Source organism: Streptomyces spinoverrucosus (genome assembly GCF_006539505.1).
GTDB classification, from domain to species: Bacteria; Actinomycetota; Actinomycetes; order Streptomycetales; family Streptomycetaceae; genus Streptomyces; species Streptomyces spinoverrucosus.
The window spans coordinates 1-192186 of sequence record NZ_BJND01000024.1; the positions used below are offsets into that span (position 1 = coordinate 1).

Here is a 192186-nt window from a genome sequence, read left to right on the forward strand (position 1 = left end):
CCGGCTGCTCTGCCAATTGAGCTACGGAGGACCGAGCTCCCCCGACTGGACTCGAACCAGTAACCTGCCGGTTAACAGCCGGCTGCTCTGCCAATTGAGCTACGGAGGAATGCCTCGTTGCATCGAACGCACCTACCTGGGTATTCGCCAGAGGGCGCGCGCTCGCTGCGACACATACATTAGCGCAAGCAGGGGGGTGCTCCGCCAATCGGTTCCCCCCGGCTCCAGGCCGCGCCAGAGGACCTACGCAAGGGAAGGGTGGCCGCCATGCGTTACCGGCTCACGTTCGTCGTCGGACTCGCTCTGGGTTACGTGCTGGGCACGCGAGCCGGACGCGAGCGCTACGAGCAGCTGAAGAGGGCCGCGCGTCAGGTCGCGCAGAACCCCGCCGTCCGCAACACCGCCGAGACGGCCGCCATGCAGGGCCGCCGGTACGCCGGCAAGGCGTACCACACGGTCAGCGACAAGGTCGGCGACCGCGTGCCCGACTCGGTGGCCCACCGCGTCCGCTCCCTGCGCGAACGCAACATCAACGGCACCCCCGAGGACGACTGGGGCACGAGCAACACATAGACCTCACGAACCCCTACGGTCTCCGCGGTCCAAGCCGGCGCCGCGCTACGGCAGAATTTGAGGCATGGGGATAGTCGCCGGGCTGGACAGTTCGCCCGAATTCACTCGTATCGTCGTCTGCGACGCGGACACGGGAGCCGTACTCAGGCAGGGCTATGCCCCGCACCCGGTGGAGACCCCCGAGGGCGGCGGTCGCCCCAGCGACGTCGATCCGCAGGCCTGGCTGCTGTCCCTGGGCGAGGCGGCGGGCGGTGGGCTGCTGGAAGGTGTGCAGGCCATCGGGGTGTCCGCGCAAGCGAACGCGGTCGTGCCGCTGGACGCGCAGGGCGGCACCGTACGGCCCGCGCTGGTCGGCGGGGACAAGCGGGCGCAGGTGGCGGCGGCCGATCTGATCGACGCGCTGGGCGGACGTGAGGCGTGGGCGCAGGCCGTGGGCTGTGTGCCGCAGGCCGCCCAGCCGGTGACCAAGCTGCGCTGGCTCGCCAAGAGCGAACCCGAGAACGCGGCGCGGGTCGCCGTACTTTTGCAGGCGCACGACTGGCTGGTGTGGCAGCTGCTGGGCCGGCCGGTCCGGCGGACCACTGACCGGGGTGGCGCCTCGGGGACCGGGTACTGGTCCGCCGCCGCCGGCGGCTACCGGCCCGACCTGGTCGAGCTGGCGCTCGGTCACCAGGTCATGCTGCCCGAGGTGATCGGGCCGTCCGACGCGGCCGGTACGACGCCGGAGGGACTGTTGATCTCCGCCGGGACCGGCGAGACCATGGCCGCCGCCTTCGGGCTGGGCCTGGGCTTCGGGGACGCGGTCGTCTCCCTTGGCGCCTCCGGGTCGGTCATGGCCGTGCACCCCGAGGCGCTCCAGGACGGCACCGGGATGATCACCGCCCTCGCCGACGCCACCGGCATGCACCTGCCGGTCGTCACCACCCTGAACGCCGTGCGCACCCTGCGCGGCACCGCCGAGCTGCTCGGGCTGCCCGACCTGGAGAGCCTGTCCGACCTGGCGATGAAGTCGACGCCGGGCTCCCACGGCCTCGTACTGCTGCCTTATCTGGAGGGTGAGCGCACGCCCGCGCTGCCGCACACCGCGGGGACGCTGACGGGGCTGCGGCGGGAGTCGATGAAGGCGGAGCATCTGGCACGGGCGGCCTTCGAGGGCATGCTCTGCGGGCTCGCGGACGCGCTCGACGTGCTGCGGGGGCGTGGGGTCGAGGTGCGGCGGGTCTTCCTGCTGGGTGCGGCGGCCGAGCTGCCGGCCGTGCAGGCCTCGGCGCCCTCGCTGTTCGGGGCGCAGGTCGTCGTACCGCAGCCCGCGGACTACGCGGCGATCGGTGCTGCCCGGCAGGCGGCCTGGGCGCTCGGGGTGTCCCAGGGCACCCTCGATCCGCGGACCCCACCGGCCTGGCAGGGGGCGTTCGCGCAGGTGCTCGAACCCGGCGAGGACCTGGCGGTGGGGCAGGCGGTGCGGCAGCAGTACGTGTCAGTGCGGGAGCAGACCCACCCGGGAGCGTTTCGGTCATAGGGTGCGAACCGGTGAGCGAGCGGCAACCCCCGTTGGGTTAATCGGTTGAGGTAACGCGGGTGGAGTGTTCGACGATAGGGGCCAGGGGCAACCAACCCGCCCCGACCGCCGACTCCGAGAGACCAGCGTGCTCATACGACTCCTGCGAACCTACCTCCGGCCCTACCAAAGACCCATCGCCCTCCTCGTGCTCCTGCAGTTCCTGCAGACCTGCGCGACCCTCTATCTGCCCACGTTGAACGCCGACATCATCGACAACGGTGTCATCAACGGTGACACCGGTTACATCCTGTCCTTCGGCGCCCTGATGATCGGCATCTCGCTGGCGCAGGTGGTGTGCAACATCGGTGCCGTGTACTACGGCGCTCGCACCGCCGCCGCGCTCGGCCGGGACGTGCGGGCCGCCGTCTTCGACCGGGTGCAGTCGTTCTCCGCCCGTGAGGTCGGCCACTTCGGCGCGCCCACGCTGATCACGCGGACCACGAACGACGTCCAGCAGATCCAGATGCTGGCCCTGATGACGTTCACGCTGATGGTGTCGGCGCCGATCATGTGCGTGGGCGGCATCGTGCTGGCGCTCGGCCTGGACGTTCCGCTGTCCGGGGTACTGGTCGCCGTGGTGCCCGTGCTGGGCCTCAGTGTGACCTTGATCGTACGGCGGCTGCGGCCGCTGTTCCGGGCCATGCAGGAGCGCCTGGACACGGTGAACCGGGTGCTGCGCGAGCAGATCACCGGCAACCGGGTGATCCGCGCCTTCGTCCGGGACGAGTACGAGCAACACCGCTTCCGGAAGGCCAATACCGAGCTGACGGACATCTCCCTGGGCACCGGAAACATGCTCGCGCTGATGTTCCCCATCGTGATGACGGTGGTGAACCTGTCGTCGATCGCGGTGGTGTGGTTCGGCGCGCACCGGATCGACAGCGGCGGGATGCAGATCGGTGATCTGACGGCGTATCTCGCCTATCTGATGCAGATCGTGATGGCCGTGATGATGGCCACGTTCATGTTCATGATGGTGCCGCGTGCGGAGGTGTGCGCGGAGCGGATCCAGGACGTGCTGCAGACCTCGTCGAGCGTGGTCCCGCCGGTCACCCCCGTCCGGGAGTTGCGCCGGCACGGGCATCTGGAGATCCGCGGGGCCGGCTTCCGCTACCCGGGTGCCGAGGAGCCGGTGCTGAAGGCCATCGACCTTCTCGCAAGGCCGGGCGAGACGACGGCCGTGATCGGCTCGACCGGCAGCGGCAAGTCCACGCTGCTGGGACTGGTGCCACGGCTCTTCGACGCCACGGACGGGGAGGTGCTGGTCGACGGGGTGGACGTCCGGACGATCGACCCGCGGGTGCTGGCCAGGACCGTCGGACTGGTGCCGCAGAAGCCGTACCTGTTCGCGGGCACGGTCGCCACCAACCTTCGGTACGGCAACCCGGACGCCACCGACGAGGAGCTGTGGCACGCGCTTGAAGTGGCGCAGGCCAAGCCCTTCGTGGAGGGGCTGGAGGGCGGGCTGGACGCGCCGATCGCGCAAGGCGGCACCAACGTCTCCGGCGGTCAGCGGCAGCGGTTCGCCATCGCGCGGACGCTGGTGCAGCGGCCCGAGATCTACCTCTTCGACGACTCCTTCTCCGCCCTCGACTACGCCACCGACGCGGCGCTGCGGGCGGCGCTGGCCCGGGAGACCGCCGAGGCGACCGTCGTGATCGTCGCCCAGCGGGTGGCCACCATCCGGGACGCCGACCGAATCGTCGTCCTCGACGAGGGCCGGGTCGTCGGCACCGGCCGGCACCACGAGCTGATGGCGGACAACGAGACCTACCGGGAGATCGTGCTCTCCCAGCTGACGGAAGCGGAGGCTGCCTGATGGCCGGTCCGATGGGGCGGATGATGGCCGGGACCGGCCCCGAGCACCGCTCGCTGGACTTCAAGGTGTCGGGCCGGCGGCTCGTCGCGCAGTTCCGGCCCGAGCAGCTGACCATCTACGTGCTGCTGTTGTGCGTGGTGGTCAGCGTGGGCCTGTCGGTGATCGGGCCGAAGATCCTCGGCGAGGCGACCGACCTGGTGTTCGCCGGCATCATCGGACGGGAGCTGCCGGCCGGGCAGACCAAGGAGCAGGTCCTCGACGCGATGCGCCAGCGCGGCGACGGCGACATCGCCGACATGCTCCGCAGCACGGACTTCACGCCGGGCCAGGGCATCGACTTCGACGCGGTGGGGAACGTACTGCTGCTCGCGCTCGTCGTGTTCATGGTCGCCGGGCTGCTGATGGCGGTGGCGACGCGGCTGGTGAACCGGGCCGTCAACCGGACGATGTACCGGATGCGCGAGGACGTGCAGACGAAGCTGTCGCGGCTTCCGCTGTCGTACTTCGACAAGCGGCAGCGCGGCGAGGTGCTGTCCCGGGCGACGAACGACATCGACAACATCGGCCAGACGCTCCAGCAGTCGATGGGCCAGCTGATCAACTCGCTGCTGACCATCATCGGTGTGCTGGCGATGATGTTCTGGGTGTCCTGGCTGCTGGCGCTGGTCGCGCTGGTGACGGTGCCGCTGTCGCTCTATGTGGCGACGTACGTCGGCAAGCGGTCGCAGCCGCACTTCGTGCAGCAGTGGCGCACCACCGGCAAGCTGAACGCGCACATCGAGGAGATGTACACCGGGCACACGCTGGTGAAGGTGTTCGGGCGGCAGGAGGAGTCGGCGCGGCAGTTCGCCGAGGAGAACGAGGCGTTGTACGAGGCGGGGTTCAAGGCCCAGTTCAACAGCGGGATCATGCAGCCGCTGATGATGTTCGTGTCGAACCTGAACTATGTGCTCGTCGCGGTGGTCGGCGGGCTGAGGGTCGCCTCGGGTTCGCTGTCCATCGGTGATGTGCAGGCCTTCATCCAGTACTCGCGGCAGTTCTCGATGCCGCTGACGCAGATCGCGTCGATGGCGAACCTCGTGCAGTCCGGGGTGGCCTCCGCCGAGCGGATCTTCGAACTCCTCGACGCGGAGGAGCAGTCGGCGGATCCGGTGCCGGGGGTGCGGCCGGAGGAGCTGCGCGGGCGGGTGGCGCTGGAGGGGGTGTCCTTCCGGTACGACCCCGACAAGCCGCTCATCGAGGATCTGTCGCTGACGGTGGAGCCGGGGCAGACGGTGGCGATCGTCGGGCCGACGGGCGCCGGGAAGACCACGCTGGTCAATCTGCTGATGCGATTCTACGAGGTGTCCGGCGGGCGGATCACGCTCGACGGGGTGGACATCGCGACGATGTCCCGCGACGAGCTGCGGTCCGGTATCGGGATGGTGCTGCAGGACACCTGGCTGTTCGGGGGGACCATCGCCGAGAACATCGCGTACGGGGCCGCGCGGGAGGTCACCCGCGGGGAGATCGAGGAGGCGGCGCGGGCCGCGCACGCGGACCGGTTCATCCGGACGCTGCCCGACGGCTACGACACCGTGATCGACGACGAGGGCACGGGGGTCAGCGCCGGTGAGAAGCAGCTCATCACCATCGCGCGGGCGTTCCTGTCCGACCCGGTGATCCTGGTGCTGGACGAGGCGACGTCGTCGGTCGACACCCGCACCGAGGTGCTGATCCAGAAGGCGATGGCCAAACTCCAGCACGGGCGGACGTCGTTCGTCATCGCCCACCGGCTGTCGACCATCCGGGACGCGGACACGATCCTCGTGATGGAGAACGGGTCGATCGTCGAACAGGGCGCGCACGCCGAGCTGCTGGCCGCGGACGGTGCCTATGCGCGGCTGTACAAGGCGCAGTTCGCGCAGGCGGTGGCCGAGGTCGACTAGGACGGGCGGGGGCCGCCGCCGTGGCGGCGGCCCCTGTTCAGTCCAGGTAGCCCCTGAGCTGGTCCGCGAAGGCGTGGTCGCGGAGCTTGTTGAGGGTCTTGGACTCGATCTGCCGTATCCGCTCCCGCGTCACCCCGAAGATGCGGCCGATCTCCTCCAGCGTGCGCGGGCGGCCGTCCGCCAGGCCGTAGCGCAGCTGTACGACCTTCCGCTCCCGCTCCCCCAGCGTCGACAGCACGGCCTCCAGGTGCTCCTTGAGCAGCAGGAACGCCGCCGACTCGACGGGCGAGGTGGCGTCGCCGTCCTCTATGAGGTCGCCGAGGGCCACGTCTTCCTCCTCGCCGACCGGGGCGTGCAGGGAGACCGGTTCCTGGGCGAGGCGCAGCACCTCGCTGACGCGCTCCGGCGGGAGGTCGAGGTGGGCGGCGACCTCCTCGGGGGTCGGCTCGTAGCCGCGCTCCTGGAGCATGCGGCGCTGGACGCGGACGACGCGGTTGATGAGCTCGACGACGTGGACCGGGACGCGGATGGTGCGGGCCTGGTCGGCGAGGGCGCGGGACATGGCCTGGCGGATCCACCAGGTGGCGTAGGTGGAGAACTTGTAGCCGCGGGCGTAGTCGAACTTCTCGACGGCGCGGATGAGGCCGAGGTTGCCCTCCTGGACCAGGTCGAGCATGGTCAGGCCGCGGCCGACGTACCGCTTGGCGACCGAGACGACGAGCCGCAGGTTCGCCTCGATCAGCCGACGCTTGGCCACCCGGCCCATGACGACCAACCGGTCCAGGTCCAGGGCGAGTTGACTGTCCAGGTCGGGGGTGTTGCTCAGCTTCTCCTCGGCGAACAGACCGGCCTCGACCCGGCGGGCCAGTTCGACCTCCTCGGCGGCGGTGAGCAGCGGGATGCGGCCGATCTCGCGCAGGTACTGGCGGAACAGGTCCGAGGAAGGGCCGCCGGTGTCGACGCGGCCGGGGACGGGCGGTTCGACGGGCTCGACCGGCTCGGGCGCTTCGACGGCGTCCGCCGGCGGCTCGGTGGGCGGCTCCGCCGGGGGTTCGGCCGGGGTCTCCGTCTCCGTCTCCGGGTGGAGCGCGACCCGGCTCTGCGGCGGCACGGCCACCAGCACGTCGGCCTCCGCGTCCGGCTCCGCGCCGTCCGTACGGCTGTCGGTCTGAATGAGGGTCTGGGTCTGCACGGGGGCGACCTCCAGGGTGATCGCTGCTGAGAGGTACGGCAGCGCTGCTCGGGGGGCGGAGTCGGCGGCCTCGCCGCTGTCCGTCCCGTACGCGATGAGCGGAACCGCGGGGGTGAAGGACCCGTGGGGGACGGATCGGCCGCGCTCCGAGGACTCAGGCACCGGAACCCAGTGTGGGGTAAGACACATCTCCGCCACGAGGGGCGTGCGGTGACTTTTTGCGGTCGGTCCGTGACGGGGCGGTTACTCAGGCCGTGAGCACCGCTACGCCGCACTCCCTGAGCAGGTCGAGCACCCGGCCGGTGAAGTCGGCCCCCAACGCGTCACGCGACGCCGAGTGGTTCCGCCACACCAGGTCGAACGGCGCGGCCCCGTCCCCCCGCATGGTGCGGAGACAGTCGAAGAGGGCGTCCAGGTTGGAGCCGAAGTACCCCCTGGGCCCGTTGACCGCCTCTCCCAGGGCGCAGTAGAAGGCGTCCCTGCCGGTGATCTCGGAGCCGTCCAGAATCACCGTTGCGGCGGTTCCGTAGCGGGTCGCCCGCCTGTCTCGGGTGAACCACGAGGTCTGCACGACGTGCAGCCAGCTCTCGTGCCACTCGGAGGGGAGGCGGGCCCATTCACCGCGCTCCGCCGGGCGTTCGTCCGCCCAGATCCGCCAGATCTCCCCCGCCCGGGGATACTCCTCCGTGAACCCGAAGAAGTCGTAACGCACATCCGGGTGCCGCTCGCCGGTGACGTCCGGTGGCTGCTGGTAGGCGGCCTTGACCCTGCCGAGGTAGTACTCCCCGATCGTCTCCCCCCGGTGGTCGACCACCTGCAGTTCGGCTTCCTCCGCCTTCCTGCGGTCCGGATCGAGGTGGTGCACCCCCGCGAACGTGACCAGGGGCGCAGGCTCCTGGTCGGGCGCGACGAAGAAGTCGAGGACCTTCTCGGCCGTCAGCAGTACGGTCCCCGACGGGGGGTCGACCAGACGGAACGGAATGCCCTTCGAGTCGTCGAAACTCGTGACGTTCACGCTATGTCCGTTCTTCTTCGAGAGGTCGCCCGGCGACGATACTCCAGGTCCATTCGGCTCGCCGCCGGGCCTTGCTCCTACGTCCCTACTTCTTCCAGCCCCAGTCGGGGAAGTGCGGGGCCGTGAAGCGCTGGATCTTCTCGTAGTGAGTCGATGTCCAGCCGATTATCTCGATCCCGTTCGGCAGGGTCTTGACCAGAATCCGTTCTTTGTCGCTCCCGCCGGGAACCGCGTACTCCAGGGCCCCTTCCCACTTCGGCCATTCCCGCCCCTGATAGGTGTCGTGCGACACGAGCCTGCCCTGCTTGTAGAGGTCGTAGGCAGCGGCGATCTCGTTGGTCATGCCCTTGGGCAGCTTGTCCGACAGGCGGCCGTTGGGGCACCTGTCGTTGTGCACCAGGACCGGTGTGCCGCCCGCCATCACGTAGTACGTGTGGAGGTCGGCGACCGTCAGGTTGTGCACCCGCTGGTCCGGGACCGCCCGGGAGTTCACCGCGGTGACCGTCACGTCGGTGCCCTGAGCCGTCCTCAGCCGGGTGCCGCGCGTGAGGTCTCCCGCTTCGCGCCACGTGCGGTCGCGGCCCGCCGCCCAGAACTTGTGCTTGTCCGTGGCGGTGACCGCTCCCGTCGCCCCGGGACCGGTCGCGGGGACCGACACCGTCACGAGGTTCTTGGCGCCGCGACTGGTGATCGTGTCCTCGACCGGCTCGGCCTGCGTACGCCCGGTCTCGGGGTCGGTGGCCAGCACCTGGTCGCCGACGCGAACGTCCTCGATGGCCTTCGTGTCGCCCCCGGCGAGCAGCACCCGGGTGCCCGGGACGAAGCTGCTCTTCCCACAGGGCAGCCTCTTGAGGACCTTCAGCTTCAGAGCGCTGAGGGCGAGGTCGTCCAGGCAGGTGACGGACTTGCCGGAGAGGCACTTCTCGATCTCCTCGGCGCCCACGAACCAGGCGATGAGGCGGTCGAGGTAGGTGCTCTGGATGCAGCCCATGCCGCCGGCGCCGTCACCGCCGCAGACGAGCATGACGTCGCCGGACTTCCAGTCCTCGTTGCCGATGACGTAATTGCTGCGGTATTCGACGAGCCGCTTCTCCAGGGACCGGCGCAGCTCGTCGTCCGACAGCGGCTTGCTGGCCTCCTGGGCCTCCTGCTGGATCTGGGCCTTCAGTTCCGCCACGAGTTTGTCGGCCGCGATCCGCATCGCCTCGGTTTCGGCCGCGGCGGCCGCGGTGGCGTCCTTACCGGCGGCTTCCGCGGAGATACCGGCCTGGTAGGCGGAGATGCCCGCCTGGTAGGCGTAGTTCCCGGCGACGGCGGCGGAGTGCTCGGCCCTCTCGGCGGAGCGTGCGGCGGACTGAGCGGCGCTCTGGGCCGAGGCCGCCGCGTTGCGGGCGGTGCGGGCGGATTCGGCGGCTTCCGCCGCGGACCGGGCGGCCTGGTCGGCGGAGGCATCGGCCTGCTGGGAGTACTCCTTCGCCTCGTCGGCGGACGCCTTGGCCTTGTTCGCCCACTCGGTGGCCTTCGCGGCGTCCTTGCGGGCGTCCGCAGCCACCTTCTGGGCTTCGGCGGCGTTCTTGTGGGCGAGCGACGCCGACTTGTAGGCGGCCTGCAGCAGGGTGTTGACCTCGGCGATGTGCGCGGCGGCGTTGGCGTCCCGCTGCCGGGCCTTGTGGAGGCCGATCTCCAGGAAGGTGCGCAGTCCGGACGGCGGACCCGACAGCGCGGCCTGCGCCGCCGCCTGGACCTCGGGACCGCCGCTGGCGAGGGCCTGGGTGACCGCCACGCGGTCGTCGTCCTCGCGGGCCTTGTACTGCCCGACCTCCAGGAACTCCGCAACGTCGGCCGCGGTACCGTCCAGCGCCTCGCTGGCGGCGGCCTTCACACCGGGGCCGCCCTCGGCCGAGATCTTGGACACGGCGACCCGGTCGTCGTCCTCCTTGCCCGGGTAGGCGCGGGTGCGCAGGAACTCCCGCACCTGGTCGATCGGCTTGTCCAGCACGTCCAGGGCGGCCTGCTGCTGCGCGGGAATCTCGGTGGTCGCGGCGATGTGCGCCACGCTGGCCCGGTCGTCCTGTTCGAGGGCCACCGCCAGCCTGGTGCGCACGAACTCGGCGACCTCCGCGTCACCGCCGGTCAGAGCGGTCTCCGCGGCATCGCTCACCCAGGTGCCGCCGCCCAGCATGTTCAGGGCCGCCTGTCGGCCCTTGGCCGTGGTGACCGCCGGGTCCGACGCCGCCGCGGCCTCCGCGACCAGTGTCCTGGTCTGGGCGTCCAGCTCCTGCAGCCGGCCGATCTCGTACTTCTCCTCGGCCCGCTTCTTCTCGTAGACGGCGTTGGCCTCTTCGGCCGCGAGGACGGCCTCCTCCTGCTGCTGGGCCAGCCGTTCCGCGTCGGCCTTGCGGGCCAGGTCGATCACGGTCGACGCCTGCTCGGCCGCCGACATGGCGTTGTTCGCCGACTCGGTCGCCGCGTTGGCCGCGGCGGTGGCCGCCGCGGCGGCGTCGACGGCCTTGCCCGCCTCGTCGGCGGCCTTGTCGGCCGCCGTGGCGGCGGCCTCGGCGTGCGCTGCCGCGTCGTTGGCCGCGTCCCGGGACTGCCGGGCCGCGGTCGCGGCCTGGGTGGCGTTGGTCCGGGCGCTGGCGGCCGCTCGGGTCGCCTGGTCCGCCAGCCGCTTGGCCCGCGCCGCCGCCTCGGCGGCCTTCGTGCTCTGCGAACCGGCCTCACCGGCCCACCGGTCGGCGTCCGCGGCTGCTGCGGCCGCCGCGGCGGCGTTCAGACCCGCGCTCGCCGCGGCTCCGGCCGCCTTCGCCGCGTTGTCGGCCGCGATACCCGCCTGGTCGGCGGCTGCCGCCGCCTTCTTGGCGCCCTTGGCCGCGTCTCGTGCCTTCTGCGCGGCCTGCCTGGCCTGCGATGCCTGAGCCGCGTCACCCGCGGCGGCCGCGGCCGCCGACCGGGCCACCGAGGCGGCACCGCCGGCCTGGCTCGCGGCATAGGCCGCCTGAGCCGCGGCCGTCGCCGCCACCCGCGCCGTCTCGTTCGCCGCCGCGGCCGCCGCCACGGCCGTACGGGCGGCCTGGGCCGCGCGGTCGGCTGCCGCCGCCGCACGGGAGGCCGCGGCCGCGGCCCTGCCCGCCGACTCCTTGGCCTCCTGCGCTTCCTGCGCCGCGACCAGCGCCGCCTCCTTGGCCGCCTGCGTCGCCGCCTCGGCCTTGGCCGCCTCTTCCTTCGCCTTCTCCGTCAGCGCGGCGGCCCGCTTCTGCGCCGTGTCGGCCAGCTCCGCCAGCTGAGCCACCGTCAGCGTCTCCTGGTCCCGGGCGGCCGCGATCTCCCAGCCATGGTCCAGGAACTCCTCGACGTCCTCGTCCGTGCCGTCAAGCGCCTGACCGGCGAGCAGTTTCACGTTCGTACCGCCGGTGGACAGCAGGCGGGCGACCTGCACCCGGTTGTCGTCCGCACGAGCCGCGTACTGGCCGTCCTGGAGGAACGCCTCCCAGTCGTCCGCCGTACCGTCCAGCGCCGCGCCGGCCGCCGCTTTCACACCCGGGCCCCCGGTGGCCATCACCGTGGCCACCTCCACCCGCAGGTCTTCCTCGTAGGCGGGCACGAAGCCGTCGGTCAGGAACGCCTTCAGCTCCGTGGCGCCCCCGCTCATCGCGGTGCTGCCGGCCGCCCGCACGCCGGGCCCGCCCAACGCCATCAACTGGGCGGCCTGCACCCGCAGATCGTCTTCCCAGAGGTTCGGCAGGTCCTGGACCATGAAGGTCTGGATGTCCGCGTCGGACCCCAGCAGAGCGGCCGCGGCGGCCTCCTTCACGCCCGGGCCGCCGTACTTCCACGCCTCCACGACGTCCGCTCTGTCGAACGGCGGTTCGTCCTCGACGGCCGCCGCCGCGGGATGCGACTCGGCCCCCAAGACCATCAGCAGTGCTATCAGTGTGGCCATCAAGCCGCGCCACATGGGCACGGCTCTCTGTCTGACACTCACCATCTGTCTCCCCATGTACCGAGTGAACGGATTACGACCGCCTGTCCGACCTTCACAGGCAACTCTCAGGCCGCGTTATGAAATCCGACTCTCGTGATCTTGTCCACTCGTGCAGGCGAAGGCACGGTGACAACGGCATGCATGCGGCGCGACGCCGTCAGAGGGCGGCCGCACCCCGCTCCCGCAACGCCTGGCCGTACTGCTGGAGGACCCACAACTCGTTCTGCACCGACGTCAGTTGAGCCGGGTCGCCGTTCGTGCCCAGGCGGGTCAGGGTGCTCTGGATGTCCTGGATGCGGCGGTCGACGGCGCGGCGGCGGACCCAGACCAGTTGCTCGCCCGCGTACGCCTCGTCGACGGTCCGGCGCATGATCGCTTCCACCGCCAGTTCCGTGACCATCGCGCGGACCGTGTCGTCCGGGGCCGCCTCGCGGACCCTGATCAGGTACTCCTGCGGATCCTGTACGCCGTATTCCGCGCCGCCCGCGTCCAGGACGGCCTGGCGTACGGCGGCGTAGGGCGGGGCCGTGAACTCGTCGACCCCGTAGGCGTCGAACGCCGGGGAGACCAACTCCGGGCGCTGGAGGGCGAGTTTGAGCAGTTCGCGTTCGGTTGCGTAGACGGGGTTGCGGAGGTTCAGCGCCGGGCCGGAGTGGACGGGCGCGGCGGGGGCGTCGTACGACTGCTGCGGTCGCGTCGGCGCCGGGCCCTTGCCGCCCCGGTCGCGCGCCCAACGGGCCAGCTGTGCGACCCGCTTGACCACGAACTGCGTGTCCAGGATGCCGAGCATGCCGGCGAGCTGGACGGCGACCTCGTGCTGGGCGCCGCTGTTCTTGATGCGGGCGACCACCGGGGCCGCCTCGTCCAGCGCGGCCGCGCGCCCGGCGGGAGTGTCCAGGTCGTAGCGGCCGACGATCTGGCGGAGGGCGAACTCGAAGAGCGGGGTGCGGGGTTCGACCAGGTCGACGACCGCCTCGTCGCCCTTCATCAGGCGCAGGTCGCAGGGGTCCATGCCGTCCGGCGCGACCGCGATGTAGGTCTCGGCGGCGAACTTCTGGTCGTCCTCGAAGGCCCGCAGCGCCGCCTTCTGGCCGGCCGCGTCGCCGTCGAAGGTGAAGATGACTCGTGCGCTGCCGTTGTCCATCAGCAGCCGGCGGAGGATCTTGATGTGGTCGCTGCCGAAGGCCGTACCGCAGGTGGCGATCGCGGTGGTGACTCCGGCCAGGTGGCAGGCCATGACGTCCGTGTAGCCCTCGACGACGACGGCCCGGCTGGTCTTGGCGATGTGCTGCTTCGCCAGGTCGATGCCGTACAGGACCTGCGACTTCTTGTAGATCGCCGTGTCGGGGGTGTTGAGGTACTTGGGGCCGTTGTCCGCCTCGTAGAGCTTGCGGGCGCCGAAGCCGACGACCTCTCCGCCGATGTCCCGGATCGGCCACATCAGGCGGCCCCGGAAGCGGTCGATGGGTCCGCGGCGGCCCTCCTGGACGAGGCCGGACAGGAGCAGCTCCTTGTCGGTGAAGCCCTTGCCGCGGAGGTAGCGCGTGAGGTGGTCCCACCCCTGCGGGCTGTAGCCGACGCCGAAGTGGACGGCCGCCGACTGGTCGAAGCCGCGCTCGGCCAGGAAGACCCGGCCGGTCTCCGCCTCGGAGCTGGTGGCGAGCTGCTCGGCGTACCACTCGGCGGCGATCTTGTGGGCCTCGACCAGGCGGATCCGTTCGCCGCGCTGGTGGGCGGGGTTGTAGCCGCCCTCCTCGTAGCGCAGGGTGATGCCGGCCTGGGCGGCGAGGCGCTCGACCGCCTCCGAGAAGGAGAGGTGGTCGACCTTCATCACAAACGTGATGGTGTCGCCGCCCTCCTGGCAGCCGAAGCAGTGGAAGAGCCCCTTGCTCGGGCTGACCTGGAAGGACGGCGACTTCTCGTCGTGGAACGGGCACAGCCCCTTGAGGTTGCCGCCGCCCGCGCCCCGCAGCTGGAGGTACTCGGACACCACGGCGTCGATCGGGACCGCGTCCCGTACCGCCTTCACGTCCTCGTCGTTGATCCGTCCTGCCACGAGGTGATTCTACGGGGGCGCGCCGACAGTCCCGGCGACTAAGGGATGAGGTCGGCGAGCGGTACGTGCGGGTCCGCCAGGGCCTCCGAGTCCACCTGGGCCTGGGAGCGGATCAGGTTCTGGATCGGCTCTGTGACATCCCACACGTTCACGTTCATCCCGGCCAGCACCCGGCCCTCCCTCAGCCAGAACGCGATGAACTCCCGCTTCCCGGCGTCCCCGCGGATCACCACCTGGTCGTACGACCCGGGCGGCGCCCACCCCGAGTACTCCATCCCCAGGTCGTACTGGTCGGAGAAGAAGTAGGGCACGCGGTCGTACGTCACCTGCTGCCCGAGCATGGCCTTCGCCGCCGCCGGGCCGCCGTTCAGCGCGTTCGCCCAGTGTTCGACGCGGAGGCGGGTGTCGAAGAGGGCGTGCGGGAAGGCGGCCACGTCACCTGCGGCGTAGATGTCGGGGTCGGAGGTGCGCAGATGCTCGTCGACCGCGACGCCGCCGCCGTACGCCCGGTCCGCCATCTCCAGGCCCGCCGCCTCCGCGAGCGCCACCCGGGGCGCGGCGCCGATCGCGGCGAGGACGTCGTGGGCGGGGTGCTCCTCGCCGTCGTCGGTGCGGGCGGCCAGCACCACGCCGTCCTGGCCGACGATCTCCGTCAGCCGGACCCCGAAGCGGAAGCGGACCCCGTGCTCGCGGTGCAGCTCGGCGAAGAGGGCGCCCAGCTCGGGGCCGAGCACGCCGTGCAGCGGGGTCGGCTCCGGCTCGACGACGGTGACCTCCGCGCCGTACTCCCGGGCCGCCGCCGCGACCTCCAGGCCGATCCAGCCCGCCCCGGCGATCACGATGTGCCCGTTGTCCCGGCCGAGCGAGGCCAGGACGCCCTTGAGGCGCTCGGCGTGCGCGAGGCGGCGCAGGTGGTGCACGCCGGCCAGGTCGGTGCCGGGGATGTCCAGGCGGCGGGGCTCGGCACCGGTGGCCAGCAGCAGCTTGTCGTAGCGGACGACGGTGCCGTCCTCGCCGAAACGGACCGTCTTCGCCGTACGGTCGATCGCGTCGACGGTCTGGCCGAGGTGCAGCTCGATGTCGTTCTGCGCGTACCAGGCGGGTTCGTGCACGAAGACGCTGTCGCGCTCCTCCTTGCCGAGCAGGTAGCCTTTGGACAGGGGCGGGCGCTCGTACGGGTGGTCGCGTTCGTCGCAGATCAGTATCACCCGGCCGCTGAAGCCCTCCGCCCGCAGCGTCTCGGCCGCCTTCGCGCCGGCGAGCCCTCCTCCGACGATGACGAACGTCTGATCCGCGTCGACCACTTGATGCCTCCTCGTAAACGTGCCGCCCGGTGCGAGTTCAACGTCCCGCCATATGCGAGCGTCCCGCACGGAGCGTGATGCGGGAAGAGGGAGTGCCCCGATCAGGCCACGCAGGGTCACCTTCGGACCGTTATGAGGTCACTCGCGTCGCGCCAGTCTCACAGGTGCCCTGTCAGCCTCACGTGAAGCGACCGTGCCGAGGCATCCGTGAGCGACGCGATCTGGTCGACGATCACCCGTTTGCGGGCCCGGTCGTCGGGGGCCCGGTCGAACAGCGCGCGGAACTGCGGATCAAGTCCGTCCGGGGCGCGGGCGGTGAGCGCCTCGGCCAGTTCCGCGACGACCACCCGCTGGTCGGCGCGGAGCCGGGCCTGTTCGGCGCGCTGCATGACGTACCGGTCGGCGACCGCCTTCAGCACCGCGCACTCCATGCGGGTCTCGCGCGGTACGACCAGTTCGGCGCCGTATCTGGTGAGCCGGCCGCCGCCGTACGCCTCCCTCGTCGCGCCCTCGGCGGCCAGGCAGAAGCGGCCGATGAGCTGGCTGGTGGCGTCCTTGAGGCGGGCCTGGGCGACCGCCGTGCCGTCGTAGCCGTGCGGCCACCACTCCTCGTCCAGCAGCCGGTCGAGGGCGGCGGCGAGTTCGGCGGGGTCGGTGTCGGCGGGGACGTACCGGCCGATGGCGACCTCGAACACCGCCTGCCGTTCCGGCTTCGCGTGCAGGCAGTTGGGGTCGATGTGGCCGGCGTGCAGGCCGTCCTCGACGTCGTGCACCGAGTACGCCACGTCGTCCGACCAGTCCATGACCTGGGCCTCGAAGCAGATCCGGGTGCCCGGGGCGTCCTTGCGGGCCCAGTCGAACACCGGGCGGTCGTCCTCGTACACACCGAACTTCGGGGAGGCCGGGTCGGTGGGGTGGGCGCCGCGTGGCCAGGGGTACTTGGTGGCGGCGTCGAGGGCGGCGCGGGTGAGGTTGAGGCCGACGGAGCCCTCGGGGGTGAAGCGTTTGGGCTCGATGCGGGTGAGGAGGCGCAGGGACTGGGCGTTGCCCTCGAAGCCGCCGCAGTCCTCGGCGAATTCGTTGAGGGCCTGTTCGCCGTTGTGGCCGAAGGGTGGGTGGCCGAGGTCGTGCGAGAGACAGGCGGCTTCGACCAGGTCGGGGTCGCAGCCGAGGGCTGCGCCGAGTTCGCGGCCGACCTGGGCGCATTCGAGGGAGTGGGTGAGGCGGGTGCGGGGGCTGGGGTCCCAGGCCGCGCCGGTCCCTCCGGGGGTGACCACCTGGGTTTTGCCGGCGAGTCTTCTCAGGGCGGCGGAGTGGAGGATGCGGGCTCGGTCGCGTTGGAAGGCGGTGCGGCCGGGGCGTTTGTCTTTTTCGGTGGCCCAGCGTTCGACTGACGTCGGGTCGTAGCCGGGGGGTGGGATGTGGTTCTCGTGCTGGGGGGGTGCGCCTTCCATGTCTCGACAGTAAGGGGAGGAGGTGGGTCTCGCGTATGCGTCTGCCGGGTCATGTTGTGGGGCGGGTGCGGGTTTGTGGGGGCTGGTCGCGCAGTTCCCCGCGCCCCTGAGGACATCAGGCCGACGCCAGTTCCAAGCGCTCCGTCGGGCTTGTTGACCTTGCCTCCTCGTAGCGCGTCAGGATCAGGCGGGCCATCAGGGGGTGGGCTCCCAGTGGGGCCGCTGCTATGCCCGGGGCCGCCTCCGCGCACTCCGTGGCGAATCTTCCCGGGGCCGTGAAATACGAGGCCACGGCTATGTTGTCGCGGCCCTCGGCCCGGAGGGCCCGTACCGCCTCCGGGACCGTCGGGGTTGCCGCCGAGGCGTAGGCGGGGAGGACCGGGACGCCCAGGCGGGTGGCGAGGAGGGTCGCCGTGTGGCCCGTGTCGATCGACGCGTCGGGGTCTCGGGAGCCCGCTGCCGCGAGGATGACGGCGGTCGAGCGGCGTTCGGACTCGGTGGTGGGCCTGCGCCAGCCGGCCTCGACCAGCCGGGTGTACAGGGTCTCCACCAGAAGAGGGTGCGGGCCCAGGGGGGCGGCCACACGGGTGGGGGCCCAGGCCGCGGCGGCCATCTCGGGGATGTCCTGCTTGATGTGGTAGCCGCGGCTGAGCAGGAGCGGTACGAGGATCGCCGCGTCGTCGCCGAGGGCGGCGAGGGTGTCGGGCAGCAGGGGCTCGTTCAGCTCGATGTGGCCGAGGTGCACGCGCAGGCCCGGGCGCAGCTCGCGGATCCGGTCGAGGAGGGTGTGGACCGTGGCGAGGGTGCGCGGGTCGCGGCTGCCATGGGCCACCAGGACCAGCGCCGGTGAGCCGGGGCGGTGGTCGGACTGTCCGTGAAGCGGGAGCAACGCCGTCATGAACCGATCGTTGCGCGACGACGTTGCCGACCCGTTGCGCGGGCGTCACGGGTGTTTTCATCAGGTTCACCGTGCGGTGCAGGGGGTGTGTGAGGTGGGGTGACCTGGGGTTTCGGTTGCCGATGTGAGGGCGGTCACGGAACCGGGGGACCTTGCGGGGCGTTTCTTTGTGTCGAAGCCGATGTGTCGCCGACGTGTCGGAGCCGATCGGGAGGGCGTCTTCATGAAGATCCGCCGACCGCGTCTGCCGCGTACCCGGACCGGGCAGCGGCGGATGGTGCAGGCGCTGCTCGCGGGGTGCGTGCTCGCGCTGCTGCCGTCGACGTGGATGTACGTCAGCACGGACGACCGGTTGCACACGACCGCCGACGCACCCCGTACCGACGTCGCGGTGGTCTTCGGCGCGGGTCTGTGGAACGGCGAGCCGTCGCCGTACCTCGCCCACCGGCTCGACGCGGCGGCCGAGCTGTATCGCGCGGGGCGGGTGAAGGTGGTGCTGGTCACCGGCGACAACAGCCGGGAGGACTACGACGAGCCGGACGCCATGCGGTCCTATCTCACCCGGCACGGCGTCCCGGACGCCCGGATCGTCAGCGACTACGCGGGCTTCGACACCTGGGACTCCTGTGTGCGGGCCCGGAAGATCTTCGGGGTCGACGAGGCCGTGCTGATCAGCCAGGGCTTCCACATCCGGCGCGCGGTCGCGCTGTGCGAGGCGGCGGGGGTCACGTCGTACGGCGTCGGAGTGGACGAGCGGCACGACGCGACCTGGTACTACGGGGGTGTCCGGGAGATCCTCGCGGCGGGGAAGGGCGCGCTGGACGCCGTCTTCAAGCCGGATCCGCGGTTCCTCGGGCCTCGGGAGCCGGGCGTGGAGCGGGCGCTGGCGGCGGACGGGGAAAGGTGACGGAACCGATGATCCGGGACGGGTGCCTCACGGTGACTCGGACCGGGCGGGGAGATCACCGTCGCGTCCGTGTAACAAAGAGCCGTCCCGGTACGTAACACGGCCGACGCACGCTGAAATGCATGGAAACCTCCGCGACGCCCACGCACTGCCCGTACTGCGCCCTGCAGTGCGGGATGAATCTCACGCCCGCCCCGGACGGGACGGTCGAGGTCACCGAGCGCGCGGACTTTCCCGTGAACCGGGGCGCGCTGTGCGGCAAGGGCCGTACGGCGCCGGCGGTCCTCGCATCGAGCGTCCGCCTGACCTCGCCGCTGGTGCGCGAGGGGGGCGTCCTGGTGCCCGCGACCTGGGACGAGGCCCTGGACCGGATCGCCGAGGGGCTGTCCTCGATCCGGTCGGCGCACGGGCCGGACGCGCTGGGTGTGTTCGGCGGGGGCGGGCTGACGAACGAGAAGGCGTACACGCTCGGCAAGTTCGCGCGGGTCGTGCTGGGCACCTCCCAGATCGACTACAACGGGCGGTTCTGCATGTCGTCCGCCGCGGCGGCCGGGATCAAGGCCTTCGGGCTGGACCGGGGGCTGCCCTTCCCGCTGGAGGACATCCCGAAGACGGGGTGCGTGATCCTGGTCGGGTCGAACCTCGCGGAGACCATGCCGCCCGCGCTGCGGTATCTGACCGAGCTGAAGGACAACGGCGGCACGCTGATCGTCATCGACCCGCGCCGCACCCGGACCGCCGAGCAGGCCGACCTGCACCTCGCGCCCCGGCCCGGGACCGACCTCGCGCTCGCGCTGGGGCTGCTGCATCTGGTCGTCGCCGAGGGGCGCGCCGACGAGGAGTACATCCGGGAGCGGACCACCGGCTGGGAGGACGCGCGCGCTGCGGCGATGGCGCACTGGCCGGAGTACGTGGAGCGGATCACGGGCGTGTCCGTTCCCCAACTGCGAGAGGCGCTACGGCTGTTCTGTGAGCCGGAGGCCGCGATGGTGCTCACCGCGCGCGGGCCGGAGCAGCAGTCCAAGGGCACGGACACGGTGGGCGCGTGGATCAACCTGTGCCTGGCGACGGGACGGGCGGGGCGGCCGCTGTCCGGGTACGGCTGTCTGACCGGGCAGGGCAACGGGCAGGGCGGACGCGAACACGGTCAGAAGGCCGACCAGCTGCCCGGCTATCGCAAGCTGAACGACCCGGCGGCGCGGCGGCATGTGGCCGAGGTGTGGGGCGTCGACCCGGACAGCCTGCCGGGGCCCGGGCGCAGTGCGTACGAGCTGCTGGACGCGCTGGGTACGGACATCAAGTCGCTGCTGCTGATGGGCTCCAACCCGGTGGTGTCGGCGCCGCGCGCCGCGCACGTGGAGGAGCGCATCAAGTCCCTCGACTTCCTGGCCGTGTGCGATGTGGTGCTGTCGGAGACGGCGGCACTCGCGGACGTCGTGCTGCCGGTGACGCAGTGGGCGGAGGAGACCGGCACGACGACCAATCTGGAGGGCCGGGTGCTGCTGCGGCGGCAGGCGATCACCCCGCCCGAGGGCGTCCGCAGCGACCTGGAGGTCATGCACGAACTGGCCGCCCGGCTCGGCGTGGAGAAGGGCTTCCCGACCGACCCCGAGGAGGTCTTCGAGGAACTGCGCCGGGCGAGCGCGGGCGGGCCCGCGGACTACTCCGGGATCACCTATCGGCGACTGGCGGAGGAGAACGGGGTGTTCTGGCCGTGCCCGACGCCGAGCGAGGAGGCGGCGGGCGCGGTGGGCGCGGGCACCGAGGAAGCCGCACTCGACGTACCCCACAACCCGCCCCATGACGACGGCACCCCCAGCGTCCACCCCGGCACCCCCCGCCTCTTCCTCGACCGTTTCGCCACCGATGACGGTCGTGCCCGCTTCGTACCCGTCTTGCACCGGGCCGTCGCCGAGGAACCCGACGCCGAGTACCCGGTGCTGCTGACCACCGGTCGGGTCGTGGCCCAGTACCAGTCCGGCGCGCAGACCCGCCGCGTCGACGAGTTGAACGCCGCCGCGCCCGGTCCCTTCGTGGAGCTGCACCCGCGGCTGGCGGAGCGGCTCGGTGCGGCCGAGGGCGACCCGGTGGCCGTCGTGTCCCGGCGGGGCCGTGCCGTGGCGCCGGCCCGGATCACCACGTCCATCCGCCCGGACACCGTCTTCATGCCGTTCCACTGGCCGGGCGAGGGCCGCGCCAACACCCTCACCAACCCGGCGCTCGACCCGACCTCCCGGATGCCGGAGTTCAAGGCGTGTGCGGTGCGGGTGGAAGCGGTGGAGGCGGTGGAGGCCTAAGCACCGCCGGACTCATCCCCGCGCCCGCCAGTCCCCGCCCCCGATGCGCCTGCCCCGCGCCCGCAGCCGGGCGGCGACGGCGGGCGCGGCCACGTACACCCACGCCCGCAGCGTCGCTCCGTCGGCGTCCCGGACGACCTCGCGGCTGACGCGCTCGTAGAGGTTGCGGGCGTTTCCGGGGGCGTACTCCTCCAACCGGTCGAGAGCGGAGAGGAGTTCGTCGTAGGCGTCCGGCAGGGGCGTGATCAGGTCGCCGGTCACCACGCCACCGGGTTCCTCCACGGCGTACGGGTAGCCGGGCCCGTCGTAGAGCACGGCACCAGTGAGCCGCCCGCGTTCCTCGGCCCGGGTACGGCCGCGCAGGAACGCGTCGTGGTTGGGCTCCCCGGGACGGAGCGTGCCGTAGACGAAGAACGGGAGGGTCACAGAAACGATTCTCACCTCTCACACTCCCTCACCACATGCTCTATGGACATGACATGTCATGATCGCGTAAACCTCGGTGAACATCCGCGCCACCCCCCACTCAGGCGCCTTCCCGAGGAGACCGATGAGTCGAATACGGCACGCGCGAGCTTCCCGTCTCGCCGTCACCGCCGCAACCGCCGCCCTGCTGGCCGCCGCCCTCTCCCCCACCACCGCCGGCGCGGCCGACCGGCCCACCCGGGCCCAGGCGATCGAGAACGCGGCCGTGGCACTCGCGCAGCAGGCCGCCGCCCTGGGCCTCACCGCCGCCCAGGACACCAAGGTCCGGGACGTGATCGTCGACCAGGACGGCACCCAGCACGTCCGCTACGACCGCACCTACCGCCAACTCCCCGTCCTCGGCGGCGACTTCGTCGTCCACCTGGCACCGGACGGCACCTTCCAAGGCGCCGACCGGGCGACCCGCGGCACCCTCGCCCTGCCGACCGTCACGCCCCTGCTGTCAGCCCCGAAGGCCGCCGACCGCGCAGCGGGCGCCCTGCGAGCCACGCACCTCGGCGAGGCGCTGAAGCGGCTGACGGCCAAGCCGGAGCTGGTCGTCGACGCCCTGCACGGCACGCCGAAGCTGGCGTGGCGGACCAACGCGACGGCGCTGGACGCGCAGGGCAACCCGGTCGCCCGCACGGTGCTGACGGACGCCCGCACCGGCGCCCAGATCGACGCCTGGGACACGCTGCACTCGGCGTCGGGCGACGGGCGGTCGCTGTACAGCGGGACGGTGCCGTTGGAGACGACGGCCACGGGATCGTCGTACGAGCTGAAGGACCCGACGCGCGGCGGCACGTACACCGGGGACGCCGCGAACCGGTCCGATCTGTGTTTCCTCGGCACCGTCTGTGTCGTGCGCGCGCCCTCGACCGTCTTCACGGACGCGGACAACCACTGGGGCGACGGCACGACCACGGACCGGGCGACGGCGGCGGTGGACGCGCAGTACGGGTCCGACGTCACCTGGGACTACTTCCGCGACGCCCACGGGCGCAACGGCATCGCGGGCGACGGCAAGGGCTCGTACAGCCGCGTGCACTACGGCACCCGGTACAACAACGCCTTCTGGGACGACACCTGCTTCTGCATGACGTACGGCGACGGTGACGGCACGAACCTCGGGCCGCTGGTGTCCCTCGACGTCACCGGCCACGAGATGGCCCACGGCGTGACCTCCAAGACGGCCGCGCTGACGTACTCGGGCGAGTCCGGCGGGCTGAACGAGGCCACGTCCGACATTTTCGGCACGCTGGTGGAGTTCCACGCGGGCAACGCCTCCGACAAGGGCGACTGGCTGATCGGCGAGAAGATCGTCCGGGCGGGCTTCGGGCAGGACGCGCTGCGGTACATGGACCGCCCGTCGCGCGACGGCCTCTCGGCGGACTGCTGGAGCGCCACCGCGGGCACCCTGGACGTCCACTACTCCTCCGGCATCGGCAACCACTTCGCGTATCTGCTGGCCGAGGGCAGCGGCAGGAAGACCATCAACGGCGTGGTCCACGACTCCCCCACCTGCGACGGCTCGACGGTGACGGGGATCGGCCGGGACAAGCTGGGCGCGATCTGGTACCGGGCACTGACCGTGTACATGACGTCGTCGACGGATTACGCGGGGGCGCGGACCGCGACGCTGAACGCGGCGCGGGATCTGTACGGCGAGGGCAGTGCGGAGTACGCGGCCGTGGGGGCGGCCTGGAGTGCGGTGAACGTGGGCTGAGCCGGGTTCCGTCCGCGGGTGCGGCCGGTCGTCTCCCGGGCGTCTTCGACGGCGTCTGCGAGGCGGCCGGCCTTTCCTTGTGCGGTCACCCGTTCACACCTTCGCCGGGCGCCCTTCGGATTCTTTTGCCCGCGGCGGCGCTCGTACGGCCGTGACCTGCGGAAACGGGGTCGGGGGCGAGGGGTCGGGGTGCCTCGGGACGCCCGTTCACCCGGGATCTGACGCTCCTTCAGGGAGCGGGCTCGTCGTCGTGCGCTTTACCTCGAAGTGCTGGGGCGCGACCGACGGCGGCACATGGGGGTGTCGCGGGCCGTGGCCTGCCGGAGAGCTCGTGAGGAGCATCGATGCGACGTACCGCCCGTCTGCTGATCGGTCCCGGTCTCGCCGTCGCCACCGCGGGGTCGCTCGCCGTGCCGGTGTACGGCGCGGACGGCGGACGCCTGGAGGTGTTCCCGTCCACCGCGATGCCGGGCGGCGACGTGACCGTGAACACCGCCGCCTGCGGGGACGGCGGTACGGCGGAGGGTGACGCCACGGCGGTGGGGGCCGGGCGCTTCACGCTCGCGCCCAGCGCGCACGAGGGGGACGTGATCGGGCGGTTCCGGGTCCCGCCGAGCGCGCAGCCGGGGACGTACGAGATCGTCGCGAAGTGCTCCGGCGGCGGCCCGCAGGTGCACGGCGACCTGGTGGTCGTCCTGGAGTCGGCACGGGGCTATGTGCACCCCAGAGGAAGTGTGAATACGGGGGTCGGCGGCGCTCTGGGCCCCGACCCCGTGAAGACCGCGGCCGGCGTGGCGGCTCTCGCCGTCGCCGCCGCGGGCGGTACCTGGCTCCTGCATCGCCGGGCGAGAGGCGACGGGATCTGACGGACACCCTCCGCTGTCCGTCCGCCGGTACCGCAAGTCCCCGCCCCCTCCGGGTCCGACGCCCCTCGCGGCCCGGAGGGGGTACGGGCCGAGCGGTCGTGGCTGGGAGGCTGACATGGGCAGGTTCGGCACCACGGGTGATGCCGCGATAGCCGGCGTCACCGTCATCGCCCTGTGCACCGGCGTGTGGCTGCTGACCAGCGGGCCCGACGCACCCGCCCCGCCGCAGCCGTCGGCCGCCGAAGCGCACGCCGGACTGGGCCTGCGGCAGTCGGTGGCGCCCGGGCTGCCGCCGTCCCCGCCGGACCGCATCCGCATCCCCGCGATCGGTGTGAACGCCCCCCTGATGGGCCTCGGCCTGACCCGCACCGGCAGCCTCGACGTGCCGCCCGCCGAGCAGAAGAACCTCGCCGGCTGGTACGAGGCGGGCACCACCCCCGGCGAGACCGGCACCGCCATCGTCGCCGGACACGTCGACAACGCCGACGGCCCCGCCGTCTTCTACCACCTCGGCGCCCTGAAAAAGGGCAGCACCATCGAGGTGGACCGCCGGGACGGCAGCGTGGCCCGGTTCCAGGTGGACGCGATCGAGCTGTACGACACCAAGAACTTCCCCGACAAGAAGGTCTACGGCGCGGCGGCCCGCCCCGAGCTACGGGTGATCACCTGCGGCGGCGGCTACTCACGCAGCACCGGCTACCAGGGCAACGTCGTCGTGTTCGCCCATCTGACGGGGAGCGCATGACTCAGCCGATGGGCTCTGCCGGTACGGGCTCCGCCAGGACGTTGGCCTTCCCCCATGCGCCCAGCGGCTCCAGCGCCTCGTTCAGGGTCTCCCCGCGCGGCGTCAGTGAGTACTCCACCCGTGGCGGCACCTCCTCGTACACCTCCCGGTGCACGATCCCGTCCGCCTCCAGCTCCCGCAGCTGCGCCGCGAGCACCTTCTCCGTCACCCCGGGCAGCTCCCGGCGCAGCTCGCCGAAGCGGTGCGGCCGCATATGCAGCGCCCAGAGGATCAGCACCTTCCACTTCCCGCCGATCACGTCCATCGCCGCGTCGACCCCGCAGACGTACGACCCCGCCCGTCGTCCCACCGTCATGCCCAGCCACCCTGCCTTCCCGCTGCCTGCACGCTTCCCCAGGGGTAACCACCCACACGTATGTACGTACTTGAGCAGGCCGTTCACCCTCTACGAGGCTAATCGCCATGACTGACAACGCCTCTTCCCCGACCCCGCTCACCCTCCTCGGCACCGGCGCCATGGGCACCGCCCTCGCCCGCGCCTGGCTCGCCGCCGGCCACCCCGTCACCGTCTGGAACCGCAGCCGCGCCCGCGCCGAGCCCCTCGCCGCCGAGGGTGCCGTCGTCGCCGGGAGCGTGGCCGAGGCGGTGGCCGCCAACCGGCTGGTGATCGCCTGCCTGCTGGACGACGCGTCGGTCGGCGAGGCCCTGTCCGACGCCGATCTGGCCGGCCGTGACCTGGTCGACCTCACCACCGGCACGCCGGGCCAGGGCCGCGCCCGTGCCGCCTGGGCCGGGGAACGGGGTGCCCGCTTCCTGGACGCGGGGATCATGGCCGTACCGCCGATGATCGGCGACCCGGCGTCCGGGGCGTATGTGCTGTACAGCGGCTCGGCCGAGCTGTTCGAGGAGCACCGCGCCACCCTCGCCGTCCCGGCCGGCACCCGCTACGTCGGCACGGACCCCGGCCACGCCGCGCTGCACGACGTGGCCCTGCTCAGCGGGATGTACGGCATGTTCGCGGGCATGACGCACGCATTCGCGCTGATCCGCGGGGAGGACATCGCGCCCACGGAGTTCGCGCCGCTGCTGGTGTCCTGGCTGACCGCGATGGCCCCGGCCGCACTGGAGACCGCCGGCAAGCTGGAATCCGGCGACTACACCAAGGACGTCGTCTCCAACCTCGCCATGCAGGTGGCCGGCAGCGCCACCCTGCTGCGCACCGCCGAGGAACAGGGCGTCAGCACGGAGCTGCTCACACCGTTCATGAACCTGATGGAGCGCCGCCTCGCCGCGGGGCACGGGGACGAGGACACCACGGGGGTGGTCGAGCTGCTCGCGGTCGGGGCCGACTGACGCGTTCACGGCAATGACTCCTCACAGCATCCCAAGCCCCACCCCCGCAACCCTCACACCCACCCCCCACCCCCGCTGAGGGCAGCGTTCCTCGCGGGAAACAGTTGTGATGCGGTCGGGTAACACCCAGCCCGCACGCTGCGATGCATGACCTCGAATTCGCGTGTGGTGGTGATCGGCGCCGGCCTCGCGGGCGTACGGCTCGCCCGGCGGCTCGGTGAGCTCGGCACGCCCGCGCTGATCGTCGGCGAGGAGGAGCACCGCCCGTACAACCGGGTCCTGCTCGCCGAGGTGCTGGCCGGCCGCTACAACCCGGACGTGATCTCCCTGCCGGGCCTGACGGCCCCGGCGGAGCTGGTCCGCGCCCGGGTGACCGGGATCGACCGTGCCGGGCGGACCGTGGCTTGCGCGGACGGCTCGGAGATCGCATACGACACGCTGGTCCTGGCCACCGGCTCCAACCCGGTGCTGCCGCCACTGCGCGGACTGTTCACTGCCGACCATGTGCTGCCCGAGGGCGTCCACGCCTTCCGCACCATGGACGACTGCCTGGGCCTGTCCAAGGCGGTACGCCCCGGCGTGCGCGCCGTCGTCATCGGCGGCGGGCTCCTCGGAGTCTCCGCCGCCCGTGCGCTCGCCGTGCGCGGCGCCCAGGTCGTGCTCGCCCAGCAGTCCGAGCGGCTCATGGAGCGCCAGCTCGACCCGGCCGCGTCCAAGCTGGTCAAGCGGCACCTGACCGACCTGGGCGTCGAGGTGCACACCGAGTGCCGGGTGCGGGACGTGCGCGTGGTCGGCGGCGCGGTCCGCTCGGTCGAGATGGCCGACGGATACGCCCTCGACGCCGACCTCGTGGTCCTGGCCTGCGGCGTCCGCCCCCGCGCGAAGCTCGCCGAGACGGCCGGGCTCGCGGTCCACAAGGGCGTCCTCGTCGACGACCAGCTGCGCACCTCCGACCCGCACATCTACGCGATCGGCGACTGCGCCCAGCACGACGGCAACCTCTACGGCCTCGCCACCCCCGCGCTCGACCAGGCCGACACCCTCGCCGAGCTGCTGGCCGGCAGCACCACCGCCCGCTACACCGGCACCCGCGCCCTCACCCGCCTCACCCTCGCCGGTCAGGCCCCCTTCGACCTCGCCGCGTTCGGCGAGACGGAACCCCGCCCCGGCGACGACGTCGTGCAGCTCGCCGACGCCACCCGGGGCACGTACCGCAAGGTCGTCGTCCGCGACGACCGCCTGGTCGGCGGGGTCCTCGTCGGCGAACTCGGCACCGTCGGCGCGCTCGCCCGCGCCTGGGAGGGAGCAGAGCCGCTCCCCGACGACGGCCCCCTGCTCCACCTGCTCACCAACGATGGAGGCTCCTGAATGACCGCCGCCCTGGGGGCCACCCCCACGATCGTGCTCGTCGGCCACGGGATGGTCGGCCAGCGCTTCCTCGAAGCACTCGCCGAGCGCGGCCTGACCGCCACGCACCGCGTGGTCGTGCTGTGCGAGGAGCCGCGTCCGGCGTACGACCGCGTGGCGCTCACCTCGTACTTCTCGGGCAAGACGCCCGAGGACCTGTCGATGACCGACATGGAGTTCATCAAGGACCACGGCATCGAGCTGTACGTCGGTGACCCGGCGGTCTCCGTCGACCGCGAGGCCCGGCAGGTCACCGCCGAGTCCGGCCAGGTCTTCGGGTACGACGTCCTCGTCCTCGCCACCGGCTCGTACCCGTTCGTGCCGCCGGTCCCGAACAAGGACGCCACCGGCTGCTTCGTCTACCGCACGATCGAGGACCTGCTCGCGATCGAGGAGTACGCCAAGACGAAGGCCACGACCGGTGCCGTGGTCGGCGGTGGTCTGCTGGGTCTTGAGGCCGCCGGTGCGCTGAAGGGCCTGGGCGTCGAGACGCACATCGTGGAGTTCGCGCCCCGTCTGATGCCGGTGCAGGTCGACGAGGGCGGCGGCGCGGCGCTGCTGCGCACCATCGAGGACATGGGCCTGAGCGTCCACACGGGCGTGGGCACGCAGGAGATCGTGACGGGCGCCGATGGTGCCGTCAGCGGCATGAAGCTGTCCGACGGCTCCGAACTCGCCACCGACATGGTGGTGTTCTCCGCCGGTGTCCGCCCCCGCGACCAGCTGGCCCGGGACTGCGGTCTGACGGTCGGCGAGCGCGGCGGCATCACCGTCGACGAGCAGTGCCGTACGGTCGCCGACCCGCACGTGTTCGCGATCGGCGAGTGCGCGCAGGCGGTGGACGGCCGGGTGTACGGCCTGGTCGCCCCCGGCTACGAGCAGGCCGAGACAGCGGCGGCGACGATCGCGGCCGACGAGGCTTCGTTCGTCGGCGCCGACTTGTCGACAAAGCTGAAGCTGCTCGGCGTCGATGTGGCCTCCTTCGGTGACGCGCACGGCACCGCCGAGGACTGCCTGGACGTCGTCTACTCCGATTCCCGCAGCGGCCTGTACAAGAAGCTGGTCATCGGCCGCGACGGCACGCTGCTCGGCGGCATCCTGGTCGGCGACGCGGAGGCGTACGGCACGCTGAAGGCCTTCACCGGTTCCGTCCCGCCGGTCTCGCCCGAGTCGCTGGTGCTGCCCGCCGGCGCCGGGGAGTCCGCCCAGCTCGGCCCGACCGCGCTGCCGGACGACGCGATCATCTGCTCCTGCAACAACGTCCGCAAGGGCACGATCCGCGAGGCGGTCACCGAGCACAAGTGCACCACGGTGCCCGAGGTGAAGAAGTGCACCAAGGCCGGTACGACGTGCGGCAGTTGCGTCAAGGTGCTCGGCCAGCTGGTCACCGCCGAGCTGGAGGCGAGCGGCGTCGAGGTCGACAAGGGCCTGTGCGGCTGCTTCGGCCAGACCCGCGAGGAGCTGTACGAGATCGTCCTGGCCCTGCGCATCACCTCGTACCAGGACCTCCTGGACCGCTACGGCCGTGAGGGCGCCCGGGGCGGCGACGGCTGCGAGGTCTGCAAGCCGGCGGTCGCCTCGATCATCGCCTCCCTCGCCCCGACGATCGGCGCGAACGGCTACGTCCTGGACGGCGAGCAGGCGTCCCTGCAGGACACCAACGACCACTTCCTGGCCAACCTCCAGAAGAACGGCTCGTACTCCGTCGTCCCTCGTATCCCCGGCGGTGAGATCGCGCCGGAGAAACTGATCGTGATCGGCGAGATCGCCCGTGACTTCGGCCTCTACACGAAGATCACCGGCGGTCAGCGGATCGACATGTTCGGCGCCCGCGTCGAGCAACTGCCGCTGATCTGGGCACGCCTGGTGGACGCCGGTTTCGAGTCCGGCCACGCCTACGGCAAGTCCCTGCGCACCGTGAAGTCCTGCGTGGGCCAGACCTGGTGCCGGTACGGCGTGCAGGACTCGGTCCGGATGGCGATCGACCTGGAGCTGCGCTACCGCGGCCTGCGCTCCCCGCACAAACTCAAGTCGGCGGTCTCCGGCTGCGCCCGGGAGTGCGCGGAGGCCCAGTCGAAGGACTTCGGCGTGATCGCCACGTCGAACGGCTGGAACCTGTACGTCGCCGGCAACGGCGGCGCCACCCCCCGCCACGCGGACCTGCTGGCGCAGGACCTGTCGGACGCCGAACTGATCCGCCTGATCGACCGCTTCCTGATGTTCTACATCCGCACGGCGGACCGCCTGGAGCGCACGTCGACCTGGCTGGAACGCATCCCCGGCGGCCTGGACCACGTACGGGACGTGGTCGTGCACGACTCGCTCGGCATCTGCGAGGAGCTGGAGCGGCTGATGTCGGCGCACGTCGCCAACTACCGCGACGAGTGGTCGGAGACGATCAACGACCCCGAGAAGCTGGCCCGCTTCGTCTCCTTCGTGAACGCGCCCGACACCCCCGACCCGGTCGTCGGCTTCGTCCCCGAACGCGACCAGATCAAGCCCGACCTGCCGCTGCTGTCGATCGGCATGCGACCGGCCGAAGACACGGCAGACGTCCTGGAAGGAACCGCCCAGCGATGACCTTGGCACCCGAGACGACCGACCTCAAGGTCCAACTCCGGCTGACCGACGACTGGTTCACGGTCTGCGACCTGCACCTGCTGCTCCCCGGCCGCGGCGTGGCGGCCCTGCTGCCGGACGGCAACCAGGTCGCCGTCTTCCGCGACCGCAAGGGCCGGCTGTACGCCATCGACAACCGCGACCCCTTCACCGGCGCCGCGGTCCTCTCCCGGGGCCTCATCGGCACCCACCAGGACCGCCCGTTCGTCGCCTCGCCCCTGCTCAAGCAGCGCTTCGACCTGCTGTCCGGCCAGTGCCTGGACGACGAGTCGGTGCGGGTGGCGACGTACGAGGTACGGGCGGCCTGATCCGTCAACGGGGCGTGGGGCTGGGTGAGTCGTCGCCGAGCGGTGGACGCGTGTCCAGGTAGAACCATTCGGCGCTGGGGCCGGGGGCAGGCTGGGGGTCACTGAGGTCCGGGACCTTCACCTCGGGCACCTTCGCCCCCGCCCCCGTCAGATCCGGCATCAGCAGCTCCACCCGTAGCCCGGCCCCGCGCTGCTGTGCCACGAACTCGTCGATCTGGGTGCGGCAGGCGTGGTCGAGGTGGGTGACCCCGAGCAGGTCGAGCCGGATGCGCGGCTTGCCCGCGGCGGCGGCCTGCTCCAGAGCCTCGATCAGGCGCGGCAGCCGCAGGAAGGTGGCGTTGCCCGCCATGACGACCCGGGCGGTGTCGTCGTCGATGTGCTGCCGTACGACCGCCTGGGACATCCGCAGCGCGGCCAGCACCACCCCGGCCGCGAGGCCGATCAGGACACCCTCCAGCAGCGCGGTGGCCGTGATGACGAGAGTGGTGAGCGCCATGACCGCGAACTCTCCCCGGTCCTGCCGCCACATCTTCGGGAACTCCTCCGGCGCGAACAGCTTCCAGCCGCTGTGCACCAGCACCCCGGCGAGCACCGAGATCGGGATCAGCGCGAGGACCTGGGGCAGCAGCAGCGCGAAGGCGAGCAGCCACAGGCCGTGCAGGGTGCGGGAGATGCGGGTCCTGGCCCCCGCCTGGACGTTCGCCGAGCTGCGGGCGACGACCGCCGTGACAGGGAGCGCGCCGAGGATACCGGCCACCGTGTTGCCCGCGCCCTGGGCGATGAGCTCGGTGTTGTAGCGGGTGCGCGGGCCGGTGTGCATACGGTCCACGGCCGCCGCGGTGAACAGGCTCTCCGCCGACGCGATCACCGTGAAGGTGAGGATCGCGGTGATGATCCCGGCGTCGGCGAGGCCCGCGAACTGCCCCGGACCCGGCACGTCGACGGCGTCCGCGAGATTGCCGACCTGGAGGGTCTTCACGTCCACGCCGGGCAGCGCTGCGACCGCGATGCCGATGCCCACGGCGACGAGCGCGGCCGGGATCTTCTTCACCGGGCCCGGCGCCTTCTTCCAGACGAAGCTGAGCACGATGGTGACGACGCCGAGGCCCGCCGCGATCATCGCCTGAGGGTCGGCCGCGACACCCGCGAGCAGCCCGGGCACACCGGCGATGTTCTCGAACGGGGTGCCGGGCGCCTTGGCGTCGGACATCGGATACAGCTGGCTGAACATCAGCGGCAGCCCGATGCCCGCGAGCATGCCCTGGACGACGGCGAGGGAGATCGCCTGGAACACCCGGCCCAGCTTCACCAGTCCCAGCACGATCTGCAGGACGCCGGAGAAGAGGACGATCACACCGAGCATGGCGACGCCGTGCTCGAGCACGGTCTCCGCGACCAGCGCGGCCAGCCCGGCGGCCGGCCCGCTGACCTGGAGGGTACTGCCCCGTACCGCCCCGACCACCAGCCCGCCCACGACTCCGGAGATGATCCCCAGCTCGGCGGGCACGCCTGAGGCGACGGCGACGCCGATGCACAGGGGCAGGGCGACCAGGAAGACGACGAGGGAGGCGGTGATCTCGGTACCGAGGTCGGCTTTGCCGGTCGTACTCGATCGGGTCTTACGAGGTCCCGCCATACGCCGTGCGTGCGCCCCGCTCATGACCCGTGCACCCGGAACCGGTCGTCCTCGTCGAGTTCGTGGACCGTGCCGGTGGCGATCTCGTAGTACCAGCCGTGCAGCCGCAGTCGCCCGGCCTCGATCAGCCGCCGGGCGACCGGATACCCGCGCAGGGCGGCGAGCTGATTGCGCACGTTGAGCTGCACGACCTCGCGCAGCGCCGGGTCCATGGTCTTTGCGGCTTCCCCGAGTACAGGCTCCAACCCCGGCCGCGCGAGGTCCAGCCAGGCGTCCACCCTGGGCAGCCCGGACAGATCGGCGCCGTGTGTGATCGCGCCCATGGCCCCGCAGTGGGAATGGCCACACACCACCACGTCCTGAACGCCCAGCACTTCGAGCGCGTACTCGATGGTGGCGGCCTCGCCGGAGGCCGCCCCGTGCTCCTCGTGCGGCGGCACGATGTTGCCCGCATTTCGCAGCTCGAATATCTCGCCGGGCCGTGCGCCGGTGATCAGCGCGGGAATCACCCGGGAGTCCGAGCAGGTAATGAACAGGGCCTCGGGAAATTGCCCGACGACCAGTTTCCGGTATTCGTCGCTCTCGAAGTCGACCCGTCGCTTGAACGACCGGGCGCGGTCCAGCAACGCCTTCATCCTGCCTCCTTGGCATGGGTTCCGACCTGGCGCTGAGACCGTAGGAGCACGATGTACAGAGAAAGGTTAGGCGAACACTAAGTCCCCGAATACAAGCGGTTTCTGAGGGCCATTTCACAAAGGCCGGAATCACCAATCCGGGCTGCACATTCTCTTGTAGCGTGTCGACCGATTTCATCCAGCCTTTTCATCGAGAGACAGGACGCCATGGGCGTACGAGTGCTGCTCATCGAGGACGACGAGACGATCGCCGAACCGCTCGCCGACGGACTGCGGCACTTCGGTCTGACAGTCCATCGTGTCGCCACCGGCGCCGAGGGGCTGGCGGGGCCGTACGGCGACGTCGTCCTGCTGGACCTGGGCCTGCCCGACATGGACGGCATCGACGTCTGCCGCGGCATCCGCCGGTCCTCCGACGTGCCCGTCATCATCCTCAGCGCGCGGGGCGAGGAGGCCGACCGGGTGCTGGGCCTGGAGCTGGGCGCCGACGACTATGTGGCGAAGCCGTTCAGCGTACGGGAGTTGGTGGCCCGCATCCGGGCGGTGCACCGGCGTCACGGCCGGCGGCCGGACGAGCAGGAACCGTCGTACGACGTCGGCCCGCTGGTCGTGGACCGGCGCACCCGGCAGGTGTGGGTCGGCGAGGAGCCGGTCACACTGACACCGAAGGAGTTCGAACTGCTGGCGCTGCTCTCCGAGGACGCCGGCGCGGTGTACTCACGGCAGCAGATCCTCAACCGGGTCTGGGACGAGCACTACGACGGCCCGACCAAGACCCTGGACGTCCATGTGGCCACCCTGCGCCGCAAACTCGGCCACCCGGCGTGGATCCAGACCCTGCGGGGCGTCGGCTTCCGGCTCGCCGTGAGCCCCGCCGACGGCTCCTCATGACCCGCCGCCTGCTGCTGAGTTACCTGAGCCTCGCCGCCCTCGTCCTGCTCGGACTGGAGATCCCGCTCGGGTTCGTCTACTCGCGCGCCGAGCGGGAGCGGATCGTCAACGCCGCGAACAACGAGGCCGACGCGGTGGCGGCGTTCGCCGAGCTGTCGGTGGCCGCCGGGCGCGGGGACGAACTCGTGGAGCGGGCCGAGCACTGCGCCGAGCGCATCGGCGGGCAGGTGGTCGTGCTGGACGCGGACGGCACCGTACTCGCGGCCTCGCCCGCACTGTCCGCCGAGCAGCAACGCACCGTCGCCGCCCGCCCCGAGGTCGCGGCGGCCCTGCGCGGCCGCCCCACCACATCCGTACGCGCGTCCACGACCGGCGGCGTGCGCTACCTGTCGGTCGCGGCACCGGTCGGACACCGGGCACAGGGCGCCGTACGGATCACCCTGCCGACGGACGCGGTGCACGACCGCGTCAACCGGGTGTGGCTGCTGCTGGCCGTCGTAGGCCTCGCGGTCCTCACCGGGGTCGTGGCGGTGGCGTTCGCGTTCGCGCGCTGGGCCGGACGCCCCATCCGCCGCCTGGAGGAGGCCGCGCACCGCCTCGCCGACGGGAACCCGTCCACCTGCGTACCGATCACCTCGGGACCGCCGGAGGTACGCAGCCTGGCGGCCGCGTTCAACCGCACCGCGGCCCGCCTCGAACACCTCCTGGCCTCCCAGCGCGCCTTCGCCGGGGAGGCGTCCCACCAGCTGAAGACCCCCCTGGCGGCCCTCCGCCTGCGCCTGGAGAACCTCGAACCGGCCGTGGCCCGCCGCGCCCGCCCAGGCCTGACCGCCGCCGTCACCGAGACCGACCGGCTGGCCCGCATGGTCGAGGGCCTGCTGGCGATGGCCCGCCTGGAGGAGGACACGACCCTGCCCGGCCCCGTCGACGTGGGCGAGGTGTGCGCAGAACGCCACCGCGCCTGGCAGCCGCTGTTCGCCCGTGAGGACGTCTCGCTGGTCCTCTTCGCCGGCAGCGTCGGCCCCGTCCTCGCCCTCCCCGGAGCCGTCGAACAGATCCTGGACAACCTCCTCTCCAACGCCCTGCGGGCCTCCCCCGCCGACAGCACGGTCACGATGGAGCTACGGCTGGTGGTCCCGTTCCGCCGCCCCCTGCGCGACAGCCGCCCCTGCTGGGTCGACCTGCACGTCACCGACGAGGGCCCCGGCATGACGGCGGAGCAGCGCGCCCGCGCCTTCGACCGCTTCTGGCGCGCCCCCGGCGCACCCAAGGGGGGCACGGGCCTGGGCCTGTCCCTGGTCCAGCGCCTGGCCCACGCGGGCGGCGGCGAGGTGACCCTGCGCCCGGCGGCGACGGGCGGCTTGGACGCGGTGGTCCGCTTTCCGTCGGCGGAGGCCGCGCCATCCATACCTGGCCCCGTCGGCGGGGATCCTCGGGCAGGCCGACCAGCTCCACAACCGCCGATCTCGACCAGCTCGACCACGTAGGCTGAATCCCGCGTGGGACGGACAGGAGGCTGAGGTGGCCGAGACGACGCCGGCCGAGGTGATGGCCGAACTGGCCGGGCTGGAGGACCCCAAGACGCGAGCGGTCACCTTCTCGGCCGTGAACGGCCGAGCTTGTGCGCTCGATCCGTTCACACCTCGTCGCGCTCCCGACTGCCCCCTACGACAGGACGGTCACGGGTCGCATCTCCCACCCTCCGGCTAGGCCGGTAGCGGGACGGGCATGGTGACGAATACCCACGCCGAGCGTGCGCGATCACGCACGTTGACCCCGGCGACGACATCGGCCGGACCAGCGAGCCCGCACCGACGACAGCAGAAATGATCACGAGTCGGCCGGTTGGCCCGCTCGGTGTGCCCGCAGCGCGGACAGCGCTGCGAGGTGTAGGCCGCATCCACCTCCAAAAACGGCACCCCGGCCCGCCTGGCCTTGTAGGCCAGGTGCTGCCCGAGCTGATGGAAGGGCCAGGAGGAGAGCGTGCCCCGCTGGTCGCCGCGTAGCCGTACCCGCTCACGGATCCCGCCGAGTTCCTCGACGGCGATCCCGCGACCGGTGCGTTGAGCGACGGACACGATCTCCTTGCTGATCTCGTGGTTCACATGGGTGGCATGACGGCGCTCCTTCTGTGCGCGGCGGGCGAGACGGCGGGTGGCCGAGCGGGTCTGCTTGGCCTGGAGTTCGGCGCGTTTGCGGGCCTGCCAGCGCCGGTAACGGCCCAGACGACGCCCCTGGTGATTGGTGCCATCGGAGGTGGTGGCCAGGTTCACGATGCCCCGGTCCACGCCGATCCAGCCAACCGGCTCGTACTTCTCGGGATCCGGAATGTCGCATGTGGCGACCAGGAACCACTTCCCGCCACGCCGGACGAGATCGCTCTCGCCCCTGCGATGCGCTACGAGCGTCTTTAGCTGGTCGGGCGAGCAGGCGAACCGGATGCCCCTCATCCGCCCGTCCACGGTCCAGATGGAGATGGTGCGTGCATCGTGCTGCCAGGACAGGCAGCGGTCGTCGAACGGCTGGGCCGCCTCCGGGCGGAAGACGATCGGCGTGCTGACTGCCTTGCGGTGCCGCCTGGAGGTGGGCGAGCCGAGGTTTCCGGCCCGCAGGTTGGCTTTCAGGGTCGTGTAGGCGTCGACGACCTTCTTCACGACCCGTACCGTCGGCTGCGCGGACAGCCCGAACGTCGCCTTCAGGTCCGCGTACACCTCCTTCTGCAGGCCGTTGCGGTCCTTGAGATCCTGGGCGAAGGCAACTTGCGAGGCGTAGGTGGCCGCCCGGTTGCAGGCACGCAGGGTCGCCTCCAGTGCCGACGCCTGCTCGGGCGTCGGCAGCAGCTTCACCTGCACCACCAGCTTCACGACATCGGACCGTAGTCCGACAACCGCACACGCGATCGCCATTCGCACGACGATCACCACAGCCGGTGACCTATAGGGCAGTTGTTCGCATTCCCTGGCTCCGCCGGGCAGCCGTAGAAATGCTCCGCGCCGGGCAGCAAGCAAACGCGGCGACGCTCCGCGTCGCAGCCACAGGAGGCGGTTCCTCCCCGGCGTGAGCGCCGGGGCATCCTCGCCAGAATCAGGTGAAGAAGAGCCCGCACGCCGAAGAACTGCGCTTGGCCTGGTCCGCCGACCCCGATCCGGTGGTCGCGAGTGCCGGCTGGGCGCTGACCACCGAACGCGTGGCGAAGAAGCCCGACGGCCTCGATCTCGCAGGGCTGCTCGACGTCATCGAGGCGGAGATGAAAGACGCCCCGGATCGCCTCCAGTGGGCAATGAACCACTGCCTGGCCCAGATCGGAATCGCCCACGCCGAGCACCGCGCCCGCGCCATCGACATCGGTGAGCGCCTGGAGGTGCTCAAGGACTACCCGACGTCCCCGGGCTGCACGTCCCCGTTCGCACCCATCTGGATCACCGAGATGGTGCGCCGACAGGGGAACTGACTCGGGACCGGTCCCGGAAGTGAGCACTAAGGTCGGCGATCTCGCCGGGGTCGAGCGCCCATCTCCATGTTCCGGGAGCCTTGGATGATCTTTGCTATCCCTATCTTGTGCATCTTCGCCTGGATGGCCTGGTCAGTCCTTCGGATGAGCCACTTGCCCCCCTGGCGCCAGTGGCTGCCCGCAGCACTGCTTACGGCTGCCGTGTCGTCATGGCTTCTCCTCGCAGCCTCTGCTGCCCCCGAGTTGTGGGTGTACCTGCCCATCTGCCTCGCATTGGCATCGTGGGCCGTGAGCTTGCGAGAACGCCGCGCGGCAGGCAGGCGAGCACGCATCGAGGAACCCAGGTGAGGCCTGCCTTTGAGGACGGTCAGTTGCAGCCGCTGGGGCCGTGCAGCAGCCCTTGCCCCGCCAGGCGTCGCGGCCTTCCTTGACCGCGATGGCGGCGATGAACAGGGCGGCGATCGGGTCGGCCCAGGCCCAGCCGAGGGTGGCGTTGAGGACAAGGCCGGCCAGGAGCACGGCGGACAGGTAGGTGCACAGCAGGGTCTGCTTGGAGTCGGCGACCGCGGAGGCTGAGCCGAGTTCGCGGCCCGCGCGGCGCTGGGCCGCGGACAGGAACGGCATGACCGCGAGGGAGAGGGCGGCGATGACGATGCCGGGGACGGAGCGTTCCGCCGTACCGGCGGAGGTCAGCGCGCGGACGGCGTCGAAGGTGACGTAGGTCGCGAGCGCGAAGAACGAGACCGCGATGATCCGCATGGTTCGTTGCTCGCGGGCTTCGCGCGCGGCGTGGTCGCGGGCGGAGAACTGCCAGGCCACGGCTGCGGCGGAGGAGACCTCGATGACGGAGTCGAGTCCGAAGCCGATCAGGGCGGTGGAGGAGGCGAGGGTGCCGGCGGTGAGGGCGACGATCGCCTCGACGGCGTTGTAGGCGATGGTCGCGGCGACGAGCAGGCGTATCCGCCGGGTGAGCGCGTCCCGGCGGGCCGGGGAGGGGCCGAGGGAGATCGATATCTCGGCGGTCATGAGCAGCAGCCCTCTTCGTCGGCCTCGGCACAGGTGCGGTCGGTCTCGACGGCCACCACGGCGTTGCGCAGGTCATCGAGTGCGTGGCCCAGGCGCTCGTCGGCCAGCTCATAGCGGGTACGGCGGCCGACGGGCACGGTGACGACCAGCCCGCAGTCGCGCAGGCACGCCAGGTGATTGGACAGCCGGGTGCGGGAGATACCGAGGGTGTCGGCGAGGTCAGCCGGATAGGCGGGGGCTTCGCGCAGCGCAAGCAGGATGCGGCAGCGAATCGGATCGGCGAGCGCGCGGCCGAACCGGGCCAGCACCTCGATGTCGCAGGCAACAGTCAGCACAGGACGACTGTACACGACATCCTGAATTCACAGAAACCTGGATTCCAATGGGCGGTGGGGTTCCCCTGATCGCTGGCCCGTCTGGGCGGTCCGGGCTGTCTCAGCCGCTTTGGAAGCGCATGCGACGGCCAATATGGGCATCCGTGCCGTGCCGACACGCAGTAGCCACCGGAGATGCCATGCGCCACCGTCCCGAGCGACATGAGCCCGCGCCCGATGGGCGTGCGCCCCAGCGATCGAAGTGGTCGCCGCGCGGCGGAACCCCGAGGGCGGCCGGAGCCTTCCCCTCTGGGCGGCGTGGTAGATCGGTGACCCGGAAGCGATGGCTTTTTGTGCTGTCCCTCGGATTGATCACGGGTGCCTTCGGTTCCAGTGGCGCAATGGCCGTCGGCAGCGTCGAGTCCGCGGCCTTGCGCTGCGACGCGGCACCAACCGGCATTCGCGTCCAGGACTACTTCCTGCGTTTCACGGTGCCGCCCGGCCTGATGCCCGACCCGCAGTTCGACGGCCGCCCGGCGAGGATCCAAGTCCACCGGGTCCGGCCGGTGTACGCCCACGGGAAGTGCCGGGATGTTCCCAACAGGGCTGCGGTGCTGGTCCACGGCCGCAACCTCCCTGGCACGCCGGTGTTCGACATGAGACACCCCGCCCCCGGAGGTGGGACGCTCAGCATGCAGCGAACGCTCGCCCAGGCGGGAATCGACACCTTCGCACCAAGCCTGCTCGGCCACGCCCGCTCGACGCGGTTCCGCCAGGGACTCGACGATCCCGGCAACGCAAGCCTCAGGCCCTACCTCCCCGACGGTTCCTGCCCCTACGCCGAGGGGTGCGACCGCAGTAACTTTCCCTTCTTCCGCCTCGACCAGCAGGGAACACTGCTGCTGAACAATCCGCTCAACGGGCAGCGGCGCGCGCACTCCAGCAACTACCGCTTCGGACGCATCGACCTGTGGGTACGCGACATCCGGCAGGTCATCGATGACGCGATCGCGCGGGCCAGGCCGACGGACGGCAAGGTCACGTTGGTCGGCTTCTCGCTCGGCGGGCAGCACGTCGGCCGGACCCTGTACGCGGCCAACCCGGTGCTTCCCGACAGCGCCGCCGTCATCGCGAAGGTCAACCGCGCCGTGTTCGCAGAATCGATCTTCGGCACACCAACCGAGGAAGTAACACCGCCGACGGGCTTCACGTCCTTCCCGACGAACCTCAGCACCCGTTCGGACAGCGAGTCGACCTGGGCGATGGCCCCGGAACGGGACGCTGCCTGCACCGGCCATATCGTCCCCAACAGTCGGCAACAGCTGTGGACGCAGCTCATGGAGGAAGACCGCCTCGGCAGCACATGGGGAGGGGACCGCGCCCATCCGACCGGCGTCAGCCGCGCGCCTACCTTCTCCAGCTACGGCTGGAACGCCGCCGTCGCGCAGCAGCAGACCACACCCTCACTCGTCATCAACGGCCTTGAGGACAGGACACCGCTCGCGACACCGGCCGACGCAACGGCGCTTTACAACAGCCTTGGCACTGCGAACAAGGTGCAGGTGCAGGTGCGGTGCGCGAGCCACGCGACTTTGTGGGAGGGGTGCTCCGGACCGCGCTGCACCCCGCAATCAGGAACGCCTTACGGCGGGCGCCCCGGCCGCCCCTGGGCCGGCCCTCATGCCACGGTCCAGGCGGCCGTGATCGAGTGGATCAAGAACGGCACCTTCAACTGCGCGACGAACGGTCGCTTCACTGTCAACGAAAGCGGCGTGGCAGCGCCTTCCCCGTGACGCCCCACGAGGTTGCAGCTCAACAGCCTCCACGGCTGAGGCCCCCCGAGCCGCCCCCACCCCGTCATGGCATGGCCACGACGTGTCCACCCCGCTCCCCTAGGGTCCCTGACCGCACGACCCCGCCGTCGACCGACGGCGGGCCGGTCACGGCACCTCCTGGAGTGAGAGTGGAACGTCGTAACCTCCTGCGTGCGGCCGTCCTCGGCGGCTCAGCGGCCGCCCTGGGCGGAAGCCTGTGGCGCGGCGCCGCGTACGCGGCGCCCGCCCAGCCCGGCACGGGCCCCTACGGGGCTCTCCGTTCCCCCGACGCCAACGGCATCCGACTCCCCAACGGCTTCACCAGCCGGGTGATCGCCCGTTCCGGGCAGCGGGTCTCCGGCACCTCGTACACCTGGCACAACGCCCCCGACGGCGGCGCCTGCTACACCGACGGCAGCGGCTGGATCTACGTCTCCAACTCGGAGATCAACCCCTCCGGCGGCGCAAGCGCGATCAAGTTCTCGTCGACCGGCACCATCACGTCGGCGTACCGCATCCTCTCCGGCACCCGCACCAACTGCGCGGGCGGCAAGACCCCGTGGAACACCTGGCTGTCCTGCGAGGAGGTGTCCCTCGGCTACGTCTACGAGACCGACCCGTGGGGCGTGAAGGCGGCGGTACGCCGTGACGCCATGGGCCGCTTCAAGCACGAGGCGGCCGCCGCCGACCCCGTCCGCAAGGTGATCTACCTGACCGAGGACGAGTCCAACGGCCGCTTCTACCGCTTCGTCCCCACCACGTGGGGCGACCTGTCCTCCGGCACCCTCCAGGTCATGATCGCGGGCTCCGCCACGTCCGGCTCCTTCACCTGGAAGAACGTCCCCGACCCCGACGGCTCCCCCACCAGCACCCGCACCCAGGTCTCCGGCTCGAAGTCCTTCAGCGGCGGCGAGGGCTGCCACTACGCCGACGACACGGTCTGGTTCACCACCAAGGGCGACAACCGCGTCTGGCAGCTCAACCTCACCAACAACACCTACGAGCTGGCCTACGACGACTCCCTCGTCACCTCCGGCACGGCCCCCCTCACCGGCGTCGACAACATCACCGGCTCCTCCTCCGGCGACCTGTTCGTCGCGGAGGACGGCGGCAACATGGAAATCTGCGTGATCACCCCGGACGACGTGATCGCACCCTTCCTGCGCATCGACGGCCATTCCGGCTCGGAGATCACGGGACCGGCGTTCTCCCCCGACGGCCGGCGCCTGTACTTCTCCAGCCAGCGCGGTACGAGCGGCAGCTCGTCCGGCGGCATCACCTACGAGGTGACGGGACCCTTCCGCTCGTAGGACCCCCTAGGGGACTGGTTTGAGATGTCGGTGGGACACGAGGACGCTGGAAGGCAGTCGTCCACCCGGTCGCTGTCGAGTTCCTGTCGAGTTCGTCGAGCCGGTCTAGCCCGCCGGGAACGTGGAGTTTCATCGAGTCCCACCGACCTTTCATGCCCCACCCTCACGGAGGCGCGAACATGACTCGGAACCACCCCCAGCCGTCCCGGCGCGCCGTGCTCGGCGGTGCGGCCGTCGCCGCGCTCACGGTGGCCGCCGGAACCGGCACGGCACAGGCCGGCACGAAGACCACCTGGCCGACGGAGTTCCCGCTCCCCGACGGCTTCCTCCCCGAGGGCATCACGATCGGCAGCAGGCCGTACGCCTACATGGGCTCCCGCGCCAACGGCGCCATCCTCCGCACGGACCTGCGCACGGGCGAGTACGAGACCGTCCACCCCGGCGCGACCGGCACGGCGTCGATCGGCCTGAAGCTGGACCACGACGGCCTGCTGTACGTGGCCGGTGGCGGCGGAGGCACGGCCCGCGTGATCAGCTCCCGCACCGGACGCCTGATACGGACGTACCAACTCACCGCCACCTCTGGCCAGTTCATCAACGACGTCATCCTGACGGGCGACCGCGCCTGGTTCACGGACTCCCGCGCGGCAATCCTCTACGGCGTCCCGCGCGACGGCGACGGCAAGGTCCGCTCCCTGCCCCTCACCGGCCACTGGACCCAGACGCCCGACGCCAACAACGCCAACGGCATCGTGACGACCCCCGACGGACGCGGCCTGATCGTCGTGAAGAGCACGCCGGGCGAGCTGTACCACGTATCCCTCAAGACCGGCACCGCCACGAAGATCACCCTCACCGGCGCGGACTCGGTCGTGAACGGTGACGGCCTGGTCCGCATCGGCCGCACGCTGTACGTCGTCCAGAACCGCCTCAACCTGATCAGCGTCTGGACCCTGTCCCGCGACCTGCGCACGGCCACCCTGACCCGCACGATCACCGACCCCCGCTTCGACGTCCCCTCCACCGCGGCCCGCTACGGCAACCGGCTCTACCTGGTCAACGCCCGCTTCACCAGCCCGCAGACGCCGGAGACGACGTTCAACGGGGTGGCAGTTTCGCTCTGACGCGCGCACGTACGTTGACGGGGGCGGCACCTGACTACGGTGGACGTATGAAGCTGTCGCCCCTCGACGCCAGGCAACGTTTCGTCACCTCGCCCGTCGCACGGCTGGCGACAGCCGACGCCGACGGGGTGCCCCACGCCGTACCAGTGACCTTCGTCGTCCTCGACGACGTCCTGTACTTCGCCGTGGACCACAAGCCCAAGAGCACCTGGGACCTGCGGCGATTGCGGAACATCCGGGAGAACCCCTCCGTGGCGGTGCTGGTCGACCACTACGACGAGGACTGGTCGGCACTGTGGTGGGCCCGTGCCGACGGTCGTGGGGAGGTCCTGGAGGACGGGGAGGAACGCCGTCACGCCGTCGAACTGTTGTGCGGCAAGTACGAGCAGCACAAGGACTCCCCGCCCCAGGGTCCCGCGGTCGCCGTTCGGGTGGACCGGTGGAGCGGCTGGGCGTACGCACAACCCCTGTGAAGTACTCGTTGGGTCCTTATTGCCGCATCGGCAATTCCCGCAGCCTGTCGAGCTCGCCGTCGGTCGCCGGTCTGAGCGTCGACAGGATGTGCCGGGCTGCGGTCAGGTCGTTGTCGGTGCCTTGCAAGGTCACGGTGTATGTCAGTCCGTCACGGCGCAGGCGCAGTTCCTGGTGCTCGTACCCACCCTCGTAGGTGACCAGCTGTCGGCCTCCACCGTCGTCCGTGCAATGGATCGGTTCGCCGAAGGGGACGGGGCAGCCGCGGGCGTCGGCGCGCCGGGTGTCGTATCCGGTGCGTGCCACGGCGAGGTGGAGTCCGTCCGAGTGGGGCCGCTTGTAGTCGGCGCCGAAGCCGTCCTCGCTCGCGCCCAGGACACGCAGGGTGTAACCCGGCGGCGGGTCGCCGATCCGTAGCAGGGCGCGGTCCACGTCGTTGGCGGTGAGCCATTCGTCGAGGGTGGGGGGCCGCGTGGCGTCCCAGGCGGCGTACGACCCGCCGACGGCGAGGGCGGCCGCCGCGCCGAGAGCGCCCAGCTTGACGCGGGTGTCCGGGAGGAGGAGCGCGGCGGCGAGGGCGTAGCAAATGCCCCCGGCCGGGTAGAGCAGAAGACCGTTCTCCAGACGGTTGACCTGGAAGTTCACCACGACTACCCCGAACGCGCCGATCGTGCCGAGCGCGTGGACGCACACTGCCCAGGCCCACAGCCCGCGCCTCCGGCGTGTGAGCGGCACGATCGTGCGGGCGGCGGTCCCGAGACCGGCGAGCGCGGGCACCGCAAGGGCGGCAACGCCGCCGCCGACGACGACGGCGAGTGGAGCCGTTCCACCGGCGAAGAGGGCGATGAGCACCGCCTGGAACTGCACCCCGGTCAGGACGCACCCGAACAGCCAGACGGCCGCCAGATGGGCGATCGCGGGCCCTGCTTTCTTCGTCTGCGTCATTCTCGTGATCACGCCAGGTGGGCGGGCCGCGGTTCCCTGACCGCTGCACAGACCGGCACCACGACCCCCACCTCTCCCACACAGAAGGGTCACAGAATGGCCACATCGCCCATGTGCCATGCGGCCCGGGCAATACGTTCATCCCCTCACGCAACGCGTCTGGGGGGACGACATGACCAACCCGTACATCCCACCGCCACCGCCACCGCCCGCCGTTCGCCCCGCCCCCAGGTGGGCTCGCAAACGGTACGTACTCCCCGCGCTCGGCCTGGCCTTCTTCCTCGGCATAGGTGCCGGCGCGGGCAGCGGCGACGGAGAGAAGCCGACCGACGCGAAACCGGCGTCCGCCCGACCGACCCCGACGGAGACGGTCACCGCGACGGCGACGGTGACGCAGACCCCGGAGGCGGAACCGGCCCCCACGGTGACTGTCACGAAGACGGTCACCGCGACCGAGACGGTCACCGCCGAACCCGCAGCCGGAACCGGCTCCGACGACTCGTCCGACACCGACGTCTACTACGGCAACTGCAGCGAGGCCCGCGCAGCCGGCGCCGCTCCCCTCTACCGCGGCGAGCCCGGCTACGCCTCACACCTGGATCGTGACGATGACGGCGTGGCTTGTGAGACCTGAGACGACCAGCCGGTCACGTGCGTTGTGCGGTCCACTCCCGGTCAAGGATCGCGTGGACGATGGAGTCACGCCACGCGCCGCCCTTGCGGACGTGTTCACGGATCCGGCCTTCCTCGACCATCCCGGCACGGGCCATCGCCTTTGCGGAAGCCTCGTTGACCGGTGACCGTGCACCCCAGATGCGGTGCAGACCGAGTTCCTCGAAGCCCAGTGCGAACAGTAGCCGTACGGTCTCGACTCCGTAGCCGTGGCCCCAGGAGACGGGTCGCAGTGCGAAACCCATCGTGGCTCCGCCGGGCTGGTGGGGGTCCAACGCCAGTCGGCCGAAGCCGACGAGCGCGCCTGTACTGCCTTCGACGACGGCGAGCGCGTACTCGGACCGCGGCGTCGCCTTCGCCGTCTCGATGGACCGGGTCACGATCTGCCTGACTTCGTCGAGCGTGCGCGGTTCGCACGACAGGTGCTCGGTCGCTGCATCACTGCCGTAGATGGCGAACACGGCGTCGGCGTCGTCCGCCTGGAGCTCGCGGAGTTCCAGGCGCTGGCTGAGGCGATGGACCGGATACATGTCCCGGACTGTACTGGGCCGGATGGCATCGGCCGCGCGATCTGGCAGCGCAGCATGGACTCCTCAATGTGGAACCCGAATTGGTGGCCCGGGGCACCCCTCCTCCTACTGGAGTGATCCTGCAGCGCTGAGGTCAGCCGAGTCGGAGGTGATGAAGCATGAGGAGCGCCGCGGCCGCGTTCGCCGACCGGATCTCGCCCCGCGTGATCAACTCGGGGACACGCGCGAGCGGGACCCATTCCCGGCGAGCGGACTCGAAGGCGTCCCGCGGGTCGCCGACGTGCTCGGCCTGGTCCGACCAGTACACGCGGTGATGGCTGGTCGAGATGCCCGGCATGGGGTCGACGGCCATCAGCAGTCGCATCGGGCCCGGCCGCCACCCGGTCTCTTCCTCGAATTCCCGTGCGGCCGCGGCTGCCGGATCCTCGCCTTCACCCGTCCCACCCGAGGGGAGCTCCCAGCCCCAGGCGCCGGTGATGAAACGGTGCCGCCACAGCAGCAGGGCCTCGTTCGCCTCGTTCACGACCGTGGCCACGGCCACGGGGCGCAGCCGGATGACGGTGTGGTCCAGGTGCCGCCCGTCGGGCAACTCCACATCGGCCATGTTCACGGTCACCCACCGGTTCTCGTACACGGTGCGCTCGCCGAGGTTCCGCCACACAGACACACTCACGCCTCTCGTCGGGTACCTGGTCATCCCAGCACGCCGGACCGCCTACAGGGGAATCCGCAACGTGTCGTCGATCCGTTCCACAACCTCGGTGGTGGCCCGGCTGCCGAGCTGGGTCATGGTGCGGCGCAGCTTCACCAGCCGGTCGTTCAGCCGGCGGGACTCCATGCCCTGCATCGTGTCCAGCACGCTCTTGGGCATGACCCAGATACGCCAGAAACCCGCCACGGGATGATCTTGAATGCCTGACGGGACGTCTACGACGCCGGGACCGCAGCGGTCTGTGCGTCGTGCTCGCGCAGCATGCGCATGACGGTCGACGGGGAGGGGTGCTGGCCCTTCTTGGCACCCTTGGTTATGACGAGCCGGGAGGCGATCTCGCGCAGGCTCAGGTTCTGCTCGCGCAGGTGCAGCGCCATGCCGAGCATGTCGTCGTCGGTGACGCTGGCGCCGCCGATCCCCTTCCCCCGGAGGCGGGCCGACTCGTGTCCCTCCAGGGTCCGGTCGCGGATGTACTCGCGCTCCATGCCCGACATCGCGGCGAGCACGGTGAAGACGACGCCGCCCGGGTCGTGGGAGCCCTGGAGGTCGCCGGTGAGGAACTGCAGGCCGACGTCGCTGGCACGCAACTCCTCGGCGAGCACGGCGAGGTCCATGCCGCGGCCGAGCCGCTTGTGCTCGTGCACGACAAGGGTCACGGCGACGCCGGAGGCGCGGATCTCGCGGGCGAGGCTGACCGCCTTCTCCAGTTCCGGGCGCTTGGTGGCGCGGGTCGAGATCTTCTCCGAGAAGATCCGGGTGACCCCGGCCGCCCTGAGGGAGTCGAGCTGGGAGTCGAGCGACTGTCGGGCGGTCGACGCGCGGGCGTAGCCGATGCGGACGCGGCCGACCGTTTCGGCGCCGGCCCCGGCCGGGCGGGGCAGCTCTACCCAGGCCGCGCCCGGCTTGCGTACGGGGGGCACCGGGATGTTCAGCGCCTTCGCCAGCGCGGGCACGAGCCGGAACCGGGCGGTGTGGTACTGGATCGCCACCCGGCCCTTGGTGGTGCGGCACGGCGAGCCCGCCGGGGCGGCGCAGGTGGACATGGGGCAGTCGTGCGCTTCAACATGCTGGTAGTCGTCGCTCACATGATCACTGTTTCATGTGTCCGTTTCATTTGCCCAGTAGTTTGAAACGACCCGTGAAACAAGAAACGTGCAGCGTGATCGTCGCTGCGCGCGGTGTTTCACAAGCGGTCACCTATGAAACAGACCCTCGCCGGGCTCCCCGATCGCCACTGCCGCCAACCCGGGCGGCTTGAATGCCGCCTCAGCTACTTGTCATCGCCGTAGTTCTGGGAGATCAGGGCCGGGATGCGTGTGCATCAGGAAGCGCGCTGCCTCTCGTGCCTGGTGAGCGGGTTCAGGCGTACCGAAGATCGCTGCGGTGGTGATCGCTCCTTCGGCGAGGAGCGCGAGCTGATCGGCCAGTTCGGCAGGCCGCCCGGATGCCCTGACGAGGCCGGCGAGGTAGTCGTGGAAGGCCTTCTTGTGGTGCCGGGCCTGCTCTGCGACCTCGGGCGAGACCGCGCCCAGTTCGCCGAAGGAGTTGATGAAGGCGCACCCGCGGTAATCCGGCTCGGAGAACCACTTGTACAGCCAGTCGAACACGGCGGCGATCCGCTCCTCGGTCCTCGACTGCGCGTCGACGTAGCTGGCGAGGGCGCGCTGCCACCGCGAGTCCCGCTGCCGGAGGAATTCCAGTACGAGCTCTTCCTTCGAGGGGAACAGCCGGTAGAGGCGTTTAAGCGATATCCCGGAAGCGTTGCGCACTGCATCCATCCCGACCGCCTGGATGCCCCGGCTGTAGAACAGCTCCTCGGCCGCTTCGAGCGCGCGCTCACGTGCCGTTTCCTGGTCCAGCATCTATGCCCCCTTGCGCGGAGAACCAACGTTCTCTACGCTAGCAGATGTCGCGAGAACGATCGTTCTCCGATGGTTTCCGAGGCCCGCTGGACCTTCGGGAGCCCCAGAGTTCGAAGGAGCTGAGTCGATATGACTGACACGACCCGCCCACCGGTGCCCCCGTTCACCCGGGAGACCGCCATCGAGAAGGTCCGACTGGCCGAGGACGCGTGGAACACCCGTGACCCGCAGAAGGTGTCGCTGGGCTACACGGTGGACTCCCGCTGGCGCAACCGCTCGGAGTTCGCCACGGGCCGAGACGAGATCGTCGCGTTGCTGACCCGCAAGTGGAACACCGAGCTCGACTACCGGCTGATCAAGGAGCTGTGGGCCTACGACGGCAACCGCATCGCCGTGCGCTTCGCCTACGAGCACCGCGACGACGCCGGGAACTGGTACCGCTCCTACGGCAACGAGAACTGGGAATACGACGAGCATGGCCTGATGCACACCCGCCACGCATCCATCAACACCCTCCCGATCGCCGAATCCGAGCGCAAGTACTTCTGGCCGCTGGGCCGCCGTCCCGACGACCACCCCGGCCTCAGCGATTTCGGCTTCTGAGGACGCGTTCTCGTCAACCACCGAAGGGAGTGGCCCATGCGAGACCTCGTCGCGGGCGTTGCGCGCTTTCAGCGGGATGTCTTCCCGGCCAAGGCGAACCTGTTCGCCCACCTGGCCACGAACCACACCCCGCACACGCTGTTCATCGGCTGCTCGGACGCCCGCGTCGTCCCCGAGCTGATCACAGGGAGCGAGCCGGGGGACCTTTTCGTGATCCGAACCGCCGGCAACCTCGTCCCCGCCTACAACCCCGGCGTCGACGGAGTGACGGCCAGCATCGAATACGCCGTCTCCGCGTTGGGCGTGTCCGACATCGTCGTGTGCGGACATTCCGCCTGCGGCGCGATGACGGCCCTGGCAGAGCGCCGAGACCTCACCGGCACGCCGGCGATCGCCGACTGGTTGCGGCACGCGGACGCCTCATCCGCCCGCACACCCGCCACCGGGGACGTGTCGGCGCTGGTCCGCCAGAACGTACTCGTTCAGTTGGCAAACCTCGCCACGCACCCCTCGGTCGCCCGCGCCCTGGCGTGTAAGACGGTGACCCTGCACGGCTGGGCTTTCGACATCGCCACAGGCCGCGTCGAAGACCTCGGCGCCATGGACGCCGACAGCACGCTCGCGGCCTGACGTTCAACCCGCCACCCGCGTGGTCCCCGGCACGGCGCCGCCACCGGGGACCACGGACGCCCACGGCCCGCCGTTGCGGCCGTCATGCGCGTGGAGCGACACGACAAGTCATGAAGGAAAGGAAACTTGCCCCGTGGTACATGTTCAGTTCGACCCCGCCGCCCGTCAGGCCCTGACCAACGCTGCGGTCGAGGCGAAGGCCCGCAGGAACCTCACCTGGCAGCAGATCGCGGATGCCGCTGGCCTGTCGGCGGCCTTCACCACCGCCGCCGTCCTGGGCCAACACGCTCTCCCCGAGCAGTCCGCGAGGGCCGTCGCAGACCTGCTGGGCTTGGGCGAGGAAACGGTGGAGCTGCTGCAAGCCGTCCCGACCCGCGGCTCGATCCCGGGCGGCATCCCCACCGACCCGACCATCTACCGCTTCTACGAGATAGTCCAGATCTACGGGACTACCCTCAAGGCTTTGGTCCATGAGCAGTTCGGGGACGGCATCATCAGCGCGATCAACTTCAAGCTCGACGTGAAGAAGGTCGCCGACCCCGAAGGGGGCGAGCGTGCCGTGATCACTCTGGACGGCAAGTACCTGCCGACCAAGCCCTTCTGAGTCACGGGAGGGCCGCGCTCGGCCGGCCCCCCGCGCTGGTCTTTGCAGAGCGGGAGCCGGCCGAGCGCGTTGGCGTGCAACGCTTGCTGGCCGGACGGATGCGCTCGATCTTCCCCTTGTCGTCGACGACGGCCTCGGGGATCAGGCGGCCTGGCCGTAGCCGTCCGGGGCGGGTGGGCCGTCGCCGCGCAGCGGGCTGAAGTCGACGTCCAAGTGCGGGTCGTACGCCTCGGGCTGAAAGCCGAGTTCATGGGTGGAGTACTCGCCGAAGCGGCGGATGTGCTCGGTCAGGTACGGCGAAATGTGGGCCAGGTCCTCGGGGTCGATGACGTGGCCCTCCTCCTGGAGCTGGCGCACGATCTCGGCGATGTCCAGGGCGTTGTGGAAGATGACCGCGTTCGTGAGCAGAGCGTTGAATTTCGTGGTCTTCTCCTGTTCGACGGGGTCGTTGTCGGTGATGACGCCGCCGTTGCCGAAGCCGATCCACTGGGAGAAGCCGTTGAACGCCTCGACCTTGTTCGTGGCTGCGGTGACCCGCCGGCGCAGTGGGGCGTCGGAGAGGTAGCGCAGCAGCTGGACGGTGCGGATCACGCGGCCGACCTCACGGAAGGCGGTGTAGGTGGCGTTCTTGCGGGAGCCCGCGCGCAGGCGCCGCAGCAGCAGCGTGGAGGAGATGGCGCCCTCGCGCACGGAGATCGCCACCCGCATCAGGTGCCGGAACTGGGACTCGATCAGTTCGAAGTCGATGACGTTGCGGCCCGGCTCCCCGAAAAGGGCCGCGATGTGGACGTAGTCCGTCTGCTTCGTGGGCCGGTAGAACGTCAGGTCCTTCCAGTTCCGAATCCTGGGCATCAGGTCGAAGCCCAGCAGGTGGGCCAGGGCGAAGACAGGAAACGACTGACCTTGCGTATCCGCGTGCACGGTGGTCGGCTTCAGCCCGGAGGTGTTCTTGAGCAGGCCCTCGATGATGTAGACGGCCTCCCACACGCCGCATGGGATGAAGTGCGTGAACAGCGCGATGTACGTGTCGGAGATGTGGTGGTAGGCGATGCCGCCCGGCTTGCCGTACCGCACAGAGGTCTCGGACAGCAGGTTGTTGAGGTAGGTGTCCATGTGGGTGCCGTCCGCGGCGACCGTGGAACCGTCGCCCCACGCCTGCGAGATGTCCAGGCGGGCGTGCGCGTTGACCAGGTCGGCGATTGCCTCGTTCAGCGTCGGGATGGAGAAGTGCCGGTTCGCGGCCAGCGACAGCTCGTGTCCGGTGACGCCGGGGATGTGGCGGGCGGCCTCGTAGGGGCCCATGTTGGTGCCCTTCACGAAGGTGGTGATGACGTACCGGCCAAAGGGATCCTTCAGCTTCGGCTCGTTGCCGGAGGAGGGGCCGAAGCGGCGCCACCACTCCACCCAGTACGCCGTGCGGGAGATGATCCCGATCAGTGAGCGTTCCGGCATCCTCACCTTGATCTCCTGCTCCAGGGCCTTCGCCGAGCCTCGCTGGCCCTCGGAGCGGTGAGCCTTGAGGGAGGGGATGCCGGACTCCGGGTCGATGACCAGGCCCTCGTTGTCCGGGTACCCGGCGTCCGCCGCCGCGGCGGCCGCGGTGAGCCTGTCCTCCAGCTGCCGGCGGAAGGCGACCGCGTCGTACGGCACCGCATCGCCGGGCTCGGCGAGGCCGACCTCCCCAAGGTAGTCGCCCAGTTTCGCCTCGACGTCCTCCCAGGGCAGCAGCTGCTCGCTCCAGTCGGCGTACTCCTCGGAGCCGGCCACCGCGACGTCGCCGGTGCGCAACTCCTCGGCGAGCGCGGTGAACACCATCGCCTCGAAGTGCCTGCGGACGAAGGTGCCGGGCCGGTTCTTGTCGCGGACGGCCTTCTGCCAGTTCAGCGTGGCGAAGGAGATGTCGACCGGGCGGCCGTCCTCGTGCCGTTCCGGGATGTAGTCGCGGGAGGTCTTGTACCGGCGGGCGTGTGCGAGTGCGTCCAGGACGCGGTTGTCCTCGGAGGTGGCCCGCAACTCCAGGCGGCTGGTCAGGTCGTACATCGTGGAGCGGTCCTTGAGTAGGTGCCCGTACAGCAGCACCTCCCAGTAGTTGTCATGGTGGGCCGCGACCTTCTCGATCTGCTCGTACTGGCCCTCGAACCCGCCGAAGTCGTCCACCGCCGCCGCGGGCGATCCCAGGGCGCCAGCCTGCACGCGCAGGGCCTTCGCCATGGTGTGCAGGGCGGGCGCGAGCCCGTCGCCGAGCAGCGCGGCGACGGCGTCAGGCTCCGCGTCCTGGTCGAGTTCGCCGACCGTCGCCAGGACTTCGGCCGTCATCGCCGCCGCCTTCTCCCGCGCGGCCTGGACGGGACTGCCGGCGTCGATGTGCTGGAGCACCGTGCGGTAGTTCCCGATCAACGCCTCGACGATGGCCTGCTGTTGCTCCCGGATGCTCTCCAGCTCCACCTTTGCCCGCTTGACCTGCAACGCGACCCGCTTGCAGAACATCGTGGTCAAGTCATCGCGGGCCCGCATCCGCGCCTTGTGCACCAGACACACCAGCAGCGCGAGCCGCTTCACCAGGCCGTAGTCCCGCAGCCCCGGCGCATCCGCAGCGTCCGCCTCACCGGCGAAGCCCGTGATCTTCCCCGAGGCGACACCGGCCAGCCACACCCCGGTCTCGCCCAGTTCGTCCACCCACCCAAGGTGCTGGGCCTGGTCGCGGAAGTGCGACCACGTCGGCGCCTTGGCCGACTGTTTCAGCCTGTTGTACTTCGTGGTGCCGTCTTCGCTCTTCTCCGACAGCAGGTTCAACAGCCGCTCGCGGTAGGCCTCGCTGAGCTGGTCGTAGATGCCGATACAGATCGAGGCGTTCACCTCGGTGCGGACCTTCGCCGCGAGCGCGTCCAACGTGGTGAAGCCCGGCAGCTCCAGCCCGGCCTCGACGACCTTCTCCAGCGCGATGTTGATGAGGTCTGCCGGGCGGTTCTTCGAGACCGCCTCACTCCGCATCACCGCCTCGGCGATCTTCCGAGCCTTCGCCTTGTCGTACGACAGGCCAGCCCGCTGCCGTACGGCGGTTCGCTGTCGTTCCGCCGTACGGTTCGCCGCTCTGGGCACCGTGTCTTCCGGCAGGTCGACCGAGCGGCGCACGAAGTCGACGACCGTGTCGGGGATCTCGTCCAGCTTCGGGAAGCACCCCATGCGCTGGAACGACTTGAGCGCGAGCAGCTGGGCCAGTAGATGCTCGTCAGAGTCGGTACGGGCGGCGGCCCACTCGACCTCGTCACGACTCGGCGCGAAGAACAGGTGCAGCTCGTGCGCGGTGATCAGCCGCTTGAACCGCGGATACGCGGTCCTCTCGATCGAGGTCACAGACCACTCCGCCCCGGACGACATTCAACGTCACCACCAACGACACTGAGCCCAACGGGTGACGGGGCAGGGGCACTCAACGCACCAAGATCATCCCGTGGCGGGTTTCTGGCGTATCTGGGTCATGCCCCCTCTGGGCCGTGGCGGCTGCGAGCTCGGCTTCTCCGGCGCGCAGTTGGCAGTCGGTCAGAGTGGCCAACCGGTGGACGCGGCCCCGTTCGTGGGCGCTCGTCTTGACGGCCTCGGCCGCGTAGGCCTGAGCTGGTGCCACGTCGCCGAGCCGCATCAGCGCATCAGCCAGGTTGACCTCAAGGAGCCCGGGCTGGACATATCCCGTCTCGGCTGGTTCTTCGTCGGGCCGGATCTGCCCGGCCGCGGTCTCAGCCAGGGTCGTGACGCGGTGGGCGGCCGCATGGTCGCCCATGCGGCTGAACGCCTTGGCCTGCATCGCGTACAGGTCACAGGCGAGGGCGGGCGACACGGCATGGCCTGCCGTTCGTACGGCCGCCTCGGCGAACGCGACCGCCTGCCGGTATTCGCGCATGTAGAGGCACTGGTTGACAAGCAGAGCGAGAACGTACCCGCCGAATGCCCGGTCGCCCGAGGCTTTCGCGAGCCTGAGCGCCTGGTAGAAGTAGCGCTGTGCCAGGCCCTGGGCGTCGGAGTCGTAGGCGCAGATCCCGGCGACGGCGACCAGGCCGCCAACCGCGCGGTGCAGCTCGCGCCCAGTGGGATCCGTGTATGCCCCACGCAGCAGCGGGGCCGTCTCGGTGTTGAGGAACAGCAGCACGCGGGCGCGCGTGGCGACACCACCGGCCTTTCGGTACATCTGCTCGTAGTGGCTGCGGGCGCCGCGCAGCAGCTCGACGTCCGACATGCCCACCCGGAGTGTGCCGTTGCGGGAGACATCGGCGTCGTCGGGCGGGTTCTCCCACTCCCAGACCGGACCGACGGCCGGCAGCCCGGTGATCACCGGGGCGGTCAGCAGCTCCGGCCGCTGCTGGAGGTCGCCCCGCCACAGTGCAGTGGACCGCTCGATGAATCCAGCGAGGGACGTGGAGGCGGGTTGCGGCGCGTCGGCGTTGCCCATGCCGATGTCCTCAAGGGTGAGCGGGCGTCCCAACCGCGTGGTGAGGATTTCGCAGATCAGGTCCGCGACGATGCCGCGGGGACGCTGGCCCTTCAGCCAGCGAATGACCGAACTGTGGTCGTAGCGCATCGACTTGCCACGGGCGACGCCCGCTTCGTTGATACGTGTGGCGAGCCCCACGCGGGACATCCCGGCCTCGTCGAGCAGCGCGTCGAGGAGGGTGTTCGGCTCCATGTGTGCCCCCGATTCACTCACTGTGTGGAGCCTAACGACAGCTGGTTCACACAGTGTGTGAACCAACCAATGACACTCACCCCCCGTACACACTCCCGCACACTAGGTTAAAGCCGCCAGCATCGCAGCATGACGACTTTGCCCGCGCGGGCCCTTGAGCCCGTAGAGCCCGAGCCCGGCGTGCTCGTACACCCCAGCTCCGACCGCCGGTTGGCAGTCGAGCACTGGCTGCTGTCGACGCTCTCGGAGCCCGGTCGGGCACGCGCGCAGTGGCAGGAGTACGGGGCGGCGCTGCTGCCGCTGGGCACGCTCTTCTCCGCTGTACGGATCCCCGCGCGCCTGGTGGTCGCACTGACGGCGAGCACTGAGACATCCGAGCTGGACGACTTCCTGGACCAGGCCCTTGAGGGCGGCCCTGTCATCTGCGATCCGCATCACTCCCGCTACTACGCCCTGGTGCCGGCCAGCATGCCCGCGACATGGCGCCAGGCGGTGGACGACTGGCGGACGATGGACATCGACTGCCTCGGCCGCGACAGCTACCTCGGCGTGCCGCCGGTGAGCGCCGTCGAGTGCAACCCTGCGACCCACGCCCCGTACTGGTCGGTGTCGATGCCCTCGGCTGGCGTGCTGTGCGCGCCGCTCACCGTCGCTCGGCTGATCGCAGCCGGGCGCCACCAGTTGGTGGAAGGGCTGGACGCGTGAGCGGCACCGAGGTCCGGGCGGACACCGAATTCCACGCATACAGCGACCACGTCTCGAATTGCCGGGAGTGCAGCGAACGACTCCGAGTCCGCGATCCCGTCTGCGACGAGGCGAGGCGGCTGGGCAAGGTCTACCTCACGGCGTATCGGGAGAGCGGCAGGGCGAATCCTGCCGAACCGTGAGCGCCTCCGGGTCATCGTGTACCTCACCGCCCTTGTGGTCGTGGCCGGGCTCCTCATGTGGGGGATCGGCGTTCAGAGGGCGGATGGGGATGGTCAGGTCCACGTCGATCGCACATGACGCACGCACAGCGTGCCCATGCCCACGCCGGACCAGTCCCGGCCACCCCGCCCCGGTGAAGAGGGGCCCCGCGGCGACCACCGGTCAGGGTCGTACCCACCGAACGCCCGTCCTGCCGGAGGAACACAAGCCTCCGGCGGGGGCGGGCCCGCAAGCCCCGCCCCATGTCCCCACTCTGGAGAGGCCGAGCCTGGGGGCGGGTTGCAATCCCGATGACCGGCTTTGACCGATGCCGGCACATGCGCAGAGAGGAGGTGCCATGCGCAGCAGTCTCGGAGCCGTCAGGACTTGGCCGCCCGTGCCGAAGCCCGACGACGACCCACCCACTCCACCCCCGGACGACAACGCCTAGGAGCGCGCCCATGGCCGCTAACGGATACCGCCCCTTGACCACCCGGCAGCTGGCCGACGAGGAACGGCAGATCGACCAGGTACGGGGCCGAAGGCACTGCCGGGTGCACCGTGACCAGCAGATGATGCCGCTTCTGGCTGGTGTGGATATCTGCCCCGTCTGTGGCCCGGGGGGTGAGAGCCGAACGCAGCGGCCGTCACGCACGGAATGACGCCCCGACCACTCTCACTCTCCAAAGGTCAAGTGGTCGAGACGTCTGGCTCCCGACCTCAGGAAGGAGGGGAACACAGTGCCGAGGGTAGTTCTCGCCACCTCGCCCGCACCGCCGAATCCGGACCCGGTCCCGCCGGGTAGCCCGCGTAAGGCGGGCCTGGAGCAGGCGGAGACCCGCTGACGCAAGACCGGCCCCGCTCGTCTGTTTCCCCGTGGCGGATGGCGGGGCCTTGTCCGGCAGGTCGTGAGGACGGAGACGCGGGTATTGAGAGCCGGCTGCAATCCTGCGCGTGGCTCAAACCCGTGGCCTCGCAGCCGACAAGACCAACGGTCACCTGATCACCACGGTCGCCGACCCGCGCGAAGGCGTTGTCGTCCACCCCGGTGGCCTCGCGGGTGAGGGTCCGGCGACATCCCAGCCCCAGCCCTGGCCGCCTCGCCAACGGCAGGGTTGCCGTCGGGCCGCCCGCTTCTCTGTCAGTGTCGTGCCTCCGTGAGCCGAGTCAAGGGCGCTGCACTCCGCTTCGCTGCGTTCCGCGTCGCCTGCGGCGATGGCCCTGCGGGCCACCCCTGACTCGGCTCACTGCGGCACGGGAGAGAAGCGAGCGGGCGGCCGGAGAGGAGCGGGGTCCTACGTGGGATGCGCCGGGGCTCGTTGGCCAGTGGGCCTGCGGTGAGTGGCGCGGCCGCGCTTCGCACGCACGCCGCATCGGCACGGCGGCTTGCGGGTAGTGGGGGGAATCAAAGGCCAAGCGAAGGGCCTCCCTCCTCCACACCACCGGCATGCTCAGTCCCTCGGCGGTACACGTCCGGATGGGACACTCACCGGCACCACATCGACGTCCGCGTCCGCGACACCGACCTCACCTCTGGGGGGCTCCATGGCCACGACCATCCGCAGGGCAGTCATTCCCGCCGCCGGCCTCGGTTCCAGGCTTCTTCCGCTGACCAAGGCCACGCCGAAGGAGATGCTGCCCGTCGGTGACAAACCCGTCATCGAGCACACCGTCCGGGAGCTCGTGGCCTCCGGCATCACTGACATCACCATCGTCGTCTCGGGCGGGAAGGGGCTCATCCAGGACCACTTCCGGCCCAACCCCGCACTCGTCGCGCAGCTGCGGGCCGACGGCAAGGCGGCGTACGCGGACGCCGTGGAGGAGGTCGGCGAGCTGTCCCGGCTCGGGCACATCACCTACCTCGACCAGCACGGCCCGTACGGCAACGGCACCCCTGTCCTCAACGCCGCCCGCAACTTCGGTGACGAGCCGATGCTCGTGCTGTGGCCGGACGACGTGTTCGTCGCCGAGGTGCCGCGTGCCCAGCAGCTGATCCGGGCGTACGAAGCCACCAGCTGCCCGGTCCTCGCGCTGATGCCGATGGACCCGGCCGACTCCCAGCGGTACGGCGTACCCGTCGTCAAGGAAGATCTCGGCGACGGCCTGCTGCGCATCACCGGCCTGGTGGAGAAGCCCAAGCCGCAGGACGCCCCCTCCGCGTACGCGGCCATCGGCGGGTACGTCATCACCCCGGGCATCGTCGACGAGCTGCGGGAACAGACCAAGCGCTGGTACGAGCACCAGACCGGCGAGATCTACCTGACCGACGCGATCAACGCCTACGCCGGCAACCGGGCCGTGTACGGGCAGGTCATCCAGGGGCGTTGGTACGACACCGGCAACCCGCTCGCCTACCTCACCGCCCAGTTCGCCGCCGCCCTGGCCGACCCGGAGTACGGCCCGCATCTGCGCCGGCTCGCCGCGGAACTCGACCAGCCCACGGAGTAGCGAAGAGGGCTGTTTGCTGCTGCCTGCCTTGCGGTCCAAGCGGGGCGGGCCCAGGCGAACTCGGCTTCCCTTCCATCGGGCTTGCGGAGGATGCCTGGGAGGGCATCGAACAGGTCGGCTGCGCTGTCGGTGCGTATCAAACCGGCCTGGCTTGCCGTAACGGGGATCTCAATGCCGTTCATAAGCACAACAGCGGGTCCGTCACATCTGCATGCGCCCAGGCTGGCCCGTAAGCGAGCTGTTTGCGGGACCCTCGGGCGCGGTCGTAGCCTCCCGCCCCACCTCCAAAGCGGCTGGAAGGGAAGCGAGATGAGCGAGTCGTTCGAGGATCTGGAGCAGCAGTGCAGGAGTGCTCTGAACCGGGTGAGCAACGCATACCGGGCCTTGCAGAAGGTGATGGGCGACCCCAAGCCCATCCCGTCGCGATCTTGGTCATGTCCATGCCCTGCGCGGACAACAGCACCATCTGGGCCCGCCGTCAGGTCACCACTGGCCCGGTGCCCGGCGAACGATCCGCAGCAGCCGCTACCCCTCGTCGTCATCGATCCCACACATCCGCACACGCTCAGCCACGGGGACAGCGTGGCGGACGCTTACCGTCCGGACCCGTACTCCGGACGGCTCGTCACGGCAGGGCGAACATTGCGTGATACGGCACCAGGAAGCGCCAAACGGCAGGGGTTCACCCGTGAAGCACGATGAAACTCGCACGGGCCTTGTCGTCTGATCCCCATTCGTGACTGTCCACCGCAAGGTCCACTTGCCGCGATGCACCCAGGGCGACCGTCGTCGCCCGATAGTCCTCACCGTCATTGTCGTTGCTGCTGCAAGAGGCCCCTTCGTAGAGCTTTAGCGTTGCCGCTACGACAACCTTTTCCTGGTTGTTGAGGAAAATGTCCACTAGCAGCACAGCCCTGGCCTCTTGGCCTGCGCACACCGATCTCCAAGTGGTCACCCAAGGGCGGTTGTGTGTGCGTACGTCGTCGCTCTTTACGGTTTCGGACCTCCATTCATTTCCGCCCCATATTGAACAGCAGTCGTGCGCGCTGATACTCCCTCTGATGAGGACAGTGTGAGAGTCCACTGCCGCAGCGGGCTCCGTCATGCCCGCGAATGGGATGGGGGCCAGCAGAGCTACAGCTGCCATAACACGTCCAAGCTTCATTGCTGAACCTCTCCGATCTCGCGCTCAGTTCGCTGGACACCGCGTCGGCTCCCCTCGAGCACGCGACTACCGGTCGGGGGTGGGACATGGGGCATAGGCTCTCAGCCAGCCATGCATCGGTCCGCCTTCGGTGCCTGACAATGGCACAGCAGACTCTTGCACTCCGCCAAACGTCGATCTTGCTGGGATGGCGATCGGGGTCCGGTGGCCTAACCTGGCCTTACGGTGAGGCGTAATAGCATCCGCAATTCCAGACTGCACCCTCTGGCCAAGGGGCGCCACTTACCGGAGAAGCGCGCATAAAGGACCCAAGGGCCCGGCCCTACCTCCCGCGAGGGGAGACGGGGCCCGGCCTCGTCCGGCCACCTCGTCCGAGCCGGCCAGTTGGTGCCGCTCGATGGGGACGTCGAGTTCTTCCCGTACGTTCACCCGAACCAGGTGGTGGCCTTGGCGCGCCGCGCGGATCTCCCGGCCCTCCTCGATCGGTACGTCCCGTTGGGCCCGGACCAGGCCGCACGGCGGCTCGGTGTCCGCAGGGTCGACTTCGACCAGTCAGGCTCGGTTGGGTGTCCCCGGTGGGTTCGGTGGAGGTCGACTACAAGCGGCAGGGCGGCGTTACGGTGGTCCCGTTTCTCGGCGGTCGACTTGGCGATGCTCCAGTCGTCCGTCCCTTGGTGGACTGGCGGGCGGTGCACACCGCCCGCGCGGGCCGCCGCTCCCCGCTCGCCGACCTCGCCTCGGTCGTCCCAGGTCAGGACCGGTGTTGCTGGCGGAGGTGGGGCGGGTGGGCCGGGCAGCGGTGGTGGTGAACTGGCGCCGCCGGCAACCCGACTTCGGTCGGGTCGTCCAGAAGCCGATCGGTTAACGGATGGTAACCGGCAACGAGTTCTCCTCGACTACCCATAACTCGACTGGAGGCGCCTCTGCTTAACCCCTATCGCAATAGGACGCCAGTCGGCGAGCATCACGGCCAGAGACTGTGAGTGAAGGTTATTTTAGCCCAAGCTTCGTCGCCCGATTGTAGCTCCCTGTTGAACACCCCAATGGTCATTCCCGTCGATCCTCTACCGCCAGGCAGAACCAGACTTTGAGGATATGCCTGCCCATCGAGATCGGTGGTTCGACAGTTTGCCCCTTCATATAGCAGCAAGGTTGGTGTCACCGAAACAGACTCGTTGCTGTTGAGGGTTATCCGGAAACTCAGTTCGCCCCTGGCCTCACCGCCAGCACACACATTCATCCAGCGGCGTGCAGTCCTACTGTCGTGCTTAAGGGTGACTTGAATCCGATAGGGGTGATTCGCGACTTGACATCCTCTGTCAAGGAATCCTCCACAGCCTATGGCGCGGAGATTTCCGTGAACAACGACAATGTGCGAGTAAGCCGCCGCGGCGGGTTCCACCATACCTGCCCACGGAATAGGGGTCAGCAAAATTGCGGCTGCTACGAAATGTCCCGGCTTCATCACGTAACCTCGCGGATGTTGGAGCCGACCTTAGGGGGCGTCAAATCGACGTAGCCCACTATCAGGCTCTCCCCGAGGCGGCTTGGGTGCATCTCGGGAGGGCCGCCCAACTGTGATTGCTGTCGGTAACCAGCCTGCTGACCTGCCTCATTCGAGGGTCCGGATTTGAGATCCCTTCGGGCCTGGGACACTGCGGTGATGAACAGCATGCGCCGCCCGCTCGGGCACGGACCGGTCCCCGTCACCGCCGAACAGGAGTCGCCCACGGCTCATCGTCTTCTGCATGGATGAGTTCAGGCCGCTCAACCTGATGCCCCACCCGGGCCGCCAGTGGGCGGACCGTGGCGGCAACACAAGGACGCCGACCGCGAACCGCGCCGACGGCGGCGGGCGACCTACAACCGCTACGGCGAAGTACGGCACCTGTTCGCTGCACTCGACCTGGCCAAGGACAAGCTCTATGGCCACATCAAACCGATCAAGCAGCGCACCCAATTACTGGAGTTCTGCCGCTACCTGCGCACCCTCTACCCACTGACGGTGCAGATCACGATCGTCTGTGTCTCAATGGGATCGAGACCCAGTTCGCGGCCCTGCGCTCCTTCACCCTCGACGGCACGGATCATGCTGACCACAACGAGCAGGGCAGCGTGATCCGCCGCTACATCATCTGGCGAAACCGCCACGCCGACGATCGGGGCCTATGCGCCGTCGTCGACAGGGCGAAGATTGCCTGATGCGGCATTAGCAAAACAACGGCCGCCCTAGGAGATGCAAAATCAGGGCGGGGCCGTTGCGGTGACGGCTAGTGACGGGACCCAGCCGCATGTGGAGGGCACAACAAGGGCACAACGGCTTCGCACAGGTTCAACGGCAACCAACGCCAACAAACGCCATTTCCCCTGGTCAGCGAGGTAGCTTGACAGTCTCCGCAGATGATGCAGAAGAGGGCGGCACCCCCGCACAGGGTTGCCGCCCTCTCCTCGTGGTCCGAAACCGCCGCCGGATCGTGAGGGTCGGGGATCAACGGCGGTTCCGGGGTCCTGGGGTCAAGCCACGGTCAGCGGTGGTCGCTTCCCGCCGACTGTGACGCCGCCCGGCCCGCCTCAAGGCGCGCCACCGGGATCCGGAACGGTGAGCAGGAGACGTAGTCCAGGCCCACCTCGTGGAAGAAGTGGACGGACTCCGGGTCACCGCCGTGCTCGCCGCAGACGCCGAGCTTCAGGTCGGGGCGGGTTTCCCGGCCCGCCTTCGCCGCCGCGGCGACCAGCGAGCCCACGCCGTCCTTGTCGATCGTTTCGAACGGTGATACGCCGAAGATGCCCTTTTCCAAGTACGCCGTGAAGAAGCTCGCCTCCACGTCGTCCCGGCTGAAGCCCCACACTGTCTGCGTGAGGTCGTTCGTGCCGAAGCTGAAGAACTCCGCCGCCTCCGCGATCTGACCGGCGGTCAGTGCGGCGCGCGGAAGTTCGATCATCGTGCCGATCGCCAGCTTCAGCTCCGTGCCGCTCGCCGCCTCGACCTCCGCGATGACCGTGTCGGCCTCCTCGCGGACGATCTCCAGCTCCTGGACCGTGCCGACCAGCGGGATCATGATCTCGGCGCGCGGGTCGCCCTTCGCCGCCTTGCGCTCGGCCGCGGCCTCGGCGATCGCCCGTACCTGCATCGTGAACAGGCCGGGGATGACCAGGCCGAGGCGTACGCCTCGAAGGCCCAGCATCGGGTTCTGCTCGTGCAGGCGGTGGACCGCCTGGAGCAGGCGCAGTTCGTTCTCGTGCGGCTCCTGGCGGGACTCCGCCAGGGCCACGCGGACCGACAGCTCGGTGATGTCGGGGAGGAACTCGTGCAGCGGCGGGTCCAGCAGACGGATCGTCACCGGAAGGCCGTCCATCGCCGAGAACAGCTCCACGAAGTCCTGCTTCTGCAGCGGGAGCAGCTCCTTCAGGGACTCCTCTCGCTCGGCCTCCGTGTCGGCCAGGATGAGGCGCTCGACCAGCTCACGGCGGTCACCGAGGAACATGTGCTCCGTACGGCACAGACCGATGCCCTGCGCGCCGAAGCGACGGGCGCGCAGCGCGTCCTCGGCGTTGTCCGCGTTGGCGCGCACCCGCAGGCGCCGCTTGCGGTCGGCGAACGCCATGATCCGGTGCACGGCCTCGACCAACTCGTCGGCGTCCTGAGCGCCCGCGTGCATCCGGCCCTCGAAGTACTCCACGACCGGGGACGGGACCACCGGCACCTCGCCCAGGTACACCTTGCCCGTCGAGCCGTCGATGGAGATCACGTCGCCCTCCTCGACGACGTGGCCGCCGGGCACCGTCATCCGGCGGCGCTTGGTGTCGACCTCCAGTTCCTCCGCGCCGCAGACACAGGTCTTGCCCATGCCGCGCGCGACCACGGCCGCGTGGGAGGTCTTGCCGCCGCGTGAGGTGAGGATGCCCTCCGCCGCGATCATGCCGTCCAGGTCGTCGGGGTTGGTCTCACGGCGGATCAGGATGACCTGCTCGCCGGAGCGCGACCACTTCACCGCGGTGTACGAGTCGAAGACCGCCTTGCCGACCGCCGCACCCGGCGACGCCGCGATGCCCCGGCCGACCTGCTCGATCTTGGCGCTCTCGTCGAAGCGGGGGAACATCAGCTGGGCGAGCTGGGCGCCGGTGACGCGCTGCAGGGCCTCGGCCTCGTCGATCAGGCCCTGGTCGACGAGCTGGGTGGCGATACGGAAGGCGGCGCCCGCGGTGCGCTTGCCGACGCGCGTCTGGAGCATCCACAGCTGACCGCGCTCGATCGTGAACTCGATGTCGCACAGGTCCTTGTAGTGGTTCTCCAGCGTCTCCATGATCTGCATCAGCTGGTCGTACGACTTCTTGTCGATCCGTTCCAGCTCCGCGAGCGGGACGGTGTTGCGGATGCCCGCCACGACGTCCTCGCCCTGGGCGTTCTGCAGGTAGTCGCCGTAGACGCCCTGGTGGCCGCTGGCGGGGTCACGCGTGAAGGCCACGCCCGTGCCCGAGTCGGGGCCCAGGTTGCCGAAGACCATCGAGCAGATGTTCACCGCGGTACCCAGATCCCCGGGGATGCGCTCCTGGCGGCGGTAGAGCTTCGCCCGGTCGCCGTTCCAGGAGTCGAAGACCGCCTTGATGGCGAGGTCCATCTGCTCGCGCGGGTCCTGCGGGAAGTCCCGGCCGGCCTCCTTCTTGACGATCTTCTTGAAGGAAGTGACGAGCTTCTTCAGGTCCGCGGCCTCCAGCTCGGTGTCGACCGCGACCTTCTTTGCCTCCTTGGCCTTCTCCAGCGCCTCCTCGAAGAGGTCGCCGTCGACGCCGAGGACGGTCTTGCCGAACATCTGGATGAGGCGGCGGTAGGAGTCCCAGGCGAACCGCTCGTCGCCGGCCTGCTTGGCCAGGCCCTGCACGGACTTGTCGGAGAGGCCGATGTTGAGGACGGTGTCCATCATGCCGGGCATGGAGAACTTGGCACCCGAGCGGACCGACACGAGGAGGGGGTTGTCGGCCTGACCGAGCTTCTTGCCCATCTTCTGCTCCAGCGCGTCGAGGTGCGCACTCACCTCGTCACGCAGTGCCGCCGGCGCCTCGCCGCTGTCGAGGTAGACCTTGCAGGCCTCGGTGGTGATGGTGAAGCCCGGAGGGACGGGAAGGCCCAGGTTGGTCATCTCGGCGAGGTTCGCGCCCTTGCCGCCGAGGAGGTCCTTGAGGTCCTTGTTGCCCTCGGTGAAGTCGTAAACGAACTTCACGCCCTCAACGCTCTTGCCGGATCCGGCTACCTGGGGATCTTTGTTTTCCGACACGGGTCTCGACTCCTCGAGGACGCGGTGGCTGCCCTGACGGCGAGGAACATACCCAGATCGAAGGCGCCTGGGTACGTCTACTTGTGCGTCATACGCCTGTAACCAGTCGTCCGCCACCGGATCGAAAGTCAAGGCTTGGTAAGCGGTGACGGGCGGATGTTTTCACTTCTTGAACGCAACCTCGCCCCCGGGCGGGACGTTGCGCTCCTATGAGCGGGTTCCAGCACGTCTGATTTCGATCGATGAACGATCAAGGGGTGGCACTGAGTGCCACCCCTTGGAGAAGTGCAGTCGCCCAAGATCCGCTCATCTGAGCGCAACCCTTATCAAGGGTGGCGAGAATCACGCTGCCACAGGCGGCGGGATTTCACCATGCGGACGTCATGCGGACGTCGTAGGGAGACGGAAACGCGCCCGTCACACCCGCAGCGCCCGCGCCCCTCACACCCCCAGCGCCCGCAGCCGCTCCTCCACCCGCTCCGGCGCGTACAGGTGCTCCACGACCAGCGCACCCGCCCCCACCAGCCCCGCCCGCTCCCCCAGCCGCGAGGTCACGATGTCCAGCCGGGCCGTGGAGCGCGGCAGCGCCCGCTGGTACAGCAGTTCCCGTACGCCGGTCAGGAAGGGCGTTCCGGCCAGATCCCCCGCGATCATCAGCACACCGGGGTTCAGCAGGGTGACGACCGTCGCCAGTACGTCCCCGACCCGGCGCCCGGCCTCCCGTGCCAGCCCCACCGCCTCCGGATGCCCGGCCGCCAGCAGCTCCCGCACGTCCGAACCGGACGCCGCCGGCACCCCGGCCTCGGCCAGCCGCCGGGCCACGGCGCCCCCGCTGGCGACGGCGGCCAGACAGCCGTACGAACCGCACCGGCACAGCGCGTCGGCGCCCTCGGGCACCCGGATGTGGCCGATGTCCCCGGCGCCGCCGTCGATGCCCCGGTAGACCGAGCCGTCGACGACGACGCCCGCGCCGATGCCGGTGGAGACCTTGACGAGGACGAACGCCGAGCAGTCGGGGTGGCCGGTGCGCTGTTCGCCGTACGCCATGAGGTTCGCGTCGTTGTCGACCAGGACGGGGACGGGCGCGGCACCGGTGTGGTCGGTGAACGACCTGGCCAGGCGGCTGCGTATGTCGTAGCCGTCCCAGCCCGGCATGATCGGGGGCTGGACGACCCGGCCGGTGTCGGTGTCGACCGGGCCGGGGACGGCGAGGCCGATGCCGCAGACCTCGTCGGCGTCGTGGCCGCACTTCTGCAGCAACTCCGCCAACCACCGCCCGAGTTCGCCGAGCACCGGCTCCGGGCCGTCCTCGACGACCAGGGTGCCGCCGTGTTCGGCGAGGATCTCGCCGGTCAGGGTGAGGACGGCCGCGCGGGCGTGGCGGGTGTCGAGGTCGGCGGCGAGGACGACGGCGTGTTCGTCGTCGAACTCCAGAGTGATCGCGGGGCGGCCGCCGAGCGGGGAGTCCACCGGGCCGCCGGCGCCCTCGCGCAGCCAGCCCGCGCGGAAGAGGCGGTCGAGGCGCTGGCCGACGGTGGCCCGGGACAGGCCGGTGACCTGCTGGAGGGCGCCACGGGTGGTGGCGCGGCCACTGCGCACGAGTTCGAGCAGCTCGCCGGCGCTGGCCTGGGTCGTGTTCCGTCCGGGCATGCGCACCCCCTTGTGTTTCCCAACCCTGCATTACATAGTGAGTTTTGCGTGTTAAATAGACGTAACTCTACGGTAGCCGAGGCCGAACCGGCCGACCGGACGTCTTTCGGGGAGCCCCGAGTGGATCGCACTGCCCACGTCACCGACCGCCCGGCACAGCGCGCGATCGCATACGATCCCGGCGCCGAGGCGCAGTCACCGCACTTCAGGGCCGAGCGGGTGCTGGCGGGCAACTGGACCGGAACGTCGACCGTCCCCTCGCGCGGGCTGTATCCGCACCAGTGGTCCTGGGACTCGGGGTTCATCGCGATCGGGCTGCGGCACGTGTCGCCGTTACGGGCGCAGATCGAGCTGGAGACGCTGCTGGCCGCGCAGTGGGGCGACGGGCGGATCCCGCACATCGTCTTCAACGCCTCCGTGCCACTGGACGCCTATTTCCCGAGCCCCGACTTCTGGCGCTCCTCGACCGCGGGGCGCGCTGCGGGCGCCCCGCGCACCGTACAGACCTCCGGCATCGTGCAGCCACCGGTGCACGCGCTGGCCGCGTGGCTGGTGCACTGCGCCGACCCGGGGCTGTCGCGGGCGCGTGGCTTTCTCGCCGGGGTGTACCCGCGGCTGGCGGCCTGGCACCGCTATCTGCTGCACCGGCGTGACCTGGGCGGCGCGGGGCTCGCGTCGGTGGTCCACCCCTGGGAGCAGGGCATGGACAACAGCCCCTGCTGGGACGCCCCGCTCGCCCGCATCACCCCGGCCCCGGCCCGCTCCTTCCGCCGCGCCGACCTCGACCACGGCGCACCCGAGGACCGGCCGACGGATCTGGACTACGGGCGGTATGTGCGGCTGGCGACGGACTACCGGGAGCGCGGATACGCCGATGGTGTGAGCGACTTCGCGGTGGAGGACCCCGCGTTCAACGCGCTGCTGATCGCCTCGGAGCACGCGCTGGCCCGGATCGCACGGGAGTTGGGAGCGACGGGCACGGCCCGGCACGCACGGGCGGAACGGCTGACGGGGGTGCTGATCGAGCGGTTGTGGGACCGGGCGGCGGGGATGTTCTTCTGCCGGGACCTGCGCAACGGCGAACTGATCCCCGAACGCAGCGTCTCCGGCCTGATCCCCCTGCTCCTGCCCACCCTCCCCCGCAACATCACCGCCGCCCTCGTGCGCACGCTCGACGGGCCGCACTTCGGGGCGCGCCTCGTGCCCAGTTACGACCTGCTCGGCGAGGCCTTCGACCCGCACCGGTACTGGCGTGGGCCCGCGTGGTTCAACACGAACTGGCTGGTGGAGCGAGGGCTCAGGGTGCGCGGCGACACCGAGCGGGCCGACGTCCTGCGCGACGCGATGCTCGACACCGCCGACACCTCCGGGTTCGCGGAGTACGTGGACCCGCACACCGGCGAGGCCTGCGGGGCGACCGGCTTCAGCTGGACCGCCGCGCTCACGCTCGACCTACTTCAAGCCAAGGGTGCCAACGGAGCCAAGGGAGGGGACCGGGGATGACGGACCGGCATCATCTGCTCGTGCACGGCGGGACGTTCGCCGCCGTCGGCGACGGCGGGGACATCAGCGGCGTACGGGGCGGCAGCTCACCGGACGGCCTGTTCGTACGCGACGCCCGGCATCTGAGCCGCTGGCAGCTCACCGTCGACGGGGCCGTGCCCGAGGCTCTCAGTCCCGTCGCAGGCGGGGACACCGCCCGCTGTGTCCTCGTGCCGCGCGGCGGCCGGCAGGAGCCGTCGGGGTACGCGGTCTTCCGGGAACAGGCCGTCGGGGACAGCTCGTTCGTGGAGCTACTGCGCGTCACCAGCAACCGCCCGGTGCCGGTCACGGTCCGCCTGGCGCTCACCGTCGACGCCGACTTCGCCGACCAGTTCGAGCTGCGCTCCGACCACCGTACGTACGCAAAGACCGGCGCCGTCCGCTCCCGCCGGGTCGTCGAGGACGGCGTGGAGTTCACCTACCAGCGGGGCGAGTGGCGATCCCGTACGACGGTGACCGCCGACCCCGCCCCGGACGCCGTGGAGGAGACCGGCACCGGCGCCCGCCGCCTCGTATGGACCCTCGATCTGGAACCGCACGGCACGGCCGGACTGACACTCCGTGTCATCGCCCGCCCGCACGGCGAGAAGCGCGCGCTGCGCGTGCCCCGCTCCCCCGGCGCCGTCAACGAGCAACTCCTCGCGATGGAGGGCCGGTTCATCGAGGGCGTCGCCTTCCCGACCGGCTGGCCGGAGCTGGCGGCGGCTTGCGCGCGGGGCCTCGCCGACCTCGCCGCGCTCCAGGTCCCGGCCACCGGCCCGGACGGCGAGGAGCTGCGCGTCACGGCCGCCGGAGCCCCCTGGTTCCTGACCCTGCTGGGCCGCGACGCCCTCCTGACCTCCCTCTTCGCCCTCCCCTACCGCCCGCAGCTGGCCGCCGCCACCCTGCCCGCCCTCGCCGCCACCCAGGCGACCGGGACGAACCCCGGTTCGGTCGCCCAGCCCGGCAAGATCGTGCACGAGGTACGGCACGGCGAGCTGGCGCACTTCGGGCAGGTGCCGTACGGGCGTTACTACGGCTCGGTGGACGCCACCCCGCTGTTCCTGGTGCTGCTCGGGGCGTACGTCGAGCAGACCGGGGACACCGGCCTCGCCCGCCGTCTGGAGCCGCACGCCCGCGCGGCCGTCGGCTGGATGCTGGACCACGGCGGGCTGACCTCGCGCGGCTACCTCGTCTACCGCGCCGACCAGGGGGGCCTGGCCAACCAGAACTGGAAGGACTCCCCCGGCGCCATCTGCTCCGCCGACGGCACCCGGCCGACCGGCCCGGTGATGGCGGCGGGCGCGCAGGGCTACGCGTACGACGCGCTGCGCCGCACGGCGTGGCTGGCCCGCACGGCGTGGGAGGACCAGACGTACGCGGCGCTGCTGGAGCAGGCGGCCGGTGATCTGCGCGACCGTTTCCAGCGGGACTTCTGGATGCCGGACCGGTCCTTCCCCGCCCTCGCCCTGGACGGCGACGGCCGCCAGGTGGACGCGCTGGCCTCGGACGCCGGGCATCTGCTGTGGTCCGGGCTGCTCGACAAGGAGTACGGCGAGGTCGTCGGCCGGCGGCTCGTCGAACCGGACTTCTTCTCCGGCTGGGGGGTGCGCACGCTGGCGGCCGGGCAGGCGGCGTACCACCCGCTGTCGTACCACCGCGGCTCGGTCTGGCCGCACGACAACGCGCTGATCACCCTCGGTCTCGCCCGCTACGGCCTGCACGACGAGGCCCGCACGGTCGCCCACGCGCTGGTCGACGCGGCGACCGCGACCGGGCACCGGCTGCCGGAGGTGCTCGCCGGGTACGGCCGGGACACACACGCCGAGCCGGTGCCGTATCCGCACGCGTGCGTACGGGAGTCGCGGTCGGCGGCGGCACCGCTGGCGCTGCTGACGGCGGTCGGGGGCGCGTGAGTTTCCGGCGCGGGTGAACGCAGTGGGGCGGCGGGCCGTACGAGAGGGCGGCGGACCCGTTCCCCCACGCCGGGTCCGCCGCCGCACTGCGCTTTCGTACGGAGGGACCTTCGGGTGGCTGTCTTCACGCGTCAACCACGGCACACGACCGAGGACGCACCGGACGACACCGAGCCCCAAGCCCCCGAAGGCCGCCTCACCCGCCGGCGCACCGCCCACCCCACCGCCACCCGCGTCCTGCGCCGCACCGCCACCGGCCTCTGCGCGGCCCTGGTCCTGATCGCGCTGCTGATGCCCAACACCCTGCAGACGATGACGGCGGGCACGTTCCTGCGCATCCCGGTGGAGGCGATCATCGGGGCCGCCGTGCTGCTGGTGCTGCCGCGCCGACCCCGGCTGGTGGCAGCCGTCGTGGCCGGGCTCGGGCTCACCGCGTTGACCGCGCTGAACCTGCTCGACATGGGCTTCAACGAATACCTCGGCCGCGACTTCAACCTCGTCCTCGACTGGGGCCTGCTCGACGACGCCCAGGCGTACATGGAGGACACGATGGGCGCGGCCGGAGCCATCGTGCTCGCCGTCGGCGCCGTCGCCCTCGTCGTACTCCTCGGCGCCTTGATGACGCTGGCGACGGTCCGGATGAGCGGTGTACTCGTCCGGCACCGCACGGTCGCCGTCCGGTCGACGCTCGCCGCCGCCGTCGTATGGACCCTGACGTACGCGCTGGGTCTGCAGTTCGCCGGGTTGCCGGTCGCGGCCGACAACGCGGCGGCGCTGACGGAGGCCCGGGCGGAGAAGGTGCAGGCGACGCTGCGGGACGAGGCGGCGTTCGCGCGGGAAGCGAGGACGGACATCTTCGCCGACACCCCCGGCGAGCAGCTCGTACCGGATCTGCGCGGCAAGGACGTCATCTTCACCTTCATCGAGTCCTACGGCCGCAAGGCGATCGAGGACCCACTGATATCGCCCGGCGTCCGCCAGACCCTCGACACCGGCACCGAGGCCCTCACCGAGGCGGGCTTCGCCGCGAAGAGCGGCTGGCTGACCTCCGCGACCTTCGGGGGCAGCAGCTGGCTCGGCCACTCCACGTTCCTGTCCGGGCTGTGGGTCGACAGCCAGCAGCGCTACGCGACCGTCACCTCCGGGGACCATCTCACCCTGACCAAGGCGTTCCAGAAGACCGGCGACTGGCGGACCGTCGGGATCATGCCGGGGGTGCAGAAGGGCTGGCCGGAGGCGAATTTCTACGGGCTGGACACCGTGTACGACGCCTTCGAACTCGGCTACAAGGGACCGAAGTTCAGCTGGTCGACGATGCCGGACCAGTACACGCTGGAGGCGTTCCAGCGGCTGGTGCACGGCAAGAAGCGCGACAAGCCGCTGATGGCGGAGGTCATCCTGACGTCCAGTCACCAGCCCTGGTCGCCGCTGCCGAAGATGGTCGACTGGGAGGACCTCGGCGACGGCTCGCTCTTCGGTCCCGTCGAGAAGGCGGGCACCGATCCGGCGGACATCATCGCCGACAGCACCCGGTCGAAGGAGGAGTACGGCAAGTCCATCGAGTACTCGGTGACCAGCCTCACCCAGTGGCTTCAGCGGTACGGCACCGAGGACACCGTCCTGGTCTTCCTCGGCGACCACCAGCCCATCGTCCGGGTCAGCGGCTACGACTCCGGCCGGGACGTGCCGGTGTCGATCGTCGCCAAGGACCCGAAGGTGCTGGACAAGATCGCGGGCTGGGGCTGGTCGGACGGGCTGCGGCCCGCGCAGGACGCGCCGGTGTGGAAGATGAGCGACTTCCGGGACCGCTTCCTGACGGCGTACGGCTCGATCCCGTCGGGGAAGAAGGGCTGATCAGCCGCCGGAGGTGTCCAGTTCGGCGTCCTCGCTGATCCCCGCGCAGTCGTACGGGTCCTTCAGCCAGCCGTCCGGCAGGACGACGCGGTTGTTGCCGGAGGTACGGCCGCGAGGGCCGTCGGCGCCGACCGGCCAGGGCTGGTCGAGGTCCAACTCGTCCAGTCCGGCGCGCAGTTCTGCGAGCGAGGACGTGATGGCGAGCCGCTTGCGCATCTCGGAGCCGACCGCGAAGCCCTTCAGATACCAGGCGACGTGCTTGCGGAAGTCGATGACGCCGCGCGACTCGTCGCCGATCCACTCACCGAGCAGGGTGGCGTGCCGGACCATGACATCGGCGACCTCGCGGAGCGTGGGCCGCGCGATGTCCTGAGGACGCCCCTCGAAGGCGGCCACCAGATCGGCGAACAGCCACGGCCGCCCCAGGCATCCGCGCCCGACCACGACCCCGTCGCAGCCGGTCTCCTTCACCATCCGCACCGCGTCCTCGGCCGACCAGATGTCGCCGTTGCCGAGCACGGGGATCTCCGGCACATGCTCCTTCAGCCGGGCGATGGCGTCCCAGTCGGCGGTGCCGCCGTAGTGCTGGGCGGCGGTACGGCCGTGCAGGGCGATGGCGGTGACGCCCTCCTCGACGGCGATCCGGCCGGCGTCGAGGTAGGTGATGTGGTCGTCGTCGATGCCCTTGCGCATCTTCATGGTGACCGGCAGGTCACCGGCCCCGGAGACCGCCTCCCGGAGGATCGCGCGGAGCAGGTTGCGCTTGTACGGCAGCGCGGAGCCGCCGCCCTTGCGGGTCACCTTCGGCACCGGGCAACCGAAGTTGAGGTCGATGTGGTCGGCCAGGTCCTCCTCCGCGATCATGCGGACGGCCTTGCCGACGGTCGCCGGGTCCACGCCGTACAGCTGGATCGAACGCGGCTTCTCGGTCGCGTCGAAGTGGACCAGCTGCATGGTCTTCTCGTTGCGCTCGACCAGCGCCCGGGTCGTGATCATCTCGCTCACGAACAGGCCCTTGCCACCGCTGAACTCCCTGCACAGGGTGCGGAAGGGCGCGTTGGTGATCCCAGCCATGGGGGCCAGGACGACGGGCGGCTGGACGGTGTGCGGACCGATCTGCAGGGGCGTGGACATTCCTCCATTGTGCCGTGCAATGAGTTGGTAAAATTCGTTAGTTAGCCACACTATCGAAATCGGCGTATGGTGGGCCACATGCCCGAGCTCAGCCCCCGACGCCGCATGCTGGTCCTCGCGATCTGCTGTATGAGCCTGCTGATCGTGAGCCTCGACAACACCGTCCTGAACGTCGCCCTGCCCTCGATGCAGCGCGACCTGCGGGCCAGCACGTCCGGCCTCCAGTGGACGATCGACGCCTACACCCTCGTCCTGGCGTCCCTGCTGATGCTCGCGGGCTCCACGGCCGACCGGATCGGCCGCAAGCGGGTGTTCATGGCGGGCCTGATCGTCTTCACCATCGGCTCGGCGCTGTGCTCGGTGGCGCCCAATCTGGACACGCTGGTGGTCTTCCGCATGGTGCAGGCGGTGGGCGGCTCGATGCTCAACCCGGTCGCCATGTCGATCATCACCAACACCTTCACCGACCCGCGCGAGCGCGCCCGTGCGATCGGGGTGTGGGGCGCGGTCGTCGGTATCTCGATGGCTGCGGGCCCGCTGGTGGGCGGCCTGCTGGTGGAGGCGGTGAACTGGCGGGCGATCTTCTGGATCAACCTTCCGGTGGGGGCCGCCGCACTGCTGCTGACGCTGCGGTACGTCCCCGAGTCCCGCGCCCCGAAGGCGCGGCGGGCCGATCCGGTGGGTCAGCTGCTGGTGATCGCGCTGTTCGGGGCGCTGACGTACGCGATCATCGAGGCGCCGAGCGCCGGGGGCGCGACGGTGGCGCCGTTCGTGGCGGTGGCGTTGGCCGCGTTGGTGGGCCTGCTCGTGTACGAGCCGCGTCGCGCGGAGCCGTTGATCGATCTGCGGTTCTTCCGGTCGGCGCCGTTCAGTGGGGCGACGGTGATCGCGATCAGCGCGTTCGCGGCGCTGGGTGGGTTCCTGTTCCTGTCGACGCTGTATCTGCAGAACGTGCGGGGGCTGGACGCGCTGCACGCCGGGCTGTGGATGCTGCCGATGGCTGTACCGACGTTCCTGTGCGCGCCGGTGGCCGGGCGGCTGGTGGGGACTCGGGGGCCGCGGGTGCCGTTGCTGATCGCGGGGGTGGCGATGACGGCGAGTGCGGTGCTGTTCGCGGGGTTCGAGGGGGAGACGTCGGATGTCACGTTGTTCGTGGGGTACGTGCTGTTCGGGGTGGGGTTCGGGTTCGTGAACGCGCCGATCACGAATACGGCGGTGTCGGGGATGCCGCGGGCCCAGGCGGGGGTGGCGGCGGCGGTTGCCTCTACGAGTCGGCAGCTCGGGCAGACGCTGGGGGTCGCGGTGGTGGGCGCGGTGCTGGCGTCGGGGATCGGGGGGTCGTCGTATCGGGAGGCGTTTGTTTCGGCTGCTCGGCCGGGGTGGTGGGTTCTCGTGGTGTGTGGGGTGGGGGTGCTGGTGTTCGGGGTGTTGAGCAGTGGGCGGTGGGCTCGGGGGACTGCTGAGCGGGCGGCTGAGCGGTTGGAGGCCGGTGGGGGGCGGCAGGTGGTGGGGGCTGCTGAGGGTGCCTAGGTGCGGGTTGTACGTGGCTGGTCGCGCAGTTCCCCGCGCCCCTTCAGGTCGGTCGCCTTGCCCAGCGATATAAGGCGCAGCTTCTCCAAGCGCTCCCTCGACTCCTCGTCCGCCGGGACGTACGTCACCATCCTCGGGCCGGTCTCGGGGCTGAGCCACAGGTCCGTGTGGTCGAGCACCACCCGGCCCACGTGCCGGTTGAGGAACTCCTTGCGCTTGGTGCGGTGGGCCACGACCTCATGGCGGTCCCAGGCCTCGCGGAACTCGGGGGACTCCGTGCGCAGGCGGCCCAGCAGCATCTTCCAGGCGGGCTCGGCCAGGTGACCGGCCATCGCGGCGCGGAAGCGGGCGGCCATCAGGCGCTGGGTCTCCTCCAGGTGCACGATCGAGGACTGCCACTCGGGGTGGGTGTAGGAGAGGACCAGGCAGTTGCGGTCCTCGGGCGGGACCGCGTCCAGGTCGCACAGGAGCAGGCCGTAGGTGCGGTTGTAGGCGAGGATGTCGTACCGGGCGTTCTGCAGGCACGCCGGGTACGGCTCCAGCTGTTCGAGGACGGCCCGCATCGCCGGGGTCACCGACGGGCACGTCGTCGCCGGCGTCGGGTCCGTGGTGCCGGCCAGGGTGAAGAGATGGGCGCGTTCACCGGCGTCCAGCAGGAGGGTGCGGGCGAGGGCGTCCAGGACCTGTACGGAGACCTGGATGTCCCGGGCCTGTTCGAGCCAGGTGTACCAGGTGACGCCGACCGCGGAGAGCTGCGCGACCTCCTCGCGGCGCAGGCCGGGCGTGCGGCGCCGGCGGCCGCGGGGCAGGCCGACCTGCTCGGGGGTGATCCGCTCGCGGCGGCTGCGCAGGAACGCGGCGAGCTCGTGCCGCCGGATCTCGGCTTCCCGGGGGCGCACCGCCGGTTCCTGAGCCATCGTCGTCATGTCCCCCAGCCTGCCGCCGCCCGGATCCTGTTTCCAGGTGGTCCCGGTACCAGGATAAGGACACTCTGGTACCAGCCTGAGCGACCCCGCACGCTCGATGCTGTGACCGAAACCACCACTTCCGCACGCCCGGTCGGTTCCGCCGTCCAGGCGCCACCCGTGCTCGACGGGCTCGGGCTGTTCACCGTGCTGCTCGGCGCGGCCCTGCCGCTCATCGACTTCTTCATCGTCAATGTCGCCCTCCCCAGCATCGGTGCCGACCTCGCCGCGGGCGAGGCGGTGCTGGAACTCGTCGTCGCCGGGTACGGGCTGGCGTACGCCGTCCTGCTCGTCCTCGGCGGCCGGCTCGGCGACCTGTTCGGGCGGCGGCGGCTGTTCCTGGGCGGCATGGCGGCCTTCGGCCTCACCTCGCTGGCCTGCGGGCTCGCGCCCGACGCGTGGATGCTGGTGGCGGCGCGGGTCGCGCAGGGCGCGGCGGCCGCCGCGATGCTGCCGCAGGTGCTCGCCACCATCCAGTCGGCCACCGCCGGAGCGCGCCGCGCCCGGGCGATGGGCATGTACGGCGCGACGGCCGGGCTGGCGATGGTCGCCGGGCAGATCCTCGGCGGGGTGCTGGTCGCCGCCGATGTCGCGGGCACCGGCTGGCGCTCGGTGTTCCTGGTGAACGTGCCGGTCGTCGTCGTGGGCCTGGTCCTCGCCGCCCGCGCCGTACCGGAGACCCGCTCCCCGCATCCGGAGCCGGTGGACGGGCCCGGGACCGTGCTGCTCGCCGCCGCCCTGCTCGCCCTGCTGGCGCCGCTGACCGAGGGCCGGGCGGCGGGCTGGCCGCTGTGGACGTGGCTGTCGCTGGCCGCGTTTCCGCTGCTGGCGGCCGCGTTCTACGCCGTGGAGCGGCGGGCGGACCGGCGGGGGCGTACGCCGCTGGTGCCGCCGAGCCTGTTCGCGCTGACCTCGCTGCGGCGGGGGCTGGTGCTGATCGTGCCGTTCTCGATCGGGTTCAGCGGGTTCATGTTCGTGATCGCGGTGGCGTTGCAGCAGGGGGCGGGGCTGGGGCCGGTCGCGGCGGGGGTCGCGCTGGTGCCGATGGCGGTGACCTTCTTCTGTGTCTCCCTCGCCGGTCCGCGCCTGGTGGCCCGTTACGGCACGCGTGTGGTGACCGCCGGTGCGCTGGTCCAGGCGGTGGGCGTGGGGCTGATGGCGCTCGCGGCCTGGCGTTCCTGGCCGGAGCTGGGGTGGGTGCAGCTGCTGCCGGGCGCCGCGATCGCCGGCGTCGGCCAGGCGCTGCAACTCCCCGTCGTCTTCCGCGTCGTGCTCTCCGAGGTGCCCGGCGCCCGGGCCGGCGTCGGCAGCGGCGTGATGATCACCACCCAGCAGTCCGCACTGGCGTTGGGCGTGGCCACCCTCGGCACCCTGTTCCTCTCACTGGTCCCGGCGCTGGGCATGCGGAACGCCCTGGTCACCACGCTTGTCGTGCAGCTCGCCGGTATCGCCCTGACCGGCCTGCTGAGCCTGCGCCTGCCGCGCACGGTCGGCTGAACCCCGCGACGCGAGGGCACAGCTGTGTGAAGAGATCCCTGTTGATGTTGATCCTGCTGCACACTCCTTGCTGCACGACCGCACGAACGGATCGCCGGACCGGACGCTGGAGGCGTCATGTCGCAGATCGACACGAGCAAGGTCAGCCGGTGGGACCAGCACGGACGCGAACACGTGGTCCGGGTCCAGCGCACCGGTGTGCAGCGCACGATCCGATGCGACACGTGCGGCTGGCGGCGGGGTGCGCAGTTCCTGCCCTGGCTGAAGGCGGAGGAGCACCTCGCGGAGGCGCACCAGGCGACGGTGGACCCCGCCGGGGCCTGACGGGTCGCCGGTCGCCTGGGTCAGGCCCGCAGCCCCAGCACCACCAGCTCCACCAGCGCCGCGAAGTCCGCCTCAGCCTCCGGCTGTGCCCACTCGGGTGCGTAACAGGGGTCGTGGAAGCGCCCCGTGGCATGGAACACCGCGCGGGCCGTGCTCTGGGGGTCGTCGGACGCGAAGGTGCCCGCCGCCACCCCCGCCTCGATGATCCGGGTCAACTGGGCGGTGAGATCGTCGATGTGCTCCGGGACCGCCTCATTGCTCTCGCCGGTCAGCACCATGTAGGTCGCGAACAACTCCGGATCGTCGCCCGCCTTGCGGCGCTTGGCGTCGAACAGCCCCCGCAGCCAGTCCCGCAGCCGCGCCTCCGGGTCACGGTCCTCGGCGACTATCCCGGCCAGCGCCTCGGACGTACGGTCCAGCCACCGCTTCGTGACCGCCTCCCGCAGCGCCGCCTTGGTGCGGAAGTGCCGGTACACACTGCCGTGGCTGACGCCGAGCGCGCGGGCCACGTCGACCACGGTGGCCTTGGCCGGGCCGTGACGGCGCAGCACCTCCTCGGTCGTTTCGAGGATGCGCTCGGCGGTCAGGGTTTCGCTGGTCGGGGGCATGAGGTGACCGTACCTCGTGCCCGGATCAGCGTTCGCTGTCGAGGTGCGACATCTGCTGCGTCGGATAGCGGTCGCCGGCCGCCGCATCCGCCGGGACGGCCTCCTCGATCGCCCGCAGGTCGGCCTCGTCCAGCGTGACGTCCAGCGCGCCCAGCGCCTCCGTCAGCCGGTCCCGGCGGCGGGCGCCGACCAGCGGCACCATGTCGTCGCCGCGCGAGAGCACCCAGGCGATGGCGATCTGCGCGACGCTCACGCCCTTCTGCTCGGCGATCTTCCGCAGCGCCTCCACCAGGTTCAGGTTGTGCTGGAGGTTCTCGCCCTGGAAGCGGGGCGACAGGGCCCGGAAGTCGTTCGCGGCGAGCTGCCGGTCGGCGGTGAAGTGGCCGGAGATCAGCCCGCGCGAGAGCACGCCGTACGCCGTGACGGCGATGCCCAGTTCACGGGTGGTCGGCAGGATCTCGGTCTCGATGCCGCGCGAGATCAGCGAGTACTCGATCTGCAGGTCCGAGATCGGGGCGGTGGCGGCGGCCCGGCGGATCGTCTCGGCGCCGACCTCGCTGAGGCCGATGTGCCGGACGTACCCCTTCTCGACCAGTTCGGCGATCGCGCCGACGGTCTCCTCGATCGGGACGTCCGGGTCGAGGCGGGCGATCCGGTAGACGTCGATGTGGTCGACGCCGAGGCGCTGGAGCGAGTAGGCGGCGAAGTTCTTCACGGCGGCCGGGCGGCCGTCGTAGCCCGACCAGCCGCCGTCCGGGTCGCGCAGGGCGCCGAACTTCACGCTGAGCAGCGCCTGTTCGCGCCGGGCGGCGGGCGCGGCGCGCAGGGCCTCGCCGATGAGCAGCTCGTTGTGGCCCATGCCGTAGAAGTCGCCGGTGTCGAGCAGGGTGACGCCGGCCTCCAGGGCGGCGTGGATGGTGGCGATGGATTCGGCCCGGTCCGCCTCGCCGTACAGCGCGGACATGCCCATGCAGCCGAGGCCGAGGGCGGAGACCTGGGGGCCGGTGGTTCCGAGAGTGCGCGTTTGCATCGTCATGTCCTCCACCTTGCCCTAACAGCTGACAGATTTCAATATCTGTCAGCTGTAATTTGTTAGCCGCAGTCTGTTAGCCCTTGCGAGGGCCCGCTCAGCGCGCCGTGAACGCCAGCTTCGCCCCCAGCGCCACGAACGACCCCGCGAACGTCCGGCGCAGCCAGGTCATCACGCGCGGCCGGGACACCACATGGCTGCGCACGGACGCCGCGAGCAGCCCGAAGGCGACGAACACGACGAATGTCACCATCATGAACACACCGCCCAGCATCAGCATCCGGGGCACCGCGTGCGGCTCGGCGGGGCTCACGAACTGGGGCAGGAACGCCAGGAAGAAGATCGTCACCTTCGGGTTGAGCAGATTGATCAGCACGGCCCGCACGATCACCCGCCCCGAGGTGACGGGCGGGGCACCCTCCTGGCCGACGTCGATCGCGCCCTTCTCCCGCACCGTCGCCCAGGCCATGTAGAGGAGGTAGGCGACACCGGCGTACTTCAGCGCCTGAAAAGCGGTCGCGCTGGCGTGCAGCAGCGCGGCGACGCCGGTGACGGTGGCCAGCACATGCGGCACGATCGCCAGCGTGCACCCGAAGGCGGCGGCGACACTCGCCCGCCGCCCCCGGGAGAGCCCGGCGGCGAGGGTATAGACGAGGCCGGTGCCGGGGGTGACGACGACAACGAGGGTGGTCAGCAGAAACGCGATGCTCATACGGCCACCCTGATAGCGCGATGGCCCCCGTTACAGGTCCACAAAGGAACCTGTATCGGGGGCCAATCACACGTGGTCGGCGTGAACCCTGAGTCCTAGGCGCCGATCAGACGCCCCGCCAAGTAGCCCTCGATCTGGTCGAGAGACACCCGCTCCTGCTTCATGGTGTCGCGCTCGCGCACCGTCACCGCGTTGTCCTCCAGGGTGTCGAAGTCGACCGTCACGCAGTACGGCGTACCGATCTCGTCCTGGCGGCGGTAGCGGCGGCCGATCGCGCCGGCGTCGTCGAACTCGATGTTCCAGTTCTGGCGCAGCGCCTGCGCGAGACCCTTGGCCTTCGGGGACAGCTCCGGGTTACGGGACAGCGGCAGCACCGCCACCTTCACCGGCGCGAGGCGGTGGTCGAGCCGCAGCACCGTGCGCTTCTCCATCTTGCCCTTGGCGTTCGGCGCCTCGTCCTCGACATAGGCGTCGAGCAGGAAGGCCAGCATCGCCCGGCCGACACCGGCCGCGGGCTCGATGACGTACGGCGTCCAGCGCTCGCCGGCCTCCTGGTCGAAGTAGGAGAGGTCCTGGCCGGAGGCCTTGGAGTGCGAGGAGAGGTCGTAGTCGGTGCGGTTGGCGACACCCTCCAGCTCGCCCCACTCGCTGCCGCCGAACTGGAAGCGGTACTCGATGTCGGCGGTGCGCTTGGAGTAGTGGGAGAGCTTCTCCTTGGGGTGCTCGTACCAGCGCATGTTCTCCTCACGGAGACCCAGGCCGGTGTACCAGTTCCAGCGCTGCTCCATCCAGTACTCGTGCCACTTCTCGTCCTCGCCCGGCTTGACGAAGAACTCCATCTCCATCTGCTCGAACTCACGGGTGCGGAAGATGAAGTTGCCCGGCGTGATCTCGTTGCGGAACGACTTGCCCATCTGGGCGATGCCGAACGGCGGCTTGCGCCGCGAGGTGGTCTGCACCTGGGCGAAGTTGGTGAAGATGCCCTGCGCGGTCTCCGGCCGCAGGTAGGCGATGGAGCCGGAGTCCTGGGTCGGGCCGAGGTGCGTCGACAGCAGGCCGGAGAACTGCTTGGGCTCGGTGAACTGGCCCTTGGTGCCGCAGTTCGGGCAGTTGATGTCGGCGAGGCCGTTCTCGGGGGCGCGGCCCTTCTTCTCCTCGTACGCCTCTTCCAGGTGGTCCGCGCGGAACCGCTTGTGGCAGGAGGTGCACTCGGTCAGCGGGTCCGTGAAGGTGGCGACGTGACCGGAGGCGACCCAGACCTCGGGGGCCAGGATGACGGACGAGTCGATACCGACGACGTCCTCGCGCGACGTCACCATGTAGCGCCACCACTGACGCTTGAGGTTCTCCTTGAGCTCGACACCCAGGGGCCCGTAGTCCCAGGCGGCACGCTGACCGCCGTAGATCTCACTGCAGGGGAAAACGAAGCCACGGCGCTTGCTCAGGCTGACGATGGTGTCGATCTTGTCGGCGGCCACGGTGCTCTCTTCATTACGACGACGGGCGACGAAGCGAGATGCTTCCAGCGAATGATTCAGGTTACCGGCGCGGACTCCCCCTGAACCAAATCGGGGCTCCCCCTGAACCGAATCGGCCCTTTGTTGACAACCGTTTCCAATTTTGTTGAAAATGACTCTCATGAACATACGACGACGCCTGATCCCCACGGCAGCACTGGCCGCCCTCAGCCTCACTGCCGTCTCCGCCTGCTCCAACGACACCGCGAGCGCGGGCGGCGCGGGCAACACGGACAAGTTCGACGTCGTCGCCTCGTTCTATCCGATGCAGTTCCTCGCCGAGCAGATCGGCGGGGACCATGTGAACGTCACCACCCTGACCGAGCCCGGTCAGGAGCCGCACGACCTGGAGCTCAGCACCAAGCAGACCGCCGAGCTCGGCGAGGCGGACGCGATCCTCTTCCTCAAGACCCTCCAGCCCGCCGTCGACGAGGCGGTCGCCCAGACCGACGTCAAGACGAAGATCGACGCGGCCACCCTCACCAAGCTGGAGGACCACGGCGACGTCGAGCACGAGCACGCCGGTGAGGAGGCGCACGCGGAGTCCGAGGAGGAGGAGCACGCCCTCGACCCGCACGTCTGGCTGGACCCGGTGAAGTACGCCGAGGTCGCGAGCGGCGTCGGCGCGGCCTTCGAGAAGGCCGACCCGGACCACGCGGCCGACTACAAGAAGAACACCGAGGCCCTGGTCAAGAAGCTGGACGCGCTCAACACCGAGTACACGGACGGCCTGAAGGACACCAAGACCAAGGTCTTCTTCACCAACCACGCGGCCTTCGGCTACCTGGCCGAGCGCTACGGCCTGACCCAGGAGGCCATCTCCGGCCTCGACCCGGAGAGCGAGCCCAGCCCCGCCCGGATCAAGGAACTCCAGGAGGAGGCCAAGGCCGACGGCGTGACCACCGTCTTCTACGAGACACTGGTGAGCGACAAGACCGCGAAGACCCTCGCCAAGGACGCGGGCCTGAAGACGGACGTCCTCGACCCGCTCGAGGGCATCACCGACAAGTCCAAGGGCGACGACTACTTCCAGGTCATGCAGGCCAACCTCAAGGCACTGGAAACGGCCTTGGGCACCAAGTGATCGTTACGGAGGACGCCATGGGCGCCACGGGAGAGCCCGTCATATCGATGCGCGGCATCCGCGCCGAGTTGGGCTCACGCCCCGTCCTGCGCGGCATCGACCTCACCGTGCGCCACGGTGAGGTCGTCGCGCTGCTCGGCGCGAACGGCTCGGGCAAGTCGACGGCGGTACGCAGCGTCATCGGGCAGGTGCCGGTCAGCGCCGGGCAGATCGAGCTGTTCGGGACCCCGCGGCACCGGTTCCGGGACTGGGCGCGTGTCGGGTACGTCCCGCAGCGCACGACGGCCGCGGGCGGGGTGCCGGCCACGGTGACGGAGGTCGTCTCCTCCGGGCGGCTGTCGAGGGCCCGCTTCGGCATGCTGCGCAAGGCGGACCACGCGGCCGTACGCCGGGCCCTGGAGGTGGTCGGCATGGCGGACCGCGCCAAGGACTCGGTCAACGCCCTCTCCGGTGGCCAGCACCAGCGCGTGCTGATCGCCCGCGCCCTCGCCTCCGAACCCGACCTGCTGATCATGGACGAGCCGATGGCGGGCGTCGACCTGGCCAGCCAGGAGGTACTCGCGGGCACCCTGCGGGACCAGGTCGCCTCCGGTACGACCGTGCTGCTCGTCCTGCACGAACTGGGCCCCCTGGAACCGCTGATCGACCGGGCGGTGGTCCTGCGCGACGGCTGCGTCACCCACGACGGCCCGCCCCCGAAGGCGGTCGGCCAGCACGCCCTGCCCGGCCACGACCACGTACACCCGCACGCGGCGCACGACGCCGAACCGATCCGCACGGGACTGCTCAGCTGATGGACTTCCTCGACTACGCCTTCATGCAGCGGGCCCTGCTCGCCGCGGTCCTGGTCGGCATCACGGCCCCCGCGATCGGCATCTACCTCGTGCAGCGCCGCCAGGCCCTGATGGGCGACGGCATCGGCCATGTCGCCATGACCGGCGTCGGCCTGGGCTTCCTGCTCTCCTGGTCCCCGGTGTGGATGGCGACCATCGTCTCCATCCTCGGCGCGGTGCTCATGGAGCTGATCCGCTGGTTCGGCCGCACCCGCGGCGACATCGCCCTCGCCATGCTCTTCTACGGCGGTATGGCCGGCGGCGTGATGTTCATCAACCTCGCGCCCACCGGATCCAACGCGAACCTCACGTCGTACCTCTTCGGCTCGCTGTCGACGGTGAGCGAGTCCGATGTCACGGCGATCTGCGTGCTCGCCGCGTTCGTGGTCCTGGTCACCCTCGGGCTGCGCAGGCAGCTGTTCGCGGTCAGCCAGGACGAGGAGTTCGCGCGGGTGACGGGCCTGCCGGTGCGGGCGCTGAACCTGCTGACGGCGATCACCGCGGCGGTGACGGTCACCGTGGCGATGCGGGTGGTCGGTCTGCTGCTGGTGTCGGCGCTGATGGTGGTGCCGGTGGCCGCCGCCCAGCAGCTCACCCGCAGCTTCGCGGCGACCTTCGCGGTCGCGGTCGCGATCGGCGTGGCCGTCACCCTCGGCGGCACGATCACCTCGTACTACCAGGATGTTCCGCCCGGCGCGACCATTGTGCTGCTGACCATCGGCGCGTTCGTCGTGCTGACCGCGCTGGCGGCTCCGCTGGCCCGGCGGCGCGCGCGGGCGCTGGCCACCGCGCACCCTGCCGGGGACCCGGCGGAGTGTGCGATTCCGGCCACCCGGGCAGCCGGGGACGAGGTCGGCGTCTGACTGCGCCCAGTCCGGGCTGGCACAATGGCCCGGCAGACGCAGAGCAAGGAGGCAACCGGTGACCACCGCTGGACCGCCCGTGAAGGGCCGCGCCACTCGGCAGCGCGCCGCCGTGGCGGCAGCCCTGGAAGAGGTCGACGAGTTCCGCAGCGCGCAGGAACTGCACGACATGCTCAAGCACAAGGGCGACGCCGTCGGGCTCACCACGGTCTACCGCACCCTGCAGTCGCTCGCCGACGCCGGCGAGGTCGACGTCCTGCGCACCGCCGACGGCGAGTCCGTCTACCGCCGCTGCTCCACCGGCGAACACCACCATCACCTGGTCTGCCGCAGCTGCGGCAAGGCCGTCGAGGTGGAGGGGCCTGCTGTGGAGACGTGGGCGGAGGCCATCGCCGCCGAGCACGGCTATGTCAACGTGGCGCACACGGTGGAGATCTTCGGCACCTGCGCGGACTGCGCGGCGGCGGCCGAGCGGGACTGAGCCCCGGCTCTCTCAGACCCGGGGCAGGTGCCGGGCCAGCAGGGTCCGCAGACGGTCCAGGTCGTCCGCGGTGCGCAGGCCGCGCTTGGGCGCGACCTCCAGGATCAGGATGTTCGGGTCGCGGCTGAGCAGCACCAGATGATCTCGGGTCTCGCGATACCCACGGAACAGCGACCAGCGCTGCGTCAGCGTGGTGTGGTCGGTCTCGACCGTGATCCCGGCATCGGACACCGTGGCCCGATACTCGCCCTGCCACGAGACGGTCCGGAACACATGGTTGGCCTGAATGCGGGGCGTGCCCCAGATCAGGACCGCGGTCAGCAGCGAAAGCGCGACCCCCGGCGCCGCATCCGCCCCACCGAGGGCGAGGAACGCGCCGAACGCAGCGAACAGCACCGCGGCCACCCACCGCACCGGCGTCAGCCGCCGAATGCGATCACGGACCTGTATGCCTCGGAGAATGTCGGCCCGTGTCGGCCGGAAGGCCAGCTCGACGGTGTCGGTGCCACTGTCCTGAATGATGTCCCGCCCCTGGTGATCCATGGGCGGGACTCTACCGACCGGCGGCCGGACTCAGCCGCGCGGCTGCTTGCCTTCCATGGCCAGCAGCTCCTCGTTCGGGATCGCGCCGCCGAAACGCCGGTCGCGCGACGCGTACTCCACGCAGGCCCGCCACAGGTCACGGCGGTCGAAATCCGGCCACAGGACGTCCTGGAAGACCATCTCGGCGTAGGCGCTCTGCCAGAGCAGATAGTTGGAGGTGCGCTGCTCGCCGCTGGGACGCAGGAATAGGTCGACGTCCGGCATGTCGGGGTAGTAGAGGTACTTCGCGAAGGTCTTCTCGGTGACCTTGGACGGGTCCAGACGCCCGGCCTTCACGTCCTCCGCCAGCGCCAGCGCCGCGTCCGCGATCTCGGCGCGGCCGCCGTAGTTCATGCAGAAGTACAGGGTCAGCCGGTCGTTGCCCTTGGTCTGCTCCTGGGCGATCTGGAGTTCCTTGGCGACCGACTTCCACAGCTTGGGCATCCGGCCCACCCAGCGCACCCGGACGCCGAGTTCGTCGAGCTGGTCGCGGGTCTTGCGGATGAAGTCGCGGTTGAAGTTCATCAGGAAGCGCACCTCGTCCGGCGACCGCTTCCAGTTCTCGGTGGAGAAGGCGTACAGCGAGATCGCGCCGACGCCCATCTCGATCGCGCCCTGGAGCACGTCCAGCACCCGCTCGGCGCCCACCTTGTGTCCCTCGGTGCGCGGCAGCCCGCGCTCCTTGGCCCAGCGTCCGTTGCCGTCCATGACGATCGCCACGTGGCCGGGGATCAGCTCACCGGGCAGCTTCGGCGCGCGGGCACCGGACGGGTGCGGCTCCGGCGTCTTGTACTCGCGCCGCTGGCGCCCCAGGAACCCGCGTACGGCCATGTGCTTCTCGTCTCCTCAGGTCTTACTGCTTTTCCACGTACCGAAGTGAGCGCAGCCCGCGCTCCAGGTGCCAGTGCAGATACGCGGACACCAGCCCGCTGCCCTCCCGCACATACCGCGGCTCGCACGCGTCCGCGGTCTCCCAGTCTCCCGTAAGCAGCGCACCGAGGAGCTCCAGGGTCTGCGGGGAGGGTACGACGCTCCCGGGCACCCGGCAGTCCGCGCAGACCGAGCCGCCGGACGCCACCGAGAAGAACCGGTTCGGGCCGGGCAGGCCGCACTTGGCGCAGTCGGTGAAGCTGGGGGCGTAGCCGTTGACGGCGAGGGAGCGCAGCAGGAAGGCGTCGAGGACGAGGTGCGGGGCGTGCTCGCCGCGGGCGAGCGTGCGCAGGGCGCCGACCAGCAGCAGGTACTGCTGCACGGCCGGCTCGCCCTCGTGGTCGGTGAACCGCTCCGCCGTCTCCAGCATCGCCGTCCCGGCGGTGTAGCGCGCGTAGTCGGTCACGATCCCGCCGCCGTACGGAGCGATGGTCTCGCTCTGCGTGCACAGCGGCAGCCCGCGCCCGACCAGTTCACTGCCCCGCGCGAAGAACTGCACGTCGACATGCGAGAAGGGTTCGAGACGCGCCCCGAACTTGGACTTCGTCCGCCGCACCCCGCGCGCCACCGCCCGCACCCGCCCGTGCCCCCGCGTGAGCAGCGTGATGATCCGGTCCGCCTCACCCAGCTTCTGGGTGCGCAGGACGATGCCGTCGTCCCGGAACAGACTCATCGCACACCGCCATGGCACTGCTGGGGGTGCAGCATGATCCGGTCCGCCGCGCCCGGCTCGCGGGTGTGCAGCGCGATGGCGTCGGCGCGGGACAGGCTCATGCGGCCATTGTCTCCTACGCGGGTGGCCCTCCTTCAGGGAACCTCGCCCCGGCTGCGGGCGTTGGCGTAGGCGGTCGCCGCGCTCAATCGCTCCGCCGCGGTGGCGTTGCGCAGGGCCTCCGGGTCGCAGTCCCACTCCTTCCCGCCGCCGACGGCTCTCAGCTGCACGTACGGCCCCTCGTGCCCCATGACGATCCCCACCTTCCCGCTGCGGGTGTCCACGACGTACGAGCCGATCGGCGGCTTCGGCGGCTTCTTCGACTTCATCGGCTTCCGGCCTTTTCCAGTGCGCTCCGCGATTGCTTCACGGGGTGGTTCCCCGCGTCTTCCGGATTTCACTCTTTGCGACTCCCGGACTACGCACTGCCTCTACACTCGCCGGAAGCCCGACGCACCAGCTGGACGTCAGCGTTCGGCGAGAGGTACCGGGGCCTCCTGGACCGCCCAGCCGTTGCCGTCGGGGTCCTGGAAGAAGAGGAAGGAGTTCCACCGCTCCTCGCCACGGCCCTCCGCCCAGCCGGACGCGTCCACGTGCAGCACCGGAGTCACCTCGACCCCGCGTCCCACCAGCTCCGCCCTGGCCGCCTCGATGTCCGTGACGCAGAGCTGGAGTCCCTGGAGCGAGCCGGGGACCATGCGGGACTGGCCCGGAGAGTCGGGCATGCCGGACTCCAGCACGATGGAGCAGCGGGAGCCGGGCGGCGTGAGCTGGACGAAACGGCCGGTGTCGCCGAAGAACGACGCGTCGATGTCGGCGCGGAAACCGCACTGGTCCTCGTAGAAGGCCTTGGCCCGGTCCAGGTCGGTGACCGGTACGGCGATCACCTCGAGGGTCCATTCCATACGCGCACCTCCTCAGCCATGGTCCTCCCACGACACAGGCCGCGCCCGTCGGCCGCTCGACGTGGACCTCAATGCCCGGCGAACCGGCGTACGTACGCCCGCTGCCACGGCGTCTCCACCGCCCGCCGGTCGTAACCCGCCCGGACGTACGCCACGGCCTCCTCGGGCGGTACGCCGTCCAGAACCGCCAGGCAGGCCAGCGCCGTTCCCGTACGCCCGCGCCCGCCGCCGCAGGCGATCTCGACGCGCTCGGCGGCGGCTCGCTCCCAGGCCTCGGTCAGTGCCGTCCGGGCGTCGGCCCGGTCCTTCGGGAGGCGGAAGTCGGGCCAGTGGATCCAGCGGGACTCCCAGGGGTGGGCCTGGGGCGGCTTGCCGAGGAGGTAGACGCCGTACGACGGGCCGGGCGCCGCCGGGTCGAGGGGGTGCCGCAGGCCCCGGCCGCGGATCAGGCGGCCCGAGGGCAGCCGGAGTACGCCTGGCAACTGTTCGTCCCACTTGTCGATCGTCGTCATGGTGTTATTCGAAACTTGTTCGGCGTGCCCGGGCAACCGATTCCGGACAACCGGTGGTCTGGAGGGCGAGGGGGTGCTTGATGCAGGCCGAACCAGAGGCCCAGTTCCAGGAATTCGTCAGGGCGAGATGGTCCCATCTCGTCCGGACCGCCTATCTGCTCACCGGCGACGCGCACCACGCCGAGGACCTGACACAGACCGCGCTGGCGAAGGCGTACGGCTCCTGGCGGCGCGTGGCGCGCAGTGACAGTCCGGAGGCGTATGTGCGGCGGATGCTCGTCACCTGCAACAGCGACCGGTTCCGCAAGCGGCGGGTGAGCGAGGCGCTGACCGCGTCGCCGCCCGAGCGGGCGGGGCGGGACGACGCCGTGTCGCGGGCGGACGAGCGGAGCGCGCTGATGGGTGCGCTCGCCGGGTTGCCGCCCCGGCAGCGGGCGGTGGTGGTGATGCGGTACTGGGAGGACCTGTCGGAGGCGGAGGTCGCCGAGGTGCTCGGCTGCTCCACCGGCACGGTCAAGAGCCAGGCCGCCAAGGGGCTGGCGAAGTTGCGTACGTATCCGGGGCTCGCGCAGGTCATGGACGCACCTGCCGGCCGCGCGTCGGGGGGACAGGGAGGCACCAGGTGAGCCACGACGAGGACGAGCGGCAGTTCGAGGAACAGGTCCGTGAGCTGCTCGCCGAGGACGCCTACGCCGTCCAGCCGTCGCAGGTGCCGTATCCGGCGATCCGGCAGCAGGGCACGGTCGAGCGGCGCCGGCGGGTGGCGGCGGTCGGGGCGGCGCTGGTGACGCTGGTGGCGGTGCCCGTGGGGGCGTACGCGCTGACGGGCGGGACGAACGGGGCGGACACCGCCACGCCGAGCCCGTCCGTCACCGCCCCGCCGTCGCCGACGCCCACGCCCTCTCCGACGCCGTCCGGACCCTCGGGTCCGGCCACGGACGGGCAGTTGCTGGACGGGATCGACCGGGCCACGGCCGTGTCCGGGGTGGAGGACTGTCTGGCGTACAGCATGGGCGGTGGCCTGGGTGACACCTCCCTCGGTGAGGCCTCCGACTACCGGATCCTGCTCGCCATGCGCAGCACCGGCGACAGCAACGCCCCCGGCGACGGCCACTTCGTCGTCGCGGTGCGGGAGAAGGGCCCGAAGACCCGGCTGATCTGCAACATCAAGGATGGCGAGGTCTCCGGACGGAGCGTCAGCAGCGGCGACGACGCGATCCCGGACGCCCCGGTCGTGATGCCCGACATCAACGCGCACAAGCTCTACATGCAGTCGGTCATCGACAGGGGCAACTGGAGGCTGCCCTTCCGCTGGGCGAGCATCGGCACGGTCGAGCCGTCCGTGGCCCGGGTGACCGTCTCCTACGGGGACGAGACGAGCGAGGCGGTACTGGACGACGGCTGGTTCGTCGCCGCCGGTGAGCTGAACCAGCAGGTCACCAGGTCACCGCACGTCAAGGGGTACGACGCCGACGGCAAGCTGGTCTACGACTCCGACCGGGACAAGTACTACATTCCGACGCTGCCGTAGCGGCGTGGCTGGCCCCGGTCAGCCCTCTGCGCCACGGAAGTGAACCGCCGTCACCGCGCTGCGCGCCCTCCACGTCACGGGCGCGCAGCGCGGTGATGATGGCGCGATGACGGTGAACGGTGAGCTCGGGGGACGCGTCGTCCGGGGTCCCTCACCTGCGCCAACTCCCGCCATTTCCTCGCGTCAATGGTGCGACCTCTGGCAGATACACCATTCGTGTGTGATCTCTTGACCGCCCCCCTGGCCGCTCCTATGGTCGCGCTGACCGCAGGACGTAGGACGTCGTATCTCCTGATCGTCCGAATCTTCCGACCGCCTCCCCCACGACTCCCGGAGGACCTGTGCGCGACGTGACCAACGACGTTCCGGCGCTGCACCGCCGCTCGTTTCTGAAGCACACCGGCGCCCTCGGCGCCGCCGCCGCGGTCTCCACGTCGCTGTCCGCCTGTTCGGCCGGCCCGGAGTCCACCAACGACACCGGCGACGGGGGCACGGGCCCGAACCGGACGCTGACGGCGGTCATCGGCTACGGGAACGACGGGACCTGGGACCCGACACAGACGGCGTCGGCGTTCTGCATGGCCGCCAACAACCACATCTACGAGGGGCTGCTCGACACCGACCCGATCTCCCGGGAACCCTATCCGGCGCTGGCGACCGCCGTGCCCGCGGACCTCACCGCCACGTCCTGGACGTTCACCCTGCGCGCGGGCGCCACGTTCCACGACGGCAGGCCGGTCACCGCCGACGACGTGGTGTTCGTCTTCGACCGGATCCTCGACCCGGGCACCCAGACCCTGGCCAAGGGGTTCTTCGAGCCCTGGCTGAAGGACGTACGCAAGGTCGACGAGCGGAACGTCGAGCTGGTGCTGAAGTTCCCCTTCCCGGAAGGGGTCTCCCGGCTCACCCTGGCCAAGATCATGCCGAAGCACGTGTTCTCCCGGCCCGGCGCCTGGAACGACGCGATCAGAGGGCTGGCCGTGGGTTCGGGGCCGTACCGGCAGACCGCGCACCACCCGAAGTCCAACACCACCTTCGAGGCATTCGCCGCCTACAACGGCCCGCGCCCGCCCGCCTTCAGGAAGATGAACTGGCTGACGATCGTCGACGCCGCCCCGCGCGTCGCGAAGATCTCCGGCGGCAGCGCGGGTGCGCAGATCGCGGACAACATCCCGTACGCCAACATCGGCCGGCTGGAGAGCAGCGGGCTGACGGTGGCGGGCGGGGCCGGGATGAACAACCTGTTCCTGATGTTCAACACCCGGCACAAGCCGTTCGACGACGTGCGGGTGCGGCAGGCGCTGCACTACGCCATCGACAGCGAGAAGATCGTGGAGGTCGCCCTCAAGGGGCACGGCAAGCCGTCGTCGTCGTTCCTCAACGAGGCCAATCCGACGTACCGGCGGGCGAAGACGGTCTACGACCACGACCCGGACCGGGCGAAGGCGCTGCTGAAGGAGGCCGGGGTCAGCGGGCTGCGGATCGACATCCTCGCCGTGAACGTCAGCTGGATCGTGGACTGCCTGCCGACCATCAAGTCGTCCTGGGACGCGATCGGGGTGCGTACGACGCTGTCGCCGCAGGAGACCACGGCCGTGTTCACCAAGATGGACCAGAAGCAGGACTACCAGGTGGTGGCCGCGGCCTCGAACCCCAACCAGTTCGGGCTCGACGCCGACCTGATCATGCGTTACAACTACGGCCCCGAGAACCTGTGGATGCAGTACGCCCGCTGGGCCGGCGACCCGGTCGCGAGGCGGCTCTTCACGGACATGGACCGGGCCACCCGGGAGCCGGACCCGGACCGCAAGAAGACGATGATCCAGGACTACATCGACGTCGTCGCCGAGCAGGCCGTGCTCTACCCGGTCGTCCACAACGAGCTGATGACGGCGTGGGACCCGAGGGATCTCGCCGGGATAAGGGCCCAGCCGTACCCCGGGATCAACGTCCTCCAGGCCAAGTGGGCCTAGCCAGTGGTCGCCGTCCTGCGGATCCTGGCCCGTCGTGTCCTGCTGCTGGTGCCGCTGATGCTCGGCATCGTGCTGTTCGTGTTCCTGGTGATGCGGTTCTCCGACGTCGACCCGGCGTCCGCGTTCTTCCAGGGCGCCAATCCGACGCCCCAGCAGCTGCACGACTTCCGCGAGGAGCACGGTCTGCTCGATCCGCTGCCGGTGCGTTACGTCGCCTTCGTCGGTGATCTGCTGCACGGTGACATGGGCACCAGCGCGCTCACCCGGGGCGAGGTGGTCGACCAGGTGATGACCGCGCTGCCGCTCACCATGCAGCTCACCTTCCTGGGACTGGGCATCGCGGTGGTGCTGTCGCTGCTCGGCGGGGTGACCGCCGCGATCTACCGGGACCGGCTGCCGGACCAGATCATCCGGGTGGTGTCCCTGACCGGCGTGGCCGCGCCCGGCTTCTGGCTGGCGCTGCTGATGATCCAGTACCTGGCGGTCGACCTGGGCTGGTTCCCGACCGGCGGCTACATCAACCCGGCGGACTCCTTCACCGGCTGGCTGAAGACCATGGCCCTGCCCGCCCTGGCCCTGTCGCTGCCGGTCGCCGCGCAGCTCACCCGGATCGTGCGCACCGCCGTCGTCGAGGAGCTGGACAAGGACTACGTCCGCACGGCGATCGGCAGCGGGCTGCCGCCCAGGGTGGTGGTCGGCCGGAACGTGCTGCGCAACGCCCTGATCAACCCGCTGACCGTGCTCGGGCTGCGCGTGGGCTATCTGCTCGGCGGCGCGGTCGTCATCGAGACGATCTTCTCGCTGCCCGGCATGGGCAAGCTGATGATCGACGCCGTGAAGAACGGCGACCCGGCCGTCGTCCAGGGCGTCGTCCTGACGACGGCGACCGGGTTCGTGGTCGTCAACCTCGTCATCGACATCCTCTACCTGCTGGTCAACCCGCGACTGAGGGATGCGGCCTGATGTTCCCCGGCCTGATGTTCTCCCGCAAGCGCCTCACCGAGGCCCTGACCCGACCCGGCGTCCGGCTGCACGGCTGGCGCCGGCTGCCACTGCTGTCGAAGGTCGCCGTCTGCTTCCTGGCCCTGGTGGTGCTGGTCGCGGTGTGCGCGCCGCTGCTCGCGCCCTACGACCCGCTGGAGCAGCTGCCGCCCGTCGACGGCACCGGCCATCCGTCCGCCGAGCACTGGATGGGCCAGGACAGCCTCGGCCGGGACATCCTCAGCCGGCTGATGTACGGCGCCCGCTGGTCCCTCGCCATCGGGCTCGGCGCGACCGCGCTCGCGCTGCTGGTGGGCTCGCTGATCGGCGCGGTCGCGGCGACCTCCCGCAAGGCGGTGGACGAGACGCTGATGCGCTGCCTGGACGTGGTGATGGCGTTCCCCGGGATCGCGCTGGCCGCCGTTTTGGTCGCCGTGTTCGGCGGCGGGATCACGCTGCTGATCTGCGCGATCGCGTTCCTGTTCACGCCGCCGGTCGCCCGCGTCGTACGGGCGAACATCCTCGACCAGTACGGCGAGGACTATGTGACGGCCGAACGGGTCATCGGCGCCCGCACCCCGCACATCGTCGTCAAGCACGTCGCCATCAACTGCGCCGCGCCGGTGCTGGTGTTCTGCACGGTGCAGGTCGCCGAGGCCATCGTCTTCGAGGCGTCGCTGTCCTTCATCGGCGCGGGCGTACGGCCGCCGGACCCCTCGTGGGGCAGTGTCATCGCGGACGGCAAGAACATGGTGCTGACCGGCGGCTGGTGGGCGACCGTGTTCCCCGGGCTGCTGATGCTGGTGACCGTGCTGTCGCTGAACATCCTCTCGGAGGGGGTGTCCGACGCCTGGGCGGCACCGGCGCCCCGGGACGTCGAGGCGCCCAAGGACCGCCTGGAGGCCCCCGAGCCCGGCAGCGGCAAGGTCACCCCGCTCCCCGGCCTCACCGAGGCCGCCCACCGGCTCCGCTCCCGCGCCCGCCCCCTGCCCGGCGGGCAACCGGTGCTCGCCGTCGAGCACCTCGCCATCGGCTTCCCGGACCGGCACCACGGCGTGGACATCGTCGACGGCATCAGCTTCGAGGTGCACCCCGGTGAAGTGCTCGGCCTGGTCGGCGAGTCGGGCTGCGGCAAGTCGCTGACCGCGCTCACCGTCATGGGCCTGCAACCCAAGGGCGCCCGCGTGCGCGGCCAGGTCCGCTTCAACCAGCGCGACCTGCTCGCCGAGCCGATGCGGGTGCGCCGCAGGCTGCTCGGCCACGAGATGGCGATGGTCTACCAGGACGCCCTGTCCTCCCTGAACCCGGCGATGACCATCCGCGCCCAGCTCAAGCAGGTCGTACGCCGCGGCGGGCGGCGCAGTCCCGCCGAACTGCTCACCATGGTCGGCCTCGACCCCGAACGCACCCTGCGCAGCTACCCGCACGAACTCTCCGGCGGCCAGCGCCAGCGCGTGCTGATCGCCATGGCCCTGTCCCGCGACCCGAAGCTGATCGTCGCCGACGAGCCGACCACCGCGCTCGACGTGACCGTGCAGGCGCAGATCATGGAACTGCTGCTGAGGCTGCGCGAGGAGCTGGGCTTCGCGCTGATCCTGGTCTCGCACGACCTCGCGCTGGTCGCGGCCGTCACCGACCGGGTGGTGGTGATGTACGGCGGGCAGATCGTGGAGACGGGCGTGACCGCCGACCTGGTCGAGGCGCCCGCCCACCACTACACGCGCGGGCTGCTCGGCAGCGTGCTGTCGCTGGAGTCGTCCCAGGAGCGGATGACGCAGATCAAGGGCGTCGTGCCGTCCCCGGCCGACTTCCCGGCGGGCTGCCGGTTCGCGGACCGCTGCCCGATGGCGAGCGAGGTCTGCCGGACCACACCCCCCGACCTGTTGGGCACCCCGACGCACACGGCGGCCTGCCACCACCCGGCGGTCCTGCTGGTGAACACCGGCGAGGCGGAGAGCGAGGTCGTCTCATGACCGCACTGGTGGAACTCGCCGACGTGCACGTGGTGCACAAGGCCCGCACCGGCGGGCTGTTCACCCGGGACAAGGTCTACGCCCTGACCGGCGCCGACCTCACGATCGCACCCGGCGAGACGGTCGGCGTGGTCGGCGAGTCCGGCTGCGGCAAGTCGACGCTGGCGAAGGTGCTGGTGGGCGTGCAGCCGCCGACGTCCGGGACGGTGTCCTTCCAGGGCCGCGATCTGTGGGCCATGCCGCCCGCCGAACGCAGGAAGGCCATCGGCAGCCACACCGGCATGATCTTCCAGGACCCGTCGACCGCGCTGAACCGACGGCTGACGGTACGGCAGATCCTGCGCGACCCGCTGGACGTGCACGGACGTGGCACGGCCGCCGGGCGCGAGGAGCGGGTACGGGAGCTGATGGCGCTGGTCGGTCTGCCGAAGGCGCTCGCGGACGGGCTGCCCGGCCAGCTGTCCGGCGGACAGCGCCAGCGCGTCGCCATCGCCCGCGCCCTCGCCCTCGACCCGGACCTGGTGGTGGCCGACGAGCCGACCAGCGCGCTGGACGTGTCGGTGCGCGCCCAGATCCTCAACCTGCTGCTGGACCTGAAGGAGCGGCTGGGCCTTGCGCTGGTGTTCGTCTCGCACGACATCCAGACGGTACGGCGGATGAGCGACCGGGTGATCACCATGTACCTCGGCCGGATCGTGGAGGTGGCCCCGGCCGACCGGGTGACCGACCGGGCCCGGCACCCGTACACCCGCGCGCTGTTCTCCGCGACGCCCGGCCTGCTCGACCCGATCGACCCGATCCCGCTGGTCGGCCCGGTCCCGTCGGCGACGCGGCCGCCGAGCGGCTGCCCATTCCGCACCCGCTGCTGGAAGGCCGACGGGGTGTGCGCCGACTCCATGCCTGAATTTTCCGTTTCGTCCACCTCTGTGCACCGATTCAGGTGCCATCATCCGGTGGGAGAGGAAGAGTCGACCCGTGAGCTTGTCGGCCAGGCTCAGGCACCACCAAAGGAGCCCGCATGAACCTCCCCACCCCGCTGACCGGTGTCATCCCGCCCGTCTGCACGCCCCTGACACCGGACCGTGAGGTGGACGTCCGCTCGCTGCTCAGGCTGGTCGATCATCTGGTCGCCGGTGGTGTGCACGGGCTGTTCGTGCTCGGCTCGACCTCCGAGGCGGCCTTCCTCACCGACCGGCAGCGCGCCCTCGTCGTCGAGACCGTGGCCGGTCACGTCGGCGGGCAGCTCCCGCTGGTCGCCGGGGCGATCGACATGACGACCCCGCGCGTGCTGGACCACGTCACGGCCGTCACCGAGGCGGGGGCGGACGCCGTCGTCGTCACCGCGCCGTTCTACGCCCGCACCCACCCCGCGGAGATCGCCCGCCACTACCGGCTCGTCGCCGCTGCCTCCCCGGTCCCCGTCCTGGCCTACGACATCCCGCCCGCCGTCCACACCAAGCTCCCCGCCGACCTGGTCCTGGAACTGGCCGCCGAGGGTGTGCTGGCCGGGCTGAAGGACTCCAGCGGGGACCTGGCGGGCTTCCGTCAGGTCATCACCGGCCTGCACGCGCACGGCGTCTCCGGCTTCAGCGTGCTGACCGGCTCCGAGGCCGTCGTGGACGCGGCCCTCGCCCTCGGCGCGGACGGGGCGGTGCCCGGCCTGGCGAACGTCGACCCGCACGGCTACGTCCGCCTCGACCGCCTGTGCCGGGCCGGTGACTGGTCCCGCGCCCGCGCCGAACAGGAGCGGCTGTGCGCCCTGTTCGGCCTGGTAGGCGTCGGCGCCCCCACCCGAATGGGCGGCAGCTCCTCGGCACTGGGCGCCTTCAAGGCGGCACTGCATCTGCGCGGGATCATCGACTGCCCCGCGACAGCGGAGCCGCAGGTGCCGCTGTCGCCGGAGGAGGTGGAGAAGGTGGGGAAGTTCCTCGCGGCGGCAGGGCTGCTCTGACGCCCCGCTACGACACATCGGCGAGCGGGATCAGCCGGAACTCGATCCTCTCGTACGTCCCCGTCACCCCCGTCTCGTACAGCACCCCCAGCGTGCCCCTGCCGACCTGCACCAGGTCGGAGTAGGCCGCCGGGTGCTGGGACAGCGTCAGTGCCTTGGTGAAGGTTCTCCCGGCGTCCGTGCTGCGCCAGATCGTCATGGCCTTGCGGGCCGTGGGCACCGAGGGGCCGGAGAAGAGCAACGGGGCGGCTCGATCACCGGGTTGGAGGACGCTCGCCTGGACGATGGGTACGTCGTTCAGGGTGGGCTGGACGGCGTAGGGGCGGGCCAGGGTGCGGCCGCCGTCGGTGGAGCGGCTGTCGAGGCGGTGGCCGGAGCTGGTGCCGTGCTGGTCGCGGGCGGAGAAGTAGAGCGTGCCGTCGGGGAGTTCGGCGGCCGCGCTCTCGTTGGCGTTGTCGTGGCCGTCGTAGGAGTCGTCCACGAAGCCCAGCCGCCAGGTGGTGCCGCCGTCGTCGCTGTGGAAGGCGTGGGCGCCGTAGTACTTGGGTTCCTGGCCGGTGTCGGGGGAACCGGTGGGCGGGGCGGCTGAGTGGTTGGCGGGGACCAGCAGGCGCCCGGCGTGCGGGCCGCGGGTGAGGGCGAGGGCGTGGCCGGGGCCGGTGGCGTACCAGCGCCAGCCGGTCCGCTTGACCGCCGCCGTGATCTCGCGCGGCTCGGTGAAGGTGCGCCCGTCGTTCTTGCTGCGCTGCACGAACACCCGCCGGCTCTGCTTCGGCGTCACCTCGCCCCGCATGATCTGCGCCTCCGTCACGGCACCGCTGTTGGAGGTGGTGAGCAGCACGACGGCGCCGGTGCGCGGGTCGACGACGGGTGCCGGGTTGCCGCGGGTGTCCCCCTTCCCGGCGGCCACCACCGTGAGCGGGCCCCAGGTGCAGCCGCCGTCGGTGGAGCGGCGTGCGACCACGTCGATGTCGCCGGAGTCGGCCGCGCCGCCGCGCCGCCCCTCGGCGAAGGCGAGGACGGCGCCGGTGCCGGTGGTGACGGCCGCCGGGATGCGGTAGGTGGCGTAGCCGCCCGTCCCCGCGGTGTACGGCACGGAGGACGTACAGCGGGCGGCGGAGGCGGGCGGGCCGGAGGTGAGCTGGCCGAGCACCAGCGGGGCGAGGGTGGCGGCGGCGGTCAGCATGGCGCGTCCGGAACGTCTCATCGGGCGGTTCCCTCAGGGTCGGTGACGGTACGTCAGCCATCGGTGACTGACTGTCCATCACATCGTCCCCGGAGTCACCAGCCCACTCTCGTACGCCACGATCACCAGTTGCGCCCGGTCCCGCGCCCCCAGCTTGCCCATGATGCGGCTGACGTGGGTCTTCGCGGTCAGCGGGCTGAGTCCCAGCGACTCCGCGATCTCGGTGTTGTTCAGGCCACGCGCGACCAGCGTGAGCACCTCCCGCTCACGCTCGGACAGGCATTCGGGTCCGGCCGCCTCGGGGGCCGAGGGGCTGCGCAGCAGACGGGCGATCAGCCGGGCCGTCGGGCCGGGCGACAGCAGTGCCTCACCGGCGGCCACCGTGCGGATGGCGTCGAGGAGTTCGGCCGGACGGGTGTCCTTCACCAGGAAGCCGGAGGCGCCGGCGCGCAGCGCCTCGACGATGTTCTCGTCGGTGTCGTAGGTGGTCAGGACCAGCACCTTCACCCCGGCCAGATCCTCGTCGGCGGCGATCAGCCGGGTGGCCTCGATACCGTCCAGGTCGGGCATGCGGATGTCCATCACGACCAGGTCGGCGCGGGCGCTGCGGGCCAGTTCCACCGCCTCCCGTCCGGTGCCCGCCTGGCCGACGACCTCCATGTCCCGGGCCGACTCGACGAGCATCGCGAACGCGGCCCGTACGAGGGTCTGGTCGTCGGCGAGCAGTACACGGATGGCGCTCATCGGGCTCCTTCGCTTCCCAGGGGCAGTACGGCGGTCACCTCGTAGCCGCCCGCGCGGCACGGCCCGGCGTCCAGCGTGCCGCCCACGCTGCGGGCCCGTTCCCGCATGCCGACGAGCCCGAAGCCGGGCGTGCCGGTGCCGGCGCCGGTCCCGTCGTCCGTGACGTCGACCCGGAGGGCGCCCTCGCCCTCGTACACCCGCACGCATACGGTGACGTCGTCACGCCCGCTGTGCCGTACGGCGTTGGTGAGCGCCTCCTGCACGATCCGGTAGGCGGCCGCCCCGACGGCGGGCGGCACCTGCTCGGCCCGCACCGTCAGCTCCACGTTGGCGCCGGCGCCCCGCGCGGTGTCCGCGAGGTCCTTCAGGCCGTGCAGGTCGGGCAGCGGGCCGCGCGCCTCGGCCGGGGTGTGCTCGCGCAGCACCTCCAGGGTGGTGCGCAGTTCACCGCGGGCCGTGCGGCAGGTCTCGGCGATGTCGTCGAGGGCCTTGGCGACGGCGGCGCGGTCGAGGCGTTCGGGGTCGGCGGTCAGCACGTGCGCGGCGACGGAGGTCTGCACACCGATCAGGGTGATGCTGTGCGCGAGCAGATCATGCAGGTCGCGGGCGATGCGCAGGCGTTCCTCGGCGACCCGGCGGCGGGCCTCCTCCTCGCGGGTGCGCTCGGCGCGTTCGGCGCGTTCGACGATGGCGGCGACGTACTGGCGGTAGTAGCGGACGTCGACACCGAGGAAGAGGACGGCGATCACCCAGCCGGAGATGCGCAGCAGTTCGAGGGCCTCGTGGGCGTTGACGGTGAGCATCACGCTCACGGAGATGCCGAGGACGGCGGTTCCGGCGAGGAGCGTGCGCAGGGGGCGGCCGGTGACGGCGACCGAGTAGAGGATGACGTACGTGGCGGGGGCGGGAGCCATGTGGTTGTAGTCGAGGGCGTGATACGGCCCGACGAGCACCACGACCACGGCCAGCATGAGCAGCGGCCGGCGCCGCCGCCACACCAGCGGGACCGAGGTGGCGAGCAGCAGCACCCAGGCGAACCCGTCCGGCCGCCGTCCGCCGTCGGTGAACAGAGCGATGGCCGTGGCGAGGACGGCGGTGGCCGCCGCGAGCAGGGCGTCGTTGCGCAGGGCGTGCGGGGCAGTGAGCGGGTCGCGGTTGACGACCGCCATGATCCGCTCGCCGAGGCCTGGTGTGTCGGGTGGGTGCACGGGGCTCATCTTCCGGGAGGCGGGCGCCCCTCCGGCAGGGAGGGGCGCCCCACGGCTCATACGGGTTCCGGCTGCCGCTGCGGCCGTACCGGTTCCACGGGCGTCTTGGACAGCCGCCCCGGCCACCACACCTTCCGGCCCAGCGCCACGCTGGCGCTGGTCACCAGATAGGTGCGGACGAGGAAGGTGTCCAGCAGCACCCCGACGGCGATCACGAAGCCCAGCTCGACGAGCGCGACGAGCCCCATGTTCAGCAGCACCCCGAAGGTCGCGGCGAGCACCAGCCCGGCGGAGGCGATCACGCCGCCGGTGGTGCGCAGGGCGGTGAGCGCTGCCGTGGTGGGTTCGGCGCCGCGCATCGCCTCCTCGCGCATCCGGTGCATGAGGAAGATGCCGTAGTCGACGCCGAGGGCGACCAGGAACACGAAGGACAGCAGCCCCAGCCCCGGATCGGTGCCCTGGAAGCCGAACAGCGGCTCGAACACCAGCCCGCCGATGCCGAGCGTGGCGCCCCACACCGCGACGACGGCGGCCACCAGGATCAGCGGCGCGACCAGGGACCGCAGCAGCGCGATGAGGATGAGCAGCACGGAGACCAGCACGATCGGTACGACGACCGCGGTGTCCCGGGCGTTGGTCTCCTTCAGGTCGAGCTGCTGGGCGCTGGGTCCGCCGACGTAGGAGCCGTCGAGCCGGTCGCGCAGTGCCTCGATGGTCCGGGTCTCCCCCGGCGTCTGGGGAGCGTCCTCGGCGATGACGACGACCTCCGTCCAGCCGTCTCCGGTACGTCCCTGCTGCGCGCTGTCTACGCCGTCGGTGCCGCGGGCGGTGGCGAGGGTGGCGTCGGCGCGGTCGGCCGGGGTGAGCACGGTGATGGGCTGGCTGGACCGCTCCGGGTAGGCCTCGGCCAGCGTCTGCAGGGCGTCGACGGACTCCGGTTTGTCGACGAAGGAGTCCTCCTGCTTGAGCGAGCCGGGCAGGTTGAGGGCGCCCAGCGCGAGCGCGCCGAGCAGCACGGCACCGCCGGCCAGTACGGTCACCGGGCGCCGCCCGGCGGAGCTGCCCATCGCGGCGAACAGCGACCGGCGGACCTTGGGCGTGGAGCCGTACGCCGGGACGAGCGGCCAGAAGACGCGGCGGCCCAGCAGGACGAGGATCGCGGGCAGCAGGGTCAGCATAGCCGCGAGGGCGCACAGCACGCCCACCGTGCCCAGCGGACCCATCCCCCGGTTGGAGTTGAGGTCGGCGGCGAGCAGGCACAGCAGCCCGGCGGCCACCGTCCCTGAGGAGGCGAGCACGGCGGGTCCGCAGCCGCGCAGCGCGGCCCGCATGGCGTCGTACGGCCGCTCGATCCGGCGCAGTTCCTCGCGGTAGCGGGAGATGATCAGCAGGGCGTAGTCGGTGCCCGCGCCGAAGACGAGGATCGTCATGATGCCGGTGCTCTGCCCGGACACCTGTGTCCCGAAGGCCTCGTGCAGTCCGTAGGCGACGCCCATCGACAGATAGTCGGCGAGTCCGGCGACGGCGAGCGGTACGAGCCACAGCACCGGGCTGCGGTAGATGAGGATCAGCAGGACGGCGACGACGGCGACGGTGGTGTAGAGCAGCGGCCCGCCGAGCTGGTTGTACACCTTGCTGGCGTCCGTGGTCATGGCGCCGGGCCCGCCCACCTGGACGGTCAACCCGCCCTCGCTGTGAGCGACTTCGCGCACCGCGTCGACGAAGGCGTCGCGCTTCTTCTCGTCGTCGCCGGGCTCGTTGGTGGCGACGGGATACATGAGGGTGGTCCCGTCCTTCGACGGCACGCCCTGCGGCTCGCCTGCCAGATCATGCTCCCCGGCGATCCGCGCGACCTGCTCCCCCGCGGTCTGCCGGTCGGCGGCGGTGAGCCCGCCGTCCCGGTGGTAGACGAGCACCAGCTCGGTGGTCTCACCGCCCGGCAGCCGGTCCTGGATCTCGGCGACCTGCGTGGAGTCGGCGCTCGCCGGCAGATAGTCGGTGATGCGGTCGCGCTGTACGTCCCCCAGCTTCGCCGCGAACGGCGAGGCGACCGCCAGCACGCCGACCCACAGCGCGAGCAGCAGCCACGGCACCGCGCGGCGCCGCGTTCGTATCGTTTCTCCGGCCCCCATGGACAGGGCCCTCCCTCCGGCACGGATGACTGGATGCGGCTTCCAGACTTCCGGCGCGAGGGCGGGAACACGTCGCGCGCGAGGGCGAGTTCGGCGGTACGGCCGGGGGTGACCTTACGGCCGTATTACTCCCCGGGGAGTATCAGGACGGCGTCCGTGCGGCGGCCGTCAGCAGGCGGGTCACCTCGTCCGAGGTGATGGTGAGGGCGGCGCCGACGGTGGCGAGGACCTCGCGTTCGGCGGCGGTGTAGGGGCCGTCGGCGAGGGCGATACGGGCGCCCTGGAGGAGGATCGACTCACGGCCGGCCGGGGCGAGGTGCGGGGCGAGCGGGTCGAGGGCCTCGTGCAGCTCTATGGCCAGACCCGGACCGCAGGGTGCGCCGAGGACCCGGCCGGTGTCCGCGGCCAGCGCCTCGACGAGGGCGTTGAGCTGTTCCTCCGTGCAGTCCTCGAAGCCGGCCGCGCGGACCGCGCCGGCGGCCGCGGTGAGCGACGGGCGGGTCCGGGTGCCGCCCGCCGCCAGCACCGCGAGGGCGACGGTGTGCACGGCGTCGCGGAGCATCGCGGAGAAACGGGTGGTGGTGGGGTGGTCCAGGACGTCGGTGCCGAAGTGCCGGCGACAGGCCGCGCACTCCACGACCGGGCCGGTGCCGCCGCGTGGCAGCACGGGCAGGCCGAGCAGGGTGAAGCGGCGGCGCCCGGTGAGCCGCTGGTAGTTGCGGTCGCCCCCGCAGCCCGGGCAGAAGAACTCGCCGTCGCCGACGGCCGTCCACGCGGTACGAGTGCCCAGAACGCGCGAACGCCTGCTGGCACGGCCGTTTCGTCCCGGGACTGGCAGCACGTCGCACCTCCGTAACCCCACGGCAACATCGCCGCGCTGGCGTGATGTTAGCCACATCCGCGAGGTGGAGTCAGTACCCCGGACGAGACCTCTCCGTGACCTGGCTGGTAAACGACGGGGTCCCGCCCGCCGGAATTCGGCGGACGGGACCCGAAACTCCCGGTCAGAGGGGTCAGCGGGCCGCCCGGTTGACGGCCGAGACGACCGCCTTCAGCGAAGCACGTGTCGTGTTCGCATCGATACCGATCCCCCACAGGACCTTGTCGTCGATCGCGCATTCGATGTACGAGGCGGCCTGCGCGGAGGCGCCCTCGCTCATCGTGTGCTCCTGGTAGTCCAGCAGCCGGATGTCGATCCCGATGCCCTGCAGCGCGTGGAAGAACGCGGAGATCGGACCGTTTCCGGTACCGACCAGGGTCACCTCTTCGCCGTCCACCTCGGCCTCGGCGGTCAGCGTGTCCACGCCGTCCTTGTCGGTGGTGGACTGGCCGTTCTTCAGCTGGATCCGGCCCCAGGGGTTGTCCGGGTTCGGCAGGTACTCGTCCTCGAAGATCGCCCAGATGTCCTTCGGCGTGACCTCGCCGCCCTCGGCGTCCGTCTTGGCCTGGATGAGCTTGGAGAACTCGATCTGCATCCGGCGCGGCAGGTCCAGCTTGTGCTCGTTCTTCAGCACATACGCCACGCCGCCCTTGCCGGACTGCGAGTTCACGCGGATGACCGCCTCGTAGGACCGGCCGACGTCCTTCGGGTCGATCGGCAGGTACGGCACCGCCCACTCGATGTCGTCGACGGTGACGCCCTTGGCCTCGGCCTCGGCCTCCATGGCGTCGAAGCCCTTCTTGATGGCGTCCTGGTGGGAGCCGGAGAAGGACGTGTAGACCAGGTCGCCCACGTACGGGTGGCGCGGGTGGACCTCCATCTGGTTGCAGTACTCCCACGTACGACGGATCTCGTCGATGTCGGAGAAGTCGATCTGCGGGTCGACGCCCTGCGAGAACAGGTTCATGCCCAGGGTGACCAGGTCGACGTTGCCGGTGCGCTCGCCCTGCCCGAACAGACACCCCTCGATCCGGTCGGCACCGGCCATCAGCGCCAGCTCGGCCGCCGCGACGGCCGTACCCCGGTCGTTGTGCGGGTGGACCGACAGGCAGACGTACTCGCGGCGGGAGAGGTTGCGGCCCATCCACTCGAACCGGTCCGCGTGCGTGGAGGGCGTGGAGCGCTCCACGGTCGCGGGCAGGTTCAGGATGATCTCGCGGCCCGGACCGGGCTGCCACACATCCATGACCGCCTCACAGACCTCCAGCGCGAAGTCCAGCTCGGTGTCGGTGAAGATCTCCGGCGAGTACTGGTAGCCGAACTCGGTCTCCGGCCCCAGCAGCTTCTCGGCGTACTCCATCACCAGCCGCGTCCCGTCGACCGCGATCTGCTTGATGTCGTCCTTGGAGCCACGGAAGACGACCCGGCGGAAGACCGGCGCGGTGGCGTTGTACAGGTGGACGGTGGCGCGGCGTGCGCCCTTCAGCGACTCGACGGTCCGCTCGATCAGGTCCTCGCGGGCCTGGGTGAGAACGGAGATCGTCACGTCCTCGGGGATCGCGCCCTCTTCCTCGATGATCGACCGCACGAAGTCGAAGTCGGTCTGACCGGAGGCCGGGAAGCCGACCTCGATCTCCTTGTAGCCCATCTTCACCAGCAGGTCGAACATCGCCCGCTTGCGTACCGGTGACATGGGGTCGATCAGGGCCTGGTTGCCGTCGCGCAGGTCGGTGGAGAGCCAGCGGGGGGCGACGGTGACGCGCTTGTCCGGCCAGGTGCGGTCGGGGATGTCGACCTGCTCGTAGCGGCCGTACTTGTGGATCGGCATGGAACTGGGCTGCTGGCGATGTGCCATGGTGGCGTGGGCTCCTCGAAAAATCCGGTTGGATCCGGTGTCCGGAAGGACGGCCGACGACGCAACGCCAAGCTCCGCGGGGAGGGAGTCGGCCTCGACTACAGGCCCTCGCCGCGGCAGCTAAGAAGAAGCAGCCCAAAACGCATGATGCAGAGCATGCTAGCCGAGCTACTCCTCAACGCGCGGTTCCGTATCAGTATGCGGGATTCGAGGTACCCAAGGGGCGCGGGGAACTGCGCGAGCAACCCCCCACAACCCGCAGCGAATAACACAGAGCAACCCTCAACGGCGCTCACAACCCCACATTTCACCAATCAAGGTTGCAGATAGTGACACGCCGCTAACCCGGTGCCATCGTGCGGAGCATGACTCCCGTCTTCTGCACCATCGTCCCCCCACACGTCCTCGACAAGCTCGCCCAGTCCGAGGACCCCGCCCTCTCCCGCCCCGCCCGCCAAACCCTCCAGCGCGACGCCTACGAACGCACCCACCGCCGCCTCACCACAGTCCTCGGTGCCCCAGCCACCCCACCTCCCCCAGCCGCCGCAGGCACCCCGCACCGAACGATCTACGACGCCCAGCACAAGACGACCCTGCCCGGCAAGAAGGTCCGCGGCGAGGGCGACGAGCCCGGCAAAGACGCCACGGTCAACCGCGCCTACGCGGGCCTCGGCGCCACCTTCGACCTGTTCCTCAAGGCCTACGGCCGCGACTCGATCGACGGCAGCGGCCTCCCGCTCGACGCGACCGTGCACTACGACGAGCAGTACAACAACGCCTTCTGGAACGGCGAGCAGATGGTCTTCGGCGACGGGGACGGCGAGATCTTCCTGGACTTCACCATCCCCATCGACGTCATCGGCCACGAACTCGCCCACGGCGTCACCCAGTACACGGCCAACCTCACCTACTTCGGCCAGCCCGGCGCGCTCAACGAGCACGTCTCCGATGTCTTCGGCTCGCTGATCAAGCAGTACACGCTCGGCCAGACCGCCGCCGAGGCCGACTGGCTGATCGGCGCCGGCCTGCTCGCCCCGCGCGTGAGCGGAGTGGCGCTGCGCTCGATGAAGGCCCCGGGGACGGCGTACGACGACGATGTGCTCGGCAAGGACCCGCAGCCCGCGACGATGGAGGACTACGTGCGCACCGGCCGCGACAACGGCGGTGTCCACATCAACTCAGGCATCCCCAACCACGCCTTCCATCTCGCCGCCACCGCCCTCGGCGGACACGCCTGGGAGCGGGCCGGGCAGATCTGGTACGACGTGCTGACCGGCGGCGAGCTGAAGGAGGACGCCATGTTCGCCGAGTTCGCCGCGCTGACCGTCTCCGCCGCGAAGGCACGGTTCGGAGACGGCAGCGACGAGCTCCGGGCGGTGGCGAAGGCCTGGGAACAGGTCGGGGTGCGGACGCTGTAGTTCCGTACCGATTCGTACTAGACAGGAACCCATGCGTATTCAGGTGCGGCGCACGGGCGGATTCGCGGGCATCGAGCGGCACGCCGAGGTGGACACCTCGGGGCGGCCCGACGCGCACGAGTGGCATGCCCTGGCCGAGCGGGCGCTCACGGCGGGCCGGGGCACGCCACCCGTCGGGGTTCCGGACGGCTTCAGCTACCGGATCACCGTGGACGACCGAACGGTCTACTGCGCGGACCCCCGGCTGACCGAGGAACAGCGCAGGCTGATCTCCAGGGTGCTGAAGGAAGGGGCTTAACTCCCGGTTCACGCCGGGGCGTTGACTTCTGTTACCGGCGGTACCGATGATCCGCCCATGGCGACGACGAATCCCATACCCCAGTTCCCGGCCGGCTTCCTGTGGGGCGTCTCGACGTCCGCGCACCAGATCGAGGGCGCGGCGGAGATGCGCGAACCGTCCGTGTGGGACGCCTTCACGGCCGAGCCGGGACGGGTGAAGGACGGCTCCACCGCGGCGGTGGCCTGCGACCACTACCACCGCTACCGCGAGGACGTGGCGCTCCTGGCCGACCTGGGCGTGGACGCGTACCGCTTCTCGATCTCCTGGCCACGCGTGCGCTCGCCCAAGGGACTCGACTTCTACGACCGTCTGGTGGACGAGCTGTGCGCGGCGGGCGTGCGGCCGGTCCCGACGCTCTTCCACTGGGACCTGCCGGTGGGCCTGGACTGGCTGGAGCGGGACACCGCGGCGCGGTTCGCGGAGTACGTGGCGGAGGTCGCGGAGAAGCTCGGCGACCGTGTCGGCAAGTGGATCACCCTCAACGAGCCCGCCGAACACACCCTCCTCGGCCATGCGCTCGGCGTGCACGCACCCGGCAAACAGCTGCTGTTCGACGCGCTGCCGGTCGCCCACCACCAGCTCCTGGCGCACGGACTGGCGGTACGGGCGCTGCGCGCGGCCGGCGCGACGGACATCGGGATCGCCAACTCGCACGGCCCGACGTGGCCGGCGTCGGAGCAGAGCGCGGACGTGGAGGCGGCGGACTTCTACGACGTCCTGCTGAACCGGCTGTTCGCGGACCCGCTGCTGCTGGGTGAGTACCCCTCGGGGTTGGGCGACTTGATGCCGGGGGATGTGGCGTCCGACCTGAAGGTGATCGCCGAGCCGGTCGACTGGTACGGGATCAACTACTACGCGCCGACGCGGGTGGGCGCCCCGGAGGGCACGGAGATCGACTTCGGCGGGATCCGGATGCCTGCCGAACTGCCCTTCTCGGTGCGGGAGATCGAGGGCGTGCCGGTGACGGACTTCGGCTGGCCGGTGGTGCCGGAGGGGCTGACGGACCTGCTCACCGGCTTCCGGGACCGGTACGGCGAACGGCTGCCGCCGGTGGTGATCACCGAGAACGGGTGTTCGTACGAGGGGCTCGACGACCAGGAGCGGATCGCCTACCTGGACGGCCATGTGCGGGCGCTGCACGCCGCGTTGACGGCGGGGGTGGATGTGCGCGGGTACTTCGTGTGGTCGTTGCTGGACAACTTCGAGTGGGCGGAGGGGTACGCGCGGCGGTTCGGACTGGTGCACGTGGACTACGAGACCCTTGAGCGCACCCCGAAGGCCTCGTACGCCTGGTACCGGGACGTGCTGCGGGCACAGAGATGAAGGTGGCGTCGGCTGCTCTCGCCGAGCCCGTCGAACGGGTCGGCCGTGGCTGGACGGCTTCGCTCGCGCTGGCCAACGGGGCGATCTGGGTGGGCTGGTACGGCCCGTTGCAGATCCTGCTCGCGATGCAGGCGGAGGACTTCGCGCCCGGTACCGGGATGTCGAAGGAGACGCTGCTGGCGTGGGTGACGGGCGTGGGCGCGGCGGTGTCGCTGGTGGCGAACCCGGTGTGGGGTGCGCTGTCCGACCGGACGACGTCCCGGCTGGGTCGCCGTACGCCGTGGATCGTGGCGGGAGTGGTGGGCGGCGCGCTGTCGTTGCTGCTGCTCGCGGGGGCGGGTGGGCTGTGGGCGATGGTGGTGGGCTGGTGCCTGGTGCAGCTGACGCTGAACGCGGGGTTCGCGGCGGTGACGGCGGCGGTGCCGGACCGGGTGCCGCGGCTGCAACGCGGTGCGGTGGGCGGCTGGCTGGGGGCGGCGCAGATCCTGGGCGTGGTCGGCGGGACGGGGCTGGCGACGGTGGCGGGCGGGGTCGGGGCCGGGTATGTGGCGTGCGCGGTGTTCGTGGTGGCGGGGGTGCTGCCGTATGTCCTGACCTTCCCGGACCTGCGGCTGACGGTCGGGGACCGTCCGCAGTGGTCGTGGCGGGACTTCTTGACGGGCTTCTGGCTGAGCCCCCGCCGCTACCCTGACCTGGGCTGGGCCTGGCTGACCCGCTTCCTGATCAACCTGAGCAACGCCCTGGTGCTCCTCTACCTCCTCTACTACCTACGCGACCGCCTGCACCACGAGGACCCGGAGGCCGGGGTGCTGATCCTGACGGCGGTGAACGGCGTAACGCTGCTGGCCACGGTCGTCGGCGGCGGGGTGTGGTCGGACCGGATCGGGCGACGGAAACCGTTCGTGATCTGGTCAGGCGTACTGATGGCAGCGGCCACGGCACTACTGTCGAGCTGGCATACCTGGCCGGGCGCGATCGTCGCGGCGGCGCTACTCGGCGTGGGCTTCGGGGTGTTCACGTCCGTCGACTTCGCCCTGATGACAGACGTGCTCCCGAAGGCCCTGGACCGGGGCAAGGACCTCGGCGTGATCAACGTCGCGAACGCGTTGCCGCAGGTGGCGGCACCGGTACTGGCGGCACCGATCGTGACGTACCTGGGCGGCTACCGGATGCTGTATCTGGTGGCCGCCGGAATCGGACTGGCGGGGGCGGTGCTGGTGGGGCGGATAAGAGGGGTGAGTCAGAGCGCTGGGGCGGAGCCCCAGGTCGGCGAAGCCCCGGACCCCGTGTGCGGCACAGCGCATCGAAAAGGCCTACGGCGATGTCAGCCCCCCGGCGTACCCTGGAAACCGCCAGGCCGCCCTTGTGGCAGGCGAGTCGCATCAAGGAGGACATGCAGGCCTTAAGCGCCGGCCCATGACTCAGACACCCACAGCTCACACCCCCGCGCAGGGGCAGGCACGAGTGCAGTTCACCGTTCCGGCGGCCCACCCCATGGTGACCGTGCTGGGCTCCGGCGACTCTCTCCTGCGCGTGATCGAGAAGGCCTTCCCGGGGGTCGACATCCACGTCCGGGGCAACGAGATCAGCGCGGTCGGCGACTCGACGGAAGTCGCCCTCGTCTCGCGCCTGTTCGACGAGATGATGCTGGTGCTCCGCACCGGGCAACCGATGACGGAGGACGCAGTGGAACGCTCGATCGCCATGCTCCGGGCGACTGAGACCGGCGAGGGGCCGCAGGAGACCCCGGCCCAGGTGCTCACCCAGAACATCCTGTCCTCGCGCGGCCGCACGATCCGCCCCAAGACCCTCAACCAGAAGCGGTACGTCGACGCGATCGACAAGCACACGATCGTCTTCGGCATCGGCCCCGCCGGCACCGGCAAGACCTACCTGGCCATGGCCAAGGCGGTGCAGGCCCTGCAGTCCAAGCAGGTCAACCGCATCATCCTGACCCGGCCGGCGGTGGAGGCGGGCGAGCGGCTCGGATTCCTCCCGGGCACGCTCTACGAGAAGATCGACCCCTACCTGCGCCCGCTCTACGACGCGCTGCACGACATGATCGACCCGGACTCGATTCCGCGGTTGATGGCGGCGGGGACCATTGAGGTGGCGCCGCTCGCATATATGCGGGGTCGTGCGCACCCGACCTTCACAAATGTCCTCACACCGGACGGCTGGCGCCCCATCGGCGATCTTCAAGTCGGTGACCTGGTCATCGGCTCGAACGGCGAGCCCACGCCGGTACTGGGCGTCTACCCACAGGGCGAGAAGGACGTCTACCGTGTCACGGCCCAGGACGGTGCTTGGACACTGTGCTGCGGCGAGCACCTGTGGACAGTCCGGACGCGTGACGACAAGCGTCGTGACAAGCCGTGGCGGGTCCTGGAGACCCAGGAGATGATCGGCAACCTGCGTGCGGGGCACGCGCGCCGGTACGAGCTGCCGCTGCTCACGGCGCCGGTGTGCTTCCCGGAGCGTGAGGTCCCGATGGATCCGTACGCGCTGGGGTTGCTGCTGGGTGATGGTTGTCTCACAGGCTCTACCACTCCCTCCTTCGCAACGGAGGATCGGGATCTGGCCGAGGCGCTGGAATCCGCGCTGCCCGGTGTCGCGGTACGCCACAAGGGCGGACCCGACTACACCCTCAACCGGATCAAGTCCCCGGGCGACGTAGTCACCTTGGAGAACCCCGTCACGCGGGTTCTGCGAGAGCTGGAGCTGCTGCGCACTCGCTCGCACACCAAGTTCGTCCCGGACGACTACCTCTTCAACTCCGCCGAGGTCCGGCTGGCCGTACTTCAAGGTCTGCTCGACTCCGACGGCGGGCCGGTCACCCAGGCCGACCGCACGTGCCGGATCCAGTACACGACGACGTCGATCGTGCTGCGGGACGACGTGATCTCGCTCGTGCAGTCACTGGGTGGTGTCGCGTACTCCCGTCGTCGCGTGGCCAAGGGCCGCAAGCCCGGGATCGCGAAGGGCCGGGAGGTTGCGTACCGGTACGACGCGCACGTCATCGACATCCGCCTCCCCGAAGGCATCGAACCCTTCCGCCTCCCCCGCAAGCGCGACAAGTACCACGCGGCCGGAGGCGGCGGACGCCCGATGCGGTTCATCGACAGCATCGAGCCCGCCGGGAGGGAGGAAACCGTCTGCATCCAGGTGGCGGCCGAGGACTCGCTGTACGTCACGCAGGACTACCTGCTGACGCACAACACGCTCAACGACGCCTTCATCATCCTGGACGAGGCCCAGAACACGAGCCCCGAGCAGATGAAGATGTTCCTCACCCGCCTCGGCTTCGACTCGAAGATCGTCATCACCGGTGACGTGACCCAGGTCGACCTCCCGGACGGCACCAAGTCCGGTCTGCGGCAGGTACGGGAGATCCTGGAGGGCGTGGAGGACGTCCACTTCTCCCTGCTGTCGTCCCACGACGTCGTACGGCACAAGCTGGTCGGCCGTATCGTCGACGCGTACGAGAAGTACGACAACAAGCACGGCACCCAGAACGGCACGCACAAGGGCCGGGGCGGCAAGGCCGCGCACAAGGGGAAGTAGAGAACAAGCAAGGACATGTCGATCGACGTCAACAACGAGTCCGGAACCGAGGTCGACGAGCAGGCGATCCTCGACATCGCCCGCTACGCGCTCGCACGGATGCGCATCCACCCGCTCTCCGAGCTCTCGGTGATCGTCGTGGACGCCGACGCCATGGAGCAACTGCACATCCAGTGGATGGACCTGCCGGGTCCGACGGACGTCATGTCGTTCCCGATGGACGAGCTGCGCCCGCCGTCGAAGGACGACGACGAGCCGCCGCACGGCCTGCTCGGCGACATCGTGCTGTGCCCGGAGGTCGCCGCCAAGCAGGGGGCCGAGGCCCCGACGCAGCACTCCATGGACGAGGAGCTCCAACTGCTCACCGTCCACGGAGTGCTGCACCTGCTCGGGTACGACCACGAGGAGCCGGACGAGAAGGCCGAGATGTTCGGCCTGCAGGCCGCCATCGTGGACGGCTGGCGTGCCGAGAAGGGCCTCACCGGTCCCTCCCCGGCCCCCACCGTGTCATGAGCATCCCGCTGGTCACCGGCGCCGTCGCCCTGGTCGTCGTCGCCTGGCTCGCCGCCTGCGCGGAGGCGGGCCTCGCCCGCGTCTCCAGCTTCCGCGCCGAGGAGGCCGTACGCTCCGGCCGGCGCGGCAGCGCCAAGCTCGCCCAGGTCGCCGCCGACCCCACCCGCTATCTCAACGTGGCGCTGCTGGTCCGCGTCGCCTGCGAGATGGCCGCGGCCGCGCTGATCACATACGCCTGCCTGATCGAGTTCGACAGCACCACCGAGGCACTGCTGATCGCGATCGCGGTCATGGTCCTCGTCTCGTACGTCGCGGTGGGCGTCTCCCCCCGCACCATCGGCCGCCAGCACCCCCTCAACACGGCCACCGCGGCGGCGTACGTCCTGGTCCCGCTGGCCAGGATCATGGGCCCCATCCCGTCCCTGCTGATCCTCATCGGCAACGCGCTCACCCCCGGCAAAGGCTTCCGGCGCGGCCCCTTCGCCTCCGAGGCGGAGCTGCGCGCGCTGGTCGACCTCGCCGAGGCGGAGTCCCTGATCGAGGACGAGGAGCGCCGCATGGTGCACTCGGTCTTCGAGCTGGGCGACACCCTCGTACGGGAGGTGATGGTCCCGCGCACCGACCTCGTCGTCATCGAGCGCTTCAAGACCATCCGCCAGGCCCTCACCCTCGCGCTCAGATCCGGTTTCTCGCGGATTCCGGTCACCGGTGAGAGCGAGGACGACATCGTCGGGATCGTGTATCTGAAGGATCTGGTCCGCAAGACGCACATCAGCCGGGACGCCGAGACCGAGCTGGTGTCGACGGCCATGCGGCCCGCGTTCTTCGTGCCGGACACCAAGAACGCCGGTGACCTGCTGCGCGAGATGCAGAAGCAGCGCAACCACGTCGCCGTCGTCATCGACGAGTACGGCGGCACGGCCGGGATCGTCACCATCGAGGACATCCTGGAGGAGATCGTCGGCGAGATCACCGACGAGTACGACCGCGAGCTGCCGCCCGTGGAGCCGCTCGGCGAGGACCGGTACCGGGTCACCGCCCGTCTCGACATCGGCGACCTCGGCGAGCTGTACGGGCTGGAGGCGTACGACGACGAGGACGTGGAGACGGTCGGCGGGCTGCTGGCCAAGGCGCTGGGCCGGGTGCCCATCGCCGGGGCGTCGTCCGTGGTGGAGCTGCCGGACAGCCGGGAGCTGCGGCTGACCGCCGAGGCCGCCGCCGGGCGCCGGAACAAGATCGTGACCGTGCTGGTGGAGCCGGTGGCCCCGGTGGCTTCGCCTCAGGAGGAGGCGAAGCCGGAGTGACGCCCCAGGAGCTGCGCGCGTTCTGCCTGTCCTTCAACGCGGCCGTCGAGGAGTTCCCGTTCGGGCCGGAGGCGTCGGTGTTCAAGGTGCGGGGCAAGATGTTCGCCCTGAGCATGCTGGACGCCCGCCCGCTCACGGTGAACCTCAAGTGCGACCCGGAGGACGCGGTACGCCTGCGCGCCGACCACTCAGGCCTGATCGCGCCCGGCTGGCACATGAACAAGCGGCACTGGAACACCGTCACGGTGGACGGCTCGCTCCCCGACCGCCTGGTCCGGGAGCTGATCGAGGACTCCTACGACCTGGTGGTGGCCGGCCTGCCCCGCGCCGAGCGACTCCGCCTGGACCGCCCCTGAACCGGGCCGCCCAGCTACGTATGCTCGGGACATGACCGACACCAACGCGCTTGATCCCGAGGACCGCAAGATCGTCACCCTGGCCCGCTCGGCCCGGGCCCGCAACGGAGTGCCCGAGGGGGCTGCCGTACGGGACGAGACGGGGCGTACGTATGTCGCCGGGACCGTCGACCTGGACTCGCTGAAGCTCAGCGCCCTGCGGACGGCGGTGGCCATGGCGGTGGCGTCGGGGGCGAAGTCGCTGGAGGCGGCGGCGGTGGTGACCGAGGCGGAGTCCGCGTCCGCGGAGGACCGGGCGGCCGTACGGGACCTCGGTGGAGCGGAGACGCCGGTACTGGTGGCCGGGCCGGACGGAGTCGTACGGCTGGCTGTTTCCGCAGGCTGAGGTCGTGCTGGGGGCTGCCGCCCCCAGACCCCGGGATGCGCTGACCGGCGCCCGAAGCGAGGCGGTCGTTGAAGGCCGGAAATATCCTTGCCGTCGCTTGCCCCACGCGCATCAATGGGACCGTAAGATCCGACGGGCCGTCAGATCCTGAGCTCGCGCAGCGCGTCCGCACCCCGCTGCCCGACGGGGCGGTCCCTCGGTCTCCCGTCCATCCCCACATGGCATTCCCCACACGGGAAGGGAACCCCACCCCTATGAGAGGCAAGCGCATTGCAACCGGTGCGGCACTGACCGTCGGGGCCCTCGCGGTCACCGGCGTCGTCCTCGCGCCCGCAGCCGTCGCCGTCGCGCCGACGTCGGCGACCCTCACCGCCGACTGCGGCAGCTTCGGCGGCGGCCAGGCCACCCTCACGGCCACCCAGAACGGCACGGCGGCCACCATGACCCTCACGTCCTCCGAGATCACCGCCCCCATCGGTCTCGGCGCGGACTCGATCAGGTCCACGCTCACCATGGTCAAGGGAAGCGGCGGCACCACCGTCTTCAGCGGCACCGAGAACCCGGCGATGTCCGCCGGCGATCCCGTCACCGTGGGCCCGCTGAGCGGCACCGTGGCCTCCGGTGACAGCCTGGAGGCCTTCGGCGGCTCGCTGCGGATGACCGTCTTCGGCATCACCATCACCTGCACGGCGACGGGGCCGCAGTCACCGGGCCCGTTCGTGTTCGACTGAGCCCTTCGGGAGGGCGCGGCCCCGGACTCACAGGGCGCCGGGGCCGCGCTCGCCCGGCCGCCCGCCGTCGCGGTACGGCAGGGCTTCGACGATCAGGGACAATGGGCGCCATGAGCGTTCGTACCCCGTCATCCCAGCAGCCGGCCGAGACTGTCCACAGGGCCGGCTTCGCCTGTTTCGTGGGCCGCCCCAACGCGGGCAAGTCCACCCTTACGAACGCGCTGGTCGGGCAGAAGGTCGCGATCACCGCGAACCAGCCGCAGACCACCCGGCACACGGTACGGGGCATCGTGCACCGGCCCGACGCCCAGCTGATCCTGGTGGACACACCGGGCCTGCACAAGCCGCGCACGCTGCTCGGTGAGCGGCTGAACGACGTGGTGCGCACGACGTGGGCCGAGGTGGACGTGATCGGCTTCTGCCTTCCCGCGAACGAGAAGATCGGCCCCGGTGACCGGTTCATCGCCAAGGAACTCGCCGGGATCAGGAAGACGCCGAAGGTCGCGGTCGTCACGAAGACCGACCTGGTCGACAGCAAGGCGCTCGCGGAGCAGCTGATCGCGATCGACCGGCTCGGCAAGGAGCTGGGCATCGAGTGGGCGGAGATCGTGCCGGTGTCGGCGGTGGGGGACAAGCAGGTGAACCTGCTGGCGGACCTCCTCGTCCCGCTGCTCCCGGAGGGCCCGGCCCTCTACCCCGAGGGTGATCTGACCGACGAGCCCGAGCAGGTCATGATCGCGGAACTGATCCGGGAGGCCGCGCTGGAGGGCGTACGCGACGAGCTGCCGCACTCCATCGCCGTCGTCGTCGAGGAAATGCTCCCGCGCGAGGACCGCCCCGCCGACAAGCCGCTCCTCGACATCCACGCCAACGTCTACATCGAACGCCCCAGCCAGAAGGGCATCATCATCGGCCCCAAGGGCAAGCGCCTGAAGGAGGTCGGCATCAAGTCCCGCCGCCAGATCGAGGCACTGCTGGGTACGCCGGTCTTCCTGGACCTGCACGTGAAGGTGGCGAAGGACTGGCAGCGGGATCCGAAGCAGCTGCGCAAACTGGGGTTCTGAGAGGACTGGAGCCGCCCCCGCGGCCCCGGGCCTCTCAGCTGCGCAAACTGGGGTTCTGAGAGGACTGGAGCCGCCCCCGCGGCCCCGGGCCTCTATCAGGGGCGCCGCCGGGGTCAGGCGTAACGGCGGAAGCCGATTGTCGGGACCGCGCGGCGCAGGGGCCAGGGGCGGGCCGTGGCGGGGATGAGGTCTTCCAGGAAGGCGTACCGGCGCAGGGCCGCGGGGTCCTGGTCGTCGTACGACTGGACCTTGCGCCACCAGGCGCCGATCTCGGACCAGCCGGGCGCCGAGAGGGAGCCGCCGAATTCCTGGACGGACAGGGCGGCCGTGAGGCCGGCGAAGGCGAGGCGGTCGGCGAGGGGCCAGCCGGCCAGGGTGCCGGTGACGAAGCCGGCCACGAAGACGTCTCCCGCGCCGGTGGGGTCCAGGGCCTCGACCGCGATCGCCGGGACCTCGGCGCTCTCGTCGGTGCGGCGGTCCACGGCGTAGGCGCCCTCCGCGCCGAGGGTGACCACCGCGAGCGGTACGTGTTCGGTGAGGGCGTGCGCGGCGGCGCGGGGGCAGGTGGTGCCGGTGTAGCGCATCGCCTCCTCGGCGTTGGGAAGGAACGCCTCGCAGTGCTGGAGGTCGGCGAGGGCCGCCAGGTCCCAGGCGCCGGTGTCGTCCCAGCCGACGTCGGCGAAGATGCGGGTGCCCTTGCTCGCGGCCTGCGCGATCCAGGGGGCGCGTTTGCCGGGGACGAGTGAGGCGACGGCGGCACGCGCGCGTGGGGGGCAGTCGGGGGCGGGTTCCTCGGGGGGCGGCTCGTGGCCGTGGGAGACCATCGTGCGCTCGCCCTCGTACGCCATCGAGACGGTGACCGGCGAGTGCCAGCCGCGCACCGTGCGCGACGGGGTGAGGTCGATGCCCTCGCCCTGCTCCAGGGCGTCCCAGCAGTAGTCGCCGTAGTGGTCGTCGCCGAAGGCCGCCGCGAGGGACGTCTTCAGGCCGAGGCGGGACAGCGCGGTCGCCATGTTGGCGACGCCGCCGGGGCTGGAGCCCATTCCGCGCGCCCAGGACTCGGTGCCGCGCACCGGGGCGGAGTCGAGGCCGGTGAAGATGATGTCGAGGAAGACGGTGCCGGTGAGATAGACGTCCCAGGGCGGCTCGCCCTGCCCGCGCAGGGCGGCCAGGGGGTCGACGTGGGCGTGGCAGTACCGACCCTCACGGATGGCCGGTACCGCCATCGCGGTGGGCTGCGGCCCCTCTCCGGTGGACGCGGTCACAGTGCGCTCCCTGCGGTGGTGCTGACCTGGCCAGTGTGCACCACGTGACTGACGGCGGTGGCACGGTGAGGGCTGCGTCGGGCGTGCGGGGCTGAGTGTCGGGCCTGGGCGGGAGGCGGGGTTCGTGGAGGCCGCGACGTCCTGTGCGGGGCGGCGTGCGGCGGGGCTGGGTGGTCGGGCCTGGCACGGGCGGTCCGGCCGTCAGGCCGGGTGTCGGCGCTGCGTGGGGCGTGCGTGAGGCCGCGTGCTCCGCGAGGCGCGACCGTCACTCCGGGTGCGGGTCCCACGTGGAGCGTGCGCGAGGCTGCGTGTCCCCAGGCGCCGACCATCACTCCGCGTGCGGACCGCACATAGGACGTGCGCAAGGCCGCGTGCCCCCGCCAGACGTCGGCCGTCAGACCGGGTACGGACCCCACGCGGGGCGTCCGCGAGGCCGCGTGCCCCGCCAGGCGCCGACCATCCCGCGTGCGGAGCCCACGCGGAGCGTGCGCGCGTGGGCTCCGCCAGGCGCCAACCTTCACGCCGCGTGCGGACCCCACGCGGGACGTGCACGAGGCTGCGTGTCCCGCCAGGCGCCAACCGTCAGACCGGGTGGGGGTCCCACGTGGGGCATGCGCAAGGCCGCGCGCCCCGCCAGACGCCGACCGTCAGACCGGGTGCGGACCGCACATAGAACGTGCACGAGGCCACGTGCCCCGCCAGGCGCCGACCATCACTCAGCTTGCGGACCCCATGTAGGACGTGCGAGGCCACGTGCCCCGCCAGACGTCGGCCGTCAGACCGGGTGCGGACCCCACGTGGGGCGTCCGCGAGGCCGCGTCTCCCGCCAGGCGCCGACTGTCACGCCGCGTGCGGATCTCATGTGGGTGTGCGCGCGTGCCCCGCCAGGCGCCGACCGTCACGCCACGCGCGAACCCCACGCGGAGCGTCCGCGAGGCTGCGTGCACCGCCAGGCGCCGACCATCACGCCCCGTGCGGACCCCACGTAGGCGTGCGCGCATGCCCCGCCAGACCTAGCGGCGGCCGCGTATCAAGCCCTCGCGACCGCCGTCATCAGGCGCACCCGTGCGGCCGCCGTAGTCAGGCCCACTCGGGCCCCGCATCAGGCCCCCGCGGACCGTCGCGTCAGGTTGTCTCGGCTCGCCGTAACGGCCACGACAGGTCGCCGTACCGGTCGGCCATCAGGCCGTCACCGGACCGGATCGCACACCGCCCGGCGACGACTCCCGACCCGACCGCGCCCCACCCCGCACCGCACCCGGACCCGACCGCGCCGCACCCCGCACCGCACCCCGCACCGCACCCCGACCCGACCGCGCCGCACCCGGACCCGACCCCACCGCACCCGACCCCACAGCACCCGGCGACGACGTCGGTGTCACCGCGGCCGTCGTCCGCCCCCGTACCCGGTCGTTCCGCCCGCCGCCCCGCACCAGCAGCACACTCGCCGCCGCCAGGAAGCCGACCACCGTCAAGCCGATCAGGCCGCCCTTGGTCGAGCCGGTCGTGTCCTCGATGAGGCCGAAGGCGGTCGGGGCGACGAACCCGCCGAGGTTGCCGATGGAGTTGATCAGGGCGATTCCGGGGGCGGCGGCGCGGGCGTCCAGGTAACTCTGCGGGATGGTCCAGAAGATCGGCGACGCCGGCTTGAAGCCCATCGCCGCCAGGCACAGCGCGCCCAACCCCACCCACGGCGAGACGAAGACCGCGAGCAGCGTGCCGCAACCGCCCAGCACCAGCAGCGCCATCAGGATCGGCCGCCGCTTGCCGATCCGGTCGGAGATCCGCCCGCTGACATACACCGCGGCGATCGCGCACAGCCACGGCACGGACGTCAGCAGCCCCACCTGGAAGTCGCTCAGCCCGCCGATGTCGGCCACGATCGACGGCAGCCAGAAGGTCACCGCGTACAACGCCACGTTGATCGCGAAGTAGATCCACAGGAAGAGCAGCATCTGCGGATCGGCGAGCAGCTTCCAGCGCGAGACATGGGCGCTGGTGCCGCGCTCGGCGGCACGGGCGTCCTGCTCCGCGTCGATGACGGCGACCAGGCCGGACTTCTCCTCCTCCGTCAGCCAGCTCGCCTTCTCGATGCCGGAGTCCAGGAACCGGTAGACGACGAAGCCCAGCACGACGGAGAAGATGCCCTCGATGAAGAACATCCACTGCCAGCCGGCGTGACCCCACACCCCGTGCATCTCCATCAACGCACCGGAGATCGGGCCGACGATCACCGTCGCCGTGCCGGAGCCCATCAGGAAGATGGATGTGGCCCGGCCGCGGTGGGAGTCGGGCAGCCAGCGGGAGAAGTAGTAGATGACGGCGGGGAAGAAGCCCGCCTCCGCGACGCCGAGCAGGAAGCGCAGGGCGTAGAACATCTCCACGCTGTTCACGAACGCCATCGCGGTCGCCACGACACCCCAGCTGATCATGATCCGGGTGAGCCAGACCTTGGCGCCGTAGCGCTCCATCAGCATGTTGGAGGGGACTTCGAAGAGGGCGTACGCGATGAAGAAGATCCCGGCGCCGAGCCCGAACGCGGCGGCGGACAGCCCGACGTCGGCGCGGAGTTCGTCCTGGGCGAAGCCGAGGTTGACGCGGTCCATGTAGTTCGCGACGAACATCACGAAGAAGAGGGGGACCACGCGGCGGAAGATCTTGCGGACGGCGGACTGGACGGCGGGCGGGTGCACTCCAGAGGCTTCGGGTACTGCTGCGGACACGAGCGGCTCCGATCGTGGGCAGGGGAAGGGGGTTACCAGCGGGGCATGGCAGGGGTGGCCCACTCCGGGTCGGCGATCCGCATCGCGGCCGCGTCGTCGCGGTCGCGCAGTGTGCCGTCGTCGTCCAGCCAGCGCCGGTGCAGGAGGGCGAGCCGGTCGCGGTCGAGTTCGACGCCCAGGCCGGGGGCGTCCGGGACCCGCACGGAACCGTTCTCGAAGACCAGCCGCTCGGTGAGCACGTCCTCGGACTGCCAGGGGTAGTGGGAGTCGCAGGCGTGGTGGAGGTTGGGGACGGTGGCCGCCACGTGGGTCATCGCGGCCAGGCTGATCCCCAGGTGGGTGTTGGAGTGCATGGACACCCCGACGCCGAAGGTCCGGCAGATGGCGGCGAGTTGCTGGGTGTTGCGCAGCCCGCCCCAGTAGTGGTGGTCGGAGAGGACGACCTGGACGGCGCCCTGGGTGAACGCCTCCTTGATCTCGGCGAACGTCGTCACGCACATGTTGGTGGCGAGCGGGACGCCGGTCCGCTCGGCGACCTCGGCCATGGCGGGTGTGCCGAGCGCCGGGTCCTCCAGGTACTCCAGGACGTCACCGAGTTCCTCGGCCACCTTGACCGACGTGCCCACGGACCAGGCCCCGTTGGGGTCGAGCCGCAGGGGATGCCCGGGAAAGGCCTGCGCCAGCGCCCGTACGGCCGCGATCTCCTCGTCGGGCGGGAACACCCCGCCCTTGAGCTTGAACGACGAGAACCCGTACCGCTCCTTGAACTTCCGCGCCTGCTCCACGACCCCGGCGGGGTCGAGGGCGGCACCCCAGTCGTCCTGCTCGGACCGGACCCCGGCCGGGTGCTCGGCCCACTTGTAGAACAGGTACGCGCTGTACTCCACCGCGTCCCGCACCTTGCCCCCGAGCAGCGCGTGCACGGGCAGTCCGAGTGACTTGCCGAGCGCGTCGAGACAGGCCACCTCGAAGCCGGAGAGGACGGACAGCCGCAGCTTGTCCGCGGTCTGTACCCCGCGCAGCCCACCGACGTCCACGGCCTCGGAGACCCGCGAGGCGTCGACGGCCACCTCGTCGGCGACGGCGAAGAGGCCGTTGAGATCACTGACCTGCCGTCCCTTCAGCTTCTCCGCGAAGGGCCGCGCCAGCTCCAGGTACTTGGTGTCCCCGTAGGTCTCCCCGACCCCGGTCACGCCGTCCGCCGTCACCACCTCCACGATCAGCCGGGGCGTGTACGGCTGGTGGACGCCCTGCGTGTTCAGCAGCGGCGGGTCGGCGACCAGGATGGGGGTCAGTCGTACGTCCGTGACGGTGAGGTTTGCCATGGCGGCCATCTCCCTATGTAGACGTCATCCACGTATGAAGACGGAGATTAGATAGGGGAACGGCGACCGTCAATGGTTCGCGCACAGCAGCGGCCACGCAGGGAGCACTCAGGGAGCACGCAGAACGGCTGCGCCCTGCTTACGATCAGCACATGTCGGAGACAGGCGGCGTCCGCGAGGTGAAATCGGCGGCGCGTACGGTGGAGTTGCTGGAGCTGCTGGCCGCGCGCGGCGACCGTCCGGTACGGCTGCAGGAGCTGGCGGACGAGCTCGGCGTACCCCGCAGCTCGATGTACGCGCTGCTGCAGACCCTCGCCGCCCGCGGCTGGGTCCGCACCGACGTCACCGGCTCCCTGTACGGCATCGGCATCCGCGCGCTGCTCACCGGCACCAGCTACCTCGACTCCGACCCGCGCGTCCGTGTCGTACGTCCCTATCTCGACGAGGCGTCGGAGGCGCTCGGCGAGACCATTCACATGGGGCGGCTGGACGGCCGGGACGTGGCGTATCTGGCGACCCGCGAGTCGCACGAGTACCTGCGGACCATCAGCCGGGTCGGGCGCCGGCTGCCCGCCCACGTGGGCGCCCTGGGCAAGGCCCTGCTCGCCGAACGCCCCGACGCCGACCTGCCCGACGGCCCGTACGAGGCGCTCACCCCCAACACCCACACCACCCGCGCGTCCCTCGTCGCCGACCTCGCCGAGGTGCGCTCACGCGGCTACTCGGTGGACCGCGAGGAGGGCGTGCTCGGCATCGTCGGCTTCGGCTTCGCGCTGCGGTACGACAACCCGGCCCAGGACGCGATCAGTTGCTCCGTGCCGGTGGCCCGGCTGACGCCGGGGCGCGAGGAGCGGATCGTCGCGGTGATGCGGGAGATCAGGGCGAAGATCGAAGCGACGGCGCCTGCGGCGGGCGGGGCCGTGCACTGGCGTTAGCCACTCGGAAGGGCGCTCGTCTACCCGACTCGGCCAACCCCAAACAGAAGGTGACCCAGGTCACCCAGCCCGGCCTCCCGTCGCCCTCCCCCCGCTTGATACAAATTGCCCGCGCGTTCCTGTCCGTCGACGGTCGTCGCCCAATCCCCCTTTTTGTGCCGTCCCTTCCGCATGCCCAGGAACGCCCGTGTTCGCCCCCCGCACCATCCCCTGGCCCCTCGTCGCCCTCTTCACGGCCGGATACCTCGCCCCGTACCTCCTCCCGACCGTCGTCGGCAGGCTGGACTCCGGGCTTTTCGTCTCCGCCACCCAGGCGGGCGCCATCGGCAGTGCGCTGCTGTTGAGTTCGGCGACGGCCGGGTTTCTGCTGGCCTCCCGCGTCGACCGGTTCGGCCCGCGCACCCTGGCCCGCGTCGGTCTCGCCCTCGCCGTGCTCGGTTACGGCGGCGCCACCCTCACCACCGCCGTCCCCGCGGTCGTCGCCGGTGCGATGGTCGGCGGCTTCGGATCGGGTACGGCCACCGCGGTCGCCGCCACCGCGATCGCCGCCCAGAGCGACCCGCACCGCGTCACCACGCTCGGCCTGCTCAGCGTCTCCGCCCTCGCCGGGGCCGTCTATCTGACAGTCCCGCACCTCGGCCCCGGCCACGGCCTCCCGCTGGCCGCGATCGCCCTCACCGCGCTCGCCGTCTGGCCCCTGACCGCACGCCTCCACAGCCGCACCCCGGCCCTCGCCGTGAGCCGCCCCCGCGAGTCCCTCCCCCACCTGCGCTCCGGTCTGCTGCTCGCCGCCACGATGCCCTGCTGGTCGATGGCCCAGAACGCCCTCTGGGGCGTCAGCGGCCGGATCGGCCTCACCCAGGCGCACCTCGGCGAGGCGACCGTCGGCGCGGTCTTCGCCGTAGCGCTCGGCGCGGGACTGCTGGGCGTCGTCGGCGCCGGAGCCCTCGGCCCACGCCTCGGGCACGCCGCCCCCATCGGCGCCGGCACCGCCCTCATCGCGGGCTGCATCGTGCTCAGCGCGTCCGCGACCGACCTGACGACCTTCGCGGCCGGCGAGATCGCCTGGAACACGCTCTACCCGATCGTCCTGTCGTACGTCATCGGCCTCGCCGCCTCCCTCGACCCGCGCGGCCGCTGGGCAGTACTGGTCGGCTCGGCGTCCTCGCTGGGCACGGCGGCGGGCCCGCTGACCGGCAGCCTGCTGTCGGCACAGGCCGGTTTCCCGGCGATGGGCGTGGTCCTGGCCGTCGGGCTGCTGGTGATAGCCGTGCCGATGACGGCGGTCGCGCTGGGCGCGGGCAGGCGCTCGCTTCCGGTGGTGGAGATCCCGGTGGAGACACCTGCCTACGACAAGGCGACGGCCGCTTAAGCACCCCACGAGCACCTAGAACTCGTACGCCTCCACCTCCGCGAGATACCGCGCCCGCCGCTCCTCGTCGTGCTCGAGGAAGGACGCGAGGAAGGAGTTGCGGGCCAGCTCACGCAGCCGCTCCTCGCTCAGGCCCAGCGCCGAGCGCACCGCGTCGAAGTTGTCGCCCACATACCCGCCGAAGTAGGCCGGGTCGTCCGAGTTGACCGTGCACAGCAGCCCGGCGTCGAGCATGGCGGGCAGGGGATGGTCGGCGAGGACGTCGACGGCGCGCAGCCGGACGTTGGACAGCGGGCACAGCGTCAGCGGGATCCGCTCCCGCACCAGCCGCTCCACCAGCGCCGCGTCCTCCATGCAGCGCAGCCCGTGGTCGACGCGCTCGACGCCGAGCACGTCAAGGGCCTCGGTGATGTACTCCGGCGGCCCCTCCTCCCCGGCGTGCGCCACCCGCCGCAGCCCGAGGGCGGCAGCGGCCTCGTACACCTCCCGGAACTTCACCGGCGGGTGCCCGACCTCGGCGGAGTCCAGCCCGACCCCGGTGATCCGGTCCAGATACGGCTCAGCCGCGTCCAGCGTCGCCATCGCCGACTGGGCGGACTCGTCCCGCAGGAAGCACATGATCAGCTGGGTGGAGACACCGTGCTCGCGCTCGCTGTGCTCCAGTGCCCGCCACAGGCCCTGGACCACCGTGTCCATCCCGACGCCCCGGGACAGGTGCGCCTGCGGGTCGAAGAAGATCTCCGCGTGCCGCACGCCCTGCGCGGCGGCCCGGGCGAGGTAGGCGTTAGCGAGGTCCGCGAAGTCCCGCTCGGTGCGCAGTACGGCCATTAGCTCGTAGTACAGGTTCAGGAAGGACTGCAGGTCCTCGAACTGGTACGCCTTGCGCAGCTCGTCGGTGTCCGCGTAGGGCAGCCGCACGCCGCCCCGCCCGGCGAGCTCGAAAGCGAGCTCCGGCTCCAGGGTGCCTTCGATGTGGAGGTGCAGTTCGGCTTTCGGGAGGGGCATCAAATCATCGTACGAGTGTTTCACCGACGCTTCGGAAGCGGCACTCTCAGTAGATCGTGCGCCACGCTCAGCTCCCCCTCGAACCCGGCGGCCCGCGCCTGCCGCTCGAATTCGTCCGGCTCCGAGTAGCGCTGGCTGAAGTGGGTGAGCACGAGATGCCGTACGCCGCTCTCCCTGGCCACCCGCGCCGCCTGACCGGCCGTCAGGTGGCCGAACTCCACGGCGAGTTCCTCGTCCGCGTCGAGGAACGTCGACTCGATGACGAGCATGTCGCAGCCCTCGGCGAGCGCGTACGCGCCGTCGCACAGCCGGGTGTCCATGACGAACGCGAACCGCTGCCCGCGCCGCACCTCGCTGACCTCTTCGAGGGCGACCCCGCCGAGCGCCCCCTCCCGCTGGATCCGGCCCACGTCGGGGCCCTTGATGCCGTGCGCGGCGAGCCGCTCGGGCAGCATGCGGCGCCCGTCGGGCTCGACGAGGCGATAGCCGTAGGACTCGACGGGGTGAGAGAGCTTGCGGGCTTCGAGCGTGTAGGTCCCGGAGGAGGCGAGGGCCCCGTCGCGGTCCACCGGGGACTCCGTGAGCTGGACGGTCTCGCGGTAGGCGGTGGCGTACCGCAGCCGGTTGAAGAAGCGCTGCCCGGAGCGGGGGTAGTGCGCGGTGATCGGGTGGGGCACCTGGTCGAGGTTGATGCGCTGGATGACTCCGGCGAGGCCCAGCGAGTGGTCCCCGTGGAAGTGCGTGACGCAGATCCGGTCGATGTCGTGGGCGGCGACCCCGGCGCGCAGCATCTGGCGCTGGGTGCCCTCGCCGGGGTCGAAGAGGATGCCCTCGCCGTCCCAGCGCAGCAGGTAGCCGTTGTGGTTGCGGTGCCGGGTCGGGACCTGGCTGGCGGTGCCGAGGACCACCAATTCACGTACGGACACGGTGACTTACCCGGGCGGCCATTCCATGCCGCGGCCGCCCAGGACGTGGGCGTGCGTGTGCCAGACGGTCTGGCCGGCGCCCGGGCCCTTGTTGAAGACGACGCGGTAGCTCTCCAGCTTGTCCTCGTCGGCGACCGCCTGGGTCTCGCGCAGCACGTCCGCGGCGATCTGAGGCGCGGCGGCGGCGAGGGCGGCGGCGTCGGGGTAGTGCGCCTTGGGGATCACCAGGACGTGGGTGGGTGCCTGGGGGTTGATGTCCCGGAACGCGACGGTCGTGTCCGTCTCGCGGACGATCGTCGCCGGGATGGTTCCGGCGACGATCTTGCAGAACAGGCAATCGTCCTGCGGCTCCCCTGCCATGGTCCCTCCGGGGGGTTGAACGGGTGATCGCGTCTGGGGGCATCGTATCGTCGCCGGGTGCGGGTCTTCTGTGGCTGGTCGCGCAGTTCCCCGCGCCCCTTAGGTGGGCAAGCTGGGCGGGGTTTTCGCTTGATCGGTCTCCAGCGCCTCCAACGCCAGTCTTATCGCCTCGTCCAGTTGGACGTCTCGGCCTGCCGCGTAGTCCTGCGGGCGTTGTACGACCTCCACGTCCGGGTCCACGCCGTGGTTCTCGACGCCCCAGCCGTAGCCCTCCAGCCAGAAGGCGTACTTCGGCTGGGTGACCAGGGTGCCGTCGATCAGGCGGTAGCGGCTGTCGATGCCGATCACGCCGCCCCATGTGCGGACCCCGACCACCGGGCCCAGGCCGAGTGCCTTGATCGCCGCGTTGACGATGTCGCCGTCCGATCCGGAGAACTCGTTGGCGACGGCGACGACCGGACCGCGCGGCGCGTCCTGCGGGTAGCTGTACGGGCGCATTCCGCGCGGCACCGCCCAGCCGACGATCCGCCGGGCCAGCTTCTCCACCACCAGCTGGGAGGTGTGCCCGCCCCGGTTCTCCCGGAGGTCCACGACGAGCCCCTCCCGGCCCACCTCCACGCGCAGGTCCCGGTGGATCTGCGCCCAGCCGGGCGCCTGCATGTCCGGCACGTGGAGGTAGCCGAGGCGTCCGCCGGACCGCTCGTGCACATACGCCCGCCGGTCCGCGACCCACGCGTGGTAGCGCAGCGGCTCCTCGTCCGCGATGGGTACGACCACGGCGTGCCGTACCTCGCCCCCGCCGGACGGCGAGATGGTCAGCTCGACCGGCTTGTCCGCCGTACCGACGAGCAGCGGGCCCGGCCCGGTCACCGGGTCCACCGCCCGTCCGGCCACCGCCACGATCGCGTCCCCGGCGCGCACCGCCACGCCGGGGGCGGCCAGGGGTGAGCGGGCGTCGGGGTCGGAGGTCTCCGAGGGCAGGACGCGGTCGATGCGCCAACTGCCGTCCGGGTGCCGGGAGATGTCCGCTCCGAGCAGTCCCTGCCGGGCTCCGTTGCCGTGTCCGCCGCGCGGAATGACGTAGGCGTGCGAGGTGCCCAGTTCGCCCTGCACCTCCCACAGGAGGTCCACCAGGTCGTCGTGGGTGGCGACCCGGTCGAGGACCGGCCGGTAGCGGTCGAGGACGGCGTCCCAGTCGACGCCGTTCATGTCCGGGCGCCAGAAGTGGTCGCGCATGATGCGGCCGGTCTCGTCGTACATCTGCCGCCACTCGGCCGACGGGTCGACCGTCTGGCGGACGCGGGTGAGGTCGACGGTGACGTTGGTGTCGCTGTCGTCGTCGGACGAGGCACGCCGATCGCTCGGTACGACCTTCAGCCGGTCGCTCGTCCAGAGCAGCACCCGCTTGCCGTCCCCGCTCACCTCGAAGTGGTCGGCGTCGGCCGCGAGGTGTTCCAGGCGCTGCTGGGCGAGGTCGTAGCGCTCCAGCTCGGTCTTGGGGTCGGGGTCGTCCGGGGTGGCCCGGGAGGAGCCGAGGACGCCCTCGACGGGGTGCCGCAGCCACAGCACACCGTCCTTCGCGGCGCGCAGGTTGGAGTAGCGCCCGGCCTCGACGGGGAACGGCACGATCCGGTCGGCGAGCCCTTCGAGGTCGATCCGCGTGGCCGGCGTGCCCTCGCTGTCGGGGGTCTCGTCCTTGTCCGGCGTCTCGAAGGGACGGCCGTGCCGCTGCGGGCCGAAGGGGGACGGCGTGGTCGCGGCCAGCGTGATCAGGTGCGGTCGGTCGCCGACCACGAAGGCCAGGTCGAAGACGTGCTCGTCGTAGACGGGGTCGAAGGAGCGGTTGGACAGGAACGCCAGGTGCTTGCCGTCGGCGGTGAAGGCGGGGGCGTAGTCCTGGAAGCGCAGCGGGGTCGCCTCGGTGACCGACAGGTCGGTGGTGTTGGCGAGCTTCAGCTGGCACAGCGGGCGCGGGCCGGGGTGGGACCAGGCGAGCCAGGCGGAGTCGGGCGAGAAGACCAGCCCGCGCACGTCGCCGTGCTCGCTGCGGTCGACCTCGCGCACCTCGCCGGTCTCCCGTTCGACGAGCAGCAGCCGTCCGTCGTGCGAGGCGACGGCGGCGCGGCTGCCGTCGGGGGCCATGGCGAGCCCGAGGACCCGGCCGAGCCGGCCGGCGGCGAGCCGGCGCGGGATCGAGCCGGGCGTCAGGCCGGTGGCGGGCGCGAACTCCAGGGCGTCCTCGCCCTCGGCGTCCGTCACCCACACCACCCACTCCTCGCCCTCGGAGCGGAAGGTGCGGGGCAGCCGGGCGCGGACGCCGGGTTCGGCGGCCAGCGCGCGAGCCGGGCCGGAACGGTGGGTGACCCAGTGCACGCCGCCGCGTACGGCGACCGCGCTGCCGCGCGCGGTGTGGTCGGGGGACGCCGACCCGAACCAGCGGGAGGCGTTCACCGGGTACGGCTGCCGGTCGGTGCGCTGCCCGCCGAGCCGGATGTCGAGGCGGCGCGGCTCGGCCCCGTCGAGGTCGTCCAGCAGCCACAGTTCACCGACGGAGGAGTACACGACACGGGTGCCGTCGCTCGCCGCGTGCCGGGCGTAGAAGCCGTCGAGGGGAGTGTGCCGCCGCAGGTCGGAGCCGTCGGCGAGGGAGGAGTACAGCGCGCCGGTGCCCTCGTGGTCGGACAGGAAGGCGATCCGGTCGCCCACCCAGGCCGGGTGCTCGATGTTCCCGTCGAGGTCCGCGTGCAGGCGTACGAACTCGCCGTTGTCGTCGCGGTCGATCCACAGCTTGCCCGCCGTGCCGCCCCGGTACCGCTTCCAGGCTGCCGCCTCGCGGCCCATCGTCGCGGACAGCAGCACGGTGTGCGGGCCGTAGGCGACGCCGCCGACGGGGCCGTACGGCAGCCTGGTCGGGGGTCCGCCGTCGAGTGGGACGGCGTGCGCCCAGGTGCGGCGGAGGGTGGCCTGGCCGTGGGTGGTGAGGGCGAGGACCTGCCCGTCGGGGGTCCAGCCGCGTACCCGGGTCGTCCAACTGCCCCAGTAGGTCAGGCGCTTGGCGGGACCGCCGTCAACGGGCGCGATGTGCACCTCGGGGGCGCCGTCGCGGGTGGAGGTCCAGGCGACGGTCGTACCGTCGGGCGAGATGCGCGGCTGGGTCACCGGCACGTTGTCGGCGCTGACCCGCCAGGCGCGCCCGCCGTCGAGGGGCGCGAGCCAGACGTCGTCCTCGGCGGTGAAGGCCACCAACTCGCCCTGGACATGCGGAAACCGGAGATACGCGGGCACTGCGGACTGTGTCACCAGCTCACCCTACGCAGGCCAGGGGCCCGCGCACAGGGCTTTGGATCACTTGCCGCACCTGCTATTTGCCTTCCGGCCAGCACTCATGGCCCCCGGCTCGCAGGCCACCAGCCCGCCCACGCCACTCGGTACTCTCAAAAAATCCCGCGCCGAAGCGGTGCGCTTCGTCCTAGTGTTGGGGAAATGCGCACCGACCGCAGGCTTCGGACACTCGTCGTCGACGACCGCACCACCTACCTCTGGTCCCTCCGCCACACTCACCGGCACGGCGAGCCCTGCCGTGAGGTGCTGAACCTGTACCGCGACCGGATGGCGACGCGGATCGTCTTCGAGGCCGGTGAGGGGCGGTACGTCGCCGACGGCTACTGGTACTCCGGCTGCGTGACCGACGGCCACGGCAACCTGCTCAACCTGCGCGAGTCCGGCGTCGTACGCGCGCTCGTCGACGAGGCGACCCGGCGTGGACTGCTGCCGGGGGCGGGTGAGGTGGACGGCTGGGAGCTGTTCCCGGCGGTCGTGGTCAGGCGCGCAGCAGCAGCCACTCCTGCAGTTCCACCAGGTTGCCCTCCGGGTCCTTGAGGTGGGCGACGCGTATGCGGTCCGTCATGGGGGCCGGGCCGTGCAGGAGGACCGCGCCGCGCTGCGTGATGCGTTCGCAGTAGGTGTCCAGGTCGTCCACGCGCAGGACGACCAGGGAGCGGTGGCCCGTCGCGGTGTCGTGCAGTTCGCCGAGCAGTTCGGCCATCGTCGAGCGGTCCTGGAGCGCGATGCCCGCCGAGCCCGTCGTGGGGCTGAACTTCTCGTACGGGCCCTGCGTGGCGCCGGACTGCGGCTTGAGGCCGAGGACGTCGGCGTAGAAGCGGTAGCAGGCGGCGAAGTCGCTGACCAGGAGCCTGACTTGGGCGAGTTCCATGACGTCCTCCGGCACGGGGATCAGGACCAGCGTCCGGTACGGCCGAGCAGCAGGGCCGCCGCCGCGGTACCGGCCGTCGAGGTGCGCAACACGGTCGGCCCGAGCCGGTAGGCCCGCGCCCCGGCGTCCGTGAACAGCGCCAACTCCTCGGGAGAGACGCCGCCTTCGGGGCCGACGACCAGCACGATCTCGCCCTCGGTGGGCAGTTCGGCCGCGGCCAGCGGCTCCTCGCCGCTCTCGTGCAGTACGGCGGCGAAGTCGGCCCCGGCGAGCAGCGCGGCGACCTGCTTGCTCGTCGCCGCGTCCGCGACCTCGGGGAAGCGCACGCGCCGGGACTGCTTGCCGGCCTCGCGGGCGGTGGCCCGCCACTTGGCGAGGGCCTTGGTGCCGCGCTCGCCCTTCCACTGCGTGATGCAGCGGGCCGCCGCCCACGGCACGATCGTGTCGACCCCGACCTCGGTCATGGTCTCCACGGCCAGCTCGCCCCGGTCGCCCTTGGGCAGCGCCTGGACGACCGTGATGCGCGGTTCCGGCACCGGCTCCTCGGCCACCGAGTCCATGTGGACGATCAGCCGGTCCTTGCCCTCGGTGCCGACGACCACGCACTCCGCCCAGCGCCCGGCCCCGTCGGTGAGGACCACGTCCTCACCGGGCCGCAGCCGCTTCACGGAGACCGCGTGCCGCCCCTCGGGCCCGTCCAGGACGTACCGTCCGGCGTCGCCCGCGTCGAAGTGCTCGACGACGAACACCGGCGCGGTCATCCGGCACCGCCCCGGGAGGACAACGCTGTCCTGGCCGCCTCCAGCTCGCCCGCGAGCACCTCCACCAGCTGCCCGGCGGGCAGCTCACGCGCCATCCGGTGCCCCTGCCCCGCCCACAGCGCCATGCCCTGCGCGTCGCCCGCCTTCGCGGCGGCCTTGCGGATCGGGGAGGTGAGGTGGTGGATCTCGGGGTAGGCGGCGGGGGCGTACGGGCCGTGCTCGCGCATGAAACGGTTGACCAGGCCACGGGCCGGGCGGCCGGAGAAGGCGCGGGTCAGTTCCGTACGGACGAAGAGCGGGTTGGTCAGGGCCTGCTTGTGCACGGCGTTGGCGCCGGACTCGGGCGTGGCGAGGAACGCCGTGCCGAGCTGCGCCGCGCTCGCGCCGGCCGCGAGGGCGGCGGCGATCTGGCTGCCGCGCATGATGCCGCCGGCGGCGACCAGCGGCAGGCCGACCGCCTCGCGGATCTGGCCCAGCAGGGAGAGCAGCCCGATGGCCGAGCCGTCGTTCTCGGGGATGTCCCGGTGGGTGCCCTGGTGACCGCCTGCCTCCACGCCCTGCACGATCACACCGTCCGCGCCCGCCCGCTCGACGGCTCGGGCCTCGTCGGGGGTGGTGGCGGTGACCAGGGTGAGGGTTCCGGCCCGGCGGAGCGCGTCGAGGACGTCACGGGTCGGGACGCCGAAGTGGAACGAGACCACCGGCACCGGGTTGTCCAGCAGCACCGCGAGCTTGGCGTCGTAGCCGTCGTCTCGGCCGCTGTCGGGGTCGCCGAGCTCGCTCTCGTACCAGGCGGCCTCGCCGGCCAGCTGCTGGGCGTAGACGTCGACGGCGGCGGGCTCGGCATACTCGGGCTGCGGCATGAACAGGTTCACGCCGAAGGGGCGGCCGGTCAGCCCCCGCAACTGCTTGATCTCCTGGTACATGCCGTCGGCCGTCTTGTAACCGGCCGCGAGGAATCCGAGCCCACCGGCCTCGGACACGGCCGCGGCCAGCCGAGGCACGGAGACGCCGCCCGCCATGGGGGCCTGCACGATCGGAAGCGGAAAGAGATCGGTCAGTGCGGAGGACATGACGGCATGTTGTCACGTCCTCCGAACAAGTCCGAATCCGGCCTGACGTCTGGCATAGACCACAGGCATGCCAGGGCTCTTGGCGGCACTCAGCGCCCGTTGAAGGCGTCCTTCAGCCGCGAGAACAGCCCCTGCTGCCCCGGCTGGAACTGCCCCTGCGGTCGTTCCTCGCCGCGCAGCTTGGCCAGCTCCCTCAGGAGGCGCTCCTGCTCGACGTCCAGCTTGGTCGGGGTCTGGACCTCGACGTGGACGACGAGGTCGCCGCGGCCGCCGCCGCGCAGGTGTGTGACACCCCGGCCGTGCAGCGGGATCGACTGGCCCGACTGGGTGCCCGGGCGGATGTCGACCTCCTCCAGGCCGTCCAGCGTCTCCAGCGGCACCTTCGTGCCGAGAGCCGCCGCCGTCATCGGGATCGTGACCGTGCAGTGCAGGTCGTCGCCGCGCCGCTGGAAGGTCGGGTGCGGGAGTTCGTGGATCTCGACGTACAGGTCGCCCGCCGGACCGCCACCGGGCCCGACCTCGCCCTCACCGGCGAGCTGGATGCGGGTGCCGTTGTCGACACCCGCCGGGATCTTCACCGTCAGCGTGCGGCGCGACCGTACGCGGCCGTCGCCCGCGCACTCCGGGCACGGGTTCGGCACGACGGTGCCGAAGCCCTGGCACTGCGGGCAGGGGCGCGAGGTCATGACCTGGCCCAGGAAGGACCGCGTGACCTGCGAGACCTCACCACGACCCCGGCACATGTCACAGGTCTGCGCCGAGGTCCCCGGCGCCGCGCCCTCGCCGCTGCACGTGGAGCAGACGATGGCCGTGTCGACCTGGATGTCCTTCGTCGTGCCGAAGGCCGCCTCGTCGAGCTCGACCTCGATCCGGATCATCGCGTCCTGGCCCCGGCGGGTGCGCGAGCGCGGCCCGCGCTGCGACGCCGTACCGAAGAACGCGTCCATGATGTCCGAGAAGTTCCCGAAGCCACCCGCGCCGAAGCCGCCCGCACCGGCGCCGGCCCCGGCCTGCGACAGCGGGTCGCCGCCGAGGTCGTAGACCTGCTTCTTCTGCGGGTCGGAGAGCACCTCGTAAGCGGCGTTGATCTCCTTGAACCGCTCCTGGGTCTTCGGATCGGGGTTGACGTCCGGGTGCAGCTCGCGTGCGAGCCGCCGGAAGGCCTTCTTGATCTCTTCCTGCGACGCGTCGCGGCGCACGCCGAGAACGGCGTAGTAGTCCGTGGCCACTTACGACTCCGCCAGGATCTGTCCGACGTACCGTGCCACTGCGCGTACCGCTCCCATCGTTCCCGGGTAATCCATGCGGGTCGGTCCGACCACGCCGAGCTTGGCGACTGCCTCGCCGCCCGAACCGTAGCCCACCGACACCACCGACGTGGAGTTGAGTCCCTCATGGGCGTTCTCGTGCCCGATGCGCACGGTCATGCCCGAATCCTTCGCCTCGCCAAGCAACTTGAGGAGCACGACCTGCTCCTCCAGTGCCTCCAGCACCGGCCGGATGGTGAGGGGGAAGTCATGTGCGAAGCGGGTGAGATTGGCCGTACCGCCGATCACCAGCCGCTCCTCCGTCTCTTCGACGAGCGTCTCCAGAAGGGTGGAGAGCACCGTCTGGACCGTGCCGCGGTCCTCCGCCTCGAAGGCCTCCGGCAGATCCTGCACCAACTGCGGCACATCCGTGAAGCGGCGGCCCGCGACCCGGCTGTTCAGCCGCGCCCGCAGATCCGCCAGCGACGACTCGCCGAACGGCGCCGGGCAGTCGACCATCCGCTGCTCCACCCGCCCGGTGTCCGTGATCAGCACCAGCATCACGCGCGCGGGTGCCAGCGACAGCAGCTCCACGTGTCGCACGGTGGACCGGGTCAGCGACGGGTACTGCACGACGGCGACCTGCCGCGTCAGCTGCGCCAGCAGCCGTACCGTCCGGGTCACCACGTCGTCCAGGTCGACGGCGCCGTCGAGGAAGTTCTGGATCGCGCGCCGCTCCGGCGCGGTCAGCGGCTTGACCTCGGCCAGCTTGTCGACGAACAGCCGGTAGCCCTTGTCCGTCGGGATGCGCCCGGCGCTGGTGTGCGGCTGGGCGATGTACCCCTCGTCCTCCAGGGCCGCCATGTCGTTGCGGACGGTCGCCGGGGAGACGCCGAGGCTGTGCCGCTCGGTGAGCGCCTTGGAACCGACCGGCTCCTCGGTACCGACGTAGTCCTGGACGATCGCGCGCAGCACCTGGAGCCTTCGTTCACTGAGCATCCGCGCACACCTCCAGTACTCGTCCCCTTGGCGCTCCCCCTGGCACTCGACGCCCCCGAGTGCCAGCCTTACCGGCCCAGTGTACGGCCGTCGGGTACGCCCCGGGCAAGGCCGGTCGTGCGAGGTCGTGCCGGGTGGGGCGTACGGCAGGCGGGAATATGGCGACAGGGCCTAGCGTCGCCGTATGAGCGTGACTTGGGAAGAGGTGGGCTGGGAGCGGCTGGCGGCCGGTGTCGGGCGTTGTCGCCTCCCTGGCTGGGACTGCACGGTGGGGCTGGTGGTCGGGCACGGTGCGGCGTTGCTGATCGACGCGGGGTCGAGCCTCGCGGAGGGGGCGCGGCTGCGGGCGCAGGCGGAGGTGCTCGCCGGTCATCGTGTGACCCATCTCGCGCTCACCCATCCCCACTTCGACCACGTCCTCGGCGCGGCGGCCTTCGCCGGGGCGGAGGTGTTCGGCGCGGTCGGCATCGACGCCGTGCTCGGCGGCCGGCGCGGCCGTGAGGAACTGCGCGCGGACGCCGTCCACCACGGCCTGGACGCCGCGGCGGCCCAGGAGGCGGCCGACACTCTGGTCCCGCCCCGCCACCACGTCTCCGGCGAGTGGACCCTCGACCTGGGCCCCGGCCGCCAGGTCCTGCTGGCGAACGTGGGCCCGGCGCACACGGCGTACGACCTCGCGGTCCTCGTGCCGGGTGAGCCCGAGGTGGTCTTCTGCGGCGACCTGGTCGAGGAGTCCGGCGAACCGCAGGCGGGCCCGGACGCGGTGCCGTCGCACTGGCCGGCCGCGCTGGACCGGTTGGTGAGCTTCGGCGGCGAGGACGCGCTGTACGTGCCCGGTCACGGAGCGGTGGTGGACGCGGCGTTCGTCCGGCGCCAGCGCGACGCCCTGGCCGCCCGTTTCGGCGTGTCGCCCGGATGACGTAACGACCTCTCCATATCGTCGTTCGAATGCGCCAGTACTCTCCGGACCTGACCCCGCCGTGGAAGAAGCCCCAGCCCGTCCCGGAGGTGCCCGCGGAGCCCGGCCTGGTGGTCGAGGAGCCCGGCACCGGTTTCTGCGGCGCGGTGATCCGCTGCGAGGCGGGCACGGTGACGCTGGAGGACCGCTTCGGCAAGCACCGGGTGTTCCCGCTGGAGCCGCGGGGCTTTCTGCTGGAGGGCAAGGTGGTGACCCTCGTACGGCCGTCTGCTTCGGCTCCGGTACGTCCCACCCGTACGGCCTCCGGCTCGGTCGCCGTCCCCGGCGCCCGCGCGCGCGTGGCCCGCGCCGGCCGTATCTACGTCGAGGGGCGGCACGACGCCGAGCTCGTCGAGAAGGTGTGGGGCGACGATCTGCGCATCGAGGGCGTGGTCGTGGAGTACCTGGAGGGCGTGGACGACCTGCCCTCGATCGTGGCCGATTTCGCGCCGGGTCCGGATGCGCGGCTGGGGGTGTTGGTGGACCACCTGGTGCCGGGCACGAAGGAGTGGCGGATCGCTGAGGCGGTGACGAGCGAGCACGCGCTGGTGGTGGGCCATCCGTACATCGACATCTGGGAGGCGGTGAAGCCGTCGTCGCTGGGGATCGCGGGGTGGCCGCGGGTGCCGCGGGGGCAGGACTGGAAGACGGGGGTGTGCCGGGCGCTGGGGTGGCCGTCGGAGAACACCGGGGCGGTGTGGCAGGCGATTCTGAGCCGGGTGGGGTCTTACAAGGATCTGGAGCCGGAGTTGCTGGGGCGGGTGGAGGAGCTGATCGACTTCGTCACGGCGCGGGGGTGAGCGGCGGGAGAGTGCCGAACCGGCTCGTGTCCAGGTCGACGCCCACGATCGGTAGCTGTACCCGGTCCCCGAATTTGCGCGTCCGCGAGTTCTGATAGTCCGCTGACAAGCCAGTCCCGGTCGGCTCCGTCAACACCAGGCACTTGGCTTCGAACGGGTCGATGATCAGGTAGACCGGCACACCACCGGCAGCGTAGATCGACCGCTTCTCCACATAGTCCCGGTGCACGCTGGTCTTGGAGACGACCTCGACCAGCATGGTCACCGCCGGTGCGGGCACGAGCCGGCCGGGGCTGTCGTCGGCGCCCGCCTTCATGACCACCAGATCTGGTTGGGGCTCGCTCTCCTCGTGAGGAAAGGCCACATCCTGGGTCTGGAGCCGCTCCCATCGGTCGGAGGGGATCTGGTCCTGCACAAACTGCACGATGCGGTTGTGGACCTTGTCGGGTCCGGCCATCATCACGATTTCCCCCCGGATGAGCTCAGCCTTGAAGCCCTCGGGAACCACAAGGTTCTCGAACGCCTCATGCACCCGGCGATCATCCACAGCGGTCATCTCCGTGGCCCTCCGCATCCGCCGCGTACCGTTGGCGGCAGCCTACGAACCAGGTTAGGGACCGAACCGGCGTTCCGCACCGATTCACCCGCCGGAGTGATCAGTCCACCAGGTCCCGCACGACAGCGTCCGCCAGCAGCCGCCCCCGCAGGGTGAGCACCGCGCGCCCCTCCTCGTACGGCGTCTCCTGGAGAAGACCGTCCGACAGGGCGCGGCGGGCGGCCTTGCGGCCCTGCTCCTGGAGCAGCGACAGCGGTACTCCCTCCCGGAGCCGCAGCTCCAGCAGGATGCGCTCCACCCGGCGGTCCTCGGCGGACAGCAGCTCGCGGCCCGCGCCCGGGGACTTCCCCGCCGACAGGGCCGCCGCGTACGCACCGGGGTGCTTCACGTTCCACCACCGCACGCCCCCCACGTGGCTGTGCGCGCCCGGTCCCGCGCCCCACCAGTCGGCGCCCCGCCAGTACAGCTCGTTGTGCAGGCAGCGGGCGGATTCGGACGTGGCCCAGTTGGACACCTCGTACCACTCGAAACCGGCCTCGGACAGCCGCTCCTCCGCGATCAGGTACCGGTCGGCGTGCACGTCGTCGTCCGTCATCGGCACCTCGCCCCGGCGGATCCGACGGGCCAGCTGGGTGCCCTCCTCGACGATCAGGGCGTACGCGCTGATGTGATCCGGACCGGCGCCGAGCGCCGCATCCAGCGAGGCCCGCCAGTCGTCGTCGGACTCTCCCGGCGTGCCGTAGATCAGGTCCAGGTTGACGTGCTCGAAGCCCGCCGCGCGGGCCTCCGCGACGCACGCTTCGGGGCGACCGGGGGTGTGGGTACGGTCCAGGACCTTCAGCACGTGCTGCTTCGCGCTCTGCATGCCGAAGGACACCCGGTTGAAGCCGCCCTCACGCAGGGCCGCGAGATACGCCGGGTCGGCCGACTCGGGGTTCGCCTCCGTCGTGACCTCGGCGTCCGCCGCCAGCCCGAACTCCGCCCGGATCGCCCCCAGCATCCGTACGAGATCGTCCGCGGCCAGCAGTGTCGGCGTACCGCCGCCGACGAAGACCGTCCGGACCTCGCGCGGGTCGTCGCCGAGGACCTTGCGGGCCAGCCGGATCTCGTCGATCAGCGTGTCGGCGTAGTTGTCGCGGGAGGCGAGCACCCCGCCCGTGCCGCGCAGCTCGGTCGCCGTGTAGGTGTTGAAGTCGCAGTAGCCGCAGCGGGTCGCGCAGTACGGGACGTGCAGATAGAACCCGAGGGGTCGGTCCGCCGCCCCGGCGAGTGCGGCGGGGGGCAGCGCGCCGTCGTGGGGGACGGGCTCGCCGTCGGGAAGTGCGGAAGGCATGTCCTCCATTGTCCCGTACGCGGCGCGTCACTCGGCCTGCAGCACCAGCAGCGCCAGATCGTCCTCGGGCGGGCGCCCGCCGAACTCGTGCACCAGCCGCCTGATCCGTTCGGCGATCAGCTCGGCGTTCATCCCCGCGCAGCCCGCCAGCGCCGCCGCCAGCCCGTCCCCGTCGTCGAACTGGCGCGAGCCGCTGCGCCGCTCGGTGACTCCGTCCGTGACGCACAGCAGGGTGTCGCCGGGCCGCAGCTCGAAGCTCTCGCTGGTATACGTCTCGTCCTCGACGACCCCGAGCAGGGTCTGCGGCCGCGCGGCGGTACGGACGTCGCCGTCGGGCCCGAGGAGGAGCGGCAGCGGATGCCCGGCGGAGGCGAGGGTACAGCGGACGCCGCCGTCGAAGGGGGCGAGTTCGCCGTAGAGGAGGGAGAGGAAGCGGGTCTGCGGGCCGTCGCCGGGGCCGGCGGGGCCGACCAGGGCGCGGGCGGCGGCGTCGGCGGCCTCGGTGGCGTCGTCGAGGAGGAGCTGGTTGAGGCGGTCGAGGACATCGGCGACGCGGTAGCCCTCGCGGGCGAGCAGGCGGAGCCAGGGGCGGGCCAGCCCGATGACGACGGCGGCCTCGGGGCCCTTGCCCTGGACGTCACCGACGGCGAAGCACCAGCGTCCGTCGCCGGCCGGGAAGAGGTCGTAGAAGTCGCCGCTGGGCCCGCCCTTGTCGCAGGGCTCGTACACAAGGGCGCTGCGCACGCCGGGGATCTGCGCGACCGCGCCGGGCAGCAGGCCGCGCTGGAGTACGGCGCTGATGGTGGCCTGGCGTGCGTACTGCCGGGCCGCCCCGATGGCCAGCGCCACCCGACGGCTCAGATCCTCGACGAGCCCGGTGATCTCGTCCGGAAACCCCTCGCCCCCGGCCCGCCCGATCACCAGCGTCCCCAGCGGCCGCCCACCGGCGACGAGCCGGTACGAGAGGGCCGTACCGGCGATGTCGCCTTCGGCGGGGACGGAGGCCACGGGTTCCTCGACACGAGCGTGCGGCTGCCGGGGGCGCGAGTCCGCCGGGGGTGGGGTGGTGGGGGCCGGGATGCGGGGGGTTGGGTTGCTGGGGGCTGGACTGTCGGGGACCGCGTTGCCGGGGGCCGGGATTCCGTCGCTCGGGACCCCGTCGCCGGGCCCCCCAGGCCAAGCCCCCTCGCAAAGCGCATCCCCCGCACTGGCATCCCCAGGCCACGGATACGGCACCGGCCCCGAAGGCGTCGCCCCTTCCTCCGTACGTCGCGGGGGCTCCTTCTCCAGGCGGCGGCGCAGGTCCTCGATGCGGTCCTCGCTCGCGTGCCACACCCGGGCCAGTCGCGCCCCGCCCGAACCACCGCCCTCGCCCCAACCGACCCGGCCGCCCAGGGACTCGTCCTCCAGCCAGACCGCACACCAGTCGGCCAGCCGGGGCACGATCAGCTGGCCGGTGAGTGCGGCGACGAGGTCCTCGTCGAGCTGGCCGGCGAGCAGGTCGGAGGCCTCGGCGAGGAAGGACAGCGCGCCCCGGCCGAGCCAGTCCCGGTCGCGTTCGGCCCGCTGGGGCTCGGGGGCGAGCAGCTCGGCGCCGAAGAAGCCCGTGCGCTCGGGGTCGTACCCCTCCGCGTCCGGACACACCTCGGCGGCCACCCGCGCCCACACGGTCTTGGCGCCCCGCCGATAGGTCACGCCCCAGGCTTCGGAGAGCGCGGCGACCAGCCGCAGCCCGCGCCCGTACTCCGGTGTCTCGTACGCCGCTTCGCTCTCCCCGTCCCGGGGCGGCCGCGAGGGATGGTGGTCGCAGACCTCCACGACGACGGCACCGGTCTCCGGCTCCAGCCGGCAGACCAGCTCGACATCCGTACCGGCGTGCACGACGGCGTTCGTGACCAGCTCGCTCAGCACGACCATGGCGTCATGGGCCAGCCGGTCGGTCAGCCGCTCGGCGCCGGGCAGGCCGAGGCCGGTCCACTCCTGGAACGCCGCGCGCAGCAGTCCCCGGGCGGTACCCGGCGCGAGGGGGCTTCCGTTCAGCGCGGCGCGCACCTGTGCGTCCGGGCGTACGGAGACAAGGGATACGGACTCCCGTTGCGCCGGAACTTGCGCCGGAACGGCCCCCATCTACAGCTCCCCGAGCGGCTCGGACGAATACGCCTCGATCAATGCCGACAGGGTGACAGACCGCCCCCACACATAAGCGTGGAGTTACCGAACTGGCCAAACTCGACCAGAAAACGCCAACTAGCGAACGCAGGGCGCGCCAACCAACCCAGGGGCGAGGGGCCGCGTTCAATATGCGGCCCCGCCGCGTGGGCGCGACCAGCCACACACAACGGCCGGCCGCGCACAACCCCTCAGCAACCCCTACGCTTCGCGCGCCCCCGCATACATCTCATCCAGCAGATGCTGATACTCCCGCTCCACCACAGGCCGCTTCAGCTTCAGACTCGGCGTGATCTCGCCGTGCTCCACATCCAGGTCCCGCGGCAGCAACCGGAACTTCTTGATCGTCTGCCACCGCTGAAGTCCCGCGTTCAGCTGCTGCACATACCCCTCGACCATCTCCACGGTCGCCGGCGCAGCCACTACCTCGGCGTACGACTTCCCCTCCAGCCCGTTCTCCTTCGCCCACTGCATGATCGACGCCTCGTCGAGCGCGATGAGCGCGGTGCAGAAGTTCCGGTCGGCGCCGTGCACCAGGATGTTGGACACGTACGGGCAGACCGACTTGAAGGCGCCCTCGACCTCGGTGGGCGCGATGTACTTGCCGCCCGAGGTCTTGAACAGGTCCTTCTTGCGGTCGGTGATCCGCAGATACCCGTCGGGCGACAGCTCCCCGATGTCCCCGGTGTGGAACCAGCCGTCCGGCTCCAGCACCTCCGCGGTCTTCTCGGGCAGCCCGTGGTACCCCTCCATGATCCCGGGCCCGCGCAGCAGAATCTCGCCGTCCTCCGCGATCCGCACCTCGGTCCCGGGCAGCGGCTTGCCGACCGTGCCGGTCCGGTACGCCTCACCGGGGTTGACGAAGGACGCCGCGGAGGACTCGGTCAGTCCGTACCCCTCCAGGATGTGGATGCCGGCGCCGGCGAAGAAGTACCCGATCTCGGGCGCCAGCGCCACCGACCCGGACACACACGCCCGCAGCCGCCCGCCGAAGGCCTCCCGCAGCTTGGAGTAGACGAGCGCGTCGGCCACCTTGTGCTTGGCGGCGAGCCCGAAGGGCGCGGAGTGGGTGCCGGTGCGCCGGAAGTTGTCCTGCGTGACCTTGGCGTACTCGCGCGCGACCCCTGCCGCCCACTGGAAGATCTTGTACTTGGCGGGGCCACCGGCACGGGCCTTCGCGGCGACGCCGTTGTAGACCTTCTCGAAGATCCGCGGCACGGCCGCCATGTACGTCGGCTGCACCACGGGCAGGTTCTCGATGATCTTGTCGACCCGCCCGTCGACGGCGGTGATGTGCCCGACCTCGATGTGCCCGGAGGTCAGCACCTTGCCGAAGACATGCGCGAGCGGCAGCCACAGGTACTGCACGTCGTCCGGGCCGAGCAGCCCGGTCGCGGCGATCGCCTTCGCCATGTACGACCAGTTGTCGTGCGGCAGCCGGACACCCTTGGGCCGGCCGGTCGTACCGGAGGTGTAGATCAGGGTGGCCAGCTGGTCCTTGGTGATCGCGCCGACCCGGTCCTTGACCAGGGTGGGCTCCTTCTCCAGCCGGGCCGCGCCCCGGGACTCCAGCTCGGCGAGGCTGAGCACCCAGTCGCCGGTCTCCACGCCCTCCGCGTCGATGACGACGACATGCGTGAGGTCGGGCAGCTCGGCGCGCTTCTCCTGCGCCTTGGCCAGCTGCTCGGCGTTCTCCGCGATGAGCACACGGCTGCCGGAGTCGGCGAGGATGTACGCCGATTCGTCGGCGTTGGTCTGCGGGTAGATCGTGGTGGTGGCCGCGCCCGCGCACATGATGCCGAGGTCGGCGAGGATCCACTCGATCCGGGTGGCGGAGGCCAGCGCGACGCGCTGCTCCGGCTGGACGCCCAGCTCGATCAGCCCGGCCGCGATCGCGTACACCCGCTCGGCGGCCTGGGCCCAGCTCAGCGACTTCCAGTCGTCTGGGCCCTGCCCCGAGGCCGGGGGGACCGGGTAGCGGTAGGCGTCGGCGTCCGGGGTGGCCGAAACGCGCTCCAGGAAGAGGCCCGCGACGGACGGCGGACGGTTCTCGATCAAGGTCTGTGTGTCGCTCACGACATCCTCCGGGGCCCGCGACGGTGCGGCTGGCTCAGGGCGTCTAGCGCCTTCAGTGCGGCAGTTTTCACTCGCGCGCTGTTGTTTAACTCGCGAGTAACTATCGAGCAGGGATCAGGGTAGAGGCCGACCGGCCACTGCGTAAGCCTCCGTGCCTTGTCACTTCCTCCAGAAGGACAGCCGTATGCACACGACAGGGACCCACCGTCCGGTACGGCAGGCCCCTGTTGCACCCGATTTGCGAGGTAACCCCGGGTAATCCGCGGTTACTTCTTGCTCTTGCTCGACCCCGCGCTGTCATCGCTGGACAGCACCGCGATGAAGGCCTCCTGCGGAACCTCCACGGAACCCACCATCTTCATCCGCTTCTTGCCTTCCTTCTGCTTCTCCAGCAGCTTCCGCTTACGGGAGATGTCACCGCCGTAGCACTTGGCGAGGACGTCCTTGCGGATGGCGCGGATGGTCTCGCGGGCGATCACCCGGGAGCCGATGGCGGCCTGCACCGGCACCTCGAACGCCTGCCGCGGGATCAGCTCCTTGAGCTTGGCGACGAGCCTTACGCCGTACGCGTACGCCTGGTCCTTGTGCGTGATCGCGGAGAAGGCGTCGACCTTGTCGCCGTGCAGCAGGATGTCGACCTTGACCAGACTGGAGGTCTGCTCGCCGGTGGGCTCGTAGTCCAGCGACGCGTACCCACGCGTCTTCGACTTCAGCTGGTCGAAGAAGTCGAAGACGATCTCGGCGAGCGGCAGCGTGTAGCGGATCTCGACCCGGTCCTCGGACAGGTAGTCCATGCCGAGCAGGGTGCCGCGCCGGGTCTGGCACAGCTCCATGATCGAGCCGATGAACTCGGACGGCGCGAGGATCGTGGCGCGTACGACCGGCTCGTACACGTCGTTGATCTTGCCCTCGGGGAACTCGCTCGGGTTGGTGACGGTGTGCTCGCTGCCGTCCTCCATGACCACCCGGTAGACCACGTTGGGCGCGGTGGCGATCAGGTCGAGGCCGAACTCGCGCTCCAGCCGCTCACGGATCACGTCCAGGTGCAGCAGGCCCAGGAAGCCGACGCGGAAACCGAAGCCCAGGGCGGCGGAGGTCTCCGGCTCGTAGACGAGCGCTGCGTCGTTGAGCTGGAGCTTGTCCAGGGCCTCGCGCAGCTCGGGGTAGTCGGAGCCGTCCAGCGGATACAGGCCGGAGAAGACCATCGGCTTCGGGTCCTTGTACCCGCCGAGGGCCTCCGTCGCCCCCTTCTGCTGGCTGGTGACCGTGTCACCGACCTTGGACTGGCGGACGTCCTTCACACCGGTGATCAGATAGCCCACCTCGCCGACGCCGAGGCCGTCGGCGGACAGCATCTCGGGCGAGTTCGTCCCGATCTCCAGCAGCTCGTGCGTGGCGCCCGTCGACATCATCTTGATGCGCTCGCGCTTGTTGAGCTGGCCGTCGATCACACGGACGTACGTGACCACGCCCCGGTAGGAGTCGTAGACCGAGTCGAAGATCATCGCGCGGGCGGGGGCGTCCTTGACGCCGACCGGCGCGGGCACCTCCTTGACCACCCTGTCGAGCAGGGCGTCGACACCGACACCGGTCTTGGCGGAGACCCGCAGCACGTCGTCGGGCTCGCACCCGACCAGGTTGGCGAGCTCCTCGGCGAACTTCTCGGGCTGCGCGGCCGGCAGGTCGATCTTGTTCAGTACGGGGATGATCGTGAGGTCGTTCTCCATCGCCAGGTAGAGGTTGGCGAGGGTCTGGGCCTCGATGCCCTGGGCGGCGTCGACCAGGAGGATCGTCCCCTCGCAGGCGGCGAGCGACCGCGAGACCTCGTAGGTGAAGTCGACGTGCCCCGGGGTGTCGATCATGTTGAGGATGTGCGTGTTGCCCGGGTCATGGGTGGGAGCCCAGGGCAGGCGCACGGCCTGGGACTTGATCGTGATGCCGCGCTCGCGCTCGATGTCCATCCGGTCGAGGTACTGAGCACGCATCTGCCGCTGCTCGACCACACCGGTCAGCTGGAGCATCCGGTCGGCGAGCGTGGACTTGCCGTGGTCGATGTGCGCGATGATGCAGAAATTGCGGATCAGAGCCGGGTCGGTACGGCTCGGCTCGGGCACATGGTTAGGGGTCGCGGGCACGCAGGGTCCTGTCTCTTGAGGCGCCTTATGCCTCGGGTCGGATCGTTACGTAGCCTCCATGGTCCCACGGGCGGCGACCGGGGACCGGTTTGGGCCACCTGGAGCCCCGCTGGTAGCCTGGGTGGCTGCGCCTCATGCCCTCTCAGCGCGAGGCGCGTCTTCAAGAAATCACCTGGCACGGGTCCCGGAATCCCTCTGGCCCCGTGCCTGAACCTGAAAAGGCTCATTCGTGGCGAACATCAAGTCCCAGATCAAGCGGATCAAGACCAACGAGAAGGCTCGGCTGCGCAACAAGGCCGTCAAGTCCTCCCTGAAGACCGCGATCCGCAAGGCCCGCGAGGCTGCTGCCGCGGGTGACGTCGAGAAGGCCAACGAGTACCAGCGCGCTGCCGCGCGTCAGCTCGACAAGGCCGTCTCCAAGGGCGTCATCCACAAGAACCAGGCCGCCAACAAGAAGTCGGCGCTGGCTGCGAAGGTCGCGTCCCTCAAGGGCTGAACCCCCTATCTGGTCTGATCGGATCCGGTCCGCCGGATCCAACCGTCGGAAGGACCCAGAGCGGGCCCTCTCTCATCCGCTCCCGACCGGCATCCCGAGTCCGTACGCGGCCTGCGTTCGCCACGCGGGTACGGGCTCAGCAGTCTGAACCGAAGGCCCCGACACCCCGCTCTTCCCCAGGGCGGCCGCCGGGGCCTTCGGCATGCCCGGGAGTCACGACCAGAAGTCGTTGCTCCCCTCGATGTCCTCGATGCACTCGTCGATGTCGGACATCTTCTCCCCGACGATCCGGAAGACGAGGGCTCCGGTCTCGTCGAGGTGCTTGCCGTTGCGATCGGCCTGGAAGCGGTGCACGGAGACCGCATGCCCGCGACCGTCGACAAGGACGTTGCGCAGATCGACCTGAATCGTCCCGTTGGTCTCCTCGTGGAGCCGCCGGTACATGTCGATGACCGCGTCCTGTCCCTTGAAGTCCCCCGCGAGCGGATGACTACCGGGAACGTGATGCGTGCAGTCACCGGTCATCAGCCCCCGCAGGGCATCCATGTCACCCCGCGTGAAGGCCTCGTAGCCCTTGCGGACGAGAGCTGCGTGCGGGTGTTCAGCCATGCCGTATCGCCACCTTTCCTCATACCGGGCGATGGGCGGATACCGCTGATACCGACAATTCTCCTCTCGCGAGGGGCCGGTCACACCTCGACGCGGGGCCAGGGGGCCGGGCTAGCCGCGCCCCCGCGACCGAGCCGCCCGCGCGATCGTCACGACCGCCTTCTCCAGGGCGTACCCGGCATCATCCCCGCCGCCCTTCACCCCGGCGTCGGCCTCGGCGACCGCCCGCAACGCCACCGCCACCCCCTCCGGCGTCCACCCCCGCATCTGCTGCCGCACCCGGTCGATCTTCCACGGCGGCATCCCCAGCTCCCGCGCCAGATCAGCGGGCCGCCCGCCGCGCGCGGCCGACAGCTTCCCGATCGCCCGCACGCCCTGCGCCAGCGCGCTGGTGATCAGCACCGGCGCCACCCCGGTCGCGAGCGACCACCGCAGCGCCTCCAACGCCTCCGCCGCCCGTCCCTCCACCGCCCGGTCGGCGACCGTGAAGCTCGACGCCTCGGCCCGCCCCGTGTAGTACCGCCCGACGACCGCGTCGTCGATGGTGCTCTCGACGTCCGCGCACAGCTGGGACACGGCGGACGCCAGCTCCCGCAGATCGCTGCCGATGGCGTCGCACAGCGCCTGGCAGGCCTCCGGCGTGGCCGACCGCCCCAGCGTGCGGAACTCGCCCCGGACGAACGCCAGCCGGTCCGCCGGCTTGGTCATCTTCGGGCACGCCACCTCCCGCGCCCCCGCCTTGCGGGCGGCATCCAGCAGGCCCTTGCCCTTGGCGCCGCCCGCGTGCAGCAGCACGAGCGTGATCTCCTCGGCGGGCGCCCCGAGATACGCCTTGACGTCCTTGATCGTGTCGGCCGACAGATCCTGCGCATTGCGTACGACCACGACCTTGCGCTCCGCGAACAGCGACGGGCTGGTCAACTCCGCGAGCGTGCCCGGCTGCAGCTGGTCCGGCGTCAGGTCACGCACGTCCGTGTCGGCGTCGGCGGCCCTGGCGGCGGCCACCACCTCCCGCACGGCACGGTCGAGCAGGAGGTCCTCCTGGCCCACGGCAAGCGTCACCGGGGCGAGAGGGTCGTCTTGAGCAGTCTTCCTGGCCATCACGCACAGCATCCCACGCGCCACTGACAACGACCCCCGTCAGCCTCCTGCCTGCCTGCCCGGACGGGTCGGGCCTACGGATCCTCCCGCCACCCCTCCCACTCCGCCACGAACTCGTCCAGCTCCCCCGCATCCAGCCGCCCGTCCTCGTCCCGCAGCACGACCAGCCACTGCGCGTCCTCGGCGTCGTCCTCACCGGCCAGCGCGTCCCGCACCAGCTGCGGCTCCTCCCGCAGCCCGAACCGCTCCCCGAGCGCCTCCGCCACCTCCTCCGCGGACTCACGGTCGGGCAGCACCAGCACATGTCGCACATCACTCACGGCAGTCATTCTCCGGCACCGCCCCAGCCCGCGAACAAGCAGGTCAGCCCGCCCCTCCGCCGGTCCCTCGCACGACCGGCACCCGGTCCAGCTCGATCCCGAACCGCTCCCGGTACACCTCCAGCACCTCCTCGTCCGCCCCCAGCTCCCGCTCGTCCCGCGTCCCGTCGGCAGCCGTCGCCTTCAGCTTCCGCCCGCTGAGCGTGATCCGCCCGCCGTCCTCCGTGAGCCGGGAACACACCAGCGACTGCACGAAGTGCGACTCCGGCGAGGTGCTGTGCCACCAGGCCCCGGTCACGAAGTCCCCGAGCACCCGCGGCCGCAGCTCCAGCCGGTACACGGGCCTGCCGTCCCTGACCACGTCCAGGTCCGGAACCCCGGCCCCGCCACCGGCCGCGGGAACCCCCCGCATGCCCGCCGCGTCCGGCCCCGCCTCGGCGATCCGGAACACGCCCCCGGGATCCACCTGTTCGCGTCGCTCCTCGAAGGCCAGCGGATAGTGGCTGAACGCGCCGAAGCCGACGTCGGCCAGCCACTCCCCCGCGTCCACCGTCCGCACCCGCAGCGCGAGATGGTCGTAGGGGATCCCGGGACGACCGCCCTCCCCGTACACCCGCGCCGCCAGCAGCGAGACGTCGTATCCCAGCGCGACGAGCAGGGCGCCGAAGACCCCGTTCAGTTCGTAGCAGAAACCGCCGCGCCGCGCCCCCACCACCTTGTCCAGCAGCCGCTTCTCCTCCAGCACGATCGGCTCGCCGAGGTGGATCGACAGGTTCTCGAAGGGGATCGCCTGCAGATGGTGCAGTTGTAGTTCACGCAGGACGTCGACGGTGGGCCACGCCGGGTGCGGGACTCCCAGGCGGCGGAGGTAGGCATCAACCTGTGCGGGATTCATGCCTTCAGTCTCGCGCCACGCGCAAGCCCGCGCCCGCACCGACGACAGCCAACGCCCCGTCCACATCCGTCCGCAGCACCCTCGCACCCCCCTCCCGCAGCGCCGCGACCGTACTGGGCGCCGGATGCCCGTACGGGTTGTCCGCACCACAGGAGATCAGCGCCAGCCGCGGCGCGGCCCGGCGTATCAGCTCCGGATCTTGGTACGCCGAGCCGTGATGGGCGACCTTCAGCACGTCCACGCCGTCCACCAGCGCGGCCGCCGGTGTCCGCAACAGTGCCTGCTGGGCCGGGGGTTCGAGGTCCCCGAGCAGCAGCATGCGCAGCCCCGCCGAGCGTACGAGCATCGCGACGCTGGCGTCGTTCGGGCCCTCCGGCTCCGGTGCCGGTCTGGGCGGCGGCCACAGCACCTGCCAGGACAGGTCCCCGGTGCGCCGCTGCTCCCCGGCGAGCGCACGCGTGACCGGAATCCCCCGGGCGACCGCCTCTCTGCGGACGAACTCTGCCTGGTCCACCGGCTCTTCGAACCCGGTCGTCTCGATCGCCCCCACCGCACGTCCCCGCAGTACGCCGGGCAGCCCGGCGACGTGGTCGGCGTGGAAGTGGGTGAGGACCACCAGGGGGATGCGGGTGATGCCGAGGTCGCGCAGGCACCGGTCGACCAGCTTCGGGTCGGGTCCGGCGTCGACGACGACCCCCGTGCCCGGGCCCGCCGCGAGGACCGTCGCGTCGCCCTGTCCCACGTCGCACAGGGCCAGCCGCCACCCCGGCGGCGGCCAGCCCGTGACGACTCCGGCCAGCGGCGGCGGCTGCACCACCGCCAGCACCAGCAGCACCCCGCAGCCCGCGCACAGCCACGGGTGCCCCAGCAGCCGCCGGCCGGTGACCACGACGGCCACCGTGACGAGGGCGAGCAGCGCCGCCCCGCCCCAGCCACCCGGCCAGTCCACCCCCGCGCCGGGCAGCGCTGCCCCGGTCCGGGCGACCTGCGCGATCCACCCGGCCGGCCAACTCGCGCACCACGCCAGCCCCTTGGCCACCGGCATCGCCACCGGCGCCACCGCCAGCGCCGCGAAGCCCAGCACCGTGGCAGGCGCGACCGCGAACTCCACCAGCAGATTGCACGGCACCGCCACCAGACTCACCCGCGCCGACAACACCGCCACCACCGGCGCACACAGCGCCTGCGCCGCCCCCGCCGCGGCCAGCGCCTCCGCCGGCCGGGGCGGCACCCCGCGCCTGCGCAACGCACTGCTCCAGCGGGGCGCGAGGGTGAGCAGCGCCCCCGTGGCCAGGACGGAGAGCAGGAAGCCGTAACTGCGGGCCAGCCACGGGTCGTAGAGCACCAGCAGCAACACCGCCGCCGCCAGCGCCGGAATCAGCGACTTCCGGCGTCCGGTCGCGAGGGCCAGCAGTGCGACGGCACCGCAGGCCGCGGCCCGCAGCACGCTCGGGTCCGGTCTGCACACGACCACGAACGTCAGCGTGAGCGCTCCGCCGAGGACCGCCGTCGTCCGCAGCGAGATGCCGATCCAGGGTGCGAGACCGCGCCGCTCACTGCGCTGCGCCAGGCCCGGCGGCCCCAGCAGCAGGGCGAGGATGATCGTGAGGTTGCTCCCGGACACGGCGAGCGTGTGGGCGAGGTCGGTCTCCTTGAAGGCCTCGTCCAGGTCCGGTGTGATCCGCGAGGTGTCCCCGACGACCAGCCCCGGCAGCAGCGCCCGCGCGTCCGCCGGCAGCCCGCCGGTGGCCTCCCGCAGGCCTGCCCGTAACCGTCCCGCGAACCGCTGCGCCCCCGACGGCTCCCCCACCACCTCCGGCCCCGCCCGATCCCGCACCCGCACCACGGCCGCGATCCGGTCGCCGCCCACCATCGGGGGCGCGAGCCGCCCGGTCACCCTGACCCGGGTGGAGGGCAGCAGCCCGAGCCACTCCCGTCGCCCGGCCGCCCCCGCATCGACGATCACCAGCACGGGCGTCCGCGTCACGGCCCTCGCCCCGGACGCCTCCTCGACGCTCCGCACCTCACCCTTCGCCAGCACGGAGACCGGCGCCAAGTGGTTTCCGGTGACCCGTGGCCGCGTGAGCCGGGGGTCGGCGGTGATCTCCACTTCGGCGGTCACCGTGGCGAACCGCTCCGCCAGCCCCGGCACCGGCCCCCGCCGCAGATCGGCCCCGTGCAGCCCGGCCGAGGCGGCGGCCGCCGCGACGCAGAGCAGCACGGCGGCGACCGCGGCACGCGACCCGGCGCGCACTGCCGCGCGAACGGTACCGATCAGCAGCCCGCACCCCACGACCAGACAGACCACCACCACGCCGGTCAACAGCCCCGGCGAGGCCTCCAGCGCCAGCGCCGCCGTCGCCCAGGCGGCCAGCGCGGGTGGTACGAGCCGTAGGTCGGCCGGTCCTTCCTGCCTCGGATGAGCGGCTCCGAGGCGGCTCCCGGAAGCCATGTGCACGGCACGGCGCGCGCCCGAGGGCGGGCGGCGGCTTCTGGACGTCACGTGCCCCGCACGGCGCCCGCCCGAAAGCGACGCGTCCTCGGCGCGCCTCATGGCCGTACGAGGTTCCGCAGGTCGGCGAAGCGCCGTTCGCCGATGCCGTTGACCTCCCGCAGCTCGTCCACCGAGCGGAAACCGCCGTGCTGAGTGCGGTAGTCGATGATGTGCTGCGCCAGCACGGGACCGACGCCGGGGAGGGTGTCGAGCTGCTCGACCGTGGCGGTGTTGAGGGAGACGGGAGCTGCGGGCGCGCCGCCGGCCGCTCCGGCCGGGACTCCCCCGGCCGGAGCCGGGACAGCGGCGGGCGCGGGACCCCCGACGACCACCTGTTCTCCATCCACCAGGAACCGGGCCCGGTTCAGACCGTCGATGTTCGTGCCCGGCCGCACCCCACCAGCCGCCTTCAGCGCGTCGGCGACCCGCGATCCGGCCGGCAGACGGTGAATCCCGGGCTCGCGCACCTTCCCACTGACGTCCACCACGATCTCGGCGACCGGCGTGCCGCTGGCGGCACCGGGCGGACCGGTCGCCACGCCGGACGCGCCCGACGCGGCCGACGGCTCGCCCTCCTGCTCTACCACCTGCTCTCCGAGCGCCGCCGCCCGGACCACCTCGGGTGCCTGCACGGACTGCGTCCGCCCGGCCCAGAAGTGCTGCACCGCGAACCCCGCGACGACGACGAGTAGCACGGTGAGCGCCACCACGCTTCTCCGCTCCAGGCCGCACCGCGCCTGCAACCACACCGGCATCCGCTCCCGCAGAGCCAGCGCGGCCCGCTCCCGCCGACGGTCCGCACCGTCAGGTGCAACTCCGGGCCCGTCCTCTGCCGCCTCTTCCTCAGAGGCGTCCTCCGGTGGCCCCGCCCCCGACTCCCGCCACTCCTCGGCACGTTCGCCGAAGAGCACCTCCGCACGGCGCCGGAGTTCTTCTGCCGACGCGTGCCGGTGCCGGGCCCGGCCGAGGGCCGGAGGGCGGCGATGGCGGTGTGCCGTACGACCGTCGGAGGCAGGTCCGCGGCCCGGTCCACTCGTTACGGATGCTGCGCGTGTGCGTGATCGAAGTGCCATGCGACGAGGATGCGGCAGCCCGCCACCCTCGCGATGATCTTGCTCAATTCCCGGGGATTACCGCCGAGTTGTGGAAAACTCCGCCACCCACACGAGTGAAACCCGAGGCGACGGCACCTCAAGAACGGGCCCTCACCGCGCCGAAACCACAACCCCCAACAACCCAGGCCCGGTATGCGCCCCGATCACGGCCCCCACCTCACTCACATGCAGGTCCGCCAGCCCCGGCACCCGCCCCCGCACCCGCTCCGCCAGCGCCGACGCCCGGTCCGCCGCAGCCAGATGGTGTACCGCGATGTCCACCTGGGCGCCGCCCGCCCGGTCGGCCACGATCTCCTCCAGCCGGGCGATCGCCCTCGATGCCGTCCGGACCTTCTCCAGGAGTTCGATACGGCCACCGTCCAGCTGCAGCAACGGCTTCACGGCGAGTGCCGACCCGAGGAGCGCCTGCGCGGTGCCGATCCGTCCGCCGCGCCGCAGATAGTCAAGGGTGTCGACATAGAAGTAGGCCGATGTGCCGGAGGCACGTTTCTCGGCGGCCGTGACCGCCTCGTCCACCGTGCCGCCGGTCTGCGCCACCTCGGCCGCGGCCAGCGCGCAGAAACCGAGCGCCATCGCGATCATCCCGGTGTCCACCACCCGTACCGGCACCGGCGCTTCGCGCGCCGCGAGGACCGCCGCGTCGTACGTGCCCGACAACTCGGCCGACAGATGCAGGGAGACGATGCCGGTGGCGCCGGACTCGGCGACCTTGCGGTAGGTCTCGGCGAACAGCTGGGGGCTGGGGCGCGAGGTGGTGACGGGGCGTCGCTTCTGCAGCGCCTGGGCCAGCGAACGGGTCGAGATCTCGGTGCCCTCTTCCAGCGCGCGGTCGCCGAGGACCACGGTCAGGGGTACCGCTGTGATGCCATGGCGCTCCATCGTCCGGGGCGGCAGGTAGGCCGTTGAATCGGTGACGATCGCGACATGGCGGGACATGAGCTGGAGGTTACCTGCCGTAGTGCCCGGGCGGCAGCCCGGGCCTCTCACCCGCGCGGAACATGCGCAAGGACGCCACGAGGAACCCTCGCACACGGTGCGGCCAACCGGAGCGGCGCCGCATGCTCAGGTGGTGCTCTCGGGGCGGGGCTTCTTCTGCCAGGGGTACGTCGGACGCGGCCCCGGCGGGGTGATGGCGGGCCGCGTCGGCTCCTCGGCCGTGCGGGACTGCGGGGTGTCCGGCCAGGTCTGCTGGGTGTTCGGGGCGTCGGCGGGCGGGGCCTCGGGCCACGGCGGCGGGGTCGCGGCGGAGTCCGATGTCGTCCAGTGCCGCAGCGCGCCGGTCTCCACGTCGATCTGGGCGCTCAGCGCGTCCAGGTCGTCGTCCGCGAAACGGCCGGCCCGGTCGCGGGCCGCCCAGCGCAGCGACTCCGCCGACTGTGTGATGCGCTCGGTGCGGTCGCGCAGCTCGGGCAGCCGCTCGGCGAGCGTCGCCCGGTCCGGCTCGGACTCCAGGCGCCTGAGCTCGGCGTCCAGTTCGTGCCCGTGCGCGCTGAGCCGCTGGAACAGGCCGAGCGCCTCCTTCAGGGACTCGTCCTCGGCCACGCCCGCGTGCAGCGTGTCCTGCGTGGCGCGCATCGAGGTGCGCAGCTTCAGTCGCAGCTGGGCGATCTCGCCGACGGGGCCGGGCTGGGCGAAGGACTTGGCGCGCAGCGTGTGGTCCTCGACCGTGCGGCGGGCCTGCGTGATCGTGCGGTCCACGCCCCGCTTGGCGGCGCCGACCACCTTGACCGTGGCGTAGGCACCCAGCGCCAGGAAGAGCACGAAGAGCAGGGCGAACACCATGATCACTGCTTCCACGACGCTCCTCCTGACGAACCGGCCGCGGCACACCCCGCGCCGCTCTTCAACGGTAAACGCAACGGGCAGGCCCGGAGTTCCAGAAGAACCCCGAACCTGCCCGCAGATCACCTCGAACCGACCCGTAGGGGACGACCCCGACGCTACGCCGGAACGATATTCACCAGCTTCGGCGCCCGAACGATCACCTTCCGGATCCCGGCCCCACCCAGCGCCGCCAGCACCTTCTCATCGGCCAGCGCCACCTTCTCCAGCTCCTCCTCGGAGATCGACGGCGACACCTCCAGCCGCGCCTTGACCTTGCCCTTGACCTGCACCACACAGGTCACGGTCTCGTCCACGACGTACGCCGGGTCGGCGACGGGGAAGTCCTGGTGGACCACCGAGCCGGTGTGCCCCAGCCGCCGCCACAGCTCCTCGGCGATGTGCGGTGCCAGCGGCGCGACCATCAGGACCAGCGCCTCGGCGACCGGCCGCGGCACGAGACCGCCCGCCTTGGTCAGGTGGTTGTTCAGCTCGGTGACCTTGGCGATCGCGGTGTTGAACCGCATGCCCTCCAGGTCCCCGCGCACCCCGTCGATCGCCTTGTGCAGCGCCCGCAGCGTCTCCTCGTCGATGTCGGCGGGCTCGGCGTCGACCACCGTCACCTCACCGGTCGCCTCGTCGACAATGTTGCGCCACAGCCGCTGCAGCAGCCGGAACTGGCCCACCACCGCGCGCGTGTCCCACGGCCGGGAGACGTCCAGCGGACCCATCGCCATCTCGTACAGCCGCAGTGTGTCGGCACCGTACTCGGCGGCGATCTCGTCCGGAGTCACCGCGTTCTTCAGGGACTTGCCCATCTTGCCCAGCAGCCGGCTGACCTGCTCGCCCTGGTAGTAGTACGCGCCGTCGCGCTCCTCCACCTCGGCGGCCGGCACCGCGATGCCGCGGCTGTCCCGGTAGACGTAGGCCTGGATCATGCCCTGGTTGAACAGCCGGTGGAACGGCTCGGCGGACGACACGTGCCCCAGGTCGTACAGCACCTTGGACCAGAAGCGCGCGTACAGCAGGTGCAGCACGGCGTGCTCGGCGCCGCCGACGTACAGGTCGACGCCGCCGTGCGGCATGCCCTCGCGCGGGCCCATCCAGTACCGCTCGATCTCCGGGTCGACCAGCTGCTGCTCGTTGTGCGGGTCCAGGTAGCGCAGCTCGTACCAGCAGGAACCGGCCCAGTTGGGCATGGTGTTGGTCTCGCGCCGGTACTTCTTCGGGCCGTCGCCCAGATCCAGCGTGACGTTGACCCATTCCTCGTTGCGCGACAGCGGCGTCTCGGGCTGGGTGTCGGCGTCGTCCGGGTCGAAGGTGCGCGGCGAGTAGTCCTCGACCTCCGGCAGCTCCAGCGGCAGCATCGACTCGGGCAGGGCGTGGGCGATGCCCTCCTCGTCGTACACGATCGGGAACGGCTCGCCCCAGTAGCGCTGCCGGCTGAACAGCCAGTCGCGCAGCCGGAAGTTGACGGTGCCCTCGCCGAGGCCCTTGCGCTCCAGCCACTCGGTGATGCGCGCCTTGGCCTCGACGACGCCCAGGCCGTCCAGGGAGACATCCTCGCCGGCCGAGTTGACGATCTTCGCGTCGTACGACACGAAGGCGTCGTCCCAGGTCGAGGGGTCGGTGCCGCGGTCGCCGGTCGGCTCGACGACGCAGCGGATCGGCAGTTCGAAGGCGCGGGCGAAGGCGAAGTCGCGGCTGTCGTGCGCCGGGACGGCCATGATCGCGCCGGTGCCGTAGCCCATCAGGACGTAGTCGGCGATGAAGACCGGGATCTGCTCGCCGTTGACCGGGTTGGTCGCGTACGCACCCGTGAAGACGCCGGTCTTGTCCTTGGCCTCGGCCTGCCGCTCCACGTCGGACTTGGCGGCGGCCTGCGCACGGTACGCGGCGACGGCGTCGGCCGGGGTCCGGTGGCCGCCGGTCCACATCTGGTGGGTGCCGTCGGGCCACTGGGCCGGGGTGAACTTCTCGACCAGCGGGTGCTCGGGCGCCAGCACCATGTAGGTCGCGCCGAACAGGGTGTCCGGGCGTGTGGTGAAGACCGTGATGTGCTCGCCGTCGATGGGGAAGTCGACGCGGGCGCCCTCGGAGCGGCCGATCCAGTTGCGCTGCTGCAGCTTGATGGCCTCGGGCCAGTCCAGCGCGTCCAGGTCGTCCAGCAGCCGGTCGGCGTAGGCGGTGATCCGCATGTTCCACTGGCGCAGCTTGGCCTTGAAGACCGGGAAGTTGCCGCGCTCGGAGCGGCCGTCGGCGGTGACCTCCTCGTTGGCCAGGACGGTGCCCAGGCCGGGGCACCAGTTGACCGGCGCGTCCGAGGCGTACGCCAGGCGGTACTCGCTCAGCACGTCGGCGCGCTCGACGGCGCTCAGCTCGTTCCAGGAGCGCCCGCCGGGCAGCGCGCGCTCACCGCTGGCGAACTGGGCGACCAGGTCCGCGATCGGGCGGGCCTTGCGGGCCTCGTCGTCGTACCAGGAGTTGAAGATCTGCAGGAAGATCCACTGGGTCCACTTGTAGTAGTCCGGGTCGATCGTGGCGAACGACCGGCGCTTGTCGTGGCCCAGGCCCAGCCGGCGCAGCTGGATCTTCATGTTCTCGATGTTGGCCTCGGTGGACACGCGCGGGTGCGTGCCGGTCTGCACGGCGTACTGCTCGGCGGGCAGGCCGAAGGCGTCGAAGCCCAGGGTGTGCAGGACGTTGTGGCCGGTCATCCGGTGGAACCGGGCGTAGACGTCGGTGGCGATGTAGCCCAGGGGGTGGCCGACGTGCAGGCCCGCGCCGGAGGGGTACGGGAACATGTCCATGAAGAACTTCTTGGGCTTGGCGACCGTCTCGGGGTCGCCCGCCAGGTCGCCCTTGGGGTTGGGTGCCGCGTAGGTGGCCTCGGCGTCCCAGAAGTCCTGCCAGCGTGCCTCGATCTCGGCTGCCATGGCGGCCGTGTAGCGGTGCGGCGCGGCATCCACCGACATGCCAGTGGCGGCTGCGGGGTTCGTCTCGCTCATGATCCTCAAAGCTCCATCGATCGTCTCTGCCAGCGGCTGTGATTCCTCGGAAACGAAAAATCCCCTCGCACAGGAGGGGACGCCGCGCCGACTCCGGCCACTCGACTCACCCGGTGGCCGGGACTGATCAGCGCGGCCCGCTAAGCAGAAGGCGTACGGCACGCATGGCGTCAGGGTACCGCAGCCGTCGACCGGGCCGCGACGGACTTGAACACTGGTCAACAATTACTTCGCGTAACAGCCACTATGGGGCATCACAGCGAACACATTGTCGTTTGATAACAGCGCAATAACTCAAACCTCGTACCCATCGGTATGGGGCGACTTAGAGTGCGGCCCGGGACCGCTTTCCCGAACCGCTCGGAGTTGCCCCATGAAGTCTCCCCGCAGTACCCCACCGCTTCCGCAACGCGTCGCGCCGTGGGGAGGTGGGCCGTGCTGACCGCAGACGGAGTCGCGGACACGACCAACGACAGCACCGTGGACACCTCGATCGTGGTGTTCCTCGACTTCGGCGTGGGCGTCCTGGCGCTCGTCTGCCTCAGCTGCTCGGTGATCTGGGGACTGGTCGCCCAGGACCGGATCCTGCTCAACGCCCGCCAACGGATCCTGGCGCAGGCGGTGCACCGGACCACCGCCGTCGCCGCCGTCGCCTTCCTGCTGGTGCACATCGGGGTCAAGCTGGCGCTGGACCACACCACCTGGATCGCCGCGGTGATCCCTTTCGGGCTCCTCCTCACCAACAGTGACGAGCTCATGGGCCGGGGCGTCCTCATCGGCCTCGGCACCCTGGCCGGGCTGCTCATGATCTTCGTCGGCGTCACCGGCATCCTGCGCAACCGATTCGCCTCCCCGGCACCCGTCGCCGCACGCTGGCGGGCCATGCACATGCTGGCCTACCCGGCCTGGTGTGCGGCGCTGGTCCACGGCCTCTACGCGGGTCGCACGGCGAAGCCGTTCTTCATGTTCCTGTACGGACTGTCCCTGGCCGGGGTCACGGCGGCTCTGGCACTGCGCGCCGCGCCCCGCCCCGTCAAGCGCCGGGTCGCCGACCGGATCACCGCACTGCTGGGCACCGGGAGGGCGCTGGGCCGCGAGCAGCTGGAGGAGAGCCGGGCCCGGGCGGCGGGCGGGTCCGCGCTGCCGGGCTACGAGAACCAGCCGGGCGGCAAGCCCCGTACGGCTGCACCCTCGGGACCGCTGTACGAGACCGCCGAGCGCGCTGCCGCACCGGAGCCCGCGAGCGGCTTCTCGGCGGCCTACCGCGCCGTCTCGGCACCCTCGCGCCCCCGGCAGCAGGCCTTCGCGGCCGACCAGACCTCGCGCATGGAGCTGCCGGACTTCCAGCCCACGGAGGCCCTCCCGCGCGTGGAGAGCACGTCCGGCTCCTGGCCGATCCCGTCCCCGCCGCCGGTCGGCGAGGCGCCTCCGTCGGCCTACGACCCGCTCCAGGACACGGGATACAACATCCCGGTCTACGACAATTCGGGCGCGTCCGGCTATGGATCGAGTGATGTGTACGACACCGGTGAGATGAACGCCGCCTTCGGCACGTACTACCCGGATGACACGTACAACAACAGCGGTCCCGCCACTGAAACACTGCCCGGTGCGTCCTACGACTTCGACGCACCGGGTTCGGGCGAACCTTGGAACACGCCTTCCGGAGGCAATAAGTGAACGAGGCCCTGCCCGACGTCCCAGAAGTCCGCGTGGTCGGTCTTCCTCAGCTCACGTCGGGCTTCGACCTTGTCGAAAGACTCGATCTGCCCATGCACCTGAAGGTGCACGGGCCGCTGGAACCGATGGGCGGCGAGCAGCTCGCGCAGCTCGCCGAACGCATCAACCTCAGGGGCCGCGGCGGCGCGGGTTTCCCCTTCCACAAGAAGCTGCGCTCGGTCGCCGAATCGGCGATCAAGCGCGGCGTCCGGCCGGTCGTCGTCGTCAACGGCAGCGAGGACGAACCGGCCTGCCGCAAGGACACGGTGCTGATCAACCGCGCTCCGCACCTGATCCTGGACGGCGCCCTGCTGTGCGCGGAGGCGCTCGGTGCCCGCACGCTCGTGGTGGGGGTCACCCGTGAGTCGACGCAGCGCTCCATGGAGGCCGCGCTTGCCGAACGCGGCCTCAGCAACGGCCGCCGATCGGCCCTCCGCGCGCGTGTGCAGCGCAACCCGGTCCGCATGGTATCCGGCGCCGCCGCCTCCCTGATCCGCTCGATCGACGGCGGCCCGGCGATCCCGCCCGGCCGCAAGATCAGCGCCTCGCAGAGCGGCGTCGGCGGCGCCCCCACCCTGCTGTCCAACGCCGAGACCTTCGCCCAGCTGGCCATCGCCGCCCGCATCGGCCCGGAGCGCTACGGCAACACCGGCCTGTACGACGAGCCGGGCACCGTCATGCTGACGGTCTCCGGCGCCGTCGCCCGCCCCATGGTCATCGAGGTGCCCACCGGCGTACCTCTGCGCTACGTCCTCCAGCTCGCCGGCGCCCCGCCGGTCCCGCAGGGCGTGCTGACCGGCGGCTACCACGGCAAGTGGATCGACGCGGCGACGGTCAACGAGGCGATCGTCTCGCGCAACTCGCTGGACGCCGTGGGCGGTTCGCTGGGCGCCGGCGCGATCCTGCCGATCAGCCAGGAGACCTGCCCGCTGGGCGAGTCGCTGCGCGTCGCCCAGTGGCTGGCGGAGGAGAGCGCGGGCCAGTGCGGCCCCTGCTACCTCGGCCTGCCCGCCGCCGCGCGCGGCATGGAGGACATCCTCAACGGCGGCGGCCCGGCCGCCCTGGAGGCCCTCAAGCAGGTCGCCAAGAACGTCAAGCGGCGCGGCGCCTGCTCACACCCCGACGGCTCCGCGATGTTCCTGGAGTCGACCGTCAAGGCCTTCACGGACGACCTTGCGGCCCACGTCCTCGGCAACGGCTGCGGACGGCCCGTGCAGGGGGCCCTGCCGCTCTTCGAGGGCGGCAGGGCCCCCACGGGCATCCCGGGCGGCGGTGAGGACGGGGAGAACGGCCCCAGCCGCCAGAAGATCTACGTCGACTGGACGCTGTGCCGGGGCCACGGCCTGTGCGCCGACATCCTCCCGGAGGTCTTCCAGCTCGGCGCCGACGGCTTCCCGACCGTCGCCCAGGCCGCGGTCCCCCGCTACGCCGAGGCCAAGGCGCTGCGCGCGGTCCGCCGCTGCCCGGCCCTCGCCCTGCGCATCGAGGATCAGGCGGAACGAGCACCGGCCCGCAACAACCTCCCGGTCCTCTCCCAGGGCCGCGGCCGCCGCGCCCTCGGCCGCTGACCGCACACACGAAGGGCCGTCCGACACCGGGCGGCCCCACTCGTCAACAGCCCCAGACACAGAAGAATCCCGCCGGGTCGACTCGACCCGACGGGATCTTTACGTGGAGCTAAGGAGAATTGAACTCCTGACCTCCTGCATGCCATGCAGGCGCTCTACCAACTGAGCTATAGCCCCTTGTTGTGGTCCGCCGGGCTTCCCCGGCGGCGACGCCAACATTACACGGTCGACCGGGTACTCCACCAAATCGTTTCCCTTCTGCCCCGGTACGACCGCTATGGTCGGCCCTCGTGACCGTGATCACGCCCACCGCAGTCCACCGCCGGATGCCCATCGCCCTGGGCGCATGCCTGCTCTCCTTCGCGACGTTCTGGATCGCCCAGCGGGCCGCGCACGTCTCGATGATCGACCTGCTGGTGTACCGCGCCGAGGGCGCCACCGTACGCGCGGGCGGCGACCTGTACGCCCTGCGCGCCACCGCCGCCCAACTGCCCGCGACCTACCCGCCCTTCGCCGCCCTGCTGTTCACCCCGCTCACACTCCTCGACACGGGATCCCTGCGCACGCTGGCCACGGCCGGGAACCTCGCGCTCCTGGTGGTGTTCGTGCGGCTCTCCCTGCGGATCGTCGGGCACGCGCGCGTGGAGACCGTCTGGTGGGCCTCGGCGGTGGTCGTGTGGTGCGAGCCGGTGTGGACGACCCTGCGCTACGGCCAGGTCAACCTGCTGCTCGCCGTACTCGTCCTGTGGGACCTCTCCCGGCGTCCGGGCGACCGCTGGGCGGGCGTCGGCATCGGCCTCGCGGCCGCCGTGAAACTGACCCCCGCGCTGTTCGCCGTCTTCCTGCTCGCCACCGGCGTCGTGGCGTACCGACGGCACCGGAAGGGCCCTTGGCTGCGGCACGCGCGCGTGGCGGCCGGCAGCTTCGTCTGGGCGACGCTGCTCGCGGCGGCCGTCCTGCCGTACGACTCCTGGCGGTTCTGGACCGACGTGGTGTTCCGGACGGACCGCGCCGGGCACGCCGAGGAGACCGCCAACCAGGCGCTGCGCGGGGTCCTGGCCCGCCTGCTGCACACCCCCGACCCGGGCGCCCTGTGGACCGCCGTGGCGGCGCTTGTGACCGCCGTGGGGCTGGCGGTGGCGGTGCGGGCGGAGTTGCGTGGGGAGCGGGCCTGGGCGGTGGTCTGCTGCGCGGTGACGGCGCTGCTCGTCAGCCCGGTGTCCTGGTCGCACCACTGGGTGTGGTGTGTGCCGCTCGTCGTGCTCCTGACGGCGCGCGCCCGTCGCGCGGTCGCCGCCGGCACGCTCCTGGTGTTCTGCTCGTACGCCCTGTGGTGGGTGCCGCACACCCCCGGCCGGCCCGAACTGCACCAGAACCCGGTCGAGTTCACACTGTCGGGCCTCTACGCGGCCACCGGCTGCCTCGTCCTGGCGCTCGCCGCGAGCTCCGCAGGGAGGCGTCAGGCGGTCACGAACGAGTAGAACCGCTTGAGCGTGCAGTGCTCTTCGAGGAGCCGCCCGTAGATCGGCTCCCCCTCCAGCTCGCGGTACGTCTCGATCGGGTCGCCTTTTATGATCAGCGCCCGTGCGCATTCCTCGCACCAGTACTGGTAGTCGGGGTTCACCGGTTCCATGTCGCGGACGATCGGCGTACCACTGCCGCACCAGTCGCACTTCCGCCTGTGTGCACCCATCGATCAGCTCCAGCTGTGGCCGCAGGCCGTGCACACGTAGGAGATCCCGCCGTTGTCGCCGAGCACCTGGGCGACATGCGCGGAGCCGCAGGAAGGGCAGCTGAGCCGGGTGGTCGTGTCCCGTATCAACGCCGCTTCGCCAAGGAGGTGGCCGACCTCCCTGAGGATGCTCGCAGGCATCGCTACTCCCTCCCGTCGGGCCGCGCCCCCTTCCGGCCGTTTGATTCTGCCACGACCGGACCAATACGGTCAGCGACGCCTCGGTACCAGTCCGGACACGGCAGGCCTGGGCGTCTCCACAGAGGTATACGCCTGTCGGGCCACGAGTGCTCAAACGCGTGACGACGAAAAATCCCGCCCCCTGAGGGGGACGGGATTCGTCCGTGGAGCTAAGGAGAATTGAACTCCTGACCTCCTGCATGCCATGCAGGCGCTCTACCAACTGAGCTATAGCCCCTGGTGCCACGCGGCCGAGCCGCATGGTGTTTCGCCCCGCTCGGCGGGGCGAACAAGAAGAACTTTAGCCTGCGACCTGCCGGAAAGTGAAATCCGGGGTACGGCCCCCCGGGGCGGGTCTCAGTCGTCGTCGCCGAGCACCGGCTCCGGCAGGGTGCCGGCGTTGTGCTCCAGCAGCCGCCAGCCGCGGGCGCCCTCGCCGAGGACGGACCAGCAGCAGTTCGAGAGGCCCCCGAGGCTCTCCCAATGGCGGGCCTCCAGGCCGAGGAGGCGACCAATGGTGGTGCGGATGGTGCCGCCGTGACTGACGACCACGAGAGTGCCCTCCTCGGGCAGCTTCTCGGCGTGCCGGAGCACGATCGGGGCGGCACGGTCGGCGACCTCTGACTCCAGCTCGCCACCGCCGCGGCGCACCGGCTCCCCGCGCTTCCACGCGGCGTACTCGTCGCCGTACCGGGTGATGATCTCCTCGTGCGTCAGGCCCTGCCAGACGCCCGCGTAGGTCTCGCGCAGGGCCTCGGTGTGGTTGACCTCCAGGCCGGTGAGCGCGGCCAGCTCGGCGGCCGTGTTCGCGGCCCGCTTCAGGTCCGAGGAGACGATCGCGTCGGGCTTGAGGGAGGCCAGCAGCCGGGCGGCACGGCGGGCCTGGGCCAGGCCGGCCTCGGTGAGCTCGACGTCCGTGGTGCCCTGGAAGCGGCGCTCCACGTTCCAGGAGGTCTGGCCGTGCCGCCACAGGATGACGCGGCGGCCGCGGCCGGGCTTGCCCGTGGGCACCTCGTCGGTGGTGCTCATCGCCAGTCACCGCCCAGCTCGGCGGCCTCCTCGGCGGCCTGCAGCCTGGCGTGCTCCTCGCCCTTGCCGCGGGTGGCCTTGGCGTCGGCGGGCAGCTCGATCTCGGGGCAGTCCTTCCACAGCCGCTCCAGGGCGTAGAAGACCCGCTCCTCGCTGTGCTGCACGTGCACGACGATGTCGACGTAGTCGAGGAGGACCCAGCGGGCCTCGCGGTCGCCCTCGCGGCGCACCGGCTTGGCGCCGAACTCCTTCTGGAGCCGTTCCTCGATCTCGTCGACGATCGACTTGACCTGGCGGTCGTTGGGCGCGGACGCCAGCAGGAAGGCATCCGTGATCGACAGCACATCGCTCACGTCGTAGGCGATGACGTCGTGAGCGAGCTTGTCGGCGGCCGCCTGGGCCGCGGTGTTGATGAGCTCAAGGGAACGGTCGGTTGCGGTCACTACATGGCTTTCCGTCGGCGGTCACTTGTCTCCAAGGGTCTCACGGACCGCCGACGGCGCCCCACGCATTACCCGGCGGAGGCCGGCTCGTAGTCCTGGCCGAGGATCACCGAGACGTTCGCGTTGGAGGAGACCTCGCCCTTGGTGACCGCACTGTCCGGCAGTCCCAGGGTCTTGGCGACCTCGGTGGCGTTCTCCTTGTCGGCGGCGTCCGCGTAGGTGACCTCGGACGTGGACCGGGAGCTGCTCGTACCGCCCTCCAGGAAGGTGAACCCGCCGTTGAGGAGCACCACGCGGGCCTTCTCCGTGTTGTCCTTCACACCGCTGGCGTTCTGCACCGAGACCCGGACGGCCGCGTCCTGGTCGGGGCTCTTCGCGGTGCCGCCGAGGACGTCCTTGACCACACTGGCGCTCGCCTCGGCGGTGAGGGTGCCGTCGTCCTGGACGGGCAGCATGGCGGTCTTGTAGTCGCCGCTCTTGGCGAGGTCGGACAGCTTGGCGAGGAAGGTGCCGAGGTCCTTGTCGGTGAGCGACGGGTCGAGGATCTGCGCCAGCGTCTGCACGGTGGTGGTGGCGGCCTGCGCGTCGGAGGACATCTTGCGCAGCACGCCCTGCATGACCTGCCCGAACCGCTCCAGCTGGGCGTTCTGGGCCTCCCCCGAGGCGCGGTACGTGGCGTAGGCGACCGCCATCTTGCCGCTGAGAGTCTGGCTCTCGCCCTTGCTGACCAGCGGAGCCTCGCCCTTCTTCTTGGTGTCCGGGTCGGGCACGTCGGCGTTGGTGTCGATCTCGATGTTGCCGACGAGGTCGACGAGGTTCTGCAGGTAGGGGGTGTCCAGGCGCCAGGTGCCCTGGATGGACGTGCCGAGGACGGTGTCGAGGGCCTCGCGGGTGCCGGAGGAGCCGTCGTCCTCGACGGACTTGGCCAGCGTTGTCGTACCGTCGTCGCCGGACATCGCGAGCGAGTTGGGCAGCAGGACGGTGGTGCCCTGCTTGGTGGTGGTGTTGTCGACGAGCAGCGCCGTGGAGGTGCCGCCCTTCTTGGTGTCGTGCAGGTGTACGACGATCACGTCCCGCTTCTGCGCGGCCGCGGACGTCGTACCGCCCTTGGTGTCGTCGGAGGAGGACAGACCCGGCAGTTTCCCGGCGTACCAGAGGTAGCCCACCCCGCCGGCCGCGACCAGCGCCAGTACCACGACCAGGGCAATCAGGCGGCTGCGGGCGCGGCGCTTGGCCTCCTCGCGGCGCTCGGTGCGGTTCTCGGTGAACTTCAGCCAGTCGATCACGTCCTCGGAGTCCTGGTCGGGCTCCTCGACGAAGGCGAACTGTTCCGTCCGGTAGTCGCGGTCCTCGCGGCCGTCCCCGGCGTCGGGGGCGTGCTGTACGGGCTCGGCGCGCTGCTCGTGCTCGGCCGTGCGCGGCTGCTGCGGGATGTACGCGGTCTGCTCGGCGACGCGCGGCTGCTGTCCGCTGGTGGCGGTCTGCCCGTAGGGGTCGTAGCCGTCGTACGAGGTCACGGGTGGCTGCTGACCGGTCCCGTAGGGGTCGTACGGGGGTACCGGCTGCTGCTGGCCGGTGGCGTACGGGTCGTACCCGTAGCCCTGCTGCTGTGCGTAGGGGTCGTAGGGCTGCTGGGCCGGGACCTGCCGGTACACCGGCCGGCCGTACTCGTCGTAGCCGACGAGTTCGTACTGGTCGGCGCCGTAGCCTGCGGCCCCCGCGTCGTATCGGTCGTTCACCGGTGCCCCTCTCGGCTCACTCGCCGCGGTACAGCTGTCGCTTGGCGATGTAGCGCACGACTCCGTCCGGCACCAGATACCAGACCGGGTCGCCCTTGGCGACTCTCGCACGGCAGTCCGTGGAGGAGATGGCGAGGGCGGGAACTTCGACCAGCGAGACACCGCCCTTCGGAAGCCCGGCGTCGCTGAGGTGATGGCCGGGCCGGGTGACCCCGATGAAGTGCGCGAGGGAGAACAGCTCCTCGCTGTCCCGCCAGGTCAGGATCTGTGCGAGGGCGTCGGCGCCGGTGATGAAGAACAGGTCCGTGTCGGGGTTGAGGGCGCGCAGGTCACGCAGGGTGTCCACGGTGTAGGTGGGGCCGCCGCGGTCGATGTCGATACGGCTCACCGAGAACTGCGGGTTCTCGGCGGTCGCGATGACCGTCATCAGATAGCGGTCCTCGGCCGGGGAGACCTGGCGGTGGGTCTTCTGCCACGGCTGCCCGGTCGGTACGAACACGACCTCGTCGAGGTGGAACTGCGCGGCGACCTCGCTGGCCGCCACCAGGTGGCCGTGGTGGATCGGGTCGAACGTCCCGCCCATGACGCCGAGGCGGCGCTTGGCCGACGTCGACGGGCCGGTAGGCATGTCCTGCTCTCCCATGCGTGCAGACCCTACCGGCCCGCCCTGTGGACTCAGCGATCGCGGTTGAAACGGGTGGTGATCCACAGCAGCAGCATCAGGGCGATGAACGCGCCACCGCCGGTGAGCAGGGGGTTGAGGCTCTCGTGGTTGCCGCTGTGCTCCTGGCCCTCGGCGGCGAGGGTGACCAACTGGGCGGCGCTGTGGAAGCTCATCTTCGGCAGGACCTATCGCGTGTGGGCGGGATAAAGACGTCGGCTCATCGTAAGCGGGAGCCTCGGCCGCGATCACCCCGACTCCGCCGTCGAGCAACCTTCCCGGGCCGTCAGTCGTCCTTCCGCCTGTAACCCCGAAGCAGGAACCAGGCGGTCAGCACGCAACCCACCACCATCACGATCAGCACGACCCGCAGGAGATTCCCCGCGCCCTGCTGTTGAGCGGCGCTGAGCCAGTCGATCGCGGCGATGTGCTCCATGGTGCGGGACTCCTTCGTCGTACTGCCCGTCCACGGTATCTCCGCCTAGGCTGGGCCTTGCTTCGGGGGCGTACAAGAAAACGCAAAAGGCACACCAGGTCACACCGACGCACATGGGGGACCACATGTCCGACGACGGCCACCAGCAGGGCGGGCACGAGCACGTGCCGAGCAGGCAGCGCAGGCGCTTCCCGGAGATCTCCTCGCGTGCGTACGAGCACCCGGCCGACCGCTCCGCCCTGGTCGCACTGCGCAAGCTGAGCGGCTTCGACACGGTCTTCAAGGCCCTCAGCGGCCTGCTGCCCGAGCGGAGCCTGCGGCTGCTGTTCCTGTCCGACTCGGTGCGCGTCTCGGACCGGCAGTTCACCCACCTCAACGACATGCTGCGGGACGCCTGTTACATCCTGGACCTGGAGAAGGTCCCGCCGATGTACGTCAACCAGGACCCGCAGCCCAACGCGATGTGCGTCGGCCTGGACGAGCCGATCATCGTCGTGACCACGGGGCTCGTCGAGCTGCTCGACGAGGAGGAGATGCGGGCGGTGATCGGCCACGAGGTCGGCCACGCCCTGTCCGGCCACTCCGTGTACCGCACGATCCTGCTGTTCCTGACCAACCTGGCCCTGAGGGTCGCCTGGATACCGCTCGGCAATGTCGCGATCATGGCGATCGTGACCGCGCTGCGCGAGTGGTTCCGCAAGTCGGAGCTGTCCGCCGACCGCGCGGGCCTGCTGGTCGGGCAGGACCTCCAGGCCTCGATGCGCGGCCTGATGAAGATCGCCGGTGGCAACCATCTGCACGAGATGAACGTGGACGCGTTCCTGGAGCAGGCCGACGAGTACGAGGCGGGCGGCGATCTGCGCGACTCCGTGCTGAAGATCCTGAACGTGCTGCCCCGCTCCCACCCCTTCGCCACGATCCGCGCGGCCGAGCTGAAGAAGTGGGCGGCGTCCCGCGACTACCAGCGGGTCATGGACGGCCACTACCCGCGGCGCACCGAAGACAAGGACACCTCGGTCACCGACTCCTTCCGCGAGTCGGCTTCGAGCTATGCAGGGCAGGTGCGCAGCAGCAAGGACCCGCTGATGAAGCTGGTGACGGACATCGCGGGCGGCGCGGGAGACCTGGGGAGCCGGGTGCGGCGGGGGTTCGGGGGCTTCGCTGGCGGTGGGGCGGGTTCCACCGGTACGACGGGGTCGGCAGGATCGGCAGGCTCGTCACCCAAGGACCAGCCGCCGCGCGACGAGGACTGAAGCCGACCGGCGGGGGCCGCCCCGCTCACGCCTTCGGCTGCGCGCTGTCCGCCAGCGTCCCGCACAGTGCCGCCGTGCCCTGGGGTGCGTACGGGTCCGTGCCGGCCGGGCCGCCCGCCTTGGGGGTCTGGCCGGCGAGCAGCGGGCGCAGCTGGTTGGTGACGTCCTCGGCGCAGGACAGCGGTCCGGCCTGGAGGGACGAGGCGACCAGCTCGGCCTGGTGCAGCCGCAGGTCGTCGCGGTCGAAGCGGAAGTGCAGCTCGCGCCGGACGGTGAACAGGGACACCTCGGCCGTCTTGTCGGCGCCGGCCGGTCGCAGCGCGTACACGAACGTGTGGTCCGTGGTGACCTCAAGAGTGGACGAGTCGGCCTCGGTGGCCTCCAGCGAGCCCTGCACGCGGATCGCGCGGTCGGCGAGCTCGGCGCGGCTCGGGTCGAAGCGCACCAGCCAGCCGGTGGGGGCGTGCCGGCCGTCGGCGGTCGGCTGCTCGAAGCTCCGGTCGAACTGGTCCTGTTGGTCCGGGTCGAGCAGCACGCGCACCGGCCTGGTCTGCCCGCCGGTGAGCACCTCGGGGTAGAGCGAGGAGCGGACGAGGTAGTCCTTGGCGGTGGTCAGGGCGGTGACGACCTGGGCGTCCGAGAAGTTCGGGGTGCGCCGGGCGGCCGGCAGGGGTATGCCCTCGGCGCCGACGCGGAACTGGGCGGCCGGACTGTGGGCGTACAGCTGTTCGGCGTCGGTGGCGCCGGGCACCTTGCCGTGCGGGGCGAGCGGGATGACGGTCATCCGCAGCGGTTCGACGGACCGGGCGGCCTGCGGGGTCTGGTACGGGTGCCGTACGCCCATGTAGATCGCGGTGCCGAAGGCGACGGCGATCAGCAGGACCAGGAGCAGCGCCTGCCGGGGCAGGCCCCGGCGCATCGGCGGGCGGCGGCGTACGGCGGGCGCGTGGTCGGCCATGCGCTCCTGCGCGGAGAACTCCTGGAGGCGGGCAGCGCGGACGAACGACTCGTCGAACACGACGGATCGGTATTCGTCGTCCGCACCGTTGGGGGCGCCGTCGGGTGTCCCCTCAGGTGGGTCTCCAGGCCCGCCCATATCTTCAGAGTAGGTCGCCACAAGCTCCGGTAAACGCCCCGCTGTGCGACAACTTCTGACAGGTACTCACCAGGTCCGTGAGGCTCTGCCCGGGCGTGCGGAACCGGCCGTTCAAGGGGTGCGCGGGACCGCCGAGACGGCCGGCGGGGAGTAGTCGGCGGAGGCGGAGGGCGCCGCCGACGTGCCGTGCTCCAGGCCGGTCGAGGCGGGCGGCGGGACCTGGTCCTGGCGGCTGGACGAGGCGCCCCGGTAGACCGCGGCGAAGGCCAGCGCGACCATGCCGATGCCCATCACCAGGGCGAGCAGCCAGGCGACCGGGCGGTGCCAGCGGACCTGTTTTCCGTACGGCCCCGGCCCGTCGCGGTCGTCGAGGACGTCGGTGTCGTCCAGGTCGTCGAGGTCCGGGTCGTGGCCGAAACCGGCATGGTCGTCGGGGCCGTAAGCGTCGTCGTACCGCTCGCGCCTGCCGCGCGCCCGGCGGGCCTCCGCCTCGGAGGCCTCGGCTCTGGCCTGCGCGGCGGCCAGGAGGCGTTCGACGGCGGTCGGCTCGTGCACCACGGCCGCCCGTACGAAGGCCTCGTCGAAGACCACGGAGGCGAACTCTTCGTCCGACACCCCGCGGTCGTGGTCGTCGTCGGGCTCCCAGCCGTCAGGGAACGGCGTGCCCCCCACGTCCTCCGGCACGCGTCCAGAGTAGACCTGGGGGGTCAATTTGGGCAGACGGTATGGAAATTCGTCCGCCTGCTCACGACATCTCCCAGCGGCGCGCGCCGGGGTCGTGCGCCTCAGCGCCGTACGTGCCCATCCCCCGTGACGATGTACTTCGTGCTGGTCAGCTCGGGCAGGCCCATCGGGCCGCGGGCGTGCAGCTTCTGGGTGGAGATGCCGATCTCGGCGCCGAAGCCGAACTGGCCGCCGTCCGTGAAACGGGTCGAGGCGTTCACCGCGACCGTCGTGGAGTCCACCAGCTGGGTGAAGCGGCGGGCGGCCTGCTGGGAGGTCGTGACGATGGCCTCGGTGTGGCCGGAGGTCCACAGCCGGATGTGCTCGACGGCCTTGTCCAGCGAGTCCACCACCGCGGCGGCGATGTCGTAGGACAGGTACTCCGTCTCCCAGTCCTCGGCGGTCGCCTCGACGACGGTCGCCTTGCTGTCCTTGGCGTACGCCATCACCCGCTCGTCGGCGTGCACGGTCACCCCGGCCTCCGCGAGGGCGTCCAGGGCGCGCGGCAGGAACCGGGCGGCGATGTCCTGGTGGACCAGCAGCGTCTCGGCGGCGTTGCAGACGCTGACCCGCTGGGCCTTGGAGTTGATCAGGATCTCGATCGCCGTGTCGAGGTCGGCGTTGGCGTCGACGTAGACATGGCAGTTGCCGGTGCCGGTCTCGATCACCGGGACCGTGGACTCCTGCACCACGGTCTGGATCAGCGAGGCCCCGCCGCGCGGAATCAGTACGTCGACCAGGCCCCGGGCGCGCATCAGCTCGCGCACGCTCTCGCGGCTCTCGCCGGGCACCAGCTGCACGGCGTCGGCGGGCAGCCCGGCGCCGCCGACGGCGTCGCGGATCACCCGGACGAGGGCGGAGTTCGACTCGTACGCGGAGGCCGAGCCGCGCAGCAGCACGGCGTTGCCGGACTTCAGGCAGAGCGCGGCGGCGTCGACGGTGACGTTCGGGCGGGCCTCGTAGATGATCCCGACGACGCCCAGCGGGACGCGGACCTGGCGCAGGTCGATGCCGTTGGGGAGGGTCGAGCCGCGCACGACCTCGCCGACCGGGTCGGGCAGCGCGACCACGTCACGCACGTCGGAGGCGATGGCCCTCACCCGCTCCGGGGTGAGGGTCAGCCGGTCGACGATGGCCTCGCTGGTGCCGGCCTCCCGGGCCTTGGCCACGTCCTTGGCGTTGGCCTCGACGATTTCGCTCGTACGGACCTCCAGCGCGTCCGCGATGGCGAGCAGCGCGTCGTCCTTCACGGCCCGGGGCAGCGGCGCGAGGTCGGCGGCGGCGGCCTTGGCACGGTAGGCGGCCCGGGTGACCGGGGTCATGGAGTCGTACGGCGAAAGCGTGGTCATGAGGGAAGGGTAGTGCGCCGCACGGGCCGGTCCGACGGGCATCCCAAACCCCGAGACAAGCGCGCAAGGCCCGTCAAAAGGGATGGACGCCCACGGGGGACGCGGGCGGTGGGCCGTAGCCCTCGGAGATGCGCTGGTGGTAGGTGGCCCGGTCGATGACCTCCAGGCCGACGATCTCCCAGGGCGGGAGTCCGGCGCTCTGCCGGTGCTCTCCCCACAGCCGCAGCGCGACGGCGGCCGCGTCGTGCAGGTCGCGGGCCTCCTCCCAGTACCGGATCTCCGCGTGGTCGTCGGCGTATCTGCTGGTCAGCAGGAAGGGGTGGTCGTGGGCGAGCTGCTCCAGGGCGCGCCGGACCTCCTTCAGCGGGGCCGCCTCGCCGGAGACGCTGAGGGTGACGTGCCACAGCCGGGGCAGGTCCTCGGGCTCCTCGCCCGTGTAGCGGTCACCGGCGGCGACGCTCGTGAGGGCGCGCTCGGTACTTGCCGCGCGGGACGCTGCCCCAGGGCGCACTCGTCTCACGGCGGCCTCCTTCATGCAGTGCCAGTGCGTGCCTCTGCACAAAGTTGAGCAGGCCCCCGGGGGATCGTGGGGCGGTTTTGCGGAACGTCCACCTCAGGGCGGGGGCTTTTGCGGGGCGTTCCCTCCGTTTTCGGCCGCGTTTCGGCCGCGCGCCAGGGTGCTCAGTGGTGCTCAGTGATGCAGGATCACCAGATCGTCCCGGTGGACGACCTCGCGCTCGTACGCCGGGCCCAGATCCCGCGCCAGCTCCCTGGTGGAGCGGCCGATCAGCTGCGGGATCTCTTTGGCGTCGAAGTTGACCAGCCCGCGCGCCACGGCGTGCCCGCTGCCGTCGCGCAGTTCGACCGGGTCGCCCGCGCTGAACTCGCCCTCGACGGCGGCGATTCCGGCCGGCAGCAGCGACGTGCGGCGCTCCACGACCGCGCGCACGGCACCGTCGTCCAGCGTCAGCGCGCCCTGCGGCGCGGAGGCGTGCTGGAGCCACAGCAGCCGGTCGGCGGAGCGCTTGCCGGTGGGGTGGAAGTACGTGCCGGTGTCCTGGCCGGTCAGGGCGTCGGCGGCGTGGATCGCGCTGGTGAGGACGACGGGGATGCCCGCGGCGGCGGCGATCCGGGCGGCCTCGACCTTGGTGACCATGCCGCCGGTGCCGACGCCCGCCTTCCCGGCGCTGCCGATGTCCACTCCGGAGAGATCCGCGGGTCCGCGCACCTCGGTGATCCGCGAGGTGCCGGGCTTGCTGGGGTCGCCGTCGTACACGCCGTCCACGTCGGAGAGCAGGACCAGCAGGTCGGCGCGGACGAGGTGGGCGACGAGCGCGGCGAGCCGGTCGTTGTCGCCGAAGCGGATCTCGTCGGTGGCGACGGTGTCGTTCTCGTTGACGACCGGCAGGGCGCCCATGGCCAGGAGCTTGTCCAGGGTGCGGGAGGCGTTGCGGTGGTGGGCGCGGCGGCTCATGTCGTCGGAGGTGAGCAGCACCTGGCCGACGCGGACGCCGTAGCGGGCGAAGGAGGCGGTGTAGCGGGCGACCAGCAGGCCCTGGCCGACGCTGGCGGCGGCCTGCTGGCGGGCGAGGTCCTTGGGGCGGCGGCGCAGGCCCAGCGGGGCGAGTCCGGCGGCGATGGCGCCCGAGGAGACCAGCACGATCTCCTTCTCTCCCCCGCTGCGGGCCTTGGCGAGGACGTCGACGAGCGCGTCCACCCGGTCCGCGTCCAGCCCGCCGGAGGCGGTGGTCAGCGATGAGGAACCCACTTTGACGACGATCCTGCGGGCCTCGCGCACCGCCTGCCTTGCCCCTGCCACCTTGCTGTCCACGTGCCGAATCTACGTGACGGGGGCGGGTGACCGCGCAGTCGTCCAGTACGCGGACGGGCGCCACCTCTGAACGGAGGCGTAAGGCCACAGGAACGGCTTGCATCCGCGACGTAAACAAACGATCAGAACATGCGCACGCCACGTGCGCAACTGATCACTCGGGAGCATCCCGGCGAAATGCAGCCATACCGACCGGTGTGGGGTTTCTCATGGGCTCCGCACACGCCTGACGGCTGGTCACCTTCCCTTGGTCCCCCATACGTTCACGAACATTCAGTGACACGAGGGGGGATTCCTTGGACACCACCGATCGGCGGACGCACCGTCAAGACAGTGGCCGCGCAGGCGCTACTCGGGGTCGGAACCACATATGAAAGAATGACGAGGTTCCAACGGGGGAGGCCTTGTATCCCTTTTTCGCCGTGTGACATACGCCATGTCAGACGTTCCAAATGTGCCCGTTTTACCACTCTTCGCCCGGTGGACAGAGATCAATCATTCCGGCTTTGATAAACACGGCCTGGGGGGCAGTTTTATGGCCATGCGCATTTCTGAGAATTCTCATTCCATGCCGTCTGCTGCCGTCCCCGGCTTTCATGGAATCGACGCATAGGACTTCAATGAAGGCGCTCAGCGCAATCGCGGCAAGGCCGCAACGCAGAAGAATCACCGGCACCCTGCTGGTCGCGGCAGTGGCCGGCGCACTGACCTGGCTCGCCGCCCCGGCCGGTACCTCCGCCAACGCGGACGCACACGTGGCCGCACCCGTCGCGGGCGAAGCCCCCGGCTACGGCGTGGAGGACTTCAACTACCCGCAGGCGGACAAGATCCTCGCGGAGAAGAACATCGTCCTCAAGCGCGGCGACGGCCACATCACGCTCGCCGACTGCGTGAGCGGCACCGGACAGCTCGAGGTCTGGGCGCGCAGCAAGGACAAGATCTGCTTCCAGGTCACCGGCAACTCCGGCTGGCTGACCCTGGAAATCCCCTCGGTCTACGGCATCAAGGGCAACGACTACGCCACGCAGGTGGACATGACCACCGGCACCGAGGAGAAGTCGTTCGACATCAACAAGAACACCTGGACCCCGGTCGGCGAGAGCGCCGACGAGCAGGGCCGCGAGTTCATGCTCGTGGAGATCAGGACCGCCAAGTAGCGCTGGGCGCACGCCCGTCGGCATTTCCCAGGCTGTCCAGGGCCGCACGGCCCGGCAGACCTCGAGTCCAAGGAATCACATCATGCGACACACCAGACACGTGCGCCTTGCGGCACTCGTCGCGGCCCTGGCCGTCGGCCCGGTCGCGCTGTGCGCCGCGCCCGCGTCAGCGGTGACCGGCACGCCGGCCACCGACACCTCCCTCAGCTACACCGCGCAGGTCATCGTCGGTGACCACGATCGCGGCTGCTCCGGCGTGCTGGTCGCCTCCGACTGGCTGCTGACCGCGGCGAGTTGCTTCGCCGACGACCCGGCGACGAGCCTGTCGGTGCCCGCGGGCAAGCCCGCGAAGCCCACGACCGCCACCATCGGCCGCTCCGACCTGAGCGGTTCCGACGGTGCCGAGCGCCAGGTGGTGCAGCTTGTGCCGCGCACCGACCGCGACGTCGTCCTGGCCCGTCTGAACCGGCCGGTCACCAACGTGGCCCCCGTCAGCGTGGCCACCACCGCGCCCGCCGCGGGCGAGGAACTGAAGTTCGCCGGGTACGGGCGCACCAAGACCGAGTGGGCGCCGCTGAAGCTGCACACCGGCGCGCTGACGGTGGACGCCGCCGACGCCACCACGGCCACCTTCACCGGCAAGGACGGCGCGGCCGCCTGCATGGGTGACACCGGCGGTCCGGTGGTGCGCACGACCAACGGCACCACGCAGCTGGTGGCCCTCAACAGCCGCTCGTACCAGGGCGGTTGCTTCGGCATCGACAGCACTGAGACCCGTACCGGCGGCGTCGCCGCCCGCGTCGACGACCTGAGCTCCTGGGTGGAATCCACCGTCGGCGCCCTGCCCATCACCGACTTCAACTGCGACGGCGTCGAGGACATCGCCATCTCCGACCCGAAGGCGAGCGTCGGCGGCGCCGACGGAGCGGGTGTCGTCCGGGTGGTCTACGGCGGCGGTAAGGGCACTGCCGAGTTCCACCAGGACCTCGACTGGGTACCGGGCGGCGCGGAGGCCGGCGACTGGTTCGGTGAGGCGATCGACACCGTCGACTACAACCAGGACGGCTGCACCGACCTGGTCGTCGGCACGCCGTCCGAGGACCTGGGCACCGCCACCGACGCCGGCATGGTCGACATTCTGTACGGTGCGCGGGGCGGCATCGGCACCGGGGCGATCAAGAACACCCACTTCGAGCAGGGCGCCGGCACCGGCTCCTTCAAGAACTCCGCTCCCGAGACCGGTGACCGCACCGGCCAGGCCATCGCCGCGGGCACCAGCGCCGCGGGTGAGCCGTTCGTGGTGATCGGCTCGCCGGGCGAGGCGATCGGCTCGGTCACGAAGGCGGGCATGGCCTTCTACGTGCACGGCGACACCAACATCGCCGTCAGCCAGGACAGCACCGATGTGCCGGGTGCCGTGGAGGCGAACGACGGCTTCGGCGCCGTCGTCGCGGCCGACGCCAACCACATCGCCATCGGCGCCCCGGACGAGACCATCGGCTCCGACGCGGGCGCCGGCAACCTGGCGGTCTTCAGCCACCGGCTCAACTCGGAGAACCGGCCCACCCCGCTGTTCGGTCTCGACCAGGACCTGGACACCGTCGCCGGCGGAGCCGAGCCGGGCGACCAGTTCGGCCGCTCCCTGGCCCTGGTCCCCTACCGCCCGTCCGGAGTGGCGGCCGCCACCCACTCGATCCTCGCGGTCGGCGCTCCCGGTGAGGACCTGGACATCGACGGTGTCAACAAGACCGACGCCGGAAACGTCATCACGTTCGAGGTCACTGCCGCGGGGACGTACCAGCAGCTGACCACGTACTACTCCGGTACCTCCTCCGATGCCATCCCCGGCACCTCCGAGGCCGGTGACCGCTTCGGCCAGTCCGTGGACGCGGTGAACACGGCACCGCGTGCGGTGAGCACCACCGCGACGATGAAGCTGGCCGTCGGCATCACGGACGAGGCCGTCGGCACGACGGCGAAGGCCGGCGCGATCACCACCTTCTCGCTGCTCGGCTCGCGCGACATCAACAACCGCTGGATCGAGGCCGGCAACTCCGGCATCCCGGGTCCCGCGGGCGCCAACCAGCAACTCGGCCGGAGCATCCACTACACCGGCACCAAGCTGTACGTGGGCATGCCGTACGGTCCGGGCAGCTACGGCACGGTCTACGCCCTGCCGCTGTCCAACGTGACCGCCGGCGGTTCGAACGCCGCGATCACCACGTACCAGCCCGGCCAGGGCGGTCTGCCGGCCTCCGGCGGCCGCTTCGGCTACGTGGTCCGCTAGCCGGACCCGACAGCAAAGGGGGGCTTCCCCGGCCTTCGGGCCGGGGAAGCCCCCCTTCGTCGTGACGCGTCGTGCTCAGAGCTCGTACGGGCTCTTCACCGGGAAGTAGGCGCGCAGGAACGCGTCGATGATGCGGGCCTGTTCCTGGTCCGGGACCTCGGCGTCCTGCGACTCGCCGAGGCAGAACACGTCGTGGCCCCGGATCGCCAGCAGCCGCGTCAGCTCCGGGTGCCGTGCGTAGGTGCCGACGTCGATGTACGCGCACCGGATGCTGCTGGGCACCGCGCTGCCCGTCAGGTAGCCGTAGTGGTGGTGCAGCGAGGAGACCATGGAGACGTCCTGCCAGCCGCGCAGGGGGTTCGCCGCAGTGCGGGCCACGCTCTCCGGGAACTCCGTCTCGATCTGCTCCAGGACGCTCTTGCGCAGCGGGTGCGGGGCGTGCGCGAAGCTGTTCGCCACGGTCACCCCGAAGCGGTCCTCAAGCAGCCGGCGGTTGTTCTTCGCCGCGGCGAAGTAGCCCTCGTCCTCCTCGGTGGCCTCCCCGATCGGCACGGTCGTCGGCGTCCAGAAGAAGCGGCTCGTGCCGTTGGGCTGGAAGAACCTCTGCGCGCTGAGCGGCCTGCCGACGAAAACGTCGTCGTTCATGTACAGGAAGTGCTCCGACAGCCCGTCGATGTGGTGCAGTTGGCTCTCGATGGCGTGGGAGTTGAACGTGGGCAGGCAGCTCGCGTCGGTGAAGATGTCCCGGTGCGAGACGACCTCGATGCCCGGGTGCGCGGTGTTCAGCCACTCGGGCGTCTGGTCGTCGGTGACCAGGTAGATCTTCCGGACCCAGGGCGCGAACATCGCGAGCGAGCGCAGGGAGTAGCGCAGCTCGTCCCGGTTGCGGAAGCGTGCCGCCTCGTCCCCGGACGCCTCGGCGTCCAGGCCGAGGGCCGCGCGCCGCTGGGCCCGGCGCTCCTGCCATCGGGGGTCGGAGTCGTCGACCCAGGTGTAGACGGCGTCCACCGGGAAGGTGATGTCGCTGACCAGCTTCTTGGTGAACGGCTCCAGCGTGGGGTACTCCCGGTCCCGCACGCGCAGGCGGGCGTCGGCGGTCAGCGACGGCAGCTTGGGGCCGACCGCGCTCGGCCGCAGCGGCGCGACGAACTGGCCGTCGCCGCCCTCCTCCTCCGGCACCAGGCGCCAGAACTCCACGTCGCAGCCGTAGGCGGGGCCGAAGCGCAGGGTACGGCTGGAGGTGACCACGGGACGGAAGACCCGCAGCCCCCCCACCTCTCCGGCACCTTCCAGGCGTTCGGCCAGGAGCACGCCCGGGGCGTGCGTGCGGGGCTTGAGCAGTTCGGCGTACACCGCCTTGCCCTCGTACTCGGTGGCCAGGGCCTTGCGCACCCGCTCCTGGTGGGTGCTGTCCACCGCCACCCGCTGTCGCGGGGTGTCCTCACGGTCCCGCAGCAGCACGTAGGGGATGTCGTGCTTGTCGAGTGCGGCGATGACCGTCTCGAAGTTCCGCTGCAGGATGTCGGAGCCCTGCAGGTCGTCGCGGACCTCGGAGAGCCGGCCCGCGGCGCGTACCAGGGAACGGTTGGCCGCGCCGATCACGAGCTCACGCGCCCGCTGGTCGCCCGACGACGGGGCGGTGCGGTCCGCGGCGACCGCGGCGTGGAAGCGGCCCGCGCCGCCGTGCGCCACGCGGTGGGCCATGCGGTCGGCCCGCTCCGCCATCCGCTGCGGGTCGTCGCGCCGCAGCACGAGCTCGGTGAACAGTTCCTCCCACTGCTTGACGATGACGTCCGCGGCGAAGCGCGCGGAGCCGTCGTAGGCGTTCTCCCCGTAGGAGCGCAGCAGTTCCTCGTCGCCCATCAGCCGGGAGATCGCCTCGGCGAGCCCGTCGATGTCGTTGGGCGGGACGAGCAGTCCGTCCACGCCGTGCCGGATGATCTCGGCAGGCCCGGTGACGATGTCGTACGCCACCGCCGGGACGCCGGCGGCGAAGGCCTCCAGCAGCACCAGCGGGAAGGCCTCGCCGTCCTGGGACGGCAGCATGGTGAGGCTGGCCTTGGCCCACTCCTCCGTCATGTGCTGGCTCGGCCCGAGGATCTCCACGGCGTCGTGCAGGCCGAGGCCCTGGACCAGGTTGCGCAGCCGGGACATCTGCGGGCCGTCGCCGAAGATGCGCAGCCGCCAGCCCGGATGGTCGGGCAGGGCCTTGGCGAAGGCCTGGATGGCGTGGTCGACCTGCTTGTCGGGCACCAGGCGGCGCGGCATCACGATGCTCTTGCCGGTGAGGCTGGAGCGCGGCCGGAAACCCTCGGGTATCGCGTTCGGGATGGCCGCCAGGCGCGGGGCCGCCTTGCCGAGCGACTCCTCCAGCCACTGCTTCGTGCGCTCGGTCAGCACCACCAGGGCGTCGATCTCGGGAGCGCGCAGCAGCAGCGGCTCGCCGGTGGCGCCGCGCAGCTGCGAGGGCCGGTGCTCCTGCTGGATGGTGATCACCCGGGAGGGCACCAGGTCGGCGACGGCGGACATCAGGGCGGGCGAGGTGGTGATCAGGACGTCCGTGTCGATGGTCCGCAGGGCGCGGTTCATCTCGACGTCGGAGAGGGCGTCGAAGGTGGCCTCCCACTTCGGGCTGATCAGCTCGCTGGGCAGCCCGGCCAGGCGGCGGCACTCCTCGGCGCCGATGCCGCTGTCGCGCACCGGTCGCTCGGTCTTGCCGGTACGGTCCACCAGGTACCGCACCGAGACCCGCTCGTCCACGGAGAAGAAGGGGCGCTCACGCGTCTTGAAGACGCTCAGCACCTCGACGGTGTGCCGGGGCGCGAGGTGCGTCGCCTGGGTGTAGACGGCCTGCTCCGTGCCGCCCATCTCGTCGCCCCAGGTGAGCAGAAAAGTGATCTTCATTGTTGTCAGCATCCAGAAGGAAGGTGGGCCGCACGGAAGGCGAGGCTGCCGATGGGCGTGTAGTACGGGTTGAGTCTGAGCACGGTGCCGCCGTCCTCCCCGGTCAGCAACCGGTACGGCATCCGGAAGACGTCGCCGGGGCTGCGCACCTCGGTACGCCGCCGGGAGATCTTCAGCGACCGGCGACGCGGCCGCCGCAGACGTACGTCGAAGATCTGCTCCTTGGTGCCGAGGTCGCCGAAGTCGGCCGGCTTCAGCGAGCAGACGAAGGTGTCGCCCTGCCAGGTGGCCGGCACGACACGGGCCGCCTTGCCGCCCCTGCGGACGAGTTCGACGTCGCCGCGGCACTCGTCGGCCGGAGCGTTGACGAGCCGGCCCTCCAGTGTCACCTCGGACCAGCCGATCTTCACGGACACGATCTCGGCCTCGGCGTCGTCCCTGCCCACGGACACGTACGCCCGTCCGGTACCCGATGCGATCAGGCGGCAGTAGGTGCCGTCCTCGCGCACCGGCTCGGGAGTCGTGGGCCCGTCGGGCATCAGCCGGGGCGCCTTGGCGAGCGCGTACCGGCGTTCGGTCCCGGCGACGTCGGTGAAGACGACGGACAGCCGCCACTGCCCGGTGGCCAGCAGGAACCTGCGCATTCCCGCGGGCAGTTGCTGGTGCTGGTCGGCGTCCGCCTCCAGCAGGTCGAGGACGGCGGTGCCCTGTGCCTCGACGTGACCGTCGCCGCGCTGGACGAGGGTGAGCGGGATGACGACCGGGGACGAGGATCCGCCCAGCAGCAGGGCGGCCGACGAGGCCGTCACCTCGTCCGGCACGCGGACGCAGAAGTTCAGGGTCCTGCCGTCCAGGAGGGACAGGTGCTCAGCGGTGACCCGCGGCCAGTCGTCGGCGCTCGGCGGTACCAGGACCAGATTGTTCAGGCGCGACCGGGTCGAGCGGACTACGGCATACCCCTTGCGCATCACCTTGTGCGGAGTGGGGAGTTGTCTCATCGGTTGTCTGCACCACGCTCGTAGGGGCTGGGGTAGGGGAAGTACTCGTCCAGGAAGCGCGTCATCAGGGCCTGTTGGCGGCTCAGCTCCGCTTCCGTCGAGGTCGTGTCGTTCAGGCAGAAGACGTGTGCTTCGCGGGTGGCCAGCAGTCGGCCCAGCACCCGCTCCACGCCGGGATTGCCGAGGTCGCAGTAGCGGTACACCAGGTCCTCGCCGGCGATGGAACGCTGGGTGTGGAAGGCGTAGTAGTGGTGCAGCGACGAGGTGACCGACACGTCGTCGGCGCTGCGGAACCTGCTGGTGGCCGTGCGCTGGTGCGCCTCGGGGAACTCCGCCTCGATCTCGTCCAGCACGCTGCGGTGCAGCGCGTGCGGAACGTGCTTCATCTTCCGGAAGATGGTGTCGCCGAAGCGTTCGGCGATGAGCCTGCGGTTGTTCTTGCCGGCGGCCGCCACGGGCGGATCGTCCGGGGACGGTTCGCCGTAGGGAATCAGGGCAGGCGAGAGGTAGAACTTCCCGAGACCGTTGGGCAGGAAGAAGTGCTGCGGAAGGATCTCCTGGCCGAGCATCACGTCGTCGTTGAAGTACAGGAAGTGCTCGGACAGGCCGTCGATGTGGTGCAGTTGGCTCTCGATGGCGTGGGAGTTGAACGTCGGCAGCGCCGCCGGGTCCTTGAATATCTCCTTGTGGCTGACCACTTTGATCCGCGGGTGGTCGGTGTTCAGCCACTCCGGCGTCTGGTCGGCGGTCACCAGGTAGATGTTGCGCACCCAGGGCGCGTAGAGGTGCAGCGAGCGCAGCGAGTAGCGCAGTTCGTCCCGGCTGAGGTAGCGCGCGGCGTTGGCCGCCTCCTCGTGGTACGGCCTGTCGGAGAACGCGGCCCGCTCTTGCAGCCAGTGCGGATCGGAGCCGTCCACCCAGGTGTACACCACGTCGATGGGGAAGGTGCGGCGCCCGATGGCTCCCGCGGCGAAGGCCGGCCGTGTCGTCACCCGCACCGGCTCGCGTTCCGCGGGCAGCGACGTGAAGTCGGTGAACAGGCTCTCGTCCGCCTCGACCGCGGGCTCGTCCACCGGCACCGCCTCGGCGATCCCGTTGCGCCGCGGGGAGACCAGCTCGCCGTCCTCCTGCCGCCAGAACTCGATGTCGCAGCCGTAACGCACCCCCAGCACCAGACGGTTGGTCTGGTCGGTCAGGTACCAGGTGCAGCGGACCACGTCCGCGCCGGCGACGCGTTTCCACGAACCCGGCCCGTAGCCGGGCAGCGCGGAGTCCTCCTGAAGCTGTCTCCCGCGCACCGGAACGACGTAGCCGGGTCTGGCCCGGCAGGCCTGGCGCAGCGCGGTGAGCACACGCTCCCGGTCCTCGGCGCGGACGGCGACCGCGGCCGCGGTGTCGGAGGCGGAGCGCACGCCGAAGTAGTCGACGCCGGCCTCGCGCAGCGCGGCCGTCACCTGCTCGAGATTGGCCCGGCGTGCCTTAAGCGGGATGATGCCGGGTACGACATGGGCGATGCGGGGCGTCCCCGCCACGCTGACGACCGTCCGGTCGTGCCTCGCCAGCAGCTCCCGGTGGCGGCGCGTCACCCGTAGCCGTACCGCCTGCTCCCGAAGCTCGGCCGCGGCGGCGATACGGGCTTTCACCTGCTCTCGCAGATCCGTCCCCACGTGCTCCGCGATCATCCGTCGCGCACCGACTGGAACCGCGCGACGGTACACGCCGACCAAACGTGACGCCTCAGGGTTTCGCACTGTGGGAACTCCCCCTCCGATGGGCTGCCACCCGGTGAACGGCCGCCCGTCAACCACTGCTCAGAATACGGAAATATCAAGTATGCAGTGTGTTTACCTCACGTCTGCATGGTTCCGCACGTCGGCAAGCAGCCAGACATGCCGAAATAACGGGACAAACCGCAGCGAGCGTTGACATAATCACAGCACATGGCGTGTGCACAGCCGCCGCTCAGGACGGCTGGAATCACAACGGCTGGATCAGAACGACGGGATGGACAGCCGGATCGGAACGGCTGGATCAGAACGGCCGGACCGAAACGGCTGGAATCAGAACGGCTCGAAGTCGTCGAACTCCCGCTGCAGCTCGTCCCGTTCGGCCTGCCGGTCCCGGCGTCGCTGCACCGCGGGACGCTGCGCCTCCATACGGTGGTCCTCGCCACGGCGGCCCAGCATCTCCGCACCGGCCATGACGGTCGGCTCCCAGTCGAAGACGACGGCGTTCTCCTCGGGACCGATCGCCACGCCGTCCCCGGCCCTGGCGCCGGCCTTGACCAGCTCCTCCTCCACGCCGAGCCGGTTGAGCCGGTCCGCGAGATAGCCGACCGCCTCGTCGTTGTTGAAGTCGGTCTGCCGCACCCAGCGCTCCGGCTTCTCACCGCGCACCCGGAACAGCCCGTCGTCCTCGCGTACGACGGTGAAGCCCGCGTCGTCCACGGCCTTGGGCCGGATGACGATCCGCGTCGACTCCTCCTTCGGCCGGGCGGCCCGCGCCTGCGCGACCAGCTCGGCCAACGCGTACGACAGCTCCTTCAGCCCGGTCCGCGCCACCGCCGACACCTCGAACACGCGGTAGCCGCGCGCCTCCAGGTCCGGCCGCACCATCTCGGCCAGGTCCAGGCCGTCCGGTACGTCGATCTTGTTCAGCACGACGATCCGCGGCCGGTTGTCGAGGCCGCCGTACTCCCGCAGCTCCGCCTCGATGACGTCCAGGTCGGAGACGGGGTCACGGTCGGACTCCAGCGTCGCCGTGTCCAGGACGTGCACCAGCACGCTGCACCGCTCCACGTGCCGCAGGAACTCCAGGCCCAGCCCCTTGCCCTGGCTGGCGCCCGGGATCAGCCCGGGGACGTCCGCGATGGTGTACACGGTCGAACCGGCGGTGACCACACCGAGGTTCGGCACCAGCGTGGTGAAGGGGTAGTCGGCGATCTTCGGCTTGGCGGCGCTGAGCACGGAGATCAGCGACGACTTGCCCGCGCTCGGGTATCCCACGAGCGCCACGTCGGCGACGGTCTTGAGCTCCAGTACGACGTCCTGCACGTCCCCCGGCTCACCGAGCAGCGCGAACCCGGGCGCCTTGCGGCGGGCGGAGGCCAGCGCGGCGTTGCCGAGCCCGCCCCGGCCGCCCTGCGCGGCGACGTAGGAGGTGCCGTGCCCGACCAGGTCGGCGAGGACGTTGCCCGCCTTGTCCAGCACCACGGTGCCGTCCGGCACCGGCAGCACCAGGTCCTGGCCGTCCTTGCCGGAGCGGTTACCGCCCTCGCCGGGCTTGCCGTTGGTGGCCTTGCGGTGCGGGGAGTGGTGGTAGTCGAGCAGGGTGGTGATCGACTGGTCGACGGTGAGGATCACGTCCCCACCGCGCCCGCCGTTGCCGCCGTCGGGCCCGCCGAGCGGCTTGAACTTCTCACGGTGAACGGAGGCACAGCCGTGGCCTCCGTTACCCGCGGCGACATGCAGTTCGACGCGGTCCACGAAGGTGGTCATGGGTTGTGCCTCCAGTTACGTACGGGAATGTCTTCTGATCAACACGCGAAAGGCGGACCCGCTTCCCGTGAGGGAAGTGAGGTCCGCCTCGCGAAAGCTTCCGATCAGGCGACCGGAACGATGTTCACGACCTTGCGGCCACGGTGGGTACCGAACTCCACCGCACCGGCCTGCAGCGCGAACAGCGTGTCGTCGCCGCCACGGCCGACGCCGGCGCCCGGGTGGAAGTGGGTGCCACGCTGACGGACCAGGATCTCGCCCGCGTTGACGACCTGACCGCCGAAGCGCTTCACGCCGAGGCGCTGAGCGTTGGAGTCACGACCGTTACGGGTGGACGATGCGCCCTTCTTGTGTGCCATCTCTCCTCAGTCCCTTACTTCGCAGCCGCGGGGATCTCAGTGACCTTGATCGCCGTGTACTGCTGGCGGTGGCCCTGACGACGGCGGTAGCCGGTCTTGTTCTTGTAGCGCAGAATGTCGATCTTCTGGCCCTTGTGGTGGTCCACGACCTCGGCCTGGACCTTGATGCCGGCCAGCACCCACGGGTCGCTGGTCACAGCGTCGCCGTCGACAACGAGCAGGGTCGAGAGCTCGACCGTGTCGCCAACCTTGGCAGTGGAAATCTTGTCAACCTCAACGATGTCGCCGACAGCAACCTTGTGCTGACGACCACCGCTGCGCACGATGGCGTACACGCGGATCTCTCTTTCGCTCGGAGAACGGCACCCCCGCAGGCCAGCCGCCGAACACGGGCGGCCTCTCCCGGTGGCCCGGGAGGAAGAGGTTTACGGGGATGTGGCGGGTCAGTGGACACGCCGACGGTCAAGGTTACGGGGCCCGGCTTGAGGGGTCAAACCGGGCCCCGTCAGGTCAGTCCTCCGTCGAGGCCGAGACGGACGACACCTTCTGCTCGGCCGCCGCGGTCTTCTTCGACGTGGCCTTCTTGGCGGCGGCCGTCTTGGTGGCGGTGGACTTCGCCGCCTTCTTGGCCGTCGCCTTCTTCGCGGCCGTCTTCTTGGCCGCGGTCTTCTTGGTGGCGGCCTTCTTCGCCGTGGCCTTCTTGGCCGTCTTACGGGCCGTCTTCTTGGCCGGGGCGGACTCCTCGGCCTCGATGTCGACGGCCTCGGCGGCGGCCTCCTTGGCCTCCACGAGAGCCTGCTCGGCCTCCTGGGCGGCCTGCTCCGCGACCGGCGCCTGCGCCTGCGTCTCCGCCGACGGCACGACCACCACGGCCGCCTCCGCCGGAGCGGTCGGCGCGGTGGCCTTGCGGACCGCACGGCGGCGCGGACGGGCCGGGGCGGCGGCCTCGGCGGGCGTCTCCGCGGGCGTCGGCACCTCCGGCGTCTCCGCCACGGCGGGCGCGGTCTCGGCGACCGTGACCACCGCCGCCTCCGCCGACGCCGCCGGCGGCGAACCGGCCGGCGCGCTCACCTTGCGGGTCGCCCGGCGGCGCGTACGGCCCTTGGGCGCGGCCTCCTCGGCGGGGGCCTCCGCGGGGGCCGGGGCCTCGACCACCGGGTCCTCGACGGCCACGGGCTCGGCGTGCGCCTGGGCGGCCGGCTCCGGCTGCACCGGACGCGCGGCCTCCTCCTCGGCCGTCACTTCCTGAGCCGTGGGCGCCGGTACGCCGGCCCCGTCGGCCCCGCTCTTCGGCGCGGGCGCGCCCGCAGGAGCCGACACCCGACGGCTCGCCCGGCGCCGCGAACGGCCGCGCGACACCGCGGCCTCCGCCTCGGCGACGCTGCTGTACAGCTCCTCGTCCGGCTGGAACTCCGGCGCGGGGAGCGCCACCGGCTCGGCGACCTCGGCCGCGACCTCGGCCTCGGTCTCCGCCTCCTCCTCGGCGGTCACGCCGGTCTCGACGATCTCGCCGACGACGACCTCGTGCGTCTCCGGCTGCTCGGCACCGGCCCGCGCGCGCTTCTTGCGCTTGCCGCCGCCACCGGCGGCCGCCGCGTGGTCGAGGTGCACGATGACACCGCGGCCGTTGCAGTGGACGCAGGTCTCGGAGAACGACTCCAGCAGGCCCTGGCCGACCCGCTTGCGGGTCATCTGGACCAGACCCAGCGAGGTCACCTCGGCGACCTGGTGCTTCGTACGGTCCCGGCCCAGGCACTCCAGCAGGCGCCGCAGCACCAGGTCCCGGTTGGACTCCAGCACCATGTCGATGAAGTCGATGACGATGATGCCGCCGAGGTCGCGCAGCCGCAGCTGACGGACGATCTCCTCGGCCGCCTCCAGGTTGTTCCTGGTGACCGTCTCCTCCAGGTTGCCGCCCTGGCCGGTGAACTTGCCGGTGTTGACGTCGACGACGACCATCGCCTCGGTCCGGTCGATCACCAGCGAACCGCCACTCGGCAGCCAGACCTTGCGGTCCAGCGCCTTGGCGAGCTGCTCGTCGATCCGGTACGTGGCGAAGACGTCGACCTCGCTGGTCCACTTCTGCAGCCGCCCGGCGAGATCCGGCGCCACATGGGCGACGTACCCGTGGATGGTCTCCCAGGCGTTCGGACCGCTCACGACGACCTTGGAGAAGTCCTCGTTGAAGATGTCCCGGACCACCCGGACGGTCATGTCCGGCTCGCCGTACAGCAGCGTCGGCGCGTTGCCGTTCTTGGACTTCTTCTGGATGTCCTCCCACTGCGCCTGCAGCCGTTCGACATCGCGGCGCAGTTCGTCCTCGCTCGCGCCCTCGGCGGCGGTGCGCACGATGACGCCCGCGTCCTCGGGGACGATCTTCTTGAGGATGGTCTTCAGCCGCGCCCGCTCGGTGTCGGGCAGCTTGCGGCTGATGCCGGTCATGGAGCCCTCGGGCACGTACACGAGGTAGCGGCCCGGGAGGGAGACCTGACTGGTGAGGCGGGCGCCCTTGTGGCCGATCGGGTCCTTCGTCACCTGGACGAGGACCGACTGGCCCGACTTCAGGGCGGACTCGATGCGGCGCGGCCCGTTGGCCATGCCCAGCGCCTCGAAGTTGACCTCACCCGCGTACAGGACGGCGTTGCGGCCCTTGCCGATGTCGATGAAGGCGGCCTCCATCGACGGCAGCACGTTCTGCACCTTGCCGAGGTAGACGTTGCCGACGTACGAGGTCGACTGCTCCTTGTTGACGTAGTGCTCGACGAGCACACCGTCCTCCAGGACGCCGATCTGCGTACGGTCGCCGTTCTGCCGGACGACCATCACGCGCTCGACGGCCTCGCGCCGGGCCAGGAACTCGGCCTCGGTGATGATCGGAACACGGCGACGGCCCTGCTCACGGCCCTCACGGCGGCGCTGCTTCTTGGCCTCCAGACGCGTGGAGCCCTTGATCGACTGCACCTCGTCGGACGGCTCGGCCTTCGGACGGGGCTCGCGGACCTTGACGACCGTGCGCTCGGGGTCGTCGTCGGACGGCTCGGTGTCGGGGGTGGTGTCCCCGGCCCGGCGGCGACGGCGACGGCGACGACGGCTGCTGGTGGAACCCCCGGTCTCCCCGGCGGCCCGGTCCTCCTCCTCGGCGTCCTCCTCGACCTGCTCAGCGGTGTCCTCGGCGTCCTGCGCGGCCTGCTCAGCGGCGAGTTCGTCGGTGTCACCCTCGGCGAAGTCGCCGGACTCGCCCCGGCGGCGACGCCGGCCACCCCGACGACGACGGCGACGCGAACCGGTCTCCTCGCCCTCCTCGTCCTCGACGACGGGCTCGGCGGCCTCCTCGGCCTCCTCCGCCTCTTCGTCCACTGCGGTCTCGACGGCCTGCGCCTCGGTCTCCTCCGCGCCTGCGGCACCCCGGCGCCGGCGGCGACGCCGCGACCCGGTCGGCTCCTCGGGGTACTCCTCGGCCTCGGGGGCCTCCTCCGCCGCTTCGGCGGCCGCCTCGGCGGCGGCCCGCTCGGGCGTCTGGAACTTCGGCTCGGTGAACACCGGCGGCTGGAACACCGCGACCGCGGGCCGCGCCGGCGGAAGCGGCGCCTCGGCCCCGGCGGTCTCCGGCTGCGCGGGCGCGGCGAAACCGGTCGCCGCCTTCCGCACGACCCGGCGCCGCGCACGACGCGGCGCACCACCCTGGTCACCGGCGGCCTCGGCAACCTCCTGGGCCGGGGCGGGCACGGCGGCCTCCTCGGTTACGGCGGGCTGCGCGGCCTCGGCGGGCTGGGTTACGGCGGGCTGCTCGGCCCGCACGGGCTCGGCGGCCTCGGCGGCCTTGGCAGCGGCAGGCTCGGCGGGCGCCTCCGCCGTACCCCGACGGCGACGCGTACGACGCGGGGCGGCACCCTCGTCGCCCTGCTCGGCGACGGGCTCGACGGCCTTGCCCGCAACGACCTCTGCCGTCTCGGCAGGCGCCGACACCCGGCGCGTGGCCCGGCGGCGGGCCCGGCGCGGAGCGGCCTCCTCAGTGGCCTCCTCGAACTGCTCGGCAGCGGCGGCCTCGGCCTGCGGCTCAGCGGCGGGCGCCTCGGCGACTACCTCCTGCTGTACGACCTCGGCGGCGGCCTCCTGCTGTACGGCCTCGGCGACAGCCTCCTCCTGCACGGCCTCGGCGGCGGCCGGAGCCCCGGCGGGCGCGGACACCCGGCGGGTCGCCCGCCGACGCGTACGCCCGGCAGGCGCGGCCTCCTCGACCGGCGCGGTCTCTTCAGCGGCCGCAGCGGCGTCGGGCGCCTCAGCGCTCACGGACGCGGCAGCGGCGGGTACGACGGCCTCGGGGGCCTCGGTGGACGGGACCCCAGCAGGCGCCGACACCCGGCGTGTGGCCCGGCGGCGGCGCGGCGGAGCGGGCTCCTCGACGACATGGGCGACGGCGCTCTCGTCCACCGGCTCGGCGGTGGCCTGAGCGGCAACCGGCACGACCGTCTCGACGGCCTCGGCGGACGCGGGCGACCCGGCAGGCGCGGAGGCCCGACGGGTCACACGGCGACGTGCACGCCCAGCAGGCGCTGGCTCCTCAATCGCCTCGGCACTCTCGGAAATGCCCTCAGTCTCAGAAACCTCAACAGCCTCCTCAACCTCCCCGGCCTCCTCAGCAGCCGCAGAGGAGAGGTCGGTAGCGGCCAGGTCGGCAGCTTCGGCAGAGGCCAGGTCGCCCGAGGTGAGATCGGCGGCGGCAGCGGCCGGTATGGCCGGCGCGACGGTCTCCGCCGTCGCCTCGGACGTGGTGGCGGGCGGACCCGCCGGTCGGGAAGCGGCACGGCGCCGCCGCGGCGGCAGGGTGTCGCTTGGTGTGTTCAGTTCGGAACCCTCAGTGGGTTCGATCGGCTCGAGCATGCGGGCGTTTCTCCCGTCAGGCTCCCGGGCGCCGCACCTGGTCCGGCGGTGATGCCGGTGACGTCCGCGGCTCGCGCGATGCGCGACTGCCGCCGTCCGGGGCGCGGGCGCCGCACGGGAGCTCTCTGTTGTCCTGTCTCGCCGGTTCCGTACGCCGTGTTGCGAACGGCCTGGCGAAAGTCTTCTGGTCGGTGCGCTGCCCGACCCAGGTGGCTCCCGAGTACGAGGGCGGCGCTACGACGTCCGTCCTACGCGGGGACCGCCTCGCGGTCAGGCGCGAGCGGGTCTGTCACCGTGCCGGTCTCTTCATCGAACAGCCCCTGCGCCAGCCTGGTCACCGCTGCGGGGACCGGCGGCGCCAGGTCGGCCACGGCGCGGAGACCGGACAGGACGTCGTCGGGTCGTACGGCAGGCGTCACGTGCCGAACAACCAGCCGCAGTATCGCACAGGGCTGGTCGGTCGGCCTATCAGCCTGCGAAGTGTGCTCTTCGGTTGTCTCCAGTGTCTCAAGGCTCGCGACCGCCGGGCGGGCGTCGAAGGTGCGGACGCCGTTCTTGGTCAGTCGCTGCACCTCGACGGCCTCGGCCGCGTTGAACGCGGCCACGGCGCGCGCGGCGTCGGCCGGGTCCACGCCGTCCAGCCGCAGCTCCCAGACGGAGGCCGTCAGCCGGTCGGCGAGCCCCGAGGTGCGGGCCTCGACCGCCTCGACGATGTCGAGCCCGGCGGGCAGCGACTCGTCGAGCAGGATCCTGAGCTGCTCCGGATCGCGCGTTTCGGTGAGCGCGATCTCCAGGTACTCCGCCTCACTGCCCGTGCCGGTGGGTGCGGCATTGGCGTACGACACCTTCGGGTGCGGGGTGAACCCCGCCGAGTACGCCATCGGCACCTCGGCGCGGCGCAGCGCACGCTCGAAGGCGCGCTGGAAGTCACGGTGGCTGGTGAACCGGAGGCGGCCGCGCTTGGTGTAGCGCAGTCGGACGCGCTGCACCGTGGGTGCCGGCGGCGGGCCTTCGGGCTGTCGCTTGCCCAGTGTCGTTCAATCCTTCGTGAGTGCGGTCGTACTGCTACCAAGAGTACGTGTGTCGGCGGCCGCGGGTTCCCGCCGGACCGTCGCCCGCGGCTGCCGGGGCTCGCCGAAGAGCATCCGCCGGACGTCGGCCCGCGCCTGCCGCACGCTGTCCCGTGCGGACGCCAGCGCCTGCCGTGCGGCCCGCCCCGCGGCGCGCAGCGCCTCGCCCACCGGCCGCAGGACGGCGTCCCGGATCACATGTCCGACGGGCGTGAGCACGCGCGCGTACGCCCATCGCACCGGCTCCACGAAGATCCATCGCAAGAGCGTCACGAGGAACCGCCCGACGGCGAGCGAGATGTGCCCCGCCACCCGCCAGGCATGCCCGAGGGCGGCCCCGATCTCCCGTCCGACGACCGCGAGCACGTGCCCGACGGGCACCAGCACCCACCGCCACAGGGCGAGCGCGGGCAGCACGAACAGGATCCGGCAGGTCCAGTACAGGGCCATGCCGATCCCCGTGAGGATCATGCGCACGAGCCACAGGAGCCCGTTCGCGCACCACACGATCGCCCGCCCGACCGGCGCGATGACCCACTCGTACAGCCAGGTGGCGGGTACGACGAGGAGGTACCGCAGCAGCCAGGTCACGGCGGTGAACACACCGATCCCCACGGCGGCGAGCACCGCGCCGACGCCCTTCAGGACCCACATGATCCCGTGCCCCACGGGCGTGAGCACGCGCGCGTACACCCACCCCAGCCCGGCCGCGATCCCCCGCCCGACCCAGGCGATGGCATGGCCGACCGGCGTCAGGACGTACCGGTACAGCCACCCGCACGGCGCGACGATCAGTACGTTCCCGAGCCAGGCCAGCGCCCGGCCCACCGGCACCAGCACCCACCGCCACAGCGCCACGAACGGCCACACGAACACCGCTCGCCCGAGCCACAGCAGCGCGCGCCCGAGCGGCCTGAGCACCGTGTCGTCGAGGAACCGCCCGGCGACGACGAGCGCGTCCCACACCATGCGCACCGGGAGGACGACGACGAGCGTGACGATCCGCACCGGAACGCGGATCGCGACCACGAGGCACCCGTCAGGTGGCTGCTGAGCAGGCGGCTTTTCCAGATCCATACCGGCGTAGACGCCACAGCCGCCGGTCTGGATCCACACCTTTCCCCAACCCTCTCAACCCGCACTCTCATTCAAAAACTGCCGTTCGAAACTGCCGAGCGAAGAGATACATGCGGAGGTTTTGGGACACACGGGGGTTGATGATGGTTGGTGATGATATGCCCGAAAACGAGAGAGTCTCGGCCGCCGAGGCGATGCGGCAGGCGACCGAGCAGCTCACGGAGCTGCTGGGCCGGCGCCCGGAATCCGTTTCCGCTCTGAAGCCGACGGACGACGGCTGGGAGGCCGAGGTCGAGGTCGTCGAGCTGGAACGCATCCCCGAGACCACGAGCGTGCTGGCCAGCTACGAGGTCGCCCTGGACCCGGCCGGCCAACTGCTGGCCTACAAACGCGGGCGGCGCTACACGCGCGCCCAGATCGACCGGAACGAAGGGAGCAGATCGTGACTGTGACGCCGGGCGGCGGCGCAGTGCCCGCCCCCACACAGGGCTCCGGGAACCTCTACGACGTACTGGAGTTGGTCCTGGACCGCGGTCTGGTGATCGACGCCTTCGTGCGCGTGTCCCTCGTCGGAATCGAGCTGGCCAAGGTCGACGCCCGTGTCGTCGTGGCCAGCGTGGACACGTATCTGCGCTTCGCCGAGGCGTGCAACCGGCTGGACCTCGAATCGGGCCGCAAGGCCCCGGCCCAGCTGCCCGACGTGATGGAGCGCGTCACCGAGGGCGGCGCCAAGGGCAAGAGCAAGGGCGCGCTGAGCGGCGCCGTGGAAGCGTTCACGGACTCCCTTCAGAAGGGCCGCCGTGACGAGATCGAAAGCGGTGAACGACCTCGGCGCGGCAAGGAGGAGCGGCGGGAGCGGGAGCGCGAACCCGTCGAGCGCGGTGCGGAGCGCCGTTCCTCGAAGGAACGCGAGGAGCGCGAGGAGCGCGAGGAGTGAGCGATGTCGCTGTACGTGTACGCCATCACCAAGGCCTCGCATCCGCTGCGGCTCGACGACCTCGACGGCGTCGGCGAGTCGCACTCCGAGCTGCATGTGGTGCGCGGCGACTCGCTGTGCGCCGTCGTCAGCGAGGCCCCGGAGGACCTGTCGGTCGCCCGGCGGGACCTGGAGGCACACCACGCGGTGCAGGAGCGGCTGTGGTCCGACGGCGTCTCGCTGCCGCTGGGCTTCGGATTCGTCGCCCAGGACGAGGACGCCGTACGCGCCGTGCTGGAACAGGGCGCCGAGCAATACGCCCAGCGGCTGGCCGAACTCGCCGACCGGGTGGAGTTCAACGTCAAGGGCGTGCAGGACGAGGACACGCTGCTGCGGCAGATCGTCGAAGAGTCCGACCGGATACGTGAGTTGAACGAGGCGACCCGCGAGGGCCGCGGAAGTCCCGAGCAGCGGCTGGAACTCGGACAGCTCGTCGCCGCGGAAGTGCAGAGCCGCCAGGACGCGCTCGCCGCGCAGATCGTCGCCGCGCTGCGACCGCTGGTGTACGCGGAGAGCCTGTCGCCGCCCTCCGAGCAGTACTTCGTCAACGCGTCGTTCCTCGTGGACCGCGGCAAGTCCGAGGAGTTCACGGACTCCTGCGGGGAGCTGACCGAGCAACTGCCCGAGGGAGTCGAGCTACGGCTCCAGGGGCCACTGCCGCCGTACAGCTTCGCCTGACCCCGGCTGACGGCACCGGGCCGAACGACACAAGGAGGCACCGTGGGACTGGTCTTCGAGGTCCTGGCACTGCCCCTCGCTCCGGTGCGGGGCGTGGGCTGGGTGCTGGACAAGGTCGTACAGGCCGCGGAGCACGAGTACTACGACCCCACCCCCGTACAGGCGGCGCTCGCCGACCTGGAGCGGGCGCGGACCGAGGGCCGTATCGACGAGGAGGACTTCGCGGCACGCGAGGAGGAGCTGTTGCGGCGGCTGGAGGAGATCAGGCTGTACCAGCTCGGAAAGACGGCATCATGAACAACGCCAAGATCGGAACCGCCCTCATCGGCGGCTATCTGCTGGGCCGCAGGAAGAAGGGCAAGGCCGCCCTGGGGCTCGCCCTGGCGATGGCCGCCAGGCGGGCGAAGGCCGGGGACCTCGCCGAGGCCCTCACCCCCGTGCTCGGCAACCTCAACCGGCAGGCCCGCACCGAACTGGCGAGCGCGACCAAGGCCGCGGTGGGTTCGGTGGTCAACGCCCAGGCCGACCACCTGGCCGATGCCCTGCACCGACGCACCCTCGGCCTGCAGGGGCAACGGGGGGACGAGGACCGCGAGGACGAGGAGCCGCGCGAGGAGGAGCCGCGCGAGGAGGAGGAGCCACCGCGCGAGGCTGAGGAGCCCCATGAGGCTCGGGAGCGGCGTGAGGCGGAGGAGGAGCGGCCCAGGACCAAGAAGGCGGCACACCGCCCCTCGTCCCGGCCGCGAGTGAGGGAGTCGGACGATGACTGACGACAAGGCGTCCGGACGCGGCTCGCCGACCGGTACCGGAGCCCTGAAGAGCCCGGGCGCGAACAGGTTGGTGGAGGAACTGGGGGCCTACGCCGAGGCACGCCTGGAACGGGTGCTGACCGGCGTGGGACACAAGATGGGCGAGGCGGCGAACCGGCTCGGCTCCGCCCATGTGGGCCCCGGCCCTCTCGTGCACGCCCTCGGCAAGGGCGGCAAGGTGCTCGGCGGACAGGTCGCGTCCCAGGCCAAGGAGACCGCCGTACACGCCAAGGACACCGTGGCGGACAAGGTCAAGGAGGCCACCGGCAAGAAGCACGGGCCGCCGCGCGACGGCGGGCCCAAGAGCATCACCATCATCGAGGACATCGACGTCGGTGTTCCGGTGCGCGAGGCGTACAACCAGTGGACGCAGTTCACGGAGTTCGGCCGGTTCACCAAGGGCGTGGTCGACGTCGAACAGAAGGACGACACCACGACCCAGTGGCAGGTGAAGATCGCCAAGGCGAGCCGGGCGTGGACCGGGACGATCACGGAGCAGGTGCCCGACGAGCGGATCGCCTGGACGTCCGAGGGGTCCAAGGGCACCACCAGGGGCGTGGTCACCTTCCACCCGGTGGCCGAGAACCTCACCAAGGTGCTGCTGGTCCTCGACTACTTCCCCAAGGGTTTCGTCGAGAAGACCGCGAACCTCTGGCGGGCCCAGGGCCGCCGTACCCGGCTGGATCTGAAGCTCTTCCGCAAGTTCGTGATGCTGCGCGGCGAGGCGACGGGTGGCTGGCGCGGGGAGATCCGCGAGGGCGAAGTGGTCCGCGGCCCGGACGAGGAGCCCGAGGAGGAGCGCCGCGAGGCCCGTGCGGAGGAGGAGAAGGAGCGGCCCCGCGAGGAGGAGCGCCGCGAGGCCCGTGCGGAGGAGGAGAAGGAGCGGCCCCGTGA

The 192186-nt window shown here is 70.9% G+C and carries 162 protein-coding genes, 3 tRNA genes and 3 pseudogenes; 74 read left to right on the top strand and 94 right to left on the bottom strand.

All coding sequences use genetic code 11. From position 1 onward, the window contains the following. Positions 1-36: 36 nt before the first annotated feature. A tRNA-Asn gene (locus tag SSP24_RS17515) sits at positions 37-109 on the bottom strand. Positions 110-267: 158 nt separating this feature from the next. Here SSP24_RS17515 and SSP24_RS17520 point away from each other — a divergent pair. The 4 genes from SSP24_RS17520 to SSP24_RS17535 all read left to right on the top strand — a co-directional run bounded on the left by SSP24_RS17520 (position 268) and on the right by SSP24_RS17535 (position 5881). Continuing rightward, a complete protein-coding gene (locus tag SSP24_RS17520; RefSeq protein WP_141310506.1) occupies positions 268-573 on the top strand; it encodes a YtxH domain-containing protein in 306 nt (101 codons plus the stop codon). 64 nt (positions 574-637) lie between these two features. Continuing rightward, positions 638-2092 carry a xylulokinase gene (locus SSP24_RS17525; RefSeq protein WP_141310508.1) on the top strand — a complete coding sequence of 485 codons (1455 nt, stop codon included), beginning with the start codon at positions 638-640 and terminating at the stop codon, positions 2090-2092. 127 nt (positions 2093-2219) lie between these two features. Continuing rightward, positions 2220-3953 (top strand): ABC transporter ATP-binding protein, encoded by a 1734-nt coding sequence (locus SSP24_RS17530; protein WP_141310510.1) that lies wholly within the window; start codon positions 2220-2222, stop codon positions 3951-3953. Next, the gene (locus tag SSP24_RS17535) at positions 3953-5881 is read left to right on the top strand and encodes an ABC transporter ATP-binding protein (RefSeq protein WP_141310512.1); all 1929 of its coding nucleotides are present in this window, start codon (positions 3953-3955) and stop codon (positions 5879-5881) included. The genes SSP24_RS17530 and SSP24_RS17535 overlap by 1 nt, the downstream gene beginning before the upstream one ends. Before the next feature lie 37 nt (positions 5882-5918). On the opposite strand, the gene SSP24_RS17540 is transcribed toward SSP24_RS17535, so the two are convergent. The 7 genes from SSP24_RS17540 to SSP24_RS17570 all read right to left on the bottom strand — a co-directional run bounded on the left by SSP24_RS17540 (position 5919) and on the right by SSP24_RS17570 (position 17785). Continuing rightward, the gene (locus SSP24_RS17540; RefSeq protein ID WP_141310513.1) at positions 5919-7235 is read right to left on the bottom strand and encodes an RNA polymerase sigma factor; all 1317 of its coding nucleotides are present in this window, start codon (positions 7233-7235) and stop codon (positions 5919-5921) included. An 85-nt stretch (positions 7236-7320) separates the two neighbouring features. Continuing rightward, complete coding sequence (locus tag SSP24_RS17545; protein ID WP_141310514.1) at positions 7321-8088, bottom strand: barstar family protein; 768 nt, start codon at positions 8086-8088, stop codon at positions 7321-7323. A gap of 85 nt (positions 8089-8173) precedes the next feature. Then, on the bottom strand, positions 8174-12031 hold the full coding sequence (locus tag SSP24_RS44935; protein WP_141310515.1) for a polymorphic toxin-type HINT domain-containing protein: 3858 nt from the start codon (positions 12029-12031) through the stop codon (positions 8174-8176). Positions 12032-12230: 199 nt separating this feature from the next. Then, on the bottom strand, positions 12231-14129 hold the full coding sequence (gene dnaG / locus SSP24_RS17555; RefSeq protein WP_141310516.1) for a DNA primase: 1899 nt from the start codon (positions 14127-14129) through the stop codon (positions 12231-12233). A 38-nt stretch (positions 14130-14167) separates the two neighbouring features. Then, complete coding sequence (locus SSP24_RS17560; RefSeq protein WP_141310517.1) at positions 14168-15433, bottom strand: NAD(P)/FAD-dependent oxidoreductase; 1266 nt, start codon at positions 15431-15433, stop codon at positions 14168-14170. A gap of 158 nt (positions 15434-15591) precedes the next feature. After that, positions 15592-16887 (bottom strand): deoxyguanosinetriphosphate triphosphohydrolase, encoded by a 1296-nt coding sequence (locus tag SSP24_RS17565; RefSeq protein WP_141310518.1) that lies wholly within the window; start codon positions 16885-16887, stop codon positions 15592-15594. Between the two features lie 115 nt (positions 16888-17002). Continuing rightward, positions 17003-17785 (bottom strand): sirohydrochlorin chelatase, encoded by a 783-nt coding sequence (locus SSP24_RS17570; RefSeq protein WP_141310520.1) that lies wholly within the window; start codon positions 17783-17785, stop codon positions 17003-17005. A gap of 223 nt (positions 17786-18008) precedes the next feature. On the opposite strand from SSP24_RS17570, the gene SSP24_RS17575 reads away from it, so the two are divergent. Beyond that, the gene (locus tag SSP24_RS17575; RefSeq protein WP_141310522.1) at positions 18009-18692 is read left to right on the top strand and encodes a SanA/YdcF family protein; all 684 of its coding nucleotides are present in this window, start codon (positions 18009-18011) and stop codon (positions 18690-18692) included. 122 nt (positions 18693-18814) lie between these two features. Further along, positions 18815-20989, top strand: a complete 2175-nt coding sequence (locus tag SSP24_RS17580; protein WP_141310523.1) for a molybdopterin oxidoreductase family protein — start codon at positions 18815-18817, stop codon at positions 20987-20989. A gap of 12 nt (positions 20990-21001) precedes the next feature. On the opposite strand, the gene SSP24_RS17585 is transcribed toward SSP24_RS17580, so the two are convergent. After that, positions 21002-21415 (bottom strand): gamma-glutamylcyclotransferase family protein, encoded by a 414-nt coding sequence (locus SSP24_RS17585; RefSeq protein ID WP_141310711.1) that lies wholly within the window; start codon positions 21413-21415, stop codon positions 21002-21004. 124 nt (positions 21416-21539) lie between these two features. Between SSP24_RS17585 and SSP24_RS17590 the strand changes: the two genes are divergently transcribed. From SSP24_RS17590 to SSP24_RS17600, 3 genes are all read left to right on the top strand, one after another. Continuing rightward, positions 21540-23180 carry a M4 family metallopeptidase gene (locus SSP24_RS17590; RefSeq protein WP_141310525.1) on the top strand — a complete coding sequence of 547 codons (1641 nt, stop codon included), beginning with the start codon at positions 21540-21542 and terminating at the stop codon, positions 23178-23180. Positions 23181-23524: 344 nt separating this feature from the next. Continuing rightward, the gene (locus SSP24_RS17595; protein ID WP_141310526.1) at positions 23525-24046 is read left to right on the top strand and encodes a GVDTG sorting domain-containing protein; all 522 of its coding nucleotides are present in this window, start codon (positions 23525-23527) and stop codon (positions 24044-24046) included. A gap of 115 nt (positions 24047-24161) precedes the next feature. Next, a complete protein-coding gene (locus SSP24_RS17600; RefSeq protein WP_141310527.1) occupies positions 24162-24791 on the top strand; it encodes a class F sortase in 630 nt (209 codons plus the stop codon). Position 24792: 1 nt separating this feature from the next. Here the strand turns inward: SSP24_RS17600 and SSP24_RS17605 are convergent, their stop codons facing one another. After that, on the bottom strand, positions 24793-25146 hold the full coding sequence (locus tag SSP24_RS17605; protein WP_141310528.1) for a winged helix-turn-helix transcriptional regulator: 354 nt from the start codon (positions 25144-25146) through the stop codon (positions 24793-24795). Between the two features lie 107 nt (positions 25147-25253). Between SSP24_RS17605 and SSP24_RS17610 the strand changes: the two genes are divergently transcribed. The 4 genes from SSP24_RS17610 to nirD all read left to right on the top strand — a co-directional run bounded on the left by SSP24_RS17610 (position 25254) and on the right by nirD (position 30478). Continuing rightward, complete coding sequence (locus tag SSP24_RS17610; protein WP_141310529.1) at positions 25254-26144, top strand: NAD(P)-dependent oxidoreductase; 891 nt, start codon at positions 25254-25256, stop codon at positions 26142-26144. 147 nt (positions 26145-26291) lie between these two features. After that, complete coding sequence (locus SSP24_RS17615; protein ID WP_141310530.1) at positions 26292-27512, top strand: NAD(P)/FAD-dependent oxidoreductase; 1221 nt, start codon at positions 26292-26294, stop codon at positions 27510-27512. Beyond that, positions 27513-30131, top strand: coding sequence for a nitrite reductase large subunit NirB (gene nirB, locus SSP24_RS17620; RefSeq protein WP_141310531.1), 2619 nt, complete (start codon positions 27513-27515; stop codon positions 30129-30131). Then, positions 30128-30478, top strand: coding sequence for a nitrite reductase small subunit NirD (gene nirD / locus SSP24_RS17625; RefSeq protein WP_141310532.1), 351 nt, complete (start codon positions 30128-30130; stop codon positions 30476-30478). Before nirB ends, nirD begins: the two co-directional genes overlap by 4 nt. A 4-nt stretch (positions 30479-30482) precedes the next feature. On the opposite strand, the gene SSP24_RS17630 is transcribed toward nirD, so the two are convergent. Both SSP24_RS17630 and SSP24_RS17635 read right to left on the bottom strand, forming a co-directional pair. After that, the gene (locus SSP24_RS17630) at positions 30483-32114 is read right to left on the bottom strand and encodes a SulP family inorganic anion transporter (protein WP_229865459.1); all 1632 of its coding nucleotides are present in this window, start codon (positions 32112-32114) and stop codon (positions 30483-30485) included. A gap of 20 nt (positions 32115-32134) precedes the next feature. Beyond that, positions 32135-32749, bottom strand: a complete 615-nt coding sequence (locus SSP24_RS17635) for a carbonic anhydrase (RefSeq protein WP_141310534.1) — start codon at positions 32747-32749, stop codon at positions 32135-32137. Between the two features lie 207 nt (positions 32750-32956). Between SSP24_RS17635 and SSP24_RS17640 the strand changes: the two genes are divergently transcribed. From SSP24_RS17640 to SSP24_RS44150, 3 genes are read left to right on the top strand one after another with little or no spacing between them, the layout of a single operon-like run. Beyond that, positions 32957-33640 carry a response regulator transcription factor gene (locus SSP24_RS17640; RefSeq protein WP_141310535.1) on the top strand — a complete coding sequence of 228 codons (684 nt, stop codon included), beginning with the start codon at positions 32957-32959 and terminating at the stop codon, positions 33638-33640. Further along, a complete protein-coding gene (locus SSP24_RS17645; protein WP_141310536.1) occupies positions 33637-35127 on the top strand; it encodes a sensor histidine kinase in 1491 nt (496 codons plus the stop codon). Before SSP24_RS17640 ends, SSP24_RS17645 begins: the two co-directional genes overlap by 4 nt. Before the next feature lie 34 nt (positions 35128-35161). Then, positions 35162-35350 carry a hypothetical protein gene (locus SSP24_RS44150; RefSeq protein ID WP_229865456.1) on the top strand — a complete coding sequence of 63 codons (189 nt, stop codon included), beginning with the start codon at positions 35162-35164 and terminating at the stop codon, positions 35348-35350. Here the strand turns inward: SSP24_RS44150 and SSP24_RS17655 are convergent. Continuing rightward, complete coding sequence (locus tag SSP24_RS17655; protein ID WP_229865454.1) at positions 35347-36504, bottom strand: RNA-guided endonuclease InsQ/TnpB family protein; 1158 nt, start codon at positions 36502-36504, stop codon at positions 35347-35349. The genes SSP24_RS44150 and SSP24_RS17655 overlap by 4 nt on opposite strands. A 224-nt stretch (positions 36505-36728) precedes the next feature. On the opposite strand from SSP24_RS17655, the pseudogene SSP24_RS17660 reads away from it, so the two are divergent. After that, a pseudogene (locus tag SSP24_RS17660) lies at positions 36729-37091 on the top strand (DNA alkylation repair protein); the annotation flags it as partial. Positions 37092-37298: 207 nt separating this feature from the next. Here SSP24_RS17660 and SSP24_RS17665 read toward each other — a convergent pair. Further along, positions 37299-38117, bottom strand: coding sequence for a cation efflux transmembrane domain-containing protein (locus SSP24_RS17665; RefSeq protein ID WP_229865452.1), 819 nt, complete (start codon positions 38115-38117; stop codon positions 37299-37301). Next, positions 38114-38452 carry an ArsR/SmtB family transcription factor gene (locus SSP24_RS17670; protein ID WP_141310537.1) on the bottom strand — a complete coding sequence of 113 codons (339 nt, stop codon included), beginning with the start codon at positions 38450-38452 and terminating at the stop codon, positions 38114-38116. Before SSP24_RS17670 ends, SSP24_RS17665 begins: the two co-directional genes overlap by 4 nt. A 380-nt stretch (positions 38453-38832) precedes the next feature. On the opposite strand from SSP24_RS17670, the gene SSP24_RS17675 reads away from it, so the two are divergent. From SSP24_RS17675 to SSP24_RS17690, 4 genes are all read left to right on the top strand, one after another. Beyond that, the gene (locus tag SSP24_RS17675) at positions 38833-40224 is read left to right on the top strand and encodes an alpha/beta hydrolase family protein (protein WP_141310538.1); all 1392 of its coding nucleotides are present in this window, start codon (positions 38833-38835) and stop codon (positions 40222-40224) included. Positions 40225-40394: 170 nt separating this feature from the next. Continuing rightward, positions 40395-41555: an alkaline phosphatase PhoX gene (locus tag SSP24_RS17680; RefSeq protein ID WP_141310539.1), complete on the top strand. Its 1161-nt coding sequence runs from the start codon at positions 40395-40397 to the stop codon at positions 41553-41555. Positions 41556-41734: 179 nt separating this feature from the next. Beyond that, entirely contained in the window at positions 41735-42679 is a 945-nt protein-coding gene (locus SSP24_RS17685; RefSeq protein ID WP_141310540.1) for an SMP-30/gluconolactonase/LRE family protein, read from the top strand. Positions 42680-42726: 47 nt separating this feature from the next. Further along, complete coding sequence (locus SSP24_RS17690) at positions 42727-43152, top strand: TIGR03668 family PPOX class F420-dependent oxidoreductase (protein ID WP_141310541.1); 426 nt, start codon at positions 42727-42729, stop codon at positions 43150-43152. Positions 43153-43168: 16 nt separating this feature from the next. On the opposite strand, the gene SSP24_RS17695 is transcribed toward SSP24_RS17690, so the two are convergent. Then, positions 43169-44095, bottom strand: coding sequence for a hypothetical protein (locus SSP24_RS17695; RefSeq protein ID WP_141310542.1), 927 nt, complete (start codon positions 44093-44095; stop codon positions 43169-43171). Between the two features lie 172 nt (positions 44096-44267). Between SSP24_RS17695 and SSP24_RS17700 the strand changes: the two genes are divergently transcribed. Beyond that, entirely contained in the window at positions 44268-44729 is a 462-nt protein-coding gene (locus SSP24_RS17700) for an excalibur calcium-binding domain-containing protein (RefSeq protein WP_141310543.1), read from the top strand. A gap of 13 nt (positions 44730-44742) precedes the next feature. Here the strand turns inward: SSP24_RS17700 and SSP24_RS17705 are convergent, their stop codons facing one another. The 5 genes from SSP24_RS17705 to SSP24_RS17725 form a co-directional block, all read right to left on the bottom strand. Next, positions 44743-45297, bottom strand: coding sequence for a GNAT family N-acetyltransferase (locus SSP24_RS17705; RefSeq protein ID WP_141310544.1), 555 nt, complete (start codon positions 45295-45297; stop codon positions 44743-44745). A 133-nt stretch (positions 45298-45430) separates the two neighbouring features. Continuing rightward, positions 45431-45964: an NUDIX domain-containing protein gene (locus tag SSP24_RS17710; RefSeq protein ID WP_141310713.1), complete on the bottom strand. Its 534-nt coding sequence runs from the start codon at positions 45962-45964 to the stop codon at positions 45431-45433. Positions 45965-46012: 48 nt separating this feature from the next. After that, entirely contained in the window at positions 46013-46195 is a 183-nt protein-coding gene (locus SSP24_RS17715; protein ID WP_229865450.1) for a hypothetical protein, read from the bottom strand. A gap of 29 nt (positions 46196-46224) precedes the next feature. Then, complete coding sequence (locus SSP24_RS17720) at positions 46225-47094, bottom strand: recombinase family protein (protein WP_141310545.1); 870 nt, start codon at positions 47092-47094, stop codon at positions 46225-46227. Between the two features lie 192 nt (positions 47095-47286). Next, positions 47287-47871: a TetR/AcrR family transcriptional regulator gene (locus tag SSP24_RS17725; protein WP_141310546.1), complete on the bottom strand. Its 585-nt coding sequence runs from the start codon at positions 47869-47871 to the stop codon at positions 47287-47289. 129 nt (positions 47872-48000) lie between these two features. Here SSP24_RS17725 and SSP24_RS17730 point away from each other — a divergent pair, with 129 nt between their 5' ends. From SSP24_RS17730 to cynS, 3 genes are all read left to right on the top strand, one after another. Next, positions 48001-48474: a nuclear transport factor 2 family protein gene (locus SSP24_RS17730; RefSeq protein WP_141310547.1), complete on the top strand. Its 474-nt coding sequence runs from the start codon at positions 48001-48003 to the stop codon at positions 48472-48474. Positions 48475-48510: 36 nt separating this feature from the next. Continuing rightward, positions 48511-49104, top strand: a complete 594-nt coding sequence (locus tag SSP24_RS17735) for a carbonic anhydrase (protein WP_132935022.1) — start codon at positions 48511-48513, stop codon at positions 49102-49104. A gap of 133 nt (positions 49105-49237) precedes the next feature. Beyond that, on the top strand, positions 49238-49708 hold the full coding sequence (gene cynS, locus SSP24_RS17740) for a cyanase (protein ID WP_141310548.1): 471 nt from the start codon (positions 49238-49240) through the stop codon (positions 49706-49708). A gap of 141 nt (positions 49709-49849) precedes the next feature. On the opposite strand, the gene SSP24_RS17745 is transcribed toward cynS, so the two are convergent. After that, positions 49850-53062, bottom strand: coding sequence for a Tn3 family transposase (locus SSP24_RS17745; RefSeq protein ID WP_167529617.1), 3213 nt, complete (start codon positions 53060-53062; stop codon positions 49850-49852). A 76-nt stretch (positions 53063-53138) separates the two neighbouring features. Then, entirely contained in the window at positions 53139-54386 is a 1248-nt protein-coding gene (locus SSP24_RS17750; protein WP_229865468.1) for an NsdA family TPR-like regulatory protein, read from the bottom strand. 129 nt (positions 54387-54515) lie between these two features. Here SSP24_RS17750 and SSP24_RS17755 point away from each other — a divergent pair, with 129 nt between their 5' ends. The 3 genes and pseudogenes from SSP24_RS17755 to SSP24_RS17765 all read left to right on the top strand — a co-directional run. Beyond that, positions 54516-55091 (top strand): hypothetical protein, encoded by a 576-nt coding sequence (locus SSP24_RS17755; RefSeq protein ID WP_141310550.1) that lies wholly within the window; start codon positions 54516-54518, stop codon positions 55089-55091. Between the two features lie 1746 nt (positions 55092-56837). Next, entirely contained in the window at positions 56838-57740 is a 903-nt protein-coding gene (locus SSP24_RS17760; protein ID WP_141310551.1) for a UTP--glucose-1-phosphate uridylyltransferase, read from the top strand. Positions 57741-60617: 2877 nt separating this feature from the next. Then, positions 60618-61107 (top strand): annotated as a pseudogene (locus SSP24_RS17765) (IS630 family transposase); the annotation flags it as partial. 323 nt (positions 61108-61430) lie between these two features. On the opposite strand, the gene ppdK reads toward SSP24_RS17765, so the two are convergent. Both ppdK and SSP24_RS17775 read right to left on the bottom strand, forming a co-directional pair. Further along, positions 61431-64178, bottom strand: coding sequence for a pyruvate, phosphate dikinase (gene ppdK, locus SSP24_RS17770; protein WP_141310552.1), 2748 nt, complete (start codon positions 64176-64178; stop codon positions 61431-61433). A gap of 441 nt (positions 64179-64619) precedes the next feature. Then, positions 64620-65828 (bottom strand): ROK family protein, encoded by a 1209-nt coding sequence (locus SSP24_RS17775; protein ID WP_141310553.1) that lies wholly within the window; start codon positions 65826-65828, stop codon positions 64620-64622. A gap of 120 nt (positions 65829-65948) precedes the next feature. Here SSP24_RS17775 and SSP24_RS17780 point away from each other — a divergent pair, with 120 nt between their 5' ends. From SSP24_RS17780 to SSP24_RS17790, 3 genes are all read left to right on the top strand, one after another. After that, entirely contained in the window at positions 65949-67331 is a 1383-nt protein-coding gene (locus SSP24_RS17780; protein WP_141310554.1) for an MGH1-like glycoside hydrolase domain-containing protein, read from the top strand. Beyond that, positions 67328-69265 (top strand): amylo-alpha-1,6-glucosidase, encoded by a 1938-nt coding sequence (locus tag SSP24_RS17785; RefSeq protein WP_141310555.1) that lies wholly within the window; start codon positions 67328-67330, stop codon positions 69263-69265. The genes SSP24_RS17780 and SSP24_RS17785 overlap by 4 nt, the downstream gene beginning before the upstream one ends. 114 nt (positions 69266-69379) lie before the next feature. Then, a complete protein-coding gene (locus tag SSP24_RS17790; RefSeq protein WP_141310556.1) occupies positions 69380-71119 on the top strand; it encodes an alkaline phosphatase family protein in 1740 nt (579 codons plus the stop codon). Here SSP24_RS17790 and dusB read toward each other — a convergent pair whose 3' ends face one another. Beyond that, entirely contained in the window at positions 71120-72253 is a 1134-nt protein-coding gene (gene dusB, locus SSP24_RS17795) for a tRNA dihydrouridine synthase DusB (protein WP_141310557.1), read from the bottom strand. Between the two features lie 78 nt (positions 72254-72331). On the opposite strand from dusB, the gene SSP24_RS17800 reads away from it, so the two are divergent. Continuing rightward, positions 72332-73783, top strand: a complete 1452-nt coding sequence (locus SSP24_RS17800) for an MFS transporter (RefSeq protein WP_141310558.1) — start codon at positions 72332-72334, stop codon at positions 73781-73783. Here the strand turns inward: SSP24_RS17800 and SSP24_RS17805 are convergent. Further along, entirely contained in the window at positions 73780-74709 is a 930-nt protein-coding gene (locus tag SSP24_RS17805; protein ID WP_141310559.1) for a helix-turn-helix transcriptional regulator, read from the bottom strand. The two genes, SSP24_RS17800 and SSP24_RS17805, sit on opposite strands and share 4 nt — an antisense overlap. Positions 74710-74811: 102 nt before the next feature. On the opposite strand from SSP24_RS17805, the gene SSP24_RS17810 reads away from it, so the two are divergent. After that, on the top strand, positions 74812-76245 hold the full coding sequence (locus SSP24_RS17810) for an MFS transporter (RefSeq protein ID WP_141310560.1): 1434 nt from the start codon (positions 74812-74814) through the stop codon (positions 76243-76245). A 117-nt stretch (positions 76246-76362) separates the two neighbouring features. Continuing rightward, on the top strand, positions 76363-76569 hold the full coding sequence (locus SSP24_RS17815) for a hypothetical protein (protein WP_141310561.1): 207 nt from the start codon (positions 76363-76365) through the stop codon (positions 76567-76569). Positions 76570-76589: 20 nt separating this feature from the next. Here SSP24_RS17815 and SSP24_RS17820 read toward each other — a convergent pair whose 3' ends face one another. The 4 genes from SSP24_RS17820 to SSP24_RS17835 all read right to left on the bottom strand — a co-directional run bounded on the left by SSP24_RS17820 (position 76590) and on the right by SSP24_RS17835 (position 80397). Further along, a complete protein-coding gene (locus SSP24_RS17820; protein ID WP_141310562.1) occupies positions 76590-77177 on the bottom strand; it encodes a TetR/AcrR family transcriptional regulator in 588 nt (195 codons plus the stop codon). A 25-nt stretch (positions 77178-77202) separates the two neighbouring features. After that, the gene (locus SSP24_RS17825) at positions 77203-78213 is read right to left on the bottom strand and encodes an aldo/keto reductase (RefSeq protein WP_141310563.1); all 1011 of its coding nucleotides are present in this window, start codon (positions 78211-78213) and stop codon (positions 77203-77205) included. Positions 78214-78304: 91 nt separating this feature from the next. Continuing rightward, a complete protein-coding gene (locus SSP24_RS17830; protein ID WP_141310564.1) occupies positions 78305-78919 on the bottom strand; it encodes a LysE family translocator in 615 nt (204 codons plus the stop codon). A 95-nt stretch (positions 78920-79014) separates the two neighbouring features. Beyond that, a complete protein-coding gene (locus tag SSP24_RS17835) occupies positions 79015-80397 on the bottom strand; it encodes a glycine--tRNA ligase (protein ID WP_141310565.1) in 1383 nt (460 codons plus the stop codon). Between the two features lie 160 nt (positions 80398-80557). Here SSP24_RS17835 and SSP24_RS17840 point away from each other — a divergent pair, with 160 nt between their 5' ends. From SSP24_RS17840 to SSP24_RS17855, 4 genes are read left to right on the top strand one after another with little or no spacing between them, the layout of a single operon-like run. Continuing rightward, positions 80558-81520, top strand: a complete 963-nt coding sequence (locus SSP24_RS17840; RefSeq protein WP_141310566.1) for a zinc ABC transporter substrate-binding protein — start codon at positions 80558-80560, stop codon at positions 81518-81520. Between the two features lie 17 nt (positions 81521-81537). Then, a complete protein-coding gene (locus tag SSP24_RS17845) occupies positions 81538-82314 on the top strand; it encodes a metal ABC transporter ATP-binding protein (RefSeq protein WP_141310567.1) in 777 nt (258 codons plus the stop codon). Continuing rightward, a complete protein-coding gene (locus SSP24_RS17850; RefSeq protein WP_141310568.1) occupies positions 82314-83216 on the top strand; it encodes a metal ABC transporter permease in 903 nt (300 codons plus the stop codon). The genes SSP24_RS17845 and SSP24_RS17850 overlap by 1 nt, the downstream gene beginning before the upstream one ends. A gap of 58 nt (positions 83217-83274) precedes the next feature. Continuing rightward, positions 83275-83697 carry a Fur family transcriptional regulator gene (locus SSP24_RS17855; protein ID WP_141310569.1) on the top strand — a complete coding sequence of 141 codons (423 nt, stop codon included), beginning with the start codon at positions 83275-83277 and terminating at the stop codon, positions 83695-83697. 12 nt (positions 83698-83709) lie between these two features. On the opposite strand, the gene SSP24_RS17860 is transcribed toward SSP24_RS17855, so the two are convergent. From SSP24_RS17860 to SSP24_RS17885, 6 genes are all read right to left on the bottom strand, one after another. Further along, entirely contained in the window at positions 83710-84240 is a 531-nt protein-coding gene (locus SSP24_RS17860; RefSeq protein ID WP_141310570.1) for a YcxB family protein, read from the bottom strand. Between the two features lie 30 nt (positions 84241-84270). Beyond that, positions 84271-85110, bottom strand: a complete 840-nt coding sequence (locus SSP24_RS17865) for an isoprenyl transferase (RefSeq protein ID WP_141310571.1) — start codon at positions 85108-85110, stop codon at positions 84271-84273. A 22-nt stretch (positions 85111-85132) separates the two neighbouring features. Then, positions 85133-85882, bottom strand: coding sequence for a DNA repair protein RecO (recO, locus tag SSP24_RS17870; RefSeq protein WP_141310572.1), 750 nt, complete (start codon positions 85880-85882; stop codon positions 85133-85135). 134 nt (positions 85883-86016) lie between these two features. Continuing rightward, entirely contained in the window at positions 86017-86250 is a 234-nt protein-coding gene (locus SSP24_RS17875; RefSeq protein ID WP_141310573.1) for a hypothetical protein, read from the bottom strand. Between the two features lie 138 nt (positions 86251-86388). Next, positions 86389-86826, bottom strand: a complete 438-nt coding sequence (locus SSP24_RS17880; RefSeq protein ID WP_141310574.1) for a VOC family protein — start codon at positions 86824-86826, stop codon at positions 86389-86391. Positions 86827-86894: 68 nt separating this feature from the next. Beyond that, positions 86895-87338 (bottom strand): protein-tyrosine phosphatase family protein, encoded by a 444-nt coding sequence (locus tag SSP24_RS17885; protein WP_141310575.1) that lies wholly within the window; start codon positions 87336-87338, stop codon positions 86895-86897. An 80-nt stretch (positions 87339-87418) separates the two neighbouring features. Between SSP24_RS17885 and SSP24_RS17890 the strand changes: the two genes are divergently transcribed. Further along, a complete protein-coding gene (locus SSP24_RS17890) occupies positions 87419-87964 on the top strand; it encodes a SigE family RNA polymerase sigma factor (RefSeq protein ID WP_141310576.1) in 546 nt (181 codons plus the stop codon). Continuing rightward, a complete protein-coding gene (locus SSP24_RS17895; RefSeq protein ID WP_141310577.1) occupies positions 87961-88869 on the top strand; it encodes a hypothetical protein in 909 nt (302 codons plus the stop codon). Before SSP24_RS17890 ends, SSP24_RS17895 begins: the two co-directional genes overlap by 4 nt. An 18-nt stretch (positions 88870-88887) precedes the next feature. On the opposite strand, the pseudogene SSP24_RS44155 reads toward SSP24_RS17895, so the two are convergent. Continuing rightward, a pseudogene (locus SSP24_RS44155) lies at positions 88888-89020 on the bottom strand (FCD domain-containing protein); the annotation flags it as partial. A 190-nt stretch (positions 89021-89210) separates the two neighbouring features. On the opposite strand from SSP24_RS44155, the gene SSP24_RS17905 reads away from it, so the two are divergent. From SSP24_RS17905 to SSP24_RS17925, 5 genes are read left to right on the top strand one after another with little or no spacing between them, the layout of a single operon-like run. Then, the gene (locus SSP24_RS17905) at positions 89211-90842 is read left to right on the top strand and encodes an ABC transporter substrate-binding protein (protein ID WP_141310578.1); all 1632 of its coding nucleotides are present in this window, start codon (positions 89211-89213) and stop codon (positions 90840-90842) included. A 3-nt stretch (positions 90843-90845) separates the two neighbouring features. Further along, the gene (locus SSP24_RS17910; RefSeq protein WP_141310580.1) at positions 90846-91805 is read left to right on the top strand and encodes an ABC transporter permease; all 960 of its coding nucleotides are present in this window, start codon (positions 90846-90848) and stop codon (positions 91803-91805) included. Positions 91806-91819: 14 nt separating this feature from the next. Continuing rightward, a complete protein-coding gene (locus tag SSP24_RS17915) occupies positions 91820-93796 on the top strand; it encodes a dipeptide/oligopeptide/nickel ABC transporter permease/ATP-binding protein (RefSeq protein ID WP_141310714.1) in 1977 nt (658 codons plus the stop codon). Further along, positions 93793-94818: an oligopeptide/dipeptide ABC transporter ATP-binding protein gene (locus tag SSP24_RS17920; RefSeq protein WP_141310582.1), complete on the top strand. Its 1026-nt coding sequence runs from the start codon at positions 93793-93795 to the stop codon at positions 94816-94818. Before SSP24_RS17915 ends, SSP24_RS17920 begins: the two co-directional genes overlap by 4 nt. After that, positions 94815-95747 (top strand): dihydrodipicolinate synthase family protein, encoded by a 933-nt coding sequence (locus SSP24_RS17925; RefSeq protein ID WP_141310584.1) that lies wholly within the window; start codon positions 94815-94817, stop codon positions 95745-95747. Before SSP24_RS17920 ends, SSP24_RS17925 begins: the two co-directional genes overlap by 4 nt. Before the next feature lie 7 nt (positions 95748-95754). Here SSP24_RS17925 and SSP24_RS17930 read toward each other — a convergent pair whose 3' ends face one another. The 6 genes from SSP24_RS17930 to leuA form a co-directional block, all read right to left on the bottom strand. Continuing rightward, the gene (locus SSP24_RS17930; RefSeq protein ID WP_141310586.1) at positions 95755-96954 is read right to left on the bottom strand and encodes a sialidase family protein; all 1200 of its coding nucleotides are present in this window, start codon (positions 96952-96954) and stop codon (positions 95755-95757) included. Positions 96955-97011: 57 nt separating this feature from the next. Beyond that, positions 97012-97677 (bottom strand): response regulator, encoded by a 666-nt coding sequence (locus tag SSP24_RS17935; RefSeq protein ID WP_141310587.1) that lies wholly within the window; start codon positions 97675-97677, stop codon positions 97012-97014. Next, positions 97674-98894: a sensor histidine kinase gene (locus SSP24_RS17940; RefSeq protein WP_229865443.1), complete on the bottom strand. Its 1221-nt coding sequence runs from the start codon at positions 98892-98894 to the stop codon at positions 97674-97676. Before SSP24_RS17940 ends, SSP24_RS17935 begins: the two co-directional genes overlap by 4 nt. 47 nt (positions 98895-98941) lie before the next feature. Beyond that, a complete protein-coding gene (locus SSP24_RS17945) occupies positions 98942-101017 on the bottom strand; it encodes an MMPL family transporter (RefSeq protein ID WP_141310590.1) in 2076 nt (691 codons plus the stop codon). 142 nt (positions 101018-101159) lie between these two features. Next, positions 101160-101858: a TerB family tellurite resistance protein gene (locus SSP24_RS17950; RefSeq protein ID WP_141310591.1), complete on the bottom strand. Its 699-nt coding sequence runs from the start codon at positions 101856-101858 to the stop codon at positions 101160-101162. Positions 101859-102030: 172 nt separating this feature from the next. Beyond that, on the bottom strand, positions 102031-103752 hold the full coding sequence (gene leuA, locus SSP24_RS17955; protein WP_141310593.1) for a 2-isopropylmalate synthase: 1722 nt from the start codon (positions 103750-103752) through the stop codon (positions 102031-102033). A 365-nt stretch (positions 103753-104117) separates the two neighbouring features. Here leuA and SSP24_RS17965 point away from each other — a divergent pair, with 365 nt between their 5' ends. The 11 genes from SSP24_RS17965 to era all read left to right on the top strand — a co-directional run bounded on the left by SSP24_RS17965 (position 104118) and on the right by era (position 114750). Continuing rightward, the gene (locus SSP24_RS17965; protein ID WP_141310597.1) at positions 104118-105170 is read left to right on the top strand and encodes a M4 family metallopeptidase; all 1053 of its coding nucleotides are present in this window, start codon (positions 104118-104120) and stop codon (positions 105168-105170) included. Positions 105171-105201: 31 nt separating this feature from the next. After that, a complete protein-coding gene (locus tag SSP24_RS17970; RefSeq protein ID WP_141310598.1) occupies positions 105202-105468 on the top strand; it encodes a protealysin inhibitor emfourin in 267 nt (88 codons plus the stop codon). 57 nt (positions 105469-105525) lie between these two features. Then, positions 105526-106833, top strand: a complete 1308-nt coding sequence (locus tag SSP24_RS17975) for a GH1 family beta-glucosidase (protein ID WP_141310600.1) — start codon at positions 105526-105528, stop codon at positions 106831-106833. Further along, positions 106830-108239, top strand: coding sequence for an MFS transporter (locus SSP24_RS17980; RefSeq protein WP_141310602.1), 1410 nt, complete (start codon positions 106830-106832; stop codon positions 108237-108239). Before SSP24_RS17975 ends, SSP24_RS17980 begins: the two co-directional genes overlap by 4 nt. A gap of 10 nt (positions 108240-108249) precedes the next feature. After that, positions 108250-110397 (top strand): PhoH family protein, encoded by a 2148-nt coding sequence (locus SSP24_RS17985; protein ID WP_141310604.1) that lies wholly within the window; start codon positions 108250-108252, stop codon positions 110395-110397. A 15-nt stretch (positions 110398-110412) separates the two neighbouring features. Further along, on the top strand, positions 110413-110910 hold the full coding sequence (gene ybeY / locus SSP24_RS17990; RefSeq protein WP_141310606.1) for an rRNA maturation RNase YbeY: 498 nt from the start codon (positions 110413-110415) through the stop codon (positions 110908-110910). Continuing rightward, a complete protein-coding gene (locus SSP24_RS17995) occupies positions 110907-112214 on the top strand; it encodes a hemolysin family protein (RefSeq protein ID WP_141310608.1) in 1308 nt (435 codons plus the stop codon). Before ybeY ends, SSP24_RS17995 begins: the two co-directional genes overlap by 4 nt. Further along, entirely contained in the window at positions 112211-112570 is a 360-nt protein-coding gene (locus tag SSP24_RS18000; protein ID WP_141310609.1) for an MmcQ/YjbR family DNA-binding protein, read from the top strand. The genes SSP24_RS17995 and SSP24_RS18000 overlap by 4 nt, the downstream gene beginning before the upstream one ends. Positions 112571-112601: 31 nt before the next feature. Further along, entirely contained in the window at positions 112602-112955 is a 354-nt protein-coding gene (locus SSP24_RS18005) for a cytidine deaminase-like protein (RefSeq protein ID WP_141310611.1), read from the top strand. 254 nt (positions 112956-113209) lie between these two features. Continuing rightward, entirely contained in the window at positions 113210-113686 is a 477-nt protein-coding gene (locus SSP24_RS18010) for a hypothetical protein (RefSeq protein WP_141310613.1), read from the top strand. Between the two features lie 110 nt (positions 113687-113796). After that, entirely contained in the window at positions 113797-114750 is a 954-nt protein-coding gene (era, locus tag SSP24_RS18015) for a GTPase Era (protein ID WP_141310615.1), read from the top strand. 113 nt (positions 114751-114863) lie between these two features. Here era and SSP24_RS18020 read toward each other — a convergent pair whose 3' ends face one another. From SSP24_RS18020 to SSP24_RS18030, 3 genes are all read right to left on the bottom strand, one after another. Continuing rightward, positions 114864-116015 (bottom strand): carbohydrate kinase family protein, encoded by a 1152-nt coding sequence (locus tag SSP24_RS18020; protein ID WP_373306727.1) that lies wholly within the window; start codon positions 116013-116015, stop codon positions 114864-114866. Positions 116016-117196: 1181 nt separating this feature from the next. Next, a complete protein-coding gene (locus SSP24_RS18025) occupies positions 117197-118708 on the bottom strand; it encodes an MFS transporter (RefSeq protein ID WP_308439639.1) in 1512 nt (503 codons plus the stop codon). A gap of 62 nt (positions 118709-118770) precedes the next feature. After that, entirely contained in the window at positions 118771-120063 is a 1293-nt protein-coding gene (locus SSP24_RS18030; protein WP_141310617.1) for a glucarate dehydratase family protein, read from the bottom strand. A gap of 152 nt (positions 120064-120215) precedes the next feature. Between SSP24_RS18030 and SSP24_RS18035 the strand changes: the two genes are divergently transcribed. Together SSP24_RS18035 and SSP24_RS18040 are read left to right on the top strand one after the other, a co-directional pair. After that, entirely contained in the window at positions 120216-120998 is a 783-nt protein-coding gene (locus SSP24_RS18035) for an IclR family transcriptional regulator (protein ID WP_141310619.1), read from the top strand. A gap of 187 nt (positions 120999-121185) precedes the next feature. After that, a complete protein-coding gene (locus tag SSP24_RS18040) occupies positions 121186-122370 on the top strand; it encodes an MFS transporter (protein WP_141310621.1) in 1185 nt (394 codons plus the stop codon). 15 nt (positions 122371-122385) lie between these two features. Here SSP24_RS18040 and SSP24_RS18045 read toward each other — a convergent pair whose 3' ends face one another. From SSP24_RS18045 to SSP24_RS18060, 4 genes are all read right to left on the bottom strand, one after another. Further along, entirely contained in the window at positions 122386-123375 is a 990-nt protein-coding gene (locus SSP24_RS18045) for an adenosine deaminase (protein WP_141310622.1), read from the bottom strand. A 20-nt stretch (positions 123376-123395) separates the two neighbouring features. Further along, positions 123396-124301, bottom strand: coding sequence for a ribonuclease Z (locus SSP24_RS18050; RefSeq protein ID WP_141310624.1), 906 nt, complete (start codon positions 124299-124301; stop codon positions 123396-123398). A 6-nt stretch (positions 124302-124307) separates the two neighbouring features. After that, positions 124308-124661: a histidine triad nucleotide-binding protein gene (locus SSP24_RS18055; RefSeq protein ID WP_141310626.1), complete on the bottom strand. Its 354-nt coding sequence runs from the start codon at positions 124659-124661 to the stop codon at positions 124308-124310. Positions 124662-124760: 99 nt separating this feature from the next. Continuing rightward, a complete protein-coding gene (locus SSP24_RS18060) occupies positions 124761-127961 on the bottom strand; it encodes a S41 family peptidase (protein WP_141310628.1) in 3201 nt (1066 codons plus the stop codon). Positions 127962-128144: 183 nt separating this feature from the next. Between SSP24_RS18060 and SSP24_RS18065 the strand changes: the two genes are divergently transcribed. After that, positions 128145-128540: a hypothetical protein gene (locus tag SSP24_RS18065; protein ID WP_141310630.1), complete on the top strand. Its 396-nt coding sequence runs from the start codon at positions 128145-128147 to the stop codon at positions 128538-128540. Here the strand turns inward: SSP24_RS18065 and SSP24_RS18070 are convergent. The 5 genes from SSP24_RS18070 to hrcA all read right to left on the bottom strand — a co-directional run bounded on the left by SSP24_RS18070 (position 128482) and on the right by hrcA (position 132954). Continuing rightward, positions 128482-128874, bottom strand: coding sequence for a VOC family protein (locus SSP24_RS18070; protein ID WP_141310631.1), 393 nt, complete (start codon positions 128872-128874; stop codon positions 128482-128484). The genes SSP24_RS18065 and SSP24_RS18070 overlap by 59 nt on opposite strands. A gap of 20 nt (positions 128875-128894) precedes the next feature. Next, positions 128895-129635, bottom strand: coding sequence for a 16S rRNA (uracil(1498)-N(3))-methyltransferase (locus SSP24_RS18075; protein WP_141310633.1), 741 nt, complete (start codon positions 129633-129635; stop codon positions 128895-128897). After that, on the bottom strand, positions 129632-130708 hold the full coding sequence (locus SSP24_RS18080) for a nitronate monooxygenase (RefSeq protein WP_141310635.1): 1077 nt from the start codon (positions 130706-130708) through the stop codon (positions 129632-129634). Before SSP24_RS18080 ends, SSP24_RS18075 begins: the two co-directional genes overlap by 4 nt. 89 nt (positions 130709-130797) lie before the next feature. After that, positions 130798-131937 (bottom strand): molecular chaperone DnaJ, encoded by a 1140-nt coding sequence (gene dnaJ, locus SSP24_RS18085; RefSeq protein ID WP_141310637.1) that lies wholly within the window; start codon positions 131935-131937, stop codon positions 130798-130800. Then, a complete protein-coding gene (gene hrcA, locus SSP24_RS18090) occupies positions 131938-132954 on the bottom strand; it encodes a heat-inducible transcriptional repressor HrcA (protein ID WP_141310639.1) in 1017 nt (338 codons plus the stop codon). Positions 132955-133138: 184 nt separating this feature from the next. Between hrcA and SSP24_RS18095 the strand changes: the two genes are divergently transcribed. Together SSP24_RS18095 and SSP24_RS18100 are read left to right on the top strand one after the other, a co-directional pair. Further along, positions 133139-133873 carry an MBL fold metallo-hydrolase gene (locus SSP24_RS18095; protein ID WP_141310641.1) on the top strand — a complete coding sequence of 245 codons (735 nt, stop codon included), beginning with the start codon at positions 133139-133141 and terminating at the stop codon, positions 133871-133873. Between the two features lie 29 nt (positions 133874-133902). Continuing rightward, positions 133903-134712 (top strand): DUF3097 domain-containing protein, encoded by an 810-nt coding sequence (locus SSP24_RS18100; RefSeq protein ID WP_141310643.1) that lies wholly within the window; start codon positions 133903-133905, stop codon positions 134710-134712. Here SSP24_RS18100 and SSP24_RS18105 read toward each other — a convergent pair. The 5 genes from SSP24_RS18105 to lepA form a co-directional block, all read right to left on the bottom strand. Further along, the gene (locus SSP24_RS18105; protein ID WP_141310645.1) at positions 134696-135268 is read right to left on the bottom strand and encodes a Uma2 family endonuclease; all 573 of its coding nucleotides are present in this window, start codon (positions 135266-135268) and stop codon (positions 134696-134698) included. The genes SSP24_RS18100 and SSP24_RS18105 overlap by 17 nt on opposite strands. A 100-nt stretch (positions 135269-135368) precedes the next feature. Then, positions 135369-136601: a radical SAM family heme chaperone HemW gene (gene hemW / locus SSP24_RS18110; RefSeq protein WP_141310647.1), complete on the bottom strand. Its 1233-nt coding sequence runs from the start codon at positions 136599-136601 to the stop codon at positions 135369-135371. A gap of 27 nt (positions 136602-136628) precedes the next feature. Continuing rightward, entirely contained in the window at positions 136629-138728 is a 2100-nt protein-coding gene (locus SSP24_RS43380) for an ATP-binding SpoIIE family protein phosphatase (protein WP_229865432.1), read from the bottom strand. 243 nt (positions 138729-138971) lie between these two features. Further along, positions 138972-140846, bottom strand: a complete 1875-nt coding sequence (locus SSP24_RS18125) for an AMP-dependent synthetase/ligase (protein ID WP_141310649.1) — start codon at positions 140844-140846, stop codon at positions 138972-138974. 266 nt (positions 140847-141112) lie between these two features. Continuing rightward, positions 141113-142981, bottom strand: a complete 1869-nt coding sequence (gene lepA, locus SSP24_RS18130; RefSeq protein WP_141310650.1) for a translation elongation factor 4 — start codon at positions 142979-142981, stop codon at positions 141113-141115. 229 nt (positions 142982-143210) lie between these two features. On the opposite strand from lepA, the gene rpsT reads away from it, so the two are divergent. Further along, positions 143211-143477 carry a 30S ribosomal protein S20 gene (rpsT, locus tag SSP24_RS18135; protein WP_141310652.1) on the top strand — a complete coding sequence of 89 codons (267 nt, stop codon included), beginning with the start codon at positions 143211-143213 and terminating at the stop codon, positions 143475-143477. A gap of 213 nt (positions 143478-143690) precedes the next feature. Here rpsT and SSP24_RS18140 read toward each other — a convergent pair whose 3' ends face one another. From SSP24_RS18140 to leuS, 9 genes are all read right to left on the bottom strand, one after another. Next, on the bottom strand, positions 143691-144086 hold the full coding sequence (locus SSP24_RS18140; RefSeq protein ID WP_141310654.1) for a nuclear transport factor 2 family protein: 396 nt from the start codon (positions 144084-144086) through the stop codon (positions 143691-143693). Between the two features lie 111 nt (positions 144087-144197). Then, the gene (gene holA / locus SSP24_RS18145) at positions 144198-145187 is read right to left on the bottom strand and encodes a DNA polymerase III subunit delta (protein ID WP_189986311.1); all 990 of its coding nucleotides are present in this window, start codon (positions 145185-145187) and stop codon (positions 144198-144200) included. Between the two features lie 74 nt (positions 145188-145261). Further along, positions 145262-145507, bottom strand: a complete 246-nt coding sequence (locus tag SSP24_RS18150; protein ID WP_141310656.1) for a hypothetical protein — start codon at positions 145505-145507, stop codon at positions 145262-145264. A gap of 43 nt (positions 145508-145550) precedes the next feature. Continuing rightward, positions 145551-146402 (bottom strand): arylamine N-acetyltransferase family protein, encoded by an 852-nt coding sequence (locus SSP24_RS18155; protein WP_141310657.1) that lies wholly within the window; start codon positions 146400-146402, stop codon positions 145551-145553. A gap of 4 nt (positions 146403-146406) precedes the next feature. Further along, a complete protein-coding gene (locus SSP24_RS18160) occupies positions 146407-148854 on the bottom strand; it encodes a ComEC/Rec2 family competence protein (protein ID WP_229865426.1) in 2448 nt (815 codons plus the stop codon). A gap of 98 nt (positions 148855-148952) precedes the next feature. Continuing rightward, complete coding sequence (locus SSP24_RS18165; RefSeq protein WP_141310661.1) at positions 148953-149969, bottom strand: ComEA family DNA-binding protein; 1017 nt, start codon at positions 149967-149969, stop codon at positions 148953-148955. Between the two features lie 132 nt (positions 149970-150101). Continuing rightward, on the bottom strand, positions 150102-150947 hold the full coding sequence (locus SSP24_RS18170) for a DegV family protein (RefSeq protein WP_141310663.1): 846 nt from the start codon (positions 150945-150947) through the stop codon (positions 150102-150104). A 126-nt stretch (positions 150948-151073) separates the two neighbouring features. Beyond that, on the bottom strand, positions 151074-151808 hold the full coding sequence (locus tag SSP24_RS18175) for a hypothetical protein (protein ID WP_141310665.1): 735 nt from the start codon (positions 151806-151808) through the stop codon (positions 151074-151076). A 143-nt stretch (positions 151809-151951) separates the two neighbouring features. Then, complete coding sequence (leuS, locus tag SSP24_RS18180; protein ID WP_141310667.1) at positions 151952-154840, bottom strand: leucine--tRNA ligase; 2889 nt, start codon at positions 154838-154840, stop codon at positions 151952-151954. 435 nt (positions 154841-155275) lie between these two features. Here leuS and SSP24_RS18190 point away from each other — a divergent pair, with 435 nt between their 5' ends. Together SSP24_RS18190 and SSP24_RS18195 are read left to right on the top strand one after the other, a co-directional pair. Then, complete coding sequence (locus SSP24_RS18190; protein ID WP_229865423.1) at positions 155276-156520, top strand: ferric reductase-like transmembrane domain-containing protein; 1245 nt, start codon at positions 155276-155278, stop codon at positions 156518-156520. Beyond that, positions 156517-158127: an NADH-quinone oxidoreductase subunit NuoF family protein gene (locus tag SSP24_RS18195; protein WP_141310669.1), complete on the top strand. Its 1611-nt coding sequence runs from the start codon at positions 156517-156519 to the stop codon at positions 158125-158127. Before SSP24_RS18190 ends, SSP24_RS18195 begins: the two co-directional genes overlap by 4 nt. Before the next feature lie 104 nt (positions 158128-158231). Here SSP24_RS18195 and SSP24_RS18200 read toward each other — a convergent pair. Continuing rightward, a tRNA-Ala gene (locus SSP24_RS18200) sits at positions 158232-158304 on the bottom strand. 113 nt (positions 158305-158417) lie between these two features. On the opposite strand from SSP24_RS18200, the gene SSP24_RS18205 reads away from it, so the two are divergent. Further along, positions 158418-159608: a glycosyltransferase 87 family protein gene (locus tag SSP24_RS18205; protein ID WP_373306726.1), complete on the top strand. Its 1191-nt coding sequence runs from the start codon at positions 158418-158420 to the stop codon at positions 159606-159608. Here SSP24_RS18205 and SSP24_RS18210 read toward each other — a convergent pair. The 9 genes from SSP24_RS18210 to SSP24_RS42875 form a co-directional block, all read right to left on the bottom strand. Next, positions 159587-159820 (bottom strand): hypothetical protein, encoded by a 234-nt coding sequence (locus SSP24_RS18210; protein ID WP_003976229.1) that lies wholly within the window; start codon positions 159818-159820, stop codon positions 159587-159589. The genes SSP24_RS18205 and SSP24_RS18210 overlap by 22 nt on opposite strands. A gap of 3 nt (positions 159821-159823) precedes the next feature. Next, a complete protein-coding gene (locus SSP24_RS18215; protein WP_141310671.1) occupies positions 159824-160000 on the bottom strand; it encodes a hypothetical protein in 177 nt (58 codons plus the stop codon). Between the two features lie 204 nt (positions 160001-160204). Beyond that, positions 160205-160277 (bottom strand) — tRNA-Ala (locus tag SSP24_RS18220). 119 nt (positions 160278-160396) lie between these two features. Further along, the gene (locus SSP24_RS18225) at positions 160397-161068 is read right to left on the bottom strand and encodes a histidine phosphatase family protein (RefSeq protein ID WP_141310673.1); all 672 of its coding nucleotides are present in this window, start codon (positions 161066-161068) and stop codon (positions 160397-160399) included. Next, entirely contained in the window at positions 161065-161511 is a 447-nt protein-coding gene (gene rsfS / locus SSP24_RS18230) for a ribosome silencing factor (protein WP_141310675.1), read from the bottom strand. Before rsfS ends, SSP24_RS18225 begins: the two co-directional genes overlap by 4 nt. Before the next feature lie 68 nt (positions 161512-161579). Continuing rightward, positions 161580-163250 carry an LCP family protein gene (locus SSP24_RS18235; protein WP_141310676.1) on the bottom strand — a complete coding sequence of 557 codons (1671 nt, stop codon included), beginning with the start codon at positions 163248-163250 and terminating at the stop codon, positions 161580-161582. 16 nt (positions 163251-163266) lie between these two features. Then, positions 163267-163893, bottom strand: coding sequence for a nicotinate-nucleotide adenylyltransferase (gene nadD, locus SSP24_RS18240; protein WP_141310678.1), 627 nt, complete (start codon positions 163891-163893; stop codon positions 163267-163269). Between the two features lie 32 nt (positions 163894-163925). Next, the gene (locus tag SSP24_RS42870; RefSeq protein ID WP_167529618.1) at positions 163926-164087 is read right to left on the bottom strand and encodes a hypothetical protein; all 162 of its coding nucleotides are present in this window, start codon (positions 164085-164087) and stop codon (positions 163926-163928) included. A 110-nt stretch (positions 164088-164197) separates the two neighbouring features. Continuing rightward, complete coding sequence (locus SSP24_RS42875; protein ID WP_167529619.1) at positions 164198-164347, bottom strand: hypothetical protein; 150 nt, start codon at positions 164345-164347, stop codon at positions 164198-164200. 125 nt (positions 164348-164472) lie between these two features. On the opposite strand from SSP24_RS42875, the gene SSP24_RS18245 reads away from it, so the two are divergent. Continuing rightward, positions 164473-165600 carry a M48 family metallopeptidase gene (locus SSP24_RS18245; protein ID WP_141310680.1) on the top strand — a complete coding sequence of 376 codons (1128 nt, stop codon included), beginning with the start codon at positions 164473-164475 and terminating at the stop codon, positions 165598-165600. 25 nt (positions 165601-165625) lie between these two features. Here the strand turns inward: SSP24_RS18245 and SSP24_RS18250 are convergent, their stop codons facing one another. The 5 genes from SSP24_RS18250 to proB all read right to left on the bottom strand — a co-directional run bounded on the left by SSP24_RS18250 (position 165626) and on the right by proB (position 170566). After that, positions 165626-166696 (bottom strand): SCO2583 family membrane protein, encoded by a 1071-nt coding sequence (locus tag SSP24_RS18250; RefSeq protein ID WP_141310682.1) that lies wholly within the window; start codon positions 166694-166696, stop codon positions 165626-165628. Positions 166697-166807: 111 nt separating this feature from the next. Then, positions 166808-167380, bottom strand: coding sequence for an SCO2584 family spore wall biosynthesis protein (locus tag SSP24_RS18255; RefSeq protein WP_444546201.1), 573 nt, complete (start codon positions 167378-167380; stop codon positions 166808-166810). A gap of 101 nt (positions 167381-167481) precedes the next feature. Then, complete coding sequence (locus SSP24_RS18260) at positions 167482-168768, bottom strand: glutamate-5-semialdehyde dehydrogenase (RefSeq protein WP_141310686.1); 1287 nt, start codon at positions 168766-168768, stop codon at positions 167482-167484. 73 nt (positions 168769-168841) lie between these two features. Then, on the bottom strand, positions 168842-169303 hold the full coding sequence (locus tag SSP24_RS18265) for a DUF8830 family protein (RefSeq protein WP_141310688.1): 462 nt from the start codon (positions 169301-169303) through the stop codon (positions 168842-168844). A gap of 156 nt (positions 169304-169459) precedes the next feature. After that, complete coding sequence (proB, locus tag SSP24_RS18270; protein WP_141310719.1) at positions 169460-170566, bottom strand: glutamate 5-kinase; 1107 nt, start codon at positions 170564-170566, stop codon at positions 169460-169462. 653 nt (positions 170567-171219) lie between these two features. Between proB and SSP24_RS18275 the strand changes: the two genes are divergently transcribed. Both SSP24_RS18275 and SSP24_RS18280 read left to right on the top strand, forming a co-directional pair. After that, positions 171220-171756 carry a hypothetical protein gene (locus tag SSP24_RS18275; protein WP_229865421.1) on the top strand — a complete coding sequence of 179 codons (537 nt, stop codon included), beginning with the start codon at positions 171220-171222 and terminating at the stop codon, positions 171754-171756. An 82-nt stretch (positions 171757-171838) separates the two neighbouring features. Further along, the gene (locus SSP24_RS18280; RefSeq protein WP_141310690.1) at positions 171839-174043 is read left to right on the top strand and encodes a trypsin-like serine protease; all 2205 of its coding nucleotides are present in this window, start codon (positions 171839-171841) and stop codon (positions 174041-174043) included. Positions 174044-174118: 75 nt separating this feature from the next. Here SSP24_RS18280 and SSP24_RS18285 read toward each other — a convergent pair whose 3' ends face one another. The 9 genes from SSP24_RS18285 to SSP24_RS18325 all read right to left on the bottom strand — a co-directional run bounded on the left by SSP24_RS18285 (position 174119) and on the right by SSP24_RS18325 (position 188829). Then, entirely contained in the window at positions 174119-176947 is a 2829-nt protein-coding gene (locus tag SSP24_RS18285; protein ID WP_141310692.1) for a stealth family protein, read from the bottom strand. A gap of 5 nt (positions 176948-176952) precedes the next feature. Beyond that, positions 176953-177945: a hypothetical protein gene (locus tag SSP24_RS18290; protein ID WP_141310694.1), complete on the bottom strand. Its 993-nt coding sequence runs from the start codon at positions 177943-177945 to the stop codon at positions 176953-176955. Further along, the gene (locus tag SSP24_RS18295; RefSeq protein WP_141310696.1) at positions 177942-179696 is read right to left on the bottom strand and encodes a stealth family protein; all 1755 of its coding nucleotides are present in this window, start codon (positions 179694-179696) and stop codon (positions 177942-177944) included. The genes SSP24_RS18290 and SSP24_RS18295 overlap by 4 nt, the downstream gene beginning before the upstream one ends. A 309-nt stretch (positions 179697-180005) precedes the next feature. Further along, positions 180006-181442 carry a GTPase ObgE gene (obgE, locus tag SSP24_RS18300; RefSeq protein WP_141310698.1) on the bottom strand — a complete coding sequence of 479 codons (1437 nt, stop codon included), beginning with the start codon at positions 181440-181442 and terminating at the stop codon, positions 180006-180008. Between the two features lie 104 nt (positions 181443-181546). Next, positions 181547-181801: a 50S ribosomal protein L27 gene (gene rpmA, locus SSP24_RS18305; protein ID WP_023550764.1), complete on the bottom strand. Its 255-nt coding sequence runs from the start codon at positions 181799-181801 to the stop codon at positions 181547-181549. Between the two features lie 14 nt (positions 181802-181815). Next, entirely contained in the window at positions 181816-182136 is a 321-nt protein-coding gene (rplU, locus tag SSP24_RS18310) for a 50S ribosomal protein L21 (protein WP_004931419.1), read from the bottom strand. Between the two features lie 175 nt (positions 182137-182311). Then, the gene (locus SSP24_RS18315; RefSeq protein ID WP_141310700.1) at positions 182312-186682 is read right to left on the bottom strand and encodes an Rne/Rng family ribonuclease; all 4371 of its coding nucleotides are present in this window, start codon (positions 186680-186682) and stop codon (positions 182312-182314) included. Between the two features lie 248 nt (positions 186683-186930). Beyond that, positions 186931-187671, bottom strand: coding sequence for a TIGR03936 family radical SAM-associated protein (locus SSP24_RS18320; protein WP_141310702.1), 741 nt, complete (start codon positions 187669-187671; stop codon positions 186931-186933). Positions 187672-187719: 48 nt separating this feature from the next. Further along, the gene (locus SSP24_RS18325; RefSeq protein WP_141310721.1) at positions 187720-188829 is read right to left on the bottom strand and encodes a hypothetical protein; all 1110 of its coding nucleotides are present in this window, start codon (positions 188827-188829) and stop codon (positions 187720-187722) included. Positions 188830-188969: 140 nt separating this feature from the next. On the opposite strand from SSP24_RS18325, the gene SSP24_RS18330 reads away from it, so the two are divergent. From SSP24_RS18330 to SSP24_RS18355, 6 genes are all read left to right on the top strand, one after another. Continuing rightward, positions 188970-189275: a gas vesicle protein GvpO gene (locus SSP24_RS18330; RefSeq protein WP_229865419.1), complete on the top strand. Its 306-nt coding sequence runs from the start codon at positions 188970-188972 to the stop codon at positions 189273-189275. Then, on the top strand, positions 189272-189766 hold the full coding sequence (locus SSP24_RS18335) for a gas vesicle structural protein GvpA (protein ID WP_141310706.1): 495 nt from the start codon (positions 189272-189274) through the stop codon (positions 189764-189766). Before SSP24_RS18330 ends, SSP24_RS18335 begins: the two co-directional genes overlap by 4 nt. Before the next feature lie 3 nt (positions 189767-189769). Next, complete coding sequence (locus SSP24_RS18340; RefSeq protein WP_141310707.1) at positions 189770-190483, top strand: GvpL/GvpF family gas vesicle protein; 714 nt, start codon at positions 189770-189772, stop codon at positions 190481-190483. 42 nt (positions 190484-190525) lie between these two features. Then, the gene (locus SSP24_RS18345; protein ID WP_141310708.1) at positions 190526-190780 is read left to right on the top strand and encodes a gas vesicle protein GvpG; all 255 of its coding nucleotides are present in this window, start codon (positions 190526-190528) and stop codon (positions 190778-190780) included. After that, positions 190777-191253 carry a hypothetical protein gene (locus SSP24_RS18350; protein ID WP_141310709.1) on the top strand — a complete coding sequence of 159 codons (477 nt, stop codon included), beginning with the start codon at positions 190777-190779 and terminating at the stop codon, positions 191251-191253. The genes SSP24_RS18345 and SSP24_RS18350 overlap by 4 nt, the downstream gene beginning before the upstream one ends. Further along, positions 191246-192186, top strand: a 941-nt coding sequence (locus tag SSP24_RS18355; protein WP_141310710.1) for an SRPBCC family protein, incomplete at its 3' end; no start/stop codon positions are given. The genes SSP24_RS18350 and SSP24_RS18355, both read left to right, overlap by 8 nt.

Excerpts from the sequence above, each read along its gene's own strand:
- SSP24_RS17520 (WP_141310506.1), top strand. The coding sequence starts at position 268 with ATGCGTTACCGGCTCACGTTCGTCGTCGGACTCGCTCTGGGTTACGTG.
- SSP24_RS17525 (WP_141310508.1), top strand. The coding sequence starts at position 638 with ATGGGGATAGTCGCCGGGCTGGACAGTTCGCCCGAATTCACTCGTATC.
- SSP24_RS17535 (WP_141310512.1), top strand. The coding sequence starts at position 3,953 with ATGGCCGGTCCGATGGGGCGGATGATGGCCGGGACCGGCCCCGAGCAC.
- SSP24_RS44935 (WP_141310515.1), bottom strand. The coding sequence starts at position 12,031 with ATGGCCACACTGATAGCACTGCTGATGGTCTTGGGGGCCGAGTCGCAT.
- SSP24_RS17565 (WP_141310518.1), bottom strand. The coding sequence starts at position 16,887 with ATGGAAGGCGCACCCCCCCAGCACGAGAACCACATCCCACCCCCCGGC.
- SSP24_RS17570 (WP_141310520.1), bottom strand. The coding sequence starts at position 17,785 with ATGACGGCGTTGCTCCCGCTTCACGGACAGTCCGACCACCGCCCCGGC.
- SSP24_RS17575 (WP_141310522.1), top strand. The coding sequence starts at position 18,009 with ATGAAGATCCGCCGACCGCGTCTGCCGCGTACCCGGACCGGGCAGCGG.
- SSP24_RS17580 (WP_141310523.1), top strand. The coding sequence starts at position 18,815 with ATGGAAACCTCCGCGACGCCCACGCACTGCCCGTACTGCGCCCTGCAG.
- SSP24_RS17590 (WP_141310525.1), top strand. The coding sequence starts at position 21,540 with ATGAGTCGAATACGGCACGCGCGAGCTTCCCGTCTCGCCGTCACCGCC.
- SSP24_RS17595 (WP_141310526.1), top strand. The coding sequence starts at position 23,525 with ATGCGACGTACCGCCCGTCTGCTGATCGGTCCCGGTCTCGCCGTCGCC.
- SSP24_RS17600 (WP_141310527.1), top strand. The coding sequence starts at position 24,162 with ATGGGCAGGTTCGGCACCACGGGTGATGCCGCGATAGCCGGCGTCACC.
- SSP24_RS17605 (WP_141310528.1), bottom strand. The coding sequence starts at position 25,146 with ATGACGGTGGGACGACGGGCGGGGTCGTACGTCTGCGGGGTCGACGCG.
- SSP24_RS17610 (WP_141310529.1), top strand. The coding sequence starts at position 25,254 with ATGACTGACAACGCCTCTTCCCCGACCCCGCTCACCCTCCTCGGCACC.
- SSP24_RS17615 (WP_141310530.1), top strand. The coding sequence starts at position 26,292 with ATGACCTCGAATTCGCGTGTGGTGGTGATCGGCGCCGGCCTCGCGGGC.
- nirB (WP_141310531.1), top strand. The coding sequence starts at position 27,513 with ATGACCGCCGCCCTGGGGGCCACCCCCACGATCGTGCTCGTCGGCCAC.
- nirD (WP_141310532.1), top strand. The coding sequence starts at position 30,128 with ATGACCTTGGCACCCGAGACGACCGACCTCAAGGTCCAACTCCGGCTG.
- SSP24_RS17630 (WP_229865459.1), bottom strand. The coding sequence starts at position 32,114 with ATGGCGGGACCTCGTAAGACCCGATCGAGTACGACCGGCAAAGCCGAC.
- SSP24_RS17635 (WP_141310534.1), bottom strand. The coding sequence starts at position 32,749 with ATGAAGGCGTTGCTGGACCGCGCCCGGTCGTTCAAGCGACGGGTCGAC.
- SSP24_RS17640 (WP_141310535.1), top strand. The coding sequence starts at position 32,957 with ATGGGCGTACGAGTGCTGCTCATCGAGGACGACGAGACGATCGCCGAA.
- SSP24_RS17645 (WP_141310536.1), top strand. The coding sequence starts at position 33,637 with ATGACCCGCCGCCTGCTGCTGAGTTACCTGAGCCTCGCCGCCCTCGTC.
- SSP24_RS17665 (WP_229865452.1), bottom strand. The coding sequence starts at position 38,117 with ATGACCGCCGAGATATCGATCTCCCTCGGCCCCTCCCCGGCCCGCCGG.
- SSP24_RS17675 (WP_141310538.1), top strand. The coding sequence starts at position 38,833 with ATGGCCGTCGGCAGCGTCGAGTCCGCGGCCTTGCGCTGCGACGCGGCA.
- SSP24_RS17685 (WP_141310540.1), top strand. The coding sequence starts at position 41,735 with ATGACTCGGAACCACCCCCAGCCGTCCCGGCGCGCCGTGCTCGGCGGT.
- SSP24_RS17690 (WP_141310541.1), top strand. The coding sequence starts at position 42,727 with ATGAAGCTGTCGCCCCTCGACGCCAGGCAACGTTTCGTCACCTCGCCC.
- SSP24_RS17695 (WP_141310542.1), bottom strand. The coding sequence starts at position 44,095 with ATGACGCAGACGAAGAAAGCAGGGCCCGCGATCGCCCATCTGGCGGCC.
- SSP24_RS17700 (WP_141310543.1), top strand. The coding sequence starts at position 44,268 with ATGACCAACCCGTACATCCCACCGCCACCGCCACCGCCCGCCGTTCGC.
- SSP24_RS17705 (WP_141310544.1), bottom strand. The coding sequence starts at position 45,297 with ATGTATCCGGTCCATCGCCTCAGCCAGCGCCTGGAACTCCGCGAGCTC.
- SSP24_RS17725 (WP_141310546.1), bottom strand. The coding sequence starts at position 47,871 with ATGCTGGACCAGGAAACGGCACGTGAGCGCGCGCTCGAAGCGGCCGAG.
- SSP24_RS17730 (WP_141310547.1), top strand. The coding sequence starts at position 48,001 with ATGACTGACACGACCCGCCCACCGGTGCCCCCGTTCACCCGGGAGACC.
- SSP24_RS17735 (WP_132935022.1), top strand. The coding sequence starts at position 48,511 with ATGCGAGACCTCGTCGCGGGCGTTGCGCGCTTTCAGCGGGATGTCTTC.
- SSP24_RS17750 (WP_229865468.1), bottom strand. The coding sequence starts at position 54,386 with ATGGAGCCGAACACCCTCCTCGACGCGCTGCTCGACGAGGCCGGGATG.
- SSP24_RS17755 (WP_141310550.1), top strand. The coding sequence starts at position 54,516 with ATGACGACTTTGCCCGCGCGGGCCCTTGAGCCCGTAGAGCCCGAGCCC.
- SSP24_RS17760 (WP_141310551.1), top strand. The coding sequence starts at position 56,838 with ATGGCCACGACCATCCGCAGGGCAGTCATTCCCGCCGCCGGCCTCGGT.
- SSP24_RS17775 (WP_141310553.1), bottom strand. The coding sequence starts at position 65,828 with ATGCCCGGACGGAACACGACCCAGGCCAGCGCCGGCGAGCTGCTCGAA.
- SSP24_RS17785 (WP_141310555.1), top strand. The coding sequence starts at position 67,328 with ATGACGGACCGGCATCATCTGCTCGTGCACGGCGGGACGTTCGCCGCC.
- dusB (WP_141310557.1), bottom strand. The coding sequence starts at position 72,253 with ATGTCCACGCCCCTGCAGATCGGTCCGCACACCGTCCAGCCGCCCGTC.
- SSP24_RS17800 (WP_141310558.1), top strand. The coding sequence starts at position 72,332 with ATGCCCGAGCTCAGCCCCCGACGCCGCATGCTGGTCCTCGCGATCTGC.
- SSP24_RS17805 (WP_141310559.1), bottom strand. The coding sequence starts at position 74,709 with ATGACGACGATGGCTCAGGAACCGGCGGTGCGCCCCCGGGAAGCCGAG.
- SSP24_RS17815 (WP_141310561.1), top strand. The coding sequence starts at position 76,363 with ATGTCGCAGATCGACACGAGCAAGGTCAGCCGGTGGGACCAGCACGGA.
- SSP24_RS17820 (WP_141310562.1), bottom strand. The coding sequence starts at position 77,177 with ATGCCCCCGACCAGCGAAACCCTGACCGCCGAGCGCATCCTCGAAACG.
- SSP24_RS17825 (WP_141310563.1), bottom strand. The coding sequence starts at position 78,213 with ATGACGATGCAAACGCGCACTCTCGGAACCACCGGCCCCCAGGTCTCC.
- SSP24_RS17830 (WP_141310564.1), bottom strand. The coding sequence starts at position 78,919 with ATGAGCATCGCGTTTCTGCTGACCACCCTCGTTGTCGTCGTCACCCCC.
- SSP24_RS17840 (WP_141310566.1), top strand. The coding sequence starts at position 80,558 with ATGAACATACGACGACGCCTGATCCCCACGGCAGCACTGGCCGCCCTC.
- SSP24_RS17845 (WP_141310567.1), top strand. The coding sequence starts at position 81,538 with ATGGGCGCCACGGGAGAGCCCGTCATATCGATGCGCGGCATCCGCGCC.
- SSP24_RS17850 (WP_141310568.1), top strand. The coding sequence starts at position 82,314 with ATGGACTTCCTCGACTACGCCTTCATGCAGCGGGCCCTGCTCGCCGCG.
- SSP24_RS17860 (WP_141310570.1), bottom strand. The coding sequence starts at position 84,240 with ATGGATCACCAGGGGCGGGACATCATTCAGGACAGTGGCACCGACACC.
- SSP24_RS17865 (WP_141310571.1), bottom strand. The coding sequence starts at position 85,110 with ATGGCCGTACGCGGGTTCCTGGGGCGCCAGCGGCGCGAGTACAAGACG.
- recO (WP_141310572.1), bottom strand. The coding sequence starts at position 85,882 with ATGAGTCTGTTCCGGGACGACGGCATCGTCCTGCGCACCCAGAAGCTG.
- SSP24_RS17875 (WP_141310573.1), bottom strand. The coding sequence starts at position 86,250 with ATGAAGTCGAAGAAGCCGCCGAAGCCGCCGATCGGCTCGTACGTCGTG.
- SSP24_RS17880 (WP_141310574.1), bottom strand. The coding sequence starts at position 86,826 with ATGGAATGGACCCTCGAGGTGATCGCCGTACCGGTCACCGACCTGGAC.
- SSP24_RS17885 (WP_141310575.1), bottom strand. The coding sequence starts at position 87,338 with ATGACGACGATCGACAAGTGGGACGAACAGTTGCCAGGCGTACTCCGG.
- SSP24_RS17890 (WP_141310576.1), top strand. The coding sequence starts at position 87,419 with ATGCAGGCCGAACCAGAGGCCCAGTTCCAGGAATTCGTCAGGGCGAGA.
- SSP24_RS17915 (WP_141310714.1), top strand. The coding sequence starts at position 91,820 with ATGTTCTCCCGCAAGCGCCTCACCGAGGCCCTGACCCGACCCGGCGTC.
- SSP24_RS17920 (WP_141310582.1), top strand. The coding sequence starts at position 93,793 with ATGACCGCACTGGTGGAACTCGCCGACGTGCACGTGGTGCACAAGGCC.
- SSP24_RS17925 (WP_141310584.1), top strand. The coding sequence starts at position 94,815 with ATGAACCTCCCCACCCCGCTGACCGGTGTCATCCCGCCCGTCTGCACG.
- SSP24_RS17930 (WP_141310586.1), bottom strand. The coding sequence starts at position 96,954 with ATGAGACGTTCCGGACGCGCCATGCTGACCGCCGCCGCCACCCTCGCC.
- SSP24_RS17935 (WP_141310587.1), bottom strand. The coding sequence starts at position 97,677 with ATGAGCGCCATCCGTGTACTGCTCGCCGACGACCAGACCCTCGTACGG.
- SSP24_RS17940 (WP_229865443.1), bottom strand. The coding sequence starts at position 98,894 with ATGAGCCCCGTGCACCCACCCGACACACCAGGCCTCGGCGAGCGGATC.
- SSP24_RS17945 (WP_141310590.1), bottom strand. The coding sequence starts at position 101,017 with ATGGGGGCCGGAGAAACGATACGAACGCGGCGCCGCGCGGTGCCGTGG.
- leuA (WP_141310593.1), bottom strand. The coding sequence starts at position 103,752 with ATGGCACATCGCCAGCAGCCCAGTTCCATGCCGATCCACAAGTACGGC.
- SSP24_RS17965 (WP_141310597.1), top strand. The coding sequence starts at position 104,118 with ATGACTCCCGTCTTCTGCACCATCGTCCCCCCACACGTCCTCGACAAG.
- SSP24_RS17970 (WP_141310598.1), top strand. The coding sequence starts at position 105,202 with ATGCGTATTCAGGTGCGGCGCACGGGCGGATTCGCGGGCATCGAGCGG.
- SSP24_RS17975 (WP_141310600.1), top strand. The coding sequence starts at position 105,526 with ATGGCGACGACGAATCCCATACCCCAGTTCCCGGCCGGCTTCCTGTGG.
- SSP24_RS17980 (WP_141310602.1), top strand. The coding sequence starts at position 106,830 with ATGAAGGTGGCGTCGGCTGCTCTCGCCGAGCCCGTCGAACGGGTCGGC.
- SSP24_RS17985 (WP_141310604.1), top strand. The coding sequence starts at position 108,250 with ATGACTCAGACACCCACAGCTCACACCCCCGCGCAGGGGCAGGCACGA.
- ybeY (WP_141310606.1), top strand. The coding sequence starts at position 110,413 with ATGTCGATCGACGTCAACAACGAGTCCGGAACCGAGGTCGACGAGCAG.
- SSP24_RS17995 (WP_141310608.1), top strand. The coding sequence starts at position 110,907 with ATGAGCATCCCGCTGGTCACCGGCGCCGTCGCCCTGGTCGTCGTCGCC.
- SSP24_RS18005 (WP_141310611.1), top strand. The coding sequence starts at position 112,602 with ATGACCGACACCAACGCGCTTGATCCCGAGGACCGCAAGATCGTCACC.
- SSP24_RS18010 (WP_141310613.1), top strand. The coding sequence starts at position 113,210 with ATGAGAGGCAAGCGCATTGCAACCGGTGCGGCACTGACCGTCGGGGCC.
- era (WP_141310615.1), top strand. The coding sequence starts at position 113,797 with ATGAGCGTTCGTACCCCGTCATCCCAGCAGCCGGCCGAGACTGTCCAC.
- SSP24_RS18030 (WP_141310617.1), bottom strand. The coding sequence starts at position 120,063 with ATGGCAAACCTCACCGTCACGGACGTACGACTGACCCCCATCCTGGTC.
- SSP24_RS18035 (WP_141310619.1), top strand. The coding sequence starts at position 120,216 with ATGTCGGAGACAGGCGGCGTCCGCGAGGTGAAATCGGCGGCGCGTACG.
- SSP24_RS18045 (WP_141310622.1), bottom strand. The coding sequence starts at position 123,375 with ATGCCCCTCCCGAAAGCCGAACTGCACCTCCACATCGAAGGCACCCTG.
- SSP24_RS18055 (WP_141310626.1), bottom strand. The coding sequence starts at position 124,661 with ATGGCAGGGGAGCCGCAGGACGATTGCCTGTTCTGCAAGATCGTCGCC.
- SSP24_RS18065 (WP_141310630.1), top strand. The coding sequence starts at position 128,145 with ATGCGCACCGACCGCAGGCTTCGGACACTCGTCGTCGACGACCGCACC.
- SSP24_RS18070 (WP_141310631.1), bottom strand. The coding sequence starts at position 128,874 with ATGGAACTCGCCCAAGTCAGGCTCCTGGTCAGCGACTTCGCCGCCTGC.
- SSP24_RS18075 (WP_141310633.1), bottom strand. The coding sequence starts at position 129,635 with ATGACCGCGCCGGTGTTCGTCGTCGAGCACTTCGACGCGGGCGACGCC.
- SSP24_RS18080 (WP_141310635.1), bottom strand. The coding sequence starts at position 130,708 with ATGTCCTCCGCACTGACCGATCTCTTTCCGCTTCCGATCGTGCAGGCC.
- hrcA (WP_141310639.1), bottom strand. The coding sequence starts at position 132,954 with ATGCTCAGTGAACGAAGGCTCCAGGTGCTGCGCGCGATCGTCCAGGAC.
- SSP24_RS18095 (WP_141310641.1), top strand. The coding sequence starts at position 133,139 with ATGAGCGTGACTTGGGAAGAGGTGGGCTGGGAGCGGCTGGCGGCCGGT.
- SSP24_RS18100 (WP_141310643.1), top strand. The coding sequence starts at position 133,903 with ATGCGCCAGTACTCTCCGGACCTGACCCCGCCGTGGAAGAAGCCCCAG.
- SSP24_RS18105 (WP_141310645.1), bottom strand. The coding sequence starts at position 135,268 with ATGACCGCTGTGGATGATCGCCGGGTGCATGAGGCGTTCGAGAACCTT.
- hemW (WP_141310647.1), bottom strand. The coding sequence starts at position 136,601 with ATGCCTTCCGCACTTCCCGACGGCGAGCCCGTCCCCCACGACGGCGCG.
- SSP24_RS43380 (WP_229865432.1), bottom strand. The coding sequence starts at position 138,728 with ATGGGGGCCGTTCCGGCGCAAGTTCCGGCGCAACGGGAGTCCGTATCC.
- SSP24_RS18140 (WP_141310654.1), bottom strand. The coding sequence starts at position 144,086 with ATGGCTGAACACCCGCACGCAGCTCTCGTCCGCAAGGGCTACGAGGCC.
- holA (WP_189986311.1), bottom strand. The coding sequence starts at position 145,187 with ATGGCCAGGAAGACTGCTCAAGACGACCCTCTCGCCCCGGTGACGCTT.
- SSP24_RS18155 (WP_141310657.1), bottom strand. The coding sequence starts at position 146,402 with ATGAATCCCGCACAGGTTGATGCCTACCTCCGCCGCCTGGGAGTCCCG.
- SSP24_RS18160 (WP_229865426.1), bottom strand. The coding sequence starts at position 148,854 with ATGGCTTCCGGGAGCCGCCTCGGAGCCGCTCATCCGAGGCAGGAAGGA.
- SSP24_RS18165 (WP_141310661.1), bottom strand. The coding sequence starts at position 149,969 with ATGGCACTTCGATCACGCACACGCGCAGCATCCGTAACGAGTGGACCG.
- SSP24_RS18170 (WP_141310663.1), bottom strand. The coding sequence starts at position 150,947 with ATGTCCCGCCATGTCGCGATCGTCACCGATTCAACGGCCTACCTGCCG.
- leuS (WP_141310667.1), bottom strand. The coding sequence starts at position 154,840 with ATGAGCGAGACGAACCCCGCAGCCGCCACTGGCATGTCGGTGGATGCC.
- SSP24_RS18210 (WP_003976229.1), bottom strand. The coding sequence starts at position 159,820 with ATGGGTGCACACAGGCGGAAGTGCGACTGGTGCGGCAGTGGTACGCCG.
- SSP24_RS18215 (WP_141310671.1), bottom strand. The coding sequence starts at position 160,000 with ATGCCTGCGAGCATCCTCAGGGAGGTCGGCCACCTCCTTGGCGAAGCG.
- SSP24_RS18225 (WP_141310673.1), bottom strand. The coding sequence starts at position 161,068 with ATGAGCACCACCGACGAGGTGCCCACGGGCAAGCCCGGCCGCGGCCGC.
- nadD (WP_141310678.1), bottom strand. The coding sequence starts at position 163,893 with ATGGGAGAGCAGGACATGCCTACCGGCCCGTCGACGTCGGCCAAGCGC.
- SSP24_RS42870 (WP_167529618.1), bottom strand. The coding sequence starts at position 164,087 with ATGAGCTTCCACAGCGCCGCCCAGTTGGTCACCCTCGCCGCCGAGGGC.
- SSP24_RS42875 (WP_167529619.1), bottom strand. The coding sequence starts at position 164,347 with ATGGAGCACATCGCCGCGATCGACTGGCTCAGCGCCGCTCAACAGCAG.
- SSP24_RS18245 (WP_141310680.1), top strand. The coding sequence starts at position 164,473 with ATGTCCGACGACGGCCACCAGCAGGGCGGGCACGAGCACGTGCCGAGC.
- SSP24_RS18250 (WP_141310682.1), bottom strand. The coding sequence starts at position 166,696 with ATGGGCGGGCCTGGAGACCCACCTGAGGGGACACCCGACGGCGCCCCC.
- SSP24_RS18260 (WP_141310686.1), bottom strand. The coding sequence starts at position 168,768 with ATGACCACGCTTTCGCCGTACGACTCCATGACCCCGGTCACCCGGGCC.
- SSP24_RS18265 (WP_141310688.1), bottom strand. The coding sequence starts at position 169,303 with ATGAAGGAGGCCGCCGTGAGACGAGTGCGCCCTGGGGCAGCGTCCCGC.
- SSP24_RS18275 (WP_229865421.1), top strand. The coding sequence starts at position 171,220 with ATGAAGGCGCTCAGCGCAATCGCGGCAAGGCCGCAACGCAGAAGAATC.
- SSP24_RS18280 (WP_141310690.1), top strand. The coding sequence starts at position 171,839 with ATGCGACACACCAGACACGTGCGCCTTGCGGCACTCGTCGCGGCCCTG.
- SSP24_RS18285 (WP_141310692.1), bottom strand. The coding sequence starts at position 176,947 with ATGAAGATCACTTTTCTGCTCACCTGGGGCGACGAGATGGGCGGCACG.
- SSP24_RS18290 (WP_141310694.1), bottom strand. The coding sequence starts at position 177,945 with ATGAGACAACTCCCCACTCCGCACAAGGTGATGCGCAAGGGGTATGCC.
- obgE (WP_141310698.1), bottom strand. The coding sequence starts at position 181,442 with ATGACCACCTTCGTGGACCGCGTCGAACTGCATGTCGCCGCGGGTAAC.
- rpmA (WP_023550764.1), bottom strand. The coding sequence starts at position 181,801 with ATGGCACACAAGAAGGGCGCATCGTCCACCCGTAACGGTCGTGACTCC.
- SSP24_RS18315 (WP_141310700.1), bottom strand. The coding sequence starts at position 186,682 with ATGCTCGAGCCGATCGAACCCACTGAGGGTTCCGAACTGAACACACCA.
- SSP24_RS18325 (WP_141310721.1), bottom strand. The coding sequence starts at position 188,829 with ATGGATCTGGAAAAGCCGCCTGCTCAGCAGCCACCTGACGGGTGCCTC.
- SSP24_RS18330 (WP_229865419.1), top strand. The coding sequence starts at position 188,970 with ATGATGGTTGGTGATGATATGCCCGAAAACGAGAGAGTCTCGGCCGCC.
- SSP24_RS18340 (WP_141310707.1), top strand. The coding sequence starts at position 189,770 with ATGTCGCTGTACGTGTACGCCATCACCAAGGCCTCGCATCCGCTGCGG.
- SSP24_RS18350 (WP_141310709.1), top strand. The coding sequence starts at position 190,777 with ATGAACAACGCCAAGATCGGAACCGCCCTCATCGGCGGCTATCTGCTG.